Source organism: Candidatus Defluviilinea gracilis (assembly GCA_016716235.1).
Taxonomy (GTDB): domain Bacteria; phylum Chloroflexota; class Anaerolineae; order Anaerolineales; family Villigracilaceae; genus Defluviilinea; species Defluviilinea gracilis.
In genome coordinates this window covers 228,885-459,570 of the sequence record JADJWS010000003.1, presented here as the reverse complement: position 1 = coordinate 459,570, position 230,686 = coordinate 228,885, and the positions used below count along the sequence as shown (strand labels likewise).

Genomic DNA, 230,686 nt, shown 5'->3' with positions numbered 1-230,686 from the left:
ACACGGAAACACGTAAACAGGTAAAGAACGCAGTACGCAATACGCAGTCCGTAACTGAACTCGTCGAAATCGAAGTCACCAGCCCTGAACTCAATCCGCGCTTTGTGGCGGGATTGATCCGCGATATTGAAATTAAGCCGAGTCCATATCACATTCAGCGGAGATTGAGGCTGGCGGGGATGCGTCCCATCAGCAACATCGTGGATGCGACCAACTACGCGATGCTTGACATCGGTCAACCGCTTCATGCGTTTGATTATGATGTGCTCGTTTCTCGCGTAGGACAAATTGCCAATTTGTCCAACCGTAAAATCAAGATCATCACCCGCGCCGCGAAGGATGGCGAGAAAATAAAAACCCTCGATGGAACGGAACGCGAACTCACATCCGCGAATGTTTTGGTGTGCGATGAAAAAGGTTCGCTAGCAATGGCAGGCGTGATGGGCGGCGAAGAATCGGAGGTCACCGAAAAGACGCGCGTAGTTTTGCTTGAAGGCGCGTCGTGGAATCCGATCGTCACTCGCAAAACGGCGCAACAGCACAATCTTCTCTCCGAAGCCTCGTTCCGTTTTTCGCGCGGAGTGCATCCCGCAATGGCGGAGCAAGGCGTGAAGCGCGGACTTGAACTCATGGCGGAATGGTCGGGCGGGCAGATCGCGCCTGATCTCGTGGATGTGTATCCGCTCAAGCCGAAGGACCCGACGATCACAGTCACGACGAAAGATGTGAAGCGTTTGCTCGGCATTGATCTCACCGCGAAACAAATTGCCGAACTCCTCGCGCGCCTCGAGTTTGAATGTAAAGTGGAAAAAGACTCTGTCAAAGCCAAAACGCCGCCGCATCGCCTCGACATCGGCGAAGGCGTTGTCGGTCTCGCGGATGTGTTGGAAGAGGTCGCGCGCGTCTATGGTTATGATCGCATCCCCGAAACGCGCATGTCCGATTCGCTCCCCCCGCAGATCGGCAATCCCAAACACGAGTGGGAGGAACATGCCCGCGATATTCTCACCAGCCTCGGCGTGCAGGAGGTCGTCAGTTATCGCATGACCTCGCCCGAACGCGAGAGTCGACTCATTGCGCACGATGAGTATGTCACGCTTGCGAATCCCATCGCGCCCGAGCGCCGCGTGATGCGCCGTAGTCTGCTCGCGTCGCTTTTGGAAAATGTCGAAAAGAACGCGCGCGCCGAATCGATTTCGATGTTCGAGATCGGTTCTGTATTCGAGCCGAACAAAAATAATTTACCTAACGAACCGCGTAAACTTGCAATCGCAATGACTGGATTACGGACTCGGTCCGCGTGGGATGTGAAGGATTCCGCTTCGTTCGATTTCTACGACATGAAAGGACGCCTCGAACTCCTGTTGAGCGGACTCCGCCTGAGCGGCATTTCCTACACCCCAACAGACGCTTCGCTATCGCTCAGCGTGACATATTTGCACCCAGGCAAATCTGCCGACGTGAAAGTGAACGGACAAATTGTCGGCGTGTTCGGTGAACTGCATCCGCTGGTGAAAGAGAAATATGATTTCGAAGATTCACCGGTCATCGTGGCTGAGTTTGATTTGGACGCTTTGCAAAGCGCGGCGCCTTCGTATGGAATCACGCCGGTTTCCGAATTCCCGCCTGTGCTTGAGGATATCGCCATCATCGTGGATGAATCGGTGGCGGCGGAACGCGTCGAAGGGCTGATCAGGCAGACCGGCGGAAAGACCGTCACCCGCGTCCGCTTGTTCGATGTCTACCGCGATGAAAAGATCGGCGCGGGGAAGAAGTCGCTGGCGTACAGTCTCACGTATCAATCCGAGAAGACGATGACCGATGCCGAGGCGGCGGCGATCCGCACGAAGATCGTGAAGCGGCTGGAGCATGAGGTCGGCGCGAAGTTACGCAGTTAATATTTGTTCATCCAGCAGTTCAACTGCTGGATGAACATAGGAACTTGATTTGCTTGGCAAATCGTGCTGGATGAACAAAAGAGTTACGCAGTTAGCGTTGAATGTTGTATACTTGAAAAAATTCAATTCAACGGAGAAAAAATGAACAACAAAAATACCGGTATGATCGCAACCATTGCAACCGCTGTGATTTGCGGGTGTTGCGCGTTATTCGCCTGCATTATGGGCATCGGCACGATTACGGGTAACGGAAGTTTCCAGTTAGGCGGTTCTTCCGGGCAAACGCCGCCCGCTTATGGATACGGCATGCTGTGCTTTTCGCTGATCGCCATCCTTATTCCAGTGGCGGTGGGTTTCTTCACGCTGCGGAAAAAGGCGGATGCGATAGACGCGACTCCGCCAACCACAGAATAGCAAAAACGGCGACCAGTTCTGGTCGCCGTTTTTTTTTCAGGACTTACGCAGTTGGCGGGCAATTGTACTGCCGCCGCAGTGCAACTACAGCGCAACAGGTTCAACTGCGTAAGTCCTATTTTTGTGAGTTGTTCCTACTGCACAACGATGGTCAACGTCATTGGGCAAAAGTAGTGGTTGTCGACAACCAATGACCAGCGAGTTGTGTATGAGCCGCTGTTTTTTGGCGTTTCCATTTCCACCGGCAGGTACACTTGCTTTCCCGAGTCCACGCCTTTAGGGATGCTGTACGATTCCACTTTGTGGAGTTTGTCGCCGCCGGTGTACACATAATCCATATTCACCCGGTACCAGTCGTTTCTGCCGATGTTTTTCACCAGCCAGGTGGCGGTGAAATCCTGCCGCGCCACGAGGATCGTGCCCTTGATCGGGTCGACCTCGCGCACCTCGCAGCCATATTCAGATTTGCTCGTTCCGCTGGTGATGTTGGTTAAAGTGGCGGTGCCAGAGGGACCAAGCCCGGGCAGGATGAAAATAAACGTGTTCGTCGGTGTAGGCGATGCTGTTTCAGTCGCGCCGGGCGTGTGAGTAAACGTCGCTGTGGCGGTTGATGTGGGCAAAGCCGCCGCAGTCTGTGAGGATGCGACGTTTGCCGTCTGCGCGATGAACGTGTTGATCGCGCCGGGGTCGGTCGTTGGAACAGGCTGTTGACCCGCCGCGGTTGGCAGGCAAGCCATTACCCATACCAATGCCGCCAGCCAGATCAACGCGTTCTTTTTCAGCATCATGGAAGCCGCTCTACATTTATTCCACAACGATCGCGATGTACGGGTAGCACATATTGCCTTCCACCACCCAGGTCATCACATGTTTGCCTTTTTCCGCCGGGGCGACGGCGTCGATGATGATCGTTACCGATTTGCCCGGTTTGAGGTCCACGCCGAATTCGCGGAAAGTGTCGTTGGGGTCTTTCATCAGTTTTGTGCCGCTGAAGTATTTAATATCGTGCTTGGCGGGGATGGTCTTTGTGCCGGTGTTGACGATGGTCCATTTAATATCGAACTCATTGCCTTTCTTGAACACAGTCAAGTCGCGCGGTTTGTTGCTTACGGGGGTGCATTCATACGGTTGAGGGGGAGCGCTTCCACCGCCGCCTCCGCCTCCGCCTACTACAAGCGTTGGGGTCGGCGGGACGAGCACGAACGGTGTCGCCGAAGGGACGAACGGAGTCTCAGTCGGGGGAGCAGAATCGGTCTGGGTGGGAAGCGTGGTGTTCGTCGCGATAGGTTGGGCGGCTTGGGTTTGCGTTCCCGCCGCAGAGATGGTCAATGCGACCACGGTGGCAATCTGGTTTGCCGTATCTTGCGGGTTTGGCGTTGCCGCCTGCGGGAAACAGGCAGTGACCGCCATGATCGCAAGCGCGGCTGAGAGCAGAAATCGTAATTTAGTTTGGTGCATAGTATCTCCTTCGGTTGGTTATTTCTGATTCGGTGCGGACGAACCGTCGCCGATGCCAAGCGGCTGCCATTTCTTATCGTCTTTGAGGCGGTGTTGGATTCCGTGACGGTCGTGGATCTGATCGAAGTCTTCCGGCTTGATGAACATCTGCTCGCCGTCGAGCAGACCCAATACACCGGCTTGACCGGGTTCCATGCGCTTCTCGCCTTTGAACTTTGCCGCGTCGCTCGGCACATAATCCGTCGGCTCTTCGTAGGTGGTGATGTAGCCTTCGTAATTGCGCAAGATGATCTTGTGGTCAGACATGCTGATCAGGTAATTCGGCATGACGGGAATTTTTCCGCCGCCGCCCGGCGCGTCCACGATGTATTGCGGGACGGCGTAGCCGCTGGTGTGGCCGCGCAAGCCTTCCATGATCTCGATTCCTTTCGCGACGGGCGTGCGGAAGTGCCCCGCGCCTTCGACCAGATCGCACTGATAGAGGTAATACGGCCGCACGCGGATGCGGACGAGGTCTTGCACAAGTTTGCGTTGGATGTGGACGTTGTCGTTCACGCCCGCGAGAAGCACAGATTGATTGCCCAGCGGGATGCCCGCCCTCGTTAAACGGTCGCAGGCTTCGGCGAGTTCCTTCGTAATTTCGTTCGAGTGATTGACGTGGATATTGATCCACAGCGGATGATATTTTGCGAGCATGTCGCACAATTCCTGCGTGACGCGCATGGGCATGAAGACCGGCACACGCGTGCCGAGGCGCACGATCTCGATGTGCGGAATCTCGCGCAGGCGGCTGAGAATTTCCTCAAGAATTTTTGGCGCGAGCACGAGCGGATCGCCGCCGGAGAGCAGAACGTCGCGCACTTGCGGCGTGCGTTTGAGATATTCGATCTGCATCTCGAATTCGTGCCGCGAGAAGGTTTGACCGGGGTCGCCGACGATGCGCGAGCGCGTGCAATAGCGGCAGTACGAAGCGCATTGCGTGGTCACCAGCATGAGGACCCGGTCGGGGTAGCGGTGGACCAGCCCGGGCACCGGCGAGTGGCGGTCTTCCGCCAGCGAATCTTCCATCATCGCGGTGAACGATTGCATTTCCTCCGAAAGCGGAATGACCTGTTTGCGGGTCGGGTCGTTGGGATCGTTCGGATCGATGAGTGAAATGAAGTAGGGTGTCACATCCACGCGGAACAAGCCTTGCGTTTGCAGGGCTTTACGTTCCGAGTCGGTAAGGGGTAAAACTTTTTCGATCTCTTCCACCGAGTTCATGCGGTGGCTGAGTTGCCAGCGCCAATCGTTCCACTTTTCATCGGGAACGTCGGCGTAGATCGGGGCGCGTTTGGAAACAAAAGGTTCAGACATGGGATTTTCCTCCGGGGGTTAGAGTTGGATACGACTCAAACAGACACGACAAACCAACAAGATGGAGGATCATGGTCGGGGCGGAAGAACCCGGCATTATGCACGCACGCTTTCATAGCGAATTGAATTGTACGGGGAAACAAAAATAGGGTCAATGTCACTTTTGGCGGGTTTGAAAGAATTCTATGCAATGGGCTACAATCACTGAACCTGTTGCGCCGTAGTTGCACTGCGGCGGCGGCAGTCCAACTGCCCGCCAACTGCGTAAGTTCTGTATGCAATGGGCTACAATCACAAAGACGCAAATGGAACTCCTTGCCCGTTTTGAGCGAACCGCCGCCTCACAGCCCGATAAACCCGCCATTATTTATTTTTCAAAACGGATGCGCGGATGGAAGCGGATTACCTACCGTTCGCTTTTTGACCAGACCCAACGATTCATTTCGGGACTTCAAGCCTGCTCGCTCACCCCGGGCGCTGTCGCGGTGGTGATGACTCCCCCCAGCGCGGAATTTTTTCCGTTCGCGTTGGCGTTGCTCAAGTTCGGCATCGTGCCGGTGGTCTTCGACCCGGCAATCGGATTGAAAAAAATCGGCGAGGTCATCGCCGAATCCAAGCCGGAGATATATTTCGGTACTTGGCTGACTCACACGTTGCGAATCTTGTCTGGCTGGGGGCGGGATTCTATCAAGCATAGTTTGACCGTCGAGAAAGTCAAAGGTCGAAGGTCAAAGATCGTCCCATCGCCCATCGTCCATGATCCATCGTCTGCGGTTGCCATTATCTATACCTCCGGTTCCACAGGGCTACCCAAGGGAGCGGTCTACACGTCCGCCAACTTTGCCGCTCAGTTGGAATTGCTTCAAAACACGTTTCGCATCTCGCCGGATGAGATTGACCTCGCCGCCTTCCCGCTCTACGCCCTGATTGATATTTTGCTCGGCGTCACCGCGGTCGTCCCGGATATTTCCTTCCCAGTCCCCGGCAAGACAGACCCGCAAAAGACTATCTCGGCGATTCAACGGTTCAACGTCACAAATATGTTCGCATCGCCTGTTGTGCTGGAGATTTTGGCAGACGAAGCCTACCATTCGCTGAATCATAAATTGCCTTCGCTCAAGCGCGTGATTACCGCCGGCGCGCCCGCGACGATTCACTTGCAAGAGAAGTTTCGCCTGCTTCTCGATGATCATACCGACCTCTTCGGCATCTACGGCGCGACGGAGACTTTGCCCATTACCAAGGTCGAAAGCCGCGAGGTATTTGCCTTGAAAGAAAAGACCGCGCACGGCGCGGGCATCTGCCTGGGGAAACCCATCGAAGGCGTGACCGTGCGGATCATTCCGATCACCGACGAGCCGATCGCAGAGTGGAGGGAGTCGCTTGAGGTGGAGTCAAATGCCGCTGGTGAGATCACAGTTCAAAGTCTGGCAACGACGCGGGCTTATCTTCATCGAGAAGAAGCGGATCGTTTATCCAAAATAAAATTCGGCGATGAGATCATCCACCGCATGGGCGACGTGGGATATTTCGACGAAGAAGGCCGCTTGTGGTATTGCGGGAGAAAATCTCACCGCGTGGTCACAAAAGATGGCGTGATGTTCACCGAGCAGATCGAAAATATCTTCAACGCGCATCCTCGTGTAAAGAGAACCGCGCTGGTTGAGGAAAACCGCAAGCCCGTTCTGTGGGTGGAATTGGAACGACGAGCGGGGTCAAACAAAGATAAAATCATCGGCGAGTTGAGAGAAATGGCAAAGAGTCACCGGCAGGCTTCGCAGATCGAAACATTTTTATTTATGAAACGATTCCCAACCGACGCGCGGCATAACTCCAAGATCATCCGCGAAGAATTGAAGGCGCTTGCGGAAAAGAGACTCTCGTGAAAGCGTTAGTCACCGGCGCGACTGGTTTTTTGGGCGGCTCGTTAGTCCGCCGCCTGCATGGCATGGGCTGGGATGTGACCGGGCTGGGACGCAACCCCAAAAAATTGAACGAATTGGAAGACGTGGGCGTCCATCCGTTTCGCGCCGACATCAGCAAGAAAGACCAATTGCTCGACGCGTTCAAAGGACAGGAGATCGTCTTCCATTGCGCGGCGTTCCCATCGCCCTGGGGAAATTACGAACGGTTCTATCAAGCCAACGTGATCGGCACGCGCTACGTGACGCGGGCGTGTTTGGAAAACAAAATCAAGAGACTCGTGTATGTGTCCACGCCGAGCATTTACTTCAATTACAACTCGCGGACGAACGTGAAGGAAAACGATCCACTGCCCGAACCCGTCAGCAACTATGCTCACACCAAACTTCTTGCGGAAGAAGAAATTGACAAAGGTTTTGCGGACGGGCTTGCCGTGGTCTCGATCCGCCCGCGCGCGTTGATCGGCGAAGGCGACACGGTCATCTTTCCGCGTTTGATTCCCCGCTTAAAATCTGGCAGGCTTCCCATCCTTGGCGACGGCGAAAACATCGTTGACCTCACCTACATCGAAAATGTGGTGGATGCGTTATTGCTGTGTTCAGAATCGCCTGCAAGCACGCTTGGCAAAAAATACAATATCACCAACGGCGAACCCGTGAAAATTTGGAGATTGATCGAGCGCATCTGCGATGAGTTGCATTATCCGCGCCCTCGCCGAAAGATTCCGTATCGCGCCGCTGATGCCGTTGCGGGAACGCTGGAATTCGTTTACTCGCTCGTCCCGTTCAGCCCCGAACCGCCGCTGACGAGGCTGTCTGTCAGCATGATGGCGAACAATTCCACGCTCGATATTTCCGCGGCGCGGAACGAACTCGGCTATCAACCCAAAGTTTCGATTGAAGAAGGCGTTGCGCGATTTTTGAAATGGTGGAAAGAGAGGAATCCAAAATGAAGATCGACATCCTTCACGCGGGGTATTGCACGGCTCCCGAGCATCTTGCCATTCGCGGCGGGCGCTGGCGTTCGATTCGATTTCCCGCGATGTTCGCCCTCTTTCGTCATCCAACATTCGGCGCGATGCTGTTCGACACCGGTTATTCCTTCCGTTTTTTCGATGAGACGATAAGATTCCCGCGCCGCATTTATCGCTGGATGACTCCAGTAACCCTTCGCGAAGAAGACTTGATCGCGAATCAACTTTCAACGTTCAACCTGCAACTCAAGGATATTTCACACGTCTTCATCTCCCACTTCCACGCGGATCATATCGCTTCACTCCCCGATTTGGCTTGGTCCCGCTTCGTCTACCTGCCTCACGCCTTTAGCCGACTCCGCCACTCGACGCCCTCCGAGGATCTCAAACACGCCTTCCTGCGCGGACTCGTACCCTCAGATTTTGACTCCCGCTCCCACGAAGTGGATGTGACCAACTCGATCCTTTTATCCGCAGAGTATGCGCCATTTAACACCGGCTACGACCTGCTCGGCGACGAATCGATCATCGGCGTGGAACTCCCCGGTCATGCGTATGGGCAAATGGGAATCTTCGCCCGCGATGACGATGGCAAACTTTTCTTTTTTGTTGCAGATGCGGCTTGGCTCAAACGGTCGGTGATTGAAAACCGCCCGCCGCACACGATCGCAAATTTCCTTTTCTCCGATCCCGAAGCCTATCGTCAGACCCTGGGCGATTTACATTCCCATTATCTGACTCACCCCAATACGATCATCGTCCCATCCCATTGCGAAGTGACGATCCGCTCGCTTGAAAATAAACCAGCGCGTTGATTGTGTCCATGCGAGCCGAACTCTTCACCCGTGAGAATCTCCACGCGCTTCAATTCCCACCAACGGAAGATGGGGACTATGCCCGCCGTTACCTTATCCCATTGATGACGGATGGCTTGCAAAAATATATCCGCAATGTATACAACACCCAGTTCATGGCGGTTCAAGTCGGCGAGACGATCATACCTGTGACAGTCACCGATTTTCACCCGCAGAACACTTATACCGTTTCGCCGTACAGCCATTACGTCTCCTATGGCGGGCTGGAAGAGGTGAAGCATTTGGAGAATCCGCCTGTTGAGTTTTTGATAAAACTTGTGATGTACCCCGTTGCCCGGTATTTTCGGTTCGCGGAATTGGATAGGGTGGTCTTTGTAAATAATTACCTGCTCTCCACGAACTTGTATCCGCCGGTAAGCGGCGACCAGCTGTCCGCGTTGAGCGAAGCGTTGCTGGAGCGCTTCCCAGACCGGGCGATCGTGTTCCGCTCTGTTGACCAGAAAAAGAATCCTCACGTCCTCGACGCGCTGAAAAACCTTGGCTACGACTTGGTACTCAGTCGTCAAGTCTGGTACATGGACCCTCTTGCTTCGTTGAAGACTCGTCAATGCAAGGAAGATGCGCGCGTGTTGAAAAAGGCAGGTTATGAAGTTGTAGACGGCGGGGATTTATCCGATGATGAATTGCATCGCGCGGCGTATTTGTACGAATTGTTGTACCTGAAAAAATATTCCTACTTCAATCCGCAATTCACGTTTGAATTTTTGAAACTCGCGCGAGACCAGAAGACCCTTTTTCTGTATGGGTTGAAAAAGAATGGACGGCTGGATGGCATTATGGGTTTCTTCGTCCGCAATGGCGCGATGACCCAGCCCTTGTTTGGGTACGACACATCCCTCCCGCAGGAGGAAGGCTTGTATCGCTTGCTCACGTTGCTTACGTTGCAAGAAGGCGTGAAGCGCGGATTACTCGTCCATGCCAGCGGCGGGGTGGGCAAATTCAAAAAAACGCGCGGCGGCGAATCGGTGACCGAGTACAATGCGGTGTATACCAAGCATTTGCCGAAGAGACGGCAATCGCCGTGGAAGTTGATCGGCTGGCTCTCGAAATTTGCGATCCCATATTTCAAGAAAATGGATTTTTAGATGGCGGATAATGGACAGCGGACGATAGACCATGCGATGATCCGCCGTCTGCTGTTCAACGTCCAGCGTCATATTGCTGAATGGACCTCTTGCGAAAGTCATTTTCGCCACACCGTTCGTGCCGCGAGTGGCGCCCTGCGCCACGAGACGGCAGAGAACGCAGAGAAAAAAGAGAATTTCTCAGGGGTCTCTGTGGCTGAGCAAGAGATATTTATGCATGAGGTCTAATAATTTATTTAGGAGAGTGCGCATACATGCAAGTCAATATCCCTTTAAAAATCATCGGTCTTGGAAGATATTTGCCGAAACGCGTTGTTCCCAGTTCGGAATTGGAGGCGCTGTGCGGAGTCCCTACCGGCTGGGTGGAGCGGCGTAACGGCGTCCGCGAGCGTCGCTGGGTAACGGATGAGACCTCGTCGTTCATGTCGGCGCAGGCGGCGCGGGAGGCGTTGGACGAGGCGCGTCTCAAGCCGAATCAACTTGACCTCATCATCAACGCCTCCGGCACGGGCGAGCAGGCGATTCCCGACACGGGCGCGTTGATCCAGCGTCAGTTGGGGCTGGGCGACTCAGGCATCCCTGCGATGACCGTGCATACGACTTGTTTGAGTTTTATCGCGGGTATGGATGTGGCGTCCAATTTCATTCACAGCGGGCGATACAAAAATATTTTGATCTGCAGCGCGGATGTGGCGTCGTGTGGGATCAACCCCAAAGAGCCGGAGTCCGCTTCGTTGGTTGGGGATGCGGCGGCGGCAGTGGTGGTCACGCGAGCAGGCGCGGGCGACGCATCCATGATTCATCACGCGCATTTCAAAACATATGGCGACGGCGCGTATCTCACCGCCATCATGGGCGGCGGCTCGCGTCTTCATCCGCGCTTCCCAAATCACAAACCCGAGGACGACCTGTTCCACATGGACGGTCCCGCTGTGTTGCGAATGGTGCGCAGTGTCGGTCATGAGTTTCTTGAAGAACTCTACCCGGGTCTGTCGAAAAGCATGATGGATGTGGATGTCGTCGTGCCGCATCAGGCAAGCAAAGTGGGATTGATGATGTTGGAACGTTTTGGCTGGAAGGAAAATAAAATCATCCGCACCATCGAGACGCTTGGCAATTGCGTGGCGGCGTCCATCCCGGTCACGTTGTATCAGGGAGCGCGCGATGGGCGCATTCAACGCGGCGGCAAGATTCTATTGGTAGGCACCGGCGCGGGGTTGTCTCTGGGTGGGATGGTGTTGACGTTCTAATTAACCGCGAAGCGCGCGAAGATCGCAAAGATTTTTTAATGGCTTCTTCGAGTTCTCAGCAGAAGGATCATGGCAAACATTCTCCTCACAGGCGGGCGCGCGCCCGTGACGCTCGATCTTGCGCGCGCTTTCCATCGCGCGGGACACAGCGTCTTCATGGCGGAATCGTTGCGCGGGCATTTGAGTCAGCCGTCGAATGCGATCAAGCAAAACTTTGTAGTGCCCGCTCCACGTCAGGAGACCGAAGCGTTTTTATCGTCGTTGAAGCGGATCATCGAAGAGAATCAAATCGAGTTGTTGATTCCCACCTGTGAGGAAGTCTTCCATATTGCAAAGGGATTGAAGACTCTGCCGTGCCGCGTCTTTGCCGAACCGCTTGATCGGCTCGATATTTTTCACAACAAATGGAACTTTGCGAATAGCGCGAGAGAATGCGGATTGCCCGCGCCCGATACGGTGTTGATCGAAGACGAGAGAACGTTGCTAGACGCATTCGCGCGTTGGAAGGGACTGGTGTTGAAGCCGGTCTATTCGCGCTTCGCCTCGCGGACGTTGATCCTGCCCGCGCTTCGTGAGGCTTTATCCATGCTGACATTTGATCGGACGTGGATCGCCCAACAGTTTGTTGCGGGACGGCAGTTTTGCAGTTATTCGGTCTCTCAGCATGGGCGCATCGTTGCGCATGTGGTTTACCCGGCGATCTTCACGGCAGGGCAAGGCGCGACGATCTCGTTTCAAGCAGTAGAGCATGAAAAGATTTTCCATTGGGTGCATACGTTTGCGAGTCACTTCAATGTGACGGGACAGATGGCGTTCGACTTCATCGAATCGCCCGATGGGGAAGCGTATGTGCTGGAATGCAACCCGCGCGCGACGAGTGGTGTCCATTTGCTGGCATCGAATCCGCGCTTTGTCGAATCGTTTTTCGATCCGCGCATAGAGTGCGTCAGGCCGACGTCAAACTCTCCGCGCATGTTGGGTACGGCGATGCTGGTCTATGGCTTGCCTGATGCGCTCAAAAAGAGAAACCTCGGCGCGTGGCTGAGGACTTTTTCGCAAAGCCGCGATGTGATCTGGGATCTTCGCGATCCGCTACCGTTCTTCTTGCAGTGGCGGAGCATCCTCGCGTATCTGGCTTTGGGGATGAAGCACAACATTTCCGCGCTGGAGGCATCCACCTTTGACATTGAATGGAACGGGGAATAACGATGAAGATGTGAACGGACGGTAAGATTCCCTCGTTGTCTGCTTTCAATGAATTGGACTACAATGACCAACGAGGAAATATGCAGAACAACTCAAGCGAACCTGAAATCATCCATAACCCAGCCGAAAAGCGATTCGAAACGTGGATTGATGGAAAGCTCTCCAAACTCGATTATCTGGAAGATGGAAACACGATTGTGATGACGCACGTCGGCGTGCATCCCGAACTCCGCGGGCATGGCGTGGCTGGCAAGTTGACCGAAGTCGCGCTGGAGTATGCGAGAGGGAAATCTCTACGCGTGATCCCCATGTGTTCGTACGTTGTAACCTACATTCGGCGGAATCCTCAATTTGCCGAGTTGACGAAACAACGTTCAGGAAATTGACCAGCCTGCTAAAGCAAAACACGTCCTCACGGACGTGTTTTTTTGTGGCGGGGAGGGCGGGATTCGAACCCGCGACTGGTTTAACCCAGCACTCACTTAGCAGGCGAGCCCATTCAGCCACTCTGGCACCTCCCCGGTTTGATTGACGATTTACGATTGCAGATTGACGATTACCAATCAATCGTAAATCCAAAATCGTCAATCGTAAATCGAGCGGAGGGAGTGGGATTCGAACCCACGTTGGTGTGACCCAAACATGTTTTCAAGACATGCGCCTTCAGCCGCTCGGCCATCCCTCCACAAAGCCTCACCAGTTGAGGCGGACGAAATTTTACCATAAGAGCGCCCGCGAGGCTTATTCCTTGAGGCATGGCGAGGAGTGACTATTTTGGCGTGTAAAGTCCTGCCGTTCATGCCGCGACCATAACGGCACTTTCTCTCCGTGGCATTGGCGTGCTCGGTGACAAAGAGGGAGCCGTACAAATCGAATTTGGTTGCGCGCCTTGCAAAATTGAACACTGAAAAATGTAACCTTTGAGGACGCCATCTCAAACGCTGTGGGTTATAATCAGGCAAAGGAGTTTGACCATGAAATCATTTTTTTCTCCTTCCAGGCGAAACCGAGGGCAAGGATTGGTTGAATATGCCGTCATCATTGCCCTTGTCGCGATCGTAGTGATTGTTGCAGCCAGCGCGTTAGGTCCTCGGATCGGCAACACCTTTTCATCGATTAATAACTCGCTCGGTGGCGGTGGCATTCTGAGCGGGGGCGGCGATGATGGCGGAGGAGGCAGTCAGGCAACTTGCGATGCCGCCGCCGCCGCGCACGGTAATTGGCACGCCACCTGGGATGGAAACCCCGGCGCCAACATGGCGGATCACGATGCTCTGCAAGCCGCTATGGATGCCGCTTGCTAGACGTACGTCGTCGTAATAACTATATTTCTGGTAATTCGTTCGAACAGAGCATAATTACCGCATTGACCTGCGGCGATTATGCTTTTGTGTTCCCCCGCCATCTTGGTATAATCCCAACCCTATGAAATACCATATCTGGACCGAGGGATGCCAAATGAACGTCGCCGATTCACAGCGCGTCGGCTCGTCGTTGGAGCATCTCGGTTATCAATTTACAGAAACCATCGAAGAAGCGGACGTGATCGTCCTCAACACCTGTGTCGTGCGTCAATCGGCGGAGGACAAAGCGATCGGACGCCTCACCAGCCTGCTCCCGTTGAAGCGACAGAATCCCAACCTCGTCATCAACCTCATGGGGTGTATGGTCGGCGTGCGCGGCGCGGACAAACTGCGCGAGAAACTTCCGTATGTGGATGTCTTCTCGCCTCCCTCCGACCCGGGACCGCTCGTTTCTTATTTGAGTCAAGGCGAAATCCGTTCGCTGGAAGATTCTGAAACCACGCGCCGTTTCTTGATGATGGACGATGAACTCATCCTCCCTCAGCACGAGCGCGGACAACTCATCAGCGCGCATGTGCCGATCGTGTATGGCTGTTCGCATGCCTGCGCGTTTTGCATCATCCCGTTCCGACGCGGCATCGAGCGCAGTCGTCCTGTCGGCGATATTGTCGCGGAGATTCGCTCGCTCGCCGCGCAAGGCGTGAAGGAAGTGACCTTGCTCGGTCAGATTGTTGACCGTTACGGCAAAGACGTTCCCGACGGACCCAACCTCGCGCAACTGCTTCGCATCGTTCATGATGTCGAAGGCGTCGAGCGCATCCGTTTTCTCACATCGCATCCCAACTACTTCACCGAAGAGTTGATGGACACCATCGCCGAGCTTCCGAAGGTGATGCCGCACATCGAAGTGCCGATCCAGGCGGGCGACGATGAAGTGCTGGCGAACATGAAGCGCGGATACACTCAACAAGAGTACCGCGGTCTCATTGAAAAGATCCGCAACAAGATTCCCGACTGCTCCATCGCAACGGACATCATAGTCGGATTCCCCGGCGAGACCGAGGAGCAATTCATGGAAACGCATCGCGTCCTCTCCGACCTGCGGCTTGACGTGGCTCATCTGGCGCGTTATTCCCCCCGCGAAGGGACCGTCGCAACGCGCCGCATGGAAGATAACGTGCCCGAAGAAGAAAAACTGCGCCGCCTGCATCTGCTCGACGATTTGCAGGAACAGATCGTTGGCGAGATCAACAAGAAATATCTCGGTCAAACCGTGGACGTGTTATTCGAAGAGAAGGTGAAGGATCGCTGGCGGGGACGAACTCCCACGAACAAACTTGTCTTCGTCGAGTCGGATGATGCTTTGAAAGGCAAGATTCTCCCAGTCACCGTCACATGGACGGGACCGTGGTCCATGCAGGCGAATCTTGTTGGGGTGCGCTCGCAAAAAATCGAATTGATCACTGTGTAGAGCGAGATGCCATCTCGCTCTACTTTTTATGTATGAACCACATCCGCCCGATTGCTCTTTGCGTGTTCAAAAACAACAACCGCATCCTCGTCTTTGAAGGGCATGACGCGATTAAGAACGAAACGTATTATCGTCCGCTGGGCGGGGGGATTGAGTTCGGCGAAAGCGGGGAGGTGGCTGTCCGCCGCGAGATCATGGAGGAATTGCACAGCGAGATCGAAGGGTTGAAGCATCTCGGCTTTCTTGAAAATATTTTTGTCAATAACGGAAACACGGGTCACGAGATCGTAATGGTCTATGATGGGGCGTTGGCAAAGGCTGAGTTGTATGAGCAGGCTGAAATGGAAGTGATCGAAGCGAACGGGGAGCGAATCCGCGTGGTGTGGAAGAGTCTGCATGAGTTCGGGGAGGGCAAGTCCATCTTGTATCCCGATGGTTTGTTGGAGATGTTGAAGTAGTCATAACGGGGAATATGTCTTTTGGCATAGGGCAGATCATGCCTTCGAGACTGGGGCAATGAGGCGGGTGAGCGTATCATCGCACTAACAAAAGGAGTTGCCATGTCTCAACAATCAATGATCGATGTAAAAAATGTGACCGCCGCCTACGGCGCGTTGACCGCCCTCAACGGGGTGAGTTTGAACGTGCAAAAAGGCGAGATCTTCGGCTTGCTCGGACCGAACGGCGCGGGCAAGACCACGTTGCTCGCCAGCGTGGAAGGCTTGCATAAACCCAAACAGGGAGAAGTGCATGTCGGCGGGATCAGTGTGCAGGCGAACCCTGCCGCGACGAAACGTCAATTGGGAATCCAATTGCAAAAAACCGCGTTGCTCGACGACCTGACCGTCGCCGAATTGGTGGAAGTGTACGCCGCGTTGTATGAGGTGTATCTCACCTCGAAAGAAATTGACGCGCTTCTCGCCCGCTTCGATCTCGTTGAAAAACGAAACACGCTGGCGCGCCGCCTCTCGGGCGGGCAACAACAACGACTCGCGCTGGCGGTTGCGATTGCGAACGATCCGCAGATCGTGTTGCTCGACGAGCCGACCTCCGCGCTGGACCCTCATGCGCGTCGCGCCGTGTGGGACATCGTCCGTCAGTTGCACGATGAAGGACGCACAATTGTGTTGACCACTCATGCAATGGAAGAGGCGGAAGCGTTGTGCGGACGAATCGCCATCATTGATCGCGGTCAGATCGTGGCGTGCGATACGCCCAGCGCCTTGATCGCGAACCTCAAACTAAATTCGATGTTGAAAGCGACGGTGGAATTGCCGCTGGATCAAGTCCGCGCACTGCCTGAGGTGAGCGCGGCGCGGTACACGGGTCAACACTTGGAAGTGGAAACTGCCCGCCCCGAAGTGACGATGACCGCCCTGCATGAACTTGCGTTGCGTTCAGGTCGCTCCATCCGCGACGTGATGGTGCGCCAGCCCAACCTTGAGGATGTGTTCCTCAAGTTGACGGGACGCGTACTTGCCGAGTCGAATTAATAGACCTCTTGCGAAAGTCATTTTTGCCACAGAGAACACAGAGATAAAGAGCATTTCTCAACGGTCTCTGTGAACTCTGTGGCTGAGCTAGAGACACTCATACAAGAGTTCAAATGTTGTTTATTCTTGAAAGGAAAATACTGATGAAACGTTTTCTCATCCTTACCAAAGCCATGACCCTCATGCACTTGCGAAACGGGTATGTGCTTTTCTGGAACTTCGCATTCCCTATTTTGCTTATGGTCATCTACGGTGCGGTCATGAGTCAGTTCATGGACTATATGACCCCAGGCGTGATCGTCTTGAACGCCTTGAGTTTCGGTCTGGTCAGTAGTTCGACCATGATGTTGGAGATGCGCGAAAAAGGCGTGCTTCGACGTCTGCAAGCCACGCCGTTGCCCGCCGTGGAAATGATCGGCTCATATCTGTTGGTGAATATTGTGATCGGCGTCCTGCAAAGCACACTTATCATCATTGCGGGCGTCCTGCTCTATAAAGTGCCTTTGAGCGCGACGGGATTGCTGTTAGCGTATCCGATGATCCTGATCGGCTTGCTGGCATTCATGGCGCTGGGTGGCATCATCAGCGGCGTATCGGCAAAATCAGGGAGCGCCACCGCAATTGGCATGACCATTTACTTCCTGCTGATGTTCATCAGTGACATGATCTTCCCGCTGGATATGTTGCCCGCTTGGTTGCAAAACGTCGTGCCGTACCTGCCTGCCTATCCCGTCGCGCAATTGGTCCGTTCGGCAATGCTGGAAGCGACGCTCGACCCGAAATGGCTCTCTCAATTGTTGCTCCTCGCTGTGTACGGAATCGCCGCCACATTCGTCGCCGCCAAGTTGTTCCGCTGGGAACCGAAAGCGTAATTAATTCCCCTCATCCCCAACCCTTCCCCCATTGGGGGAAGGGAGTCTAGTCCCCTCTCCCATTGGGAGAGGGTTAGGGTGAGGGAGCGCTTTCCACTTTCTCTCATCCAGAGTACACTTTCCGCATGAACGAATCCCAACCATCCCATCTCGCCGATAGCGACCTCCCGATATCTGCCGAGAATCTTCACCTTTACGGTAGGTTTTGGGATGTGTTGTCTGTATTGATCTTCGGTTTCGCCGCTGTGGCGGTTCTCGCTTCACATGCAGGCGACTTAACCTGGCGCGAGTGGGCAGTGGCGGGATTGTCCGTTGCTCAAGGAGCGCTTTACTTATTCTGCATCCGAGGCGGCGGCTGGCCCATTTCACAGAAAAACCTCACCATCTATTTTGTGGGCGGAGTTTGTATGTGGGTGTTAGCCTGTTGGTTGAATCCGTTTGCCTGGTGGCTGGGCTTCACGTACTTTGGTCAGATGTTCGGTTTACTGCCGCTGAGGGGAGTCGTTTTTGGAACGGCTGTTGTCACATTCTTTATTCTATTAATCATTTCCGATTGGAATATCACGCAAATTCCCTTTGGCGCCGCCTTTGGTTTTTCGTTCATGTGGATTGGCGGCATGGCGGTCTTTCTATTTATTTATGGCATCATCCGCACCAGCAGTCAGCGGGCGGATTTGATCACGAAGCTCGAGTCAGCCCAAAAGGAGTTGGAAGCGGCTCGTCAACGCGATGCCGAATTGGCGACCTTGCGCGAACGGGAACGTCTCGCGCGCGATCTGCACGACAGCCTCGGTCATTCGTTGGTGGCGTTGTCGGTTCAACTCGAAGCGATCCAACGTTTGTATAAAGTGGATGCCGATAAAGCCTCCGCGCAAGTGGATGAGCTCAAAGACCTCACCCGCGCCAGCATGGATGAACTGCGGCGTTCGCTCGCGGGTCTGCGTGCGCCAGGGCTTGGTGAAAGAAAATTGAGTGAAGCGTTGCAAACCTTGAGCGTGGATGTTGCTCAGCGCGCGCATCTTGCCGTCACGTGTCACATTCACGACGATGCGAATCAACTTTCGCCCGTTCATGCCGAAACGCTCTGGCGTGTCGCGCAAGAGGCGCTGACGAATATCGAACGTCACGCCGCCGCGCGGAATGTGGATTTAAATCTCGACATCGAGTCGCAACATGTAACGCTCACGATCACAGACGATGGATGTGGTTTCCCTGCGGATGCCGAGAACAAGCCCGGACATTATGGATTACGCGGGATGCGCGAACGCGTGGAGGGACTCGGCGGCGCGTTGACTCTCTCGGGTAACAGTGGCGGTTCACGCGTCGACGTGAGACTGCCTCTGCTCTAATGGCTTTATCTACACTGACAAATTGGATGTATCCTTTTTAACATCATCTACCCAGACCCTGCTCATTGGGCACAAACCATGATCTTCAACCAATTAACCTTCGTGCTCTTTGTGTCCTTCGTGGTTAATTTTTAACTCTTATGTCAACCACCATCAACCTCCTCCTCGTCGAAGACCAGACTCTGATGCGTCAGGGGTTGAAAACGATTCTCGATCTGGAACCCGGCTTACACGTCGTGGGTGAAGCGGGGGATGGTGAACGCGGTATGCAACTCGCGCTGGAACTGCGTCCTGATGTGATCCTCATGGATGTGCAGATGCCCGTCCTCAACGGCGTCGAAGCGACGGCGAAATTGTGCCGCGAGTGGGCGCAGGCGAAGGTCATCATCCTCACCACGTTCGACCGCGACGATTATGTCTATCAAGGCGTGCGCGCGGGCGCGATGGGATATTTGCTGAAAGATACGCCTGCCAATAAATTGATCGAAACGATTCGGCGCGTGCACGAGGGTGAAGTCTTCATCCAGCCTGAGATCGCCTCGCGCGCCTTGCGTGACATGATGCGTCCAACATCGTCCACGATCGAATCGCTTTCCGAGCGCGAACGGGAAGTGTTAGTGTTGTTGGCGCAAGGCGCGTCGAACAAAGACATGGCGGAAAAATTGTTCATCACCGAAGGGACGGTGAAAAACCACGTCTCCAACATTCTCGCCAAACTGCAAGCCGAGAACCGCACTCAGGCGGCGGATATTGCGAGGAAACAGGGATTGGTGTAAAAAGGATTCACGTACCTTGAAACAATGGATGGGGGTTAAGATAAACGAATCAGGCAAAGGAGGAGCGCCATGACTTCCACCGAGAGAAAAACAAATACGCGCAATTTCCCTGTCTTGCAGAGAATTCTGGTGAGGCTGGGCTGGCTGGCGGTAGTGATGACATCCATTGTGTACAGCGTCAATGGATCGTATCAACAACTGTCGGTTGAACAATTGGATATTGAGAAGTGGGTATATGTCTATCTCAATTTCGGTTCGTTCGTGGTCGGCGTGATCGCGGCGGCGATCATTTTCTGGCGCAAGCCAATGGATCGACTCGCCGTGATCGTATCCCTCATGCTCGTTACGTGGACCAGCACCAGTACCGGGTTCGATCTCTGGTCATCCATGAACCTGACCGGCGATGAATTGATCAACTGGTTCATCGCTTATTTTCTTAGCACGGGTTATACGCTGTTATTGTCCATCCTGTTGCTCTATGTGTTGTTGACCTTCCCCAATGGACAATGGACGCCCGGCTGGACGCGCTGGTTTTTCACGCTCAGCCTGCTTGGGATGTTGGTACTGCCCGTTTACCTGTGCGTGATGATCTTCCTCGCTTCAGGATTATCGGATGCGATACGGATCTTCCTCCTCGATACCCTGCCCGCGCTGTTCCGCCTGGGGGTATTGGGATTGGGCGTATTGGCGCAGGTCTACCGCTTATTCGTGACGAAAGACCCGCTTCAACGCCAGCAATTGAAGTGGATCGCCCTCTCGCTGGTCGGCATGACCTTTTTCTACATCCTGTATTGGTTGAAGTATCAGATTTTCGGATACGTCGCCGGCTCCATCGTTGACCTGACCCTGTTCTTCCTGACGCTTTTCTTCACCTACGGTTTTATCGTCACCTTTGCGATCTCCGCGCTTCGTTATCACATCTGGGATATAGACATTGTCATCAATCGCACATTGGTCTATAGCGCTCACACCGCCATTATGGGATCGTTGGGCATCACCGGCGCCATTTTGTTCGAACTGTACGCAAAGCAATACCTGAGCGCCGAGTCGCCTTTCTTCGGGTTGTTAGCGATCTTCCCTGTGGCGCTTCTGTTCGTTCCTTTGCGCGACGGCTTGCAAAATTTTGTGGACCGTCGTTTCAAGCCTGAGGAGATCGATTTCAGCGGCACCATCGTGGAGTTCGCCCCGGAGGCGCAGTTGATGTTGTCTTCCACTGACATTTTGAAGATCCTCGCCCGGCAGGTGAAAGAACAATTGGACTTGACCGGGGTCGACATTTTCCTCAAACACGAAAGCGGAACCTTGTTCCTGACCGAGCCGCTACCCCAGGAGGGAGAGTTGCCATCGATCACTCTTGTGGAGAAAGATCGCCTCTTGCTTGACAGGGGAGAGGTTGTCATTCCCGCGGACGCGTCTCATTACTCGTTATACCTGCCGCTCACCCTGAAACGCGCCTCCAAGCCTGAGTTCCTCGGCGTGATGGCGTTCGGTAAACGCGAGAACGGAGTTGGGTATTCCTCGTCCGTGATTCGGAGCCTGCAAAAATTCGGCGCGGAGGCTGGCAAAGTGCTGTACGTCGCCAAACTGCGCGAAAGCACGGGCCGCAACATCATGGAACGCCTTGCCTCTATCGAGAGAGGTCTGGCGAGCTTGAAGACGAACCCGACGTAGATTGTTTGTAGATTACCTCTTTTATAGGTCAAAAAGTTTTACCGCTTGTGAAAGCGGACGTTAGAGAACGTCCGCTACACAAATAATAATTTCGCGTAGGGTGCGCTCTCTAGCGCGCCTTAGCAAGAGGTTTTATAAAAAGAGACTCGCCCAAAAGCGAGTCTCTTTTACGAAGTACGCAATACGCAGTAGGAACTACTTCACCAAATTCCTCAACACCGTATGGAGAATACCCCCGTTGCGATAATAATTCACCTCTACATCAGTGTTCAGCAGAGCGGTGACTTGGAATTCGACCACTGATCCATCGGCTTTGGTTGCCTTCGCCGTCAACACTGCTTTCGGTGAGATGTTGTTCAAGCCTGCGATGTCGAATACTTCATCGCCTTTCAAGCCAAGCGACTCAGCAGTCTGCCCATCCATGAACTTCAACGGCAGTACGCCCATGCCGACCAAATTCGAGCGATGGATGCGTTCGAACGATTCGGCGATGACCGCTTTCACGCCTTGCAGCATCGGACCTTTCGCCGCCCAGTCGCGGCTGGAGCCGGAGCCGTATTCTTTCCCGGCAAGGATGATGCTTGGCACGCCTTCGCTCTGGTATTTCATCGCCGCATCGAAAATGGACATGACCTCACCCGAGGTGTGATGCTTCGTCCAGTTGCCTTCCTTTGGCGCAACCAAAAGATTCTTGAGGCGGATATTCGCAAACGTGCCGCGCGCCATCACGAGATCGTTGCCGCGCCGCGAGCCATACGAGTTGAAGTATTGCGGAGCCACATCGCGTTCCTGTAAATATTTCCCGGCGGGCGAATCGACCGCGATGTTACCGGCAGGGGAGATGTGATCGGTGGTGATCGAGTCGCCGAACATGCCCAGCACTCGCGCGCCTTTGATATCTTTCACCTCGCTGGCGTCGAGAGCCAAGGTTTGGAAATACGGCGGATGATGAATGTACGTGGAGTTCTCGTCCCACTCATACAGATCGCCGCCGGTCACTTTGATATCCTTCCACATGTCCGAGCCGCTGAACACATCGGAATATTTGTCCCTGAACATTTCCGCGCGCACGCTCGACGACGCGACATCGTTGATCTCTTTTTGCGAGGGCCACAGATCTTTGAGATACACCGGCGCGCCATCGGAGCCTGTGCCAAGCGGTTCTTTATCGAGGTCAATGTCAACTGTCCCTGCCAAAGCGTATGCGACGACAAGCGGCGGACTGGCTAGGAAGTTTGCCTTCACCAGCGAGTGGATTCTCCCCTCGAAGTTTCGATTCCCAGAAAGCACCGCCGCCGCTACAAGATCGGACCCTGTGACTGCCTTCGCCACCTCGGCCGGTAACGGACCTGAATTGCCGATGCAGGTGGTGCATCCGTAAGCGATGACGTTGAACCCGAGTTTGGCGAGCGGATCGAGCAGGTCGGCTTGCTTCAAATATTCGGTCACCACGCGAGAACCGGGCGCGAGCGAGGTCTTCACATACGGCTTGACGTTGAGTCCCTTTTCGACGGCTTTCTTTGCGAGCAATCCTGCCGCCACTAACACAGACGGGTTGCTTGTGTTCGTGCAAGACGTGATCGCCGCGATGACCACCGCGCCATGCTTCATCTTCATCGAGCCGCCGTTCGTTCCGTAGGTGGCTTCGGCGTTCAGGGCTTCGGGCTTCAATTCGAATCCGCGCTCTTTGACCGGCGCGCTCAAGATTTTACTGAACGTCTCTTTCAACTCGACCATCGGGATGCGATCCTGGGGACGTTTGGGTCCAGCCAGCGATGGCACAACAGCCCCAAGGTCCAGTTCGAGCGTGTCGGTGAATTCGGGTTCATGCATGGACGCATCATGGAAGAGTCCTTGCGCGCGCGCGTAGGCTTCCGTCAACGCGATGGTTTCTTCGGAGCGGCCCGTCAGCCGCATGTAGCGAAGAGTCTCTTTGTCCACCGGGAAATAGCCGATGGTCGCGCCGTATTCGGGAGCCATGTTGCCGATGGTCGCGCGGTCGGGGAGCGACATGGTTTCAAGCCCGGGTCCGTAGAACTCGACGAATTTATCCACCACGCCTTTTTTGCGGAGCATCTGTGTGACGGTGAGGACGAGGTCGGTGGCGGTGACGCCTTCTTTGAGTTTGCCGTGCAGTTTGAAGCCGATCACATCCGGCAGGAGCATGTCCATCGGTTGACCAAGCATCACGGCTTCGGCTTCGATGCCGCCCACGCCCCAGCCGACCACGCCGAGTCCGTTGATCATCGTGGTGTGCGAATCGGTTCCAACTAATGTATCGGGGAATACGACGATTTCTTTGCCGTCTTTCTTTGTCATCACCATATCAGCCAGATATTCCAAATTGACTTGATGGACAATACCGGTCATCGGCGGCACCACACGGAAGTTTTGGAAGGCATGTTGTCCCCACTTGAGGAATTCATAGCGTTCTTTGTTGCGCAAAAATTCCATTTCGGTGTTGCGTTGCAATGCTTCCGGGGTGGCGAAGAAATCCACTTGAATGGAATGGTCAATGACGAGATCGACCGGCACAAGCGGATTGATCTTCTTCGGGTCGCCACCGAGACGCGCCACCGCCGCGCGCATGGCGGCAAGATCAACAATGGCTGGCACGCCGGTGAAATCCTGCATGATCACGCGGGCAGGCAGGAAGGGGATGCCGGGGCGGCTTCCCCCCTTTAGGGGGGACGGGAGGGGGGTCCATGCGGCGATATTTTTCACGTCTTGCTGGGTAATTTCCTTGTCGTTGCATTGACGCAGAGCCGCTTCCAACATAATGCGGATCGAAAACGGAAGCCGCTTGAGTTGGGTCAGACCCGCTTTTTCCAATGCGTCGAGGCGATAGTAGGTGTATTCCTTATTCCCCACTTTCAAAACATCGCGCGCTTTAAAGTAATCGTTCATAATGTTCTCCTTTGGTGGTCTGTATTTCCGGAGCGCCGACTTAAGTCGGCGTTACCGGTTCCACACAAACTTGCGAAGAACACAAAGGTGCGCCTTTGCCATCCTTGCTATGGTTTAGATTATAACTTCAAATCCTTTTCCAATTGCTTCACAAGTTTTGCTTTTTCGTTTTCTTCGATAAAAGACGCTTTTGCCGCCGCCACGATGCGCTGCTTCAAAGTTTTTTGCGGCATTTTCAAGTCTTCGCAGGCGGCGTAATATTCATGGCTCAAGGTGATGCGCGAAATGCTGGGGTCGTCGGTGTTGATGGTGACGTTCAAGCCCGCCTCGAGCATTTGCATGAGCGGATGTGTTTCGAGCGATTCGAAAACGCCCGACTGATAATTGCTGGTGATGCACACTTCGAATGCCGTCTGTCGTTCGCGCGCCAACGCCACAATGGAGTCATCTTCCATCACGCGCACGCCGTGACCGATCCGTTCCGCGCCGATCTCTTCGATGGCTTCGCGCACGTTGTAAGCGGGTCCCCATTCGCCCGCGTGGATGGTCACATGCAGACCGGCCTGCTTCGCCTCTTTGAATATCCCGTAAAACGGTTGCGAAGGAAAGTCCGCTTCGTTGCCTGCCAGATCGAGCGCAATCAAGCCGTCTTTCACGTGGTCTGCCGCCAGCCAGGCAACCTGTTCGGCTAATTCCGCGCTTTCGTGCCGGTTGACAGAGGCGATCAGCCGCACAGTCACGCCGTGTGTTTCCCCCGCATCCTTTGCGCTGGACAAGACCCAATCGATCACATCATGGAGGGGGAAACGTTCCGCGCGACTCAACGCAACGGGCGTGAAGCGCAATTCCATGTACTTCACATTGTCCTTCGCCGCATCTTCGACGGCTTCGCGCGTAATGCGATGGATCACGTCGGGCGAGCGATAGAACAGCCGCAGGGTGTTGAATTTGCTGAGAAAATTCTGGAAGGTGAGTTTGTCTTCTTCTTGGATCTGCACCAACGTGCTTAGTCGCAACACGTCTGCCGGGATGGTGATGCCGTGTTGCGTTGCGACGTCGAGCATGGTGTCGAGACGCAGTGAGCCTTCGAGATGACGATGCAACTCCACCTTGGGCAATGCCCGAAACGTATTCAGCGAAGCGGTGACTCGTTCGACGGCGCTCATGCGTTAGTGTCTTCGACGTCTCTTCTTTCGGTTTTCATCCCTGTTTTCCTGTTGCATCTCCATTGCGGGAGCGTCCGACGCTTCCAGCGCGGCGATTTCAACCGGGCGGGGTTGATAAGCAAACACGCGCCCGATCACCAGCCCGCGAATATCTTCGATCAGTTGCGCGAACATTTCCGACGCGCGTCCTTTGTATTGTACCAGCGGGTCGCGTTGGGCGTAAGCCTCCATGCCGATCGAGACCCTCAAGGCTTCGATGCGCGTCAAATAATCCACCCACAGTTCAGTCGTAGCGCTGAGCAGTAATTGCCGATGGACTTCATTGAGCACGTACTTGCCGATGGATTCGATCAACGCCTCGCGATCAGACTCAGGGATGCCTGATACGGCTTCGTTCAGCCGCCCCTCCCCAAACGCCTGTTTGGCGGGGATGCCGAAATCGCCCAGTTTTTGCGCGTTCGCGGCGATACGAGTATATTCGCGTTCGCCCCATGCGGCGCGCAAGGCGGTCTCGGCTTCTTCGAGGTGCGTCAGCACATCTTCGGTGATCGTTTCGGCTTCCTGTCTTTCGAGTAATTGGGCGATGAGGAAGACATAATTGAAACGAGGGAACACTTGCTTCACCTGCCGGTGTTTCTGGTCGTAGCCGGTGCGCGATTCTTGCGACAGAGAAATTAGAAGTTTAAGCGTCGTTGTTTCGTTAATGGTGGAAGGCATCAAGGTGTCGATATCGCGCGCGATCTGGCTGTTCAGGCGTTCACGCCTGCGCTCGAGGGCGGCTTGCGCGGCATCGATGAGTTCGTCGGCGATGTTGTCCCAGTTGGAGACTTCGAACCGTTCGCCGAGCGATTCGCCCGTCCGTTTGGCGGCGGTATTGACAACCCGCGCCACAGTGTTGGCGATCAACTGCCCCTCCACCATTTTGCGGATCGTGTCTTTTGCGTCTGCCGGGTCCTCGCCCAGCGCGCGCATTTGTTCATTGTTGAGTCGCAATTGCATACCGACAAGGCTGTTGATCTCTTCGAGCATCTTTTGCGGGCGCAAACGGTCCGCGTCTTCGCGGTCTCGCAAGCCTTCGAAGTATGCGTCCAGGGTGTCTTCGCGGCTGGCAAGTTGCGATTGCAAAGACTGTTCCGCGTTGTCGATGAGGTGTTCGATGGCGCGTTGATGATGGACGTTCTCGGCTTCGATGGCGCGGGAGATTAAGTCTAAGGTCGAATGTCGAAGATCGTCGGTGGCGGACAACTCTCGAAGAAGCAGAGACAAGCCGAAACTGGGGAAGAGGCGGTCGCCGGTCATGAAGGCGGGTTGCACTTGTTCGAGCCAAGCCATCAACTTCCAGGGTCCCTCTTCGTCAGCCAATCCGATTTCGACGCGTTGCTTCACTTCGGTCTCGAGCAGGGTGGCGATATCGTCGCTCAGGTCTTCTTTTTCGAAGATGCGATCGCGTTGATGGTAGATCTGTTCGCGTTGTTTGTTGAGCACGTCGTCGTATTCGAGCAGGTGTTTGCGCACGTCGAAGTTCGCGCCTTCGATGCGGTGTTGCGATTGTTCGATCAGTTTGCTGACCATGCCCACTTCGAGGGGAAGCGATTCGTCCACGCGCAGGCGATCCATGATGGCGCTGGTTTGCGCGCCGCCCTGAATGCGCATGAGATCGTCTTGCAGCGAGAGATAGAAGCGCGAGGAGCCGGGGTCGCCCTGGCGCGCGGCGCGACCGCGCAACTGGTTGTCGATCCGCCGCGCGTCGTGGCGTTCGGTGCCGATCACGTGCAAGCCGCCGAGATTTTTCACGCGTTCCATGTCTTCGAAGTATTGCAGGAAATGTTTGACCTCGGCTTCGTAAATTCCAAAGATGGAAGGGTCGCTGTGTTGCAGGGCAACGCGGCGTTCTTCCAACGACATGTCGAAGGGGTTCTCGTAGCCCGCTTTGCGCAAGACGCGGTTGGCGGCTGAGATCACCTCTTCGGCGATCTCGCCGCCGAGTTTGATGTCCACGCCGCGCCCCGCCATGTTGGTGGCGATGGTCACGGCGCCGAACGCGCCCGCGCCGGCGATGACCTGCGACTCTTCGGTGTGTTTGCGCGCATTAAGCACCTGATGAGGAATGCCGCCCTGTAACACCGACTTCAGTCGGTTGCTATCCGACGAATCCAATCGCAACACATCAAGCAGGATGTTGATGTTCGACGGGTCCTCGGGGTTGATGTTCGTCACGCCGAGGGGCTGGATGAATTTCCGCAGGGCATCGGCTGTGATTTTTTCGATGGGATCGTTGAGGAATTGCAATTCAGGGATGGCGAACTCGCCTTGTTCGCGATTGTTCGCCTTCAACCACGCTTCGCGCGCCAGGGCGATCTGCATCAACCGTCGGACAGGTTCCGCTTTAAGCCGCGACGAAAGCCGCTCGGAAGATTCCACCGAGGTGGTGCCGACTAAGAGCGGGCGTCCGCGCGCGTGTTCGCGAATGGCTTCGAGAACGATGGCGCGAAGTTTTGCCTCGAGCGTTTTGTAGATGACATCGGGATAATCTTTGCGACGGAAGAAGAGCGGCTCTTCCTGGGTATCGTCGCGCTTCGAAAAGTAGGAATACGAATAGCCGCCGTCGTCCTTTGTTTTAATTTCGATGAGCGGCGCGTCTTTTCCGAAGGCTTGATATTCGAGGTTCGGCGGGATCGGCGCAACTTCCAATTCGTAAATCTTGCTGAACTCTTCGGCTTCGGTGAGCGCGGTGCCGGTCATGCCGCCGAGTTTCTTGTACATGCGGAAATAATTTTGCAGGGTAACTGTGGCATAGGTCACATTTTCAGGCTCGATCTTCAGGCCCTCTTTGGCTTCCACGGCTTGATGCAACCCGTCGCTCCAGCGCCGACCGGGCATTTGCCGCCCGGTGTTTTCGTCCACGATCACAACCTTGCCGCCCTGCACGAGATACTCCTTGTTGCGATGGAACAAAAATTGCGCGCGCATGGCTTGTTCGAGATAGCCAAGCAACCGCGCTTGCTCGGGAGAAATATCTTCGGGTCGGTCGGGATCGGTCAGTGTTTGCCCGAGCAGTTGCTCCACATGCGCCAGCCCCGATTCGGTCAACGGCGCGTTGCGGTCTTTCTCGTTGACCTCATAATCATCGGGCTTCAGTTGACGAACGACCTGCGCCATCTTCCCGTACCATTCCAGGTTTCCCGAAGCGGGACCGGAGATGATCAATGGCGTGCGCGCTTCGTCGATCAGCACATTGTCCACTTCATCGACAATGGCGAAATAATGTCCGCGCTGGACGCGGTCGCTCAGGCGCATGGTCATATTGTCGCGCAGGTAATCAAACCCAAATTCCGAGTTTGTGCCGTAGGTGATATCCGCTTCATACGCGAGGCGGCGCTCCACCAACTGTAATTGATGCTGGTCTTCATGCGTCGATTCGCGCTCCAGGTCGACGAGCAATGCTTTTTTCCCGTTTTCGGTTGCCGCCGCCATTTGCAACACGCCCACCGAAAGCCCAAGCATGGAATAGATCGGAGCCATCCAACGCGCATCGCGCCGCGCGAGGTAATCATTCACGGTGATGAGGTGAACGCCCTTGCCAAGCAGAGCGTTGAGATAGATCGGCAATGTGGCAACGAGCGTTTTCCCCTCGCCTGTGCGCATTTCAGCGATCGAGCCGCGATGCAGGGCAACCCCGCCGATCAATTGCACATCGTAGTGACGCAAACCGATGGTCCGCTTGGAGGCTTCGCGCACTGCCGCAAACGCCTCGGGTAGGATGTCTTCCAGCGCGTCTTGCCCAGCCTCGAACTGCTCCCGCTCCGTCAGCCCATCCGCCTCTCCGAGGCTTTGCGCGATCCGCTCTTTGAACTCGTCGGTTTTGGCGCGCAGGGCGTCGTCGCTCAACGCTTCGAATTGCGCTTCGAGCAAATTGATCTCGTTTGCGATTCCGCTATATTGTTCGATGGTCTTGCGATTGGGGTCGCCCCCAAATAGTTTTACGAAACTTTTCAGCATTAGGTTACCTTTACGGACGGGAATTATACTGCTTCCTGCGGCGGGTTATCGTAGCACGCGAGTATTAGCGAAATATAAAAAGACACGAGCGTTTTCGTGTCTCTCTACTGTGGGGTTTCAAGGGAATCGTTTTTCTTTGCTGGCGCGGGTCGCGTCAGCTGGGTCGATCGCCGCCGTTCCCGTGGCTGTTCCGCATGCTTATCCATGCGGCCGAACACCCCAGTTCCAAACAAATTTTTACGACTTGTTTCCTGAATTCGACGCGACGAGCGTTAAACAAGCGGGGCGGATAACCCGCTTCAGATACTTTCAGCCTTGCAAAAATTCGAGCGATCTCGGCGTCTCTGGTTTCGAGGCTCATTTACAGTTCCTCGAGTTGCAAACCAAGCGCTTTTCTCAATTTTGCGATCCCCCGGTTTTGAATCACCTTGATGTTGTTGACTTCTTTTCCAACGATATCCGCAGTTTCTTTCAGGCTGAAGTCTTCCAGGAACCGCAGGATGATGACGTGCCGCTGGTCGTCGGTGAGTTCCGAGTTCATGGCTGAGATCAACGCTTCCATCATAACGCGCTCTTCGATCTGGGTCTGGGTGGGGGTGAGTTGCCCTCTGTCGAGCCGGTCTACGGCAACTTCCAGCGGGGCGGTATGCTGGTTATCGCGCGACCGGTCCACCACGAGGTGATACGCGGTCTGATAAAGGTAGGAACGCAAGTTCGTGCGCGGACCTTTCCCCGCGGCGAATTGCTCGAGCAGTTGAGCGAAAACATCGCCGACGATATTGTCCGCTTGAATTGGGTCGTGACATAAACGGAGCGTGTATTTGTAAATGGCAGGGGCATATTGGTCGAAGATGGCGGTGAGCGCTTCTTCGTCCAATTTTTGGGCGGCTTTGAGCAGGGAAACAACGTCGTTCATGAGAACACATCCGCGGTTTCCCGGGTCTTCAGCGGAGAAACAAAAGATAACGACAGGTTAAATGGGATCATAAATCCGTTTCAAATCTTAATCCTATTATAAACCCGTACTCCTGTCTAGTGAACCACTTTACAAATTCCTCATAGTACTGATGGCGCCATGTATATTTCGGATGGGCGTTCCGCCCTGTCGTAAGAAACCTCGCAACTCCGAGTCTAATCAATGTCAGGCTTGATATAATCGCGCAAGGAGTTGCCCATGTTTTCATTTGAAGGACCCGATCGGCGCAAGGAAGAGGAACGCATCAAACAAGAAGGGCGTCTTCCGCCTGGTCAGGCGCTCACGTTCAAATTTCCTGTCTTGCATTACGGACCTGTGCCGCGCTTCAACGCCGCCACATGGGACTTCCATGTCTGGGGCGAAGTGGAAGAGGAAAAACGCTGGACGTGGGATGAGTTTAACAAATTGCCGCGCGCCAAAATTCAAATGGACATTCACTGCGTGACGCGCTGGAGTAAGTTCGATACCGTGTGGGAGGGCGTCTCGATCAAATCTCTGGTAGATCAGGGATTCATCAAGATCAAGCCGACCGCCACCCACCTCATGCAACACGCGGAATACGGGTTCACGGTCAACATCCCCTTGGAAGTCGCTTTGCAGGATAATTTTTTACTCGCCACCCACCTGAACAGCGAGCCGATCTCGCCCGATCATGGCTATCCCTTGCGCGGCGTGGTGGGTTTCCTCCCCGGACGGGAGGAGATGGAAACGCCGTATTTCTGGAAAGGCGCAAAATGGCTCCGCTCGCTGGAGTTCATGCCGCGCGATCGCCGCGGGTTTTGGGAACAGGCGGGTTACCACAATCGCGCAGATGTTTGGAAGGAAGAGCGGTTTGGGTGAAATGATAGGAGATGGCGCGGCAGTCCAATTGCCGCGCCATTCACAAAAAGATTGCGCGGCAGTTCAACTGCCGCGCAATCTTTTTATCTAGGGCGTGTTCCCAAAACTACCGGAACGTCCACAGATTTTCCATCGCGGAGAACAGTGAGGATGATCGTATCGCCGGGGGATTTGTTCGTGATGAGATAACTCAATAAATCGTCAAAAGTGATGACGGGGTTGCCGTCTAACGCGATGATGAGGTCGCCGCCGGCGTTCAAACCGGGGATGTTGGTCGGCGAATCGCCCGCGCGGATGCCAGCCTGGTCGGCAGGTCCGCCAGCCACCACGCCGACAACGTACGCGCCGGTGAATTGTGACAGCCCCAGCGCCTCCACCTCGTCCAAGCCCAAATCGCTGTTCGATGAAATCCCAAGGTAAGGATATTCAAATTTCCCATCGCGGATCAAGGCGGGCGCGACGCGCTTGACCAGATTGATCGAAATCGCAAAGGCAACCCCTGAATTCACGGCATTGCCGGTCACCTCGTTGACATTATCTGTGCGGATGGATTGATTCACGCCGATCACTTCGCCATTGAGGTTGAACAGCGGACCGCCCGAATTGCCGGGGTTGATCGCCGCGTCGGTTTGGATGATATCGGCGGTGCTGAAAAATCCGCCGTCGGGGGCGGCGTGCGCGGGTTGGGTGCGCCCAAGCCCGGAAATGATTCCCTGGGTCATCGTGCCGTTCAAGCCGAAGGGATTGCCAATGGCAACCACGGGCTGACCAACCAAAAGCGCGTCCGAATCGCCGATGGGGAGGGGATGGAGTTCCTCGCCGGGCGCGTTGACTTTGATGACAGCCACATCCGCATCCACATCGAAGCCGATGACGGTTCCGATGGCTTTATAGCCGGAGGAGAAGGCGATCTCGGCGGTGGAGACCCCGTCGATCACATGCTGGTTGGTGACGATGTGTCCTGCGCTATCGAACACAAAACCGGAGCCCATGCCTGTGGCGGTGCGAATGGCGACCACGCCGGGGATGACCTGTTGGTACAACGATGCCAGCGAGCCGTCCAAGGGGATGGGGTTGGAGGAGACCGGCACAAGCGTGGATGCGGCCGGCGCGGGCGAATCGGGCGCGGCTGGGGGAAGAGGCGAGAGACCCGGGAGTTGGCACGCCATAGCCGCGAGTGTCAGAATCAAAAATGCGAATAGAGGTCGTTTCATTTTGTCCCTTTCTATGTTGACGGGGATTGGAATCGGAAGGATGGTACTGCCCTGTGGTTAAGTCTAACTGAATGGAGGTTAACGAGAACGAAGGATGCGCAACGTTAGAATTTGATCTTTGAAATTTCTTCGAGTAATTCGCGTTGTTTGGGGTTCAGGTATTTGGGGATTTGAACTTTCAAGCGAACATACAGGTCGCCTTTGGCGGCATGATTTTTCAAATGAGGCATTCCCCGCCCAGCCAGGCGAAAGACCTGCTCAGGTTGCGTGCCGGCGGGAATGTTGAGTTTGATCTTGCCTTCGAACGTTTCCACATCGGCATCGCCGCCGAGCATGGCGGTGAACACGCTGGTTGTCGCTGTGGCGTGCAAGTCGTCCCCGCGGCGTTCGAAGCGTTTATCTTCCTGAACATCCACGATCAAGTACAAATCCATCCCGTTGGGACCTGCTCCCGCCACGCGGACTTTCGAGCCGGTGCGCACGCCCGCCGGGATGCGGACCTGTTTTTTTCTGCTATCCGAATCGATCAGGCGTGTTGCGCCTTTGTACGCCTCTTCAAGTGTGATCTCCAGTTCCTGTTGGTAACCCTGGGTTTGCGCGCGCGGCGATTGTCTTCCGCCCATCCCAAAAATGGTTTGGAAGAAATCGGAGAAGCCTCCGCCGCTCCCGCCGAACAGATCGTTGAGATCATCTACATTGACGCGCGTGCCGCCGTATTGACCCCAATTGAAATCACCCGGCGTTCCGCCGCCTCTCTGCCATTGCGAATAATCGGAGCCGAGCCTGTCGTACGTCGAACGTTTTTTAGAATCGCCCAACACTTCATACGCTTCATTGATCTCTTTGAAGCGTTCTTCGGCTTTTTTATCGTTCGGGTTGTAATCGGGGTGATGCTGTTTCGCCAGTTTGCGATACGCTTTGCGGATGTCGTCGTCGCTGGCTTTGCGCTCCACGCCGAGAATTTTGTAGTAGTCTTTGTAATCCATGGTTGTATTTTTACACCGCGCCGAATGTAAGTCAAGCATCCGTTCGGATGTTTAACAGAACTCTAATTCAGATTTGGACGATGGACGATAGATAGCGGACAATGGTTGATGGTCTATTGTCCATCGTCTATCGTCTATCGTCCGACTCTCGCCTCTTTCGCAGGGACGGCTGATTCAGCCTAGTCAAGTTTTTTCACCAGATAGAGTTCTCCCCGCTCAAACCCGCGACCGAGATAATATCCCCGCGTGCCAACCGCAGAGATGACCGCCATGCGTTTGTATCCGTTTGCGATTGCGATTCGTTCCGCCTCTTCGAGCAAGCGAGTCCCCAGCCCAACGTGTTGCGCCGCGCCATCCTTCTCCGCGCCGACGGGAAGAGACTGTCCATACACATGCACTTCACGGATCAATGCCGCGCCTTCCAAATCGTTGATCTCAGTTTGCGGAGAACTTTCTTTCGGCAAAGACAATCTCACAAATCCCGCGATCTTATCGTCAGGCGTAACATACGAGATGAAATGCTCCTCCGCCGCGCCTGCTGGATAGACGAGATCATCCAGTCTCAGCGACTCGACATCCACCGACTTGCTTTTCACCTCGCGGCATCTCACGCATTGACATTTCGTCCCGCGCCGTTTCAACTCATCCTGAACATCCTGCCGTAAACTAGTTCTGCGATTCCCTTCCACTACATTTGTAGATGGAATGTCTCGAATGACGCGGTTGACGCGGCAATAACGCGGGATGGTCGGTTTGATGTCCGCGATCAAGTCAATCAACTCTTGCGTGGTGTATGGCGTGAACTCGCCGCGTTGCCAGTATTCATACAACTCAGCGTTTGCAAGCAACTGATTCGGGTAGATTTTTATTTCATCGGGACAGAAATCGTTCCACAACTTCGCAAAATCTTCGCGGTCCGATTCGGGAGTCGCGCCGTGCAAGTTGGGCATCCAATGCAACACGATCTTGAATCCCGCCGCGCGGAGCAGGGCAGTGGCTTCACGCGTGCGCTGTACGTCGTGTCCGCGCTTGTTCATTTCAAGGATGCGGTCGTCGAAACTCTGCGCGCCCATCTGAACCTTCGTCACGCCGAGGTGACGCAGCCAGCGGATTTCATCGGGGTTGATCTCGTTCGGTCGCGTCTCGATGACCAGCCCCACGTTGCGGTGGTTTGCAGTTTCATTGATGGAATGGGAATTCTCTAATTCTCTAATCTCTAATCTCTGCTCCTCCATCGGATATTCGTCAGGAGCGACGGCATTCATCGCGTCAAAACATCGCTTGACGAACCACTCCTGATAATCCCGCTTATACGATGACCACGTGCCGCCGAGGATCAATAATTCAATTTTGTCGGTGGGATGTCCCAACGCCTGCAACTGTGTGATGCGCGACTTCACTTGCGCGTACGGATCGAATTGATGTTCCACCGCCCGCATCGCGCCGGGTTCATCAGGCAGATACGATTTCGGCATCCGCGCATCGGTGGGGCAGAAGATACATTTCGCGGGGCAGGGATACGGCTTCGTCAACACCGTCACCGTCGTCACGCCCGAAAGCGTGCGCATCGGCTTCATGCGGAGTCGTTCGAGCAGGCGCGTGTCCGCGTCCATTTCGCCGGACGCGACGAGTTCATTGTACAACGTCACCAGCATGGACTTGTTGAGATACCCGCTCCCATCCGCGAGGGGATGACTTCGCAGGGTCTTCGTCACATCGCTCCCGCGCTGAATCTCCTCCAGCACGAAACGCGCCAGTTCTCTCTTATCGGGGGTGAGCAAATGAGTTGCTCGCCATAATTCACGTCGTTCGATATTCATAATTATTTTTAGGGAGCACACACGTGTTTACCTGTTTACGTGTCTACTTGTTTACGTACCTACCGATCCACTTTCCTTCGCTCCATGGACGAAACATCCACGTGAAATTCGCTCTGCAGTTTCGAAAAATCCTTGTGCTTGAACATGTCGGTGTGAAGACCACACTCCACTTTGCCGCGTCCCTGCCAACGGCCCGCGCGTTCATCGTCATTCAAGCCGATCGCAACCGTGCATGGCGAGCATCCCACGCTCCGATACCCTTTTTCAAGTAATGGATGCGATGGAAGGCGATGTTCTTCCATATACTTTTTCACATCCGCCTTCGTCCAATTCAAGAGCGGATTAATTTTCAGCAGTCCATCTTCCTGTAATTCCAGAATCTTCGCCTGAGCGCGGATGGCGGTTTGGTCGCGGCGGATGCCGCTGATCCATGCCAGCATATCTTTGATGCCTCTTTGCATGGGTTGAACTTTGTGAATGAAGCAACACAAGTTTGGGTCCTCGAGCGGCAGGGTGCGGACCTGTCCTCGCACGAACACATCCCAGCGCGCGTCGCGATACAAGTCCAACACATTCAGTTTCCATTCGGAGGCGAGTTTTTCGCGGAAGGTCAACGTCTCCCAAAAGTGATAGCCCGTATCGAGAAAGTAAACCAGGATATCGCGCTTGGCTTGCGAGACCATATGCAACAGGGGAACCGATTGTGTTTGGAACGAAGAACTGAGCGCAACCTGGGGCCAGAACGCATCCACCGCCCAGTCGATGATCTCTTGCGGCGCGCGCGACTCAAACTCTTCAGAAAGTTTTTCGATCTCCAACGGCGTAAACATGGCGGCATTATACCCGCTTACAACCCGTTATAATCTTCGCATGGATTCAGCCACCGCCGCGCGCTTGATTCAACTCAACAAGGATTTTTACACTCGCTTCGGCGATTCGTTTTCCGCCACCCGCCATCGGATTCAACCCGGCGCGCGTCGAGTGCTTGAAACGCTGAAAGGGGACGAATCTATTTTGGATCTGGGATGCGGCAACGGAGAATTCGCCCGCGAACTGGCGAAGCGCGGACACCGCGGCGCGTATCTCGGCGCCGACTTCAGCCTGCCCCTCCTGCGTGAGGCGGAGTCTCAGCCTGAGGGATTCTCTGCCAGGTTCGTGGAAGTTGATCTTACGGAGTTATCAGTGAACAGTAATCAGTTAGCAGTGACTGATCACTGGTCACTGATCACTGCCTTTGCTGTTTTACATCATATCCCCTCGATCGAACTGCGGCTAAACATCCTCCGAACTGTTCGTCAACTTCTCAAGCCTGATGGATTGTTTATCCATTCCAACTGGCAGTTCCTCAACAGCGAAAAGCTGAAAGGGAGGATCAAGGCTTGGGAGGGCGTATCAGTTACCCAGTCCGAAGTGGATGCGGGCGATTATCTGCTCGACTGGCGGAGCGGGGGAGAGGGTCTGCGTTACGTCCATCACTTCAGCGAATCGGAGTTGGGAGAGTTGGCAGACGCGGCGGGCTTTCGGGTGGTGGAAACATTCTCATCCGATGGCGAAACGGGGAATTTGGGGTTGTATCAGGTGTGGAAGATTTCTGTGTAACGCAAGATTTATCTTGCGCGTGCTTGTTCCCCTTTGCCGCGTAAGCGCAAAGTGAACTTTGCGGCACAATGTAAGAATCTTCATCTTTGCCATATCTAACAAATGTTCTAATTTGACCGTCCCGCAGGTTTTTGGCATAAATTTGATTGCGGAGTGAAACCTGCGGGACGTTACCTACGGAGAATGCTATGGCGCTCGAAATTCTTGAACGGATCGAAACCAGCCTGGTCGAAAAGCGGCAAGCGGTGACGGAGTTCCTTGAAACGGCTTCGGATGCCGAGAGGGAGGTCTGCCTGTATGAGGACGATCATTGCGTGCAGGATCATTTGCATGTGATCGAATCAAGCCTCGAGAAGTTTGAAAACCACACGCTCGGGGTGTGCGAAATTTGTCATGGCTACGTGGAGCCGAGCCGACTCGCGATGGATTACACCGCGTCTATTTGCTTGGACCATTATTCCGAAGCCGAGATGCGGCGGCTGGAATCGGAGTTGGAGTTGTCGCAGATCGTCCAGCGCGCGTTGTTGCCCCAAAACGCGCCGGTCATCTCAGGCGTGGAAGTCGCCGCGTTCAGCCGTCCTGCCGATATCATCGGCGGCGATTATTTCGACTTTTTCCATTTCCGCGACGGCGCTCATGGGTTGGTGATCGCCGACGTGAGCGGGCACGGCGTTTCGGCAGGGATGCTGATGAGCAGTTTGCAAACCGCCCTGCGGACGATGGCTCCCGACACCGATTCGCCCGCCGAGATATTGGAACGCATCAATCGCTTTTACATCCACAACGTCAACTTCACTACGTTCGTCACGGTCTTTCTCGCGCGCTTCGATCCTGTCAGCCTTGAGTTGACGTACGTGAACGCCGGACATAATCCGCCGGCAGTTCATCGCGGCGGGAGCAATGAAATCCTTTGGTTGAAACCAACCGCGCCCGCGATCGGCTTGGCGGAATTTTTCCGTCCGCGCATTGAATCGGTGAAGCTTTCAAAAGGCGATTCGCTTCTGCTCTACACCGACGGCGTGACCGAAGTTGTGGACACGACTGGAAATGAGCAATTTGGCCATAGCCGCCTTGCCGACCTGCTTGCGCAACACGCGCATTTGGCTGCGCCTGATATTCTTCAAACTGTATATCGAGGAGCAAGCGCGTTTGGAAATCACAGATCGCTGGCAGACGATGTGACGATGGTGGCTTTGAAGGTTTCGAGTTAACATAAAGAACTCGGAGGTCTGGTAGACCTCCGAGTTCTTTATGTGATGATATGATTTGGGTTGGCAATGTACTGCCACCAGTTATGGCTGATCCCGTTTCGACGCCCCAGCGTTTTGGGGAAGTGACTCATCCACCACAGGTGGTGTTTGCGCGTGTCGCCGGAGCCCCAGTCGGCGGCGGTGACTTGACGAGTGATCCCCTTGAAGTTGGGGAAGTTGTAGAGCCAGTCATCGCATTCGCTGACGACAACCGAGGGGTTATTCCAATCGTAGTCGCTGGCGCTGTTCGGCGCGAAGTGAACGTTGCCCAGCGCGGCTTGTCCTTTATGAGTGCGGTCATAGCGGATGAAACGCTTCCAGTAATTTTCCTCCCCCTTGATATCTTCAAAAACCTTCTGCATGATGGATTCGGCGCGGTGACCCATATTCTCCAGCATTTCACCCACGCCGCGCTCGTAGGAAAACCCCATAATGACGAAGCGTCGTTTGGAGGCTTCGGTGTTCTGAAGCGGAGGCGCGTTGCACCAAAATGCGCCGGGTCCGCCCATGATGGATTCGTAAAAGCCCGCATCGGGAAAGTTGAAGATCCACACTTCGTCAATTTCATCGCGCGCCACGCGCTTCAAGATGTCAAATTGTTTGATGATGGCGTGATAATCCGCCTCTTGTGGCATGTAGGGCGGCATGGCGCCGCGCCGCACATCGAGGTAGGTTTCCGCGTCGTACACGTAGCCATCCACTTTGGCGGGGAAGGCGTCCACGTCGATGCGTTGGGTGATCTGGTAGCGGAGGAGTTCGCCGCTGGCTTGCAGGATATCAGACATAAATCCTACGGCGAGGTCTTCGACCTTATTCCAGCGCATTTGTTCCGACAATTTTTTGCCGGTCGCTTGATCTACCACCGGGTCGTAGACGATGACCAGGGTGCGGAGGATCGTCTGAATGGGCGGCTCGGTCGAGGAGTCTGAAGCAGGCATCGCTGGGGCGGGAGGCGATTTTCGTCGGAAGAGGGAAAAGGGACTCATGTCGGAAGTCTACGTTTGCAAAGAAGCGGTTTACAAATCTACAAATCTACTTATCTACTTATCTGCTGATCTACTTATCTACTTTCTTCTTGCCTCACGGCAAATTCGTTGCAAAATATACCTGGTTGCCGATCGAGAAGTACAACACGTAGTTCGGGCTGACCGCCATGGCGCCCACCGCGCCGGGTTGGAAGGGGTTGGCGTCTCCGGCGAAGCCGGTCAGTTGGTTTTGCAGTTCGATCGAGCGCGGTGTGAAGCGGAATACTTTTTGGTTTTCAGAATCCAGCAGGAGCATAATGACATTGGGAGGCGAGGTGAGGAGCATTTGCGTGAAGTGCGCTTGCGCGAAAATGTTGATATCTTGATGCGCGGGGTAGGAGTCAAGGAAGTTGATCGGGTCGATACATTTGGTTTGCGTTTCGGTGATGCGGCTAAACGTGCATGTGGAGAGGTGCCCATCGGCGTGGAGCAGGTACAGATCGTCTCCGCTCACTGCCAGGTCGATTGCCGAGTCTATGGTGTTGGGGATCTGGTTGCCGAAATAGAAATACGGCGTGTCGGTGAAGGTGCTATCTTTGCCGGCAAAAACCCACACCGAGCGCGAGGTGGCGTCGAGCACGTACAAATTTCCGTTATCGAGGGCGAACGAGGTGATGCGCCCCCAATTGGTGTTTGGCAGGGAGGGGAGTGGAATTGCCTGCGGCACTTGCCCGGGCGAGCAATACAATAGATTTCCGTTGGCGTCGATGCCAAGCACGGTCGCGTTGACGAGGTTGACCTTGGGCAGGGCAAGCACATCCACAAGCGTGCCCACTTGATAACCGGCGTACGTACCGGGTTCACACCTGAAAGTCAAATCTAATTCAAGGCTTCGTCCGGTGAATGTGGCGTGCAGAATCTTCCCGTTTTCAGCGTCGAGCATGTACAGGTCGCTTTCGCTTGCCGCCATGCGGCTGATCTGCGCGACGCCGGTCAACCCGTTCGTAAAGGCTGGGACGAATTCAAGTCGCTGGACGCCCATGATCGTATCCAGGTTGTTTTGCGCTTCGGCTTGCAACAAATTCGATTCATCGGTTTCACGGTAACTTTCGGCTTTGTCGATCGAGGCGGCGACATTTTCCCACGCCATGCGCTGGCGGATCGGGTCTGTTTCGCTGACGGCTTGCGCGCGCGCATTGAGCGCCTGCTTGTAATATTCGTCATATTGCACGCTTTGACCGAAGCGCAAATAGACGACCACCGCCATCGTGCCGACTAACAGCGGGACGATCAGCGCGATGAAGATTTGGATGTGCTGAGGCACGAACGACATTTGTTGTTGCGCCGCTTCTCCCGCAGGGACATCTGTATTCTCACCCCCGGGCAATAGCCGCGGGAGGAAGCGCGCGAAGAACGACTTCACGCCCTCGTTTGCCCGCCGCGCGATCTGAATTCCGCCGACCATCACTTTCGCTATTTGCCGCGTCGCTTCGGCGTGGGCATTGGCGTTGGTCTCCGCTTTGGAACGCTCGAACAACCCGCCGAATAACGGTGTTGGGGTTTGCTCGATGATCTCTTCTATTTCTTCCCGCTCATCGATTGCGTCAATGTTTTCTTCTTTGGCGATAGATTCGACAATCCCGGCTGGCTCAACGTTAACCGGCTCCGGCATGGGTTCGTCGGGTTTGCGCCGTGGAATGGAAGATGGAAATCCGCGCGGGACGTCGGATGCGACTGGCGGCGGGAGGGGTGGAAGGTCTTCCAGCGGTTGCGGAGGGATGGCATACGCCGAAGGTTGAAGCATGTGCGCGCCGAAGTCTGCTAGGCGGTCGAGTTCCTCTTCGGTAATGACCGGGCGTTCTTCCGCGAGAGGATGATCGTTGAGTTGAGAATCGACGCTTGAAGATTGGTTGTTTTTCGTCGACGGCGGTTCGTTGTGTAGATCTACTTGAAAACTTTGCGGCGATTCAATGAGGATATCATCAACGACCTCCTTCTTGCGCGCTTCCTCATTCTCCTGCAGTTCAAAAGGTTGGGGATGCGAATCCGTTTCAGGAGGCGAGGCAGATTCACTTGCGGAGGGAGACGGCATACCCACATCTGCGCGCAGGATGGTGATGACGCCCGTTCCCGTTTTCGGGTGAACGAGAGCCGCGTTCAAGTCGCCTTTGGCAAACGTTAACTTGCGGTATGCCGCATCCAGCGACGAGAGCGGGCGCTCGCCTAACAGGTCGTCTTCCCAGTCTCTTGGGAATTTTCCGCACAACACAAGCAGATCGTTGTGATGCAGATCGACTTGCGCAAGATACGCTTGAATATTCTGACTCGACCCCAAGCCTTTGCCCGAAAGCGACGGTTCGTAGATGTGACGCGATCGTCCCTCGCTGACGCATACCGCGCGCGCAGGTCCGTTAAGCAAAAGCGTGCATTTCTCCTCGCGCGCAACCGCAATGACCAGGACCGCGTTGGCGTATTTCCCCTGCCCGCTTGTGGCAAAGTTGCGCTCGAGCATCGCCGCGTTGAGACTCTCTGCGGCTTTGCGCATGGCGCTGGTTTGCGCGCCGGGCGATTGATAGAACGCCGTCGCCGCTTGATGATGGAGCGCGTCGATTTCTTCGATCGAATACTCCGCAGTGCCCGAAAATGCGAGGTAGAGGATCAGGCTGTCTTTTTCGCGCCCGCGCGCCACGCGCCTCGGCGGCGTAAAATCGCGCAAGCCCGGCAAGCTCGCAAAGTTTTGACCGTTATGTCTGTGAATCGGGAGGATGTTGAGGTCGAAAGTTGTCACGGCGTAAGAATGTTCGGAAGATGGCTATCATTATACTGGTAAAATTTGGACAAATGCTGAAGGCGGAAGGACGAAGGATGAATTTTAAGTTACACGCGGGCTTTTCTGAAATTGAATCACAAACATGGAACGCGCTTGTCGAACAGAGCATCGCCGACACCCCGTTCTCGCGTTACGAATATCTCAGCGAATGGTGGAAGACCCTCGGCGGCGGCGAGTGGAAGCAAGCCGAATTGATTCTCGTCTCCGCCACAGAAAACGATCAACTCATCGGCATCGCCCCGCTCTTCATCGCTGACTATGAAAATCAACGCGCGCTTCTCCTCATCGGAAGCATCGAAGTTTCCGATTATTTGGATTTGATCGTGCGCAAAGGGGATCTGCCGCGCTTCCTTTCCGGCCTGCTGGACTTTCTCGCTTCACCCCACGGGGAGGCTTGGTCCGTCCTAGACTGGTACAACCTCCCCGACGATTCTCCCACCCTCGCCGCTCTCCAAGCGGAATCCGAATCACGCGGCTGGACGCATCATCAAGAAGTGTATCGTCCCACCCCGCGCATCGCATTGAACGGCTCCTTCGATGAATATCTCGAGGGCATTGACAAAAAGCAACGCCACGAGATGCGCCGCAAGATGCGCCGCGCCGCCGAAAGCGGACGCGTCAACTTTTATATTGTAGATAAAAACGCCGACATCGAACCTGAACTGGACTCATTCTTTCGTCTCATGGTGCAAGACCCCAACAAAGCGACCTTCCTGCATCCCGCCATGCGCGAACACATGACCGCCACCCTCCGCGCCGCGCACAATGGCGGATATCTCTGGCTCGCCTTCCTTGAAGTGGACGGCGTCAAAGCCGCATCCACTCTTTGCTTCGATTACAAGAATAAACTGTGGGGTTATAACTCCGGCGTGAGTTTCGACTTCAAAGAAGTGTCCCCCGGCTGGGTCATCATGGCATACGATATTCAATGGTGTTGCGACAACGGTCGCTACGAATTCGATTTCATGCGCGGCGATGAGGAATATAAATATCGGATGGGCGGCGTGAATCGATTCGTGATGAGGGCGAGGGCGGTCAGGTAAGCTGAATGGTTTTTGATCGGAACAAATCCTGAATTACGAACCCGCATAACGCGAACCCAAGCAGGGTAAATGGCATCTGCCATGCCATGGGGAAAAGAAACGTGTGAATGTACGAGGTGGGTTTGAAGATGATGTACCATGACAGCGGCGCAAGAATCGAGTACCAGGTTGTGATGATCAGCGCCATTCCTGTGGTTGAGAAACCCTTGTGAAGTGTTGTTTTGCGCTTGTACAAATACACCAGAGTGAACACTGCGAACACCGCGATCAATTGCCAGTAGACAATAGATGTGTTCCCAACAGAAAACGCTTGAGAGTTTAGATACTTCCCGATCACTTCCAAATGACTCGCCTTGAGGCTTTCGGCATACTGGCCGCGAAATTCATCGGGGTTTCCCGCCGCGCGCCGAATGAATGTATCTCTAACGTAATAGATTCCGCTCTTAAGACTCCTATCTGCCACAGTGATTTGTAAAATGAGCGTTCCGAGTCCAGCTATTGTTGCCAGCGTAAGACTGATGCCGAGCATAGTTGCTCGTTGGAGAAACGGTTTCAATTTCCATTTGTCTCGAATTGCGAAATAGACGAACGGCACGGTTGCCATGATCAACGCGGTTGTAATGATCTCGAACCCCGTGAATAGGATCTTGACCCAGATAGTGATGAAGACGACAAAATAAATTTTGAACGCGGGGTAATTATTCTTTTTTGAAGCGTCAGCCAGCAGACACATTCCGCATACGAATGGCAGGAAAAACGACCATAGATTCCAATAGAGACTGCCCGCTGGCAGGATCATCCACTGGGAAATGGCGGAAAAGATCAGCATCAAAATTGCCGCCATCCAACCGAACTCGACTGCAATTGCCGCGGCGATCAACGCGAGAACAACCGAAGAGATAAATGCAACTGTCCCTCTGAAGATTGCTAGATTAGTAGAAGCGGGGAAATTTGTCAGGCTATCAAACAGACCAAAAATAATTCCCTGAAACCCCGGATGAGATTTGTAAACCAAATACGATTGAATCGGCTGACCCGTCTCATATACTTCATATTGGAGATTCGCGATCTCTGCCCCGAATACCCACCCGTCTGGCGCATCAAGCAAGCCCAACAAGCCACCCGCCGAAAATAATCCATCCTGTTGCGATTTAGCCAATCGCGCGACAACTACGCGTTCAGAGGTCGTCTGCCAGCCGCGATAGTTGTATTCATGAACCATACCCCACCCATCGCCGTTGAAACTGGGAAAAAGGAAAAGTGTCCCGCCCAGCAAGAAAAATAGAAAAATGAGTTTATTGCTTATCATTCCCCATCCATTATATCGTGATGAATTAACTTATCCCTGATCCGAATTCGATTTCATGCTGTGATGAAGAATGCAAATATCGCATGGGCATGTGAATCGGTTTGTAATGAAGGCGGTCAAGCTAAAATTTCAATTTGAAAGTGTTTGGATCAAAGGCTTCGAAAATGCCTGCCTGGACCAGAAATCCAATTAAAAGAAGCATTCCGCATAACACGATGGAAATCCCCAAAAGAATCAATAAAATCATTCCGCTGGCTGGCGCGCTTTTGTTCAACACAGATTCTTGATGGTCTTCGGGGTTGTAATAGACAGTTACCCGCTCGTGTAATGGATATTTTTTGATGATCGACTTGGTATGGAGCAGCGACCCCGCATAAGGAGGATCGCCAATTTGAATTCTGGTTGACTCGTATTCAACGAGATTAACCTTATACCGATAACGAATAGCGGGGAAGTACATTGTCTCCTCCTCTCTTTTAACCTCGTTGATCCCCGAATCGATAATTTCTCCTGTAGTTTCGAGCCACTCCGCTCTTCCTTTCGCTTTCAAAAGTATGTTGCCGGTAAACACAAGGATACCTCCCCCGATCAAGAGGGTGAAGAGGGCGACAAGTAATTGACTAAAGTCCATGTTGCCTCCAAATAAATATCCGATAGTGATGAGCAATTGAAACAACGAATGGCAATGTAAGGATTACCCTACGATTCTTACACGATATTATCCTCCGCCGCTCACGCCTCCCACAATTCCACCCTCCGTCAACCTACGCAAATCACTCAACGCCGACTCGATCTCCTCAGGCTTCACAGGTCTATCCTCGTCGCGGTGTTTCAATGTGCCAGCCTTCGCTTTCTCGATAGCGAGTTCTTTGATCGAAGCATTCAACGACATCGCCTCTTTCACCAATGCCGCGCCTTGTGAATACCCGATGATGGGATTCAACGCGGTGACGATGATCGCGTTCTTCGCCAGCCAGCCCTCCGCTTTTTCACGGTTGGCGGTCACGCCTTTCACCGCGCGTTCGGTGAACGCGTTCACCGAGCCGATGACCACTTGCATCATCTCGAATAAATTGTGCGCGATGATCGGCATCATCACATTCAATTCGAGTTGTCCCGCCTGCGCCGCCATCGCCACGGTCGTGTCGCATCCCACCACATGGAACATCGCCTGATCCAACATCTCAGCCAGCACGGGATTCACTTTCCCCGGCATGATGGACGAACCCGGCTGAACGGCGGGTAATCTGATTTCATCGAACCCGGTTGAAGGTCCAGAGGATAAGAGGCGGAAGTCGTTGGCGATGCGGATCAAAGTCAAGGCGAGTGTCCGCAGGGACGATGAAAAGTCCGCCGCGTCCGCCATCGATTGCATGGATTCAAATAAATTATCGGATGTCTGCAACTCAAGCCCGGTGATCTCGGATAATTTCTTCACCATGCGCGCGTGATACTCGGGATGAGCGTTCAACCCGGATCCGACGGCTGTGCCGCCAATCCCCAGCCTGCGCAACCCCTCGGCAGACCGGCGCACCCGTTCCGCGTCGCGTTCGATGGCTTTGGCATAAGCGGAAAATTCCTGACCCAATCTCACCGGCACGGCATCCTGCAAATGCGTGCGACCCGATTTGACGACCGAATCAAACTCCTTCGCCTTCGCCTCCAACGCGGACTGTAAATTTTTCAACGCAGTCAACAATTCATCCACGCGCCACAACGCGCCCAATCGAATCGACGTGGGGATCGTATCGTTCGTGGACTGCGCCATGTTGACATGATCGTTCGGATGAACATAATACTTTCCAAGCTCGCCGCCGAGGATCTGCGTGGCGCGATTTGCAATGACCTCATTCGCGTTCATGTTATGACTCGTCCCCGCGCCCGCCTGAAATGGTTCGACGACGAATTGCGAATCCCATTTGCCGCCCATCACTTCGGTAGCGGCTTGCGCGACAGAGTCTGCCAACTGTTTCGCGGTGAACTTTTTTCCGTCCACTTCGCGGTCGTTGAATAATCCAAGTTCGAAATTCACCAACGCCGCCGCGCGTTTGACCGCCGCGATAGACCAGATGAACGCCCGCCACGGGCGCAGTCCGCTGATGGGGAAGTTCTCCACCGCGCGTTGGGTTTGCACGCCGTAGAGCGCGTCGGCTGGGACATTGAGTTCACCGAGCGAATCTTTTTCTTTGCGAAAATTGTTTGAAGACATTGTTAACCGCCAAATGAGATTTTTATCTATTTTACACCAATAGGTTCTTGACGCAGTTGTACTGCGTCAATGTAGGCGACAGTTCGATTTGCGAAGCAAATCGAACTGTCGCCTGAACTTTCGTGAAGTACTGATACTTTTCCTAGTACAATTACCCCATTCGTTTGGAGAACCATTGGATCAACTTCTTGAACTCTTCTGGATATTTCTCAAAGTAAACCTGCTTAGCACATCGGGTCCCGCCTCCGTTGGTTTGTTGTATCACGAGGTTGTCGGCAAGCTGGTCACGGAGGGACAATTTGTGCAGGCGGTGGGGTTATCGTCCGTGTTGCCGGGGAGCGACGCGCTTCAATTGGCGATGTATGTCGGCTATGCCGTGGCAGGCATTCCCGGTGGATTTGTCGCTCTGCTCGCATCCATTTTGCCGCCGACGCTCATCATCCTCGGTGTGACGATGATCCTGCACCGTCTGCGGCGCGAGGCGTGGTTGAGCAGTTTCATCGAGGGACTCACCCCCGCCATTTCGGTATTGATGCTCTTCGTGGCATGGAAAATTTTTGAAAAGGGCGGTTCCACCGGATGGGAAGGCTGGGCAATCGGCATCGTCAGTCTGATCGCCATGTTTCTTAACGCCCCCGCGCGTATTGTTGTCGTGCTGGCGGGTTTGATCGGGGTCTTTCTCTTGCGATGAACGAAACAAAAGTATCCGTCTGGCTTCGTTTGTTATGGATGTTCCTCAAGGTGAACGTGCTCTCGCCGTCCGGTCCCGCATCGGTGGGGTTTTTATACGAGGAAGCGGTGGGCAAGATCATGACCGAGGAGCGATTTGTCGAGGCGGTGGGTTTCTCGAATGTGTTGCCCGGTAGCGAGGCATTGAAACTTGCCATGTTCGTCGGTTTTGCCGCGGGGGGAATCCCCGGCATGTTTGCGGCTCTGCTCGGCGCGATCCTGCCGCCCACGGTGTTGATGTTGATCGTTGCATCGTTGTTACAGCGTTTTCAACAAGAGAGTTGGCTTGTTAGTTTTGTGGCAGGGATGAGTCCCGCTGTCGCCGCGTTGATCGTGGTGGTGGCGTGGGAATTGTTCCGCGCGGGTTCGAAGAAAAAAATAGACCGCCGCGTGATCCTGATCGCGCTTCTCAGCGCGATCGCATTCTGGTTTGAAATTCCATCGCCGTTCGTTTTGCTTGGGGCGGGCATCCTCGGCGTTATCCTGTTTGGCAGGCGAGGCTTCAAATGAAATCCGAATTTCTCATCGTAACGAACGGCTTCAAAGGGACATGGTCTGCCATTGAATATGGCGCGGCGCTCGCCTCATCCATGCGAATGAAGGCCACGCTTCTCGGCGTGACCGAGGAACTGAACCCTGCGGCGATAGACGATCATCATCCGCTGGAGGATATCTTCGCGCAAGCCGTGGAGTTGTTTCAAAGGTTGGGAGTGGAGTATACCCTTGAGATTCGTAACGGCGTATCCGAGCGCATCATCCCCCAGGTTGCTAACCGCGGAGATTTCATCACGGTGGTCAGCCCATTGGGAAGACCGCAACTCAAGCGCTGGCTCACGGGTCGCTCTATTCGATTGTTGATGGAGCAGATTCATAACCCGATCATGTACGTGCCGCAAGCGCGCTTGCCGGTGAAAAAATTATTGATCACCGTGGGCGGGCTGGGATATGGCGAAGCCGCGGAGAACATCGCTGTTCAAGTTGCGCAAGCCAACCATGCGGAGGTCACAATCCTGTATGTGGTTCCGCCCACCGATTTGGATTATCCCAGCACGCGCAATGTGCAAACGCATGTCAACGACCTGGCAGAAACCGACACCTTGCCGGGGCGCAGTCTCAAAAAAGCATTGGAGATCGCGCAAGGAGCGGGCTTAAACGCAACAGCCAAAGCGCGGCAGGGAATTATTGTGGAGGAAATTCTGGCTGAGATTAAAGAGGGCGCGTACGATCTTGTTTGCATGGGGTCGGCGTACAGCGCGAATACCTTGCGGCAATATTATGCCCCCAATGTTACCGCCGAGGTGGCAGACTCGTCGCCTTGTCCGGTATTAACCGCGCGGTTCACGCGGCGAACCTGATTTCTCGGCTCGTCGATGCGACTAGCGCAATCCCGGCGTGTATTTCTTTTCCCACTCGGCGATCGCGGCGCGAATCACCGCTTTCACTTCGGCGTCTGGCACTTCGTCCACCCCGGTATATTGCGAAGCGCCGACAGTGACGATCACCCCGCCTTCTGCGGATTGACTCATTGAAATGTCTCGGTCTGCCAGCGCCGACCCGGCAAGTTTTTCTTGCAATACAAGGTTGATCTGCCCAACGATGCTGGTCGGCGGCGGGGCGGGTTTCTTTTCCGCGGCAGGCTCGGCAGATTTCGCCGCGGGTTTGAAGGAAACCGGCGAAAGAGGAGTGGATGCCGGGTTGGTCGAAGCAGGCAGAGGCTGGGAGAGAGGCGGTTGAGGCGCAGGCGGAGTCGCCGCATAGTTCAATCGCTGGTCGTATTCAGGAGTGAGCGCGGGCGGGCTGTCGAACTCCCGCGTGAAATTTTCATTTTCCTTTTTGGGTTTCAAAACGGCGGGGTTATCTTCTACCGCAACAGGGGTCGGTTGGGTTTTTGCGGATTCTTGCTCTTCTTCACGCTGTCGTTTTTTATATCCCGTACTACGACCCTCGTAAAATCCGATGGTGTAGAAGACCAAAACGGCGATGATCCATCCAGCAATTGACCAGTTGATTTCCATGATCTACTTTAACCTTTGACAATTCGGGCAATAATGTGTGCCGCGTTGACCAACTGTGACGCGTTTAATCTTCGCGCCGCAGTTTTTGCACGGCTTTCCTTCGCGGTCGTACACTCGAAAATAATTTTGAAATTCTCCGCCGCGATAGACCCAATCAATGGATGCGCCGTTGCGGCGGATGCCCTCGCTCAACACCTCGCGGATCGCGTCATGCAGACGTTCAGCCTGTTTCGCCGTGACTGAACTTGACTCGCGCCTCGGATGAATCTTTGCGATGTTCAAGGCTTCGTCGGTGTAGATGTTGCCCAGCCCGGCGAGGAAGGTTTGGTCGAGCAGGAGCGGTTTGAGGTGGCGATGTCTTTTATGTAGCGCCGCGTGGAGCCACTGCGGCGTGAAGTCTTTGCTGAGGGGTTCGGGACCGAGTGTGTTGAGGAGTTCCGCCGGGTCTGCCAGGAGCCAGACGCGCCCGAACTTTCTTGTGTCGTTGAATGACAGCGACTTGTTGTCAGATAGTTTAATTATAAGTCGGTCGTGTTTCTCGGCTTGTTTTGCACTGTCTTTAATATGAAGGTCGCCGCTCATGCGGAGGTGGATGAGGAGTTGAAAAGTGGAAAGATGAAGGATGAAGTATTTTGCGCGCCTGCCAACCGCTAGAATTTTCTGCCCTTTGATCTGTTGGGCGAATTGTTTCGGAGAGGGGGTTGCAAGCGTTCGCGCCCAGCGCAGGTCGGCGGAGAGGATCGTCCTCCCGACGAGTTCAGGTCTTAGTTTTCGAGCGATGGTTTCAACTTCGGGAAGTTCGGGCATGTTTCAGTAGCCAGTTATTAGTGAGCAGTGAACAGTGAACAGTGAACAGTAACCAGTCTACTGTCCACTGATGGCTGTTTATTTGTCTTACTCGTTGAACATCTCGCCCACGCTCCGCCCTTCGTGCGCGCGGCGGATGACCTCTCCCAGCATGGGGGCGATCGAAAGAACGGTGAGCCGTCCCTTGAGTAGTTTCGATATTTTCGGAGCGATTGGGATGGTGTCGGTTGTGATTATGTGTTTGATCGGTAGTTTTGCCAGTCGTTTCGCGCCGTCTTCCGAAAAGACCGGGTGGATGAACGCCAGATAGATATTCCGCGCGCCGTTCTTTGTGACCACGCCGACCGCCTGCTCGATGGAGCCGCCGGTGAGCACTTCATCGTCCACGATCAAAACGTCCTTATCTTTTACGTTGCCGATCAGCGTTAAGGCTTTGGCTTTTGAGTCGTTGGCTGTGCGCCTTTTTTCAATGAAAGCGATCGACGCGTTCAGGTCGCGGGCATAGTTGCGTCCCTTTTTGGCGAAACCCAGATCGGTGGCAACCACCACGAGTTTTTTCATCTGCGCGCGCATGTTTTTGTTGATGTGCGCGGTGATCATGTGCGAGGCGGTCAGCACATCGCCGGGGATCGAGAAGAAACCCTGAATTTGACCGGGCATGCGGGTCGAAGGTCATGTAGCGGTCCGCGCCCGCGCTTTCGATCATGTCGCAGACGAGGCGCGCGGTGATCGGCACGCGCGGCTGGTCTTTTTTATCCGAACGCCCATAACATAAATACGGGACGACCGCCGTGATGCGCGCCGCCGAATCGAGGCGGATGGTCTGGATCATGATCAGCAGTTCCATCAGGTTGTAATGCACCGGCGAGGAGGTGGTTTGGATCACATACACATCCTGCCCGCGCGCGCTGCGCGTCAACTTGACGAAGATGTTTTCGTTGGGAAACTGGATCACCTCGCGCGGGCTGAGTTGCTGGTTCAAATAATTAGCGATCTTTTGCGCGAGGTCGGGCGAGCCGGTGCCCGAGTACAGTTTAATCTCGCCGTACATTTTCATATCGTGATGATGTCCTTGCTGGTTCATACCTTCTCCTGCTTTGAGTTTCCGTTCAATAATTTCTTCACCGCCTCATGCGGTGATAGAGTTCGTTCGACGACTTGTTCGACGACTTCATTATATGTTTTGTTTTGGATATTCTTGAAAAAGCGACTCATCAACGCCTCCTGCAAAGCCGTTTCCAACTCGGACCTCAACCTGGCGCGGTCGCGGGAAGCCCAATCGCCGGTGATGCGGAGATGCTCGGCGTGCTTCGCAATCGCTTCGGCAACCTCCGCGATTCCCTTGCCCTCGGTCGCAACCGTTTTGTTGATGGGGGGAATCCAAATCGCCGAGTCACTTTGAGCCGCAGAAGAGTCTGGCTCGAGGGCTGGGAGATTTTTCGACCCGGCTGGAACCATAACCGTCATTGCCTGTCCGTGATGGCGATAGACGCGCGGGGTTGGGTGAGCAAGCGCAAGCATGGAACGAAGCGCGCGTTCCGTATGCTCCACGCCGGGGCGATCCGCTTTGTTGATGACAAGCACATCGGCGATTTCTAAAATTCCCGCTTTGATGGCTTGGATATCGTCGCCCAAGCCCGGCGCTTCGACAACAACAGTGGTGTGCGCGAGTCTTGCAATATCCACTTCGCTTTGCCCCGCGCCGACGGTTTCGACGATGACGATCTCATAGCCAGCCGCATCGAAGACCTGCGCGAATGCGGCGGTCGTCTGCGCGATTCCGCCGACCGAACCGCGCGAAGCCATCGAGCGGATGAACACGCCGTCATCGCCGGAGAGATCGCGCATACGCACGCGGTCTCCCAGCACCGCTCCGCCCGTGAACGGGCTCGACGGGTCCACTGCGATGACCGCGACTTTTTTACGCGAAGCGTCCGTTTTGCGATAGTGCAATGCGAGTTGATTGACGAGCGAGGATTTCCCCGTCCCCGGCGCGCCGGTCACTCCAATGAGATGCGCCTTGCCGGTGTGCGGAAACAGTTCCGCAAGCGCGGCGCGTCCCTCGGGCGAATCATTTTCCACCTGCGTGAGCAGTCGCGCCAACGCGAGGCGGTTGCCTTCGAGGATTAATGTTATCGCATTTGTCATGGCGTTAAAACATCTCTTGCTGAACAATCCCTCGTGAATTCGGAATTTTCAGGTTGTTCAGGATGCTAGTCTTAATTGGGCGTTTTTCATCCCAGAAGATTAGAGCGGATAAAAATGTTTGTGCGTTTTCGGAAAGTAAAAAATCAAAAACATCTTTGGCTTCTTCATGATTTTCGAAACTCAAAAAATAAATTGTATCGTCGAAAACAATCGGTTTGCTTTGCGCCTGACCTATAAGCCGAAAATTCAGGTTTTTATACAGGCTACAAATTGCAATTTTCCATGGAGCAAAAGTATATGATCCAATTCCAAAAATTGAAAAACGAGGATTGTTCTGATAAATTTTGCTTTTCCGAGAATCTAAATAGTTTGCATGAGATTCAAGGTATGACCATAGTTTCGGAGCGATGATTTTAAGTGGCTTGGTTTCTTCACCTACAGACCTTTGCGTCACAATCATGGATCGTTTCGTCTCTGAAATCCTATTGTTGGCTATATCTGAGCCTTTTAATAGCGGGTAAATGAAATCCGTCTCAACATTTACAACTTCGCCCAAACCATTTAGTAATGTTCCGTCATTTTCCGTGAGTTCCATGATTTCGGAACAATCATGCTTGATCCCCGAACGCCATTTTTCGCTGGAAGCGCCAAGCAGAAATTCAAGCTCATCAAAGGCATTCAAATCTCTTACAGTCAATCCTTGGCGATGACCAACTTGATGCTTAGCTTGACTTGATAGAGAATCGAAAACATCATAGTCGTAATTGTGCATTGATGGATCGAAATGGCAATATAGCAAACAGGCGTCCACTGCCGCCCTGAAATATTTCATGGCGTCAATATGGTAGATTGCGGAGGAAGCCAGCCCTTTATTCGATTTGTAGAGATGGCTCAGGAATTTTCTGGCAACCGACGTTTTGACAAGCATTGCAAGGTATCCTTTGCGATGCAAAAACCATTCGGAAACTTTGATCAGCATGAATTCGGAAATATCGAAGTTGCTTTTACCAGTCATAGCGTCCAAGCCGCTCAGGTTTTGAAAATTTTCTTTATTAGGGAGGTTCGTCCCGCCGATTGAGCCTTGAGTGGCATTTGTAACCCAGGGGAAGTTCCCTAAGACAAGAACATCCCCTTTTGTTTCTTTGAGTAAATCGTTCCAGTTGAAATTAAAGAAGTCGCCTTCCCTGATCTCAACGGCTTCCGGGCAGGGAAAGGTTTGTATCTTCGAAGTGAATTTCTCGATATATTCTGTGTTGACTTCAACGCCAATAAATTTCTTGACATGTGGGAATATCTGAGCGGCAGATTCGATGAATGTTCCTAAGCCGCACGTCGGCTCAATGACGAAGTTTGGAATTATGCCGATCTCCAGCAGTTTCTTGCAAACCAAATCAGCCAGCTCTTTGGGAGTCTGAAAATCCCCATATTCGATTTTTTTGTTTTTTTCGAGTGAGGCGACCATTATTTTGCTCGATAAACCAAAACGACGCCGTCTTCTTGACCGGCCTTTTCAATGGCTCTGGAATATTGCAATCTCCATTGTAAGGCATTGGAAATTGTTAGAAATCCGAGCTTTGGAGGGTTGAGTAAAATCTCGTTGGCGATTTTGCCCGCTTCAATTTCATCTATGGGCAGGTTTCTGTCAAACATAAAAGCAACCAAATCCTCTTGGTTGCCGTCGTTCTGTAGGATATTTAATAGACCCTTTGTGGTTACAAAGTCGGCGGTTCTATCCAATTCTACAAAAATGGTGTGGAGGATGTCCAAGGTTGCAGTCTTGAATTTCGGCTGATCTGCCTTTTGGTAGACAAAGACAAGAAGCGAATACCCTAGACCATATATCTTTTGCCGCGCGGATTTGAAAGGACACGACGATTGAGGTTGAGTAATGCTTGTAACCTTCATGTCCACATTCAGGCCGGGAAAATCTATCCCGCTCGCGGAACTGCCCTCTTCAAATTCATACTTGCCTCTCAAATATTGTTTGAATTTATGTTCAAGATACGTTCCGACAGCCTTCCCGTCTGTCACCCCAAACAAACTTTTCTCCTTGTGGCTGGATTCCATTTGCGAAAACTTTTGAGCTTCTCGTTTTAGTATTTGGATCGTCAGTTTAGGCATCTGTTCTCCACTCGAAGGTACGCAATACGCAACACGCAGTACGAACTACTTCATCGCCTCGCGGATATCCTTGACGATATCCTCCGTCGAAGCGCCGGGACCGTAAATACCGGTGATGCCCATCTCCTTCAAACGAGGCATGTCTTCGTCAGGGACGATGCCTCCGATAAAAACTTTCACCTTGTCCTGCCCGTTAGACTTGAGCAACTCCACGATGCGCGGCGCGAGCGCCATGTGCGCCCCAGAGAGGATGGATAGCCCGACCACATCCACGTCTTCTTGCAATGCCGCTTCGGCGATCATTTCCGGAGTCTGGCGTAAGCCGGTATAAATGACCTCCATGCCGGCGTCTCGCAATGCCCGCGCGACGACTTTTGCGCCGCGGTCATGCCCATCGAGACCGGGTTTGGCAACCAAAACACGAATTTTTTGCTCGTTCATGCGTCCTCCGCGAATGAAATCTGGCGTGATTATACTATGAGGGTTGTTGGGTTTTTCACTCAGAGACCTCCGCTTCTTCGCAACGACTTTGAAATTCACAGCGCGTTCCATGCGCCGGCTCATGAATCAAAATATGCTATACTTTGACCATGCAATCGGAAACGGATTGGACTCAGTGGGCTGAATCCCTGCAGAGACTCAAACTCGACGGACTCGTTGCATGGGTCCTCGATGCAGGCGCTCCTCTAACCGTGTTTGGCGCGCAGGTGATGTACATCACCCAACCTTTCATTGGCGGGAAACACACAACGGCGATTGCTCGCATGCTCGAATCAGATCAAGAGACTCAAGCCTTTGCTCGCATCTTGCGCGGCGGGAGGGCGGCATGATCGCGCTGGGAATCGTCGTTATCGTTGTCCTGCTTTTCGTTATCTTTCTCGCGTTGCGGCGGAGATCGCCAGCCACGCTTCGGCGCATCCCTGCTTTTGATCGTCTCAACCGCGAGATCGGCTTGGCGGTTGAAAACGGAACCCGGCTTCACATCTCACTGGGACGCGGCAACTTCTTTACCGCGCGCGGCGGCTCGGCTCTGGCAGGGCTGGCGCTCGTGCGACGAATCGCCGAACGGACTTCGGTCAGCGATCGCCCGCCAATCGTCACCTCTGGGGATGCCGCCATCACGATCCTCTCACAAGACACGTCGCAATCCGGGTATCGCGCGGCTGGGGCAGAGGAACAATTCCGCGTCACCGCCGGACGGGTGACTGGTCTCTCGCCTTTTGCCTACGCCGCCGGGACGATTCCCATCTCCCGCGACGACAACGTTTCCGCCAACATCATCATCGGCGACCTGGGTCCCGAAGCCGCCCTCGTTGCCGAAGGCGCGGACCGGCAAGACGCCAGTCTCATCGGCGCAAGCGACAACCTCACAGCGCAGTCCATCTTTTACGCGGCTTCACAAGACCCATTGATCGGCGAAGAATTATTTGCCTCCGGCGCGTACGTGGGAGCGGGCTTGTCTCATGAAGCAAGTTTGAACACACAGGATGTGTTGCGCTGGATCCTGATCGTCGTTATTCTTGGTGGCTCATTGTTGAAACTGATCGGGCTGGCTTTCTGATGCGAGTCTTTACGGCGGCATTCGCCATTGCGGCTGGTATTCTGGTTCTGCTCGGCTATTTCATCGACGCGGATGCGTTGAGCTATATCGGGTCGCTCATTACCGATTGGGCGATCATCATAGGGGCGTTCGCCGCATTGATCGGCATCATCAACCTCATTTTCGTTCACATGGAAAAATTTCGCGCCCGTCAGGCTGGTGGAATCTATAGCGTGCTTCTTGTCATCGCTCTAATCTTTACCACAGGGTTTGGCTTGCTCCTCGGCCCGGAAAACCCATTCATGCGCCTGGCAATAGACGCGATCATCGTGCCGGTGGAAAGCGCGCTGATGGCGATCCTTGTCGTCACCCTGATCTACGCCAGCATCCGGCTGTTGCGCCGGCGCGCAGATTTAATGTCTGTCATCTTTTTAGTGGTCGCAATTTTAGTGTTGATCCTGATCATGCCCACGCCGATAGGACAGTTGCCAGGCGCACAGCAATTGCTCGATTTCGTGAACGCCTTCTCGCGCGGCGGCGCGCGCGGTTTGTTGCTTGGCATCGCGCTTGGAACATTGTTGACCGGGTTGCGCGTGCTGTTCGGCATCGACCGCCCGTATGGGGGGAATTAACCATGGACGGCTTGCAATGTCCCAACTGCGGAAAGGAAAACCCGGATTTTCTGGATAACTGCCAGTTCTGCCAGGCGCCGCTGAGAGCCGAGTCTTCTGTCCAGTTTGGAGAAAGCCCCGTCAAGAAACATACCGGCGAACTCGAGCCGATCCTGCCGCAATGGTTGAAGGATGTCCGGCAACAGGCGCGGGAATCGGCGGAGGAAAATGCCGCGGAAGAAGCCGCCAAACCCAAAGTCAGCAATGAGCCGCCCGATCTGTTAGCTGGGCTTGCCGCGCAGGCAACTGATGATGGAGATGAAACGCCCGATTGGCTGGCGGGGATCAATCCGCCTGGAAAAACAAGCGAGGCTGAAAAACCATCCGCGCCGGAATCGATTTCAGACTTCTTCGCCCAATTTGAAAAAAACGATCCTGAACCGCAACTCCCGCGCGCCGAAGAAGAGCCTGCCTCGCAATCGGAAAACATGCCGGTGTGGATGAGCGGTTCGACCGATTCGGCGCAAACCCAATCAAAAGACGAACTATCGGAATGGTTCGCGCAAGCCTCGACAGAGGCAAGCCCTCCCGTTGAAATCGAACCCAATGAACTGGGTTGGATGACCGATGCCGCCTCGTTGCCTGCTTTTAACCAGCCTGAGCCTGCCAAAGAACCGGAAGATCTGAGTTGGCTTCACGAGCTCGAAGACTCAACAAAACAAGCCGAACAATCATCGTCTGCTCCGGCGTTCGCGTCAGATTCTTTGCCCGGTGCGGACGCCTCGACGCCGGACGATCTAAGCTGGTTGAATCAACTCGGCGGCTCATCTGCCATCGCGTTCGACGCGCCAACGCCCGCTCAACCCGAAGAACAAAAACCCGCCTCTACTCCCGATGATCTTTCATGGCTGAACAATCTCGGCGGTGTAGAGATACCGCTCACGCAAGACGAATCATCCATGCCGGTTTCGCCCGCCGAAGCCCTCAATTGGCTGACGCCGCAAGAGGGTCAAAAAGTGTCGCCGTTTGAGGAGAAGCCGTCCGATAACAATCTCGAATGGTTGAAAGGCGGCGGGCAGGAAACTCTCATCAACCCAACGCCCGCCGAATCCACTTCGCCGTTCACAAAGATTCCCACCGGGTCGCTCGATGGCGGTGATGCGGTTCCCGATTGGCTGAAGAGCGCGACCGAGGAACCATCTATGCCGGCGCCCGGCGCGCTTTCAGATTGGTTCAAGGATGATGATGCGGCGGCTCATTCCCCGCTTCAACCTGTTCCCATCGACCCGGGCTTTATCCCAGCCCCTATGGATGCGGGATCGTTATCGAACCAGGATATCGACTCGTTATTCTCTGTGGAGATGCCGGCGTGGTTGTCTGAGTCTGAATCGAAGTTTGAAGCAGATGCGCCGCAACAAATGCCCGCGCCATCTGAATCGTCTGATGAATCGCTTGCCCCGGAGAGCCTGCCTGCATGGGTGCAAGCCATGCGTCCCGCCGAATCGGCTGTAGTTGCCGAGCCAGTTTCAATGTCGGACGAAGCGGAGCGGGAAGGTCCGCTGGCGGGGTTGCAGGGAGTCATCCCCGTTGCCCCGATCGGCTCGTCGCGCCGCCCCAAAGCGATCTCGCTGAAGTTGCAAGCCTCCGACGAGCAACAATCGGCGGCGTCGATCCTTGAATCTGTGCTGGCAGGCGAAACTACCGCGCGGGCAATCGGCGCGCAATCCATCGTCACATCGCAACGGATTCTCCGTTGGGTGTTGTCTGGTCTCTTCCTTATTGTGTTGAGCGCGATGATTTTTATGCGAACGCAGAACCTGCCGATCTCCACCGACCTGCCGGCGCCGGTGCGGGCGATCGTGAGCATTATTACCCGCCTGCCGCAAAACTCCAGCATTTTGGTCGTCATCGATTATGAGCCGGCGCTCGCGCCTGAACTGGAAGCGGTCAGCGGACCCTTGCTCGATCACCTCGTGCTGACCACGCGCGCCCGGCTGGTTTTCATTTCCACGTCGCCGAGCGGGACGGGGCTGGTGAATCGACTTCTGCTCAATACCGGGATCAGTTCGCCGGCGGGGATCAATTACCAACCCGGCGCCAACTACGTGAATTTAGGCTATCTGCCTGGCGGCGCTTCCGGGGTGCGTGAATTTATCAATGCGCCGTCTACTGCCATGCCCGGCGCGGTGGAAGCCGCATTCTCAGAATATGCCGCTGTGGTTGTGCTCACCGATAACGGAGAATCCGGTCGGTTGTGGGTGGAGCAACTGGTGGCGAGGAATCAGGCAGATACAGGCTACTTTGCGTTTCAACCGCTTTTGTTCGCGGCAAGCGCCCAGGCAACGCCGTTACTGCAACCCTACGTCGACTCGGAACAGATCAATGGGATGGTGGGCGGGCTGGCAGACGCGGCTCGTTATGAATTTGTCAACAACAGCCGTCCTGGCATCGCGCGCATTTATTGGGACGCGTTCGGAATTGGCATGGTGTTGGGCGTTGTGATGATGGTCTTTGGAAGCCTGTGGAGCCTGATTGCGGGCTTGCGCGCAAGGCGTAACGCGGCGGAGGCGGGATAGCCATGTCCATCGATTTTCTCGCCGGGCTTGTTGGGTTGATCCTCACTTTGCTGATCTTCAGTTATTTGATCGGCGATAATCCGTTATTTCGTTTGGCTGTATACCTATTCATCGGCGTTTCGTCCGGTTATGCCGCCGCCGCCATCTGGCATTATGTGTTAATCCCAAAACTGTTCAATCCATTGAGGAACAACGACCCAGCCCAGTTGATTTTGGCGGTCATTCCCTTCATCCTTTGCTTCACCTTGTTTACCAAACTTTTGCCGCGCATTTCGTGGATCGGCAACTTTGCCATGGCAATTTTGGCCGGGGTGGGAGCCGCCACCGCCATAGGCGGGGCAATGCTCGGCACGTTGATCCCCCAGTCGCTGGCGGCAATGGATATGTTCGATGTGCGCGGCTTGGATGCCGCGCAGGCGTTCACTCGTTTGGCGCAAGGCGCGATCATGCTGGCTGGCACGGTGGCGGTGTTGGGATATTTTCAGTTCAGCGCCGGGCGCGCGCCAGATGGAACGCCCAAACGCAATCCCTTCTTCGAGGGCGTGGCGTGGCTCGGGAAAGTTTTCATTGCCATCACCTTTGGGACATTATTCGCCGGTGTGTACATGGCGGCGTTGACCGCCATGATCGAACGGTTGAGTTCGATGATCAATTTCATCCGCCAGTTGGCTGGAATATAACGTATGCCTGCATCCCTTGTCCAAACCGAATCCATCCTCGCCATTGATGTGGGCGCGTCTGTAACGCGCGCCGTGTTGTTTGATGTGGTCGAGGGCGAGTATCGTTTTGTCGCCTCCGGGCAGGCTCCCTCCACCGCGGAGGCGCCATTCAAGCATATCGGCATCGGCGTGCGCGAAGCGATACAAAATTTGCAGGCTGTGACCGGCGCAACCTTGCTCGGTTCACAAGATAATAACATCATCACGCCCGCGCAACCCGACGGTTCCGGCGTGGATGGGGTGGTCGCCACCATGTCGGCGGGACCGGCGGTGAAAACTGTGATCGCCGGCTTGCTTTCGGATGTTTCGCTTCAGAGCGCGCGACGTTTGGCTGAATCCACATACAGCCGCGTGGTCGACACCCTCGACCTCTCGGACAAACGCCGCCCCGACCAGCAATTGGATTCCATCGTGAGATCGCGACCGGACCTCGTCATCCTCACCGGCGGCACGGATGGCGGCGCCTCGCGCTCGATGCTGAAGATGCTCGAAGCCGTTGGGCTTGCCTGTTATCTGATGCCCGGCGAAAAACGTCCCATGGTGCTTTACGCGGGGAATCACAAACTTGCCAACGATGTGCGGGAATTGCTCGGCGGTCATGCCGGGAAATTGCAGGTCAGCCCGAACGTGCGCCCGTCGCTTGAAGTGGAAGACCTGGAACCAGCCAGCAATGTGCTCGCGTCATTGGTGACGAACCTCCGTCAGCGGCAGATCAAAGGCGTGGACGAGTTGTATAACTCGACATCGGGAAATTTACTGCCGACCGCGTATGCGCAAGGGCGCATGATCCGCTTTTTGAGCCGGCTGTACGAATCGACGCGGGGGTTGTTGAGTGTGAACATGGGCGCCTCGGCGGCGACGGTTGCGGCGGGCTTCAATGGCGAATTGGCGCTGGGGGTGTACCCTCAGTTTGGGTTGGGCGAGAACCTCGGCGCGCTCCTGCAATATACCGAGATCGAACAGATCATGCGTTGGATGCGGCTTGATATATCGTCGAACACGTTGCGCGAGTTCCTCTTTCAGAAATCGTTGTATCCGTCCACCATCCCTGCCACGCAGGATGAACACGCCATTATGCAAGCCATTGCGAGACAGGCGTTGTATCTTGCTGTGCGCTCCGCGCAGAAAAACTTCCCCGCCAGCGCGCGCGCTTCGCGCGCCGACCTGATGCCGAAGCTCGACTTGCTGATCGCAGGCGGCGGCGCGATTGCCGATAGCGGTTCGGTGGGGCAAAGTCTATTGTTATTGCTGGATGCGATTCAACCCGTCGGCATTATGCCGTTTTTGCTCGATCAGAATAACCTTCTGCCGATGCTGGGCGCGGCGGCAACACGAAGTCATTACCTGCCGGTGCAGGTGATCGAATCTGGCGCGTTCATCGGCATGGGAACGGTTGTGTCGGTGATCGCCTCGGCGAACTACGGCGAGACCATCCTCCGCGCCAAACTTACCTACGCGGATAAGACCGAGGCGCGAGCGGATGTGAAATTCGGCGGGCTGGAGATCATTCCCCTGCCAAGCGGCCAGACTGCCCGCCTGGCGTTGAGTCCGCTTCGACGGGCAGACGCAGGCTTGGGCGCGGGAAGAAGCGGAACCGTCACTGTGACGGGCGGCGCGTTGGGCGTCGTCATCGATGCGCGGGGGCGCCCGTTGAATCTTCCAGCCGATGCGGTGCGCCGGCGCGAGTTGATGAAGCGCTGGTCTCATGCGGTGGGAGGTTAATGACGATGCTTGCGCCTGTTTTACATATTCTGCCGCTTGCCACGATCGTGCGCGAACGCCTCTTGCCGGTGGCTGGCAAGGTGAACGCGCATTTGAACCAGCGCGTGAGCCCTACGGATGTGATCGCCGAGGCGAACTTCGCGCGCGAACATGCGCTGATCGATGTGGCGCGAACGTTCAATGTGCCGGCGAAACTTGCCGACCGCATGATCAAGGTGAACGAACGCGACCGCGTGGCGCAAGGCGCATTGGTTGCCGAAAGCGGCGGGATGTTCTCGCGCAGTATTCGCGCGCCTCGCGCTGGGCGCGTGATGGTGGCGGGCGGGGGGCAGATTCTGATGGAAGTGGGCGATGCGAAGATCGAACTCCGCGCGGGTTTGCCCGGCGTGGTGACGCAGATCATCCCTGAAAAGGGCGTTGTGATTCGCACGGCGGGCGCGCTCATTCAGGGAGTGTGGGGGAACGGACGGATCGACAACGGCTCGATGATCAGCCTGATCGAAAAGCCCGATGATGTTTTGACCGCCGACCGACTCGATGTGAGCGTGCGCGGTTCGGTGATCCTCGGCGGGCATGTGCGCGACGCCGACACTCTGCGCGCGGCGGCAGATGTGCCCGTGCGCGGGCTTGTCCTCTCGAGCATGTATTCTTCGCTGTTGCAATTGGCGTATCAAATGAAATACCCCATCCTTGTTCTGGATGGGTTCGGCGCCATGCCGATGAACTCGGCGGCATTTAAGTTGCTCACCACGAACGATAAACGCGACGCCACAGTGAACGCGGAGCATTTTGATCGGTATAACGGCAACCGCCCCGAGGTGATCATCCCATTGCCGGTGACCAACGAACCCGAGGAGCCGAATTCATACGATACATTCGCGGTGGGGCAAACTGTGCGTATGAAGCGCCAGCCTCACGCGGGAATGATCGGGTCGATTGCGAACTTGCGCCCGGGGTTGAGCGAACTTGCCAGCGGTTTGCGCGCGGCGGCGGCGGATGTGCGCCTGGAGAATGGCGAGACCGTGATCGCGCCTTTGGTAAATCTTGAAGTTGTGGGATAATATTTAAAATTCGTCTGAGGCAAAACGAACGTTAGCCGAATGACGATGACTTGCATAGGAGAATGAACGATGTCCACATTCAACGAAACCTCAATCGATTACGACGACGAGAATCCGCCGGAGGAATCCAATAACCGCACGTTCCTGTTTGCCGCGGGCGGGTTGGGTCTGCTGGTGTTGCTTGCCTTGCTGTGTCTCGGCGCGTATGTATGGTACTCGTTGAATAATAACCAATCCGCTTCGCAGACGGCGTTGGCGGAACAAACGCGCCAAGCCGCGACGATCCAGGCTGGGTTGACTCAGACCGGGGTAGCCAACGCGCTGACCGCCACCGCCGGCGCGACCGCCACCCTGCCTCCCACCAATACGCCGGTTATCGCTCAGGCGACCAATACCGCCGGAACGCCGGGCGCCGCCACTGCCACCCCCGGCGGGCCTACCTTCACCCCCAGCGGGCCCACCTTCACCCCGAACGTCCCCGCCACGGCAACAGTGGGCGCGGCGTTCACGCAGATCGCCAATACCACCCAGACCGTCATTCCCACCTCGACCGCCTTACCCAACACCGGCTTCGCCGATGAAGTGGGTATCCCCAGTTTGTTCTTCGCCGCGCTCGCGCTGGTGGTTGTGATCTTTTTGGCGAGAAGGTTAAGAGCCGCGCCGGGGAGATAAAGTTCTTATTCAGGGCTTACGCAGAATGAGTATTTTGTCCGCTAATCTACGCCAATCCCCGCGAATTTTCAAAGGAATAGCGAAAGCTCGCGAAGAGTAGTGGATAAATCTTGGGTTTTGCGTAAGTCCTATTATTGAGATGCACAGACCCTAAAGGTATTCATCCTTTAGGGTCTGTGTTTTTCATCGAAGTTGTCAGACAGATTCTGTAGCCTGTTTTGTAGCCTGGGGTGTGGGACAATGATTCGCAAAACAAAAACTACTACCCTGTGGCAAGGGGGAACGTGACCAATGAACCCAACCCAACCCAACCCAACCCAACCCAACCCAACCCAACCCAACCATGAAAGGGACATTAAGCGCCCGCGAATTTGAGGTATTGGAATTGACTGCACATGGGCGCAACGCTCGCGAGATCGCATTCGTTCTTGGAATTGAGGAATGTACAGTCCGCTTTCACATCAAAAATATCCTCAGTAAACTCAAGGTAAGGAACTGTGCCGCGGCTGTGTACCTTGCCTTAAAAAATGGATGGATCGCGTAGCCCTAGCTCCTATTGCTTCAAAGCAATAGGTACTTGAAAAGACTATCAATTTAGATAGTTGTATTTGCGCTTGGTTTTTGGTACGCTGTTCATTGACAAAGACAGGAAAATTTTGATACTGGCAACTTCCATATTCAGGAGGATTCTATGCGAACTCACTTAAGTACAAAAAAGAAGATGCAAAGCGATCATTTTCGCCTCAGAAAAAGATTTCTGACAAATGTAGGTGTAGTTGTTCTCTTGATAATTGGGTTAGGGTTTTTATTTGTCCCTCAGAAAGCATACGGACAACAGCCAGAACCGATGAGTGATGGATTGCTTTATCTCCAGTCTGATGCTCCCGGCCGTTCCCAAATAACTCATAAATCAGAACCATTAGGCGATGAAGATTCTGAAATCGAAGACACCTTTATCCCAGCTGGTTGCGCGACTCTCGGCATGTACGCGTCCCCGCATGGACCGTGGCTGGCAATTGACATAACCTGCGAGGCAAGCGGGTTTGTGCAAGTAATTAATGTTGCGTCAGGCAAGGGTGTTGATTTAGATTTAAATCTAACCCAGGACAGTTCTTTTCTTAATTGGGCTCCAACTGGAAATGAAATTATCTTGAGAGACGGAAACCTGCCAAACTCCCGTGTCTACCAGATCCAAATCAATAGTGGCAAGCATCAGCAATTATCGGTTCCAGGCAATACATATGATATAGCCCTTTCAACGAATGGCAGGCGTATGATCTATTCCCTCACGCAGGGTTTGGGCTATGGCAGTGAAACCTGGATCGCAGACATTGACGGCGGGAATGCGCAGCGCATACTGGTAGAGCCAAATCATATCATCGCTTTTGCTCATTGGTCACCGTCTGAAAAAGAGATCGCCTATATTCGCATGCCCGATTCGAATATTCCGTTTACCATTGGCGAACTCTGGGTGATGGGAGGTGATGGAGAGAATCCTGCATTGTTAGGCTATGCAGACGCCGGACACGGTTACCGACCCGCATGGTCACCGGATAGCCAACAAATTGCTTTTGTTGTGCGAGAACAAAATGGCGAGGAAATCGATTCAACAGGTTATGACGCCGATTATATTGCCGATAAGTTGATTAGCAATATCTATATCGCTGATCTACGAGATCGAAAAATCTTGAAGATGACTCGGTTTGAAGGAGCATTGACTGAAACCCCGGTCTGGTCACCCGATGGAGAATATCTTGCCTTCAACACGACAGCAGGCGGTAGTGGAATGGATATATGGGTTCTTGATATGCTTAATAACAAGCTGAATCAAGTGACTCATGGCGCGAATGCTCGCCACCCAGCCTGGTTGTCTGTTCCGTAGTCAGGGTAAAAGAAAATGTGGTGGAAAAGATCTGTTTTGAAAGCAATAGTGTCGTTACTCGCCTTATTCCCCGTTCTATTGGCTTGTCAACCGGGTGAGGTGTCTACGCCCTCAGAAACAGCAACGCAACATCTCCAAGCGGCAACCTTGATATCACCCTCTCCAATTGCAGAAACACCTATTGTCACTTTGACTGCTAAAGTATTGCCTACGCTCACCACCACAAATACTCCACAACAAGATGAGACGACTCCTGTAGAACGATTATGGTTCAGTGTAGCGGCAGGTGGAGCAGTTTCACGCCCTGATTGGGTAATTGCATTTGCTAATTCCGATGGAACGGGCTTGGAAATGCCCACTCTTTTTGAGCCTTATCGTTCAATTGGAAATGCTGGTAGAAACTTGGCTTGGTCTCCGGATGGTCGGTATCTAGCATTTGATGGCGCAAACGAAACATATTCATGCAATATCCCGGTAGGCACGGATTGTTTTAAGACAAATTATGGAATTTCTATTGCAGACATGGAAAACTCTTTAATTACCAATCACTTGGAAGGCACGTTGACCAATCCTTCGTGGTCGCCTTATAGTCAATACATTGTCATTTCTAGGAAAGACCTTCAAGCCGACCCAAAAAATCTGGAAAGCGGGACTGGTTATTTATTCAGATATGATATAAAAACCAGACAAAGCCAGCAATTAACTAGCGGAACTTTAAGTGACATATACCCTGCCTGGTCTCCTGATGGCAACTGGATCGCTTTTCTTCGCTATACCTCAGATTTACCGCGCTGCGGACCCGTCCCTTCACTCATTTTAGATTGTAACCATGCCAGTCTATACCTCATTCATCCGGATGGGACAGGTTTGAAATTGCTAATTGATGATGTTCGTATTGAGGCAGGTGATGGTGGTGACCATCTTCCTTACAATGCCCCTGTTTGGTCTCCGGATGGCAATTGGCTTGCTGTGCTTGTTGGCAATGAACAATCAGATATCGCACTGGTCAATGTTGATAATAATGAGGTTAAATTATTAGTAGTCAATGAGGCGAAAGATTATTATCCTGCTTGGTCTCCCGATGGCAGTACCCTAGCATTTGTCAGTAATCGCGAGGGGAATCATGAAATATACCTAATCTCTGCTGATGGGACAAATCTGGTAAATCTTACACAAAATACGGTCAACGATTTTGCGCCCGTTTGGTCACCGAGTGGACGTTACATTGCCTTTTTATCAGATTATAAGCTTTTTGTGATGAATGCCGATGGAAGTGAGTTGGCAGAAATAATGGGTAAATATATATTTGCAGTTGGACGACCAACATGGTTATCTGTTCCGTAGGCAAACAAGATGTTGATCAACAAAGTAATAAGCAACAAGTCGAATTTATATACATTGCTGGCTTTAATGACGATCTTGGTTGCCTGCAAGCCAGTTAAAACATCCGCGCCGATAACACTAACCCAACAGGCTCCTACTGCAACTACGATTATATCTACGCTGACTGCGTCAACACCGACACCAACTATAGCTGTAACTGCACCCCCCACCTTAATACCCTCTGCTACTTCATTGTCTACCCCTGCAACTCCCTACCCTGAAGAATGGTTGGCATTTGTTGATCGAAAACCCACGGGGATTTTCCCGAATACCTTCATTTCTTTTATCCGCCATGATGGAAGCGGTTTGTTCCATCCTAAGATGTTCGAAAAGTTCTATGATATGGTCGAATATTCATTAGTCTGGTCGCCGGATGGGAAATACCTGTTGTTTGATTGGAGCGATTTTGGTCCAACGATGACCAGGAGACCAGCCATTCATGTGGCAGATCCACTACAAAAAAAAGTGACTCTGGTAGCTGCGAACAATGCCTGGGTCTTTCCATCCTGGTCACCTGACAGCGAATGGTTTGCTACTTCTCTCCTGACAACTGTAACGAATCAGGAAGGAAAGGAGCAGGATACTTACAACCTCTTTCGAGTGAATTCAAGTACATTCCAAAAAGACCGAATTACAACCAGCACATCCAGCGATCTATTTCCAAGCTGGTCACCTGATGGCAAGTGGATTGCATTCTTGCGATATACACCAGAGTCTATGACACCAAAACCGGGTACTGGCACAGAGTGTGGAAGGATTCCAGACCCTTCAGACTTTTATACAGGTTGTATCTATGCAGATCTTTATATCACTCGCAGAGATGGGAGCAATTCTGTGCTCTTGCTGAAATCCGTTTATATTCGCATGGATCGGGATCAAAGAGATAGTGTTTACAACAATCCCTCTTGGTCACCAGACAGCAAGTGGTTGGCAGTGTTGACCGGTAGTGAGCAGCCGGATATTACCTTGATAAACATCGAGACCGGAGAAACACGAGTGTTGGTATCAGACCCGGCGCTGGATATTTACCCTGTCTGGTCGCCCGACGGCAGTAGATTGGCATTTGTCAGCGACCGAGAAGGGAATGAAGAAATCTATCTGATTTCTCCTGATGGAAGCAACCTGGTCAATTTGACCAACAATGCTGGAAGCGATTTTAATCCAGTGTGGTCGCCTAGCGGGCGATATATTGCCTTTCTTTCCACTCGGGATGGATTGTTTTCCCTATACGTGATGAATGCCGATGGAAGTAACCAAACAAAAGCTTATGAAGGCTTGGTTTACACACGACCAACTTGGTTCCCTTTGATCGGTGTGGATTTGAAGAAATATTTCGGTTTTGGAAATGAATGATTTTCGTAATGGAGGCTAATGATGTTCAATACTTCTCAAAAAATTCGAAGGTTCTTAACGCATATCCTTTCACTTGTTTTGCTAACATCTTTAATCGTAGTCACACCTACACCAAAGAAGGTATCAGCATCCCAGGCAGAGTTACAGCAAGGTCAATTCGTAGTACCTTTCCTCTACCCGCCTTATCCTGGTGCTGTAACAGAGAACTCAATTTTTGATCATCACTTACCAACCTACGAGACAACTGATTTTACAATATTGTCTTATACAGGGCATGAAGCTACGGGTTCATGTACTGATAAAGTCTGTTATAGCGAGAGCCTCAACCGCTACCTTTCCTATGACGGCCATCCAGGGATTGACTACGGCGCTGACTACCTACCCGTATTTGCTTCTGCTGATGCTGATCAAGTTCTTTCCGCTGGATGGGATTCCCCCACAGACCATAGGGCAGGCTTAGGTTTATATGTTCGTCTTCACCACCCAAACAACTACGAGACATATTACGGGCACCTTAGTACCATTTCTGTGAGCAGTTGTACTTTCGCTGGTTGCGTTAACATCGCTCATGGCGAGGTGATAGGCATTAGCGGAAATACAGGCTCGTCGAGTGGACCTCATTTGCATTTCGAAGTTCATAATCCGGATCCCAGTAAAATAGAAAGTCGAAGGGTAATTGACCCTTACGGTTGGAATCCAAATCGTTCAGATCTCCCACCAAGTGATACTCAAAATGATCTTTGGACCGATACTTGGCGTTCTAATCCTAATCAATCATTGTGGCTGGACTATCCTGAAATCAGTAACACGAATTCGGTCTTATACGCCCTTAATGAAGGCAACCCGCTGACATACCCACTTTTCCCTGGCTCCAGCAATAGCACTCTCATCGATGATTATGGGCATATTCTTGCTGCGAATAATGGCCAGTTGCCTCCTGGTAGCTCGCCAAGCTTTACAGCCGATGCGTGTTGGACTATACCAAACGAAGATCCGTTAACAAGTATCGATCCTGCGTATTATGCTATCAATCAATATAAATTGCGTGCCCTGACGAACGCAGCAGAATGTTCAGCTACGTGGTCGCTACCAGCGGACCAACCCAGTGGAAACTATGCAATATACGTACATCTCCCGGGTACTACCAACAATCCAGTAGCGAATAGTGTGCCATACCGCATATATGCAGATGGAGATGAAGTAGCAAAGGTTCTTGTAAATCAAGGGGAAATTGAATCTTATCTTGAGTCTCAGGCTAGTAGCCCGGATTTTACAACGAATGCTGCCTGGCTCTATGTTGGCTCTTACTTCTTTGTTCAAGGGGAAGATAATTACATTAGCGTGAGCAACATTCCGGAAGAAACAATACAGGCTGGTGGAATAGTTATTGCTGACGCTGTTAAGTTTCTCTCAGTAGATTCCGGAAATATTGACATCGCGCTGATCATTGACAGTTCAGGTAGTATGGGGTCGAACGATCCGGGAAACAAACGCCTGCAAGCCTCGCGCTTTTTCGTCACAAGCGCGGCAATTCAAGGTGATTATGTTGGTATCGTGGATTTTGACAGTTCTGTTCGAGTCGCTACCAATCCACCGCTCCAGAAGTTGCACGAGAATAATACCAGTGTTATCGCGGCTATTAACACTATTAACTCGTCGGGTGGAACGAATATTGGCAATGGTGTCCAAAGTGGATGTGACATTCTCAATTTATCTGATCGCTCAGACTATAAAAAAGGCGCGATCCTCTTGACCGATGGCGTGGGCAGTTTCTCCAATCAAGATCAGTGCTTTAAGAGTAAGGGCTGGCCCATCTTCACATTTGGTTTTGGACAGGCGAATGATACACAACTGCAACAGATCGCTTTCAATACGGGAGGAAGATATAAGCGTGTAAGTAACTTGAACAGCCTGACCTGTGAATTTATTCGAGTTCGCTCCTTGATAGCGAATGTCGAGCCTCCACCTTGTCTTCCGTACAATGTACCTCAATTGGCTTCGATATTCTTCTCACAGACAGTCGCTCCTGGACAAGCACAAGCAACCTTCTCAACCGGTTGGCCCGGCAGTGATGTGGTGATGACATTAACATCTCCTTCCGGTCGTGTGATTGATAGAAATACGGTTGCGCCTGATGTAATTCATGAAAATGGGTCTACTTATGAGGTCTACACGATTGCAAATCCGGAAGCAGGTATTTGGCAGGTGAATTTGTATGGAGCGAATGTTCCAGCCGCAGGCGAGGAAGTTATTTTCGGATTTGCCAGTGTGCCCGCTCTAGAAGGTGGTTTCCCCTCCACCCCGGTTCTGGACGACTACAACCGTGCCAACGGCGCGATCGGGGGGAACTGGACAGGGAACCCCTCGAAATATGCGATCGCCTCCAACCAACTGCTGGTGACCTCCAACGACTCCAACTCGGATATCTACTTCAGCGGTCAAGCCTTCGGCGCGGACCAGGAAGCGTACATCACCTTTGCCAACATCCACGCAACGGCGGCAGAACAGGACTTGATCCTCAAAGCGCAAAGCAGTACCACGTGGGGAAGCGGCATGATCGAAGTGCTGTACGACGCCCCGAACCAGCGCGTCCAAGTCTGGACGTGGGAATGGCCCGCAGGCTGGGCACAGCACGGCGCGGATATCCCCGTCACCTTCGTCAATGGTGACACCTTCGGCGCGCGCGCCCTCGCTAATGGCAACGTGGAAGTGTACAAGAACGGTGAATTGTTGGGCGTGCGCGATGTGACAAGTTGGTCGTATTATGATCAAGGCGGCTACATCGGCTTGTGGTTCGTCGGCGCGAACGGCGCTCGGCTGGATGACTTCGGCGGCGGCACGCTTCCAAGCGGAATGCAGGCGCTGATGGCAGACGCGCCCGCGTCAACAAGTCAAACAGGCATGACCGCGGCGCAACGGAATGTGAAGACAAACTCCGCGTCTCCATTCTGGCAGGGCATTCCGCTGAAAACAAATCAAATCGCGAGCGTCACGTTTGCCAACCTGCAAGCCAGCGTCAAACCGCAGAGCAACGGGATATGGGGAGAGAACACCGTTCAAGTGTTGTACGATGTTCCCAACCAGCGCATACAAGTGTGGCGATATGATCCCGCCAAAGGCTGGACGCAGATCGGGAAGGATATCCCCACAAAGTTCACGGCGGGAGATGTCTTCACCGTCCGCGTTCTCTCTGGCGGCACGCTGGAAATCTCACGCAATGGAAAACTGCTTGCGAAACGCAAAGCCAGCCCATAAACTTCCCCTCGCAAAAAGACCTCCGTGTTTCACAGAGTTCAGGCGACAGTTGCACTGTCGCCTGTCTTGACGCACGATTTGCCGCGCAAATCGTGCGTCAAGAACTTGTTTTCGTGATCTATTGCATACAACAACTCGCAAAAAGACCTCCGTGTTTCATCGACACGGAGGTCTTGACTGTCACACCACGCTCTTCGCCACCTGTTCGCCATAACCAAGCAAGGATTTCACCATCGTTTGAGTCCGCCCTTCGGCATAGACTCGCAGAACGGGTTCCGTCCCTGACGGGCGAATCAACAACCACGAATCATCCGCCATGATGTATTTGACGCCGTCGCGTTGACTCACCTCGGTGACCTTCTCGCCTCCGATCTTAGTAGGAGCCTGATTCGTGAGGAATTCGGTCATCTCTTTTTTGGCGACGGGGCGGCTGAGGCGCAAGTCGGTCCGTTCGTAGAAGGCGGGACCGACATCCGCAAGTAAATCTTCCACCATGCCGTGTAATGTTTTCCCCGATTGCGCGATCACCTCCACCAACAACAGCCCCATGATGGGACCGTCGCCCTCGGGGATATGTCCCTTGAACGAGATGCCGCCCGATTCCTCGCCGCCGATGAGCACATCTTCCCGCAGCATGTGGTCAGCGATGTGGTTAAACCCAACGGGCGTTTCGAAAAGTTTCAAGCCGTAGCGTTTTGCAAGACGATCGATCATGCGCGTTGTGGAGACCGTGCGCACCACCGCGCCGCTCCAGCCGCGTTTTTCTACGAGATATTTCAACGATAAAGCCATAAGCTTGTGGGGATCAACAAACGCGCCGCGTTCGTCCATTGCGCCGATTCGGTCCGCGTCGCCGTCGGTCACTACGCCGAAGGTTCCCATCCCCGCGCTGATGGCGGAGGCGAGCGCGCCAAGATTTTTCGCGATCGGTTCCGGGTGAACTCCGCCAAAGCCGGGGTTCATCTCGCCGCGAATCTCAGAGATTTCACAACCTGTTCCCTGCAAAAATGACTTGATGACCCCGCGACCCGAGCCGAACATGGCATCCACAACAAACCGTTGTGGGTTGTCTGCGATGGCGTCTGTGTTGATCAATGTTCGCAAGTGATCGAAGTACGCGGGCAACGGGTTGAACTTTTGGATCAACTTCGCCTCGCGCGCTTTTTTGAAATCCATCAAGTTGGGTCCGCGCGCCTGTTCTTCGTTGTCGTTGATGTAGACTTCCACGCGGCGGCATTGTTCGGGCAGGGCAGAGCCGCCGAACGCTCCCTTGAGTTTGACCCCGTTATATCGAGGCGCGTTGTGCGAGGCGGTGATCATCACGCCCGCGATCGCGCGATTATGTTTTACCGCGTACGAGATCGCGGGCGTCGGCGAATCGGATTGGGCGAGCAGGACGGTGAACCCGTTGGCGGCGAGCACGCGGGCAACTTCCCCGGCGAAACGATCCGAGAGGAAGCGGGTGTCGAATCCCACCACGATCTTTTTTGGGTCGGGCATATGCTCGTCGTCCCCTCCCTTGTCCCAATGTTCTGAGTCAACGGCATCGGCGATGGCTTGCGCCACGATGCGCAAATTGTCGAATGTGAACGAGTCGGAGATCACGGCTCTCCAGCCGTCGGTTCCAAAATGAATAGGCATGAACATTCCTTTATGTGAAGTACAAAGTTGGCGAGCCGCCAAGAAAGCAATTTCTTCGCCCTCTTCGCGATACAAATTTCAAGGTGTTGAGGTTACGTCCGGCGTGGGCGAAGGTTGCCAATCGGCGATGGGCGTGGCGGTGACGAGCACCGCCTGGATCATCCAACCCTCCACGCGCGCATCGTTGACGGTGGCGAACACGCGCACCCAGATAACTCCTTTGACATCTTGAAAATCATTCGGCACGATGGTGACGGTCGCGCCGTTGCCCAGAGTTGCGATAACTTTCCCGCCCGGCTTTTCGCGGATGAACGCCCCGCCTCCTTCCGCCGCGCGAATTTGGGCAATGATGGGGGTGGGTTCGGCTGTGATAGTTGATGTCGATGTTTCAGTGGGCGGCAATGTGGATTGCGCGGTTGGGCGCGGCGTGCGTGAAGAAGTGATTGTGGGGACGCCCACGAACACTGTGGGTGCGGCAGGTTTGGTGGCGGAGTTCGTGGCTAGAGTGGACGGCGGCGGCGTGGGCGTGGAAGTCCGCTGGGTGAGTGGGGCAGGCAGGGGCGTGGACAGACCCGTCTGTAGTTTTATCCATTGATCGAAGCCGGTTAAAAATATCGTCGTCGCAAGAATCGTCGCAAGCGCGAATCCCGTCAGGGCTATGCCGCTAACGGTGGTGGGATAAAACCGTAAAAAGAAGAGGGTGACGAGGGCGAAGAATGTCGCCCAGGCAAAGTGAACGACGAAGACCAGCAAGCCTTGCGGCCAGAGTTCCGCGGCGGCGATTCCGCTCCCCAAACCGAAGCCCGCCGCGCAGAGCGGCGTGTACAACACGGATGAGATCAACGCACTGGGAAGGTAGGGCAATGTTTCGGAGCGCACGAAGGAGATGGTGAAAATGATCGAGCCGATGGTGAGGATGACGAAACTGGGCCACCATAAGCGGCTGAGCGTGAACGCTTCATTAAAGTTGAGCGGGCCGAAAATGCGCGAGGCGTATCCCGCGAGCAAGCCGCTTGCGAAAACGAGAAACGCGCTCAAGAGCAAGGCGGCAAACGTTTGCGCGAACAGTCGGAACGAGCCTGCGATGGCGGCGAGTGAAAGCCCGATCCATGGGGTAAGCACAGGGGCGACGAGGATGCCGAAGAAGATCAATGCCAGCGAGTTGACGAAGTATCCCACGCCGATGATCACGCCCGCCACAAGCGAGAAGACGAAGAGTTCATACGATGGATAAGCGCGGCGGGCAAGATGTTCAAACAACGCGGCGCGTTCCGCTTCATCCGATGGGAAGTAAGCTCGGCGTAAGGCGCGGCGGCGGCGGGCGCGCGCGGAGACAAATTCGGGTTCAGGTTGTGGTGTCGGTTCGTTGATTTCCATCGTGGCAATTATACAGGGATAAAAGCGCGAATGGGAACTGCGTCTCTGGGGTCTCTAGGAATCGTCGTGATCACGAACTCTTTGGACACGGATAACACGGTATCACACGGATTTTTATTGGATTTTATCCGTGATATTCCGCGAAATCCGTCCAATCTGTGTGCAGAATTACGGCAATTACCAAAGAATCCGTCTCTGTAAGATGAAGTGTGCCGCTTCATCGCGGGGGGATTGCCTACTTCTATTATTGACAGGTTTATCGCCTCGGGTATAATTCCCGCCGCACGTTTGGCTCCGTAGCTCAATTGGCAGAGCAGTTGACTCTTAATCAATTGGTTGAGGGTTCGAGTCCCCCCGGAGTCACAGAAATAAAGCCTCCCAATTGGGAGGCTTTTTGTTCGCCGCTTGTTTTGAGGTTTTATCCTTGTAAAAATCTCTTCGCTGTTTCTGCCAGCATCGCTGTGCCGATGGGCATGGCGCGTTCATCAATATCGAACTTGGGATGATGGAGCAGGTAGCCCTCATGCCCAGCCTTTTGCGTTCCGAGCGTGTACATTGCGCCGGGGGCGTGTTTCATGAATTCGCCGAAGTCCTCCGCGCCAAGGGTCTTTTGAAGTTCACTGACATTATCCGCGCCGAGCAGGTCTTTGCCAGTTTTTTCGATCATCTCCGAGACAAACTCATCGTTGATCATCGGCGGACCGCCCACGTCGTAGCCCAGTTCGTAGTCGCCGCCCAGCGCTTTGACAATGTCGAAGGCGCGTTTGATCTCGGCGTAAATTTGTTGATGCACAGCCTCATCCGTGAAGCGCAGTGTGCCAGTGATCTTCACTTCTTCGGGGATGACATTTTCCGCAAACCCGCCGTTGATCGAGCCGATGCTCACCACCGCAGGCTCGAACGGATTGATCCTGCGCGAAATGATCGCGTTTAATGCGATGATGACATGCGCCGTCAGATAAAACGGGTCAACGGTCTTGTCGGGATGCGCGCCGTGCCCGCCCTTGCCTTTGACGACCGCGTGCCACGAATCGACTCCGCCTGACGACGGTCCCGCGCTGATGCTGATCGTGCCGACGGGTCGAGTTGGGTCAACGTGTTGCGCGATGACATAATCCACGCCTTGCATCGCGCCTTCATCGGACATTCTCTGCGCGCCGCTTTTGCCTTCATTATCAACGGTCTCTTCGCAAGGCTGAAAAAGGAATCGCACACGCCCAGGTAATTTTTCTTTCGATAACAATAGCGCCGCGCCGAGAGCCATCGCGGTATGTGAATCGTGTCCGCAGGCGTGCATCGCGCCTTTGTTCTGCGAGACATATTCCGCGTCGTTCATCTCAAGGATGGGGAGCGCGTCCATATCCGCGCGGATGGCGATCATCTTGCCGCCCTCGCCGATCTCCGCAACAACGCCGGTCTTCCCCACATTGCGTTTGACTCGGTACCCCATCTTCTCCAACTCGTCGGCAACGATCTTCGACGTGCGATGTAACTCGAATCCGATCTCGGGGTGCATGTGGAAGTCGCGCCGCCATTCGATGAGTTCTTCTGATATTGCGTGTGATTGTTTGAGCATAATAATCTCCTAACTTCGGTGGTTGAGTAGCGACGCCGTTCGTTGGCGTCGCGTATCGAAACCACCAGTGTTCATGAATCATAATATTTGCATGTTGCCTGCTGGTTTCGACTGCTTGCGCTCAACCAGCGATTACTTCTTTTTCTTCACCGTCTCCTTCTCAGCCGCCGCAAGGATTCGATCCAACTCAATCTCCTGTTGCGGTTCAAGCGGCGGCACAACATGTTCGCGCAAGATTCGCTCCGCTTCATCTGTCGCGTAATCTGCCATTTGCTTGCGTCCCATTTTTTCCTCCCAAGTATCCCACGAATTTCTTTCAGCGAGTTTGGTCAGCGCCATTTCACCCGCGCGGAGATGTTTGAGCGTGTGTTTGCTCGCGAGATAGTTGCGGTTGGTATCCATCACCGTGTTGATGATCTCAACCGCGAGATGTTCTGCATCCGCGGACAACCCCGCGCGTTGACGGAGGACACTCTTCGCCAGCTCGTTGTCCAAGACCATTTGCGCGAACGAGCCCATGACTCCCGCTTCCATTTCGCCGATGCCCGAGAGTTCGTCCGCGCCAGCCAGGGCGGGGAGAGAGGTGTTGAGTCCGCGTTCGAAGGCGTTCTGCGCGTCGAGGGTGTGCGCGTTCGTGGAGAATCCATATACGTTAACGGCGAACCCGTAAAAATGTCCGAGTTGAACCGTGGCGGCGGATGACATGCCGAGCTCGACTCCGCCCCAGATCAATCCCGTGCGCGGCTCCAGCATCCCGAGTCGTCCGCAATAGACGACGCCGCATCCTGGATTAATACATTGCGCGAGAACGAGGGGGGCGAGAGTCTCCGCGCTTTGTTGGACGAGACTGCCAGTGATCGTCATCGGCGAAGTCGCGCCGCCAGTGGGCGCGGGCAAATTGGAATGGATGACGCCCGCGTGCGCCATATCCATCACGGCTTGCGCGGCGACGTCGTGCATCGTGAGCGGGCTGACGGGGGAGAGGGAGAGCGTGAGTTCGCGCGGAGGCGTGCCGACGACTGCCGCCATCTCGACCGCATATTTTGCCTCATGCCCAAATTGGATGCCAGGACCTTGCACGGGTTTCGTCGTGTTCGAGAGCGTGTGACGAAACATGTGCAGAGCCATCATCTCGTTCGGCACATCGGGCGGAGTGAAAAACGGCGTAACCGTGTTGCAGTTGGGGAGCGCATCCAGCACGCGCGTGGCGTTGATGCAGTCTTCCTGCGTCGCGGTGTGATGCGTGCCTGTGCGCGCGTCGAACACATCGCGCGCGCCGCCGAGATTATGGAAATATAAATTTCCCCCGCCCAGTTCGTTGACCGTGCCGTTGCGTCCGCGAATCACGGGGCGTTTGTTTGCCTTTGCGATGCTATCCATCACGAGATTCGGCGGGAAGCACACGCGATTCTCTTTGAGCGTGCATCCCGCGTCGGTGAGGATGTCGAGGCTGGGCTTGTGCGTCCAGATGATGCCGATCTCTTGCATGATCCTCATCGTCGCTTCGTGCATGGCTTTGATGTCTTCGTCGGATAAGAACTTGAGGGGTTTCATTTATCTCCTCGTTCGATTCGTGTTTCGGTGGTTGGCTCGCGCTGAGCGGAGCGTCCTTCGTCTGCGTTCGTCGCTGTCGTTCCTCACTCCGCTCAGGACGAGAAGGATATTAGCAAAGAGCGCAGACGAAGCGTCGCTGCCGTATCGAAACCACCACGCCGTAAAGTAAATCTTGTAACAATAATTTCTTTGCGTACCTGTGGTTTCGACTGCTTGCGCTCAACCACCGAGGTATCTTACCAAGAACTCCACTCTCCTCGACTCCGCATCCAACACATTCTCTATCTTCAAAAACTCATGCCCTTCATCTTCATACAACAATAACTCAACATCCTTACCAAGTGAAACAAGTTTATCACGAGCCTCCAGCGAATCGGATGCGGGACAGCGCGGGTCGTTGCCTCCGCAGATCAATTGCACGGGCGCGTTGATCCGATCCAAAAAGAAGTATGGCGAGGCGTTATACCAGCGCGAATAATTTTCCTGTGGGTCGCCCATGTTCTCGATGTTCCAATGTTGCAGGTCTTCGCGCGAATCATCATGCGACTTGAACCAATTCATGAACGGCACCAACGCCGAACCCGCGCACCACAATTCGGGGAATTGAGTCAAACACGTCATCGTCAAATATCCGCCGTGACTCCGTCCCGTCACCGCGATTTTATTTTTCAGCGCAAGCCCCTCACGGATCAAATACTGCGCGCCCGCCGCCACATCGCGCGTGTCCACGCCGCCCATGTCAAACCGCGCCGCATATTGCCACGCGCGCCCATAACCCGTCGAGCCGCGATAATTCGGCGCGAGCACCACATAGCCTCGGCTCGCAAAATGCGCCATCGCCACATTCCATTCCATCGCATATTGCCAATTCGGTCCGCCGTGAATCATCACCACTGCGGGCGCGGGCAATTTTTCAGGACGAAATAACAACGCGGGAATTTTGACTCCATCCATGCCCTCATAAAAAATTTCTTCAGGTATGATAAATTCTTCGCGCGATAAATTCTCGGGCATCGAATTTGTCAACTGGATTGCTTCGCCTGACTCGACATCAATCATCCATAGATCGGATGGCTGGGATGGACTGCTGAAAGTCGTCACCATCCGCTTCGAATCGGACGTCAACCTGATTCCGCTGTGGATGCCTTTTCCCACCTGATAGTTTGCGATGTCACTCTGAGGGAGCGATTGTTGCGACCGAAGAGTCTCGCTCGTCGTGGTAGAGATGCTTCGTCGCAAAGAGCGCTCCTCAGCATGACATATCTCAATCCAATTGACCGCGCCTTTGCTCAGCGCGTAGGCAATTTGGATTCTAGAATCTTGCTTATTGTTTTCCAACAGCAAGCTGTTGGACTCCAAAAAAACTGGCGATTGCGAATCGCCTTCGTTGTTTGTCAGCCATGTGATTTGTTTTGATTCTAGATCGTACAGCCCAATGTCAAACCAATCGTTGACATCGGAATGAAATACGAGTTGTTTCCCGTCGGGCGACCACTTTGGCGCGTGGGCATTGATGGGCATGTCACCCTGAGTGATAGCGAAGGGTCTCCGTGACGGTGGTAGAGATTCTTCGGACGTTGAAGCGTCCTCAGAATGACATGATTCGATATCAACAACAAAAATCCCATAGTCCTGTCCGTGCATTTCGCAACACACTGCGAGATGTTTTCCGACAGGCGACCATTCCACTCGCCAGGCGGGGTGACCTGTATCCAAAATAAATTTTGGATTACTTCCGTTGGCTGAAATTGTGTACGCGCTGAAATGTCCCTGTTCGTTGCTGAGGAAGGCGAGTTGTGTCCCATCGGGAGACCAGCAGAAGTTAGGTTGCAGTGCGTGCGAGATGTTGGGGGTTAGGTCGGTGTGTTGCTTTGATTCAAAATCGTAGACAATGAGGTGGTAACTTTCACTGCCGTCTGTGTCGAGGACGTAGGCGAGTTGTCGTCCGTTGGGGGAGTAGCGCGGGTTGAATTTTCCGCCTGTGCCAGAGGTGATGATCATATGCGCTTCGTCTTCGCTCTTTACTCCTGATGTCATCGTCCTGAGCGGAGTGAGGAGCGGTTCTTGCGACGAATGCAGACGAAGGACGCTCCGCTCAGCGCGAGATAAATCCAATTCGTAAATTTGCCATGCGCCTGTTTTGTTCCATGCGAAGGCGATTTTGGTGTTGTCGGGGGAAATGTCGAAGAGGGAGTCAACGTGTGGGACGCGGAGGAGGTCGGTGAGGGTGAGCATGGGGTGGAGGCAGACACGGAAACATATAAACAAGTACACAAGTGGACACGCGTTTACCTGTTTACGTGTGTATTTGTATACTTGTATACTCGTCAGCTAGTTACGATAGATGGCGATTCGTCCAATGATGGCAACGCCTCTATGCCCACTCTTTGGGCGAAGCCAGCATGAAGATGAAGGCGTGGAGCGCAGGAAACAACTTTGCGCCGAAACGTTAGTTTTTCCTTCTCAAGTCAATCGTGCGTGCTTTAAGATCCTTCGGATCCTTACCAAACAGGAAGATGAGCGCGATCAATACGAACAGGATAAACAAGCACGAAACGACGGAGAATATGACGACCGATGTAAAAGTCGAAGGCGGGAAGACTATGTCAATAGGCGTGGATTTGTCTGCCATGAGCGGCTTGAGCGCGTTTACTGCTTTTTGAACTTGGTCGGGGTTGGTATATAACGTGCTCAAAATGATCGTCTCTCCTGTGGCGGTATTGAATTCCGCGTGAGCGCTGCATCCTTTATTGGGACCGGCTCCTTTGCAGGTGAGTTCGCGTGATATATCGTAAACCTGTTCGGCACTTACTTCCCTGATGGTGACACCGAACAGCGTATCGCGGGCTTGACAGGTATAGACCTGATCGTTCTGCAAATCACAGCGGACAGCCAGCGATGAGACGAGTAATCCGAGTGATAGGAACACGACTACCATAACGACGATTCCAATTAATATTGAAATTATCCTGCGCATATGACATTCTCCTCAAAAAATATACGGTCTGCGCTTCATTATAAGGCGTTAAGACGATTTTATCCTATGCATGACTCGAAAGCTTATGCTTTATGTTCGTTCATATTCTTCCAGCTGGGGCAACGCATCCATGCCAGCTTTTTGGGCGAGGGTCAGCATGAAGGCGTGGAGCGCTGTCGCTTTAGCCTCATCAAGCCGAGGTCGGGAGTAAGAAGCGAGCAGTCCATCCACGATCACTTTTGCGCGGGCGAAGGAATCCAATGAGCCTGCTTCCTTCCAGTTGCGCATCGAGTCGCGGTCAATGACGTTGCTGGGCAGATGCTGTTCTTTGCGGAAGAGTTGCATCGTGATGCGTTGCTTGAGGAAGTCGCCGCCTTTGAAGTTGATGTTGTCGTCGTAGAAACCTGTGGCGAGCGTTTCGGTGTGGAGTTGCACGCCAGCGATCATGCGCTTTGCCATCGCGATACCCTCCGCGTCGATGACGAGTTTTTCGGCGGAGTGGCACGAAAGAAAATCCAACATGCCCGAGCCAGAGATCATGTTGATGCCGCTGAGCGCGCCGATCATTGCGGTGATGCCGCTTTCGAGTCCCGCTTGTGCGTCGACAAGTTTTGAATCGGTCGCGCCGAGGTAGGTGTGCGTGGGCATGTTCAACGATTTTGCAACTTGCGCGTACGAACAATCGAGCATGGCAGTTTCGACCGCGCCCATGGGGGTCGCGCCTTTTTTCATGTCGAAGATGCACGCCGCGCCGCCCCAAACGATGGGCGAACCCGCTTTCGCAAGTTGATGGATGGTGATGCCCGCGAGACATTCTGCGGTGTGTTGCGTGACCGCGCCGAGCAACGTGACGGGCGCCGCCGCGCCTGCAAGCGGAACCGAAACGATCTCGGCAGGGATGCCCGCGCGCGCAAGCGCGATGAGATTGCCCGCCGCGAAGTTGCTCCAAATGAGCGGGGGAGCAGGACACACGTCGAAGATGGCGCGAGGCTTTTCGCGCGAGGCGTCGCGTCCGCCCGCGAGGATGACGAGCATGTCGATCATCTCGTTGACGGTTTTGTTGGTGAACGCGCCAGTGACGATCGGCTTCCTGGAGTACAGTAGCGCGAGATACAGGCGATACGAATCCTGTATTGCTTGCGGCACATCGTGGCAAACCACCGCCGTGGACTGCGCGTCGTATTGCGGAAGTTGCTCCGCGACTTTGATTAACTTGAGAAGGTGATAGGTTTCGGTTGTATCATGCTCGAGCGTTTCGGGGTTGAGCATGGCGATGCCCGACGAGCCAGGGTCGAAGTGGACCGCGTCGCCGCCGTATTTGACCGTGGGATTACCGTCGTAATCGTAGAGATAAAACTCGCGCGGAACGGACTCTAACGCCTTACGCACGATTTGTTCGGGGATGTGGACGACGTTGGTTTCAGTGTCCACTTGCGCGCCAGCGGAGGCGAGAAGTTCCCGCGCTTCGTCGTTGTTGACTTTGACTCCAGGCTTGAGCAGGAGTTGATGCGCTTCGTCGAGGATGCGCTGGATGATGTCGTCGGTGAGGAGGGTGAGTTTGGGTTGCATTATCTACCTCTTTTTTAAACACAAAGGACACGAAGTACACAAAGGAAAAGACAAGGATAAAGAAAAATTATCCACCAATCCACGCTAATCTGCGCGAATGGGGATGAGGTTGTGGTGTGAGGATAGACTTTGGTAGCGGTTTGATTATGCCCGCACGGGCGAAACACCCGTGCTATTCTTACAAAGCCCGCTGAAGCGGACTCACCGACTCTCATGAGTTTGCTCTTGGAAAACCAACAAACCCATCACGAAATTAAAACTTAGTGCTCTTAGTGTCCTTCGTGGTAAAAAATCATTCCTTACCAACCAACTTCTTCGCCAATTGCACCGCGCCGACCGCGTCTTCGGCTGTGCCGTCGGCTTTGATCTTTTCCGCCCAGTCTTTGGTGATCGGCGCTCCGCCAACCATCACTTTGATGCGCGGACGCAAGCCTTCTTTGTCGAGTTCTTCAATTACTTCGCGCTGACGAATCATCGTTGTCGTCAACAACGCGCTCATGCCGATGATCTGCGCGTCGATTTCGAGCGCTTTGCCGATGATCTTTTCGGCGGGCTGGTCCACGCCCAAGTCGGTGACTTCAAATCCCGAAGCGGAAAGCATCGTGCCGACGAGCGTTTTGCCGATCTCGTGAATGTCGCCTTCGACTGTCGCAAGGACAACACGCCCCATCACTTCGCGCGCTTCGCCGAGTTTGAGCAGTTCGGGTTCAAGCACGGCGACGGCGGCTTTCATCGCTTCGCCTGCCATTACCAACTCGGGCAGGAAGGCTTCGCCCGCGCCGAACTGGTCGCCGATGTAGTTGACGCCGACGACGAATCCCTTGGTGATCGTGTCGAGCGGGTGCATGTTCAACTCGATGGATTTTTTTGCAAGTTCGATGGCGATTTCCTTTTCACCTTCGATGATGCTCTGCGCCATTTGCTTATAAAGTTCTTCCGACATGAATAGACTCCTAATTTGATTTCAATCAAAATCGTTGGTTGAGTAGCCCCGCATGCAATTCGCGGGGCGTATCGAAACCAACAGTTTTCAAGAGTTCTCTTGTAACAAAAGATTTATTCTTACTGGTGGTTTCGATACGCGCTTCGCAACGAACGCTCAGCCCTACTCAACCACCGATTACTTTTTTAACAACGACAAAACCTGTTCCTCTTTTTCGCGCAACAACTCGGCAGGGACGGGGTGCTCGAGATATTTCTCCAGCCACTTGCCTGACTCCATCACGTGCTCAACAGAATGTAACGCGGCTTTCAACCCGTCGCGTTTTTTGAGCGCGTTGACGATCAGTGTGTGCTCGTCGTGCATGTCGCTCATACTGCCCGCCAAAATTTCAGGCTTGCGGAAGATGGCTTCGTACAGAATCCAATCTGGGAAGGCGTTGGCAACGACGCCATACAACTTGATGAGCAATTCATTCTTCGTGATGTCTGCGATGGCGGAATGAAATTCGCGACTCAACTTCCGCGCCACGGACATTTCTTTCAGCGAGTTGTGTTTTTTCGACTCGGCAATCGTTCGTTCCAGACGGGCGACCTGCTCAGGCGTTATATTTTTCGCCGCCTCTTGGGCAATGACCACTTCGAGCATGAGACGCAAGCCGTACGCTTCGACCACGTCCTTCATCACGATCTCGCGCACGCGGACGCCGCGATACGGGACGCGTTCCGCCAGGCCCGATGAGACGAGCAAGTCGAGTCCCTCGCGGACGGGGGTCATGCTCACGCCGAGTTGAGTCGCGATCTCGTCCTGCCGCAACCATTCGCCAGGCTTGTACTTGCCCGAGACGATCTTGTCGTGCAGAACGTCGAAGATGTCCTCTTTGAGCGGGCGTTTCTGGATGAACTCGTTTTCTTCAATAATAGGGGAGCGGCTAGCCATCTGCCTCCTTCGGGAAGTGGGTGGGCAGATTATAAATTATATATAATTTTGTGTACAGGAAGTTTTAGGAGGAGGGAGGTTACAAAGATGTTTGTGGGTTATGGCGGCAGGCGCGTTCTTATCTTGCCTTCTTTGCGGTTAAAGATTGAAGTTCCCCACGAATTTTTTCCAACACATTTTCATTCACTCGCCCAAAGGTTTTAACGATAATAGATGTTGCTATCGTGTAAATCTTATCGGCGCGGACTTTGCCAGGGTGGTTGAGTGTCCCCTTTTCTAAATCGCCTGAAGTGATGGTGAAACTATATTCAGTCTCCGCAGGGTTGGAGGTCATAGCGACAACGACGAGATCCGTTGTCTTTTTATTGTAAGCATTGTTGGAAATGACGATAACAGGTCGCCGCTTTTGGGAGGAAAGGTCGGTGAATGGGATTGGAACCGGCAAAATGTCCCCTTGCTCAGGCATTGTTCCAATCCTCATCGTCGTATGAATTATCCCAAAATGCGAGACTGCTTTCCGCCGCGCCGAGTAAATCGCTGAACGATTCTCCCGCTTCCACAATGAAAACGGTCACATGCGCGCCAGCAGGGAATGGGACGGTCAATTCGACCTGTCCGTTTTCGGCGACTTCAACATCGTATTTGAGTGCGGTTTGTGCTGAGGCGTTCATAATCTGTCTCTTTCTAGCTTGCAAACAAGATACAGGCTTGAATATCTTCGGGTTTCAAGTCCTTGTATTCGTCCATAATTTCCGGCGCAGTTTGTCCGTGTGCGAGCATATTCAAGATGAACTCCACCGTCAGGCGCGTTCCGTTGATGACAGGTTTGCCCGCCATAATATTGGGGTTCATGCTAATCCGTTCAAGCAATTTTTGGTCGGTCATGTTTCACCTCGCAACTCGATTATACAGCCAAATTATTCCCTCAACATCCACGCCAGCGGACTGGCGAGCAACACCAAGCCTGTTGTCATCATCAACACTGTGGGGAAGCCGTGACTTTCCGCCAGCGGACCCGTGAGCAACAGCCCCAACGCGCCTGCCGAGAAGATGAAGCCGAGGATGAGTCCCGAGGCGAGAGCCATGCCGCCTGAGATGACTCGCTGGGCAAGCACAACCATGATGCTGTGCACCGCGCCCGTGCAAGCCCCCGCGAGCGGAATCAACGCGTACAGCCACAGCGACCATCCGATCTGGCTGATGATGTAGGTGGGGAATGCCGCGAGGAACAACGCCGTCGCGGCGACTTTGCGTTTGGTGTATTTGTCGCCTAGATGCCCGCCGATGACGTTGCCAATCGCAGAACCGCCCATGTACAAGCCCGCGATGTTGCCATACGTGACCGCGCTTTGACCCAAGTCCTTGATGTATTTCGGGACGAACGCCATCATGTTCGATTGCGCCCATGATTGTAAAGTCGCTACTGCGGCGAGGATGACGATGAATCCGATGCCCGCTTGCAAACGGATTTTTCCATCGTCATGTTTTGGTTTGGGATGCGGATGATTGTGCCGTAGTTGATATGCGAGCGAAACGCCGATGGGAATCGAAATGATGGGAATGATCACTAGCCAATGCAGACCAAGTTGGGCAAGGATCAAGCCTGTGAGAATCGGACCGAGGAAATGTCCGAGCTGACCTGCCATGAAGAACAACGATGTGGAGGTGGTGTCGCGCCCCTTGAGCAGAGCGCGTCCCTGTAGAGTCGCTTGGGCTGTGCCGACAGGATGAAAGGCGGAAGAACCGAGCGCGGCGATGATCAGGCAGATGAATCCGCCCGTCCCCGTCACGTAGATCGCGCCAGTGAAGAATATCGTCATCCACAACACGCCGCCCGCCGCCAGCCAGCGCGGACCGACGCGGTCGGACATCCAGCCGAAGAATGGTTGAGTGATGGACGCCGTCCAGATGTAGATGGTGGTGATGAGCGCGATCTGCGATTCGCTTAGCCCGAGATATGTGAGCAGGACGGGGCGTGCGCTGTTGAACACGTCTACGATGAGGTGGCTGAGCGCGACGGAGGAGAAGAGGGAGTCGAGGAGGAGAGACATTTTGGATTTACGATTGACGATTTGCGATTTTCGATTGGGGATTGATGATTGAGTAGTCCCGCGTGGTCTTTGATCTTGTGTTGTAGTTATGGTTCATTGCTGGTATAGATGATGCCGTTCGATGTATTCGTACACAGATGTTGGGAGATAATAACGAACTGATCTCCCCTCCGCGATGCGACTGCGGATCTCGCGCGAGGCGATCTCCAACAGCGGCGCGTCTACATAATGGACCTTCGAGCGGATGCCAGGCAATTCGCGTTCGAGTTCATCCAAACTTGCTTTTTCGTGCGGACGGCGCATTACGCCGATCCAGTGACAGGCATAGACGATCTCTTTCGGTTGATGCCACGTTGGCAAATCGCGCAGTGAATCTCCGCCGATGATGGGAACAATTTCGGCGTGTGGATTTTGCTCGGCGATCAATTTGATCGTGTCGGATGTGTATTGCGGAGCTGGACGATTGATTTCCACATCTGAAAGTTCGAACGATGGATTATCGGCAATTGCAAGTTTTACCATTGCAAGGCGATGTTCTGTCGGCGTGATGCGTTGATCCAACTTGTGCGGCGGCTCGGGCGTGAGAATCCACAAGAGGCGATCCAACTCCAATTGCGATTGCGCTTCCGAAGCGAGGATCAAATGTCCAAGATGAGGCGGGTCAAACGTCCCGCCGAAGAGACCGATGCGTTGCGGCATGTCGGAAGTATAATTCAAATATGGCAACCAAATCCCGCTATGAAGAACTCAAAGAAAAAATCCATTTTCATAACCATCGCTATCACGTGATGGATTCGCCGATCATCAGCGACGCGGAATTCGACAAACTGCTGAACGAACTCAAGCGGATCGAAGCCGAGCGCCCCGACTGGATCACGGCGGATTCGCCGACGCGTCGCGCGGGAGCCAAGCCCGCCGACCGCTTCGACAAGGTGCGCCACCCCGCGCCGATCCTCTCGCTCGCCAACGCGTTCGGCGCGGACGATGCGCGCGCATGGCTGGAACGAGTCAAACGAATTGATGATCGCGTTGAAAAAGCGAAGTTCGTGGTCGAGCCGAAGATTGACGGCTTGTCGGTTGTCCTGCATTACCGCGATGGAGTCTTCGTGCAAGGCGCGACGCGCGGCGATGGCGAAGTGGGGGAGGATATTACGCAGAATTTGAGGACGATACGTTCTATTCCATTGAAGATTCCTGTGCGGGAGTCGAAAGTCGAAAGTCGAAAGTCGGCGACCTTCGACCTTCGACCTCCGACCTATTTAGTTGTTCGCGGCGAGGCGTTTATGCCTGTGAAAGAATTTGAGGCGTTGAATCGAAAATTGGAGGAAGCGGGCGAGAAGACATATCAAAATCCGCGCAACACGGCGGCGGGATCGTTGCGGCAACTTGACCCAGAGTTAACCGCTTCGCGTCCGCTCACGATTTTGGTGTATCAAATTGTTCACGCGGAAGGCGGGAAGGTTCCAACTAGTCAATGGGAGATTTTGGAATATCTCAAGGCGTTGGGTTTCCCCGTCACTGACATTGCAAAGCGGTTCGATGATTTTGAAAAAGCGATTGCCTACACTGAATCATGGGAAAAGAAACGCGATGACTTGTCCTATGAAACCGATGGCATGGTCATCAAAATTGACGATCTGACTCTTGCTGGTGAACTTGGCTTCGTGGGCAAAGATCCGCGCGGGGCGATCGCGTTCAAGTTCCCCGCCCGCGAGGTGACGACGACTCTCAACGACATCGGCGTGGCGGTGGGGCGGACAGGTGTGCTGACTCCGTACGCGGTGCTTGAAGCGGTGGAGATCGGCGGCGTGATCGTCGAACGCGCCACGTTGCATAACTTCGATTACATCGCGGAGAAAGATATCCGCGTGGGAGATCGCGTGTTGGTGAAACGCGCGGGCGAGGTGATTCCGTATGTGATCGGTCCCGTCGTGGATGCGCGCAAGGGCAAGGAGAAAAAATACAAGCCGCCGACAAAGTGTCCCGCGTGCGGACAGGATGTGGAGCATTTCGAGGGCGAAGTCGCGTGGTACTGCGTCAATGCCGCATGCCCCGCGCAGTTGGTGCGCAACATCGAGCATTTCGTCTCGCGCGGCGCGATGGACATTGAAGGATTGGGAATCAAGATCGTGGAGCAACTCATCGAGTCGGGTTTGGTCAAGGATGTGGCGGATCTGTACACGTTGAAGCGGGATCAATTGCTCGCACTCGAGGGATTCAAAGATAAGAAGACGGATAATCTCTTGACTGCAATTGAGAACTCGAAGACTCAGTCGCTGGCGAGGTTGATCGCCGCGCTGGGAATCCGCGGCGTCGGCGAGGTGATGGCTGGGGATCTGGCGGCAACTTTCCCTGAGTTGGAGGCGTTGTCCAAATCCAGCGCGGAGGAGTTGCAACAGATCGAAGGATTGGGTCCGAACATCGCCGAGTCCATTGTGGATTGGTTCGCGCGCTCGTCGAATCAAAAGTTGTTGAAGAAGTTGAAAGCGGCGGGAATGTGGCCGAAAGGTGGAAAGTCGAAAGTCGAAGGTCGCAAGTCGAATGCGTTCGATGGGATGACGTTCGTGGTGACGGGGACGTTGCCCACGTTCTCGCGCGACGATGCGAAGGCGTTCATCGAGTCGCATGGCGGCAAAGTGACCGACAGCGTCAGCAAGAAGACGAGTTATCTGGTGCTAGGCGAAAACCCAGGCTCGAAGTTCGATAAGGCAAAGTCGTTGGGCGTGAAGATCATCGGCGAAGCGGAATTGAAGAAGTTGGCGAAGTAAAACCCCGAAGGGGTGGAAAGATTATAGAAGGTGATTAGCGTATATATAAATCCCGAAGGGATGATATAGCTTAAAGGCAATGTCACCCCTTCGGGGTTAGGAATTGATGTAAAACCGATTCTATAAAAATAACATCCCTTCGGGATTGTTTAAACATGAACCCAAAGGATGGCATATTCATAACCAACGGAGGCAACCATGGCAGGCACATATTCCCAAATCTACATTCAGATCGTCTTCGCCGTGCAGGGACGCCAGAATCTCCTCCAAAAAGAATGGCGGCAGGAAGTGTTCAAATATATGGCGGGGATCATCAAGAACAAGGGACACAAGCCGATCATCGTCAACGGTGTGGAGGATCATGTCCATGTGTTCGTTGGTCTCAAACCCGCGATGGCGATCTCTGATCTGGTGCGGGACATCAAAAATAATTCGTCCAACTTCATCAACGACCACGCATGGATCAAAGGCAGGTTTAACTGGCAGGAAGGCTACGGGGCGTTTTCATACGGACATTCGCAGGTCGAAGATGTGTACAATTACATTTTGAATCAGGAACGGCACCATGCCAAACAGACGTTCAAGGATGAATACACGGAATTCCTCAAGAAGTTCGAAGTCGAACATGATGTGAAGTATTTGTTTGAATGGGTGGAGTAACTGCAATTTGAGGAGGTGTATAATTTGGGGTGGTTATTATTTGTATAAAAGGTGAAATATGAAAACTAATATTTCCGTTCCTAACCTTGTTTATCAATCCAACGAAAATATTGAATTGGAATTAGTTGATATGCAACTCGCTGCTGAATTTGCCGCATGGGATATCGCCAGTGACGAGGCTTTTGAAAATTTTGAAAGAGAGTTGGAGTATATCGTTTGAGCGCGTAGGCAAATGAGTCTTTATCGTTACATGAATAATATAGAACTCGGAGATTTCTCAAATCTCCGAGTTCTTGGTTTCAGGCTTTGGACCGACAATTTCTGCAAAGCGCGGGTCGTTTCGTGTCCATTGCAAATCTGGGTCTTCCCACGCCCAACCTGAATTGAACTTCCCGCCCTGCGCGGCTTTTCGCAAATATTCAAACGCCAGATCGAAATTATCACACACGCTTTCCAAACACGCCCTGTTATAAAAATCATCAGCGGGAATATATTGGCGGGCTTTTTCCACAAATACAGGTTCAACCGATTCACCCATCGTTTTTTTTATGGAAGCAATCCCAAGATATGAATTGAAATCTTCGGGGTCAATTTCGATTATTTTCTCCAAAATAGGGATGGCGTCTCTTTCCTTGTTTATGACCCTCAATAAGATCGCCAAGTTGGAGTACGCGGTGGCGTGCGACGGATTGAGTTCGATGGCTTTGCGATAACTGGCTTCCGCTTCCTCGTAGCGTTTCAGGTTTTCATCACTGAGCAAATTACCCAAGTTGGAGTACGCGGTGGCGTACGACGGATTGAGTTCGATGGCTTTGCGATAACTGGCTTCCGCTTCCTCGTAGCGTTTCAGATTTTCATGCAAAAGTAAACCCAAGTTGGAGTACGCGGTGGCGTGCGACGGATTGAGTTCGATGGCTTTGCGATAACTGGCTTCCGCTTCCTCGTAGCGTTTCAGGTTTTTCAACAAGATACCCAAGTTGGAGTACGCGGTGGCGTCCGACGGATTGAGTTCGATGGCTTTGCGATAACTGGCTTCCGCTTCCTCGTAGCGTTTCAGCGTAGAAAAAAGCACCCCTGTAACATTGTGTCCATTGGGGTCGGATGGACTTAACTGAATATATCGCTCCATTAACTGAGCCGATTTCTTGAATTGCTTTTCATAATAAAGCGCTATTGCAAGCCCATACATCGAAGGCAGTATTTCTTTATCCGAGAGATTCAACAGTAATTGCAATAAGCGTTCATTGAAAAAGATCCATGAAAGGGTATGTTGTTTGGCTTCTATCTGCCCGTCGCTGGGCGAAACCCTCCCTTCTTCAAGACGTACGATATTGGTTTCGCGAGTCAGGTATTGAATCGCTTTCTGAACGCGGCTTCTCCGCAGGTATGTTTGAATAAAAGTACCGCCCCAAATGATCAAAGCGGTTTTTTCAACCAAAAACGGAAGCAGTTCGATCCCTGCTTGTTGTAAAACGTCTATTGCATCATAAACGTATGCAGCCGCAGGCAGTCTCTTCACCGCCCGCTCGTAAATGTCCCGCCACGAGCCGTCCAGCGTATCTGTAAAATCATCCTTGCTGACAGGCTTGTTTTGAGCGCGATAACGGCGCAAGTTCAGAAGAATATTGCGGTACGTGCCGTCGCTCTTGCGAGCGATCGCTTCAAATTCGCTTTCATCCGCTTTTAGATCTGCCTGTTTGGTCGTGTCTTCGAGCAGATTAACGATGACCGAATCGGCGGGTTCTGAAATCTCGATTCTTTCAAAGCGTTTCCACAACCTGTCATTCTCATCGTACTCCAAATGTTTCCATTGTTCGGCTTCGCTCCTCGCGGTGGCAATCACGCGAATTTCGTTCTCCGTGCACATGCCTTCGAACATATCCAGCATTTGCGTAAGCCTGTCGTGATAGGACAATTGGCTGAGCATCAGGGTCTTTTCATTTTCAACGCGCGGAGATTGGGTTCGATTACCCACGCTGAATAGTCCGTTCAGATCATCCAATAGGATCAATACGCGTGAGCGGTTTCCCCCAAGTTCTTCGGGCAGGGTTTTGGGAACATCCAGCCAGCCTGTTTGAATCCGTAAAACGCGCCAGCCCTCCAACATCATCGTTTGAGCTAACATGCCCGCTTCGCGCGTCTTTCCATACCCTGTCGGCGCTGTGATCAATACATGGCGGGATCGAGTGAGCGCCGCCTTTAATTCCGCCTGCAAATCTTGTTTGGGGTTGCGCGGCTGGTACTTGATATTGTGGTCTGCTAATGGGCTATCGTCATTTTCGGTTGCGTATAATTTGGGGAGCAAAACACCTGGGTCGGAAATCACTTCAAAGACTTTCAAATCAACCCGAATTCGATTGTTCCACCAGCGCAAAATTCCCCACTTGAATATTGCCCAAAGGATTCCCCCAACCGTAATGGTCGCTGCAAGGGCGGCGCCAATGGCTGTTATCGCATCCTTGTTTTGAGTCCACCAATCCATGCTGGAATTTTAGACCTAGGGCGATTGCATCTAAATTGAGGTAAAAAAGGGCTATCTTGAAGGAGGTAGCCATGACAAAGAAGCCATTGGAGGCGATCGCCGAGCATTTTAGCAAAGTGAGCGATCCGCGGGTGGATCGAACGAAGGAACATAAACTCATAGATTTGATCAGCATCGCCATATGTGCGGTGATCTGTGGAGCGGAAGGCTGGACGGACATTGAGCATTTTGGGCATAGCAAGATAGTCTGGCTGAGCACGTTTCTTGAATTGCCGAATGGTATCCCGTCGCATGACACTTTTGGTCGGGTCTTCTCGAAGTTGGATGCCCAACAGTTCCAGTTGGCGTTTTACGAATGGGTCTGGGCAGTCAATGAGATCATCCCAGGCAAATCATCAATATGGATGGGAAGCGTTTGGGTGGCTCGCAGGATCGGCTACTGGGCAAACGAGCCATTTATATGGTCAGCGCTTGGGCGGAAGAAAACGAGATTGTTCTGGGACAGCGTAAAGTGGACGAAAAGTCGAACGAGATCACCGCCATCCCCGAATTACTCAAGATTCTGGCGCTTGCAGGCTGTATTGTGACCATAGATGCCATAGGAACCCAAACCAATATTGCCCAAACCATCGTCGCAGCTCAGGCAGATTATGTTTTGAGTGTGAAAGAGAACCAGGGGCGTCTGTTTGAAGATATTTCGGTCGTGTTTGCGGTCGATCAAGCCCACAACTTCAAATATGCTTCCCTGGACTATGACAAGACAGCGAATAAGGGACATGGGCGCATAGAAATTCGAGAATGCTGGAGTACCTCTGATCCTGCCTATCTAAACTTGATTCGTAACAAAGAAAACTGGCTGGTCTGCAAAGCATTGTCATGCTCGTGTGCACGCGGAACGTGGCTGGCAAGGAAACCAAAACAGTACGCTACTATATCTCCAGCCTGCCCAGTCACCCGAAACGATTGTTACATCTGGTGCGCAGACACTGGGCGATTGAAAATGAACTGCACTGGGTCTTGGATGTGGCTTTGCGGGAAGACCATAGTCGTGTGCGTAAAGATCAAGCTCCTGAAAACTTCGCCGTCCTTCGCCACATTGCGCTCAATCTGCTCAAACAGGAGAAAACCGCCAAAGGCGGTATGCATGCCAAGCAACTCCAAGCCGCTTGGAACCAGGATTACCTCCTCAAAGTCCTCGCCTCACCGATTTAGATGCGATTGCCCTAATTTTAGACCAGTTTGGAAATATCCGCAATAACGCTTATGATACAATCCCGCCACTAACACAAAGGACGCCTTGGGGGAGCAGTGAGCCTTTGTGAAATTACTATTTTCGGAGAACAATCTATGCCAAGAAGAAGTCTCGCTCGCCTGTACAAGGACGAGTTCACTGGCTATTCGCTTGCCAAATTTCAACAGGACTTGCTCGCGGGTCTCACCGTTGCCGCGGTGGCGTTGCCGCTCGCGCTGGCGTTCGGAGTTGCCTCGGGCGCGACCGCGGCGGCAGGACTCGTCACCGCCATCCTCGCGGGCTTTGTGATGGGAGCGCTTACGGGCGCGCCGTTCCAGATCAGCGGACCCACAGGCGCGATGTCTGCCGTGTTGATCGTCCTCGTCCAACGCTACGGACTCGAAGGCATCTGGGTCGCGGGTTTGCTTTCGGGCATTATCCTATTCGTCATCGGTCTGTTGCGGCTCGGGCGTTTCATCGCGTTCATCCCCTCCGCCGTGATCAGCGGATTCACCTCGGGCATCGCGCTCATCATCTTCATCGGTCAAATTGACAACCTGCTCGGCGTCAAAACTCCCGCCACAGACACCGCCGCGGAAAAAATTCTCGGATACTTTCAAGGCGGATTCACCCCCAGCCTCCAGTCTCTAGCCATCGGTTTGCTTGTGATCGGGACGATGCTCTTCATGCCCAAAAAATGGACGGCGCGCTTCCCCGCGTCACTCCTCGGCATCATCCTCGCCACGCTTCTTTCCTCGATGCTTCGACACGGCTCAGCACAAGCGTTGAGTTGGTCCGCCCAAACCATCGGCGACATCCCCAATTCTCTAATTCTCCAATCTCGACTTTCTCTTTCCAACATCCCCTGGACTCACCTCTCCGAATTCCTCGCGCCGACTCTCACCATCACCGCATTGGGCGCAGTGGAGTCGTTGTTGTGCGGCGCGGTTGGCTCGAACATGACCGGTATCCGCTTGCAGGCGAATCAAGAGTTGATCGCACAAGGCGTGGGCAACATGCTCATCCCGTTCTTCGGCGGAGTGCCCGCCACGGCGGCGATCGCGCGCTCCAGTGTGGGAATCAAATCGGGCGGACAGACCCGCCTTGTCAGCATTGTCCACGCCATCGGGTTGTTGCTGTCCATGTTTCTGCTCGCGCCGTTCATGGGACGAATCCCTTTGGCGGCGTTGGCGGGTGTGTTGATGGTCACCGCCATCCGCATGAACGAATGGGAGGCGATTCGATTCATCTTCGGCAAACGCTTCAAGACCGACATGATCTCGTTCATCGTGACGATGCTTGCCACTGTTGTCCTCGATTTGACGCAAGCCATCCTCATCGGTTCCTTCCTCGCGGGCGCGGTCTTCCTCAACAAGATCGCGGGCATTGACATCGAAGTACAGGAAGTAGACGTTCAGCGGCTCAAGCAAAAGGGAATCGAAACGGCGGGGAAGTGCAAACACGTGAAGGTTGCGTTCCTCACGGGTCCGTTGTTCTTTGCGGCGACGGGACAATTCAACGAGGCGTTTCAAAATTTGAAAGACACACACGCGTTGATCCTCTCGATGCGCGGAGTTTCGCTGATTGACACGGCGGGCATCGAGGCGATCCATCGTCTGCATGAACGTTTGCATCAGCGAGGTGGAACGCTCATGTTCGCGGGAGTCCATGACAATGCCTACAACATGATGAAGCGCGGCGGACTCGTGGATACCATCGGAGAGAAAAACTTCTTCTGGTCGAGCGACCAGGCAATCGTCGCGGCAGAGAAGCGGGGATGTAAATATTGCTCTGGCGGTGGATAGGCAGTGGATCGCGAAAACAGGTTCTTGACGCAGTTGTACTGCGTCAAGGCAGGCAACACGATTTGCTTGGTAAATCGAACTGCCGCCTGAACTTTCGCGAAATACAGATAGTGATTGCGCTGGCAATCCGATATAATCTCATCATGACCCGTCGATTGAGAATCCTCTTTTTTATTTCGGTTCTCCTGTCCTCTTGCGCGAGAGAGGCGTCGGCGACCCCGATTCCGCGCGCCACAAGCCCTGTCTCTACGCCGTCGGTTGCCGTCACCTCCGCCCCGCGCATTCAGCCGAACGACCTCACTTTCATCGAGTTCTTTTCTGGCGCTTGAATGGAATGTCGCGCCATGAAGCCCATCGTGGATGGGATCAAGAATCAGTACAATGGATGTATGAAGGTGGAGCGCGTTAACTTCCATGAGCGGACCGCATGGCGCGACCTGTTGTCTCCTTTCGCCACGCCCGAGTTTGTGCTTCTCGATTCGCAGAATGATATTCTTTATCGCTGGTTTGGTACGGTGGAACCGAAGGAATTTTCCGCCGTGTTAGACCCGCTGTGCAAAGACTGATGGTATACAAGCAATGACCAAAACTCTCAACTGGGGATTACTCTCCACGGCGCGCATCAACCGCGCATTGATCCCGCCGTTGCAAGTTTCGAAGCGGAATCATGTGTTGGCTGTGGCTTCTCGTTCGCCAGAGAGTGCCAACGCCTACGCCAAAGAGAAAAAGATCCCGCGCGCGCATGGCTCGTATGAGGCGTTACTTGCCGACCCCGACATTGACGTGATTTACAACTCGTTGCCGAATCACCTCCATGCCGAATGGACGATTAAAGCGGTGGAGGCAGGCAAGCACGTGCTCTGCGAAAAGCCGCTCGCGTTATCCGTAGAGGAAGTGGACGCCATCAAACATGCCGCGCATACGCATGGACGAATCGTGGCGGAGGCGTTCATGTACCGTCACCATCCGCAGACGTTGAAAGCGCGGGAGATTGTGCGGAGCGGCTCGCTCGGCGCGTTAAAGATGATCCGCGGCTCGTTCAGCTTCGTGCTGACCCGCGAAAACGATGCGCGCTTGACCCCCGAGTGGGGCGGCGGAAGCATTTGGGATGTGGGCTGTTACCCAATCAGTTACGCAAGAATGGTCACAGGCTTGGAGCCGGTCGAAGTATTTGGCTGGCAGGTCGAAGGTCCGACAGGAATCGACGAGACCTTCGTCGGGCAGATGCGTTTCGATGGAGACCTCCACGCGCAGTTTGACTCCAGTTTCGTCATCCCGTTCCACGCATTTATGGAAATTGTCGGCAGTGACGGCGCGTTGAATATTCCGCATCCGTTTAAACCCGGCGTCGATGAAACGATCTATCTCACGCGGAACGACAAGACTGAATCGATCCGCGTGCGCGGCGGCGAATTGTATATCGGCGAGGTGGAGGATATGGCGGACGCGATTCTGCTGGGGCGCGAACCGCGCGTCTCACTGGATGATTCGCGCGCCAATATCCGCGTGATCCGCGCTTTGCTCGAATCGTCCCGCGCGTCGATGCCTGTTCGTTTGTCGCGGGATGATTTCTAAATCGCTTCACAGTCTGGTACACTTGCCGCATTCTTTCCCGGAGGATTTGTATGGATTTGCATCACACCGACGACGCCGTCACCCGCCGCATCAAAGCGATGAACGATCGCGTTGCCATGCTCAAAGAAAACGACTTGTATTTTTACAACCAGCCTGTGGAAGAACTGCTCGATGACTCGAAAGTGCGCGTGCGCGGGCGCGTGATGGGGATGTACGCCTCCTACGGCTACTTGGGCTTGCTCAACCACCCGCGCATTAACGCCGCCGCCAAAGCCGCCGTAGACAAATTCGGCACGGGGACGAACGGCGTGCGCACGCTGGCTGGCACGTTGACGATCCACAATGAACTCGAAGAGACGATCGCAAATTTCAAACACGCCGAATCTGCGATCACGTATTCATCGGGCTATGCAACGAATCTAACTGTCGTCTCGACCATGATGGGACGCGGCGATTATGTCTTCTCCGATAAATTGAATCACGCCTCCATCGTGGACGGCTGTTTGATGTCGGGCGCGGAGTTTCGCCGATTCCGCCACAACGAAATGGATCATCTCGAAGGCTTGCTGAAAAACGCGCCGAGCGACGTTGCCAAACTCGTCATTGCCGATTCGGTCTTCAGCATGGACGGCGACATCATCGACCTGCCTACGATGGTTGACCTGTGCAAAAAATACAACGCCTGGTTGATGATCGATGAGGCGCACTCGATCGGCGTGCTCGGCAAGACCGGGCGCGGCATCGAAGAATATTTCGACCTCTACGAGGGCATCGATATCAAGATGGGCACCTTGAGCAAGACCATCCCCTCGGTGGGCGGATATGTCGCCGCGAGCAAAGAGATCATCACCTATCTGCGTCACGCGAGCCGCGCGTATATTTTCTCCGCCGCCCTGCCGCCCGCGCAAGCCGCCGCCGCGAACGAAGCCTTCAAAGTGATCCTCGATGAACCCTGGCGCATCGAACGCTTGAATCAGAACACCAAACAATTCATCGGCGGGCTCAAAAGCATGGGCTTCGACACCATGCTCACCGAGACGGCAATCGTCCCTGTCTTATGCGGCACGGATGAAGCGGCGTTCGCCATGACGCGCGAAGCGCAACACAACGATGTGTTCGTCCTGCCGGTCGTTTCGCCCGCCGTGCCAGAGGGATTGGCGAGGCTGAGGGCAACCGTCACCGCCGCGCACGACCCGAGCGAGATCGAACGCGCGATGGACGTCATCGGCGAAGCGGGGAAGAAATTGGGGATCATCAAATAACATCGAACCAGACCCGCCAGCATGGCGGGTCTCTGATTATCTTACAGAATACATTTGGACGCAGATAAACGCTGATTTCGCTGATTCAAAAGAAAGAAAATCTGCGTTTTCTGCGTGAATCAGCGTCCCGATTTTGAAAATGCAAGGTGATCTGGGCGGGTCTTTATTTTCGTCGAAAATTTTCGAATCCCTCGTAATCAACGGGAAAGCGCCTCACCACGGAAGACACAGAGTCTTGCGCTGAGTTCATCGAAGCGACACAAATGGCAAAAAAGAACCCCGAGTCCTTGAGTATTTCCTTTGTGACCGTCGTGTCCTTTGTGTTTGAAAAAAAAGACTTCCCGTTAAAAACGGTAGAGTCAAATTTTCATGTTATCTTCATAAAACTACAACAATCTTCTAACAGGCAGAGTGTAAACTCTAATCAACCGAAGGAGATAAAAAATGAAATGGCAATGGAAACTGGGTCGCTTTCTTGGCATTGACGTGTACGTCCATGCCACGTTTCTTCTATTGATCGGCTGGGTGGGATACAGCTACTGGCTCCAGCATGGGACCATCGCCCAGGTGGTGAACGGCATCATCTTCATCCTCGCTCTTTTTCTCTGCGTTGTCTTGCATGAATACGGTCACGCGCTGACCGCCCGCAAATACGGCATCAAAACCCGCGACATCACCCTATATCCCATTGGCGGTGTGGCGCGGTTGGAGCGCATGCCTGATAAACCCATCGAGGAGTTGTGGGTCGCGCTGATGGGACCCGCCGTTAACGTGGTCATCGCTGGGATTCTCTTTGCGCTTCTTGCCGCGACGGGGAAACTGACTCCGCTCACCAGCTTGACCATCGCCTCAGGCTCTTTTCTCATGCGCTTGATGGTGATCAACATCACCCTCGTGCTCTTTAATCTTATCCCTGCCTTCCCCATGGACGGCGGGCGTGTTTTGCGAGCCATCCTCGCCATGCGTATGGACTACGTCCACGCGACGCAGGTTGCCGCGAGCATCGGTCAGGGCATAGCGTTCTTGTTTGGGTTTATCGGCATGTTCAGCAATCCCTTCCTGCTGTTCATCGCTTTCTTCGTCTACATCGGCGCGTCGCAGGAAGCCAGCATGGCGTTGATGAAAAATTCGATCAGCGGAATCCCCGTCACGCGAGCGATGCTGACGGATTTCAAAACCCTTTCGCCGCGCGACACGCTTGCGCAAGTTGTGGGACTCATCCTTGCCGGTTCACAGCATGATTTCCCCGTGGTGGATGCCAACGGAGCAGTGATGGGAATCCTCGAACGCGACGCGTTCATCGCCGCGTTATCGCGCCAGGGACAAAGCGCGCCGGTCGTCGGCGTGATGCGGAAAGATGTCCCCAGTGTGGATTCGCACGACATGGTCGAATCAGCCCTCACTCGTCTGCAAGAAACGGGCGCGAAGACTCTGCCCGTCATGCACGCCGGTCAATTCGTCGGCTTGATCACCGCGGAAAACATCACCGAATTTTTGATGATCCGCTCGGCGTTGAAAGCGGCGGCGTAGAATCCCCTAGATATTTTTCACCTGATACAACAAATTATCCTCCACCTTGTAAAACAACGGCGCGACAAAGATCTTCGGGTAACGCGATCGTAACCGTTGCGCCTCGCTGAGCACGAAATCGATTTCGTTGCCGATCTCGAACATCGGGGTAAAGTTCGTGAAGTGTTGTTCCGCCAGCTCGCGCTCCCAGCCTGCGCGTTCGACCAAACCTTGAATGAACGCCTCCTTGCGCGACATCAAGTTGACCATCCCGCACTGGTTGTGACCGATCAACGCGATGCACGTCACGCCTCCCACCGCGATGGCGTATGAAACTTTGAATTCGCTGTAGCGCAAATTCGCGCCGCCCGCGCGGATGATGTATGCAAAGTTATCAGGGATATGCAAATGCTTGCGGTTATCCATGCACATGCCGATCAGCAATTGCGCTTGTGTGTACGCTTCATACTCCCTGTTGAGATTGTTGTATTCAAGCAATAATCCAACAGGGGTATTTTGGTATTCGGGGAAAATGTCGTCTTTTGTAGAAACAGGGAAGAGGCGATGCATGAAACTAAACTCCTATAAACGTTGCAATAAAACGTAGTGACGACTTCAGTCGTCCTGCGCTGAGACGACTAAAGTCGTCACTACGAAACCTTTACTCATTATAAACAAAAAAGGAGACCGAGCCTCCCAGCCCAGTCTCCAATCTCAATTCTCTAATTCTCTGCTCTTCCTCACCCCGCCAACCCAACCACAAAATTGAAGAATCTCCAATACAAGTTATACAGCGGCTGGGGCCACGAAGTCTTCGGCAGAATAGGCGGGAAAGACGATGAAGCTTCTTCGTCGAAATAGTTATCCGCGCCGTTCGAGTCCCAAATGATATCGAACCCCCTGCCAAGTATCTTCTTTACAAACGGATCGGCGTCGTAGCCGTTGTTCTCGTAGATGTTATCGTGCGCGTACACATGCTCGGGGTTTGGACCCACGTCAATCTCGTTGACGTCGAACCCGATCGTGAGGTTGAACACTGCCAACCCGCCCGATTTATTGCCGCGGATGGTGTTGTTATACACTTCCACCTCGTCTGCGGCGAGGATCAAGATGCCCGTCCCAGAGGGAGCGAGCGCCACGGCGGTTCCGGGTTTGCCGAAGTTCTCGCCGTTGTTATTTTCAACAACGTTATCGTACACTTTTGTGTATAACGAAACCTTGGACGGCAATTGCGGTAGAAGATCAATGAAAATCCCAACGGTGTTGTCGCGCGCCACGTTGTTATACACTTCACCGTTGACCGTGTTCTCCAGCTCAACGCCGATCACATTGCCGTAGGTCAACGTATCGCGGATCACCACATTCTCCGACTTGCCCGCGTAGACCGCCGCGTCGTTCATCAACGTCGCTTCGATACGTTCGATCAGCACATCCGTACAGCGCACGGGGTACACGCCGTACACGCCGGTATTTTCAATATACAGATCATGCAAATACACGCCCGTCGCGCCTTCCACCAGCACGCCGTTCGATGTGTAATTCTTTACGGCGAAGTTATACATCTCGAAATTATTTCCCGATGCGATGACTCCATCCGAGCGCGTGCCTTCGCCGTCAATCACGGGCCACTCGCCCTGATCATTCGGGATGCCCACCAGTTTGACATCGCTCCAATCCAACACCACCGACTCGTGATAAATCCCATACGGGACTTCGATCGTATCGCCCGGACCAGACCGGTCGACGGCTTGTTGAATCGTTTCCTTTGGGCCCACGCGGACGACAGTCGGTTCATGCGCAGGGATGCCTGATTCAGTCACCTCGACATTCAACTGGCTGACAACTTCGCGCGCCAGGTTAGGGTATTGTTCCACCACCGGCAAGCCCGATGGCACAGAGGTTGGAATTTCGGGCATCGCGCTTTCATCGGTTAGCGCGTAGAGGAACGCGACCAAATCTTCGTGTTCCTGCGCGCTCAACTCAATGGGGAGGATGTGACGGTCTACTTCCAAGCCGTATTGACTCCCGCCGCCTTTTTCGTAGAACCAGAGAACGTCATCCAGCGTGGCGAATGCGCCGTTGTGCATGTACGGTCCCGTCAACGCGACGTTGCGCAACGTCGGCGCTTTGAATGCGCCATCCTGTCCGTCGCTGGCAATGGCGGCGCGACCCTCGTCGTGCTGGAACCCTTCGAGGTCGGGCGAACCGGTCACGAAGAAATCATCCGAGCCGAAGGTTGGCGCGGCGTGACATTCAAAGCAACGCGTCGCCGCCGAACGGAAGAGGTTCAAGCCGCGCCGTTGCTGCGATGTCAACGCGTCGAATTGACCCGCGGCGTATTTATCAAAAGGGCTATTGTTTGAAACCAGAGTCCGCTCGAAGGAAGCGATCGCTGTTTGCGCGTTTTCGACGGTGATGGCATTGTTCCCAAATGCCTTGTTGAACAACTCCACATATTCGGGGATTTTCATCAAGCGCGCGACGGTTTCCGCGTCAGAGCCAGCCATTTCATTCTCCGCGTGCAGAGGCACAGACATTTGCGCTTCCAGCGAGTCTGCGCGGCCGTCCCAGAAAAGTTTTGTCGAGTAGCCGGCGTTCCATAGCGTGGGCGTATTGCGCGGTAGGGATGAACCATCGGAACCTTTTGCCGTTTGCAAGCCATCGCTGAAACCGAGGCTGGGGTTATGGCACGTGGCGCACGACATATCTTGATTCTTGGAAAGGATCGGGTCGAAAAATAACAAACGACCGAGTTTCGCTTTTTCAGGCGATGTATCGCCGTTGAGCGCGGGGAATTCGCGTTGCAACCCGCTATACGCGGGAAGCACACTGCTCGCGCCCGCGCCCCACTTCTCTTCGGGAGGCAGTTCGTCGAAGGGCAGGGGGGCAAACGCGGCGTAGAAGATGCCGACGAGGGCAAGCAAGCCCAAAATAAGGAAGATGCGTTTAATCCAGATTTTCATTTCTCCTCCGAGAAGACCTCACAGGTCATTAGGGTCGGTAAATTAATAACTTCCGTATGTTTGTTCGCTCGCAGTTGCACTGCGAGCGGGATGCACGATTTGCCAAGTAAATCGAACTGCATCCCCAACCGGGAATTGAGAAGACCTCGCAGGTCTTTAAGACCTGTGAGGTCTATCATATTATTTCAACGTCATCAAAAACGCGACCACCGCTTCGAGTTCCTCGCTGGTCAATTCTTTTCCAAAATTGGTCGGCATGGTGTCTGTATATTCAGGGACGAGGAAATCTTTCGGAAACAGGATCGACGTTTCGAGATATTCCGTCGCCTCCATCCCAGGGACGCGGGTTCCAGCCCGTGTGGCGACTCCTGCCAGCGGCGGACCGATGATTACCGTATCTGGCACAAGCGCGTGGCATTGCGCGCATCGCAAGTTGAAGACCGATTGACCCAGTTGTTCGAACGCCGTCAGGGTTGGCGCGGGCGTGGCGCTCGAGGAACAGGCAGAGAGCAAGAGGAGGGCGAGCATCGCGCACAGCAGAAAGGATCGCGGATAGGTCATTTATTGGATGGATTCCAGATCGCGGAGGAGAAGTTGTTGGTCTTCGTCTTGTGTCACTTGTTGCGCGAAACTGCGCGCCTGATTGAGATATTCAAGCATGATCACGCGGTTGCCGCTTTGCATTTCGGCGCGGGCGAGGGTTTCGCAGGCATAGCCTTTATAAAATGGATCGAGACTCGCCGCGTGCTTCAACGCCTGTAGACCATACGTCCGCGCGAGGCTGGGTTGTTGAATGATGTTATACACGCGCGAGACTTGCCAATACCCGACTGATAGTGGTTTCGCAGAGACGTCCTCGCGCTGGGACCAATGCCATAGCGATGCGATGGCATTGTGCAACATTGCCAGGTTTTCTTCGTCGGTGCGTTCGCTTTTTTCTATAAGTTCCCAAGTTCTGTTGAAATTTTCGGCTGAGAAATATTTGTGCGCGGCTGAAACGTCGAATGGGATGGTGTCTGCCATGAAGATTCCTATTTTGCCAGCCGAACGAGTTGCGGGCGCGAGTTGGGCACGCGCTTCACCTCGCCGCGCGCTTCGAGATCGAGTTTGACGGTGGTGACGTACCACATCACCGAGCCGTCGAATTTTCCGCGCACTTCTTTTTCCACTGCGCGCGAGAGTTTCATAAAGGTCATTTCTTTGTTGCTGCGAAGTTCGCTCATAATTGCTTTTCGTATCATGTCGTATTTTTCCCTGCTGATGTTCACGCCCTGTTTCTTTTCAGGATGCAGAGTTTTGACCAAATCTTTCATTCCAGCCTCCTCTCGTTGGTGGGGTATTTTACTCCCAACCGCGCAACTTGGCGGGAGTAATTCGGATGGCGACTGAGTATTCGCGGGAGAATTCTTCCGGGGTCGCGCCCAAACCTTGGATCCCCGCCTTGTATTTTTTCATGTACGCGCGGATCTTATGCGCGGGCAACGAACTCGTTTCAACAAGCGCTGTCCCTATGAAAATGATCAGATGCTCTTGCGCTTTTTTATCTGCAGAGTTGAAATGCAATGAAACTTGCGGATTCTTTCGGATGTGTTTCAGTTTATGCGCCAGCGGCTTGCTAAAAATGAGGAACGAATTTTTGTCCCAGATGAACCACACCGGTCTGGGTTGAGGCGCGCCTGTTGAGTCCACCGTCGTCAGCCAGATGAAGTATTCGCTTTTCAAATGTTTCTTGGCGACGCGCCCGAATTTGGTGTTCAAGTTCAGCATGATGATTCTCCTGTCATTTATTTTCAACCCCAAGCCATTGTAGCGCGATATCCATGTCGGATGTAACCCATACATTCGCCCCGCGATTGACGGCGGTATTTTCGCCCATTTTGTTGATCGCCTCCGGTCTTGCAACGGTAACCACCTTTATTTTTGGTCCCCACGCGTTGGCGATTTCGACACCAAAGCGATAGCGGTCAAGGATGCTGGGATTGCCTTCAACATTTCTCAAGTCGAGCAATGCTTTATTTAGATTCTCTTTCTGACAGCGATCAGCTAGATCATGAATGATGGATACCAACAAGTTCAGCGAATAGTTTCCGCTGGCTTCTACAAGCAAATAATCGCCCTTGTTTTGACAGGTATACATGAATGACCTCAAGGTGTTTTTGGTGGTTTCTCTACTATATTGACAATCATCGTGTCAAATATTTTCGTTCCGGAGGGCTACCCTGTTACGCCAAGCCATTCCAAAGCATGAGCAAGATCGGATGTGGATAATAAATTCGCGCCGCGGTTGACGGCGGTATTTTCGGTCATGTGGCTAAGACTTTCAGGTCGCAGGATCAAAGCCGCTTTAATTCGCGCTCCCCACACTTTGGCAACCTCAATTCCGTGGAGATGGCGTTCAAGGATACTTGGGGCGCCCGGCATGTTCCTCATGTCCACTAACACTTTGTTCAAGTTGTGTTCTTTGCAATACGCGGTAACTTCATGGATCGCCGAATTGATCATCTCCAGTGAGTATGGCTCGTTGATCTCAACCAATAAATACTCGCCTTTGTTTTGAAGCGTGGGCATAAGGGATCGATCAACTCTTTAGCCGTTCGGCTACCAACTCCGCCACATCCTTCACTTGGATCTCCCCTCCGTCGGCTTTGGATGCGTCGGTCATCATCGCCATGCAGAATGGACATCCCACCGCGAGCGTGGATGCGCCCGTCGTCTTCGCTTCGGCAAAACGGGTCTGGTTTACTCGCGCTGTGCCGCTTTCCTCCTCCTTCCACATTTGCGCTCCGCCCGCGCCGCAACAAAACGACTTGGCAGAATTGCGCGGCATTTCAATCGTCAACGCGCCAGTGGACTGCAACGCCTCGCGCGGCGCGTCGAAAATTTTGTTGTGCCGTCCCAAATAACACGGGTCATGGAACGTCACTGATAACTGATCACTGCTTACTTCTAAACTGATCTTCCCCGCGCCAACCAACTCATTGATAAATTGCGTGTGATGCGCCACTTCGTAATTTCCGCCAAACGCGGGATATTCATTCTTGATCGTATGTAAACAATGCGGGCAAGTGGCGACGATCCGTTTCGGTTTTACCTCGTTGAGGACTTCCACGTTTTGCGAAGCCATCGCAAAGAAAATATCTTCACGTCCTGCGCGCCGAGCGGGATCGCCCGTGCAGGATTCGTTCCGCCCGAGCACGGCAAAGTTGACTCCCGCCGCGTTCAAAATTTTTGCGAACGCCTGCGCTGTCTTTTGCGCGCGCGCATCCGTTGACGCGGCACAGCCAACCCACCATAAAATATCGGGCTCGGGGTTTTGCTCGATGGTCGGCACATTGAGTCCCTCTGCCCATTTCAGGCGATCAGACTGCGGCACATTCCACGGGTTCGCGTTGCGCTCGATTCCTTTGAACGCGTTCTCGAGTTGCTTCGGGAATTGACTCTCCATCATCGAAAGATTTCGGCGGATGTCGAGGATGTCGCGCATCGGTTCATTGCCGACGGGACAGATGTCCACGCACGCGCCGCAACTTGTGCAAGCCCAGACCGCCTCTTCCGAAATGAGATTCAGCATCGGCACATCGGTGTCGCCAGTTTTCAGGTGATAACGCTTGTTGATCTCCAGCGCGGCGGGCGATAAAATTTTTCCCGTGTTGTATGCGGGACAAACCTCCTGACATCGAAAACATTGGATGCAGGCGTACGCATCCATGATCTGTTCCCAGCCGAGGTCGCTCATCTTTGCCGCGCCAAACTGTTCGATGGACTGGTCGTCGAGGTTGATGTAACTCAACTGCCCGATGGATTTCCGTTCGGGCTTGAGCGCGAAATTTAACGGCGCGACAAATAAATGGATATGTTTTGAATAAGCGAAATATGGCAGGAAGGCAAACACGAATCCCAATGAGATCCAAAACATCAAGCGCTCATTGAACAAAAGTTGCGACTCGGGCAGATTGATCCACAAGCCCGCCAGCGCGGAGGTGATGGGTTGCCATGCGTCGTGAATTTCATGGCGGGCGAGATAGAACGACTCGGCGAACACGCGCGCTAACGTGTGCGTGAAGAATGTGCCGGTCACGATCATGGAATCGATTGTGATGCCCGCGCGCGCTTTGGGGTTGAGTAGGGTGGTGTCGCGTGTGGTGAGCGTTGCAGGTTTGAGAATGTAGCGGCGGATGGACATGCCGATCATGCCGAACATCAGCGCGAACGAGATGAATTCTGCCAAGGAACGATACATGTCGCCGGGGATGCCGGTGTGGTGTAACAGGTTGACGCCCGTGTAGGCGAGGATCAATTCATTGAGGTTGACGAACACATAAACGAAAAACCCCCAGCCGATGAAGGCGTGTAAAAAACTGGGGAGCGGGCGGAACCGAAAGACGGGAGTAAAAAATACATACTTGGCGACCAGTTCCCCCGTCCGTTTTGAAGCGAGCGACCAATCCACTTTACCCTGTCCGCTGGAGAACTGTCGCGCGATCCGCCGGGCGCCGCGATACGTCCACACAACGGAAGCGATCATGAATAAGGCGAAGATAATTTTTTCGACGAGGGTGAGCATGATGACTCCTTAGGGGTGAGGGAGATTTCTAGTTTACCTCAAAACAAAACGCGGAGGCAAACGCCTCCGCGCAGGGTTGAAGTGAAAACGATTCACTCGCTGATGTCGTTGACGTAGTCTACTGCGCCGCTGCACCCGGCGGATAAATTCGATGAAACGTTCTCCCAGGTCATTTCGAGGCTTTTCGCAAACGTGAGATCGAGCGCGTCGCCGAGACACCCGGGACCGGCGTGATAGTTGACCAGCGAGAACTTCCATAAGTCCTCGTAGGTGGAAACCGAACCAGCCGTTTGCGCCGCGTTGACGTTTCTCACCAATTGCCCGGCTTGTTCGCAGTTGGCAAGCAGGGTATGGGCAAACACGCCGATGCTGAAATTGGCGCGGTCGAGGTCGATGCCGAGCGGGCAGTCTTCACACGTTGCATTGACTGCCTGAATAAGGGCGAGGCGCGCGTGTCGCATCTGGTCTTCTTCCAAGCCGAGGTAGCCTTTTTTGCACTCTTCGGAATCCATGACGAGCGGGCAGAACTGGTTGAAGAACGGGGGATTCCACATTAAGGTGGTGTCTGCCCCTTGTTCGGTCAGTTGACCCAAGCCCACGTCATCCTTCGCGCCAATGCCAGGCCAGAACTGGCTTTCTTTGGCAAATAAATTTTTCAGCAGGTTTGCCGGCGCGCCTGTGTCTTTTGCCACATTTAAAATAATTTCATCGAACTGGTTTTGCCATGCGGTGACGGCTCCTCGCGCTTTGTCCATGCCGCAGGAAGATGCGTTGCCGTCTTCCTGTAAGCCGTTGTTTTCACAAGTCACCGCGTCGACCACACCTTTGCGGATCAAGTTCGCGGCGAGATAGTTGTAGGGAATGTCGGTTCCCAGCGTTTCGCTTTGTGTAGGCGTGCTTAGCCATTCCTGCGGACCACCGATGGGCGGCAGTGTCTTCCATGTTTCGACACAACTAGCCACAGGCACGCCCATCCATTGACTGCTTAACACATCCACATACCAAAAAGCCTGGTCGGGGTCGTTGCTCTCCGCTTGGGCAACACGCACAAGCGCGTTGAAGATAGGACTGCTGTCCCCATAGCTGGAGAATGCCCAAAATTGTAACGTTTCGCCGTTCTCGCCGGTAATGGGCAGGCGCAAGCGGCAGTGGGCGTCGCAAACAAACGATTGTCCCGCATACAACCCTTCGATGCGGATGATTTGGTGTTCGGGAAGCGGCTCGATGCCATTCAGGATGAGGATCGGTTCGGCTTCGCAGATGCTTGTCGATGATGTGTAGACGGGGTTGCAGTTTTCCAGCGATACTTGCACCGAAGACGAGGGGAGTTTGGTGGCTACTTCTTTTTGCGCGGGCTGGCTTTCGATCAACACCAGGTAATTCCCTTTGCATAAACTGACATCATGCTCGGTGCAGGGTTTCTGGTTGACCCAATCGTCGTAATCGTCTGGGAGACAATCGGAGTATACGTCCGCGATGGTCGGCAGTCCCTCGTGGTCGGTCTTGAGTTCGCAGATGAATTGATTCGATCCCCAGCGGATCATCCACCAGGTGTATTCGGTATATTCGACGAGGGTGACGGAGAACCGGTCGGGGCCGGGGGGGTCTGCCACGGGCGAAGCAGACTCACTGGGGCTGGATGCGAACCCGCTTCCCACAAGGATGATAAGCAGGCTCCAGCGTAGGAACCTGAATCGCCACCCGGTCCGAATCCCATTGTTCTGTCTCATAAATGAAAAGAGTCCGCCATCATTATAGCGGACTCCGTACTGATTGCCCTATTTCTTTTTGCTTCTTTTGGTTACAGACTTGGCTGGTTTTTCGACGGGTTTCTCCAACTCGGCGAGCATGTCCATATCCTGTTTGAGGTTGCGCTGGCGGAGGAACAGGCTTGCCACGTAGATTGCGAGGATGATGAATGTGGTGGCGTACCCGGCGATCATGTAGCCGGAGGTGTCGGGGGTGATTTCCTGGAAGAACATGTTTGACTCCTTGATTGAGGGGAATGGGATCGTTGCCGCGCGCGCTAATACGAGGCTTTCATTTTCATCTCTTCGACCTCGTTCTGGAATTCTCCCAGGCGGATGCGGTTCCAGAACAAGTCGAGGAAGATGACGGTGAAGGCAAATAGGGCGAAGAAGAACGCTGTGAGCATATCGCCCGACATGCTAAAGTTGCCTTCCGCTTCCGCGTTGGCGCCGGCGATGACCACCGGGTGAATGGTGCGGAACAGGCGGATGGCGAAGAAGGTGATCGGGGCGCTCAACCCGCCGATGAGGGCGTAGACTGCGCCGAAGCGCGCGCGTTTGTCGGGGTCGTCGATGCCTTGGCGGAGCATGAAGTAGGCAATGTAGATCAACTCGGCGATGGCGGCAGTGGTGAGGCGCGGGTCCCACGTCCACCAGGTGTTCCACGCGGGGCGCGCCCAGATGGAGCCGAGGATGATGGTGATGAGGAAGAACACCACGCTCACTTCGACGGCGGCGACTTGGATGCGATCCCACTTGAGGTTCTTGGTGACGAGGTAGATCACGCTTAGAACGGCGGTGAACACGAAGCCGATGAGCGCGACCCACGCCGTGCCGACATGGAAGTAAAAGACGCGTTGCACCTCGCCCATGACTTTCTCGGTCGGCGCAACAACAATGGCGAGATACGCCGCGGCAAACAGCAGGATGATCGAGACAAGGTCAAGAATTTTGAGGGTGACAGGTTTGTGGCGCATAGGTGTTCCTTTTTCTTGGAGACAAGGGATGGGAGATTCCACTTTCTATTCTCTATTCTCTATTCTCTAGTTTTATTCTTCCACGATCGAGTCGAATAACATAAATGAGGCGGCGATGAAAATGACATCGTAGGTAATCAGAAGATTGATCGAGAACGAAACATCGGCAATGGTCGAGTTGTCTAATAACCCGCCGCTGGCTCTGACCGCCGCAAGCAGGACCGCGAACACCACCGGGAACAGCAGGATGGGGAGCAGGATATCGCGCGTGCGCGTTTGCACCGACATGGCGGCGAGCAACGTGCCGATGGAGGTGTACCCAACCGAGCCAAGCAGGATAACGAGCAATAATCCCGGCTGGAATAAGTTGGTGTTATACAACACGCTGTACACCGGCAGGACGATCGCTTCGACGATGAGCATAAAGGCGAGGTTGCTGAAAAATTTGCCGAAGTAAATGACCGAGCGATCGACCGGCGCGAGCAGGAGACCATCGAGACAGCCGCGATCCTTTTCAATCGCCATCGAGCGGTTCAAGCCGAGGGTGCCGGCAAAGGCGAAGGTTGCCCAGAGCACGCCCGCCGTCACGGATTGACGGGTCTTTACGTCCAACTCAAGCGCAAAGTTGAAGATCAGGATCACCAGCAGGGAAAACACGAGCATTGATGAGATCAGTTCCCACGAGCGGAATTCGGCGCGCAAATCCTTCCACACGATCGCGCCGATAGCCTTGAAAAAACTACTTTGCGACTGCTTGCTACTCGCTGATAACTGCTCGCTCCTTTTCATCTCACCCTGCCAATGCCTGTTTGTAAAATTCGAGCAGGTTGGTTTTCTTCACCTGCCTGCGTGTTGCGGAGGCGGCGATCACCCCGCGCGAGAGAATGTCGAAGCGGGTAGCCAGTTCCTCCGCGCGAGCCAGATCGTGCGAGGTCATCACTACGGTGCGTCCCCGCGCGGCGACAGTTTTCAAAACATCATCTAACATGGTGGATGCGTCCTGATCCAACCCGGTGTATGGCTCGTCAAATAACATGATCTCCGGGTCGTGTAGGACCGCGCGCCCGATGGCGAGACGTTGTTGCATTCCGCGCGAATAGGCGCGCACGAGGTCGCGGCGGCGGTTTGCGAGCCCGACCATCTCCAAGACCTCGGTAATGCGGAGTTGGTCATTCGTAATTCCGTACATACGGGCGTAAAAGCGGAGATTTTCCTCCGCAGTGAGATCGCCATATAAAAGCGGAAGATGCGACACCACCCCCAGCCTCGCGCGGACTTGAGCGGCTTCGTTGGGAAGTTTGAAGCCGGCGATGTTCACCTCTCCCAGCGATGGGCGCGAAAGCGAGGCGAGGATTCTCAAAAAAGTGGTCTTGCCCGCGCCGTTAGGACCGAGTAACGCGACAAATTCGCCCGGCTTAACTTCAAAATCCATGCCGCGCAGGACGGTCTTTAACCCAAATCGTTTAACGAGTTTTTTGACGGTGATCATAACAATAATGCCATTAGCCGACTTGATGATAGAAAATGAGCCATACGACGATTCTCTATCAGACGTTATCGGAAATAATTTTTGGGCGCGGGGGGGCGCGGAAAGCGCGATTTTTTCTTCTTTATCAGCGTTCATCGGCGTTTATCCGCGTCCTACAAAAGAACTTGAGCTTATTACAGATAAAGTCTATTCTCTATTCTCTACTCTCTATCCTCAGTATTTCTTTCAATTCTGCGCGCCGCTTCTGATACGCCTGCTCGCCGATCTTTTTCTTGCCGCGCAGGTCATCGAGCGCGATGATCGCGTCCATCACCTCTTCGGCAGACTCGAACTCGCCCGCGTCTTCTTCCTCGGTGGCTTGCGCTTTGCGAGCATCTTGTCGATACATCCAGAAGCCAGCAACCAGCAATGCGGCTCCCAGCACGCCCGCCCCGATCAGCATGGCGGTGTTATTCGATGTCGCCGCGGGCGCGTCCGATGGTTCGCCGGTCAACGTGAAGGCAAGCGACCCGCCCGCCGCGATGGAGTCTGATTCGTAAATTTGATAGGTGAAGTTTTGGATCGTTTGAATACCCAAATCGGTTAACTGCGCCTGTTCCACTTTTGTGCCCACGGGGACGAATACATTCACCGACGCAATCGGCAGGTCGAACGGCATCGAGAAATTTATTTCATCCGTTTTTGCCAGCGAGGAGAATGCCACCAGCCCGTACGATGCGTCGCTAGGCGGGATGGCAAACCCATTGGCAGTGGAAAGGAATGTGGCGCTGTCTTGCGTTGGCTCGAAACCAAAACCAGACGAACCTTTGGGGAATTTGATGAACGGGATCTGTCCCGTTTCATCTTGCGGCACGACGATCATTTCATCGGTCGGGTTGCGGAATGAGTACAGCGTGTACACGGCGATCGAATCGGCGGCGTATTCGAAGATGACCTGCGCGTCGTCCATTACCAAGCCCGAAGGATCCTCGGTGAGGGCGTAGATCGTCAACGAGGGAATGCTGACAAGTTGCGCGCCTTCCTCAACAATACGAAATTCGGACTGTAATTTCACGCCTGCGTAGGTGAGTTCCGCGAGAAAGATTCTGCCGGCGGGGATTTCGACATTTTCAAAGGAATACGCGCCGTCTGGTTCAACAACGCCTTCGAGTGAAAAAGTTTCAACGGGACCCGCGTTTGGATCGTTCGCGTCGTGATCATATGCGCGTAAGGTGACGACCAAACCAGACGGCAGATCTGCCCCGGTTTGATTGTCGATGACTCCGCTGACGATCCCGAAGCCGGGTTGCAGGGTGACTGTCGCTTCACCCGCCGTGGATGCTTGACTCGTCGCCAGCGGCGTTATCTCAGGGGCGACAGAGGTAGAGGCGGCTGAAGCCGGCGTCCCCTGGGTGTGAACGAGAGGTTGAGGCGTCGCAATCGGCGCGGTATCGAAGGAGAGAGTCCGCAAGTATGCGGCCACCGCCCAGAGTTCATCTTCACTTAAAGTTGAGCCGAAGGCCGGCAGTCCATCGCCGCCCTGGCTGGCGAGGCGGGCGAGTTCCACTTCGGTGAATGACGACATCTTTTGCTGGTCTTTGAAAAGGTCCAGCGAACAGCCGGCGCAATTTGCTTCAAAAAGTTTTTTGCCCGCTTCGATCTCTTCCGCTTTGGTGTGCAGTGTCATCACGTACGCGACCGCGTCCCAGCGTTCCTGATCGGTGAGGCTGTTGAAGGGCGGCATGAAGCGCTCGATGTTCCCGCGTGTGACTACGGCGTAATACTGCGCGGGCGATGCGGGGCGGGCGATCTCTGCCAACCCAAACGCGCGGACGGTGACGCCAAGTTGAATGCCCTGCTCGCCGTCTCCGAGACCGGTGTCGCCATGGCAGGGAGCGCATTTTTCAACGTAGATCAGTTTGCCGTTTTCCACGCTCGGGGGTTGCGCTGGATACAACGCCAGCGTGGGCATCGGCGTCGGCGCCACGTACCCAGGCGGCGGTGTGATATCTTCCGCCAGCGTCATGTTGCAGGCGGTGAGTAGGATGGCGAGCATTGCAATAAAAGTGATGCGAAACTTCATTCGTGTTTTGCCTTATCAGAGTATCTCGTATCTCGTATCTCATATCCCGTACTTCGCATTCAGCGAATCGCAAATCAATTCAACGCTTTCCCGCATGACGCGCAAAACTTGTCGCTTGACAGGACCGGCTTGCCGCATTTGGGGCAGAAGCCCTCATAATTTTTTTTGCGCGACGCCCGGCGTTGCGAGATCAAATACTCAAGTTCGGAATCGGTCAGTTCCTTTTTGGCTGAGGCTTTCTTTGCGCTGTTGCGCCGCAGGTCGGTTTCGTCGATCGTCAACGCGTCCATCTGGCGCAAAATATCCGCGCCTGTTTGCAGGAGGTTCGTCCGCTGGATGGGGTAATCCTCCTCGGGAATCTTGCCGAGTTTGTAGTCGAAATCCAGTTCCTGCAAAGAACTCAACACGCGCTCGCGCTTCGCCAGCAATGCGGAAAGTTCGCGCTCTTCCGCCGTCACACGCCGGCCATAGCCGCGCGCGAACGGCGCGTATAGATACATTCCAACGAAAAACAACACTGCCAGTGTCAGGAAAATTGCCGCAATATCCATTCGCCCTCTACTTTAACAAAAGATCGATCTGCTCCCGAATTTGATCCACGCCGGAAAAGGGACCGATCTGCACATAGCGCAACACGCCTTCCCGGTCCACGAAATACGTCTCTGGCACGCCTTTGATTCGGAAGTATTGAGAGATTCTTGTCGCCAGGTCCGCGCCGTTTGCGTATGTGATGCCGAATTTTTTCAGGTACACGCGCGCGTCCGCTTCGGTGTCCACATAATCGACGCCGAGGAACACCACCTCACCGGTCGGCGCGTATTCCGTCCACGCTTGTTGCAGGTCGGCGGCTTCCTGCTCGCACGGTTTACACCACGACGCCCAAAAGTTCAACACCACAACCTTGCCGCGCAGGTCGCTGAATTTGATCTCTGTTTTGCCGTCCAACTCGTAGCCGCTGTAGAACGTGAGCGAAAAATCGTCGATCACTTCGCCGGGTTGCACGGTGCCTTGCTGTCGGCGGCTGAGTCCCAATGCCACCAGCGCCAGCAAGCCAGCCAAAAATACCCAGATCACGATCTGAACCCACAGCGGAACTGCCCGGCGGGGAGGGGTTGTCTCAATCATCTATTTTCTCTTCTTCAATTCGTCTTCGAGTTTATTGAAATATTCATCTTGATGGACTTGCTTCGCCTCGCCCGCAGGGACGGTTGATTCGGCCGCCTTCGGCTTTTTCCACATTTGCAACGCCCGCAGGAGGAGCGCCGCCCCCAACAGGATCGCTGTCACCGGAATCAGATACGACGCAATTTTGTTCGGCGGATCGCCCGAAGCGCGCGCGCCATAGGTGTCGATGAAATACTGGATGATCTCGTCTTCTGTCTTGCCCTCGATCAGCATTTGGCGGATCTGTTCCCGCCACTGACGGCACGCCTCGGTGGGGCACACATCCAGCGGCGTGTTCTCGCACACCGGGCAGAACAACTTCTTGGCGATCTTGTTCACATCGTCATCGGTGGGCGTGGTTCCTTGGGCGGAGGCAACAGAGAGAGATGCAAATAGCATCATGGCAAGCATGGAAATCAATATTGCGTACTGCGTATTGCGTAATGGTCGCTTGAACATATGTATCTGACGAAGCGCTTTCTTGATCCTCAGTCTCCAATCTCCAGTCTCAACTTTCTAATTCTCCACTTTCCACTTCCTAATCACCAATCACAACTCCCGCCTCACGCGCACTCTTCTCAACCTTCGCCGCCACTCGCTCCGGGTCCTTGTCGGGCCACGCCGCGATGATGATGCCGATGAGGAAGAGCAGGCTGCCCATCCACAGCCAGTTGACCAGCGGGTTGACGTAGATCTTGAACGTCGCGCCGGTGGCGGTGGCAGGCTCCCAGTTGACGAGCAGAATGTACAGGTCATCCTTCATGGTGGCGCGTTGACCGGGAATCGTCATGGATTGTTGCGAGTCCCAATAGTAGTCGATGCGCGGATGAAGATCGCCGAGATACTCTTGACCGCGATAAATGCTAAGCACCGCGCGCGTCACTTCGCGCCCATCGGGACCGGTGAAGCGGGCAATGTCTTTGTATACCACATCGTAACCGCCGATGCTTTTTTGCTGACCGACCTCGAGCGTCCCCTGCGTTTCCATTTGGAAGAGTTCGATGCCGAGGATACCGATCGCCATTAACATCATGCTGATGTGGACGATGTATCCGCCATAGCGGCGTCGGTCGCGGGCGGTGAGGTTCCAGAAGGCGGTGAAAATATTTTCACTGTGGATCTTCATCCTTGCCCTCGAGCCGCGCCAATATTCATACAACGTGATCAGGATGACGAACGCCACGAGGAAGAAGCCGATCAACGCATACGGATTTTTGGTGTAGGTTGCGAAGATCACAGCCGTGACGAGAACCGCCGCCGCCGTCGGGAGCCACATTGCCCGCCCGAGAGTTTTCACCGTGGAATGCCCCCACGCGGAGAGCGGCGCGATGCCCATCAGGAACATCAGCCCCGCGAATAGAGGTCCGTTTGCGCGCTCGTAAAACGCGGGCCCAACCGTCACTTTTGCGCCGGTAAACAGTTCGGAGGTGAGCGGGTAGATGACGCCCCAGAAACACACGACCAGAATGCTCATGAATAGCAGGTTGTTGAACAGGAACAACGCCTCACGTGAAAGCAGGGAGTTCATCTCGGTTTCCGATTTCAACTCGCCCCAGCGATAGATCACGAGAGCAACCGATACGATCAACGTCATGGCAATGTAGGCGAAGAACAAGGGTCCGATGGCGCTCTGCGCAAAAGCATGTACCGACGACAACACGCCCGAACGCGTGAGGAATGTGCCGAAGATAACGAGATCGTACGTGAGGATGATCAACAGCATATTCCAGTGTTTCAACATGCCGCGTTTTTCTTGAATCATCACCGAGTGCAGGAAGGCGGTGCCGGTCAACCAGGGCATGAACGCGGCGATCTCCACCGGGTCCCAACCCCAGTAACCGCCCCAGCCGAGCACATCATACGCCCAGCGTCCGCCGAGCACCAGGCCGAAGGTGAGGAAAAGCCACGCCCACAGACTCCAGCGGCGGGTGAGGCGGATCCAGCGGTCGTCGGTGCGTCCCGTGATCAACGCCGCGATGGCGAACGCAAACGGAATGACGTAGGAAACGAATCCGAGGTAGAGCAGAGGCGGGTGGATGATCATGCCGGGATGTCGAAGAAGCGGGTTGAGTCCCCGCCCGTCTTCCGGCGTGAACGGGATGCTGTTCGCCGGCTGGAAGAAATGCGCCGAGACTCCCGTTTCGGTTTGGTAAAACACCCGGAACGGATTCTCAAAGAAGACGGTCATGCCCAAAAAGAAGGCGAGCGTGACGCAGGAAACGAAGATAACCCAGGGGAGAAATTCGCGGTCGCGGTCCCATTTGCGCAGGGTGACCAGCGAGGCAAACGCCGACATGAGCCACGACCAGAATAGCAACGAGCCGGCCTGCCCGCCCCACCAAGCCGTAACCTTGAGGTAGGTAGGCATCGAGCGGCTCGTCACTTCGTACACGAACTGCACTTCGTAATGGTCGTTGACGAGCAGGTAAATTAATAGAAGCGATGTGACGGTAAGCAGGGGGAAGGTAAGTAACATTGCCCGCCGCGCGCTTTCCGCCATCGATGCGGCGCGTTGCGGGTCTTCCAGTTTGTCGAGCTCATCCGCAAACCGTTTGAGGCGCGGCGAGGGAATACTGCGGAGCATACGGGCTAACCCCTTGGGGTTTGAAGCCGCCGCGGTAACCGCGCTGTAGACAGTGACAAAAAATGTGACGAGCAGGATTCCAAGCCCAAGATTGGCGATCATTAAATCTCCTCGATACAAACCTCACAGGTCGTTCGCGCCTGTGAGGTTTTCCTTATCTATCCAGCCTGCTCTGGCACGGCTTCTTCGTAGCGGGTGGGGCATTTGAGCAGAAGTTCCTCGGCATGGAAGACTCCCTCCGCGTCTACATACCCGGTGACGATTGCCTGCGCTTCGTTGCGGAGCAGGTCGGGCTTGACGCCCACGTACACCACCGTCATGCGCGAACGCGAGGGATCGATGGTTGCCTGGTGCAGCGCCTCGGCAAGCCCGCCCTCATCTTTTAGTGTGGCATCTTCCGCCGGAACGTGCGCCACCTCGAAGGTGAGGGTCAGCGTGGAAGGGTCATATTGGATCGTGTCGCCGATCACCGCGCCGGAAACGCGCAGGTTCTTGTCGACGATGGCGGGTCCCTCCGCTTTGAGTTCGTCCACCGTCATGAAGTATTGCGAAGCGTCTTTGGTGGCGTTGGCGATCAGAAACACCACCGCGCCAAGGATCAGCAGTCCACCGATGACAAATTTATTGAGTTTCATGTTCATGCTCCATGGAGAATAGTATGATTTGAATTCCTATTGCTTGTGTCCGATTTCATTGTACATGGAGACATTAACCTCCACTGAGAAAGAGGCTGACGAAAGTCATGCGTTTTTTCTGAGTTAAGGAGGTGATGTTACGCGCTCTCTCGCCGGAGCGGATAAAAACCAAATCCGATTCACGAGACCCTTCGGGCCGTTCTGCGTCAGGTGAGATAAGGAGGAACTCTTCCGGCTGAATCCATCCGCGCGATACGTGCGTTAATCGTCGCCTTCGTCTTTTACAACGCCGAAGACCTTGTCGATTTTTTCCATCACCTTGGGGTTCAGTTTGGCAACCACCTTTTCGGCGCCGAGATTTTCGCGCAACTGTTCCACGCGGCTCGCTCCCAAAATGACCGTGCTCACGTTTGGATTCTTGAGACACCATGCGATCGAGAGTTGCGAGAGACTGCATCCCAGGCTCTTTGCGATCGGTTGCAGCGCGCGGACTTGGGCGAGCCTTTCTTTATTTTTCACATCCTTGTGAAGCCATTGATAGCCTTTGAGATTGGCGCGGCTGTCTTTCGGGATGCCTTTCAAATATTTGCCCGTCAGCATCCCCGAAGCCAGCGGACTCCAGATCGTCGTGCCATAGCCGTAATCCTGAAACACGCGCGCATATTCCTTTTCGAAGCGGTTGCGCGCGAACAAGTTGTATTCGGGTTGTTCGGTGATCGGCTTGTGCAGGTGATGCTTCTCCGCGATATTGATCGCCGCGACGATCTCGTCCGGTCTCCATTCCGATGTGCCCCAATACATCGCTTTCCCCCACTCGATGATGTTGTGCATCGCCCACACCGTTTCCTCGATGGGCGTGGTCTTGTCGGCGCGGTGACAATAGATCACATCCACATACTCCTGTTGCAAACGCGAAAGCGAGCCGTTGATGCCCTCGATCAACCGTTTGCGGTTCAACGTGTTCCGCTCGTTCACATTGTTGTGGATGCCCCAAAAGAACTTGGTCGTTACAAGATAACTGCCGCGCCGCCAATTCAAGCGTTTTAACGCCGCGCCCATCACCTCTTCCGATTTGCCGTGCGCATACGTTTCCGCGTTGTCGAAAAAGTTCACGCCCGCGTCGTACGCCGCCGCCATCAACTCGACCGCCGCGTCCACATCCACTTGATTTTTGAACGTGACCCACGACCCAAGCGATAGTTCACTCACGCGAATCCCCGTGCGACCCAAATGACGATAGTTCATTGTTATCTCCTCTGGAACATCCCGCCGTTCAACTGCGGGATGAACAAATATCCGTCTATTATAATCTCCTCATGCAAAGAACCATCCCCTCGATCGTGCTCAGGGCGGCGCTTTCTTCTTTCCTTTTATTGACTGCCTGCGCGCCTCAACCAATGGATTCGACTCCCCAGCCGATGCCTCTCACTCCATTTTTGACTTCCACCTCGATTCCGCTTCAAACGCCAGTGGGGCTGGTCCCGCTCACCACGCCGCTTCCCAGCCCGACGCCTTTCACGTACACCGTTCAAACAGGCGATACGTTGGGCGCGATTGCCGAAAAATTCAACCTGTCGTTGGATGATTTGCAAGCGGCGAATCCAGAGATCGACGCAAATTCCATGTCGGTGGGACTCGTGATCAAAATACCGAGCAACCCCGAAAACCCATCCGGAGACTCCACGCCCACGCCCGCGCCGTTCATCGTTTCGCAGATCGAATGTTACCCGACCGTCGATAAAGGAATGTGGTGTTTTGTGCTCGCCCGTAATGATTCGAATGACATGCTGGAAAATCTCAGCGCGCAAGTGACGCTGGTCGATTCAAAGAATGCGGTCGTTGCCTCTCAAACCGCCTGGCTCGTATTGAACATTTTGCCGCCGAACGCATCCGCGCCGATGGCGGTGTTCTTTCCTCCCGATGTTCCGTTCGACGCGCAACCTCAAACGCAAGTGTTGACCGCGATCCGTTTGCAGGCAGGCGATGCGCGTTATCTGCCAGCCACGGTCAACAATGCGTTGGCGCAGGTGAGCGCGGAAGGGCATAGCGCGCAGGTGAGTGGCATGGTCTTGTCGCAGAGTCAGGCGGCTACGGCGAATCAGGTGTGGGTGGCGGCGGTGGCGTACGATGACGCGGGACGCGTGGTTGGCGTCCGCCGTTGGGAATCGGTTACGAGCCTTCCGCCCGGCGGGAGTCTGTCATTTAATTTTTTCGTATCGAGCGTGGGAGGGCGAATCGCGCGGGTTGAGTTTGTGGTGGAGGCGCGTCCTTAAATTTTTTATCGCCAAGAACGCGAAGCCCGCAAAGAAAAACAATTAAACTTCGCGTTCTTTGCGGGCTTCGCGGTGAATTCTTTTATTTCCCATCCAACCACATATATCGTTCGATGGGAATGTCGATGGGGGTGTAGACGTAGCCCTTTACGTAGGGCTTGACCAATTGATACGAAAGATAATGCGCGGTGAATAGCGCGGCGGCATCGTCCACGATGATCTGCTCGGCTTGCTGATAGAGGGCGATGCGGGTTGCCACATCGCGTTCGGTGCGCGCTTGCTCGAGGAGGGCATCCAGTTGCGGGTTGGAATATCCGCCGCCGTTTTGTTGCGAGCCGGTGTGGAAGAGCACATCGGCAAAGTTTTCAGGGTCGGGGTAATCGGCGCACCATCCGCCGCTGAAGAGTTGACCGTGATTGCCGGCATAGATCTGCTCGGTGAAGAAGTTCGGTTCGAGGTTCTCAATGGTGATCGTGACGCCGAGGTTTTGTTCCCACATTTCAGCCAATGCGGCAACATCGGAATTGATATACGTGCCGGTGCCGCCATCCGTGTAGACGATGGGAGGCAAGCCGTCGGGTCCGCCATATTTCGATTCAGCCAGCAGTTGACGCGCGCGTTCGGGATCGTAGGGCAAGGCTTTGAGCGAAAGGCTGTACCCCGGCAGGGCGGGCGGGTAGAGTCCTTTTGCCGGCAGGGCGCGTTGATTCATGACCACGTCGATGAATTTTTGGCGGTCGAACGCCATGGTGAACGCCTGCCGGACTTTGGGATCGTCGAACGGCGGGCGGGTGGAATCGAAGTTCACGTAGCCGGTGCAAAGCGAAACGCCGGTCAACAGTTCGTTGTGAAGCGGTTCGGATGGGTCGGTGAACCGTTCGATGGAATACACGCCGGCGATATCCACTTCGCCGGTTTCATACAAGCGCTGATCGTCGCCGGAGTAGAGTTGAATAACCACGTAGGGGATGCTGGGCGCGCCGAGGTAAAAATCCCGGTTGGCTTCATAAACCATGATCTCGAACCTGCGCCATTCGGCGAGGCGATAGGGTCCCGTCCCGTTTGGGGCGCGATACCATTCCTCGCCGCTTTCCACATTTTCCTTGTCTAACACAAAGGCGGTGGCGTAGGTGAGTTTCAAGAGGAAGTACGGCTTGGGCGCGTCGATGGTCACTTGCAGGGTGTGGTCGTCGAGTGCGACCAACCCGGAAATGGATTCTGCCTGCCCCGCATTCATCTCGCGCACGCCGACGATATCGCCCAGATACGTGAGCGCCGTGTCGGACGCGACCGCCGGGCTGGCGGCGCGTTGCCACGAGTAGATCACGTCCTGCGCGGTGACGGCGCGCCCATTGTGGAATTTGGCGTTCTGCCGCAAGTGGAAGGTGTAGACCGTGCCATCAGCGCTGATATCCCATGATTCGGCGAGGTCGGGCGTGAGATTCAGATTTGGGTCGAACGAGACCAACCCACTGAAGACGAGTTTATCGCCGGACGTGTGCGTGGTAGCCGGGTCGTAACTACGCGGGTTGGTTGATTCGCCTCCCGCCAACACCAACGCCTGGTCGAGTGGGATATCCACTTGCAACGCCGACGCGCGGCGCGGGGAAGCGACAGTGATCGTCGATAAGATTACGATCGCGAACAAGGCGGAAGCCAACTTCCGCAGTTTGAGTTTAGCCATGGTTGCCTTCTTGTTGTTGGTTCCCTCTGCGAGCGATTAATCCAAGCACAACTACGCCGATCAAGAGGAGAAATACGCAACACATACCGAGCAGGGATAATGTCAGCCAGAGCGGAGGTCCGCTTGGCTGGGGCGCTTCTGTTGTCGGTTGCTGTGTGCCGAACGAGGAGGTGGGAATGGCGGTCGGCGTGGTGATTTGTGAAAATTGGAAGCCCGAAACGGGAACGATGGTTGGCACGAACGTAGCCGTGGGTTGCGCGGTCGGTTGCGCGGAGACCGCGCGCGGCTTGGCGCCAATGCCTGCGCGCCATTCATCCTCCAAGCCTTCCACGTTGAAGCCGTATGTGTTGGTCAAGGCTTCGTCGATGGTCACGCCATCGCGCAGGGAGGTGAGGAGCGCGGTCATCTTTTCCTGCCCGTAGGTTTCGACAAGAAATTTCACCACGCTGAAGGATTGACTATATGAAAGATACGCCTTGTCTGATACTTCGGAGAATCCCGCGCTCAACGAACGGATGCTGAGCAGGGTGTCGTTTTGAATCGCTTCATCCAACTGCTGTTGCGAGGCGGGGTCGAGTTCGCCCTCGCTGTATACCGCCAATCCTTCGTTTAACCATGTGGGCACGTCGCCGAGGCACGAAAATGTGAGGTGACCCACCAACACGTGCGTCAATTCGTGAACGATGGAATTGCGCCCCCAGTCCAGGTCGGTTTGCGAGATGCCGAGAATCACTATGTCTTGATCGGGGAATGCCTGCCCGCCCGTCCACGAAGGTTCGTAGAGAATCGCGTCTTTGAGGTCGTTGGTGTTGCCATATATGTAAATATCGATCGGCGATTCGGCGGTGAGACCGGATTCGGTCTCGTTGAATTTTAAGCCGTTCTGCGCGGCGTTCATCAGGTCGCGCGCGAAGGCTTCATCGCCTTGATACCAGTGAAAATTGATCAGCCCTTCGTCGAGCGTTTTCCAATTGTGGTTGTCGTCGAGCCAGGTGGCGGTCTTCGTTTCGCTGACAGTCTCCACACCGTTGATGTCGGTCACGCGCCAGCGCCACCAGAGTTTTGCGCCGGGCGGTAATGATCCGCTTTGGCGCATTTCCCAAACCCACTCCGCGTTCACGCGCGCGCCGGGGGTGAATTGAGGGAAGGCTTTGGCGACCACATCTCCGCAGGTTTGTTGTTCATTGCCATACTCCAGCACGATGGAGCGGATCTCCGCGTTGGCGGTGATCGTGGCGCTGAAGGTGGCTGAGATGGGGAAGTCGAACGTGACGCGGTCATTCGTCACATCGGCTGGGGAGGCGGCGAACGCCGAAGTTGGGAGAAGCAGGCTGACCGTGGCGAGAAGAAGCGAGAGTATTTTTATCCGCATGGTTACCTCAAAGGTTTAAACTTGCGCGAGTGTAACATGTAAAGGGTATATCGTCCCAGTCTGTTAGTCCGCCATTGGTTTGAATACCCGTCCGGAGATCGGCGAGAAGGGCTGAGACAAGGCGCCGAGAGGCAAATTTCTTGACACAATAACTTTGCGCCTGTAAAATCCGTCTGCTCTGCCGGGCAGATGCCCGGAAAAAACTTTGTTCGGGAGGAATCACCCCCTATGTACGCTATGCAAGGACTTACTTCGCTGGAGGAAATTGCCATTTGGGCTGTGTTTGGCGTTGCCATTCTCGGCTTGCTGTATGCGATTTTTCTTCGATCCCAGATCCTGCGTGAAGATAAAGGCACGGAGAAGATGCAGGAAGTCTGGAACGCGATCAAGGATGGAGCGGACGCCTATTTGAAAAGGCAGTTGCGCTCCATTTTGCCGTTAATCGGCGTTTTGACGATCGCGCTCTTTTTCTCCGTGTATATTGTTCCGCCCTCCCCCGAAGCGCTCGAACGCTTTGAAGGCGTGCCGGCAGAAACGGTCCGCTTGTGGATCGGTCTGGCGCGCGCGTTCGCCTTTGTGATGGGCGCGGGCTTCTCGCTGGCGGTCGGGCAGATCGGCATGCGCATGGCGGTGGAAGGCAATGTGCGCGTGGCTTCCGCGTCGAAACGCTCGTTCGGCGACTCGCTCCGTATTGCGTATCGCGCCGGCACGATCACCGGTATGCTCACCGATGGGCTGGGTCTGTTGGGCGGCACGTTGATCTTCATCGTTCTCGGCATCGCCGCGCCGGACGCGTTGCTCGGTTTCGGTTTTGGCGGCACACTGCTCGCGTTGTTCATGCGCGTGGGCGGCGGCATCTTCACCAAAGCGGCTGACGTGGGCGCGGACCTGGTCGGCAAGGTCGAGGCAGGCATCCCGGAGGATGACCCGAGGAATCCCGCAGTGGTGGCTGACCTCGTGGGCGACAACGTCGGCGATTGCGCCGGCATGGCGGCGGATATCTTCGAATCCTACGAAGTGACGATCGTCTCCGGTTTGATTCTTGGTCTCGCCCTTTGGCACACGACCGGGCGCCTCGAGTGGATCATCTTCCCATTGATGGTGCGCGGTATCGGCGTGCTTTCCTCGATCATCGGCACGTACTTTGTGCGCGCCGGCGCCACCGGGAAAGCCCACGACGCAATGAAGGCGATCTTCAGCGGCTTCTTGACCTCCGCTGTGATCTCTGCTGTTCTGTTCTTCGTTGCCGGCTTCTTATATATGAAAGACACAATGGCTGAGTTTGGCGGTTGGTGGAGAATGCCGGCGGCTGTGGGCGTTGGTGTGTTGCTCGCGATCGTTATTGACCGCCTGACTGAATATTTCACCGGCACGCATGCCCAGCCTGTGAACGATATCAAGAAATCTGCCGACACAGGTCCCGCCACGTTGATCTTGAACGGCGTTTCGGTCGGTTTTGAATCGTCCGTGTGGTCGGTGTTGGTCATTGCGTTGACCATCGTCGCCTCGATCTTTATTTTCGGCACGATCCCCGATGTGACTGCCGCGGAACGCGCGACGTTCATTTTGTACGGCGTGGCGATGACCGGCATCGGCATGTTGACCCTGACCGGTAACAACGTGGCGATGGATTCATTCGGTCCCATTTCAGATAACGCCAATGGTATCGGTGAAATGGCATGGCACGGCAAAACCGACAAGGAAACCAAAGCCGCCCAGCAGATCATGGCTGATCTCGACGCGGTCGGTAACACCACGAAAGCCATCACGAAAGGCGTTGCCATCGGTTCCGCTGTCATTGCGGCTGTTTCGCTCTTTGGCTCGTTCCTCGTGGACGTTTCGCGCGCGCAGACCGCGCTGGGCGTTCCTCTCGAAGCGCAGATTCAATCCATCGGCATCCGCGCTGATGTGCCGCAAGTGTTCGTGGGCATGTTGGTCGGCGGCGCGTTGCCGTGGCTGTTCTCGTCGTTCGCCATTCAGGCAGTCGCTCGCGCGGCTTCGCTGATCGTGTTGGAAGTCCGCCGCCAGTTCAAATTGGGCGTGCTGGAAGGTAAAGTGGCTCCCGACTACAAACAAGCCGTTGGCATTTCCACAACTGCCGCCCAGAAAGAATTGGTTTCGCTGGCGTTGCTCGGCATCGTCACGCCGATCGTGGTCGGGTTGACCCTGCAAGTGGAAGCCCTCGGCGGTATGCTGGCTGGCATCATCGTCTCCGGTCAATTGTTGGCGGTGTTCCTCAATAACTCCGGTGGCGCATGGGATAACGCCAAGAAACTCATCGAAGACGAGCCGAAAGACCCCGCCAATAATCTCGGCAAAGGCTCCGAACGTCACAAGGCTGGCGTGGTGGGCGACACGGTCGGCGATCCGTTCAAGGATACGGCTGGTCCCGCGCTCAACCCGATGATCAAGGTGGTGAACCTCGTCGCGGTGATCGTCGCTCCGATCGTGGTGCAATACTCCGGCGGCGGTTCAATTGGCGTCTGGGCAGTTGCCGCGGCGTTGGTCGCTGTCCTCGCCTGGGCTGTGATGCGCTCGAAGGCGCCGGCAGAGTCGATGACGAAGTAAGTTTTTCAAGGCTACAGCAGTTCAAATCGCCCTCGTGGATTGTGAGGGCGATTTTTCATTCCGATGAACCGTTTATAATTTGCGGTTGACGCTTGATAAAAAATGAAAATTCGATATCTGCTCTCTTCATGGTTGCTGGTCCTTGGAAACATGCTCCTGTCGCTTCACGCGGAACAACATTTATTTCCGCCTCATTATCTTTTGAGACCGTTGCTTGTCTCTTGGTTGATCATCGGATTGTTTGCCGCGCTCTTGAAGCAATTCATCGCCGACTGGAAGATGGTGGAAGAATGCTTGGTGGTAACGATTTTGTTGTTCACCTTCCCGCCTAAATTTTTCTGGATCGCAGTCCGCCTGTTTGTGGCTGTTTATGTTATTTGGCGGATTGGGCAGTATCGAAAGAGACCTGGTTCTCGAAAAAGCGCGCAGCCCCCGCTTTCCTTGACCGTTAGCGTGTTTCTTGTATTCTATTCGATTGGTCTGCATGTTTCTGAATATGGGAACGCGCCCTGGTCCATCTATTTTTCATCTTTGCGCGGTCTTAACGCCACGGATGCGAATCGCTTGAAAGCCACCACCGCTGTCAAACCTGACATCTATTACATCGTTTTAGACGGATACGTTCGTTCCGATGTATTGAAAGACCTTTATCGTTATGATAATTCTGAATTTGTGGGCGAATTAGAGAAGGAAGGATTTGTTGTAGCGCGACAGGCTCGCTCCAATTATGCCAAAACAATCCTTTCGATCACTTCGACCCTAAACATGGAGTATGTGGATGCCTTTGCGCCTGGCTTGGATAACTCCAAATTTTGGTGGCTGATGGAGCCATATATCGACCGCGGCAGGGTTGTCTCACTTCTTGAATCTCAAGGATATACGACCGTTTCCTTCAGCACAAATTGGAGTTTGACCGATATGGCTTCGGCAACCCTGCATCAATCGGCGTATCCGGTCGAATTGACCGATTTTGAGCAGTATATTATTCACACATCGCCCTTGCGTTTGTCTCAGCCGTACATACAGGATGGCGCTTCGGTGTTTACAGTTGAGACTCAGCGCAAGACCATCCTGCACACTTTGGACGCGCTGGACGATTTCGCATCTGACCCGAACCCCGTATTTGTTTTCGCTCATATCCTCCTGCCGCACCCTCCTTTTGTCTTTGACGCGCATGGCAAACCTGTCCAGCCCTCGGCTGGCTTTAGCTTTAAGGATGCGGAGGATTTTGAGGGTTCACCGGAGCAATATACAAAAGGCTATACAGACCAGGTTGAATTTGTGAACACGCGTTTACAGGAAATACTTGCAACGATCCTTCAACAATCGGATACTCCTCCGATCATAATTGTTCAGGCAGACCATGGGTCGGGGTTGTTGACCTATTTCACATCGGTGGAAAAGACGTGTGTTCGGGAACGATTATCCCCATTTGCCGCATATTACTTCCCGGGCATGAGCGCGGCGGATATTCCCGACGATCTTACCCCCGTAAACCTCTTTAGACTGGTGTTCAACAAATATTTTGGAGGCGATTTTCCGCTTTTGGAGAACAGGTACTTTTATATTGCCGACCCCTTCTATATCTATCGCGATGTTGATGTAGGATTGCGGCTCGATCAAGCCTGTGCTATACGCTAACGAGTGAGAATTCTTGTATTCTCCGAATTGCGCTTTCGATCGGATTGCTACGGAAATCTCAAGATAAAAATTTCGCTCGATTCGTATACCAACGATCGACCTTCTACATTTGCCCATGATGGAAGATCTGCAAGGTACAGTGGCGGATCTATCGTTGCGCGCAGGATGATCAGATAGTCGAATTGTAGTTGCCCGCTCAGCCCTAAGGCGCGCAGGCAGGCTGGGGCGTCAAAGCTGAATCGACAATTCTGCGCGTTGCTCAGCCACATGGTATGCTCATTAAAGTCTATGCTGTTGTCCCATTCCAAGCCCTGCAATGTTGTCAGGCTGACGCGATCCGTTAGTATGGGGAACCATTCGTTGTTGAAGTCTTCGAGCGGCTTGCTGTTTCCGCTAAGGATGACAAACCGACTGCTTGGGGGGGTGTGGGCTTTTACCCAGTCAAAGGCGAGCCTGGTCTCCGGGTGAATCCGCTTGGCGCTCATTTCCATACCAAAGATCTGCATCCCGACGAACAAACAGAATGTTACAACCGCTATACACAATTTTTGTGATGTATTGCCGATCAACGAGGATATTTTCTGGTCTTTGGTTTGGCTCCCCCTGAGCGCCGGTAACAAGACTTGAAATATGGCGTGAGAGGCAAGCATGGGAATTGTGATCATGCCCACATTCGGCGCGTTTCGAGGTTCGATTAGAAACGGAAGCGCAAAAAGGAGAGGCAGCGTATACTCGCGCTTTGATACAAAATAAAGGACGCCAATCCATGCGAAGACGGCGATCAGAGGTATGAACGTTTCCTGGGTATAGTCTATAAAGAATGCGTAGAAATATTTGAAATCGTGAAATCCAGATTGCGAGGCCGACACGAACGGCGCGAGCCCATGGCGGACAAGCATAGAAGCCCACCACGGCGAGGTGACCGCCAGCGCGCCGGCGCCGACAAGCCCAGTCTGTAGAAATCCGCGACGATTCCGGGCATGAAGCAGCGCCAAGGCTATTGCGATACCGATGGTATGGATGGTCGCTTCGGGATGCGTCACGACCACCAAGGAGCAGAAGATCACGGCTCCGATTGCGAATTTCCGTTTCCCTTCGGCATACATTCTATAAAGATTAAGTGTGGCGAGAATAAGAAATAATTGTCCCAAACTTCGCGTTATCCCGCCGCCCATGATGAGCCAGGTGATGGAACGCGGTAACAAGGCGTAGATGAATGCCGCCAGCCCCGCTTCCATGTTCGAGTTAAGCATTGCTTTTGATAAAGCATACATTGCCGGGATAGTTCCGATCAATACGATTGCGGGCATCCAGCGCAGAATTGTGAAGATGTCAATTCCAAAGACGGTTCCGACGCCTGCGGCAATATAAAACCCTAATGGGGGATACGCAAAGGGAATTTGCAAGCCATTGTATTCAACGAATTGCGGAATTCTGAACCCATTGTTCTGAAGCGCTTCGATCATTGCATAAAAAAGTCCCCCGTCGTTGATGGGAAATCCCGCCTCGAGTGGCGGGAAAATCCGGAACCATGCTCCGAGGAGAATGCTGGCGAGAAGAAGCAATGATCCGATATCGTCCGCGGATAATGTGCCTTTATTTGTTTGACGCTCCATAAATCCTTTGCCACTCGAACAACTTATTCAACGCTTCAATGGGGGAGAGGCTGTTCACGTCCATGTCTTTCAGCTCATCCAGCAACGGACTCGATTCGGGAAACAGCGCGGCTTGTTGCGCGGCGTGCGGATTTATTTTCACCGCCCTCCCCGAAGTCTTTTCGAGTTCCGCCATGATCTCATTCGCGCGTTGGATGACGGGCGCGGGCAAACCTGCCAACTGCGCCACGTGGATTCCGTACGAACGATCCGCGCCGCCCGCGATGATCTTGTGCAAGAAGACCACGGTCGCATCGGCTTCGCTGACTGCCACATTATAATTCCGCACGCCGGGCAAAAGGTCGGCGAGTTGAGTCAACTCGTGATAATGTGTGGCGAATAAAGTTTTCGCGCGCAATTGCGGATGATTGTGAATGTACTCGATCATGCCCCATGCGATCGAAAGCCCGTCATACGTGGATGTGCCGCGCCCGATCTCATCGAGGATCAACAGCGAGCGCGAAGTCGCATGATGCAAAATGTTCGCCGCCTCCACCATCTCGACCATGAACGTGGATTGACCCGCGTGAATTTCATCCTGCGCGCCGATGCGCGTGAAGATTCGATCCACGAGTCCGATGTCCGCCGACGCGGCTGGCACGAACGATCCCATCTGCGCCATCAACACGATCAGCGCGGTCTGCCGCAGATACGTGGACTTGCCCGACATGTTCGGTCCCGTGATGACGCGCACCACTTCGCCCTTTTCAAACATGACATCGTTTGGGATGTAACGTTCGCCCTTTAGCAGATGTTCGACAACTGGATGCCTGCCCTCGTGGATTTCCAACCCGCTTCCTTCTCGGACTTGGGGCTTGGTGTACCCACCTAAAGCCGCCGCCTCCCCCAAAGCGGACAAGACGTCCACCTCGGCAATGGCGCGTGCTGTGGACAACAATTGATGCGCAGACTTTGCAAGTTCGGCGCACACTTCGCGGAACAATCGCGTTTCGATTTCTTTGATCCGCTCTTCGGCATTCAACACCAGCGTTTCGTACTCTTTCATCTCGGGCGTGATGAATCGCTCGGCATTGACCAGCGTTTGCTTGCGGATGTAATGTTCGGGAGCCTTCTCCGCCGCGCCGCGCGAGATTTCGATGTAATAGCCGAAGACCTTGTTATAACCAACCTTGAGAGTCTTGATTCCCGTTTTCCCTCGTTCAACCGATTCGAGGTTGGCGATCCAATCTCGCGCGTGTTTCGATGCGTCAATGACCGAATCCAACTCTTGCGAATACCCCGCGCGAATCACTCCCGTGTTTTGCAACGTGGATGGCGGATCATCATCAATCGCGTTTTCCAGTAAGGTCAATTGCTCATGCAGCAAATCAATCTTCGGCAATCCGAATTCTTTCTTCTTTCCTCTTTCTTCGGTTAATTCAACTAAGGCTGGCAACGCCATCAGCGTGCTCCTCATCGCCACCAAATCACGCGGCTGAGCCTGCCCAGCAATGACGCGGTTGACGAGTCGTTCAAGGTCGGCAATTGGCTTCAACGCGGCGCGAATCTCCACGCGGACCATGCCTTGCTGAAAGAAATATTCCACGCCGAGTTGGCGATGTTGAATCTTTGCCACATCGAGCAACGGCTGGCTGACCCATTGATGGATGAGTCGCTTGCCCATCGGCGTGATCGTGAGGTCGAGCGTGCCGAGCAGTGAACCTTTCCGTTCGCCGCGCAGGGTTTCATCAAGTTCAAGATTTCGCCGCGTGGATGCGTCGAGGGTCATGAATTCTGAAAGATGATAGGTGCGGAGTGAAGTCAACAACTTCAGGGCGTCGGGTTGAGTCTCTTTGATGTATTGGAGCAAACTGCCCGCGGCTCGCGCAGATAAACTATTTGGCTTCAATCCGAATCCGTCCAGCGTGGAGGAGTTGAAGTGAGTTAGCAACGTCTCTGTGCATTTGCCCGGCTCGAATTTCCACGAAGCCCACGGCGTGAGGTGACTCGAGATTTCGTTCGGCAAAGTTTGACTATCGGGATGCAAGACTTCAGCAGGATGCAAGCGCGTCAATTCTGCGCGGAGAGATTCGACGGGGAGTTCGGTGACGGCAAACTCTCCAGTGGTCACGTCGGCATACGCGACTGAGGCAGTTTGCCCGTCGGAATTGACCGAGGGCGAAGCGTCCAGTAAAACCGAAGCAATGTAGTTGTTCGCGTCGCCGGGCAAGAGTCCCGGTTCGGTCACAGTCCCCGGTGTGACGACTCGCACAACCTTGCGCGGGAAGAGTCCCTTGACCGGCGTGTCGCCGACTTGTTCGCAGATGGCGACGTGATAGCCTTTTTCGATGAGCCGCCCTAAATAATTTTCGACCGCGTGATAGGGGATGCCAGCGAGCGGCACGCGCGTGCCTTTGCCGATGGGCTTCGAGGTGAGGACGATATCGAGTTCGCGCGCAGTGATCTCGGCGTCTTCGTCGAAGGTTTCGTAAAAATCGCCGAGCCGAAAAAATAAAATTGTGTTCGGGTACTCGCGCTTGATCTCAAGATATTGCTGGCGGATGGGCGTGACATCGTCGTTGGGCATGGCGTGATTTTACTATGAGGCTGTATAATCCGTTTAAATTTTTTATGCGTAGTGACGACTTCAGTCGTCGCGTTTGGAGCAGAGCGATGTATAAACTTGTTTTAGTTCGTCACGGACAAAGCGTTTGGAATCTCGAAAACCGCTTCACAGGCTGGACGGATGTCGGTCTGACCGAGCAGGGTAGGGCGGAGGCGCACGAAGCGGGTCGCCTGCTGAAGTCGGAAGGATTCGTTTTTGACGTCGCGTACACGTCCGTGTTGAAGCGCGCGATCCAAACCTTGTGGACGATCTTGCAGGAGTCGAATCTCGAATGGATTCCCGTCATGAAGGCGTGGCAGTTGAACGAACGTCATTATGGCTCTCTGCAAGGATTGAACAAATCGGAGATGGCGGAGAAATACGGCGAAGCGCAAGTAAAGATCTGGCGGCGAAGTTATGATGTGCCGCCGCCCGCGTTGGAACTGACAGATGAGCGTCATCCGAAATTCGATCCGCGTTACACTTCGTTGACGCCCGCGCAGTTGCCCGCCACCGAATCGCTTAAGCTCACGCTGGATCGCGTCCTCCCTTATTGGCATTCCGCGTTGGCGCCCGTGATCCAATCGGGCAAGCGCGTGATCGTGGCCGCGCATGGCAACAGTATCCGCGCGATGGTGAAGTATCTCGATAACATTTCGGATGCGGAGATCACCGAGTTGAACATTCCGACGGGTGTCCCGCTCGTGTATGAATTGGATAAAGACTTGAAGCCGATCAAGAATTATTACCTCGGCGATCCAGAGGAGGCGGCGAAGAAAGCCGCGGCAGTGGCGGGGCAGGGGAAGGCGAAGTAGTTTTAGCCACAGAGCCACAGAGAACACCGAGAAAAGAAATTTTGTGTAGGGGCGGAGCATTGCTCCGCCCCTACATTGTCAGTAGTTCACGAAAGTTCAGGCGACAGTTGTACTGTCGCCTGCCTTGACGCAGTGCAACTGCGTCAAGAACCGTTTTCGTGAACTACTGATTGTATTAAAATCATCTCATGCCCCTCCCGCGCGAATTTTTATACGAACTGCATAAACATTTCACTGGCGATATCCGCACCGATTCGGCTTCGCGGATTTTGTACAGCACCGACGCGAGCATCTATCAGATCGAGCCGCTGGGAGTTGTGATTCCGCGCAATCAGGAGGAGTTGCACGCGGCGGTTGAGTTGGCGGCGAAGTATAAGATTCCCATTTTGCCGCGCGGCGCAGGGACTTCGCTGGCGGGGCAGGCAGTTGGCGAGGCGTTGATCCTCGATTGCTCGCGCTGGTTGGACAAGATCGTAGAAATTAACCCCGAGGAAAAATTTGCCATCGTCGAGCCTGGCGTTGTTTTGTCTGACTTGAACAAAGCCGCCTCAAAACACGGACTGATGTTTGGTCCCGACCCTGCCTCTGCCGAACGCGCGACGATGGGCGGCGTCATCGCGAACAACGCAACGGGCGCGCATTCAATTGTCTACGGCATGAGCGCGGATCATATTTTGGAGGCGGAGGTGATTTTGGGGGATGGGAGTCTTGCGACGTGGGGAGAAGTGAATGAAAAGTTATCAGTGAAAAGTGACAAGTTATCAGTGAACAGTGAGCAGTCGCGGGTGGTTGGGGCGGTGTTCAAGATTCTTGAGAAGTACGCGGATGCGATAAAGCGCAGTTATCCAAAGACATGGCGAAATGCGATGGGGTATCGGTTGAATTATTTGTTGCCGTGGAGTCCGTCTGCGCCGCCACAATGGGATTCCGCTGATTATGGATTATCGTCTACGGTCTATCGTCCATCGTCTGACATCAATCTCGCTCGATTACTTGCAGGATCAGAGGGCACACTCGCGGTGATTCGCAAGATGAAAGTGAATCTCGTGTCGAAGCCGAAGCATACGATATTGGCGGTGCTTACTTACGCGAGCGCGGCGGAGGCGTGCGATGATGTGCCGCGTTTGCTGTCTCATAACCCATCCGCGATTGAGTTGATCCCCGATACGATCATCCGCGCGGCGCGGAGTTCGGCGGGATATGCGAGCGAGGCAAGTTGGATTCAAGGCGATCCTTCGTCTTCGCTCAGGACGCCTGCCGCGGTGTTGGTAGTTGAGTTCAGCGGTGGTGAGCCGAAAGAATTGTTGATGCGAGCGCGTGGTCTCGTTACACCGCAAAGCGCTTCGACTGCGGTCTTCGTCTCCGCTCCGCTTCGCTCAGACCTCCGCTCAGCGCGGAATGGCGAAAATATTTTCATCGCCGAATCGAAAGAAGATCAGGCGCGGATTTGGAATGTCCGCAAGATGGGACTGGGTCTGCTGGATTCGCAACCGCGCTCGGCGCGACCGATTGCGTTCATCGAGGACTGCGCGATTCCAGTCGAGCGGCTCGGCGAGTTTGTGCGCGAGGTGGAGAAAATTTTATCCGCGCACGATGTGGTTGGGAATATTTACGCCCACGCGTCGGCGGGATGTTTGCACATTCGTCCTGTGTTGGATTTGAAGACGACGCGCGGCGTGGAGAGTCTGCGCTTGATCAGCGAGGCGGTTCTTGCGCTGACGTTGAGCCTGGGCGGCGCGATGAGCAGTGAACACGGTGACGGTTTGGCGCGTTCCGAACATCTCGCGCGAGCATACGGCGCGGAGGTGATGGATGCGATGCGTCTGCTGAAAAACGCGGCGGACCCGAATCACATAATGAACCCAGGCAAGATCATTGATGCGCCGAAAATGGATGCGAATTTACGTTATGGAGTTGATTATCAAACGAAATCATGGAAACCAAATCTATCGTTTGCTCGTCAAGGCGGATTTGAACTTGCTGTTGAGCAATGCAACGGTCAAGGGGTGTGCAGGAAATCAACAGGCGTGATGTGTCCATCGTTTCAGGCGACAAGGGACGAGATGCACTCGACGAGGGGGAGGGCGAATTTGCTGCGTGCGCTGATCGCGCGACCACAGACGTTGGACGATGGACGATTTATGGTCAATGGTCTATCGTCCGATGTTTTCGAAGCGCTCGACTTGTGTTTGGCTTGCAAAGGCTGTAAAGCGGAATGTCCCAGCGGGGTGGATATGGCGAAGTTGAAGTACGAATTCGAGAATGAATATTACAAGACTCATCCCCGTCCGTTGCGGGATTATGTGTTCGGGTACTTTCACGTCGCGGCGAAGATGATGTCGTATGTCGCGCCGCTGGCGAATGGGTTGATGGAGTTCGCGTCGACGAAGAAGCTGATCGCGAAGGTGTTGGGGTTGGCGGAGGAACGTCCCTTACCGCAGATTTCAAGTCGAAGGGCGAAACTGCGAACCACGGAGACACTGAGTCACGGAGAAAAAATAATTTTCCTGCCCGATGTATTTTCCCGTTACATCGAACCTCAAGTGGAAGAAGCCGCGTTGGAGGTGTTGACGATGTGCGGATACGATGTCCGCGTGTTGCCGATCGTTGGCGCGGGGGCGTCTCTGCTCTCGAAGGGATTCGTGGATGCGGCGCGGCGTCACGCTAGAGAAATGTTGAGGTGGCTGAATCAGATCGACCCGTCGCGCGAAGCGTTTATCGTCGGGGTCGAGCCTCCCGAAATCTATCTTCTGAAAAATGATTACGCGGACTTGCTTCCCGAATCCAAAGAGGAAATTCGCGCGCGTGAGTCGAAAGTCTGGTTGTTGGATGAGTTCTTGTTGCGTTCATCGGAGTTTGGCGCTCTGCGCGTAGGCAGACTGGGGGATCAATTGGGAGGTGAAGGGAATCGAAATCGAAAAATAAAATTTCATCCGCATTGCCATCAGCGCGCGGAGGGATTGTCTGCCGATGGAATCGCAAGCGGCGCGAATGCCAGCGTGGAGTTGTTGCGCGCGTGCGGCTTCGACGTGGAGTTAAGCGACGCGGGCTGTTGCGGTATGGCAGGGACGTTTGGCTTCGAGACGGAGCATTATGAGGTTTCGATGAAGGTGTTTGAGATGGCGGTGAATAGAGGAATAGTGAGTAGAGGAGTAGAGAGTAGTGAGTGGAAAGTTTACACTGAGCCAAGTCGAAGTGTGGAAATCGCATCAACGGGCGCGGCGTGTCGGATGCAATTTCAGCATGGCGCGAATGTGGATGCGCGGCATCCGATCGAGTGGGTGAGGGATGCGTTGGTGTAGGGTATGTAAAAAACTGACGGGTCAAACCAGAGGGAAGGCTCACGAACTTCCGGGGCGTTGCGCGTCATAGATCAACTGCGCGTCAACCACTTCGTTGATGTTCATCTCCGCCCATTTGCGGATGGCGGCGATCGGCTCGCACAGCGTTTGCCCCAGCGGCGTGAGCGCATATTCCACGCGCGGCGGAATCTGCGCGTACACCGTGCGCGTCACCAGTCCGTCGCGTTCCAAATCGCGCAAAGTTTGCGTCAGCATCTTTTGCGAAATCCCCTCGATCTCGCGTTTCAATTCAGAGAAACGGCGCGGGCCGCCATCCAACAGCCCCACGATCAAAGTCGTCCATTTATCTGCGATGCGGTCTAACGCCAAACGGGTGGGGCAGGCTTTCTTATACACATTTCCATTTGTAATTCTGGTTTCCATGCGGTAAGTATATCACTCCAAAGTGCCTGCTTGCGATAAGAGTGTTAGTCTATTATAGTGACCAAAATTTATCACAAGGAGAGCAATAGATATGAAAATAGCCATCTTTGGCGCGACGGGGAACATCGGCAAGGTCATCACACAGGAAGCGCTGACGCGCGGTCATACCGTCACCGGGCTGGTTCGCCATCCTGAAAGCGGAGACGCCTCCCACCCCAACCTCACCTTTCACAAAGCCGACGTGCTGAACGCGGACAACGTCGCTGTTGCGGTAGCCGGTCACCACGCCGTTGTCAGCGCGTATGCGCCCGATTTTTCCGCGCCCGGCACATTGACAGACGCCGCCAACTCCCTGATGAAAGGGCTATCAGCCGCTCGAATGAATCGCCTGCTGATCGTGGGCGGAGCGGGAAGCTTGGAAGTGTCGCCCGGTCTTTTGTTAATGGATAGCCCCCAATTTCCACCGGACTGGAGACCGTTCGCCAGCGCGCACGGCGACGCGCTGAAAGCCTATCGCCAGAACACCACCCTGGATTGGACGTACTTCAGCCCAGCCGACAGAATCGCCCCCGGCAGTCGCACCGGCGTCTTCCGCATCGGCGACGATAACCGTCTGCTGGTGGACGCGCAGGGAAACAGCGCCATCTCCATCGAAGATTTTGCCGTTGCGCTGGTCAATGAAATCGAAACGCCGCGCTTCATCCGTAAGCGCGTCACTGTGGCGTACTAACATCGGAGAAAAAATCATGAGCGCAAAACACGTATTTTCCATGGCGGGCAAACGCCCCTCCTTCGAGGAGGACGGCGTGACGGACATGGAGCTCGTCGTCACAACGAAACAAAGCGAAAACCGCTACACCATCATGATCTCGCGCTGGCTGTCCACCTTTGAAGTGCCGCCGCATTTTCACAAAGATCACTCCGAAACTTTTTATGTGCTGGATGGTCAAGTGGAGTGGACGGTCGCAGGCGAGACCCGCATCCTCAGCGCGGGCGACGCGCTCTACGTCCCGCCGAACACCGTCCACAGCGTGAGAGTCGTAGGCGGCAAAGACAGCCGCAATATGCTCATTTACGAACCCGGCGGCTACGAAGATCAAGTGGACTTCAAGATGAACTACACAGCCGAAGAATTAAAAGACCCGGCAGTCAAAGACCGCATCCGCAAGATGAGCGATTTCAACGTGGTCTAGCGGCGTGTAAGAATCTGATTACCTCACAGAATGTTACTTGGGCACGGACAAGCGCGGATGCGCGCGGAAGTTTTCAACCTCTGCGTTCGTCCGCGTTTTTCTGCGTCTCGATTTTGAATTTGTAAGATAATCAGACCTATGGGCTGATTATCTTGCACCATGCCTGATGGACGCAGAAAACGCTGATTTCACTGATCTGAAAGAAAGAAAAATCTGCGTTTTCAGCGTGAATCTGCGTCCCAATTTTGAACGTGTAAAGTAATCGGCGCATAGGTATACTTCTAGCGAGACAGGAGCCTCCATGACCGATATGCTTGTAAAACTCTACGACCTGCCGGAGACGCTATCCACGTTTTCGAATCTTGTCGCGCCCGGCATCACGATCCGCAAACCGATCGGCACTGAAAAATCCCTCGCTGTGAAATGGGTGCGCGAACACTTCTATGATGGTTGGGCGACCGAGATGGAGGTTAGCTTCTCGCGCGCTCCCACATCCAGTTACATCGCCCAACACGGGCGCAACATGGTCGGCTTTGCCTGTTACGACACGGCGGCGTTGGGCTTGTTCGGTCCGATGGGCGTGCTTGAATCCATGCAAGGAAAGGGAATCGGCAAAGCGTTACTGCTGGCATGTCTCGTGGAAATGAAAATCAAAGGCTACGGGTATGCCATTGTCGGCTGGGCGGGTCCGCAGGAATTCTATACCAAAGTCGCTGGCGCAGTAGCAATCCCCGATTCGACGCCGGGGATTTGGAAAAATTGGCTGGGCGGTTCGGAATGATCGAAGGAAAGTCAAAATGGCAAAAGTCAAAATGATCGCAAAAGGACGTTCTGGCACGATCCAATACATCGAAGGCTCTTTGTTCAACAAAAGAACGTGCGAGTTCTACTGGGAGTTCGGCGGACCTGGAACGTTCGCCATCATCTGGTTTCCGAACACCGACGCGGAATGGGATAAGGCATACCCCTGGGCGGCGGGGCGGCGCATGGAGATCGTGAAGGAGATGGCGGAACAAATCCGCAAGCAAGAGTCGCCCTCGTCCACATTGAAATGGGAAGAGGGAACTGTGCTGTTGATCGGCAGATAAAAAACGAAACACGTCCGACTTCACTATTTCGACACAGCCGACGCGCAGTATCCCGAGAGGCGCGGGAAAATCATTAATGTCCGCGTGTTCCGTGAAACCTGCGTATCAAACAAGTGGTACCAAGATATACGACGCGAAACCCTCTCCGTTATAATTGCCGCGTTTCGCCATGAACTTCAACACCGCCCTCTTTCTATTTCTCTTCCTCCCGTTCTTCCTCATCGCCTATTTCGTTGCCCAACCGCGTTGGCGTCCCGCGCTGGGGATTCTCGCCAGCGGACTCTTCTACGCGTGGGGGAGCGCGGTCAATCTGGTTTTCATCGCCGCGTTGATTGTCGCTAATTACTCGCTCGCGCGTCTGTTCGCCTCCCGCTTCTCAAAATGGATTCTGCCTCTCGGTTTGCTCGTCAACGTCGGCGCGCTCGCCTTCTTCAAACTGTTCACCGCCTATCAATACGCGCTCTTTTTCGGACTGGAGAGATTCTTCCCCGCCCGTCTAACGACCCTGCTCGATTCGTTGACATTTCCCCTTGGCTTGTCCTTCATCAGTTTTCAACTCATTTCTTATCTCGTCGATGTTCGCAAAGGCGCGGTTCAACCCGAAAAGAATTTCATTGCTTTCGCGTTTTATGTGTTGATGTTCCCGAAATTGCTCGTCGGTCCCATTGTCCGCTATCGGAGCGTCGCCGCGCAGTTGCCCAACCCAACCATAGACTCGGATCAGATTGCAAACGGCATCCGTCGCTTCTTGAAAGGCTTCGCCAAAAAAATATTGATCGCCGACGCGCTCGGCGTCACCGTGGATGCGGTCTTCAACTTGCCAACGCCTGCGCTCACGCCCGCGTATGCGTGGCTGGGATTGGCTGGCTATACCCTGCAAATTTATTTCGATTTTTCAGGCTACACCGACATGGCGATCGGACTCGCCAGGATGATGGGCTTCCGCTTCGTCGAAAACTTCGACCTCCCCTACCTCGCGCAATCCATCGGCGATTTTTGGCGGCGCTGGCACATCTCGCTTTCCACGTGGTTCCGCGATTATGTTTTCTTCCCCCTCGAGCGCAAACGGATTCCCGTCATCGGTCAATCACTGAACATCCTCGTCGTCTTTTTGCTCACAGGTTTGTGGCATGGCGTCACGATCAACTTTGTGGCGTGGGGCTTGCTTCACGGCTTCTTCATCGCGCTTGAAAATCTTTTCCTCAACCGTTGGTTGCAAAAAACATTCCAGCCGGTCCGCCATCTCTACGCGCTGACGATTATTTTGTTCACATGGCTCGTCTTCCGCTCGCCGAGTCTTGAATACGCATTCCAATATCTGCGCGTGCTAGGCGGCATGGTTCAACCCCCATTCCCGCTTCCATTTCATGATACGAGCCCGCTCCCGTTGATCGAACCATCGTTCCTCCTTGCCCTGCTCGCGGGTCTGTTTCTTGCCCTGCCGTTTGGTTTTCATTTTCAAAAAGACGGGCGACACTCATTCGCGCGAACCCTCGCGAGCGACATTCTCATCATCGCCCTCTTCATTCTGTCCGTGGGCATGATGGCGGCGAACGGCTTCACCCCCGGCATCTACGAAGGATTTTAGATGACGCGTCATTATCCCAAACTACTCATCGCCATTTTTCTTGGGATGCTCCTCCTCCCCCTGCGGACTCTCGTCCTCGACCCCTACGCCATCGAGGAGAATTTCTATGCGCGCTCGCGCCTCATCGCGCTGACGTCCAACCTGCGTCTCACCCTCGGCGACCGCGTCTTCCCCAAGGTCCTCGTCGGCGACGACGGCTGGCTCGTCTACACCGCCGAGGGCGACCTCGATGTGTACCAGAAATCCGCATCGTTCACAGAGGAATCGCTGGCGCAATTTCAAGCCAACCTGGATTCGTTATCCTCAACCTATGCCGAACGCGGCATCACGCTGATTGTCGTTATCGTGCCGAGTAAAAATACCATTTACCCCGAGCGCGTGCCCGCCCAAATCCCACAGATTGGATCCCAATCGAAATTGGACCAAGTTGCCGCCTATCTTTCCACGCATGGCGAAACTCAGATTCTCGATCTTCGTCCAGCCCTTCTGCAAGCCAAAACCGAACGGGAAATTTACCTCGCCACCGACACGCATTGGAACGACTACGGCGCATATCTGGCGTATTCCCTGTTGATGGAGCGATTGAGCGAAACCCACCCGAATCTTTCCCCGCGCCCATTATCAGATTTCGCAGAGCAGGCGCTGGAGCCTGAGTCGCTCGACCTTGCCAACGTGATCGGCGTCACCTCGTTGACCGAGTCGAAACTCCGGCTCGCTCCCAAGTTTGACCTTGCCACTTCCTACAAAACCATCAACCTCGGCGGACGCAAATTGTTATTCTCCTATAACCCAGATGAGACCTTGCCGAATCTCGTTATCTATCATGACTCCTACTTTTTCAATGTCAACCCCATGCTGGGCGAACATTTCCACCACGGGATGTTCATCCAAAATTTTAGCGGCGGCGGGATCTGGAATTTATCGTGGGTGGACGAACAAAAACCCGATGTGGTTGTCATTGAATTTGCCGAACGATATCTGGACGACCTCTTCAAGTTCATCGACCCCAACCGGTAGGGTCGTTCCATGACTAACGATGTTAGGCAGTGGAAGTCAATTCAGTTCTCGTAATACGACATTGATGTCGCTCTTACGCAAGAACCGCCTATCGCGCGAGATGCTTTGCAGTCTTGCGCTGCGACCAATCCTTAGCTGGACTTTACCCAAAAGGTACGGTCAGGAAGGTGCGCGTAGAGGGAGAAAAGCGGTCAATGGGCCGAAGGCGCAGAACCTTTCGGATTTCAGGAAAAAAGGGCGCTGTCTGAAAATGGCGCAAGAGAATAAAATTTGTTTGACAACTGTCAGCCAAAGCAAGCCACTCACGGCAAAACTGCTGTCGGCAACAACTCCCAAAAAACGCCCGGGAAACCAGCGACGAACTTACAAGAGTATTTGGCGAGCCCATTCGCGCGGCCGTATCCCTATCAGGGGGTTATTTTGTTACTACCTACCTGAAAGTTTAATAAAATGGGACGCAGACACTTGCGCCGAGCGCCAGTGCGGTGTGAACGCTGAAAACGTTGATACAGATGAATTTTTCAGAATGGCTTGCAAAAAAATCTGCGTCCATCTGCATTTTTCTGCGTCCAAAAACCAAACTGTCGGGTGGCTAGTTTTGTTACGAACCCTAAAGAACAAATTGCATCTTGATAAGATGACGAAGTTGTAGTTTAATCGGCGCTACCTTAAAAGACGAAACAACGGCTTTTGTTAAGATTAAGGTATAATGGCTTTGTAATTTTCAACCCATACGTTTGAAATTATCATCAGACTTATTCCAATGAAAAAAGCGACACTTCTCGTGATCGAAGGACGACATGCAGAAATCCCTTCTTTTGCAAACGACTTGCAAAAGAAGGGATTTGATATTCGTTCCTTTCAAAATGGAAGTCAAGCCGCATCCAAGCTCAAACAAATCAATCCTGTCGTAGTTGTCGTCAACGCCGCCTCCCTGCGAAGCACAGGCGTGCGCATTTGCCTTTCTCTGCGCAAGAAAGATCAAAAAGTCCCGATCATCCTCATCCTGGCAAAAGAGAAACCTGTCGACAAAAACCTCGCCGACGCCGTGCTTGCCCTCCCGTTCACCGCGCAAAAATTGGTAAACCGGGTCAAGGCGCTCATGCCCGGTGACGGCAACAATCTTGTCAGCGTAGGTCCGATCCGTCTCGATATCGAACACCGCAGGGTACGATGCCTCGGGAAAAGCACCAAGCTGACCCCCCGCTTGATCACCCTGCTTCACATTTTGATGGATAAACACGGCGAAGTCGTAGAGCGCGAATCGTTGTTCAAAAAAGTCTGGGAAACAAATTACACCGGCGACACGCGCACGTTGGATGTTCACATCTCATGGTTGCGCCGCGCCATCGAACTCGATCCCAATAACCCCAAATTCCTCAAGACCATTCGCGGTGTTGGCTATCGGCTAGACGTGTAGTTGATAGCAACGACCTTGTGCTGTGACGAATCGGACGCAAACCCTGCGACCGATTTTTATTTTTAACTCGCGCGACACCTCTCCGCTTCTGTTCGGACGGGAAGCCTGCGCCGCGCTTTTGAACGTTTCCCCATCCCAATTCGGATCAACCTCCCAATAGTCCACGCCGAGTTTTGTCTCCAGCGCGACTGAATGATCGGAAAGAGTTATTCTCGTGGTCGAAGTCGGCGGCGCGATTGAAAACGCCTCATTCGAATCATGCTCCAATGAAAAAGGCTGTGTCCCATTCGCGAGTCGTTTACGCGAAGCGTGAATTGCGCGGAACGATTCGTCGCAGGCAATGAATTTTCGCCCATGACGTTCGGCGATCACAGAGGTTGTCCCTGAACCGCAAAAGAAATCCGCAACGATATCGCCCGGATTCGAGGAGGCGAGAACAATCCTTTCCAACAAGGCTTCGGGCTTTTGTGTGGGATACCCCGTGCGCTCCTTATGCAGGCGCGCCACCACAGGAAAGTACCACCAATCTTCCGGCACTTTGCCGCGCGCTAAATTTGGAATTTTTCCAAAACCGGCTTTGCGCGACGACCCGAAGGTTTTCACCGTATTTTGATTGTAGGGTTCGCGAACGGCATCGGCATTGAAGGTGTACTCCCCGCTTTTGACGTAAGCCAGAATCGTGTCATGCTTGCGGTTAAAGGCTCGCTTGATCGGCGAGGGACCGTGATACGTCCAAATAATTTCATTCAGGAAATTCCCAGGTCCGAAAATTTCATCGAGCAGGAGGCGGGCATACGAATCGGCGTGCCAATCCAGATGGAGGTAAAGCGTTCCGTTAGGAGCGAGCAGTCTATGCATCAAAAAAAGGCGTTGGTAAAGAAAATCCAGATACGAATCTAAATCTTTCCACGAATCGTGATAGCCCTCCGCCAGTTTCCAGTTTTGCGGTTTGCGCGAATCCTCCCCCCTGCCTATACGCGCCAGGAACCTTTTATTCGTGAAAAAAGGCGGATCGGCATACACCAGATTGATTTTGCCTTCATAGCTTGAAAGAAGCGACGCCATCACCGTCAGATTATCGCCCCAAATTAACCGCTGAGCGGATTTTGCCGTTGGGTATCCGTTCCCGCCCGGGTAAATAATCGAATCGGCGACCAGTGATTCGGGTTTGGGAATTGCGAGTTGTTTGTCCCGCCAGATTAACTCAGGCATGGTCTAGTAGTAGATCCGCACCAGCGTGCCGAAACCGCGATTGTACGTTTTGCCGATCTGATGGTCCGGTTTTGCCCAACGGAACAACCATTTAGCCTCCTCGGTGCGCATGTTGATGCAACCGCGACTCATCGGCACGCCATAGTTTTCGTGCCAGTAGGTGCCGTGGAAGGCATGTCCTTTGTCTGTAAAAAAACACGTCCAGGGAACGCCGGGGAGTTCGTAATCGGTGAAATCTGCAAAAAGATTCCCGTTGCCCATGTGTTTATTGGGCATTTTATCCATGATGCGAAAATCTCCCGCCGGGGTTTTGGTGGGGATGCCATTCGCGTCGCGCGGACCATTTGGGATGCCCGAACAGATACTGGTCTTCAAAACCTGCTTGTCGTATTCGAACGCCGTCAGGGTTTGGGTCGTCAGGTTCACTTCGATGCGCTTTTGTTCGACGGGAATTTCTGGTGTGATTGGCGTCAATTCCTCAAGCGGAATTGGTCTCAAATGCATCGCGTCTACGTAGTAGGGGAAGCCCGTCAAATCGTCGTAGATGCGATACCACAGATCGCCGTTCGGACCAGGCTCGACCGCTTCGATCCAGTGAACAGAGCCGTAGTAGAGGCGGAATCCCAATTGTTGCCAGCCGAATGCCTGGCTGGTGCGCCAGGGCTGGGAATAGGGGACGGTAATCTCCGCTAGCCGCGGTGTGCCTTCCTCTATCGAAGTCAGCGTTTTGTTGAATAATATCTTTACTTTTTGGAGCCTTGCCCGATGGATATAGCCTCCCCACACACGATACCAGACCGGGTTATGTTCGGGTTCCTTAGCGACTACTTCGCCGAGGCTATGCAGCAGGTCGTCTCGATACCACGTGGAAACGATCGAGCTTTCGTCGCTGGGTTTTGAATACACACTCACCGATGTGGTCGCCACGCGAATCAGGTCGCTATCATCAAAATTGAACAAGACGCCTAACGCTGGAGAAAATGCGAAAGCGCCGAGGCTCGCGCCGCCTAGTTTGAGAAAATCGCGTCGTGAAATTTTTTGCATCGTAAAATTCTAATCGAAAACGCGGGTTTTTAAAATCCTCTCATTAAATTTTCAGGTCAGCTTGCAAGAGGTGTTAGCGTTTAGACGGGCTCAGGAAAACTACCCTTACGAACTTACCTGACGCAGAACGTCGCGAGGGTTTTCGCGAGTCAGATTTGGTTTTCATCTACCACTTCAGGATGGTGTAACCTCAGTTACGAAAGAAAAACTGCCCTCCGGGGCGGGGGGCAGTCGAGTTGCAGAATCAGGCAGAAATCAGGATTCGACCGTTTCCGGCACCATATCCTTCAGAAGGATTTCGAGCGCCATCGTGTGGGCGCATCGGTGATGGGTGACGAAAAATTCGCAATCGCAGGAATACGTGCCGCCGTCAAATTTCACCTGATGGTTGTTGTTATCGCCGTGAAAAGTAACCTCAAATTTATTGAAGAGGAACCGCTGGCGTTCCTCGGCGTACCTGTGCGCTTTCTCGCGTTTGCCGATCATTCCATAGTCCATTGTTCAATCTCCTTTCAGGGTTTGAAGTATGAAATAAAAAAGCACGCGAACACGTCGCGTGCTTTTGGGTGGTCTTTTGTTGCCTCGCAAACATCTGCTCGCATAGGGCATTTACCTCGTTACCCGCAGTATAGCCTCAATCAAAGTGCGAGTCAACACCAAAAAGGATGACGGCGGCAAATCGTATGGGAATCGCAAGGTAGCTGTCAATCGGCCGGCGCAGTCGCCAGAGTCGGCTCGTTTCCGTTATACGAAATGAGTTGGGGCCACTTCCAGATGATAAGCAACATCCCAACAATACACCCGATTCCGCCGCTGACAATGGCAAACGGAACGCCGAACAAGGATGCGGCAACGCCCGCTTCGACCTCCCCTAGCTGGGGACCGCCCATGAAGAAAATTTGATTCACGCTTGTCATCCTGCCGCGGATGTGGTCCGGGGTTTGGAGCTGGCGTATGGTATTGCGGATCACTGTGCTGACGGCATCTCCCACCCCGATGAACAACAACGCAACCATGGCGGGGATGAATGTTCTGCTCAATCCAAACCAAACCGTCGCCAGCCCGAACAGGGTCACTGCCGTGAGGAACAAGGGTCCTTGTTTTCTCAGTTCTTTGATCTGGGAAACGATTATGCCAGCCACAACAGAACCGATCGCCTGAGATGAGACCAGCCAGGCATACCCAGCCTTGCCTACGAACAGGATGTCGCGGGCAACGATGGGCAACATCGTGTTTGCGGAAGCGAAAAAGGTGGCAACAAAATCCATCATCATTGTGGAGAGGATCAACGGACGAGTGAAGATGAATTTCACGCCGTCCCACATGGAGCGAACGTTGACGCCGCCCGCGCGATTCAAATCTTGTTGAACGTTGCCCATGAAGAACAAGGCAAGGATGACGGCGAGGAAGGAAATTGAGTTGAACAGGTAGGCAAATCCCTGCCCGCCTTCAGGGATCACGCCAAATAACAACGGGCCGACGATCGCCCCGGTATTAAACGCCACCGAACTCATGCTGAATGCCGAGGGCAAATGTTCGCGAGAAACCAAATTGGGCACCATTGCCTGACGGGCAGGCAGATCGAATGCCATAGTCGCGGCTTGGATGGCTGTCAATAGGTAGATATGCCACACAGTAATTTGATTCGTAATCGTCAGGTAGGCAAGCGCCGCCGCCTGCAACGCCGCGATCGACTGGGTGAGGAGCAATATTTTTCGGCGGTTGTAATTATCTGCCACCGCGCCGCCGAGGATGGAAAAAATAAAAACAGGCAGGATACGCGCCAAACCGATGCCCCCCAGCGCCAGCGGATTCGGTTCGCCGGTCAATTCGCGGACGTGCCAATGGATCGCCGCAAACTGCATTTGCGAACCTGCCACAGATATCAGCAACCCCAGCCACAAGTAAAAAAACTTACGGTGAGTGAGAGCGGGCGGAAGATAAAACATCAAGTTCCCCAGTCGCGCAAATATAAAAAGTCGTATCCGATAGTTCGATTACTCAATTTGGCAATAGGCGGTTGCATCCGCTTGTATTGCATCCGTTGGATGCGCTTCACGACCCCGCTCACAAATTTTTCGTCAAAGCCCGCTTCCACACATTCTTGCGGACTGTAGCGATGGTCAACGAGAAGATATAACAGCCGATCCACCTCTTCATACGTGAAGCCTAGCTCCCCTTCATCGGTTTGACCGTCCCATAAATCGGCTGAAGGGGGTTTGTCAATAATAGGCGCGGGAATATTCAACGCGCGCGATAATTGACGTATCTGTGTCTTGTACAAATCTCCAATAGGATTCATCGCCGACGCCGCATCGCCAAACTGCGTGCTGTAGCCAAGCAGAATTTCGGTCTTGTTGCTCGTGCCAATAACTAACCCTTTGAAAACTTCGGATTGATCATACAAAACGATCATCCGTTCGCGCGCCATGATGTTGCCTTTGCGGAGTTTGGTAATCTCCGCGTCGTTGGCAAACAATGGGTCGACCATCTCTGTGATTTCGATGGTCTTGCTGGGAATTTCCAACTGTTCGATCAACAGTTCGGCATGAGCCAGCGAGTCGGGGTTGGATGATTTGTAGGGCATTCGCACCGCCAGCACATTCTCGCGTCCCAATGCTTCAACGGCGAGGACACACGATAAAGCCGAATCAAGACCGCCTGATAAGCCGATCACCGCGCGGGAGAATCCCACGCGGGTCACTTCGCTTTTGATGAAGCCTGTCAGGATTTGATGAGCGACATCGGTGTTGATAGTTAGATCAATCATGTTTTGTATGGGAGCGCTTCCATTTCCAACTGCCCCGCTAACTCGTCATATTCAGGATCTTTGTGGATAAGTATCGCCCCATATCGAATTGCAATTGCGGCGATCAGCGAATCGGCGAATGAGATCCGATTCGCCGCCTTCAATCGCGCCGCGGTCAATGTGGTCTGTTCATCGAACTGCCAGATAACAGGATAGCGTCGAAACGCGGCATGTCGTTGGTCTGCTATAGTCTGACCTTGTTCCTGTAAACTGATATAGTACAGTTCCATCAGGGAAATGAATGGCAAGATCACTTCCTCGTCAGCGAGAATATTTTCCACTCTATCGAATCCCTCTTCTGCTTCGAGATAAGCCATCAACGCCGAAGTATCAAGAACGTACTTTTTCATATTTATATTCCGCCCTACGCTCGGCAAGTAGTCGTTCCGTCAATTTGTGTCCCTTGCCGGAACCCCTCAGCGCTTTCACCGGATGGGCAGGAAGAAATACAACTCGAATCGTATTCCCATCATCGATCCAAGCCAGTGTATCTCCCTCTTTCAGTTTATATCGTTTTCGAATTTCTGCCGGAACTGCGGTTTGTCCGCGTTTTGTTAGAGTAGTTTCCATAATTAACCTCGTCGAAGATTATACAAGGCGTATTTGAATTTCACAAGTCAAACTCTATTTTTGCAGGATTCTCTGCAACTCCGAAACAGTTAGGTTTGTCCGTTCATCGCGCAAAAGCGGAAGCCGCGCGCGCGTGCGGCGCAACTGATTGAGGTCAAGTTCAGAAACGGTCAACGCTTCTTCAAAGTATGGACCCTGCGCGAGCAATTCGCCGTTCGGGTCGTTGATCGTTGCGCCGCCCCAAAATAGCAACCCGTCTTCAAAGCCGACACGGTTGCAATGCGCCACAAACGATGTGAACATGCTGGCATAGGCTTTGCTCACGCGCTCCACCCAACGAGCAGACTCGAGTTTTTCCTTGTCGGTCAGACCGCGCCCCGGCGAAGCGGATGAAAACAGCATAATGTCCGCGCCGTCGAGCCAGAGCAAATAAGGCGGCGAGGCGTGCCAGAAATCTTCGCAGATCAACATGCCGACCCGTCCGAAGCGCGTGTCGAAGGCGCGGACAGCATCCCCCCAGGCGAAGAACCGCCCTTCATCGAAGAGTCCATACGTTGGAAGATACACTTTATGATGAACGTGGATGGCGCGTCCGCCTGAAAGGTAGGCAGAGGCGATGTAGAAGCGGTGGCGCGAGTCTTCGTCCACGAATCCAACCACAATATCCAGGTCGCGAGATTCGTTGAGAAGATGCTTAAAAACAGGATCGCCATCCGTCGGCGTGTGCGCGACTGAGGCGACCAAATCCTGCAACACATATCCCGTTAGTGAAAGTTCGGGGAAGACAACTAAGTCCGCTTTTTGCGATTTTGCTTGTTGAATGAATTCAAGGTGCTTGTCGAGATTCGAATCGACATCCCCCAGTTTGGTGGCGATTTGCGCGAGCGCGAGGTTGAGTTTCATTGCGAGAATCTTACCATCAAACAGGGGAAACCCGAAAAGGTGAATTACCGGTTTCTGGGAATTTCCCTGGCTACGAATTTTTTGGACGCGGAATTCACGGACAACACGGTTTAACGCGGGTGTATAAATGGGTTTTCCATGAAATCCGCCCACCCCCGCGCAGAATCATGACAACTCCTTTTGAGCATACTACTTATCGGGTTTTGATCATGGTTACGGGATCCCTATCAAACGAGATGTGCCATCGCCCAGAACAACGATCAAGCCGGAGCCGTCGCGAGTAAAAGTTAGATCGACAGGCTGATAGTCGAATTCGAGGAGCGCCAGTTCTTCTCCGCGTTCAACGCTCCACAAGCGAATTCCACCAAAATTGTCTCCGCTGGCAATCATCTTATCGTCTGGCGATAATGCGAATGATATGAATTTCGGCTGAACTTTGTCGGTGAAAGGTAGATTAATTCGACGCAAAATAAAAGCATCTTCAAATCGCCAAACCTTAATCTGACTCGTTTGGTCCAACTGTAGTTTCGTGCCGGCATCCAGCGTAACGACAAAAGCGCCGTCGCTCGAAATGACGATTTCGATATTATTGCCGGAATAAAGACTCGCATCGCTCATTGCGAGTTTCTGCGGGGGATCGACCTGCCAGGTGGCAATACCTCCCGCCGCGCTGGTAATTAGAAACTTATCATCTTGAGTAAATCTCGCGGAAAGAATTTTGGGGTCCCATGGTATCCCGAGTTGCAGGCTGTTCGATTTTCCATTTTCAAGATTGACCAAATATTGCGCTGTATCACGCCATATCACCGCGTACCGAGAGGTGGAGCTAACGATAACGCCGTCGCAGTTGGGAATCGGCAATGCTTCAATCATCTTGGTTACATTGCCATGTTTATCAAGAATGTACAACCCTCCAGATTCGCACCAGGTAACGGACTGATTGGAAATATCAATATATGGGCTAGAAACGGCGTCAGGAATACTTAGGGGTTGCCTAATTCCTTCGGGAAATGTCAACCAATGAGACTCTCCCAATAAGCGAAATGCCTGATCGCCGATCATGCCAACCTGGGCGACTTTGAAATCATCCTCCTCGCCCCAAACGTTGGAGTAGTGACCCTGTTCCAAAAGGAAGTCTCCAATCTGCTCCAACTCTTCATCGCCGGATGTTCCGTTCAGTTTCTCCTTTTCGATCAGTTTACCTCCCGGTAGTTCTCGCACAATACGATATAAGTTCATTTCACTATCCGAGCCCAGAATCGTGATTGCACTGCCATCCTGCGACAGGTTGGTAGAATTGATTTCAACAAGGTCTGTGCCAAATCTCCCCATTTTTTCACCTGTGAGAACGTTCCACAACGTCAGGAAAAGATACGAGTCCTCCCTGGATAGCACAAGCAAGGTTTGGTCATCAGGCAGGTAGGCAGGCTGAACAAAATCGTAATATCGCCCCGCCTCGCTCAGCGAGATCAATTTCCCTTCCGGTAGACTCCAAAAAGATATTCGATTCGCATTGGTATATGATTCAAATTTGAAGACAGTCAGTGTCTCTCCATCGGGAGAATAGCTGAGTTGGTAGATCAAGCCAATATCGGTTTGCCACAAGGAGAAGGAATCATGCTTTAGGGCGAGGTATGGGGCTGGCTCTCCGATCCGGCGGAGTTCTACTGTGCCGTCCGCATATCCAACTGCAATTTCAGAACCATCGGGCGAAAATGCCATTCCGCCCACATAAAAAGGGAGGAGTTTATCGTCTTCGATTTTCTTGACGATATCCTCCGGGAACGAATGCGCATAGGTCGTAACTAGAGATTTACTTTCCAAATCCCAAATTTGGACATCGCCAGTTTTGAGACTCACCGCTAACAAATTTTCATTGTCCGATACGGCAAATTCATCCGCATCCGGCATAAAGGCAAGAACATAAGGAGGGGTCTCTTGATATAAATACACTCCAAGAGGGGTCTGGACAAGAAATTGCTCCGGGTTTCGTTCAAGTTGTCTGAGGCGTTGCACATCTCCGCGACCCCAACGATGTAACTCCTGGATGTCTTTTGCATTCTCCAAAGTAATTGGCTGTGTGGGCCATTGCAAGGGCGCGGTGGCCGGCAAAGCCAGAGAGTTATCGGGTAGCGACGGGGGAGCGTCAGGCAAAGCCGTAAGCGCAGGCAATGGAGTAGCCTGATGTTCGGGCGGTAGGATCGTTTCAGCGACGGTTGGCGTCGTATTTTGGGTTGGAGCAACAATGGCTTGAGGCGCGCAAGAAGTTGCAAGAGCGGCGAACACAATCAACTGAATGGAGATTCTTGTCAGGAGAGATTTGAGCATGGTTTCCTTCAATTTAATTAGGACTTACGCAGTTGAACCTGTTGCGCCGTAGTTGCACTGCGGCGGCGGCAGTACAACTGCCCGCCAACTGCGTAAGTCCTGCTACTATGACCATTTTATCTTCGACAGGATCGAAGCATATTCACAAGGCTGTTAAGAAAATACAGACCTGACTTTACCTGTCAGGTCTGTAAGGCGGGAAGGGAGGGATTCGAACCCTCGGTGGACCGGAGCCCACAACAGTTTTCGAGACTGTCCCATTCAACCACTCTGGCACCTTCCCGTATTTCGTGCGGCGGAGATTATAACTTATAATTCGGCGCTCTCGTGCATGTCGGGGTAAAAAACGTCGTGCATTCCCTGCGATGCGAGAATGTCCATGAATGGCGTGGCGGATTTTTCCTCGCCATGCACAAGAAATATCTTCCTGGCAGTCTTCTTGACTGTGGTCGCATACTTCACCAACAGATCCTGCCCCGCATGACCCGACAAGCCGCCGATCGTCGCCACTTCGGCTTTGACCGAATACGGTTCGCCGAAAATTTTGATCTGCTTCTCCCGGTCGGCGATTCGGCGCCCCAGCGTGTACGGCGCCTGCCACGAGACAATGCACACCGTATTTTTAGGGTCTTCGATATTATTGCGCAGATGATGCAGGATGCGCCCGGTTTCCGCCATGCCCGAAGCGGAGATGATCACCATCGGGTCGGTGCGCTTATTCAACGCTTTCGATTCCTCCACCGAGTGAACATACGTCAACATCTTGAAATTGAGCGCCGGGTGGCGCGCCTCTTCGATGAACTTGAGCGTCTCCGAGTCAAACACCTCGCGATGTCGCATGAAGATCTGCGACGCGTTCACCGCCAATGGACTATCCACAAAAACCGGCACATGCGGAACATCGCCGTCGTGCATCATCGTGTTTAGATGATAGACCAGTTCCTGCGTGCGCCCCACCGCAAACGCGGGGATGATCACTTTGCCGTTCCGCTTGATCGTCCGCCTCACCACATCGCGGAATTCGTCGAACGCGGCAGACGGGTCGTTGTGTTTCTTGTCGCCGTAGGTGCATTCCATCAACAAATAGTCAACAGGGTCAGGCATGACCGGGTCGCGCAACAACGGCAAACCGAATCGCCCAATATCGCCCGAAAACCAGAAGCGGGTTTTCTTCCCCTTTTCTTCGATCTCCAGTGAAACAGCGGCAGAACCGAGAATGTGTCCCGCTTCCACAAATTTCGCAATCACGCCGGGGATCGGCTCGAACGGCTGACCGTAATTCACGCCGCGGAACAAATCAGCCGCGTGTTGCGCATCCACCTCGGTATACAGCGGTTCGATCAACGGCTTGCCGCGTTCCAAATTTTTTCTGTTCACAAACTCCGCATCCGATTCTTGAATGCGGCCCGAGTCAGCCATCATCAACGTCGCCAAATCAACGGTTGCGAGAGTCGCGTAGATCGGGCCCTCATAACCCTTCTTGACAAAGTTCGGCAAATTGCCGCAATGATCAATATGCGCGTGAGACAAGATCACCGCGTCCACTGTGCGCGGGTCGTACATAAAGTTCAGGTTTCGAGAATAGGTTTCCTCTCTCCGCCCTTGATACAGCCCGCAATCCAGTAAGAGCCGATGCCCGTTAATCTCCAGCAAATGCTGGCTTCCCGTCACCGTGTGCGCCGCGCCATGAAAATGAATTTGCATTTCAGCCTCCGAATAAACCCAAAATTTGCATACCGTATAACTGGAATCGTCTCGGCGACTCTTTCATCGCTTCTTCGAGTTCGCCCAGGGTCTTTGGCGGATGCTCCGCAAACAGACCCAGATAGAGTTTAGGCAAGACGATATCCGACTCGACCTTCAACTCCTGCGCGACTTTCTTCCGCCACGCCTTCAACTTCTCGACCCGCCTCAACACCGCGTCACTCGGACGTTTAGGCTGGTCCAGTTTCACCAGCGGAGCCGCCGCCCCGCGCCTCGCCGCGGCAAGCATCTCTCCGCCCCACATGTGGATTTGCTTCGCGCTCAAACCGATATCCGCAAGATCAACGTCTTTCTCCGGCATTCGTTTCGCGATCTCCAGCAACAAGTTATCGTCAATCACTTTGAACGGCGGGCGGTCGAGTTTCTCGGCGATGTGATCGCGGCTGTGACACAATGCCGAAAGGACGGTCAACTCGCGCAGGCTCACGCCTTTCCGACTGCCGAATCGTTTCCATGACGAGCCGTTGAGTTTTTCTTTCGCGTCATCCACTTTGCATGCGCGCGCAAAATCTTCGAGAGCCAGCTCCCAGCGGTCTTTTTCGCGCAATTCCGTTTCCATCAAATCGCGCAGGATGAAGAGGTAGTGAGTATCTTGCCGGGCGTAAGCGATTTGAGCCAACGTGAGTGGTCTGGCGCCCCAATCCGCTTTTTGATAGCGTTTATCGATCTTCATTTGAAATTTTTCGGCGAGCAGTGTGTCTAACCCCACAGCGGGATACCCCAACACGCGCGCGGCTTGCATCGTGTCGAACAGGTTGCGAAACTCGAAGTCATAATCGCGCTTCAGACAGATCAAATCGTATTCCGAGGCGTGAAATATTTTCTCGATTTTTTTGTCGTTGAAGATCGGGGCAAGCGGGCGAAGGTCGGAAAAAGCGAACGGGTCAACCACGTAATCGTGCTTCGGCGTCGAAAACTGGATCAAACACACGCGCTCGCGATAGGCGTGCAGGCTGTTCGACTCGGTGTCCACCGCAATGCGCGGCTGTGACGATAAATCCGCCAGCATCTTGCGGAGCGATTGATCTGTGTTCACCCAAACAGGCGGGGCAAGGAATTCGGACATAAGGAACAACGGTATTGTAAACTCAAACCGCCGAATTAAGCCCCCGACTTTGGCGTTTGAATTTCCCCAACAGAAAATCATAAAATTGCTGGAGAAAATAACATACAACCAGCACAGTCAGCGACGACGGTAGCATCCTGAATAAGATCTGATTCTGCAATCCTTCTACAGGGAAGATACCTTCAAGGATTTTCCAGAATGGGCGATGAAATAAATACACAAAATAGGATGCGTATGAAATTCGAGTCACCCAACCCCACGGAGAGATAATCTCCAATTTTGCTACGACTGTAAATAGCAAGATGACATTCGAGGCGATGAACATGTAGGAAACGGCGATATAAAAAAGAGAAGCGGGGTCAGCCTCTGCGCGGAGGGCAAGCGAAAAGAGCCAAATCCCCAAGATAGCCAGAACGGTTTTTCCCATCATCCATTGCCCAGACAAAACGCCGCCAGACACATTCGGTTTTGCAAGAAGCAATCCCGTCAGGAATACAAAAAAATATTTAAAGAAACGAACGTCCAGCAATTCAGTTGTTCGATGAAGGATGAGAGCAAGAATAAACACGACAACCGAAACGATGAGCAATGATCTTACTTTTGGAGCGACCTTCCACAATACAAGAAAAACCCCATAGAAGAGAAGGATCGCGCCAACATACCAAAGCGTGAGAAGCGGCTTTACCAAACTCGGCGAAAAAATGAATTGTAGTCCAGCCAGCCAGACCGCTACATCGAACTTTGACTTGAACCCAAAACCCAAGACAAAAACATACAAGGCAAATGCAATCAGGTAAGGCGGATAAATCTTGATCAACCGAGATCGGAGAAAGGCATGGACGTTTCCGCCCGACCTTTGCAGAGACAATTCCATGAAGTACCCTGAAATAAAAAAGAAGCATCCCAACAAGAACGCTTCCAGATAGGGAGACAACACCTGCAAAGTTTTTCCTGAAAATTCAAGGCTGTAAAACCCGCTGTGATGGATCAACAACAGCACAATGGAAATCGCTCGCGCAACCTCAAACTCAGGCAATCGTTTCACCGACGCGCTCACAACGTCTTCTCCATCACCAGCCCATCTTCGCCGTCGTTGTAATATTTTTTCCAGATGTCAATCGTGCGATAGCCTTCTTTTTCATACAACGCGATCGCCCCATGATTGGACGCGCGGACGGTCAACTTCATGTTCGGCGCTTTGACTTGCGCTTCGCACGCCAGCAGTAACGCCCGCCCCACGCCGCGTCGCTGGAAGCGTGGATGAACCGCAATGGTGGAGATCCAAGCCGCCCCTTGAGAAGGACGCGTGTCGCCCGCCACGAATCCGATCATGTTGCCGTTGTCCATCGCCTTGAGTCGAACCACATCGGGCCATGAAAGAACGGCGATCAGGTCGAACAGCGACCACGCGTCTTTGTCAAAACAAGCATGTTCGAGTTTGCGGAGCGAGTTGAGATCGAGGATGCCTGCGGGAAGGATTTCCATGGGAGCGTTTTCTAAAAAAGAAAGTAGAAAGTGGAAAGACGCAACTCCACTTTCTACTTTCACATTTCTACATGCGAGCGTGACTGTCTATCTACCCGCCTACTTCTTCCCCAGGAAGTTATCCAACATACTCGTGAACTCCATCGGGAAGATGTACTTCGTGGAGGGGCTTGCGCCGATGGACTTGAGCGTTTCAAAATATTGAAGCGTCATCGTCTTCTGGTCAACGGCTTTCGCGGCGTTGAAGATCTGCTCGAGGGCTTGGGCAAACCCTTCGGCGCGCAACAACTGGGCGGCTCGTTCGCCTTCCGCCGCAAGGATGGCGGATTGCTTCTGACCTTCGGCGCGCAGGATGTTCGACTGCTTCTCGCCTTCCGCCACGTTGACGGCCGCTTCGCGCGTGCCTGTGGATTCGGTCACTACGGCGCGGCGGATACGCTCTGCCGACATCTGCCGGTTCATCGCATCCTGCACGTCGCGCGGCGGGATGATCTCGCGGATTTCGACGTTGGTCACTTTGACGCCCCAGCGTTCGGTCACTTCATCGAGACGCGTGCGGAGCATATTGTTGATATGTTCGCGTTCCGAAAGCACGTCGTCCAATGGGATACCGCCGATGACCGCGCGCAATGTGGTTGCCGCGATACCGGCCGCGGCCGATTCAAAGTTGCCGACCTGCAACACCGATTCGGCGGGGTCGAGCACTTTGTAGTACCACAGGAAGTCGATCGAGATCGGCGCGTTATCTTTCGTGATCGAGGTCTGGTGAGGCACCTCGCGCACTTGTTCGCGCAGGTCCACTTTGACGGCGCGGTCGATCACGGGGATTAACAACACGATGCCTGGTCCTTTCGGTCCGACACTGCGACCCAAACGGAAGACAACGAGACGTTGATATTCCGGAACGATCCGTATGGCATTGGCTAGGAAGACCAAGCCGATGACGAGGATCGCGCCAACTAAACATACGGCGCTGCTGGTAAGTAATTCCATAGTAGTTACTCCTTTGTGATGATTATTTATTCCTGCTTTTCAACAACAACGACAAACCCATCGCGCCGAACGACGCGAATCTTGCTCCCCGCCTTGATCTTACTCTCGCTGCGAGCCGACCACAACTCTTTGCCGACTTGCACGCTTCCCTCCTCGTGGATGTCTGTCCGCGCTTCACCTTCCAAGCCGATCAACGCTCCCAGATCATGCGTCGGCGTGACAAATGAGGCTTCCATCGCTTTGCGCGTGGCGATCCATACAAACCCGGCAGTCAGCGCGGAAGCGATCACCGCCACGAGCGGATTCACCGCCGGCAAACCGCCCTCGCGCGCAAACATAAACACCGAGCCGACGATCAGCAAAAGGATCGAAAGCGCGAGCGCCCATTCACGTTTCGGTTTTTGAAGCGCGTACACAAATGGCACGATACCCAAACCGATCACGATCAGCGCCCAAACATTGATGGACAGATTGTAGATGGCATAGCCTGCCAGCGCGAAGCAGAAGAACGCGCCGATCTCAAAGAACCCCGTGCCCGGCGTGGCGATAGCCATCAGCGCAAGAAATACTCCGCCTAGCAAAAAGAGATACGCGACATCGGGATCAAGTAGAAACTCCATGACTCCTCCATTTCATTATACAGCAAGATAGCGGTTTTGATTATTCTACGCAGCCTGGGCTGGCGCGTTGCGCAATTTCACGCTGGAATCGTTCTAGGTTAGAATAACCCTATACCAGATGCAAGGAGAAATATGCCGTGCCGACCTTTGAAGTTGGACTCGCCCGTTATTTTGCCGTCACAATTGAAGCCCAAACCCTCGAAGAAGCGTTAAAATTATCAGAGTTTTTTCTTGGGAATTGCAACGACTCATCCTCTGAAGAAGAGAGACAGGAATACAAGTTCCAAATTAAAGAAATTAAAATGGCTCAAAACGAGGCTTTTCAGCTTTAAAAAGGCCGATTCCGCATCGTGGCCAGAACTTACAGGCAATGAATTTCATAGATAAAATTATTCTTGGGGATTGCGAGAAAATCCTAAGCGGTTTTCCCGACAATTGTATTGATTTAATTTTTACATCGCCTCCCTACGCGGATCAACGCGCAAAAACATACGGCGGGATCAAGCCAGATGATTATGTAGAGTGGTTCCTGCCTAAGACCGCCCAATTCTTTCGTGTTCTCAAACCGACAGGCACATTCATCTTGAACATCAAAGAAAGGGTTGTGGATGGCGAACGTCACACCTATGTGATTGATTTGATTTCAAAAGCCCGAGAGCAAGGATGGCTGTGGACGGAAGAATTCATTTGGCACAAAAAGAATTCGTATCCTGGAAAGTGGCCTAACCGCTTCCGTGATAATTGGGAAAGATTGATTCAATTCAACAAGGGCAAAAACTTTGCAATGTACCAGGAAACAGTGATGGTTCCTGTTGGTTCCTGGGCAAAAGAACGCCTCGCCAAATTGAGCGACACTGACAAAACAAGAGATGAATCAAGAGCGGGGAGCGGTTTCGGGAAAAATGTTTCCAATTGGGTTGGAAGAGATAAGGTCTATCCTACCAATGTGCTTCACATGGCAACAGAAACTGGAAACAAGAATCATAGCGCCGTTTTTCCATTAGACTTGCCGAAATGGTTCATCAAACTTTTCACCAAACCCGGCGATATTGTATTAGACCCTTTTGTGGGTTCGGGCACAACCGCATTGGCTGCTATTGAATTAGGGAGGAGTTTTGTGGGGATTGACATCAATTCCGAGTACGTTACTCTTTCCAGAGAACGAATCGGGGAAAGCCAACTCAGACTGCCCGCAATTGCCGAGAAAAAGGCTAACTATATCGTTGCAAAGAACGGCAAACGCAGAAAGACGGGTAAAAAGTGAATGTATTGAATTTAGACGATGTCAAGGAATATGTTAACGATCATGTTGTTGACTTTCATAGAAGGCGAATAAAATCTTTGGAAGAACTAAGGCTTGAGAAACTGCTCACGAAAAATCCGTATCTTTTCAAGGCAAAAAATCTACGAACTCCAGAGTTGCTTGTGCGGGATCTGCTTTCCGCGTTTCTGTCATCCTCCGAAGAAAAATTATTCGGAGATTTCCTGGAAGGGCTAGCCGTTTTTGTTGCAGAGAGGACCTGCGGAGGTCATAAATCAACAGCGCAAGGAGTGGATTTGGAGTTTTTCAATAACGACACGCATTATGTTGTCTCGATAAAATCGGGTCCAAATTGGGGAAATAGTTCTCAACAAAGCAAACTTGAGCAAGACTTGCAGACGGCGACAGCGCGACTAAAACAAGCTAGGCGAAATCTAAATGTTCAATCGGTCTTAGGGATATGCTATGGTAAAACAAAAACAGCGTTCATCCGCGGATACATGAAGATCGTGGGTCAAAACTTTTGGTATTTCATTAGCGAAAATCTGGATCTCTATACCGATATTATCGAACCGATTGGACATCGCGCCAGAGAACACAACGAAAGTTTTGAAAAGGAACGCGACAAAATTATTTCCCGATTCTCAATTGAGATGGGAAATACTTTTTTCGATGCCAAGACCGGGGAACTCGATTGGGTTAAATTGGTTCAATACAATAGCGGCAATTACAATCGGTCGGAAGCAAATTAATTTTTCGTGGAGTCTTAGTGAAATTTAAAAAAATCTGTGTTCTCGGTCTCGGTTACATCGGTCTCCCCACCGCCACCATGTTCGCCACGCATGGCATCGAAGTCCACGGTGTGGACGTCAATCCGCGCGTGGTGGAATCGTTGCAAGCGGGCAAAATACACATCCATGAGCCGGGGCTTCAAAGCCTCTTTGAAGAGGCGATCAAATCCGGCAGGCTAACGGTATCCAGCCAGCCCGTCGAAGCCGACGCGTTCATCATCGCGGTGCCGACTCCGTTTCAGCATGAAAAATTCGGCGAGTACAACGGAATCCGATTCAAACTCGCGGACATGCGCGCGGTGACGTCGGCGACCGAGGCGATCCTGCCCGTCTTGCGGAAGGGCAACCTCGTCATCCTCGAATCGACATCGCCGCCTCGCACGACGGTCGAGCTGGTCGCGCCGATTTTGACTCGCTCCACCCTTCAAGCAGGGACCGACTTCCACCTGTGCTATTCGCCGGAGCGCGTCCTGCCCGGGCAGATCCTGCGCGAACTTGTGGACAACGCCCGTGTCATCGGAGGCGTCACGCCGGAGTCGGCGCGCGCCGGGCGCGATTTGTATGCCACGTTCGTCAAAGGCGAGATCCACGAAACGGACGCGACCACCGCCGAGATGGTGAAGATCATGGAAAACACCACGCGCGACGTGAACATCGCCATCGCCAACGAGTTCGCGCGGCTCGCTGAAAAATTCGGCGTAGATGTGTGGGAAGCGATTCGACTCGCCAATTTGCATCCGCGCATCAACATCCTCAACCCGGGACCCGGCGTTGGAGGTCACTGCATCAGCGTTGACCCGTGGTTCTTTGTCGAAGCCGCGCCGGAGTTTTCTTCGCTCATTTATCAAGCGCGAAAAGTCAATGATGAGCAACCAAATTTTGTTGTGGAAAAAGTGAGGCGGGCAATCGGCGAATTGAAAAACAAAAAAATCGCCGCCCTCGGACTCGCCTACAAACCCGACGTGGACGACTTGCGCGAAAGCCCCGCCGTTGAAGTGATTCACCTCCTTCAAAAAGAAGGAGCCATCGTCCATGCGTGGGAACCTTTTGCCCCAAACGCAAAACTCGAAGGCGTTGACATGGCATCCGATCTTGATTCCGCCCTCAAAGACGCGGATGCGATCCTTCTGCTCGTCAGCCATTCTCAATTCCGCACTTTGAATCCCGTCAGCATTGCGTCCAAAACCAAAGCAAGGATCGCAATTGACACGGTCAACGTTTGGAAACCCGAGCAATGGCAATCTACCGGCTTCGTCCTCCACCGCCTAGGCGATAACAAATCTCCAGCCCCTAATCTCCACTCTCCAATTCTCTAATTCTCTAATTCTCTAATCCTCATTTACCAATTACTATTTACCATTCACATCTCTCCTTATGAAAATCCTCTCCGTCTTCGGCACCCGCCCCGAAGCCATCAAAATGGCTCCCATCGTCCGCTTGCTCCAACAAACGGAGGGAATCGAAGCGCGGGTATGCGTCACTGCCCAGCACCGTCAAATGCTCGATCAAGCGTTGGAGTTGTTCGAGATCAAGCCCGAATACGACCTCGACTTGATGCGCGAAGGACAGACATTGGCGCAACTCAGCGCGGGGATTTTCACTCACCTCGACCCGGTGCTGGAAGAATTCAAACCCGATTGGATTCTGGCAGTCGGCGACACAACCACTGTCATCAACACCTCCCTGCTGGCGTTTTATCGCAAGATCAAATTCGGTCACGTGGAGGCGGGACTGCGGACTCACAACAAATGGCATCCGTTCCCCGAAGAGATCAATCGCCGCATTGCCACCGTCACAGCAGATGCGCACTTCGCGCCGACAGAATGGTCGAAGCAGAACTTATTGCATGAAGGCGTTGAACCTGAAACAATTTTTGTCACGGGCAACTCGGTCATTGACGCGTTGAAGTTTGTGGCAGATCAGCCAGAGCCGAAAGAGATTAGTGAGTTGTTGGAGAGAATAGAGAGTAGAGAATTGGCGAGCAAGCGATTGATTTTGGTAACAGCACACCGGAGGGAAAATTTTGGCGAGCCGATGGAAAATATTTGCAACGCGCTCAAACAACTCGCCTCGCGCGAGGATGTGGAAATTGTTTATCCCGTTCACCTCAACCCGAATGTGCAGGAACCCGTCAACCGAATCTTGAAAGACGTAACACGAATCACCTTGTTGCCGCCGCTGGATTATCTTCCGCTCGCGCATTTGATGAAACACGCCTCGTTGATCCTCACCGACTCGGGCGGCATTCAAGAGGAAGCGCCGACGTTTGGAATCCCTGTGCTGGTGATGCGCGAGACCACCGAACGCCCGGAGGGAGTGGAGGCGGGGATATTAAAGCTGGTGGGAACTGAAACAGACCGAATTACGAAAGAAGCGAATCGTCTGCTGGATGATGCGTCCGCGTACGCGCAGATGGCGAGGGCGGCGAATCCGTACGGCGATGGTCACGCGGCGGAACGAATTGTTGAAGCGTTATTGAAGGCGTAATATAATGTCTGCATGAGAGCAACCGGCACGCTTGGCGTTTGGGTTACGGTTCTTGTGTTGGCATTAGCCTCGTGCAATGCCCAGAACCCGCCTCATAGCGCGTACTTCAGCGAGACCGGGCATTTTGTGGAGGGAGGCTTTCTGCGGTTTTACAACAACGCGCCAAACCCCGAACTGGTATACGGTTTTCCCATCACGAGCCGCTTCACCTCCCGCGATGGGATGACAGTGCAATACTTCCAACGCGCCCGCTTCGAACTCGTCGTCGACGCCCAAGGGAATGAAACCGTTCGACTGACGCCCATCGGCGCGGCTCTCCACCAACCTGGCGCGCAACTAGAACCACAAAACTCGTCGGCATGTAAAACGATCTCCGGGTTTCAAGTGTGTTATGACTTCCTCAAGTTTTACAACACCAACGGCGGCGCGGAGCAATTCGGAAACCCAGTCTCGAACGCCGAGGAACAAAACGAAATTTACATCCAATATTTTGAAAACGCCCGTTTCGAATGGCGCGCGCAGGGAGAGCCAACCCGCGTGGAAATTTCTCAGCTCGGTCAAAATTATTTTGACCGCCTCGGTGAAGAGCGTTCGTATCTCATCCCGGCACAACCCCTCGACGCGTCCATTGCCCCGGTCGTCTCGTTCGATACCCGCGCCTTCGTGGCGCGATCCATCACCCGCGCAAACGACAACCAAACGGTTTCAGTTTTTGTGCAAGACCAAAATGCTCGGGGCGTGCCTGGAGCCAATGTAAATATTTCAGTGCAACTCCCCGATGGCAACGCGCAGACGTTCACCGCGCTCACCGACTCGCACGGCGTGGCGCGAATCTCGTTCGGCTTTACCGATCAACAACCGGGCGAGCTTGTTTCCATCCAGGTCCGCGTGGAAGCCGGGGGGCAAACTCAGCAGACAATCATCTCGTTCCGAATTTGGTATTAAATTTCCCTCAACGCAAACACTGGTCCGTCTTTGCAAGCCATCTTCCAACCAGACTTCGTGACGACGGCGCACACTCCGCATTCTGCGACTCCGCCACACGGGACCGGCGCGCGGATTAAAATCTCCGCTTCTTTCAACGTGGATGCCTGCTTCAGTTCCCTCAGCCTTTCCATCCACCCCGGCAGATTCTCGCGCGTCACATCGAACGCGGCGTAATCAGCCCACGCAACAACATCACCCAGAGCCGACAGCGGCTGGACTTCCACCTCATCGGGTAAATTCTCCACTTGCGAATCGCTGACGAAAACAACCGCCGCTCCTTGAGTCAACGCAGGGAGAATTAATCCGCGCAAGCGCGAGGGCGAGCTGTCCAGCGCGATCAGTCCAACTTTTCTGGCAGAGGCTGGCAACGCAAATCCATTTCCGAGCGGACCACGCAATGAAATTTCTGTACCGGGCATCCAAAAGTCGGGGACAGGCGAGACGATAAAACCTCCCGGCGCCGAATCCGTAAAATGGACTGGAACAGGCAGAGGCGCGTATGAATCGTCGCCGGCGAGCAAATATTGCCCCGGCGCGGGAGTTAATTCCGTTGGGCAGGAGACGCGCGCGGCGCGTCCTCCGTCTTGCAAAATCAATTCGATTATCCGTCCTCGTCCCGTATGCATAGCGCCATCGTATCATGGCGGTATAATTATTTCAACTTACAACCGGAGGAACTATGAATATCGTTGATGTGATTCGCACGGCGGCAGGTCTTGCGTGGGTTGCCGCAATCGCGCTGGGAATTATGGCGGCAATCCGCGCCAGCCGCAACCAAACCGCAAAAGGATCAAGCGCAAGCGCGCTCATTGTTTTAGTCGTCGCTGTCGTCTTAACGATCCTGGGCTCGGGCTTGGTCTACGTTGAGTCGAACGAGCGCGGCATTGTCAAAACCATTAGCGCGGGAGGCATTCGCCCGGCGGCTTTGGAGTCCGGCTTGCATTGGATCTTGCCGGGTGTCGAGCAAATGGTGCCTTATTCGATCTCCAATCAAACGTATACCATGTCATTTTTACCGGAGCAGGGTCCCGATACCGGCGAAGACTCGATCCGCGCCCGCACAAAAGACGGACAGGAAGTGATCATAGACGCAACAGTAATTTATCGCATTGATCCTGCCAAAGTAGTACAACTCCACATCGCTTGGGGAGAGAACTATGAAAGCGGCATCGTTCGCCCGGAAACGCGCGGCTCCATCCGCGACGCGGTCTCACAATATGGTGTAGAGGAGGTTGTCTCGACCAAGCGCGAAGAGATGGTTCAGATCATCACCGACGAACTGGCGAGCACTCTTTCGGACAACAACCTCGAACTGCTCGATTTCATCCTGCGCGATATTCACTTTAGCGAGGAGTACGCCGCGGCAGTGGAGCAAAAACAGATCGCCGAACAACAGGCATTGCAAGCCGCGCTCATCGTGGAACAGAAAAAACAGGAAGCCGAACAAGCCCGCCAGGAGGCGCAAGGTCTCGCGGACGCGGCTGTCATCGCGGCGAAAGGCGAGGCGGAAGCGGTCGTCATTCAAGCGCAGGCAGACGCCCAAGCCAATCAGTTGCTCGCCGCATCGCTCACGCCCGAACTGCTTCAATACCAATATATTTTAAAACTTGCGCCGGGCGTGCAAACCATCTTCATCCCGTCTGGCAATCAATTCATCCTGCCGTTGCCGGGCTCGCCGCAACTTCCGCAATAAATCAATATCACCGTCCCGCAGGTTTCGTAACAAACCCAGACTCTCCCAACAAACCTGCGGGACGTTTCTTCTTCAGCCATGCCCATCCCACAAACGGGACGCGAAATCCGCCTCACGACTCTTTCGACGTGCGCGGGTTGAGCGTCCAAATTAAGCGCCGACGCGCTGACGCAGGTTCTGCGTCCTGTGAAAGACATCTTCGACGCCGCCTCTTATCCGGACCTTTTAGTGGGTCTGCGCGAACCGGATGACGCGGCTGTTTGGCGTTTAGACGAAGACCGCGCGCTCGTGGTCACCACCGATTTCTTCACCCCAGTGGTGGACGACGCCTACGACTATGGCGCCATCGCCGCGGCAAACAGCATGTCGGATGTGTACGCGATGGGAGGCAAGCCGTTCCTTGCGCTGAACGTCGCCGCATTGCCGGATAATTTGCCCAATGAAATTTCCAGCGAGATCATGCGCGGCGGCGCGGAAAAAGCGCGCGAGGCGGGGGTGGTCATTGCGGGCGGGCATACAGTCAAAGACAAAGAACCTAAGTTCGGGCTGGTCGTCATCGGATTTGTTGACCCGCGCAAAATGCTGAGCAAAGGCGGACTCAAAGTCGGCGACGCGCTTGTGCTAACCAAGCCACTAGGGTTCGGAGTGACAACAACAGCATTGAAACGCGGACAAGTGGATGCAAACGATTTGCTTGAAGCAGTCAATTGGATGAAACGTTTGAACAAAGAGGCGAGTCAATTGGCAGTGGAGTTCGGTCTGCGCGGCGGAACGGACATCACCGGCTACAGCTTGTTAGGTCACGGCTTGGAAATGGCGAACGCGTCGGGTGTTTCATTGAAGATGGAGTTTGCAAAGATCCCTTTGATTTCCTGCGCGCGAAAATACGCCGAGAAAGGCTGTTTCGCCGGCGGCGCGTTCGATAACAAGTCGCATTTTGAGTCGCAGGTGAAGTTTGCCGAATCGATCGATGAAGAGAATCAAATGCTCTTGTTCGATCCGCAAACCAGCGGTGGATTGTTGCTCGGCGTTCCGCAAGAGAACTTGGAGTCGTTCATCGCGCGCGCGGAGGAATTGAGACAACCCGTCTGGGTGATCGGGCGCGTCGAAGCGGGAGCAGGCATCCGCGTCGAATGAAGCGTTGCATCCATAGTACAATAAGAAAAAGTTTGGAAACGTCCACATCATCATGTCAGAAATCCCCATAGAATTTAATTTCACCTCCGGGTTGATCGCCATTGCTGTTTTAATTCTTGTGAACGGCGTGTTGGCAATGGCAGAGACGGCTTTACTCTCCGCGCGCAAAGCCCGCTTGCAAAACGAAAAAAATAAAGGCGATGATCGCGCCGGCATCGCGTTGAAATTGACGGAAAACCCAAATCAGTTTCTATCCGTGATCCAAATCGGAATTACATCCATAGACTTGACCATCGGCGCCCTCACCGGGGCAACGCTGGGCGTTTGGATCGACCGTCAACTGGAACAATTCCCGGCCATGGAAAATTACAGCGAACTGATCGGTTTGCTGATTGGCGTGTTGCCTGTCACTTATTTGTCGCTTGTGTTGGGCGAGCTTGTCCCAAAACGGTTGGCGCTGCGCGACCCGGAAGAGGTCTCGTCGTTCGTCGCGCGCCCCATGCTGTTCTTCTCGCGGATCTTTTCTCCGTTCGTTCGGTTTCTAAGTTTTTCAACAGAATCGGTGTTGCGGTTATTAGGCGTCAAGATCAACGAAGAACCGCCGGTCACTGAGGAAGAGATCCAATTGCTGATCGACCAGGGAACGGAAGCGGGGGTCTTTGAGGCAGCCGAGCACGACATGGTGGAAGGCGTCTTCAGTCTCGGCGACCAGCGCGTGTACTCATTGATGACCCCGCGCACAGATATTGTATATCTCGACATCAACGATTCGCTGGACGATATCCGCAAGAAGATCAGCGAAAGCGATTATTCGCGCTTCCCGGTGCGGCAGGGAACGCTTGATTCGATCCTTGGGATCGTCAAAGCGCGGGATCTACTGGTGAAGAGTCTGAGCGGAGGGGATATCCGTTTGAAAGACACGCTCAAACCGGCGTTCTTTATCCCAGAGACCATGTTCGCCTCGCGCGCGCTCGAAGTCTTCAAAGAAAAGGGAACTCAAATTCTGCTTGTCATCGATGAGTTCGGTGGGTTGCAAGGGTTGATCACCATCAACGATATTTTGGAAGAGATCGTCGGGCAGATGGAACACGAAGAGCCGCAAGCCACACAACGACAAGACGGCTCGTGGCTATTGGACGGTATGCTCGAGGTGGATGAGTTCAAAGAGATCTTCAAAGTGCAAGCCCTTCCGCATGAGGATGAATACGAAACCCTGAGCGGATTCGTGATGGTGTCGCTCGGGCGCGTGCCGCAAGCCGCCGATCATTTTGAATGGCACAGCCTGCGTTTTGAAGTGATCGACATGGACGGCCGCCGCGTGGACAAGGTGCTCGTCACTACGTTGCCGCAACGCTCTGCCGGGCAAGAGCCGGTCATAGTCAATTAGAATCTCTCCATTATGATGAATTCAACCAGGTCGGAAGATAATTCGCGATTGTTGATCATCGCGGTGTTGTTTTTATTGTCTGGCGCCGCCGGTTTGATCTACCAGATCGTCTGGCACCGCTTGCTCGAAATCTATTTCGGGGTCACCACGACCGCGATCACACTGATCGTTGCCGCGTATATGGCGGGGCTTGGCATAGGGTCGCTCCTGGGTGGACGAATTGCCCGCCGGCTTAAACGCGTCGTCCTGGTCTATGGCATTGTTGAGATGGGAATAGCCGTCTTCGGATATTGTAGCCCCGATCTCATCCACTGGATCGGTCAACGCACGGCGGGAAGCCCGTATCCGTTGGTGTTTCTATTCAGTTTCGCGCTTCTGCTCATCCCTACGGCGTTGATGGGCATGACACTGCCCTTGCTCACCCAATCGTTCGTGAATCGCGTAGAAATCTCCGGTCACGTGATCGGCTTACTCTACGGGATCAACACGCTCGGAGCCGGGCTTGGAGCATTGGTCGCCGGGTATTTCCTGATCGGATGGCTGGGCTTCGATGGCGCAACCCAAGTGGCGGTGGCGCTCAATGTTCTCGTCGGTATCGGAGCAGTAGCTCTTTTTAAGAACAATAAGCCTGTTGATCGCGCGCAAAAGGTTGAAAACAATCCCGAATCAGCGGCATCCATTTCATACAGCGCGATATTAATTGCCGCCTTCTTGTCCGGTTTCATCAATCTGGGGTTTGAGATGCTGTGGTTTCGCGTTCTCGGGGTGATCAACAAAGGAACAGCCTACGGGTTCCCAAGCGTATTATTCGTCTTCCTGGTGGGTTTGGCAATCGGGGGCTTTCTCTGGGGGCGCAAAGCGGACCAGAGCAAAGACCGGGTTGCGCTGTTCTGGAAACTACAACTGGGCAGCGGAATCGTCATACTGCTTTCCTGGTTGGCTGTTTGGGCGGCATTGCACTACCCTGCGCTCCAAGACCAAATCAGGGAATCGTTTAACAATCCCCAACAGCCTGTCCTTTCCTTTGTGAAAACAGAAAATGGATTGGTATTCTCGCGGCGGTTGATGCTCTCAAGCCTTTTCGAGTACTTTTCCCCGATTCTGATTCTTGTCCTCCCTGCCAGCCTGATGATGGGCGGCGGCTTACCTCTGCTGGATCGAATCGCCATCACCAGCGCTAGCGTTTCTGGAAAACGCGTGGGAGATGTTCATCTAGCCAACATCTTTGGCTCTGTGATGGGGTCGCTGGCAATCAGTTTTGTGTTCTTTTCCACCCTGGGCGCCGAGTTGACCTTCAAAGTGCTGTGTCTGCTCAGCCTTATTTTCACCAGCCTTGTTTGGGGCAGGAGGCAGAACCTTGGGAGACAAATATATTGGCTCCCCGCATTTCTGATCATCCTCGTGCTTATCGCGCCCCGGCAAGGAACTTTCTATGAAAAGTTATATTCCATTGCGACCAATACGCCTGTCCTTGTGCGCGAAACCGGCGAAAGCGTGCTAGCCATAGGATATAGAGAAACGCCGTCTTCGCCGTCCACGCTGTGGATCGGTGGTATTCAAAACAGTTATTTCCCAACCTATGGCGATTACGAGCGCTCAGCATTCACCTGCGCCGGCGCGAGCCGCCCGCGGAAAATTCTGATCATCGGGCTGGGCGGCGCGAACACCGCCTACTTCCTGACACGCATGCCCGGCGTGGAAGAGATCACTATCGTCGAATTGATGGAAGATCTCGGCAGTCTGCTGAATACGTACGCGCCGGTTGCGCAAAGCACGTTTGCTGACTCCCGCGTTCAATACATTGCGGATGACGGCCGGCGCTATTTGTATGCCAACCCCGCCGAACAATACGATCTGATTTTCATTGACCCGCTCTACAGTTATACCGCTGGACACAACAACCTCTATTCGCGCGAAGCGATGGAGTTGTATCGTTCTCACCTCGCAGTTGGTGGTATATTCTGCGGTTGGATGAACGAACGACACCTGATTCCCATGACTGCCGCAACCGTATTCCCCCATCTCGAGCAGTTCCGAGATTGGGTTGTCGCTGGGAACCACGAAATTGAATTTGACCGGGCTTACATGGCAAAAGGATACTCCGCGTATACCGAATTAAACAATGGGATTTTCGCGGACGCCGCGCGCGAGTCTCTCAAACCTGAAGCGATCTTTTCGCAATACATCGGCGATCGCCATTGCATCCTCGAAAAAGATAAAGATACGCCTATTCTGACGGACACCCGCCCATGGCTCGAGTATTATTACTTTTCGCCTCCTTCACGACGTCCCATCCGTTGTGAGTAGCGGACACCATGCCCAACATTCTTCGCGCAGTGATTTTTGACCTTGGCGGAACGCTCATGTTCGAGCGGGAAGCCACGCGCCCCATCAGCGCCCAGGGAGACGAAGCCCTGACCTTATACCTGCGCGAACAGGGTCTTGAATTGAATCTATCCACCTTCCCGTTGGAATTTCGGAAAAGACTGGACTCGTATTTCAGCCAGCGCGAAAAAGACCTGTTCGAGACAACCTACTCATTCGTCCTGCGCGACATTCTCGGCTCCAAAGGCTATGACGATGTTTCGGACGATCTCATCCGCAACGCGCTGGACCGTTTGTTCGCGGTCACGCAGACAAACTGGGTATTGGAGAGCGACACCCTTTCCACTCTGAAAAAGATCGAAGCAGACGGTTACCGCATGGGGCTGATCTCGAACGCCGGCGACGACAAGGATGTGCAACAGATGGTTCAAAAGTTCCGAATTTCGCGCTACTTCGATTTTGTATTGACCTCCGCGGCCTGCAGTTATCGCAAGCCGCATCCGCGCATCTTCGAGATGGCGCTTTCCAACTGGTACTTCCTGCCCTCGGAAGCTGTGATGGTGGGAGATAACCTAACCGCCGATGTGAAAGGGGCAAAAGCCGCGGGCTTGTTCGGGGTGTGGCTGACGAGGCGGGCAAACTCGCGCCCGGCGCAACAGGCTGACGTCACGCCTGACGCGACGATCTCCACTCTGGCAGAACTGCCTTCCATTCTCGATCGACTGCAAGTCCAATAATTCATGAGTCAAAATAAATCCGCGCTTGCTTATGCCGCGCTGGGCGTTGGCGTTCTGGCATTAAGTTTCTCCGGTATGTTTGTGCGCTGGGCAAACGCCCCGGGTCCCGTCACCGCTTTTTATCGGCTGTTCTTTTCGATATTTTTGTTATTGCCGCTTTTTTTGCCGCGCGCCCGCGCCAATCCATCCGTCCGTTCGCGCCTGATCATGTTTCCGCTTCTGGCTGGGATCTTCACCGCTTTCGACCTCGCCTTGTGGACCTCTTCCCTTTCATACACCACAGTTTCGAACGCCACCTTGCTCGGCAACACTGCGCCGCTTTGGGTTGCCCTGGCTGGATGGTTGATCTACAAAAAACGCTTCCCGGGAAAATTTTGGCTGGGTTTGGGGTTGGCGATGTTTGGCGCCGCCCTCATCATCAGCGCCGATTTTATCCTGCATCCGCGCTTCGGCGTTGGAGATGTGATGGCGATCTTTACCGGCTTCTTTTACGGGTGTTACTTCCTCTTCACGGAGAAGAGCCGCGAAACATTTGACTCGTTCACCCATATCTGGTTTGTTGGAGCAGGCGCCAGCCTCGCGTTATTCGTCGTCAACCTTGCGCTCGGTTATTCGCTTACCGGCTACAGCGCGCAGAGTTGGCTTGTCTTTCTCGCGACCGCGATCGTCTCACAACTGATCGGTTATATGTCGCTCGCGTACGCGCTTGGTCACTTGCCGGCGTCCATCGTTGCCCCGACAATGATCCTGCAACCAGTGGTCACCACACTCTTGGCGATTCCTTTCCTCGGCGAAATCCCCACGATCTGGCAGGGGCTGGGCGGCGGGCTCGCGTTGGCAGGAATTTATATCGTCAACCGTACGCGCCAAACCTCCCAACCTGAAACTCCAAACGCCTGAGCGCCAACTCGTCCCAATTTCGGACAAAATCAGTTGCAATTTGGCGTGAAAACTGTATAATGATTCGGGACTCACACAGTTGGCGGGCAGTTATACTGCCGCCGCCGCGCAACTACGGCGCAACAGGTTCAACTGCGTCAGCCCTATGATTTAAAGTTTTATCAAACGGAGAATGCCATGGAAGTTAAAGCCTTTACTGAAAACGGCAGAGTGCCAGTCACGGTCATGCATGTGGATGGAAATATCGATTCGCTGACATCAGAAGCGTTTCAAGCGGCGGCTAACGATTCCATCGCGAAAGGCGCGCGCCACATTCTGGTCGATCTCTCCCATGCGAAATTTGTCAGCAGCGCCGGTCTGCGCGCGCTCCATGATGTGTTCAACCAACTCCGCGACCTCGACCCGGACACTTCCATGAACGACGATGATGTGCGACAGGGAATCAGCGCGGGGACGTACAAATCTCCGCACCTCAAACTTCTCAACCTGTCGCCGGAAGCGCGTGTGGGATTCGAAACGGCGGGATTCGACATGTTCATCCAAACTTTCACAGACATGAAAACCGCCGTCGCTTCTTTCTGACGGGCGACCTGATTCGCCTCACACGCGCAGAGGGGTTGTCTAAAAAGGGGAAGAACAAGTTGAGAAAACGGCGTAAACGGAGCAAGAGACAAAAAAACTGGCGGTCATTGGATCGCCAGTTTTCGTAAATTGTGCGCCATGCACACCAGACCCCACTCCACATCCACTTTTTTCAACCCTCGGAGCATGAACCTTCGGAAGCCCATGTTCTGTTTCACGTCCCCGAAGACCGTTTCGGGTTCAATGCTTCGTAATTTACGCAAGGCCATACCCTGCTCGGAAAGCAGGTTGTCTTTGGCTTGCTGACGATAGCGGCGGAGTTCAAATCCGACTTGCATTTGGCGATTGCCTTTGGCTTTGGTGCATTTGGGTTTGAGAGGGCAGGCGGCACACTCCAAACATTCATAAACCCGCCGTTCAGATAAGAAGCCGTTTTTGGATTGGTAGGGTTTGGTTTCGATATAGACCATGCGATGGTGGGCGGGACACACGAACTGATCCTTGTCCTGATCGTAGGGAAAGCAGGTTGACTTGAAGCGCATCTTCTCAAGCAGTTCGGGTTTGCGCGGCGGGTGTTGCTCCTGGTGGAAGGTGTTGTATTTGAGGTAGTTCCCCATGCCGTGCTTTTCCAAATAGGCATAGTTTTCTTCGCTGCCGTAGCCTGCGTCGCCAGACACGTTTTTGAATTGTTTGCCCTGCGGAAACTGCTGTTGTTGCATATGGGGAATGAAGCAACTGGTATCGTCGGCTTGTTGGTGGGCTATAGCCCACCACAAACTGTCCTTCGGTTCCTATTTGCACGTTATAAGCCGGGCGCGCCAGCGGCTTGCGCGCCGCCCGGTCTTCCTTCATGCGCAGACTGCTGGCCTGCGGGTCGGTTTTCGAATAGCTGTTGCGTCCCGCCAGAATGCGTTCTTGCTCTTCGTACTTCTCCAAACGCGGCACATCCTCCTGCTCCAATTTCTTCATTGCCTTTTTCTGTTCCGGCGTCAGCGGCTTTTCCTTCAACTGGGCGTTGATCTCCGCCGCTTTCCGCTTCACCTTCTCGGCCGTCAACTCGCTTTGCTCGCCCAGTTCTCCCAGGTTTTCCTCCCCGTATACTGCATTCTCGCGTTCGTTCACCTGCTCGATTTCATCCAGCAACGCCTGAATTTGCTGTTGTAGTTTCTCCTTGTATTTCTGCGTCTTCTTCGCCCACACCACTTTGTGCGGGTTGGAGTTGGCGCCCAGCTTGCTCCCATCCACAAAGTAATTCTCCATCTTCACGTAGCCCTCTTCCACCAGAAGCTCCATCATCGAAGCGAACACTTTCCGCACCGCTTCCTTCAACGTGTCGCTCCGAAAGTTGTTGATCGTGTGAAAGTCCGGCCGGTTGCCCCCGCTGATCCACATGAAGCCAATATTCTCCCACAGCGCTTTTTCGATCTTCCGCGACGAATAGATCTTCTGGGTGTAGGCATACACAATCACCTTCAACATCATGCGCGGATGATAACTGCTCGTCCCGCCCCCTTTGTATTTTGCTAAAAGCGGCTCGATGTCCAGCTCATCCACGACGCGATTGACCACCCGTACCAGATGTTTTTCAGGGATCAATTCTTCCAAACTCGGCGGCAGCAGACTCAACTGCTCCATTGCGTACGGCTTGAAGGTGAGGTTTCGGTTGTTCATCTCCCTATTGTATTAAACTTTTCCCCAACTGAGGAGGGGCTGTCCTCCCCTTTTTAGACAGCCCCTCTTTTCTCCCTTATAATCCCTCTCATGCCCGACCTCTTCGACCACGCCATGCAAGAACGGATGAAAAGTGAAGCGCCCCTCGCCGCGCGGATGCGTCCACGCACGCTCGATGAATACATCGGGCAGGAACATATCGTCGGCGAAGGGAAACTCCTTTGGCGCGCCATCAAAACGGACAAGTTATTCTCGTCCATTATTTTGTGGGGACCGCCAGGCACGGGCAAGACCACGCTCGCGCAAGTGATCGCCAACACAACCAAAAGTTATTTTGTAACGATCTCCGCCATCCTCGCGGGCAAAGCGGATTTGCGAGTCATCATAGACGAAGCCATCGAACGCCGCCGCCTGCACAACGAACGGACGATCCTCTTCGTGGATGAAGTCCACCGCTGGAACAAAGCCCAACAAGACGCGCTCCTCCCTCACGTCGAGGCGGGAGTCGTGACCCTCATCGGCGCAACGACGGAGAATCCATACTTTGAAGTCAACAAGGCATTGATCTCGCGCTCGCGCGTGTTCCAATTGCGAAATTTGAATCAAGAAGAGACAGGCATCCTCATTGACCGCGCATTGACCGATAAAGAACGCGGCTATGGAAATACAGTTGTTACGCTTGATAGCGACGCCCGCAATCACCTCATCGAAACCGCCAGCGGCGACGCGCGCAACGCGTTGAACGCTATCGAACTCGCGGTTGAATCTACCGAAGCAAACAAAGACGGGGTTATTCACATCACGTTGGACGTGGCGCAAGAGTCCATTCAACGGCGCGCGGTCTTGTATGATAAAGATGGCGATGCGCACTACGACACGATCTCCGCGTTCATCAAATCGGTGCGCGGAAGCGACCCTGACGCCGCGTTGTATTGGCTCGCCAAAATGATCTACGCGGGCGAAGACCCAAAATTCATCATCCGACGCTTGATCATTCTCGCAGGCGAAGACATCGGCTTGGCTGACCCCATGGGACTTGTCGTCGCCTCCTCCGCCGCCCAAGCCTTTGACTTCATCGGGCTGCCCGAAGGAATCTATCCCATCGTCGAAGCGACGTTGTACCTCGCCACCGCGCCGAAATCAAACAGCGCTGGTGCATATTTCTCCGCGATGAAAAAGATCGAAGACGAGGGACAAGTCTCCGTGCCGCGTCACCTCATGGATAGCAACCGCGATGCCGCTGCGCTGGGACACGGCAAAGATTACGTCTATCCGCACGAACATGAAGGTCACTTCACGCCGCAACAATATTTGCCGAAGAGATTGCTGGGAACGTATTTTTATTCCCCGTCACAAGAAGGTTACGAAGCGCAAGTGACCGCAAGACTTGAAATGTGGCGCGACGCGCAGAGAAAAGCGTTGGGCATCACAACAGTGGAGAACATCCCTGCCATGAGCGAGGAGCAGATCGTCGAAATGAAGCGGAAGATTCGTTAGATCACAGGTTGCAGGTTGAAGGTCGCAAGTCAAATCCTTCAACATCAAACCTGCGACTTTCAACTTTTCAACATGCCAACCCTATTACTCATCCGTCACGGCGAAAACGACTACACCAAAACCCACAAAATGGCAGGGCGACTGCCCGGCGTGCATCTCAACGAAAAGGGACAGAAGCAGGCTCAGGCGTTGGCGGACGCGTTGAAGGATGTGCCGCTGAAAGCCGTGTATGCGAGTCCGCTGGAGAGGGCGATGGAAACCGCGCAACCCATCGCTGAATCGCACAAGTTGAAGATCATCCAACAGCCCGATTTGATGGATAATGACATCGGCGATTGGCAGGGACGCTCGTGGCGTGTGCTGGGGCTGACAAAAGTGTGGAAGATCGTGCAGAACGCGCCGTCGAGATTCAGATTTCCAAATGGCGAGTCATTTATCGAAACACAGACTCGCTGCGCCGCCGCGCTGGAAAAAATAATCGGCAAGCACAAGAACCCAAAAGATATCGTCGCGGTCGTTTTTCACGCCGACCCCATCAAACTCACAGTGGCGCATTTTCTGGGGATGCCGCTCGATCATTTTCAACGGTTGAGTTGCGATACGGGTTCAGTAACTGTAATCCACGCGAACGAGTCGCGGGCAAGTCTTGTCAAAATGAATCAACGTCCGCCGTTCGATCTTTTGCCGAAGAAAAAGTAGAATGCTGACGAGGAAAATCAAGACATGAGCGCGTTACCATCTGGAACCGTCACCTTCCTCTTCACCGACATCGAAGGCTCGACCAAACTTTGGGAGAAATTTCCCGAAGCGATGAAGTCTGCGTTGGCGAAGCATGATGCGATTCTGAAGGAAGCCGTCGAATCGAATCGCGGACAGATCGTCAAAACCACAGGCGATGGAATCCACGCGGTCTTCTCGACAGCCATTGACGCGATCAACGCGGCGATCACGTCACAGCACCAACTCAATTCTCTAATTCTCAGCTCTCAATTACCAATTACTAATAACCAATCTCACGATGAGTCTCCAGTCTCTAGTCTCTCTTTAAAATCCCGCATGGGACTCCACACAGGCGAAGCCGAATTGCGCGAGGGCGATTACTTCGGGCAAACGTTGAACCGCGCGGCTCGCATCATGTCGGCGGGGCATGGCGGGCAGATATTGATTTCGGATGTGGTCGCGCAAGTGGCGCGAGAACATTTGTCAGCGGGCGTTTCGTTGCTTGATTTAGGCGAGCATTATCTCAAAGGAGTCGTGCAGGCGGAGAAAATTTATCAGATCATCGCGCCGAATCTGCAAGAAAAGTTTCCCCCGCTCAACTCAATTCCATCGGCGACAAATAATTTGCCGCAACAACTCACCTCGTTCATTGGGCGCGAGCGCGAATTGAAAGAGGCGTGCGATAAACTCGCATCGGCAAAATTGCTGACGCTGATCGGACCAGGCGGAACAGGTAAAACGCGCTTGTCCATTCAGATCGGCGCGGAGGGACTCGCTAAGTTCAAACATGGCGTGTGGCTGGTGGAACTCGCGCCCATAAGCGACGCCGCGTACATCATCCCTGCGATTGCGACCGTGTTCGAAATCCGCGCGGTGCAAAATATTCCGCTCATTCAGTTCGTCCTCGATTATTTGCGCGCGAAGGAAATTCTGCTCATCCTCGATAACTGCGAGCATCTCGTCGAAGCCAGCGCGGGGATTGCGAATCAACTTTTGCATGAGTGTCCGCAACTCAAGATCGTCGCCTCGAGCCGCGAAGCATTGGGCGTGGATGGCGAGACGGTGTTTCGAGTCCCATCATTGAAGGATGATGAAGCCACGCGACTCTTCGTCGAACGAGCGACGAAAGCCGAACCGCGTTTTCGCATCACGGATGAGAACGCCTCTTTCGTCGCCCAAATCTGCTCCCGCCTCGATGGGATTCCTCTCGCCATCGAGTTAGCCGCGGCGCGCGTGAAACTGCTCACGCCCGAACAGATCGCCGCGCGTCTCGACGACCGCTTCAAACTGCTCACGGGCGGAGTCCGCACTGCATTGCCGCGTCAACAAACTCTGCGCGCGCTCATTGACTGGAGTTATCAACTGCTTAACCCAACGGAACAACGCGCCCTGCGCGGACTGTCCGTTTTTTCAGGCGGGTGGACGCTCGAGGCGGCTGAATCAGTTGTCGGCGCGGATGAAGCGTTGGACGGTTTGTCGGGGCTGGTCAACAAGTCGCTGGTCATCGTCGAGGAGCAGGATGGAAAATCCCGTTATCGCTTCCTTGAAACGATCCGTCAATACGCGATGGAGAAATTAGTCGAGTCGGGTGAAGCGATAGAAACTCGCGACCGTCATTTGGATTTCATTTTGGGAGTGACGCAATATTCTCCGACGCGCATGTTCGGAACAGAAAGTTTGGAGTTACTGAACGAAATCGAATCGGAACACGACAACCTGCGAATCGCGCTCGAATGGGCAGCTGAGAATCATCCTGACAAAGCGTTGAAACTGGCGTTTGGCGCGGGAGGTTTTTGGACCATTCGAGATTTCAACGCAGAAGCGCAATTTTGGTGCAGTACGATCTTGAGGAAAACAGAATCGCTTTCGGACCTTGATGAAGATCGCGCTCGCTTATATAGCCTGCTGGGATGGCTGTACATGACATTGGGCGAACACAAAAAGGCGCGCGCGGCTTCAGAGCAGGCGATCGCGCTTGGCGAGAAACAGAACGATTTCTATACGATGTCGCGCGCCTACGCCATCGTTGGGTTAGCTTCATGCTTTTTAGGTGATTTTCCCACGGCAGTGCCCGCGGCTGAAAAGGCGGAGCAAATTGCCCGTGAGCATGATCTCATCGCAGAGTTATCATTCATTCTATCTTCGCGCGCCCAATTGGAGTTTATTGGAGCAGGCGATCTTCTCAAGGCGAGGAATTCTGTTTTTGAAGCCTCTGAGCTCGTCCGCAAGGCTGGTTTTATTTGGGCTTCCACGTTTATGGATATTGGCATGGGTCATATCGCCGCCGTGATGGGAGATCTCGAAACTGCCCGCGCGGCATTCAGAAGGAGCGGCGAGACCGCAAAGCAACTGGGAAACAAACGCGCCGAATTGTCCAGCCAGAGTGACTTCGCCCATGTTCTTCGCCAACACGGCGAACTTGATGAAGCGTTGACGATCTATAAAGATGTATTACCCAAATGGAAGGATTTGGGTCATCGCTCGGCGGTGGCGCATGTAACGGAATGTATCGCGTTTATTCTCATTAGAAAGGAAGAGCCCGAAAGCGCTGTTCGCTTGCTTGGCGCGGCGAACGCCTTGCGCGAGGCGATTGATTCAGAGATGACGCAGTTGGAGAAGGAAGAACACGCGAAGGAACTCTCAGGGTTGCGAGAGTTGTTGGGCGAAGCGGAGTTCAAGAAGGAATGGGACAAGGGCAGGAAGTTGACGATGGACGAGGCGATTGAGTTGGCGCTAGGTAAATGATATGGCGAAATTAAAACTGGACTTACACGACATTTACAACAAGGGCGATATGATAGACAAAGAATTGAATCGTATCGTCGAGGAAGCGATTGACAGAAAAATCAATTTGGTCGAGATCATCCCAGGCAAAGGCAGTGGGCAGTTGAAGAAAAAAGTTTTGCGGTTTTTGAATCAAGGACATATCAAAAAGTTGTATCATCGCGTGGAGAAGGATGATAAGAACTTTGGGCGCATCTTTATTCATTTTAGGTTTTGAAAAAAGAACGTCCCGTTACAATATGTCACCCTGAGCGCTAGCGAAGGGTCTCTGTTGAGCCGTAGAGATGCTTCGCTCCGCTCAGCATGACATGAGGTTAATCAGAACAGCATGACTCATAAAATTATTTTAGAAACAAAACGACTCTTACTCCGTCATCAAGTCCTTTCGGACTTGGATGATCTTTGGGCGTTGTATCAAAACCCCAACATCACCAGGTACATTCCCGATGCGCCGCGCTCGCGTGAAGAGGCGCAGGAGGAATTGGAATGGCACATGAACGGGCATCCCAAACATCCCGAACTGGGATTGTGGGCGACCATTCATAAAGAGACTGGGAAATTTATCGGGCGGTGCGGGTTACTTCCGTGGACGATTGGCGGTCAATACGATGTGGAAGTGGCATACACCATCACGGAAGATTTTTGGGGTCAAGGCTTGGCAAGTGAAGCCGCGCAAGGAATTTTGCAATACGGTTTCGAGACATTGAATTTACAACGCCTGATCTGTTTGATCGACCCCGCGAACATCCCATCACAGCGGGTGGCGGAGAAGATGGGCATGGCGTGGGAAAAGACCGTGGACGGATACGAAGGGGATAATATTCCGTTTTATATTTATTCGATTGCGAGAACAAAACCCAACAGATGACATCAACAACTCGATCAGTTCGAGTCGCATCTCATCCGGCGCGCTTGCGGTTTACGAAGGCGAAGTATGCCGAAGGTAGATCGCCCAGTACACAATCGCCACAAGGACCACGCCGCCAATGATGTTGCCGATGGTCACCGGCAATAGATTCGAAAACCAGAATGCCCGCCAGGTCAACCGGTCGAGGTTCGGGATCGACTCGGCGACGGACGCGGTGAAGGCGGGGTCGAATATTTTTATCGCCAGCGCGTATGGAATGAAATACATATTGGCAATGCTATGCTCGAAACCAGCCGCCACGAACGCGGTGATCGGAAAGATAATCGCGGCGATCTTATCGAGCGTACTGCGGGCGCTAAAGGTCAACCAGACCGCCAGGCACACCAATCCGTTACAAAGAATGCCAAGCGCCACAGCCTGCAAAAAATCGAGGTCCGATTTGGCGGCGCCAATCCGCAACGCGGTAACGCCGACCGAGTTCCCACCGAAGGTATATTGTTTCGTAAAGAACATCAGGATCACGGTCCCAATGGCGCCGACAAAATTGCCCGCATAGACCACAACCCAATTCCGCAACACGGCGCGTGTGGCGACCTTCCCACTCGCCCACGCCATCACAATCAGGTTATTGCCGGTAAATAACTCCGCGCCCCCGACCACTACTAGAATCAAGCCGAGACAAAAGACTAAACCCGCCAATAGGCGGGTCACGCCAAACGGCATGGAGCCCGAATACGCCAAACCATCGCTTTGCGCGGTGAACGTCATGGATCCCGCGCTAACCGTTGTGGAAAAGATGGCGCCCAGAGAAATAAATGCGCCCGCCAGAACAGCCAGCATAAACATCTTTAATAACGGCATTTCAGCTTTCCGTACGCCCAGCGCTTCAGCCCGCGCCGCCATCTCCGGCGGAAGCAGCGCATCTATGTGGATTTCGCTCATGGCATCCTCCGTGATTGCTCTTGCTTCATCATAACAAACTTGCGCCGCCGGCTTGTCATCAAGCGACCGTGATTTTCTTCCCAACCTTCCCCCGCGAGCCTGTGAACTTCAAGCGGAATTTTTTTTCAACCGTTTGACTTCGTCGGAGGATAAATCGCGCCATTCCCCGGGCTTCAAATCGCCCAACGCGATGGGCCCAATTTGGGAACGGAACAACCGCAAGGTAAACAGACCGACCGCCGCCGTCATGTGTCGGATCTGGCGCTTCTTCCCTTCGCGGAGTTTGATTTCGATCCATGCCGTCGGTCCGTGCGGTGTCACCGGCTTGGGGCGGGGAGGCAGGCTGGGGGCCGGAATGAGGCGGGCTGTGCATGGCAGAGTCCGATAATCTTTAAGTTGCACGCCTCGCTCTAAGCGCAACAACCTCTCCGTCGATGGGTCGCCCTCCACCATCACCCAATAGGTTTTTTCTGCATGGTCGCGCGGGTCGGTCAATGTTTTGATGAGCGCGCCGTCGTCGGTTAAGAACAGTAAGCCTTCGCTGTCCCGATCCAGCCGCCCTGCCGCGTACACCTCTGGCACGGGAATAAATCGCTTAAGCGTCGGATGACCGGTTCCTTCATCGGTAAATTGCGAGAGAACGCCAAACGGTTTGTTGAAGAGAATGTATCGCATTTGTTCAATCGGGACTATAATATTTTAACGTCATACCCCAGAGGAGATGCTATGGGAAAGAAAATTATTAAACATTCGGGCGGCAGGCATAAAATTGGCGGAAAAGGAGGCAAAAAATCGTTCGAACTGGCATTGAACGCAAAAAACCTTGACGACTACATCGTGGAGGAACTGGATGGGGACGACATGAAAGTTCCCGCCGACAACCCGTTGAACATCAACTGGTTTGCGTGTTTCAATGTTAAGAATAAAAAAGATAATCAATACGCGTCGGTACGCTATTCGTTCGAATTAGACGTCGATGAAAAACAGCGCGTCTTTCTCGCGTATCCAAACAAGGAAGGCGTCATTACCGCCTACGAGATAACCGACAAAATCAAAAAAGGAAAATTAAAAGTCGATCTCAGCGAGGGAGATCCCGCCGTCGGCGGCGTCCCGTAGCGCATCACTTCTTTGCAACATGTTCCATGATCTCCCGCCGCCACGGCACATTATCAATGAAACGACGACGGGAGGATACAACAGAAATCCTGGAGGCTTGCGCGTTTAACAAGTCGCGAGCCACAGCAAGAATATCATCACAGCGGGGGTCGTGTTTGGTTTTTAATGCGTTGAAACAGGCAAGATAGATCCTCAACGGTTCTTCGGCGCCGTCGAGCGTTCCGCCATTCGACAAATACTCCATTACTTCATTTGCATACTGGATCGCCAGCCCCGGATCGTGATCGGCAAGGGCAACGCGGATCAATCCCGCCAGCGGCTCCTTCGCAAGGGATGGCTGGTTCTGTTCCGCGCGCATCTCCAACGCCCGGGCAAATGCGCTCCGCGCCTCCTCCAGTTTTCCGCCGCCGAGAAACGCATTTCCGAGATAATAGTAAGACCAAGCCTCGCCCGATCGATCGCCTTTTTCAAGCGACAGAGTCATTGCCTGCGCGGCGTATTGTTCAGACGCTTCAACATTTCCCTGCGCCTCATTGACCGCGCTTAAATTCAGCAGGGTATAAATTTCCTGATACGAATGATCCACCTCGCGGGCAATAGACAGAGCTCCTTCGAGTTCGGCGCGCGCAGTTTCATAATCGCCAAGCAACATATTCACCCAGCCGATATTTGCCTTCTCAACACCCTCGCCGAACCGGTCGCCAAGTTCCACAGCCAGTCGTTCAGCCTGTTTGTAATACTCCCGGGCGGCGATGTAATCCCGCAAAACATACGCCGCCGCGTTGGCGAGGTTGCCCAGCGCCCGCGATTCCAAGACACGATCTCCCACCTCGCGCGCAATGTCCACAGCCTGTTCCATGCGTTCCACTGCCCGGGCAGGCTGGTGCGATTCCAGCAAAATAAGCCCAAGGGCAGTGAGCGACCTGCCCTCCTCCACGCGATTCTTCAACGTCCGCGCCAAGTCCAATCCCTCGCTCTGGCGGGCAATGGCTTCTTTCACCCTGCCCAGCCTGAAAAACGCCTGAGATTGCACAAGGTAAATTCCCAACGCGATCTCGGGATCTTCCAGCCGCATCGACATTTCGATGACCCGCTCAGACGTTTGAAGCGTGTTTGGATAATCGCCGATCGTGAAATAATAGTGCGCGTATAACTTCCATGCGATTGCCAGCCGCCGATCATCGCGCAATTGAACGGCAAGTTTTTCCAGCAACTCAAGGTCTTTCGCCTGCAAGGAGCGGTTCCCAATACGACCATATAAACTGACCCGCTCATGCAACAAGTGATATTGAGTATCGTAATCGTCAAACGCGGCGAACGAGTATGCTCGCGTGAAATAGTCAATGGCTTGGTTATTTTGGTAGGCTTCGGCGGAGGCTTTCCCCGCCAGGGTGTAAAACTGAAGCGCCTTAGGCTTCAGTTCGCCCAACTCGGCATGATACGCCAATTCGGCATAATGGAATTGAACATCGGCGCCATAATTATTTTCGAGCGCGTTCACCGCCAGGCGGTGAAGTTCCTGCCGATGCGCGCGCATTTGCATGGTATACGCCGCGTCGCGCAATAATCCATGAGAGAAAATATACTTGTTTTCGCCCGCGAACTTCCAGACCGCGTGCTGTTCAGCCTCTTGCACGCTCTCTTTCACCATAGACGTATTGCCGCTCATCTCCGCCAGGACCGGCATTGAAAATACCCTGCCAAGAATCGCGGCGGTCTGCACGATCTCCTTCACGCTCATCTCCAATTGATCGAGTCTCGCCACCAGCATGGCGCGGATATCGCCCGGCAGGAACAGATCGCGGACGCGATTCGACAACGCCCATCCATCCCCTCGCGTTTCGAGCAAGCTCTCTTCCTGGAGGTAACGAACGATCTGTTCAATGAAAAACGGGTTGCCTTCCGAACGGTCCAGGACCAACGTAGTCAACCCTGCCGCGGATGGACCGCCTAATAGCACATCCAGTTGACGCGCCACCGCCTCTTCCGAAAGTCTCCCCAGTGTGATCGTTACGTCTGCCAGCCATTCATCGGCGGCGAAGGGGTTGCCTTGCACTCGCGAAGCGATCACCAATGCCACCGGGTATGGGGCTTTGCCGGTTTGCAGGGCGCGCTTCAGACGCGGCAGGAATTGAAGCGTGTCCTCGTCGATGTAATGGGCGTCTTCAAGCACAAGAACCAGCGGCTGGATCAGGCTTTCCGCCTCGATCAGATAAATGAGCGCCGCAAGCGTGCTATTGTAGCGACTCTTCGCATCGAGACTTTCGTACAACGACCCTTCCCAATACAGGTCTATCAACGCTCCCAACACAGACCGCAGGCGATCCAGTTCCAACGCCAAGTCCTGGTCCGGCGTCGTTTCGATCACCCTCCGCATTCGGGTTTCAAAATTTTCAATGCGCTTCTCAACGTCCTCCGTCGCGGCAACATCGAAATACCGAAGGAGCCAGTAACGGATCGGGTTGAACGATTGCCTCAGAATCTGGTCAGCCTGCAAAACGCCCCAGCGCATGTTCGGGTTCTCGCGCAGCGCCATCGTTCTGAATTCATGAAGAAGCCGACCTTTCCCGGTGCCGGGGTCGCCTAATAATAGCAATACCCCGGGATATTGCCATTTCCACAAGGGTTCGGCAAATTTCAAACAGCGGGACAATTCCTCGCCGCGCCCGACCATCTCACCCTGATAGATCGAGCCAGCCTCCACGCGACGGCTTTTGAGCACATGCACTTTTTGTTCGGAGGAGAACCCCTTGAATTTCTGCGCGCTCAGGAATTCGATCTCGAACCATGCTGAAACGCGCCGCGCAATGCGGTCATCCACCCAGGTCTGCCCCGCGTTCGCCGACATCATGAACCGGGCGGCTAGGTTTACGCCCCACCCATAGCAGGTGTAATCTTCGCTCATGCTACTGCCGAGGTAGCCGGCGTGAGCGATGTAATACGTGATCCCGGCGGTGATCGGGAATTTCACCCGCGACTTTAACTCAAGGATGAAATTCAGCACCCTGCCGATATCGTTTTCATACGCCACCGGCGCCCCCCATAGCATCAACATGTTGCATCCCTTGTCGCCAAAATCCAATCGATTTAACAGCCCGCCAAACTTTTGACGGAGTTCAAACACCACACGGAAGAATCCCTCGAGTTCCTCGCCTTCCAACTCCGGGAAGCGCATGAAGAGATTGACCACCTGGCGGAATTCTCCGCGCACATCTTGCGAGACGATCTCCTCCGGAAAGAATACCTTCGACGTTTCGAAATCGACCGGCGGAAAGTTCGTCGGGCTGGGTGATGGTTTCCCATGGCGAAACCCGCCGTAACGGTGGAAAGACCCGGCGGGCTGGGTGAGCGCCGAGTCGGATACCAAGTCAAACATGGCGCGCGTAAAGAGAATCTCGCCGGCGATGGCTTGCTGTTCCGCCTTGGCAGACTCATCCACCGCCGCGCCGCGAAAATAATAGGTGGCGCTTTGCTCATCGGCTGAACGTAATATTCCCCATGCCACATCGCCCACAGCCAGACCCACTTTGACTGAGAATTGAAAATTTCCATACGGGGTTTGCCGGACTGGGTTTTCGAAAAGATGCGCCTGCACTTCAGACGCGGCGGCAAGCGCGCGCAAGGCGACCTCCTTCGGCGGATCCTCCTCCAGAGGAAACAGCGCCATGATGCCATCGCCGGCAAAGCCGACCACTTTCCCGCCGTATTCGAAAATACTTTCCACAAGAGGGTCGAACACGCCATGCATCAACCCCGCCAGTACCTCTGCGCCATGCTGGCCATGTTGCATGAGCGTGTCGGTCATGGAAGAAAAGCCGGACAGATCAAGGAACAAGCCAACCGCCGAAAATTCCCCGGCGTATTTGCCTGCCCGATAATTATCAATAATGATCTGAGGGACAACGCGATGCATCTCAAATATTGTAGCATGTATAATGTCGTCATGCGAGAAGGTATCGTTCAGGTCAGGGTCTGCCGTTCTTGCGGGTTGCGGTATCCGCTCGCGGGCGGGTATGCGGTTGGGCTTCGGTGTCCTGCGTGTTTAGGCGAAACCCGCCTGGTGGCGAAAAGAAAAGCGAGCTTTGAAGCCCCTCTCCTACAGAAGAAACAAAACGCGGGCGAAATTTCTGTATTGCTCGACAATATCCGCTCGGCGGGCAACGTTGGGTCGATCATACGAAGCGCGGAGGGATTCGGCTTCTCGCATGCCTACCTGTGCGGTATTACGCCAACGCCTGATAACGATGCCGTCAAAAAAACCGCTCTGGGGGCCGACGAATCGGTTACATGGTCGTATCACAAAGACGCGGTGAAACTGACAAAAGGCTTGAAAACCAAAGGCTGGGACATTTTCTCTCTCGAGGAGGGAAAAAACGCCAGCGCCCTTGCCAATGCCCGGCGCGATCTTGACCCCGCCCGGCAAACGGTGTTGATCGTCGGCAACGAGGTGACCGGGGTGGATGCCTCCCTGCTTGAATTATGCAAACGCGTCTTCTACATTCCCATGCAAGGCGAAAAGAAATCGTTCAACGTGGCGGTGGCTTTCGGCATCGCGGCATACGCGCTTCGCGCAACCGGCTGACTTGCTCGTGTGTTATCATAACCATACCGCATACAAGAGGAGATCAATATGGCGATCAAATTATCATTACCCGTCAATGGACCTATCACCCAACTGTTCGGCGAGAACCCGGATATTTACAAGAAATGGGGCTTCCCCGGGCACAACGGCATCGACTACGGCATCCCTAACGGTACGCCCGTTATGGCGGCTACGGCGGGCACTGTCGCGCTGGTCGGGTTCGAAAATGGCGGCTACGGCAACTACGTCAAACTCAGCCACGCAGACGGCAGTAAAACGTATTTCACCTACTACGCCCATCTCGCCCACGCCTCGGTGGCGGCGGGGCAAAAGATAAAAGCCGGAGCCGTCATCGGCACAAGCAACAACACCGGCGCAAGCACAGGACCACATCTGCACTTCGGCTTGAAGATCGACGGCGAGAACCCTCCGTACAAGGGATACGTCGACCCGACGCCTTATTTCTCCAAAGATACAGGGAGCGAAGAATCGGCAGTGACCACAGACATTCCGGACGCGGTCAAAATTCCATCCAGCCTTTCGTTTGAAGTGCTCTCCGACCTGCTCAACGTCCGCAACGGACCCGGCGTCGAATTCAGCATCGTCGGTCAATTACAAAAAGGAGCCGTGGTCTCAGGCAAACGTTTGCAATCGAAAAGCGTGTGGATCGAATACGAAAAGGGGAAATGGGTCGCGCTGGCGTTCAACGGGATCGTGAATCTCAAAGTGAAATAACGGACGAATGCGCTTCCTTCCGACCCTCAGCCTGCTTTGCCTTTTCCCGATCGTTCTCGCCGCCTGCGCGCCCGCCGAACTTGGCGCGCCCGTGCGTGGAATCGGCTTTGCTTTCGAGCAGGGGAAAAACCGTGCCGATCTGGTTTTTGTGTGGAAGTAAATACAAAGACAGGAATTACGCAGTTGAGCCTGTTTCGTTGAAGTTGCGCTATGACGGCAGGCAGTGCAACTGCATAAGTCATAAAAGATGAAAAAATAACGCCCCGAATTTTCGGGGCGTTATTTTTTCGAATTATCGATCCGATCAAGCACTTGCTCGAGCAAGTGGGCGATCTCATCACGCTCGTCGCGGGCATCTTGTAGAGATTTCGCGATCGTATTCCGTTCGTCTTCCGATTGGGTGGTATTGAGCAAATGCTCCGAACGGGTGATCTGCGCCAGCTTGTGACTCATCTTGATTTCGAGTCTCTTGCGATAGCCTTCATAGAACTCATAGTCGCTCACGGTTGGGTGGGCGGGCTTGATCTTTTGCGCCAGAATATCGGAGATGGCCGGCAGGAACAACGCAATATCGACCGGCTTCTCGATGAATTGCGTCACACCAATGGCAAGCGCGAAATCCTTATCTTCAGGCGTGACGTACGTTGCGGAGAGGAAGACCACCGGCAGGTCGCGCGTGGCGGGGTCGATGCGCAGGCGATGGACGAGACTAAACCCATCCATCTTCGGCATCAAGATATCGGCGATCACCAGCAGCGGGCGTTCTTGCTTGATCGCCTCCAGCGCTTCCTCCCCATTGCGCGCCGTCACCACTCGATACCCTTTGAACTTGAGGGTAGTATCGAGCAGGTTGAGAATATCGGGGATGTCGTCTACTACGAGCAGGTAACCTTTTGTCTCCTCAGACATAGCGACAATTTTACCATTACGACTGAATTGAAAAATAGTACGATGGTTGCAAAAAATTCATCCTTCCACGAAAAGTAGACAATCCCCATCCCATTTGACGCGCGTGGACGGCGCTTTACGGCGGTGAGTTTGTTCCGCCACGTAATCGAGAATCTCGCGCCTGCGTCCTTTTGCCCATGGATACAGCGCATCCCACTCCGTTTCGGCTGGAAACCAGACCATGGCGACCGTATCGCCGCCTCCAAATTCCCAGTAGAACTCGCAGATATTCTTTTTCAGCCAGCCTTCCACATATTGGATTCTTCCGTGACGACCCGATGTGACGATCTTAATATCTTTCATCCTGACCTGCTTTTTTGCTAATCTCCGAATGGATAAAGTCTAGCGAAGAGCGCGAATGGCGCGAATAGGCGAATTTCACGAATTTTCCTGAGGTTATTTGCGCTCTTCGCTCGTTCGCGTAAGAATCATCTGACTTTGGGAAAGCCATCCGCATATTCTTCCTCTTGCTTGACGTTGATTGTTGCCTGTGGTACTATCGGCGGGCTTTGGTACCCGATGCGGGGTGGAGCAGTGGCAGCTCGTCGGGCTCATAACCCGAAGGTCGCAGGTTCAAGTCCTGCCCCCGCTACTTAACAGCACAATGCGATTTGCGTTGTGCTGTTTTCTTTTACCACTCACAGCCTGGCGTGGTGCTGATCGTTGCAGAAGTTCCCACACGTTTGTACATAGTGACCTTGGTAAACGGTTCTCCGAGAATCCCATCGTGGATCGCCCAGGAGCGAAGTCGGATGCTATTTGCCGCGCCGCGAGAACGAAACGGACTTGAATCATTCAGGCGTTCACGCAGAATGCCTCCTTCCGCGAATCCGTCGTGGATCTGGCTCATTAACTTTTTCCCCGACTGATAGCTGAACCCATACCGTTCAAAGATGACCGCGTTATGATAGTACAACGGCTCGATGTAATACATGTCATGCTTGAGATAGGTCATGAACTCTTCGAAAGCGCGAATCGCCGAACGCAGGGAACGCAAGCCGCGTCGGACTTGACCGGGGGCGAGCCCCGCGAACATGGCGGCTTGTTCGGCTTCCATATTTCGTTTTCGAATCCCAAAGCCGGTGGGGCTTCCATCGGGCATTTTGTCCACATCGAAGCGCGGCGAGGCGGGATCGTTCAAAATATAAAGCAGGATAAAGATCTGCCCGTTCATTGAATCGGCGAGATGAGCGTAGAGAATTGGGTCGGGGAAGTCTGCCTGGTGATACAGCATCATTTCTACATCGCTGGAACCTTCCGCAAAACGGAAGCGCAGAAGATCGCGGTTTTCCGCCACGTTTTCGAGATGAAACTTTTCGGTGAGTTCTGCTGGAATGTAGCGGGAATACATGTCCCGCTTCTCCGCTTCGGGGAGTTTGTTGATGCCGCCGATGGTGAAGGGTTGCACGTGGGTTAAGTTCTTTCCTCTTTCTCCTTTCGCTCCAACGATGGGACGAACGAAGAAAGATGAGATTTATCGTACGCGGGTTTGGCGTTCCGCGCTTCTCGCCTCGTCTCGCTTGGCAATGGTCGCTCGTTTATCGTATGCCTTTTTACCTTTGGCGAGCGCGATCTCGATCTTGGCGCGTCCGTTTTTGAGGTAGACGCGCGTCGGCACGACCGTCATGCCTTTGATGCGGACGTTATTCCACAGTTCGCGGATCTGCTTTTTGTGGAGGAGAAGTTTCCGCTTGCGTTTTGGCTCGTGGTTGTTGCGGTTGGCTTGCTCGTATGGCGCGATGTGCGCCTCGACCAGCCATGCCTGTTCGCCGTTTTCGATATCCACATAGGATTCTTGTATGCTCATTTGCCCCGCTCGTATCGATTTGATCTCGCTTCCTTGAAGGACGAGCCCCGCTTCGAACTTTTCAAGCAGAAAATATTCAAAACCGGCTTTGCGGTTGTTAGCTACGATTTTAACGTCATCGGTCATCATTGGATATTACCACAATCCCCGGCGTGACTTTTTCGATCGCGCAACGGTCATCCCCACTTCAAAATTAATATTCCTGCCAGAAAGCGCAACACAGCGATCAACAGCAGGGCGGCGGATAAACCCATAAGTTCGCCCAGCACAGGTCCCCCCAGCGAGCCGATCAGGATCGAGGCGTTGAGGATGATGTTGTACCACGCCAGGTGCGCCTGACGGTCGTCTGGAGGAATGTGGTCGAGCATATAGTTGGCATAGACACCGGAGACCATGGCGAAGTTCAACCCGCCGATCAGGGAGATTCCATAGTATTGCCAGACGTTCGTGGAACCCGCCAGTAACAGCGGATACAACGCCATGAGCGCGGCGCTCCAGCCGGTTAATACTTTGTTGCCAACACGATGCGCCATTCTTCGGAGTTGCGTGGACCCCAACAGGACGGTTAGGTAGAACAGCGCGGTGCCAATGCCGATGTTGTTATCGTTCAACCCCAGCACGCGGATATTGTAGAGCGGGAATAAAGGAGTGGGCAGATATTGCGATGCGTGAAACGCGAATAAGCCAATGAGCACGTTCCGAAACGGAGACCTCCAGATATCGAAACGCAAAGCGGAGAGGAAATTTCGGGCGGCGGAACTCGCCGGGGCGGGCGAAGCAGGTTGAATTGAGGGAGGCGGCGGGGTTTGTCCCTTATGCATCGGCGCGACAAAATAGAGATGATAACTGCTCATCGCCGCGCCAATCGCGCCAGCGGCAAAGACGATCTGATATCCAAGCGGGAATGAAACGGTGTCGAGCAGATATCCGCTTGCGACCGACGAGAGCATGTAGGCGAGAGCAAACATGATGTTGCGGATACCAGCCACATGGGCGCGATATTCGACCGGGACAACTTCGGCAAATAAGGCGTTGAAACCCACGCCGAGCGGAGTCAAGGGGATCGACATGAAAAATGTCAGTAGGATGAATGCGGCAATCTGACTTTCTTCAGACAATAGGATGGGAAGGACGATGAACGGGAAGAAGCCTATCCGGTATACGACGGAAGTCCAGAAGATGGCTTTGCTGGTATCCCGTTTTTCGAGCCATTTGCCTGCTGGAATGGCGAGGACAAGGTTTACCACCGCCGACATGGCGCTGATCAGACCGATTTCAAAACCTGTGCCGCCGATGCGCGTGATGTAGACACTGAGGAAGTTGACCGCCGAGCCGCTTAACAGCCCAAACCAGGCGATGTCGAAATAAAGATGTTTGAAATTCGAATGGTGATCAGAAGGAATATCGTGGAGACGAAAAATTTGGTTAAGCATGGATTTTCACAGATTATCACACGGATTTGGCAACAAGGTGTGCCGCGAGATTTTCAGTTTTTTGTTCTCTACCGTACATGAAAGATCTTTACCGCAAAGCGCGCTAAGGTCGCCAAGTTAAAAAGGTTTTCTTTGTGTTCTTTGCGGGTGTCGCATGACGCCATGGCGACACTTTAGCGCCAATGTACGGTAAAGAGGTTTTTTGCTGGACGATCTCTGCGGCAAAGAGTCTTTTCAGCGTTCGCGCGACGCAAAAGTCCGTTTTCGAGTACGATTGCCGCATGAATAACCTGAACACTCACTTTCAACTCGACCCTTCAGTCACATTCCTCAATCATGGTTCGTTCGGGGCAACCCCGAAGCCGGTCATGGACGATTACCAACGCTGGCAACACGAGATGGAAAAACAGCCCGTCGAATTTTTGGGGAGGCGGATCACTTCCTTGTTGGCAGACTCTCGCGCGCGGCTTGGAAAATATCTCGGCGCTCATGCCGATCATCTCGTGTATACCCAAAACGTGACGGTCTCCCTGAATATCATCGCCCGCTCGCTTGAATTGGGCGCGGGCGATGAAGTGCTGGCTACGAATCACGAATATGGCGCGGTCGATCGCATGTGGCGATTTCTTTCGAGGGAACGCGGCTTCAACTATATCAACCAGCCGACCTCCACGCCTATTGTGTCTGAAGAGAAATTCATCGAAGAGTTCTTTGCGGGCGCAACGCCGAACACCCGGGCGATCTGCGTGAGTCATATCACTTCGCCGACGGCGATCCTTCTGCCCATCCGCGAGATCATCCATCGCGCGCGCGAACGCGGTATTCTCACCATTGTGGATGGGGCTCACGCGCCGGGGCAGGTTCCGCTTCATCTCGATTCACTAGGCGCGGATTTTTATGGCGGCAACCTGCATAAATGGTTGTGCGCGCCAAAGGGCGCGGGTTTTTTATATGCTTCTCCCGTCGTTCAGCATTTGCTGAAACCTTTGGTTGTTTCGTGGGGCTATGAATCGGAGACCCCGAGCGGCTCTGAATTCATCGACCATCATGAGTGGTGGGGCACGCGCGATCACGCCGCGTTTTTAGCCGTCCCTGCGGCGATCGACTTTCAAGAAAAATATCACTGGGACGCTGTCCGCGACGCGTGCCACGACCTTGCGAAGGATGCCCAGCGGCGGATCTGCGAACTGACCGGGCTTGCCCCGCTTCACCCTCCGACGGGGAACTGGTTTCGCCAATTGTTCGCCGCGCCGCTCCCTTCACGGGTGAACACGGCTGAGTTGAAGAATCAGTTGTACGAGAAGTTCCGAATCGAGGTTCCCATCCTGGAGTGGAATGGGAACAAATTGATCCGCGTTTCCGTTCAAGGGTACAACACCGAAGAAGACTTGGACATTCTTCTTCGCGCGTTAGCGTCGCTTCTCGCATGAGGAAACAAAATATGAAATTCTGGATGGCGCCGATATGGCTGGCGGTGTTATTGCTTTCTGCCTGCCAACCTTCGCCGCAAGTGGCAGTGAACGAGCAGGGATATTATCCGTTAACCGCGCGCGTTGAGGTGAACGATGTGGATGCGGTGTTGAGCGCCGTCGAAACCGGGGTCGCGTCGAATGTGGCGGCATTGTTCAAGTATTCCACGATCCCGTGCGCTGCGACCAGCGCATTGGGCGGACCGCCGCAGTGCCGCGAGGGCGAAGCGGAAAATACCCCCGTGGAGGTATTGCCCGCGCTTTTTTCGGAGGGGAGTTATTTTCGAAAAGATGAAATTTCGAACTGGCAGGGCTTGGATGTGAAAAGCCTCTATGCCATCTTTGAGATTTCCGAGAGCGCCTATTCCGATGCCTATTACCCCGCCGGCGAGTATGGGATCGTGCTGATCCGCGCGGATGATTCCAGCGTGATCTTGCGCGTGGCAGGCGGAGGCATTGTTCGCGTCGATTATCCCGCGGGACCCTCGTTCGACATGCTGGACGCGATCATCGCCCGCGATGCTTCGGAAATGATTTTGCCGCCCCCGCCCCGCTGACCGTATGCTTTTCGTAGGGGCATTGTGGGTTGCGGGCTGATCGGATGAAAACGATACTGGTTATAATGCGAGGCATCCCGTGAAGAATAGACTGTAGCGGTAATAAGACAAAATCGGGTGTCCCATAATGAACGGGAAAGAGCCTCACCACGAAGGACACAAAGTCTTGCGCTGAGTTCGTCGAAGCGACACAAAGGCAAAAAAAGAGCCTAGATTCCTTGGGTTTTCCTTTGTGACCGTCGTGTCCTTAGTGTTTGAAAAAAAGGTTTCCCGTTAAAAACGGTAGAGCCACAAAATCTTAGTTGAATGCTGAAAAACGCGGAGAACGCAGATTTTCACTCTCTTTTCATCGGCGTGAATCAGCGTTCATCTGCGTTCTACAAGTTATTGCCAATAGGGTCAACGATAAAACCAATGAGAGGTTACATGATTTCTGCGCGAAAACGATTGATTTCCATTGTTGCGTTAGGTGGTATTTTGCTCGCATCCTGCGGCGGTACTGCCACAGAGCAAAGCGAAGAAGCGGATATAAACGCCATCCTAACCGCCGGGGTGGGGACGCTCGCCGCGTCGATCTTTGAAACGCAAACCGCTCTGGCGCCCATCTCGACGGATACGTCACTGCCGTCAACCTCCACATCGACGAATACTGCGTTGCCGTTGCCGTCGCCAGCCCCATCCTCCACACAGGGGCTTGTGTTTGTGCCGGCGCTTTCCAGCGGGTCGCCCACGCCGACAGGCACGCTATTCACGCCCACGCCAAATCCATCGTCTTTGGGGTCGGGGTGCAATAACCTGCTGTTGATCAGCGATGCGAGCATCCCTGCCGGCACGGTGTTGAAGCCGAGTGAGCCGTTCACAAAAACATGGAAGGTGCAAAACAACGGGACGTGCGATTGGGCGTTGCAGTTCAGGTTGGTGTTTGCCGGCGGCAATCAAATGGAGGGCAACCCCAGCGGGTTGGGCAAAGTGATTCCCCCGCAAAAGTGGACGCAACTTTCCGTCGCGTTGATCGCCCCGAAAAAGCCCGGCACATATACAGGCTCATGGCAACTCTCGACTCAAACGGGAACCGTGTTTGGATCGACGCTCACCGTCTCTATTGTGGTTGCCGCGCCGACCAATACGCCTCTCCCGCCGACGAATACGTCTCTCCCGCCAACGAATACACAACCACCCACTTCGACATTTACAGTGGCGCCGCCGACTGCCACATTCACAGACACCCCAGCGCCAACGGCAACTGCCACTACAGTCACGCCCCCATAATTAACGGGAATGTGCCTCGCCACAAAAGAGATTACTATCGGACATCCTCTGCCAAGATAAGCGTAAAAGAAAGCGCCCTACACGGATTACTTATAAAGACTGTGCCTTTGCGCTGTAGAACTTGAGAAACACCCATCACAAAAATTTCATCAACAGGGACGACCCATCGGGTCGTCCCTGTGTATAATGAGGACGAGATAATTATGGAAATTTCACTTGCGCTGGGCGGCGGCGGCTCGAAAGGAAACGCGCACATCGGTGTCCTACGCCGATTAGACCAGCACGGATTCAAAATTCGCGCCATTGCGGGGACGAGTTTCGGCGCGTTGGTCTCCGCCTTTTACGCGTTAGGCTACCCACCGGATGAGATCGAAGCGATTTTTTCCTCGTTCGATCAAAATAAAATATTCGGTCACGCGCCGGAGGATGAACCGTCGTTCATGGGCATCTCTGGCGGCGCGGAATGGCTGGAGATCCGGCTGGGAGGCAAAACCTTTGCCGACTTGAACATTCCCTGCGCTCTCACTGCTGTCGACTTGAACACGGGAAAAGAAGCCCTCCTCTCTGAAGGAAACTTGTTGGATGCCGTGCTTGCCTCTGCGGCAATCCCCGGTATTTTCCCGGCGCGCCGCATCGGCGATATGGAATTAGTGGATGGGGGAACGCTCGATCCAGTCCCTGTTGCGCCGGCCCGGGCGCTCGCGCCGAATTTGCCAGTGGTCGCGGTGGCGTTGAATACCCCAATGGGCGAGCCAGCCCAATCATGGGGTCTGCCGCGCCCAAAATATATCCCGCAGTCTATTACAGATCGTTTGAGCAAAACGCGATACGCGCAAGTCATCGATGTTGTGCTCCGCTCGGTGGACATCATGAACCGTGCCGTCAGCGAATATCGCCTTGAAGTGGATAAACCGGAGATTTTGATTCGCCCTGCTGTGTCGGATGTGGATACGCTGGAACAAGTAAGCATTAGCGAAATTGCGAAACGCGGCGAAAAGGCGTTCGACGATGTTCTGCCCGAGTTGATGAGCCTGTTCGCCTGGCACAAACGACTGGCGCGGACGTTGAACTCCTGGAGCCAACCGTGACGAAAAAAGGCATCGCGATTGCGTTGGGAGGCGGAGGCGTCAAGGGAGTTTCGCACATCGGCGTCTTGCGCGCGTTGACGCGAAATGGGTTTGACATTCAAGCCATTGGCGCGACAAGCATGGGGGCGTTGGTGGGCATGTTGTTTGGGTTGGGATATTCGCCCAACGAAATGGAGCAGGTCTTCCATCAACTCAAACGGACAGGATATTCGGGGCGAGACAAAAATAGCGAGCCGGCGTTTCTTGGGTTGCGCCGCTTCGAAAAATTTGCGCGCGAGTTTTTCGGCAAGAAAACCTTTCATGATCTGAAAACCCCGCTGATCGTCACCGCCGCCGAGATCAAACATGGGCGTGAGATCTTCATCCGCGAAGGTTTGCTGGTGGAAGCCCTGCTCGCCTCGGTGGCATTGCCCGGCATCTTCCCCGCCCGGCGCATGATGGATATGGACCTGGTGGACGGAGGCGCGCTAAACCCGGTGCCGGTCGAAGCGGCGCGTTCGCTGGTCGATGCGAAGACCCCGGTTGTGGCAGTGGTTTTAACCGCGCCGCTCGGTGTCCCTGCCACAATGGAACGCATCGTCCTGCCGCGCTTCATCCCGCGCTGGCTGGCTCAGCGGATCAAACGCCTCCGCTCCGTTCAAGCCATCGATATCTTTCTGCTCTCGCAAGACATGCTTAACCGCGCCATTACAAAACATAACCTCGACCGTTCAAAACCCGATCTCATCCTGCGACCAAACGTGGCGCATTTGCACACGCTCGATACCGGCTACGTGACCGAAATCGCGCTCGAAGGCGACTCGGCAGTACGCCATGCCTTGCCTGAATTGTTGAAATTATTTCCCGCCTCGGCGGAGGAAGAAATGCACCATGAGCCGCGACCTGCGTAAGTATGCAAAGCAAACCAACGTCCGTTTAGGCGTCGGCGCGTTCCTCCTGCTGGTGATCGTGGGCGTGGGCTTGATCTATCTCATCTACGGCGCGGGCGCGGCGCTCATGGCGCTCACCTGTCTGTTTGGCGCGCTCGTTCCCATCGCGCTCATCTTTTTATCTCTGTGGATTTTGGAGTGGATTCAAAAACGTGCAAACCCTGATTGATACCGAACTGATCAAATTTCAAGGCTGGATGATGCGCGTCCGCCAGGCGAAAAAACCGAAGCGCTTACTGCTGTTGATCCACGGATTCACCGGCGACGAAAACTCGATGTGGGTCTTCGCCCGCAGTCTTTCGTTCGATTACTGGATGATCGCTCCGCGCGCGCCTCTTTCCACCGGGACGTCTGGTTACACGTGGCGGCCCCTCCACAGCAAGGACTCTGTGCTCGACTCAGGACAGGATTTCGGCAAACCCAGCCTCGAGCAACTCCGCCCGTCTGCCGAGGCGTTGATGCGGCTGGTGGACGAGTATCAAGCCTCCACGTGGATCGACGCGGATTCCGATCACCGTCAAACGATCGACATGATGGGGTTCAGTCAAGGCGCGGTGATGTGCAATATCCTGTCGTTTTTGTACCCGCAGAGGATCCGCAAGGTGGGAATCCTCGCCGGCTTCATCCCCAGCGGGTTGGAAGCGTTGGTTCCGAATCGCCCATTGGAAGGAAAAGATTTTTTTGTGGCGCACGGCGTCAAAGACGAAACGGTGACCATCGACCGCGCCCGCCATTCGGTGGCGTTGCTCGAACAGGCCGGCGCGCGCGTGACCTATTGCGAAGATGAGGTGGGTCACAAGGTTAGCGCCAATTGCGTGGTGGCGCTTAAGAATTTCTTCAGAGAGTGAACGGTAAGAGTACGCCCGGCTTAATCATCTCTCATCTGCCCGTTGACGATGCCTTCCTTTGTGATTATCCTTGTTGAAAGAGTAAACAAAACAAATGACACAAAAAATTTCACGACGCGATTTTCTAAAATTGTCCGGCGCGGGCTTGGGCGCATTGGCGTTCATGCCGCGCATGGGCATCAACCTCGATAAACTTTTTGACGATCTTTTGAGACCCAAACGCCTGCCGCAATTTCCCGCCAGCGAGATCATCGGCAGGGTGGTGGACCCGGATATTGACTTGCGAAGCCGCCCGACGAACGACCCAAACCTGAACTCGTCCATCGCCAAACTCGGAGCCGATACGCTCGTGGAGTGGAACCGCGAGGTGATCGGGAGCGTGATCGGCGGGCTGAACAACCAACGCTATGTCGAAACGCCCAACGGATACATTTACTCATCGGTGCTTCAGCCGACCCGCAACTTCCCCAACACGCCTGTTACTCAAATGCCCGCCGGGCAAAATGGTTTTTGGGCGGAAGTAACCGTGCCGTATGTAGACCTTGCCCATGAAGGAGCAGTCGCTTCGCCGTGGTTGAACGACCATATCGCCTACAACTTCCCGCCGCGCTTGTATTATGGGCAAGTGGTGTGGATCGACCAGGTGCGCGCCAGCAACGGTTTTGCCGAATATCGCTGGAACGAAGACGCGAACGGCCATGGCTACGGCTACGGCGCGTACGGCGAGTTTTTCTGGGGAGACGGCGCGGCATTCAAAATTCTGACAGACGAGGATGTGGCGCCCATCAGCCCGGAGGTTGCGGCGGATCAGAAACGCATCGACGTGGATTTAGACCGGCAAACATTATCCTGCTACGAAGGCGCCACCGAGGTCTTCTATTGCCGAGTCTCTACCGGAATCGCCTACGACCCGGAGACCGGGCAGATCAGCGATAAACTGGCAACGCCGGTGGGCAACCTGCTCACGCACTGGAAGATCATCTCGTTGAACATGACCGCGGGAAGTTTTCAATCGGGCTACTCCACGCCGGCGGTTCCATGGTCGACCATGATCAGCGGCGACGGTATCGCCATCCACGGCGCGTTCTGGCATAACTCGTTCGGCGAAAAACGCTCGCATGGCTGTATCAACGTTACGCCGGAAGACGCCAAGTGGATCTTCCGCTGGACGACGCCATACGTTTCGCTCGCTCAAAGCGAACAACGCCTCTCGCTCCCCGATCACGGCACGATCGTCGTCACCACAAAACTGACGTTCTGAACCAACCAAGGAATTCAATGGAATTTACACAAATCTCAATGGGGCTGGCATTTCTCGCCGGGCTGGCGTCTTTCCTCTCGCCGTGCGTGTTTTCACTGGTGCCGGCGTATGTCGGCTATCTGGGCGGACGGGCGGCAGGCGGCGAAGCAACAGACAATAACCGCTTCATCACCTTCACGCACGGCTTGGCGTTCGTGCTCGGCTTCAGCCTCGTCTTTATCACCCTTGGCGTCGCCACCTCTGCCGCCGGGCGGTTGTTGTACGATCTGCGTTTCCTCCTCTCCAAAGTCGGCGGCGCCGTTGTCGTCATCTTCGGCTTGCACATGATCGGCGTCTTCCGCATCCCGTTTTTAGAATACGACACGCGCGTCCAACAATTGCCCGATCGAAAATTAGGCTATCTTTCCTCCGCGTTAATGGGCGTATTCTTTTCAGCGGGCTGGTCGCCGTGCGTTGGTCCCGTGCTCGGCGCGATCCTCACGCTTGTGCTGAACGGCGGTTCGGTTTCGCAGGGAGTTTCACTGTTAAGCGCTTACTCTGCCGGGCTGGGCATTCCATTTCTCATTGCCGCGCTTGGCGTCGGCTGGGTATCGCTCACATTGCGAAAATACGGCAAGGTGATGCGCTACGTGGAAATTGTCATGGGCGTCATTCTCATCATTGTTGGCGTGATGCTGTTTACAGGCATTTTTGAACGCATCGCCGCGGCAGGGCAATTCTTCTGGATCGATTTCGGTTTATAGAGATTCCATTCATGCTCACAGTCACCCTGTACTTTCGCAAAGACGACGAACACAGCAACGCGGCAAAAGCCGACTTGCTTTCGCTTCAGGAAAAATTCCCGCACCGGCTGGTAGAAGTGAACGTGGACTCAGACCCCGCGCTCCAAAAGAATTTCGGAGAGAACGCGCCGGTCGTTGAAGTGGGTCCGTACAGTTTGAAACATCCCTTCGACAAACAAAAACTCAGCATGACGCTCGGCGCCGCCTCAGACCGACGGGGACAACTGGACCGGCTTGGACGCGAAGACCACCACGACCGCCTCCGCCGCGGGCAATCCATCAGCGGAGCCGACCGGGTGATGGCTTGGATCTCGCGCCATTATCTGGCAATGTTGAACACCTTCATCCTGTTGTATGTGGGCTTGCCCTTCCTTGCCCCCACGTTTATGAAAATCGGAGCGCCTGTTCCGGCGCAAGTGATTTACACCATTTACAAACCGCTATGCCATCAGTTTGGGTTTCGATCCTTCTTTCTATATGGAGAACAGCCTTACTATCCGCTGGCAGAGGCGGGCATGTCCGGCGTCCGAACCTTCGAGGAGGTCACCGGCATTGTCGGCCTGCGCGACGCGACCAGTTTCGCCCGCTACGATGCGCGCGCCTACATTGGGAATGAATCTGTCGGCTACAAAGTCGCATTATGCGAACGCGACGTGGCGATCTACGGCGCGATCTTGTTGTTTGGCGTGATCTATGCCGCCACAGGACGCCGCATCAAGCCCATCCATTGGATCGTGTGGATCCTCGTCGGCATGGGACCCATCGGCTTGGATGGTTTCTCGCAACTCTTCAGCCAGATCGAGTGGCAATGGCTCGCCAACCTTCTGCCGTACCGCGAAAGCACGCCTATCCTTCGCATCCTCACCGGCGCGTTATTTGGTTTGATGACCGCCTGGTTTGCCTACCCCTACATGGAAGAGTCGATGGCTGAAACGCGGCAATTCTTCATCAAAAAATTCAACTCGATCGAGCAGTCGCAGAAATGATCGACCATGCAAACCATGGAGGGAAGTGATTCGCCATGCCATTCGCCGAAATGAACGGGCTTCGCTATTATCAATTTGAATCGCTGAATACTCGTCACGCCGTATTCACGCGCCACGGCGGCGCCAGCCCGAAACCGTGGGGTTCGCTCAATGTGGGGGGGACTGTGGGCGACGACCTCGACCGGGTCCGCAAGAATCGCCAATTGTCATTCCGCGCCTTAGACCGCGCCCCCGAATCCATCTTTGATGTCTGGCAGGTGCACAGCGCCGACGTGGTGTGCGCCAAAGCCCCCCGCCCGGAAGGCGAATCGGTCCGGCAGGCAGATGTGATCCTCACCGACAAGCCGGAGGTCAGCCTGTTCATGCGCTTCGCCGATTGCGTGCCCATCCTCGCGCATGATCCGCGCAAGGGAGTCGTCGGTGTCGCTCATGCCGGCTGGATGGGAACCCTGCGCGGCGTGGCTGGCTCGCTGGTGAACGCCATGAAAACGAATTACAACTCCAACCCCGCCGATATCGTCGCCTGCATCGGGCCCTCCATCGGGCCCGACCATTACGAGATCGGCGCGGATGTGATCCTGCAAGTGATGCAAAAATTCGGCGACGATTCCGAAATGGTGCTACGCTCGGTTAACGGCAAGATCCATTTCGACCTGTGGAAGACGAACCGAATCCTGCTCGAACAGGCGGGCGTGCAACACATCGAAGTAGCCGGCATTTGCACCGCCTGTCACACCGACGATTGGTTCTCGCATCGCGCAGAAAAAGGTCGCACCGGGCGCTTCGGCGCGTTGATCGCTTTATAATAGACTTTATCGGTAATAAGCCCAAGTTCTTTGATAGGAGGCAGAGGAACGCGGATTAACGCTGATAAAGAAGAAAGAAATCCGCGTCCGAGAAATTATTTCCGATCACGTCTACTCTCGAAAAAAATTAACCGCCAAACCCGCTAAGAATATTTTTCTTTGCATTCTTCGCGCGCTTCGCGGTAGACAATATTGTGACTCTATGAACACTTTAGTTTCCACCATCCGCGAAAAATACCTTCACGCGCTCGACCAGATCGCCACAGCCGCGCGCAAAAGCAACCGCAACCCGGCTGAAGCGCGCCTGGTGGTGGTCACCAAATCACAACCGCTCGAAGTGGCGCAAGCCGCCATCGAAGCGGGCGCGCGCATTCTGGGCGAGAATTATCCCGAAGAAGGTGTCACGAAAATTCAATCCCTCGGCAATCAAACTGGTGTAGAATGGCACATGATCGGTCACGTGCAGAGCCGCAAAGCCCGCCTGGTGGCAGATCACTTCGCACTTTTACACTCACTCGATAGCCTCAAACTTGCCCAACGCCTCAGCCGTTTTGCCGGCGAAGCGGAGCGCATATTACCCGTCCTGCTCGAATTCAACGTGGGCGGCGAAGAGACCAAATCCGGTTGGAACGCCTCAGACGAATCAACATGGGACTCCCTCCTTCCCGAACTTGCCGGTTTGCTCGATTTGCCTCACTTGCGGATTTGCGGACTGATGAGCATGCCCCCGTTGGGAAAAGACGCGGAAGACTCGCGCCGCTTCTTTCGCCAAGTGCGGCGGCTCCGCGACCATTTGGCGGACCAACTCCCCGGCGCGGATTGGAGCGAACTCTCCATGGGCACCAGCATGGACTACGTTGTGGCGGTGGAGGAGGGCGCCACCCTCGTCCGCGTGGGCACGGCTATCGTTGGCGAGCGCAGGCATACATCGGAGGCTGACGCGTCATGGACACCTTGATCGATATCGTCGAATTATTATCCCAACTCCTAACCCTGCTGATCTTTGTTTCCGTCATCCTTTCTTATGTGATGGACCCTTATCACCCGGTGCGGCGCGGCATCGACAACATCATCGAGCCGATGCTCATGCCCATCCGCCGCGTGGTGCCTGCCGCCGGTATGTTCGATTTCAGCCCGATGATCCTGATGCTCTTGATCCAGTTTGCTTCGCGCTTTATCGTTGCCATTCTCACTTCGCTGAGGTAGCCATGTCTGATAAAAAAATAAAACTGCACGATGGTAAGAAAGGCTCCGCGTTGGCGGTGCGGGTCACGCCGCGCGCCAGCCGCAATGAGATCGTGGAGTTGTTGGACGACGGGACGATCAAAGTGCGCATCGCCGCGCCGCCCGCCGATAACGAAGCCAATGAGGCGTTGATCGAATTTCTCTCCGATATTCTCGGGGTGGCAAAAACGCGCCTTGATATTGTGGCGGGGTTTGCGGGGCGCGATAAACTGATCACGGTGCTCGATATGGATACCGAGACCGCCCATTCGCGCATCGTGGCGCATCTGGGATAATGCGATCAAAAGACCTCGCAGGTTTTGCCTGCGAGGTCTTTTTTATTGTCCTCTTGCTAAGCGACTCTTGCTCTGCCACAGAGTCCGCGGAGACCTTTGAGAAAGCTCGCGCGCAACCCGGGTTGTAAGGCGAGATTTATCTCGCCATTCAGGGCGGACTTGAGCAAAAGCGGCGCGAAATTGGCTTACCGACCGTTTTGTTTGCGCTCACAATGTACAGCGATACAACGCCAACTGTTCATCATCATGACTGATCGTTTTGACAAACTCCCAGCCCAAGCGTTCCAATATCCCCACCGCAGACACGGTCGTCGCATAGACGGTCTCATACTCAAGATCGGACGCTAACTTCATCCCCGCGCGAACCAATTCCGTCCCAATGCCGTGACCTCGATGGGACTCAACGACAAGCAATCCTCCCAGCTCAGGCTGATATTCTGGAGCAACGTGGTTTTGCTCGCGCAGGATGATCGTGCCAGCGAGTTGGTCATCCTCGAACGCAACCAGGCGGCAGGGAAGACGGTCACGCGATGTGTCTTCGAGAAAATCCTGCTCTATCTCGGCTTGAGTCCAATCGGCATAATGCTTGTACCATTGGGCGCGGAACAGCGTTGCCAATGCGGGGATGGTTTCGGGATGGTCTGCGAGGAAGGCGATGGCGATCATGGTTTGGGTTCCTGTCGTGGGCAAACCACCCACGAATTTTTCACGAATACCCTGACGGGCACACGTAAACGAATGTGTTTCGTGAATTTGTGGTTTTTATTCGTGGACGGATCGTCTGTGATCACTTCTTGAGTGCATTATCTCGTCCAGATGAGCGCGATCATCTCTTCCCGCGATTTTTCCTCGATCCTTGGTCATGTCTGGTATCTTGCTCCTCATAACACAGTTCTTCTAAAATGGTCGTGACCTGTTACGTTAATTCTTATTGCACGAAAAATTGACCCCGATCGTGTTACTTGTGTGCCCTGCCTGGTCGGTAATTACAACCCCTACCGTCATGTCATATTGTTTTGTGCCGCAACTCCATTGACCGGTTACGACAGCGCCTTTTCTTTGGTTGGCAGACGGGGCAAATGAAACGTCTTTGAGCTTTCCGGTGACCGCCACCGAAGCGCTGACCAGTTGTAGATCGAGGAAATTCGCGTCGCCCTCGCCGTCGTAGAAATAAACATCTATGTAAACGACCAAGCCGCCCGAGGACGCATCATATCGAACTGTCGCATGGTCGATGATGGGAGCAAGCGCGGCAAGCGGTGTGACGGTTGGAGGCGCGGCGACCTCCTGCAGACCAGCCGCGTCTCCGGTGAGGTTGGCATGTTCGCCCCACAGCCAGCATGTGCCCGCGCCGAGGGGATTATCGATCACCCAATAATTCGCGGTTGAACTTTTCCCTACCACCTCTGCCTGTTGACCGATGGTCAACGCGCCGACGATATCGTACTCCACGCCGGGACCAGAGCGGCAGTTCGTATCTGCGCTGACGGTGATCGTTACTTTGGATGGCGTTACCGTGAAAGCGGGGGCAGGCGTGAAGGTCGGTTCGGGCGTGTTCGTCGGCGCGAGGGCGGTTTGTGTCAACGCTTGAAGAAGATTTGCTTGCGCGGTGATGGTCAATGCCAGGTCGGGACCAGGGGTGGGTTCAATGTGAGGTTCGCTGGTAGGCGCGGCGCACGCCGTAAGGATTAAGGTAAAGAGCATGATGAGATACGCCAGGTTCTTTCGATTCATAGGTCTCCTTTAAATCTAATCGGTCTTGTTACAGAAAGCGCAACAAGCCTTATATCATGGAATGATAAGCGCTTCCTAATTTGCGCGATTGGTTTTGAACAAATTGAGACGATGGTACTACCGTACCGCGATGAAAAACCCTCGAATCACACCGAGCTGTGAAGACGGTTTCGCGTAAACAAGTAGATTAAAATTCCACCCACTGCCAATGATGGCAAAACGATCAACCCTGCTTCGGGGCCGAACGCGCCGCCAGTCCACAACTCGGGCCCAGTGACCTCGATGCGCGTCAGGGGATAAATATCCAAGCCTGAGACGGGGAAACCGAACACAACGCCCTCGAAGAAATTCCAGCCGATGTGTAGCCCAATGGGGAGCCATAGTTGTTTCGTGCGGATGTAGCCATAGGCAAGAAAAACTCCCGCAAAGAAGATTCCCGCCGTGCTGACCCACGTTGCGCTGGGGTTTTGAAGATGGAGCAAGCCAAACACGGCGGAGGAAATGATCACGCCCCAAAAAAGATTGAATCCGCTGGCGATGGTTTGCAGATGGTAGCCGCGTGAGAGCAGTTCCTCGTTCCAGCCGACAAAGATGAACACCATGAGGAACGTCAATGTGTTGGCGATGACTGCGTTGATCGGGTCGAATTGCCACGCAAAGCCCTCGAAGGTCAGCCAGCCGAATGCGAACAGCGTTCCGAAGATGAAGATGAATTGGACGAATGTGATGCCGACGCCCGCGAGAATATCTGTCAGCGTTTGATGGTTGATTTTCAGCCCGAGGCTTTCAAAAGATCGTTTATCGAGCCAGCGACGGGCAACATAAATGGACGCCGTCACTGCGGCGAGGTTGAGTATTTGCCCCCAGATCGAATCAGAGGATTGAAAGTCTATATTCAAAATCCCGGCAACGATAAGGGTAATCACACTAAAAATCATGAGCAACAGAGTTTGAAGGATTAGTCTCCACCCTGCGCGCAAGCGCGGCTCATCGGATGCAATGAAGATCCAAGAAAATATATTTCGTTTCGGTTGGGCTTCTTGCGTCATGCGCTTGCGCCTTTCAGGTAGATACCGGTCGGGTCGAGTTCGTCGCGCAGGATGCGGAGTTCGTTCGCGGTGACTGGATCAGTCGTCCCGACGAGCGAAGCGGACTTCAAATCCCAGCCGGTGTTCGCTCTCGCTTCTTCCAACGTTTTGCCTGGGTGCAATTGCGTGAGGATCATCTCGCCTGATTCGTCCGGTTCCAGGATGCCGATGTCGGTGACGACGGCGAGCATCCCGCCGCCGCGCAGACCGGCTTTCTCGCGGTCGCTGCGCCCGCCGATGAATCCAGCCGAGGTCATGAATTCCACTTTTTCGGGGAAGCGGCGTTTTTGATGCGGGGTCATGATGTAACAGCGGTTCGCCCACGCCGCGATCTCTTGCGAGCCGCCCGAGCCGGGCAAACGCACTTTTGGATTTTCGTATCCGCCGATGACGGTGGCGTTGATGTTGCCGAATTTATCAATTTGCGCGCCGCCCATGAAGCCGACGTCCACGTTGCCGCGTTGGAGGTAGTTGGTGAAAATGTCGTACATGCTCACCACAGATAACGCGCCGCTCACGAGGGTTGGGTCGCCGATGGACAGCGGCAGTCGCGCAGGCTCCGCGCCGATCACGCCCGCTTCATAGATCATCACGAGGTTCGGCGCATGAGTGCGCTTGGCAAGGTTGCACGCGAGATTCGGTTGACCAACACCGACAAATACAACATCGCCATCGCGCAACAACCGCGCGGCGTTGATGATCATTAATTCGGATGATGAATATTTTATTTCGCTCATGGTTATCTCTGGCATGTCACCCTGAGCGGCAGCGAAGGGTCTCTACTATCGTGGTAGAGATGCTTCGCTACGCTCAGCATGACATGGTGAAAATGAATGCCTGTCTACGTGTTTACCTGTTTCCGTGTCTACCTGTTTACTCAATACTTCCCATAATTGATTGGCTCGCTCATCAAGTCTGGAACTTCCAATCGCTTGTGAGTCTCCGCGCCGAGTTTTTGCCAATATTCGTTTCGATCATTTACGCCGTACACCCAATCATCCAAATATTGTTTGGTGTATTCAGCCGATTCGCTGACCTTATCCCACGCGAGATAAAACTCGTTGTCGCGGTCATAATATCCCTGCGCGTAACTGGGATGGCACGCAAACGGCACGTGGCACACCGCGCTGACGACGATCTCGGAGATCATCGTGCGGTTCGGGTCGGAGCGGATGACGGATTCGTCCACGATCTCCTCGGCGGTGACGATGACTTTCTTCGCGGCGAACGCGGCTTCCTTCTGCTCACCGATGATTCCCCACAAGTGCGCGTTGCCGTTCGCGTCTGCGCGCTGGACGTGGACGATGGCTACATCGGGTTTCAAAGCAGGCACAACGATCACATCCTTTCCGCCGAATGGATCGGCGATGCGTTTGATATTTGGGTTCGCTTTTTCAAGGTCAGCCGCGCCGGTTTGATTCATCGGCAGGAAGGGCAAGCCAGCCGCCCCGGCTTGCAAGCGTGTGATCATCCCGAAGTGCGAGTATTCCTCCCATTCGAGTTTTCCCTGCTCGATCGCCGAACGCACAATGCGAAGCGACCCAACGCCGGGATTTCCCATGTACGAGAAAATGACTTTCTTTGCGCATCCCGCCGCGACCATTTGGTCGTAGATCAAGTCTGGCGTGGCGCGGGCGAGAGTGAGATTCTTTTTTCCCTGCCGAATGATCTCGTGCCCTGCGGCGAACGGGATAAGATGTGTAAACCCGGCGGCATACACGGTGTCGCCGTCGTTTACGAATTTTGCGATGGCATCGGATAGCGGAAGTACTTTTGTCATTCCTCTTTACCTTTCAAGAAGCGCTTCATCCAGCCGAATCGTCCGCTGGAAGGGGATGGGCGCTTGAGTTGTGAACGAAACAAAAACCCGATCCCAGCCACGAGCACGCCCAGGCAAAACAGATCGAAGCGAGGTTGACCGACGCTGTCGGACAGGATGAAATAGACCAGCATCCCCACCGCGATCATGAGGAAAAACGTGCCGATCCGGTGGATGAGTTCCTTGCGGTTGTAATTCTCAGGCTCGCCCATCGCTAGAACGGCTTTCTTGCAGAAAATAAAATCCTGCGAAACGGGTAAAACACGGGACTACCCGGCATTGCCGCGCGCATCTTCTCGCGGATCGAGTTTATAAATTCATTTTTGTGTTCACCCAGCCGTTCAAAATAGGGGACGAGCGCGGTGCCGGAGATCCATTCGACGACGGCGTCCGCGTCTTCCAACACATGGGCGTATATCTTTTCGAACACGACGATTTTTTCCGCGCCGCAATCGAACAGGATTTGAGCGTACTCGTCAATGGTCAGCACGGGGGCGATGCGTTGAAATCCCTGCAAGATGGATTTGAACTTTTCTTCATCGGCCGTTTCACGATAGATTTGATGCGAGATGTGATTGTGATTCGACGGCGCTTGAATGGCGATCTGTCCGCCGGGGTTGAGCCGCGCGAACAACTGCGGAATCAACGCGGCATGATTCGCGCTCCACTGTAACGCGGCGTTGCTGAAGATCAAATCCCAGTCGCCAGAAAGGGCGGATAAATCTCCCGCTTGGAAAACCAGCCCGCCCCGCGCGAAAGAAGCGGCTTTGTCGAGCATTTGCGGCGATGAGTCCAACCCGGTCACATCGGAGTTGGGAAGCCGGTCTGCCAGTTGACTCGTCAACTCGCCGGTGCCGCATCCCAGATCAATTGCTTTGAGATTCGGGCGCGCATCCACGAGCGCGAGCAGGTCGTAAAACGGCGCGGCGCGTTCAGTTTGAAACTTGTGATACTGATCGGGATTCCAAGGCATAAGCAATTCCTCTCTCCCTGAAAGGGTTTGAGGGCGGACGGGTTTCAAAATTTACCGCCAAGAGCGCCAAGAACGCAAAGAAAGAATTAAAACTTGGCGCCCTTGGCGGGCTTAGCGGTTCAAGAAAGTAAGGCGTGGATCGTTCTTACTTGCGCGATTTCTTTTTGACAACTTTCTTTTTCGCAACTTTTCTCTTCGCAGTTGCTTTTGCCTTCTTAACCGCCGCGTGTTTTACCAGCGTTTGAATCTGTTCGTGCATATACAACTGGGCGTAATAGTATCCGCCGCCGTTTTTGCCGCTTGAGCCGGAGCCTTTCCAGCCGCCGAAAGGTTGGAAGCCGGGCCACGCGCCGGTTGTCGCGCCTTGCGGACGGTTCGCGTACGTCACACCGGCTTGGATGTTATCGAAGAACCACGAAGTTTCTTTGGGCGAACCATAGAACCCGGCGGTGAGACCGTAATTGACATCGTTCGCAATGCCCATCGCTTCATCGAGATTCTTCACCTTGCCGATCGTAGCAATCGGCAGGAACATCTCATGCTTCCACAAGCGATGTTCGAACGGCAGGTTGGTGACGAGGGTCGGTTCGCAGTAATAGCCATAATCGTACATGCCGCCAGACTTGACGTTTCCGCCGGTCAGGAATCGCCCACCCGCCTGGTTGATTTCCTCGGTGAAATTTTTGAACTCGTTGTATGAATTCTGGTTGACCACAGGTCCGATATAGGTGGCGCGTTCGGTTGGGTCGCCAATCACCAGCGAGTCCACTTTTGATTTCAGTTTGGCGAGCAATTCATCGTAGACCGGCTCCTCGACAAAGATGCGCGAAGCGGCGGAACATTTTTGCCCTTGCAAACCGAACGCCGAGCGATATATGCCGGTCGCCGCATCTTCGAGATTCGCATTGCGCGAAACAATGGCGGGATTCTTTCCGCCGAGTTCCAGCACGATCGGGCGGACGTAATTGCGATTCGCAAAATCGCGATACATTTTCATGCCCACGTCGAACGAGCCGGTGAAGGTCGCGCCGTCAACGTCGGGGCTGTCTACCAACGCCTGCCCAACCGTCGAGCCGGGGCCGGTCACAAAGTTGACCACGCCGTTCGGGATGCCCGCGTCGCGCAAACATTCCACATACAAGCGCACGATCCATGCGGTGTCTGATGCGGGCTTGATGACAACTGTGTTTCCTGCCACAAGCGCCGCGCCGGTCGGTCCGCCGGTCAACGCGAACGGGAAGTTGAACGGCGAGATCACCAGCCACACGCCATACGGGCGAAGCACAGAGACGTTCGTCGAATCGAATCCTGTGAGCGGGTCTTTGCCCATCGGTTTGATGAAGCCTTTATTTTCCTCCATCATCTGCGCGGGCCAATACATCAGGTCGGCGGTCTCTTGCACATCGCCAAGAGACTCCATGCGGTTCTTGCCCACCTCAAGAGCCATCGCCGCGCCGAGTTCGAAGATGCGCTTCTCGATCAACGACGCCGCTTTACGCACCAACGCCACGCGCTTCTGCCACGGTGTGTGACTCCATGCGGGGAATGCCTTCCGCGCCGCTTCAATTGCCATGCGGGCGTGAAGCGCGTTACCCTTTTGCAGACGCGCCAGCGTCCAACTGGTGTTGACGGGCGAGTGGTCGTCGAACCTTTCATCCGCGAACACATCTTTGCCGTCAATGAACATCCCATATTCTTTGCCGAGATTTTGTTTTAGTTTTGCGACCGCTTTGTCGAATCCCTCATGCAGCGCCTCAGGCGGATTGAACATCGTGCCGTAGGTAAGTTTGAAACCAGCCATACTTCCTCCATAAATTGTTTGATCGTTATTTGGTTTGGAACTGAGCGTAGTATAGCGTAGGACGTGACACTCGTCAAAGATGGCGTTTGTAATCTTTGTGTAAGGACTTTCTGGTACAAATTGTCAGATGAACAACCCAGAAAAGGAGTTGCCGATGACAACCCGCCTCTTTCTTCCATTACTTCTGGTTGCGGTTATTCTTGCGGCTTGTTCCCCAGCCCAAGCGACCCAACCCTCCGCCGCGCCGCCCAGCGTGGAACTTCCCTCCGCCACCCCGGCGATCATTGCCGAGGGTAGCGCAACCCAGCCTCCCGTCGCCAACGAAGCGCCGACCCAGGCTGTTTTGCCCATTGCCACTTCGCGCGGGCCCGAACTCCACGCCACCGATCCAGCCACAGTGTCGCTGGCTTCGGGCGAATATCAATTTGTCGAGTTTTTTCGCTTTACCTGAAGTACCTGCCGCGCCATGGCGCCCATGGTTCATGGGCTTGAAGCGGAATATTTCGGCAGGATCAAGTTCACCTATCTCGACGCCGACGACCCCAACACACATGGTTTTCAACAAGCGTTGGGCTTTTACTACCAACCCGAAGTCTATTTTCTCGACCCCGCTGGGATCGTTTTGAAAAAATGGGTTGGCTTTACCTCAGAAGAAGATTTTGAGGCGCTATTCGCTCAATATGTACAATGAAAAAGAGAGACCGTCATCTTCAAGGTGACGGTCTCTTTTTTAGTTACCCTGCTTTCTCCATGTGAACCAGATACGCTTCCACCATGAGCAGGTTTTTCTCGCCCGCGCGTTGGATCACACTCAATAACTGATCCATTTTGTTGATCTCTTCCAATTGCTCGTCAATGAACCATTGCAGGAAGTTCTGCGCCAGATAATCGTTTTGCGAAACCGCCATGTCCATGAGGGCTTTGATCTGCTCGGTCACTTCTGTTTCCCACGCCAGCGCGGCTTTCACTGCTTCCTCAGCAGAGGCGAACTTCGGTTTCGGCGATGCAATGGCAGGGATTTGCAATTCCGCCTGCGTGTCGAGGATGTAATGCACGAATTTCATCGCGTGCGTTTTTTCCTCTTCCGCCTGTTCGAAAAACAATTTTGACAACAGCGTCAGTTTCTGCGCGTGGAAGTGACTCGCAATACTCAAATATTGCATACTCGCGCCGAACTCGTTGCCGATCTGGGCGTTGATGGCTTTCGCCAATTCAGGACTGATTAACATGGTTTCTCCTTTTCCAGGGATGTATAACGCCGCCAATCTCGACGATTTGAAATCGGCTGCTCCAGATTTTCTCATTGATTCCATGAGCCCAAATCTGTAATCAAAGTATACAACATTGCTTATAATCAGTACACTGAGTCTTTTTCAAGTTAACTTGCGCCCATTTTTGTACCGGATATCCCGACAGGCTCAGCGCAAGTTTCGCGGAGTAGACGGATTTTCTTCCGTTGATTCCGGGGAAAATCCATGACATCCGTGCGATCTGTGTCCAAAGAGATTGCTCACTGCGACTGTATGAAAGCCATGGTCGCATACTCGAGGCGTTTCGGCATCTACAATGTTTTATAATCGTAGGACTTACAACCAGCACTGCGGCGGCGGCAGTACAACTGCCCGCCAACTGCGTAAGTCCTGACAATCTCCTGGGAGAGACCGTTGACAGTTATCAGCCTGATGACCGACTATGGAATCAAAGACGGCACGGTGGGAGTGATGAAAGGCGTGATCTGGGGCATGTGCCCGACAGCGCAAATCTCTGACCTGAGTCATATGGTTCAAGCTCTAAATATCCACGAAGCCGCGTATATTTTGGAGCGTTCCGTTCCATCCTTTCCCAAGGGTTCGATCCACTTGGTTGCGGTCGACCCAGGCGTTGGCACAAAACGCCGACCAATGGCGGCGCAGATCGGCGACTGGTTCTACGTGGGACCCGACAACGGCGTCATCTCCGGTTTGCTGGATCGCGCAGAAGATTCCGGCTGGAAAACCAAATTTGTGGAACTGAATCGGATTCGATATTGGCTGCCGGTCATCAGTTTTGTGTTCCATGGGCGCGATATCTTCTCCCCAATCGCCGCCCACCTGGCAAACGGAGTGCCGATTGGCGACTTGGGAACGCCGTTGAATGACCCGGTACGGATTGACCTGCCCAAACCCTTCCGCACAGAACATGGCTGGCAAGGCGAGGCGATTTACATCGACAATTTCGGAAATATCTCGACCAACATTCACGCCGAGCATCTGGATACCGCGCTGGAACGGAAAGAATCCATTACAGTCAAAGTATTGGATATTGAGATCAAAGGCATGGTGAATACGTTTGGCGATAGACCGGCAGGCGAAGCGATCGCTTTGATGGGCATCTCAGGCGCCTTGCTCATTTCTGTGGTACATGGCAGCGCGGAACGCGCCCTCGGCATAAAACTTGGCGAAAAAATTATGGTAACGTATTAGGTGATGCGATGAGTCAATCTCCACTGGTGATCGAGAATTTATCCTTTCAATATCGGACCCGCCCGGAAAAGGCGATCGACCATATTTCATTCGATCTGAAACCCGGCGAAATGCTGTTAATTGCCGGGTCGAGCGGGTGCGGCAAGACCACCCTGGCGCGTTGCATCAATGGCTTGATACCGCGCTCCTATAAAGGAGAGCGCGCGGGCAAAGTCCTTTTGCATGGCAGGGATGTTTCCGAGATGCAGATCGCCGATGTGGCGCAGACGGTGGGCACATTGTTGCAAGACCCCGAACGACAGATCGTGGCGAGCAATGTGTTCAATGAGATCGCATTTGGTCCCGAAAATCTCGGCTTGCCGCGCGAGGAAATCCTCGCTCGCGTAGATGCGGCGACGAAGCGGTTGAAAATCGAATACCTGCTCGAGCGCGAAACCTTCCATCTCTCAGGCGGAGAAAAACAAAAGGTCGCGCTGGCAGGATTGCTGGCGATGAACCCCTCCATTCTGATGCTGGATGAACCGCTCGCATCTCTCGACCCTGCGTCTGCTCACGAAGCCCTCGAAGTTTTCCGAAGCCTGGCAGACGAGGGAAAGACGGTCGTGTTGATCGAGCACCGCGTAGAAGACGCCATTGTTGCCAAGCCTGATCGGTTGATGTACCTGGAAGCGGGACAGGTGAAGTATCTCGGACCAATTACCAGTTTGCCGACCGTGATCGATCATCGCGAGGTGAAACTCCCGGCCGAATGGGTAGTGAAGCGGGTGCGGCAGGCGGAGAAAATGCCGCCGAAGGTTGAACCAGCCGCGCGGGAGGAGCGAGGCGAGCCGCTCGTCGTGTTCGAGAACGTGGATTTTCGCTACAGCGACGAATCGCCTCTGATCTTGCACAATGTCAATCTCCAGATCCGTCGCGGCGACTTGATCGCGGTGTTGGGTCCGAATGGCGCGGGGAAGTCTACGCTGGTCAAACATGCCATCGGGTTGCTTAAGCCGACCAGCGGACGCGTGCTCGTGGAAGGCAAAGATACAAACAGTATGAGCGTTGCGCAGATCGCCCATTCGCTTGGGTTTGTGTTTCAAAGCCCCACGCACATGCTGTTCGCGCCGACCGTGCGCGAGGAGTTGGAGTTTGGACCGAAGAATCTGGAGATAGACAGTCTTTCGATTCCGCGGCTGGTTGCTGAAAGTATTCTTACGATGAATTTGAAAGGGTTCGAGGAGTACCCGCCGCTAGGGCTTTCGTTTGGTCAGCAAAAGCGCACGACGATCGCGGCAGTGCTGGCAATGCAATCGAAGATTATGATCATGGACGAGCCGACCGCCGGGCAGGATTATTCGAATTACACGCATTTCATGGAAGCGCTGTGCAAGCCGTCGGAAGGGAGGAGATCGCTGGTTGCCGAAAATTTCGCGGCGACGCTGTTCATCACGCATGATCTCGATCTCGCGGTGACGTATGCCAACCGCGTGTTGTTGTTCGGCGATAAGCATATAGCCGCCGACGGGCAACCAGAAGAGGTGTTGAAGGATTTCGACTTGTTGACGCGCTACCGTGTGCGACCCACGTCGCTTCTTCGCATGAACCTGAGCCTGCTTTCCAAAACCAAGCAGTTTCTCACCGCCGAGGCGCTCGCCGCTTACGCTTGAGGCGTTCCCTGCAACGTTTGCCCATGTGCTGGGTTAATATGAGCGGGTCAGTCCGTTATCCAAATTAATCAAAAGGAGAGAAAGAAATGAACAACAATTCAACTTGGGAATTCGGAACCAGGCAAGTGGTGTACGGCGCCATCGGCGCGGCGCTCTATGGCGCGCTTTCGTGGTTTACGAATTTCCTCGCCATTCCCGCCGCTGGAAATATCTCGTTTCGGCCGGCTGTCGCGGTGTTGATCTTTTTCGGCGTGGCGTACGGTCCGATCGTTGGTTTGCTGGCGGGCTTTATCGGGAATACGATCGGCGACCAGGCTTCGGGCTATGGCTTCTACTGGAATTGGAGCCTCGGCAATGGCTTAATGGGCATGGTGCCGGGCTTGATCATGGCGTCTATTACCGATTTCAAAGCGCAGAGCCAGATCATCAAGGCTGTCGGTTGGGGCGTGCTGGGTATTATCGTCGGAATGTTATTTGCGTCGCTGACCGAAATGATTACCAGCGGAATCGACCTCACCACTGCCATAACGGGCTACTTTGTGCCGACCTTGATCAGCAACACCGTCAACGTTGCCATCTTGTTGCCGATCCTGATGATCGCGTTCGCCGGGATGGCGGCTCGCAGAGGCAGATAACAGAATGCTCGTAACGTGGAAGTACCGCCCGCGCGACACATTCATCCAGCGTTTGGATCCTCGCACCAGGTTTATCGTCCTTCTGTGCACGATCTTCGCATTGACAATACCGGAAATTTGGGATTACCGCTTTATGGTCCCGCTCTTTCTGTTCTCGCTGACCCAGTTCTTATTGGCTCGGATCGAGTGGAAGGATATACGGCGGACCCTTTTCTTTGTGTTCATTCTGGTATTCTTTATTATTGGGTTGAATGGTTTGCTCTCAGGGCGCGGCGGTCCTTCCGCGGCGCTGGACCCCAATTCGCCAATCATTTATCAGGCGTTAATTCCGGGCACAGACTGGGGTATTACGATCACTATTTCGAAGTTATGGTTTGCCCTGACACAGGTGCTTCGCATTCTTGCCATGGCTTTGCCCGCCATGGCAATCCCATATACCCTTGACCCGAATATCTATGGGACTGCGTTCAAGCGCATGGGCGTTTCGGATAAAGTGTCTTTCACCATGGATTTAGCCCTCCGCTTCCTTCCGACATTTTCGCACGATCTCACCATCACAGTGGATGCCCAGCGCGCGCGAGGCTATGAGGTGGAGAAGCTCAAAGGCGGCGTGGTCGAGAAAATTCGCAAACTTGCGCCGTTGATCATTCCCGTCACCATGCAGTCGACGGTGACCGGCGAGGAGGTGATCGACGCCATGGACCTGCGCGCCTTCAACACGGCTCCGCGCACATGGCTCAAGGAATTGCGCTACGCCCCCCGCGATTACTTCATGATCGGGCTGGGGGTTGCGATCTTTCTGGCATGTTGTATCTTGAAGTGGGGTTTTGGAATCGGCGGGTTCTTCGTTCCGGACTTTTTCACGAAGTTTATTTTGGGGTAAATCTAGAAAACGAAAAACGACCTTGCAAGGTCGTTTTTTTCACTCCCTTAAGCCGCGTTACGCAAGATTTTTTTGGCGGAGAGAGTTTCTTGCGCGATTATGGTTGGCGCCCACGAAACTGCGCGAATCAACATTCACTGAAAATAATTGTTGATCCTCACAGAGGAATCAACCTCGATAAATCTCCCCCGCCTCCACGCGGAAGGGGAGCGTGTTTTGCGCGGAGGCGAACACGCAGGTTGCATACGGCGTGAATGCGCACGGCGGACTGTAGGCGTAATTGAAATCCAAAATTAATTTCCCGTTTTTCGGCGCGTCAGTGTAAAGGTACCGGCTGGGCGGATAGGATTCTTTACTGCTGGTGCCGTCTCGAAATTTGACGAATAGTTTCTTCGCGCTTGTTTCGGAGACATCGAGTTTGTAGGTTTTTTCCTCGAAGCGGAACGACACGAACCCGTGTATCTGGTCGTTAACCACGTCGCCCAATGAGTTATCTTGCGGGGAGGCTTTCGGCTGGGGGTAGCGGGTATAGGCGGCGTTGAAGCGGAATTTTTTTTCAATGGGAAACCATTTCAAGGGCGGAAGTTTGAAACGCTCCTCGCGGTCGTTATCCCAAATCCGCATGGAGTATTTTTCCCCATGTTGGTGCACGACCATGCGAAGGTTATTCCATGTGATGAAACTAGGCTTGGGATCTTGGGCTGGCTTGAGGATTGCCTTCTGCGCCGCGCGTCCGTTGACCCTCACATGGATTCCGTTGGCGGGTTGAAAACGGATGGTTTTGCTTGAAACTTCCACCACGCCGAGATAGGTTGGCGCATGTTCCGGGAGAACAACTTCACTCATCGTAGTCGAACCGACCAGGTTCCTGCCTTGTTTGAGTTCGTATAAACCCGCCAGCGCCACCCAGCCGTTTTCGCCGGTCAGCGCGTTGTATTTTTCTGCGCGCCATTGCAGGACTTCTTTTTCATAGGTTGTATCTGCCATGCGGGAAATTATACTGTGAGACATCCCTGAGTAAATTTGCAATTTTGTTATAAAAATCGCCTTTCTCCGAGCATCCTCTGCTTTATTTGGTTTTGTACACTTCTCGCCGATGTTTGACCATATGAACTGTGATGGTTTGCTCCTTGCCGTCGAATGTGTAAAGCGCGCGATAATCCCCCGCGCGTAACTTGAATATCCCCTTGAGAGTACCGGTCAATGGATGATGCGTTGTTTGGTCGAGCCAGCCAGCGGAGCCTTTCCAACACTTGTTGTGCGCCTGATTTGTCGAGTTTTGCAAGTTGGTCGGTGGATTCCTGTGAAAATTTTACGGAGTACATCACCAATTTAGCCCCAACTTATCAGCAACTTCCTTGGCGTCATAAGTAGATGCGCCCTCGCGAACGGCTTTGAGTGATTGACGCAAGGATGCTTCAATCCCATCCTGCGACTCCAGCCCTTCGTCAGGGTCAGACAAAATATCAGCCAGAGTTTGCCGGACGGTCTCTCGAATGATGGAGCGTAATTCGTCAATTGTCAAATCGGAAACTTTATCTCCAAGCATGTTTCACCTCGCTTCCAGTTTACATCACACCGAACAAAAACAGGCTGGGATTTTTCATCTCAGCCTGTTCAGTCTCTAATCTCTGGTCTCTAATCTCTAATCTCTGCTCTTCTATTCCTCCAACGTAGAAATATCTCCCTCCGGCAGTCCCTGCGCCCTCGCCTTCAACACGCGGCGCATGATCTTGCCTGAGCGCGTCTTGGGGAGTTTATCCACAAAGCGGACTTCCTCCGGGCGGGCGATAGGTCCCATGTGGGTGGCGACGTGTTGCCGTAATTCCTCCGCCAGTTCCGGCGAAGCGACTTGACCCGCGCGGAGCATCACGAAGGTGTAAATACCCTGACCTTTGATGTCGTGCGGTAGACCAATTGCCGCCGCCTCCGCGACTGCGGGATGACTCACCAGCGCCGATTCAACTTCGGCGGTGCCGAGCCGGTGGCCTGAAACTTTGAGCACATCGTCCACGCGGCCGATGATCCAGTAGTAGCCGTCGCGGTCACGCTTGGCAGAGTCGCCGGTGGTGTATCTGCCCGGGTTCTTGGACCAGTATTGAGTTACGTAACGATCCGGGTCGCCGTAGATCGTCCTCAGCATGGCGGGCCACGGATTCTTCAACACGAGGTAGCCTTCAGTATCGTCAGGAACAACGGCGCCTTGCTCATCCACGATCTCGGCTTCCTGCCCAAAGAAGGGACGCGTCCCGGAGCCGGGTTTGAGCGGCACGACCGGCGTCGGTGTGATCATGAACGCGCCGGTCTCAGTCTGCCACCATGTGTCAATGATGGGGAGTTTATTTTTGCCGATAACGCGGTGATACCACTTCCACGCTTCGGGGTTGATCGGTTCGCCGACAGTGCCGAGCAGACGTAAGGACGAAAGATCGTGCTTGTCGGGCCACGATTCGCCGAAGCGCATCAGTCCGCGGATGGCGGTGGGGGCGGTGTAGAAGAGCGTGATCCCATAACGTTCGATGCACTGCCACCAGCGATTCGGTTCCGGGTACGCGGGTCCGCCTTCAAAGAGGAAGGAGGTCGCGCCGTTGAGCATGGGCCCGTAGACGAGATACGAATGTCCCGTCACCCAGCCGGGATCGGCAGTGCACCACCAGCGGTCATCGTCGCGCACATCGAAAACATATTTCAGCGTTGAATAGATGCCGACCATGTATCCGCCGTGCGTGTGGACGATGGCTTTGGGCTTGCCGGTGGAGCCGCTCGTGTACAAGATGTAAAGTGTGTCTTCCGCATCCATCACTTCGGTTTCGCATTTGCCTTCGGCAACCGGCTGTTCGAGCAGTTCGTGATACCAATGGTCGCGCCCGGTCTCCATGTTCACATCATTGTTGACGCGTTTCACCACGATCACATTTTCAACGGATGGACAACGCTTGAGCGAATCGTCCACGATCTGTTTGAGTTGCACGATCTTCCCATTTTGGAACGAACCGTCGCAGGTGATGACCAGTTTCGACTGGCTGTCCTCGATGCGGCCCGCGAGCGAATCGACGGAGAATCCGCCGAACACCACCGAATGGATCGCGCCGATCTTCGCGCACGCCAGCATGGCAAAAACAATTTCGGGAACCCGTCCCATATAAATGGTGACGAGGTCGCCTTTTTTGATGCCCATCGCTTTGATGAGGTTCGCCATGCGCGTCACCTCGCGGTTCATGGCGTAATACGAATACGTGCGGTGGTCTTTGCCGTCTTCGCTTTCCCAGATGAGGGCGAGTTTATTTTTGCGATAGGTCTTGAGATGGCGATCGATACAATTATGGACAATATTAACTTTCGCCCCTGTGAACCATTTGAAGAATGGCTTTTTGGAATCGTCCAGCACTTTCTTCCACTTGCCGTACCATTCGAGTTCTTTCGCTTCGGCTTCCCAAAACGCGCGGAAGTCCTTTTTCGCGGAGCGGTTGAGTTTATCCCAATCTTTCAGCCGCGCTTCGGCGATCACTTGCTTGGAAGGATAGAAAACCTCGCCTGTCAATTTCTTCTTCGCGGAAGCAGGTTTGCGACTCTTCGCTTTTGACTTGACAGGTTTGCTTTTTTTTACAGCCATTTCAAACTCCTCTGATTAAGATTTTCATACGCCATTACTCGGGCGTAAAAATGAACTCCCATGCCAGCATGTTCCCAGCGAGGATCAATATCGTCAACAACAATCCTTCCAGTTGAAGCGGTTGAAGCCCGAGAAAGCCTGCGAAACCGGGGAAAATGGCAAAGAACAAAACGAGCGCATAAATGACCGGTACGATCCAGCCGTTCTTTCCATACGCGCCGGTAGGATTCGATCTCTTTGCCGCGCTCATGAGTCGGGCTGAAAAGTAGACTCCCGCTCCAGCCGCCAGCACGAACACGAGTTGCCAAACGAAGGGGTTGTCGCCTCCGACTTGCGCGCCCATGCTCATGAGGGCGGGAATCAGGAAAGAGGCATACACGCCGCCAGCCATGCGCTTCATCGTTTCGTCTTTGAACCATTGAGGTCTATCCTTCACAACGGTCCACCATAGACCCACGAGGGCAAAGCATGTCGCTGAGGTCACTGCGTAAAACGTGTCGGTATCCATGCTTCTCTCTTTGAATAGGATGATTTTATCACCGGCAGGCGCGCGATCCGTCTACTCGTTCGCGCGGATCAACAATACCGGCAGGGGCGAATGACGCACAACGTGATAGGTGATACTGCCCAATAATAACATTTTCGCCTCCGACCGTCCCCGCGTGGTCATGGCGATCACATCCGTTTCCATTAATTCGGCAACTTCAAGAATGGTCTCGGCAACGCCGCCTTGACTCAACAAATAGTTTGCCCGCAGATTTTCGGCTTCCAGTGTTGCGCACATATTCTTCAAATACCTTGCGAGTTTCTTTCTCTGTTGTTGATCCTGCGCGTGTTCCTTTCCGAGGGGCCGCGACGGGGGCGCGAATTCAGGTACTGCGGTTGGAATAACATAGAGCAGAATTAACTCGCTCCCAAACCCTCCAGCGATCATTTTCACATGCGGCAAGATCGCTTCGGCAAAAGGCGATCCATCGAGCGGAACAAGAATCCTACTGTACATTCGATACAGCAATTCCTTTCATGAGACTCTGTACCTGCGATTATAAACCTCGCTGTTATTCAACCCAATCCAAAACTTTTTGCCACGCGCCGGCGAGCGGAAGGAACCACGGGAAGCCGTCGTACAATCCCAGCGGCGCACCGGGGAAATCGAATTGCGCGAACGGATGCTCTTTGATGTTCCCGTTTATCATCGCCTCCGCAACAGTTTTTCCGAGATGCGAAGCCATCGCCACGCCATGTCCCGCATACCCCAGCGAATAAAATACGCCGTCCATTTCGCCGACGTGCGTCATCATGTCGAACGCGAAATCGAGCGTGCCGCCCCAAACAAATTCCACGCTCGCGTTTTTCAATTGCGGATACACGCGAATCATTTCGCGCCGCAGAATCTCCGCGCTGCGCGCGATTGAGTTTTTATTTTCAGGGAAGAACGCCGCGCGCCCGCCGAAGATCATGCGGTTATCCCACAGCCGAAAATAATTCAGATAGTGCAGTGAATCAAAGATCATGCGGTTCTTTGGGCTGAGTTCACTCGTAAGCGCGTCGGATAATTTTTCAGTCGCGATGATGAACGACCCGATTGGGATAATTTTCCGTTGCAGTTTTTTTGTGACGCTTCCCGTGTAGCCCGACGTGCCGACTAAAACTTTTTCCGCTTCGAGGTTGCCTCTTTGTGTCTGGATGAAGAACCGCGTCCCTCGACGGGTGAGACTGGTGACGCCCGCGCGGGCATGGAGCGACGCCCCGGCCTTCTCCGCCGCGCGCGCCAAGCCCGCCACGTATTGCGCCGGGTTCAGCCCGCCGCTGACCTCGTCCACGATGCCGCCGTGATACATCGCCGAGCCGATCTCATCCCTCAACTCATTCGGCTGGACGATTCGCACATTGTGGTTGAACTCCTTCGCCATGAAGTCCACCTCATCGTAAAACGAATCGAAGTGATGAGGCTTGCTCGCCGCGTACAAATGACCGTAACGTTTGAAACCGCAGTCAATGTTTTCTTCTTGCACAACTTGCTCAACCGTATCTACCGAGTCGAGCGAGGCTTGAAATAATTGCTTCGCCAGATCGCGCCCATATTTTTTGATCACGCTTTGCATCGAAGGCTTGAGTCCGGTCAATGTCATCCCGCCGTTGCGCGAACTCGCCCCCCAGCCGATGGTCTCCGCCTCGAGTACCGCAACATTGATGCCGCGTTTTGCCAAAGTTCGCGCGGCGGATAACCCCGTGAACCCTCCGCCAATGACCGCCACATCCACTTTGGAGAGAAGCGGTGTCGCGGCATGTTCTTCGCCGGGCATTTTTGTGGTGGTGTGCCAGTAGATTTGTTGATTCACGCAGACTCCCGGAACGCGGACTTCAGTCCGCTAATTTTCAAGATGCGGACTCAAGTCCGCATTCCTAGTTTAGAATTTTCTTCCAATCCAACTGGTGCAATGTTTTGTGCAAGCGATGGTCGTCGTCCACGATGATGTAGTTGAGATTTGTGAACAACGTCTGCGCAACCTCGCGCGCCGCTTCCAGCGGAACCACGTCATCCCGCGTCCCGTGGATCACGGTGACGGGAACTGAAGCAGGCTGAACGTCGAGGAAAGAACCGAAGGGTTCGCGCAGGAGGGCAGGGGCGAGCAGGATCAACTTCCGCACGCGCGTCGGATTCTTGCATGTGTACACAGTCCCCATGAGGCCGCCGTACGAGGAGCCAATGATCGTCCAATCCGATTTGTTCACAAGGATCGGTTGAAGTTGAATCATGCGCTCCTCGAATGAGCCTTTGAAATCGGGCGTGATCATGCCGGGGAACCACTCGCGGAACTGACGCGCTTTGCCGCTGTTGCTGTCGCTTTCGGAGCCGTGCAGGTAGATGAGGCTTGTGTTATCCATGGTCGGTGGGCGTCCAGCGCTATTGTTTTTCCATCCGCATGAGGATGGCTTGCGTAATCGCGCCGAGAACGAATAACCCTCCCGCAACGAGAGTTTCGGCGGTTTGGCTGAGGCGAAAGAGCGTGGTGGCGTAGATGGCGCCGATCAGGCTCGAGATGACGATCAATGCCCAATCGGTAAACACGCCAATGATAATCGCGCCGATAACCGACCCCACAAAAAAAGGCAGGATGGGAAACGTTAATATGCCCGGTTCGAACCATTCCATGAGCGCGTACCCGCCCGCAAAAAAACCTGAAATATAAAACCCAACAGGTTTGTTGACGATCACCATCCAGGCGGCGAGGATCGCAACCCCAGCCATGAAGGCATACCCCGACCAGGCGGGGAGAGTAGCCGGTAGCTTTGGCGTAAAGCGGAGCGCGACCAGCGCCGCCATGCCTGCGGCGAAAAGAAAGTTAAGTTCGCGGCCGAGAAATAAAATGATCGCGCCGATCACGCCTCGCAAAACCAACATGGCGTTCCTTTCATTGTGCTTTAGTTTTTGATGTTGCGTAGTATCTCGCGGATCTGTAATTGCAAATCGAGCGGGAGGTCCGGCGACATTCTCCGCAAGGCGATGGCTGGTAGTGGGCTCTTGGTCTCTTTCAATATTTGTTGGATAAAATGCAGCGATTCATCGGGTGACGCATTGTGGAGCGCGATCAGGAGTTCCTGCAAGTCGAATTGTAACGCGGCTGGCGAGGCTTTGAAGACCGGCTCCACGATCTCAAAAATGGGCGGCAAGTTGTCGAAATCTGGTGAAGCGATGAGCGGCACGAGCGCTTGCAATCCGTTCGACCACATGCGTTGGCGCGTGGGATACAACCACTCTTTGACTAACACCAGAAACAGACCCGGCGTTTCTTTTCTTAGACGGGTGAGGCTGGTCGTCAGTAAGGCGGCTCGCACCGACGGGTCGCGGATGGCTTGCGTCCACGCGGTGAGGCGGGCGAGCAGGCGTTCTTCTTGCGGCGGGATTCGTCCCAGCAGAAATGCGGCAAGCAGGCGCGTTTCGAGCCAGCCTTCATCCCACAGCGCGTCGGCAAGTTCCAGCGCTTGAATTGGATTCTTTTCCGCAACAGAACTTAATTCCGTTTCAATTTGTCTTAGGACGACTGCGGGTGTTCGATACGTCGGCAAGACTGACGATGGCGCCACGCCCTGACTCCGCAATGTGCGGTTGACGTAGAAATCGAGGATCTCTTTCAGTTCGCGCAAAAAATCCGCTGGCTGGTCGAACAAGTCAGCCAGTTGCGCGGTCTGTTTTTTGAGGCGGGCGAGGTCTATGGCGGGCATGGCGATTTACGATTTACGATTGACGATTTGCGATTGACGATTGGGATACGAGTTACAAGTTACGGGTTGCGCCTGTGCGATTCGTAACTTGTAACTCGTAACTTGAAACTCAGAACTTGAAACTTGAAACACTAATATGCGCGTGCGAAATACACTTTCCTCTTGGAAGGCTTGCCGCAGACGATACACGTCCCTTCTGAATCAGGTTGGTTCATGGGGATGTTGCGCGTGGTAGCTTTGGCTTCCTCTTTCACTTTCGCCTCGCATTCCAGCGACTCGCACCAGTAGGCGAATGCCCATCCGTCGGCGACGATGCGTTTGAGGTCTTCGTAATCCTTGGGCTCGTGGATGTTCGCATCGCGATACTCCGTGGCGCGCTTGAGGAGCGAATCCTGTATCTCACTGAGAAGCAGGATGACCGTCGAGGAAAGACCCGTTTGCGAGACGAAGGTCTTGCCATCCCTGCCGGGCTTGTCGCGACGGGCAAGCGCGACGGATCCTTTTTCCACATCCTTGGGACCGATCTCCACGCGGACGGGGACGCCGCGCATCTCCCAATCGTTGAACTTGAATCCACTGCTGACGTTGTCGCGGTCGTCCATTTTGATGCGGATGCCAGCGGCTTTGAGTTCGGTGAAGACGCGGTCGGCGACTTCCATCACTTTGGTTTTCTCGGCGTCGTTCTTGAAAATGGGAACGACAACGGCTTGGATGGGCGCGAGGCGGGGAGGCAGGACGAGACCTTGATCGTCGCCGTGCACCATGATCATCGCGCCGATGATGCGGCTCGAGATCGCCCATGAAGTTGTTTCGGCAAATTGGAGTTCGTTGCCCTTGTCGAGGAATTTGATGTCGAACGCCTTTGCGAAGTTCGTGCCGAAATAATGCGACGTGCCAGACTGCAACGCGCGTTTGTCCCACATCATCGCTTCGATGGATGTGGTGATCTGCGCGCCGGGGAAACGTTCCGATTCGCTCTTGGGACCTTTGAACACGGGGATCGCGGCTTCCTCGAGACAGAACTTCTCGTAGATGTCGAGGATGCGATACATCTCTTCCAGCGCTTCGTCCGCGTCCGCGTGCGCGGTGTGACCTTCATGCCAATAGAATTCTGCCGTGCGCAGGAAAAGTTTCGTGCGAATTTCCCAGCGCATCACCGAACCCCACTGCACGATCAAGATGGGCAGGTCGCGCCACGATTTGACCCATTTCGAATACATGTATCCGATGATGGTCTCGGACGTGGGGCGCACGACCAGTTTCTCTTCCAATTCTTCGCCGCCGCCGTGCGTGACGACCGCGAGTTGAGGCGAGAATCCTTCCACGTGTTCTTTTTCTTTTTCAAAGAACGACAGCGGAATCAACGTGGGGAATGCCGCGTTGACGTGACCCGTCTTTTTGAATTCGCCATCAAGCCAGGATGTGATGTTCTCCCACAGCGCCCAGCCGTAGGGTTTGACGACCATACATCCGCGCACGGGAGAATAATCTGCAAGGTCAGACTTTACAACGAGTTGGTTGTACCATTCCGAAAAGTCTTCCGCGCGGGTGGGTAGTTTATCTTCAGCCATTTTGTCCTCTTTTATGTTTACCTCGGTGGTCGAGTAGGGCGAGTGTTTTTCTCGCCCGTATCGAGACCACAGGTGTTCAAATGTAATTTTGCAACATGAGTTGCTTTACGGCGTGGTGGTCTCGATACGTCCTTCGTCTTCGCTATCGCTCCGCTCAGGACTACTCGACCACCGAACTATCCTACTAACAAACTATCTAAACTATGAACTGCTTTCCGTGCATCCTCCGCGAACAACAAATCATCGCGTTGGCGCATGGGCATGTAAAACTCAAACGAATTGAAAAACTGATCGAGCGTGGACTGCCAGCCGCTCCCGACCAGTATCAACGGCCTCCGGGGCAAAGACTCCACGACCATCAAATTCCACATCACAGATATTTCCGCCAGCGTGCCAAGCCCGCCGGGCATCGCAATTGCCGCGTCACATCCTTCGATGATGGCGAGCATACGATCAAGCAACGTTTTCTTTCTTCTTTCCTCTTTCACCCACGCGTTGGCTTTCACCTTGCGCCACGCCTCGATGTCCTCGCACGTCACGCCGATCACATGTCCGCCCGCTTCCGACGCGCCGCGCGAGACGGCTTCCATCACGCCGATGTAGCCGCCGGTCAACACGGTGTGTCCACGCTGAGCGAGAAGTCCGCCTAACAAACGGGCTTCTTCATATTCAGGAGAGTCAGGTTTCGGCTGTGCGCCGCCAAAAACAGAGATATTCATTTCAACCTCAGCCACAGATTTCACGGATTCGCACTGATTTTAATAATTCGTGAAAATCCGTGTAATCCGTGGCAAGAATTTTCAAAATAAAAACGGCTCGCCAAGTCGGGAGCCGTTCACGAGACACGTTGAACTGAACCTTATCCAGACGAGGCGGTTTGACAAATCATCGGTCGCGGCAACGGGTTCAATAACATGCGGCGATTATACACCATAGTCCCGCTGATTTTGCGGGACGATTTTCTCTGCTACAATACGAACGTGAATCTCGTCGACCTCCTCAAACGATCATTGGACTCCTCGCTCTTGGATTTGATTCACCGCATCGCGGACGAATCCTCCGCGTTGGGATTCCCCATCCACCTCGTCGGCGGTTCAGTCCGCGACTTGATGCTGTCTCGCCCCATCGTGGACCTTGATCTCACCCTCGAAGGCGACGCGATCAAACTCGCCCGCACGTTGGTCAAAAAATACGGCGGCGACCTCACCACACACGAAAAATTCTTCACCGCCACGTGGCATCTCCAATCACCAGTCCGCCGCGCTGAGCTTGTCGAAGCGTCTAATCTCCAATCTCTAGATTTGATTTCAACCCGCCGCGAAACCTACCCTCACCCCGGCGCACTCCCCACCGTCACCAAATCCTCCTTGGACGATGACCTCCGCCGCCGCGACTTCACCATCAACGCCATGGCAATCCGCGTGGACAGCGACCACTTCGGCGAGTTGTACGATCCCTTGCACGGACAAGTCGACCTTGAACAGAAATTGATCCGCGTCCTGCATCCCAACTCCTTTCTCGACGACCCCACGCGCATCTTCCGCGCTGTACGTTACGCTGAAAGATATGGCTTCACAATTGAGCCTGAGACGTTGAAACTCATCAACGACGACTCGCGCAAAGTTTTATCAGGCTTGAGCGGCGAACGTCTGCGCCATGAGATTGATTTGATCTTCGAAGAGCCAAATCCCTCCGCGATACTCAAACAACTTTTTGACGTGGATATATTCAGAGCAGTCCATCCTCAGTTACAAGTTACGAGTTACAAGTTACTTCCTCCCGAAGAACCATCCCCAACCTATGGCGAATTTGCAGTTCCCGATATGCTCTCATTTAAACAAACCCTCTGCTGGGTTTTGTGGCTTATGAATTCATCTCTAGCGGAAATTGAGGATGTTGCCGAACGACTTGCTTTTCCCGTTTTACTCACCAATACAGCTATTACCGCCTCTGCGTTGAAATCAGATTTACCCTCCTTCAAAAACTGGAAACCCAGCCAATGGACATTTCATCTCGACGATCTGCCCTCTCTTTCGATCTTTGCTGTCTACCTCGTGAGCAGGGAAAGCGCTTTGAGTGATTACCTCTCAAAATGGCAACACGTCAAACCCGTTACCACCGGCGACGACCTCAAAGCCCGCGGACTCGAACCCGGTCCGCGCTTTGGGGAGATCCTCCGTCACCTCCGCGCCGCGTGGTTGGATGGGGAGGTGAAGAGTGAGGAAGAAGAGATGAAATTAGTTAATTATGAATTGAAACAAGGAGGTGTGTCATGAGTTCAAGTCAACAAAAGGGACCTCAATTTGTTCGTTATTTTCAGCCCGTCATCGATGCATTAACTAAGTTAGGGGGGTCGGGTCGTCCAGAAGAAGTTGAGGAGGCCATTGCCGAACAATTGGGATTAAGCGAAAGCGAAAGAAATGAGCAAATTCCCAGCGGTCAGTCCCGATTCAGTAATAAAGTGAATTGGGCAAGGTTTTATCTTGTAAAGGCGGGATTAATTGACTCCTCAACGCGTGGCGTTTGGAGTCTCTCAGAAAAAGGCAGAACTACATCTCTTTCAGCAGAACAAGCGTTGGAGCTTTTTAACCTTATCCATAAACCGTTTGTCACCGATAGAAAAAGATCTAAAGCCGAAAAAGTCATCGAGGATGAAATTGTTTCGTTGGAAGATCTTGATCACAGGTCTGCGCTGCAGACTATCTTATTGGAAATGCCTGCTGAAGGGTTTGAGCGACTCTGCCAAAGATTACTCAGAGAATCTGGGTTTGAGAAAGTACAAATTACTGGAAAAAGTGGCGATGGCGGACTTGATGGGATCGGTGTATTGCAGGTAAATCCATTTGTAAGTTTCAAGGTCTTATTTCAATGTAAACGCTACTCTGGTTCGGTTTCTCCTTCTCAAGTTCGCGACTTTCGCGGTGCGATGCAGGGACGAGCAGATAAGGGCATAATTCTTACCACTGGCTCGTTCACTGCCGATGCACGGAAGGAGGCTGTCCGAGATGGTGTTCCCCCAATAGAATTAGTCGATGGAGAAAAATTATTGGACATGTTTGAAGAGTTGGAACTTGGTTTAAAGCCTAGGAAGGCTTACGATATTGATTCTCAATTCTTTGATGAATTTAGAAAACAATGAAAATTCACCATATTAAGCAAAGCGAACTTCCTCAGAATCTATGGGGCTTTATTGACGCCGCCTTGCGCGACGAGCCTGTGTTTATTGAGTGTGATGGGAAGGCGGTGGTGCGATTAATTCCACTGAATCCTGTGTTTCGCTCTCGCAAAGCTGGAAGTGCGAAGGGTATGATAAAGATGACGGATGATTTCGATGCGCCACTAGATGATTTTTCCAACTACTTGAAATGAACATCCAACCCTACCTCAACTTCGCACGCCAACTTGCCTACCGCGCCGGGCGGATCACGCTCAGTTATTACAACAAAGGACAACTATAGAATGCGAAAATCACTCCCGATTATGTTGGCAATCTACGTCTTGTTGACAGTGGGGCTTCAATATCTGTCAACTGCCGGTATAAAATTTCCCTTTTACCTTTTCCCCTTGTCAACATTATTGGGTTTTTTGATCGCCTTGCTCCACGCGGCGACTCGTATGAAGTGGGCTCGCGCGCTTTGGCTTTTCGGCTCCGCGTTTGTGGTTAGCCTCACGTTCGAGAGTGTGGGTGTGCTGACGGGTCTGATCTACGGTCCCTATCACTACACGGAAAAACTTGGCTCTCTGTTCCTGGGCTTGGTGCCGCTGATCATCCCGATTGCATGGTTCATGATGATGTATCCGTCCTTTGTTGTTGCGGATTGGATTATCCCGGACAATGCGAACGCCCGCCCAGCCCGGGTGGCGGCGATAGGAGCGATTGTCATGACCGCCTGGGATGTGGTCATGGACCCGGTCATGGTAAAAGTCGGTCACTGGGTTTGGGATGTGAATGGACCGTATTTCGGAATCCCTTTGCAAAACTTCTTCGGCTGGTGGCTCACCACGTTTGTGGCATTTATCGTGTTCATCTGGCTTGGCAAGCCGCTCCTAGCCGACCGCTCCGATCCGCAATTCGATAAGATGACCGTGATCCTCTTCAGCATCACCGCGCTGGGAAGTATCATGGGCGCGTTATCCGGCGGCTTGGGCGGCGCCGCGCTGGCGGGCATCTTTGCCGTCTCGCCATGGATGATCTTCGGCTGGCTGAAAATGACGGAGTGAAACTCGATTCTCGACTTAATGCCGTCTATCAGGTTGCTTACTGCAATGAATAGACCATGCCTCTGTAAATTGCGTTCTGATAAAATGGGAAGTGAAAAAGCGAGAGTGTTCCATGGAGCAACAACTTACCCAAACTCAGATCAACGAGCGTATCTCCCTGTTGGAAGAGCAGATCAGGCGGCTACAAAGTGAATTGGCAGTTCTGCGTTCGCAGAAACTGGTCAATGCCCTTCTTGATACAGACGGACCTCTTCCGCGTGAAAACCAAACAATAACTCGGACAGCGGCGGGTTTGACCATTAAAGATTCGCGTCTTACCCTGTATGCCCTCATGGATGAGATCAGGGAGGGCAACTCTCTGAAAAATGTCCGCGATTTGTACGAACTCACGGATGAGGAGATGCTCGATATCCTTGATTATATTCACCTGCATAAAGAGGAAGTAGAAAAAGAATACCGGTCTGTCCTGAAAGCCGCGGATGAAAATCGAAAATATTGGGAAGAGAAAAATCAGGAACAACTGGAAAAGTTGTACGTTCAGCGAGATGCCGTACTTTTGAAATTGCAAGAGTGGCGGGAACAATATCACGCGGATCGTAAGCCTTGAAAGTTCTTCTCGATCATCATTTGAAAAAGCAGGGCATTTTGCTTTGGGCGACCATGGGCGGCGAAGGCTGGCTCAAGTTGTTGGAAATTCCCATGCTTACGTTTCGTGATGTGGGGCTTCCGATCAATAGTAGCGATCGTTCTGTGTGGCGGTTTGCGCAGGAGAAACATCTTATTCTCCTGACTGGGAATCGAAATAGCGAAGGCGAAGATTCGCTGGAGCAAACCATTCGAAACGAAAACACGCCATCCTCCTTGCCTGTTGTTACCATTGGTATGGTCAGCCGCATGGAAGAACGCGCCTATCGCGAGCAATGCGCTGAGCGGCTGGTCGAAATTGTTTTGAATATAGAAAATTACCTCGGCATCGGACGGATTTACATACCATAACAATGAAACTAGATTCCTACCTCAGCTTTGCCCGCCAACTTGCCTACCGCGCCGGGCGGATCACGCTCAGTTATTACAACAAAGGCATTCGATACGACCAGAAAAAGGACGAATCCCCCGTCACTGCGGCGGATCGCGCTACCGAGCAATTCATCCGCGGCGAGATCGGGAAGGCGTACCCGAGTCACGCAATTGTGGGAGAAGAATTTGGCGAAGAATCCCCCTCTCCCACTGGGAGAGGGGTTAGGGGTGAGGGAAAGAATCCCTTCCGCTGGATCGTTGACCCCATTGACGGCACAAAATCCTTTATGAAGGGTGTGCCGTTTTACTCTGTGTTGATCGCATTGGAAATCGAAGGCGTCTCGCGTGTCGGCGTGGTGTGCTTCCCCGCATTGGATGAGATCCTCTACGCGGCAGACGGTCTTGGCGCGTGGTGGAACGGCAAACGCGCGCGCGTCTCAGAAGTGAAAAATTTGAAAGAGGCGGTGTTCACGTATACGAGTTGGTCGGGCTTCCGCACGAAGAAGCGACTCGACGTGTTCGAGAACATGCACAAAGAATGTTTCTACGGGCGCGGCTGGTCCGACGCGTACGGCTATCACATGGTCGCCACGGGCCGCGCCGAAGTCATGCTCGACCCGTCCATCAAAATTTGGGATGTGGCGCCCATGCCGCCCATCTTCCGCGAGGCGGGGGGCTGGTTCGGCTCATGGAGCGGCAAAGAGGGTCACACTCACGGGGAGGGAATCGCCGTCAATGGCGCGCTCAAATCGAAAGTCCTGAAGTTGATGCGTGTATAATGGGCTCACCATGGCGATTCGGGAATCCACTCAAGTGAAAATTCAAGACGAGCGTCTTCCGTATCGCCTGCGCGAAAAGTTCATGTCTGCGCCCGAGTTGGCGTTGTTTCGCGCTTTGCAAAACATGGCGGGCAGGCATTATGTGGTCTGTCCCAAAGTTGCGCTCAGCGACGTTTTTTATATTGTACGCCCCAACGAGAACGTGCATTTTTTCAACAAAATTTTTCGCAAGCATGTGGATTTTTTGCTGTGCGACCCGAAGACCCTCCAGCCTGTGTTCGGTATCGAACTCGTGAAGCCCGTCGGCAAATCGGAAACGCGCGAAGCCGACCAATTCCTTGGCGACCTCTTCCTCAGCGCGGGACTTCCGCTCGTGCATGTGATGTCCAGCGAAAAGTATTCGGAAGACGACCTGGCGGAATTATTCCAACTCGCGATTCTCAAAGTGAAGCAGACGAGACCGCTTCGCGCCACGGGGAGAGTTGATTCGGTTCCTCATTGCCCCGTGTGCGGGCGAATGATGGTCCTGCGAATGCACCGCACCGGACCCGACAAAGGCAAACGCTACTACGGCTGTATGGATAACCCAACTTGCAGCGGCATGGTGAGGATCGATTAAGGTGATTGTGTTGGGGGTATCTCATTTTCAGGTTGAATCAACTTCGCAACCTGTAATAATTTATGAATGACCACAACAATCGCGATGATCGAATATCCAAATGGGATGGAGAATAGACCAACAGCTACT

At 53.7% G+C, this 230,686-nt stretch carries 221 protein-coding genes, 5 tRNA genes and 2 pseudogenes (2 of these 228 only partly in view); 112 read left to right on the top strand and 116 right to left on the bottom strand.

The window, feature by feature from the left end; all coding sequences use genetic code 11:
• Nucleotides 1-1,898, top strand: the 3' portion of a protein-coding gene (locus IPM31_16030; protein MBK9008489.1) for a phenylalanine--tRNA ligase subunit beta. Its footprint begins 676 nt before the window's first position; 1,898 of the gene's 2,574 nt are visible here — the last part of the coding sequence; the start codon falls outside the window, past its left edge; it ends in the stop codon at nt 1,896-1,898.
• Nucleotides 1,899-2,039: 141 nt separating this feature from the next.
• Nucleotides 2,040-2,312, top strand: coding sequence for a hypothetical protein (locus IPM31_16025; GenBank protein ID MBK9008488.1), 273 nt, complete (start codon nt 2,040-2,042; stop codon nt 2,310-2,312).
• A gap of 134 nt (nt 2,313-2,446) precedes the next feature.
• Here IPM31_16025 and IPM31_16020 read toward each other — a convergent pair whose 3' ends face one another.
• The 3 genes from IPM31_16020 to ablA are packed head-to-tail and all read right to left on the bottom strand — an operon-like array spanning nt 2,447 to nt 5,126.
• Nucleotides 2,447-3,097: a hypothetical protein gene (locus IPM31_16020; protein MBK9008487.1), complete on the bottom strand. Its 651-nt coding sequence runs from the start codon at nt 3,095-3,097 to the stop codon at nt 2,447-2,449.
• 19 nt (nt 3,098-3,116) lie between these two features.
• The gene (locus tag IPM31_16015) at nt 3,117-3,770 is read right to left on the bottom strand and encodes a hypothetical protein (protein ID MBK9008486.1); all 654 of its coding nucleotides are present in this window, start codon (nt 3,768-3,770) and stop codon (nt 3,117-3,119) included.
• 18 nt (nt 3,771-3,788) lie between these two features.
• Nucleotides 3,789-5,126 carry a lysine 2,3-aminomutase gene (ablA, locus tag IPM31_16010; GenBank protein MBK9008485.1) on the bottom strand — a complete coding sequence of 446 codons (1,338 nt, stop codon included), beginning with the start codon at nt 5,124-5,126 and terminating at the stop codon, nt 3,789-3,791.
• A 305-nt stretch (nt 5,127-5,431) separates the two neighbouring features.
• Between ablA and IPM31_16005 the strand changes: the two genes are divergently transcribed.
• The 8 genes from IPM31_16005 (at nt 5,432) to IPM31_15970 (ending at nt 12,824) form a co-directional block, all read left to right on the top strand.
• Complete coding sequence (locus IPM31_16005; GenBank protein ID MBK9008484.1) at nt 5,432-7,012, top strand: AMP-binding protein; 1,581 nt, start codon at nt 5,432-5,434, stop codon at nt 7,010-7,012.
• Nucleotides 7,009-8,001, top strand: coding sequence for an NAD-dependent epimerase/dehydratase family protein (locus IPM31_16000; GenBank protein MBK9008483.1), 993 nt, complete (start codon nt 7,009-7,011; stop codon nt 7,999-8,001). The genes IPM31_16005 and IPM31_16000 overlap by 4 nt, the downstream gene beginning before the upstream one ends.
• A complete protein-coding gene (locus IPM31_15995; GenBank protein ID MBK9008482.1) occupies nt 7,998-8,837 on the top strand; it encodes an MBL fold metallo-hydrolase in 840 nt (279 codons plus the stop codon). The genes IPM31_16000 and IPM31_15995 overlap by 4 nt, the downstream gene beginning before the upstream one ends.
• A gap of 8 nt (nt 8,838-8,845) precedes the next feature.
• On the top strand, nt 8,846-9,982 hold the full coding sequence (locus IPM31_15990) for a GNAT family N-acetyltransferase (protein ID MBK9008481.1): 1,137 nt from the start codon (nt 8,846-8,848) through the stop codon (nt 9,980-9,982).
• Nucleotides 9,983-10,210, top strand: a complete 228-nt coding sequence (locus tag IPM31_15985; protein ID MBK9008480.1) for a hypothetical protein — start codon at nt 9,983-9,985, stop codon at nt 10,208-10,210.
• 26 nt (nt 10,211-10,236) lie between these two features.
• A complete protein-coding gene (locus IPM31_15980; protein MBK9008479.1) occupies nt 10,237-11,232 on the top strand; it encodes a ketoacyl-ACP synthase III in 996 nt (331 codons plus the stop codon).
• Nucleotides 11,233-11,301: 69 nt separating this feature from the next.
• Entirely contained in the window at nt 11,302-12,438 is a 1,137-nt protein-coding gene (locus IPM31_15975; protein MBK9008478.1) for an ATP-grasp domain-containing protein, read from the top strand.
• A gap of 80 nt (nt 12,439-12,518) precedes the next feature.
• The gene (locus IPM31_15970; protein ID MBK9008477.1) at nt 12,519-12,824 is read left to right on the top strand and encodes an N-acetyltransferase; all 306 of its coding nucleotides are present in this window, start codon (nt 12,519-12,521) and stop codon (nt 12,822-12,824) included.
• Between the two features lie 45 nt (nt 12,825-12,869).
• Here the strand turns inward: IPM31_15970 and IPM31_15965 are convergent.
• Together IPM31_15965 and IPM31_15960 are read right to left on the bottom strand one after the other, a co-directional pair.
• A tRNA-Ser gene (locus IPM31_15965) sits at nt 12,870-12,959 on the bottom strand.
• A 79-nt stretch (nt 12,960-13,038) separates the two neighbouring features.
• Nucleotides 13,039-13,123 (bottom strand) — tRNA-Ser (locus IPM31_15960).
• A gap of 289 nt (nt 13,124-13,412) precedes the next feature.
• Between IPM31_15960 and IPM31_15955 the strand changes: the two genes are divergently transcribed.
• The 8 genes from IPM31_15955 to IPM31_15920 all read left to right on the top strand — a co-directional run bounded on the left by IPM31_15955 (nt 13,413) and on the right by IPM31_15920 (nt 21,374).
• A complete protein-coding gene (locus IPM31_15955) occupies nt 13,413-13,742 on the top strand; it encodes a hypothetical protein (protein ID MBK9008476.1) in 330 nt (109 codons plus the stop codon).
• 121 nt (nt 13,743-13,863) lie between these two features.
• Nucleotides 13,864-15,213: a tRNA (N6-isopentenyl adenosine(37)-C2)-methylthiotransferase MiaB gene (gene miaB / locus IPM31_15950; GenBank protein ID MBK9008475.1), complete on the top strand. Its 1,350-nt coding sequence runs from the start codon at nt 13,864-13,866 to the stop codon at nt 15,211-15,213.
• A 32-nt stretch (nt 15,214-15,245) separates the two neighbouring features.
• Nucleotides 15,246-15,671 (top strand): NUDIX domain-containing protein, encoded by a 426-nt coding sequence (locus IPM31_15945; protein MBK9008474.1) that lies wholly within the window; start codon nt 15,246-15,248, stop codon nt 15,669-15,671.
• Nucleotides 15,672-15,773: 102 nt separating this feature from the next.
• Nucleotides 15,774-16,706, top strand: a complete 933-nt coding sequence (locus IPM31_15940; protein MBK9008473.1) for an ABC transporter ATP-binding protein — start codon at nt 15,774-15,776, stop codon at nt 16,704-16,706.
• A gap of 143 nt (nt 16,707-16,849) precedes the next feature.
• Nucleotides 16,850-17,578, top strand: a complete 729-nt coding sequence (locus IPM31_15935; GenBank protein MBK9008472.1) for an ABC transporter permease — start codon at nt 16,850-16,852, stop codon at nt 17,576-17,578.
• A 125-nt stretch (nt 17,579-17,703) separates the two neighbouring features.
• Complete coding sequence (locus IPM31_15930) at nt 17,704-18,927, top strand: sensor histidine kinase (GenBank protein ID MBK9008471.1); 1,224 nt, start codon at nt 17,704-17,706, stop codon at nt 18,925-18,927.
• Between the two features lie 140 nt (nt 18,928-19,067).
• Nucleotides 19,068-19,703 (top strand): response regulator transcription factor, encoded by a 636-nt coding sequence (locus tag IPM31_15925; GenBank protein MBK9008470.1) that lies wholly within the window; start codon nt 19,068-19,070, stop codon nt 19,701-19,703.
• Between the two features lie 69 nt (nt 19,704-19,772).
• Entirely contained in the window at nt 19,773-21,374 is a 1,602-nt protein-coding gene (locus IPM31_15920; GenBank protein MBK9008469.1) for a hypothetical protein, read from the top strand.
• Nucleotides 21,375-21,569: 195 nt separating this feature from the next.
• Here the strand turns inward: IPM31_15920 and acnA are convergent, their stop codons facing one another.
• The 5 genes from acnA to IPM31_15895 form a co-directional block, all read right to left on the bottom strand.
• Nucleotides 21,570-24,281 carry an aconitate hydratase AcnA gene (gene acnA, locus IPM31_15915; GenBank protein ID MBK9008468.1) on the bottom strand — a complete coding sequence of 904 codons (2,712 nt, stop codon included), beginning with the start codon at nt 24,279-24,281 and terminating at the stop codon, nt 21,570-21,572.
• A gap of 119 nt (nt 24,282-24,400) precedes the next feature.
• Entirely contained in the window at nt 24,401-25,447 is a 1,047-nt protein-coding gene (gene add / locus IPM31_15910) for an adenosine deaminase (protein MBK9008467.1), read from the bottom strand.
• Between the two features lie 3 nt (nt 25,448-25,450).
• The gene (locus IPM31_15905) at nt 25,451-29,446 is read right to left on the bottom strand and encodes a hypothetical protein (GenBank protein MBK9008466.1); all 3,996 of its coding nucleotides are present in this window, start codon (nt 29,444-29,446) and stop codon (nt 25,451-25,453) included.
• 154 nt (nt 29,447-29,600) lie between these two features.
• Nucleotides 29,601-29,807, bottom strand: a complete 207-nt coding sequence (locus IPM31_15900; protein ID MBK9008465.1) for a hypothetical protein — start codon at nt 29,805-29,807, stop codon at nt 29,601-29,603.
• Complete coding sequence (locus IPM31_15895; protein ID MBK9008464.1) at nt 29,808-30,362, bottom strand: sigma-70 family RNA polymerase sigma factor; 555 nt, start codon at nt 30,360-30,362, stop codon at nt 29,808-29,810. It abuts the gene before it with no gap.
• Nucleotides 30,363-30,620: 258 nt separating this feature from the next.
• Here IPM31_15895 and IPM31_15890 point away from each other — a divergent pair, with 258 nt between their 5' ends.
• Entirely contained in the window at nt 30,621-31,262 is a 642-nt protein-coding gene (locus IPM31_15890) for a molybdopterin-dependent oxidoreductase (GenBank protein MBK9008463.1), read from the top strand.
• Nucleotides 31,263-31,345: 83 nt separating this feature from the next.
• Here IPM31_15890 and IPM31_15885 read toward each other — a convergent pair whose 3' ends face one another.
• The 4 genes from IPM31_15885 to IPM31_15870 all read right to left on the bottom strand — a co-directional run bounded on the left by IPM31_15885 (nt 31,346) and on the right by IPM31_15870 (nt 36,112).
• Nucleotides 31,346-32,476 carry a trypsin-like peptidase domain-containing protein gene (locus IPM31_15885; GenBank protein MBK9008462.1) on the bottom strand — a complete coding sequence of 377 codons (1,131 nt, stop codon included), beginning with the start codon at nt 32,474-32,476 and terminating at the stop codon, nt 31,346-31,348.
• Nucleotides 32,477-32,580: 104 nt separating this feature from the next.
• The gene (locus IPM31_15880) at nt 32,581-33,462 is read right to left on the bottom strand and encodes a J domain-containing protein (GenBank protein ID MBK9008461.1); all 882 of its coding nucleotides are present in this window, start codon (nt 33,460-33,462) and stop codon (nt 32,581-32,583) included.
• A 179-nt stretch (nt 33,463-33,641) separates the two neighbouring features.
• Nucleotides 33,642-35,282, bottom strand: a complete 1,641-nt coding sequence (locus IPM31_15875; protein MBK9008460.1) for a tRNA uridine(34) 5-carboxymethylaminomethyl modification radical SAM/GNAT enzyme Elp3 — start codon at nt 35,280-35,282, stop codon at nt 33,642-33,644.
• Nucleotides 35,283-35,341: 59 nt separating this feature from the next.
• On the bottom strand, nt 35,342-36,112 hold the full coding sequence (locus tag IPM31_15870) for a phosphoadenylyl-sulfate reductase (protein ID MBK9008459.1): 771 nt from the start codon (nt 36,110-36,112) through the stop codon (nt 35,342-35,344).
• Between the two features lie 40 nt (nt 36,113-36,152).
• On the opposite strand from IPM31_15870, the gene IPM31_15865 reads away from it, so the two are divergent.
• Nucleotides 36,153-36,881 (top strand): class I SAM-dependent methyltransferase, encoded by a 729-nt coding sequence (locus IPM31_15865; GenBank protein ID MBK9008458.1) that lies wholly within the window; start codon nt 36,153-36,155, stop codon nt 36,879-36,881.
• A gap of 188 nt (nt 36,882-37,069) precedes the next feature.
• Nucleotides 37,070-38,092: a SpoIIE family protein phosphatase gene (locus tag IPM31_15860; protein MBK9008457.1), complete on the top strand. Its 1,023-nt coding sequence runs from the start codon at nt 37,070-37,072 to the stop codon at nt 38,090-38,092.
• Between the two features lie 38 nt (nt 38,093-38,130).
• Here IPM31_15860 and IPM31_15855 read toward each other — a convergent pair whose 3' ends face one another.
• Nucleotides 38,131-39,117, bottom strand: coding sequence for a hypothetical protein (locus tag IPM31_15855; protein MBK9008456.1), 987 nt, complete (start codon nt 39,115-39,117; stop codon nt 38,131-38,133).
• A 94-nt stretch (nt 39,118-39,211) separates the two neighbouring features.
• Nucleotides 39,212-41,884 (bottom strand): hypothetical protein, encoded by a 2,673-nt coding sequence (locus IPM31_15850; protein MBK9008455.1) that lies wholly within the window; start codon nt 41,882-41,884, stop codon nt 39,212-39,214.
• 20 nt (nt 41,885-41,904) lie between these two features.
• Between IPM31_15850 and IPM31_15845 the strand changes: the two genes are divergently transcribed.
• Nucleotides 41,905-42,969: a GNAT family N-acetyltransferase gene (locus IPM31_15845; GenBank protein ID MBK9008454.1), complete on the top strand. Its 1,065-nt coding sequence runs from the start codon at nt 41,905-41,907 to the stop codon at nt 42,967-42,969.
• On the opposite strand, the gene IPM31_15840 is transcribed toward IPM31_15845, so the two are convergent.
• From IPM31_15840 to IPM31_15830, 3 genes are all read right to left on the bottom strand, one after another.
• The gene (locus tag IPM31_15840) at nt 42,962-44,278 is read right to left on the bottom strand and encodes a hypothetical protein (GenBank protein MBK9008453.1); all 1,317 of its coding nucleotides are present in this window, start codon (nt 44,276-44,278) and stop codon (nt 42,962-42,964) included. The genes IPM31_15845 and IPM31_15840 overlap by 8 nt on opposite strands.
• A 121-nt stretch (nt 44,279-44,399) precedes the next feature.
• Nucleotides 44,400-44,909 carry a DUF3592 domain-containing protein gene (locus tag IPM31_15835; protein ID MBK9008452.1) on the bottom strand — a complete coding sequence of 170 codons (510 nt, stop codon included), beginning with the start codon at nt 44,907-44,909 and terminating at the stop codon, nt 44,400-44,402.
• A gap of 87 nt (nt 44,910-44,996) precedes the next feature.
• Complete coding sequence (locus tag IPM31_15830) at nt 44,997-46,487, bottom strand: aspartate ammonia-lyase (GenBank protein MBK9008451.1); 1,491 nt, start codon at nt 46,485-46,487, stop codon at nt 44,997-44,999.
• 175 nt (nt 46,488-46,662) lie between these two features.
• Here IPM31_15830 and IPM31_15825 point away from each other — a divergent pair, with 175 nt between their 5' ends.
• From IPM31_15825 to IPM31_15815, 3 genes are read left to right on the top strand one after another with little or no spacing between them, the layout of a single operon-like run.
• Nucleotides 46,663-47,178, top strand: coding sequence for a chromate transporter (locus IPM31_15825; GenBank protein MBK9008450.1), 516 nt, complete (start codon nt 46,663-46,665; stop codon nt 47,176-47,178).
• The gene (locus IPM31_15820; GenBank protein MBK9008449.1) at nt 47,175-47,726 is read left to right on the top strand and encodes a chromate transporter; all 552 of its coding nucleotides are present in this window, start codon (nt 47,175-47,177) and stop codon (nt 47,724-47,726) included. The genes IPM31_15825 and IPM31_15820 overlap by 4 nt, the downstream gene beginning before the upstream one ends.
• Nucleotides 47,723-48,571: a universal stress protein gene (locus IPM31_15815; protein ID MBK9008448.1), complete on the top strand. Its 849-nt coding sequence runs from the start codon at nt 47,723-47,725 to the stop codon at nt 48,569-48,571. The genes IPM31_15820 and IPM31_15815 overlap by 4 nt, the downstream gene beginning before the upstream one ends.
• 21 nt (nt 48,572-48,592) lie before the next feature.
• On the opposite strand, the gene IPM31_15810 is transcribed toward IPM31_15815, so the two are convergent.
• The 7 genes and pseudogenes from IPM31_15810 to IPM31_15780 form a co-directional block, all read right to left on the bottom strand.
• On the bottom strand, nt 48,593-49,231 hold the full coding sequence (locus IPM31_15810) for a hypothetical protein (protein ID MBK9008447.1): 639 nt from the start codon (nt 49,229-49,231) through the stop codon (nt 48,593-48,595).
• Nucleotides 49,232-49,234: 3 nt separating this feature from the next.
• Nucleotides 49,235-50,038: a bifunctional DNA-formamidopyrimidine glycosylase/DNA-(apurinic or apyrimidinic site) lyase gene (gene mutM / locus IPM31_15805; protein ID MBK9008446.1), complete on the bottom strand. Its 804-nt coding sequence runs from the start codon at nt 50,036-50,038 to the stop codon at nt 49,235-49,237.
• Between the two features lie 87 nt (nt 50,039-50,125).
• Nucleotides 50,126-51,089 (bottom strand): annotated as a pseudogene (locus IPM31_15800) (ribose-phosphate pyrophosphokinase).
• Between the two features lie 29 nt (nt 51,090-51,118).
• Nucleotides 51,119-52,186 (bottom strand): methylmalonyl Co-A mutase-associated GTPase MeaB, encoded by a 1,068-nt coding sequence (gene meaB / locus IPM31_15795; protein MBK9008445.1) that lies wholly within the window; start codon nt 52,184-52,186, stop codon nt 51,119-51,121.
• 4 nt (nt 52,187-52,190) lie between these two features.
• On the bottom strand, nt 52,191-53,648 hold the full coding sequence (locus tag IPM31_15790; protein MBK9008444.1) for an SAM-dependent methyltransferase: 1,458 nt from the start codon (nt 53,646-53,648) through the stop codon (nt 52,191-52,193).
• On the bottom strand, nt 53,648-54,307 hold the full coding sequence (locus tag IPM31_15785; protein ID MBK9008443.1) for a restriction endonuclease: 660 nt from the start codon (nt 54,305-54,307) through the stop codon (nt 53,648-53,650). The genes IPM31_15790 and IPM31_15785 overlap by 1 nt, the downstream gene beginning before the upstream one ends.
• Nucleotides 54,308-54,352: 45 nt before the next feature.
• Entirely contained in the window at nt 54,353-54,748 is a 396-nt protein-coding gene (locus IPM31_15780) for a cobalamin B12-binding domain-containing protein (GenBank protein MBK9008442.1), read from the bottom strand.
• Nucleotides 54,749-54,897: 149 nt separating this feature from the next.
• Between IPM31_15780 and IPM31_15775 the strand changes: the two genes are divergently transcribed.
• The 13 genes from IPM31_15775 (at nt 54,898) to IPM31_15715 (ending at nt 71,081) form a co-directional block, all read left to right on the top strand.
• Entirely contained in the window at nt 54,898-55,137 is a 240-nt protein-coding gene (locus IPM31_15775) for a hypothetical protein (protein ID MBK9008441.1), read from the top strand.
• On the top strand, nt 55,134-55,868 hold the full coding sequence (locus IPM31_15770; GenBank protein ID MBK9008440.1) for a hypothetical protein: 735 nt from the start codon (nt 55,134-55,136) through the stop codon (nt 55,866-55,868). The genes IPM31_15775 and IPM31_15770 overlap by 4 nt, the downstream gene beginning before the upstream one ends.
• Complete coding sequence (locus IPM31_15765; protein ID MBK9008439.1) at nt 55,868-56,479, top strand: hypothetical protein; 612 nt, start codon at nt 55,868-55,870, stop codon at nt 56,477-56,479. The genes IPM31_15770 and IPM31_15765 overlap by 1 nt, the downstream gene beginning before the upstream one ends.
• 2 nt (nt 56,480-56,481) lie before the next feature.
• Nucleotides 56,482-59,034 carry a hypothetical protein gene (locus IPM31_15760; GenBank protein MBK9008438.1) on the top strand — a complete coding sequence of 851 codons (2,553 nt, stop codon included), beginning with the start codon at nt 56,482-56,484 and terminating at the stop codon, nt 59,032-59,034.
• 2 nt (nt 59,035-59,036) lie between these two features.
• The gene (locus IPM31_15755; GenBank protein ID MBK9008437.1) at nt 59,037-59,714 is read left to right on the top strand and encodes a hypothetical protein; all 678 of its coding nucleotides are present in this window, start codon (nt 59,037-59,039) and stop codon (nt 59,712-59,714) included.
• A gap of 3 nt (nt 59,715-59,717) precedes the next feature.
• Nucleotides 59,718-61,475: a glutamate mutase L gene (locus tag IPM31_15750; protein MBK9008436.1), complete on the top strand. Its 1,758-nt coding sequence runs from the start codon at nt 59,718-59,720 to the stop codon at nt 61,473-61,475.
• 5 nt (nt 61,476-61,480) lie between these two features.
• Nucleotides 61,481-62,536: a hypothetical protein gene (locus IPM31_15745; protein ID MBK9008435.1), complete on the top strand. Its 1,056-nt coding sequence runs from the start codon at nt 61,481-61,483 to the stop codon at nt 62,534-62,536.
• A gap of 69 nt (nt 62,537-62,605) precedes the next feature.
• Nucleotides 62,606-63,208, top strand: a complete 603-nt coding sequence (locus tag IPM31_15740; GenBank protein MBK9008434.1) for a hypothetical protein — start codon at nt 62,606-62,608, stop codon at nt 63,206-63,208.
• Nucleotides 63,209-63,551: 343 nt separating this feature from the next.
• A complete protein-coding gene (locus IPM31_15735; GenBank protein MBK9008433.1) occupies nt 63,552-63,752 on the top strand; it encodes a response regulator transcription factor in 201 nt (66 codons plus the stop codon).
• 147 nt (nt 63,753-63,899) lie between these two features.
• Nucleotides 63,900-65,090, top strand: a complete 1,191-nt coding sequence (locus tag IPM31_15730) for a PD40 domain-containing protein (protein ID MBK9008432.1) — start codon at nt 63,900-63,902, stop codon at nt 65,088-65,090.
• A gap of 15 nt (nt 65,091-65,105) precedes the next feature.
• The gene (locus tag IPM31_15725; GenBank protein ID MBK9008431.1) at nt 65,106-66,434 is read left to right on the top strand and encodes a PD40 domain-containing protein; all 1,329 of its coding nucleotides are present in this window, start codon (nt 65,106-65,108) and stop codon (nt 66,432-66,434) included.
• Between the two features lie 9 nt (nt 66,435-66,443).
• Nucleotides 66,444-67,826, top strand: a complete 1,383-nt coding sequence (locus IPM31_15720) for a PD40 domain-containing protein (GenBank protein MBK9008430.1) — start codon at nt 66,444-66,446, stop codon at nt 67,824-67,826.
• A gap of 18 nt (nt 67,827-67,844) precedes the next feature.
• Nucleotides 67,845-71,081, top strand: coding sequence for a VWA domain-containing protein (locus IPM31_15715; protein MBK9008429.1), 3,237 nt, complete (start codon nt 67,845-67,847; stop codon nt 71,079-71,081).
• Nucleotides 71,082-71,261: 180 nt separating this feature from the next.
• Here the strand turns inward: IPM31_15715 and IPM31_15710 are convergent, their stop codons facing one another.
• Complete coding sequence (locus IPM31_15710; GenBank protein ID MBK9008428.1) at nt 71,262-72,722, bottom strand: phosphoglucomutase/phosphomannomutase family protein; 1,461 nt, start codon at nt 72,720-72,722, stop codon at nt 71,262-71,264.
• 78 nt (nt 72,723-72,800) lie between these two features.
• Complete coding sequence (locus IPM31_15705; protein ID MBK9008427.1) at nt 72,801-74,099, bottom strand: DUF389 domain-containing protein; 1,299 nt, start codon at nt 74,097-74,099, stop codon at nt 72,801-72,803.
• A 290-nt stretch (nt 74,100-74,389) separates the two neighbouring features.
• On the opposite strand from IPM31_15705, the gene IPM31_15700 reads away from it, so the two are divergent.
• Nucleotides 74,390-74,462, top strand: a tRNA-Lys gene (locus tag IPM31_15700).
• Between the two features lie 55 nt (nt 74,463-74,517).
• Here IPM31_15700 and IPM31_15695 read toward each other — a convergent pair.
• From IPM31_15695 to IPM31_15640, 12 genes are all read right to left on the bottom strand, one after another.
• Nucleotides 74,518-75,675, bottom strand: coding sequence for an amidohydrolase (locus tag IPM31_15695; GenBank protein MBK9008426.1), 1,158 nt, complete (start codon nt 75,673-75,675; stop codon nt 74,518-74,520).
• Between the two features lie 132 nt (nt 75,676-75,807).
• On the bottom strand, nt 75,808-77,229 hold the full coding sequence (locus IPM31_15690) for a trimethylamine methyltransferase family protein (protein ID MBK9008425.1): 1,422 nt from the start codon (nt 77,227-77,229) through the stop codon (nt 75,808-75,810).
• Between the two features lie 219 nt (nt 77,230-77,448).
• Nucleotides 77,449-79,464 (bottom strand): S9 family peptidase, encoded by a 2,016-nt coding sequence (locus tag IPM31_15685; GenBank protein MBK9008424.1) that lies wholly within the window; start codon nt 79,462-79,464, stop codon nt 77,449-77,451.
• 214 nt (nt 79,465-79,678) lie between these two features.
• Nucleotides 79,679-80,167 carry a hypothetical protein gene (locus tag IPM31_15680; protein MBK9008423.1) on the bottom strand — a complete coding sequence of 163 codons (489 nt, stop codon included), beginning with the start codon at nt 80,165-80,167 and terminating at the stop codon, nt 79,679-79,681.
• A gap of 129 nt (nt 80,168-80,296) precedes the next feature.
• Nucleotides 80,297-81,775, bottom strand: coding sequence for a trimethylamine methyltransferase family protein (locus tag IPM31_15675; protein ID MBK9008422.1), 1,479 nt, complete (start codon nt 81,773-81,775; stop codon nt 80,297-80,299).
• Nucleotides 81,776-82,067: 292 nt separating this feature from the next.
• Nucleotides 82,068-82,718, bottom strand: a complete 651-nt coding sequence (locus IPM31_15670) for a B12-binding domain-containing protein (GenBank protein MBK9008421.1) — start codon at nt 82,716-82,718, stop codon at nt 82,068-82,070.
• A 177-nt stretch (nt 82,719-82,895) separates the two neighbouring features.
• Nucleotides 82,896-83,654, bottom strand: coding sequence for a GntR family transcriptional regulator (locus tag IPM31_15665; protein MBK9008420.1), 759 nt, complete (start codon nt 83,652-83,654; stop codon nt 82,896-82,898).
• Nucleotides 83,655-83,772: 118 nt separating this feature from the next.
• Entirely contained in the window at nt 83,773-84,120 is a 348-nt protein-coding gene (locus IPM31_15660) for a type II toxin-antitoxin system PemK/MazF family toxin (GenBank protein MBK9008419.1), read from the bottom strand.
• Entirely contained in the window at nt 84,113-84,325 is a 213-nt protein-coding gene (locus IPM31_15655) for a hypothetical protein (GenBank protein ID MBK9008418.1), read from the bottom strand. Before IPM31_15655 ends, IPM31_15660 begins: the two co-directional genes overlap by 8 nt.
• A gap of 13 nt (nt 84,326-84,338) precedes the next feature.
• Entirely contained in the window at nt 84,339-84,539 is a 201-nt protein-coding gene (locus tag IPM31_15650; GenBank protein ID MBK9008417.1) for a DUF433 domain-containing protein, read from the bottom strand.
• A gap of 32 nt (nt 84,540-84,571) precedes the next feature.
• Nucleotides 84,572-85,705 carry an MFS transporter gene (locus tag IPM31_15645; GenBank protein MBK9008416.1) on the bottom strand — a complete coding sequence of 378 codons (1,134 nt, stop codon included), beginning with the start codon at nt 85,703-85,705 and terminating at the stop codon, nt 84,572-84,574.
• Between the two features lie 93 nt (nt 85,706-85,798).
• Nucleotides 85,799-86,404 (bottom strand): nicotinate-nucleotide adenylyltransferase, encoded by a 606-nt coding sequence (locus IPM31_15640; protein MBK9008415.1) that lies wholly within the window; start codon nt 86,402-86,404, stop codon nt 85,799-85,801.
• Nucleotides 86,405-86,424: 20 nt separating this feature from the next.
• Here IPM31_15640 and ligA point away from each other — a divergent pair, with 20 nt between their 5' ends.
• The 3 genes from ligA to IPM31_15625 all read left to right on the top strand — a co-directional run bounded on the left by ligA (nt 86,425) and on the right by IPM31_15625 (nt 89,353).
• The gene (ligA, locus tag IPM31_15635; GenBank protein ID MBK9008414.1) at nt 86,425-88,473 is read left to right on the top strand and encodes an NAD-dependent DNA ligase LigA; all 2,049 of its coding nucleotides are present in this window, start codon (nt 86,425-86,427) and stop codon (nt 88,471-88,473) included.
• A 198-nt stretch (nt 88,474-88,671) separates the two neighbouring features.
• Nucleotides 88,672-89,133: an IS200/IS605 family transposase gene (tnpA, locus tag IPM31_15630; GenBank protein ID MBK9008413.1), complete on the top strand. Its 462-nt coding sequence runs from the start codon at nt 88,672-88,674 to the stop codon at nt 89,131-89,133.
• 58 nt (nt 89,134-89,191) lie between these two features.
• Nucleotides 89,192-89,353, top strand: coding sequence for a hypothetical protein (locus IPM31_15625; GenBank protein ID MBK9008412.1), 162 nt, complete (start codon nt 89,192-89,194; stop codon nt 89,351-89,353).
• Between the two features lie 57 nt (nt 89,354-89,410).
• Here the strand turns inward: IPM31_15625 and IPM31_15620 are convergent, their stop codons facing one another.
• Nucleotides 89,411-91,615 carry a tetratricopeptide repeat protein gene (locus IPM31_15620; protein ID MBK9008411.1) on the bottom strand — a complete coding sequence of 735 codons (2,205 nt, stop codon included), beginning with the start codon at nt 91,613-91,615 and terminating at the stop codon, nt 89,411-89,413.
• A gap of 71 nt (nt 91,616-91,686) precedes the next feature.
• Between IPM31_15620 and IPM31_15615 the strand changes: the two are divergent.
• The 7 genes and pseudogenes from IPM31_15615 (at nt 91,687) to IPM31_15585 (ending at nt 99,018) form a co-directional block, all read left to right on the top strand.
• Nucleotides 91,687-92,827: pseudogene (locus IPM31_15615) on the top strand (ISAs1 family transposase).
• Nucleotides 92,828-92,962: 135 nt separating this feature from the next.
• Nucleotides 92,963-94,651 carry a SulP family inorganic anion transporter gene (locus IPM31_15610; protein MBK9008410.1) on the top strand — a complete coding sequence of 563 codons (1,689 nt, stop codon included), beginning with the start codon at nt 92,963-92,965 and terminating at the stop codon, nt 94,649-94,651.
• A gap of 143 nt (nt 94,652-94,794) precedes the next feature.
• The gene (locus IPM31_15605; protein MBK9008409.1) at nt 94,795-94,980 is read left to right on the top strand and encodes a hypothetical protein; all 186 of its coding nucleotides are present in this window, start codon (nt 94,795-94,797) and stop codon (nt 94,978-94,980) included.
• Entirely contained in the window at nt 94,981-95,217 is a 237-nt protein-coding gene (locus IPM31_15600) for a hypothetical protein (GenBank protein ID MBK9008408.1), read from the top strand.
• A 13-nt stretch (nt 95,218-95,230) separates the two neighbouring features.
• Nucleotides 95,231-96,226, top strand: a complete 996-nt coding sequence (locus IPM31_15595) for a Gfo/Idh/MocA family oxidoreductase (protein MBK9008407.1) — start codon at nt 95,231-95,233, stop codon at nt 96,224-96,226.
• 50 nt (nt 96,227-96,276) lie between these two features.
• Complete coding sequence (locus IPM31_15590) at nt 96,277-97,488, top strand: aminotransferase class I/II-fold pyridoxal phosphate-dependent enzyme (protein MBK9008406.1); 1,212 nt, start codon at nt 96,277-96,279, stop codon at nt 97,486-97,488.
• Nucleotides 97,489-97,932: 444 nt separating this feature from the next.
• The gene (locus tag IPM31_15585; GenBank protein MBK9008405.1) at nt 97,933-99,018 is read left to right on the top strand and encodes a site-2 protease family protein; all 1,086 of its coding nucleotides are present in this window, start codon (nt 97,933-97,935) and stop codon (nt 99,016-99,018) included.
• Between the two features lie 6 nt (nt 99,019-99,024).
• Here the strand turns inward: IPM31_15585 and IPM31_15580 are convergent, their stop codons facing one another.
• From IPM31_15580 to IPM31_15480, 21 genes are all read right to left on the bottom strand, one after another.
• Nucleotides 99,025-99,567 carry a carbonic anhydrase gene (locus IPM31_15580; GenBank protein ID MBK9008404.1) on the bottom strand — a complete coding sequence of 181 codons (543 nt, stop codon included), beginning with the start codon at nt 99,565-99,567 and terminating at the stop codon, nt 99,025-99,027.
• 170 nt (nt 99,568-99,737) lie between these two features.
• The gene (locus tag IPM31_15575) at nt 99,738-101,960 is read right to left on the bottom strand and encodes a right-handed parallel beta-helix repeat-containing protein (protein MBK9008403.1); all 2,223 of its coding nucleotides are present in this window, start codon (nt 101,958-101,960) and stop codon (nt 99,738-99,740) included.
• 180 nt (nt 101,961-102,140) lie between these two features.
• On the bottom strand, nt 102,141-102,521 hold the full coding sequence (locus tag IPM31_15570; protein MBK9008402.1) for a cytochrome c: 381 nt from the start codon (nt 102,519-102,521) through the stop codon (nt 102,141-102,143).
• The gene (locus IPM31_15565; protein ID MBK9008401.1) at nt 102,522-102,983 is read right to left on the bottom strand and encodes a hypothetical protein; all 462 of its coding nucleotides are present in this window, start codon (nt 102,981-102,983) and stop codon (nt 102,522-102,524) included.
• Between the two features lie 8 nt (nt 102,984-102,991).
• Nucleotides 102,992-103,273 (bottom strand): hypothetical protein, encoded by a 282-nt coding sequence (locus IPM31_15560; GenBank protein ID MBK9008400.1) that lies wholly within the window; start codon nt 103,271-103,273, stop codon nt 102,992-102,994.
• A 28-nt stretch (nt 103,274-103,301) separates the two neighbouring features.
• Complete coding sequence (locus IPM31_15555) at nt 103,302-103,727, bottom strand: TIGR03667 family PPOX class F420-dependent oxidoreductase (protein MBK9008399.1); 426 nt, start codon at nt 103,725-103,727, stop codon at nt 103,302-103,304.
• A gap of 13 nt (nt 103,728-103,740) precedes the next feature.
• Entirely contained in the window at nt 103,741-104,097 is a 357-nt protein-coding gene (locus IPM31_15550) for a hypothetical protein (protein MBK9008398.1), read from the bottom strand.
• Nucleotides 104,098-104,174: 77 nt separating this feature from the next.
• Nucleotides 104,175-104,528 carry a hypothetical protein gene (locus IPM31_15545; GenBank protein ID MBK9008397.1) on the bottom strand — a complete coding sequence of 118 codons (354 nt, stop codon included), beginning with the start codon at nt 104,526-104,528 and terminating at the stop codon, nt 104,175-104,177.
• Between the two features lie 10 nt (nt 104,529-104,538).
• Entirely contained in the window at nt 104,539-106,524 is a 1,986-nt protein-coding gene (locus IPM31_15540; GenBank protein ID MBK9008396.1) for a (Fe-S)-binding protein, read from the bottom strand.
• Nucleotides 106,525-106,616: 92 nt separating this feature from the next.
• On the bottom strand, nt 106,617-108,254 hold the full coding sequence (locus tag IPM31_15535; protein ID MBK9008395.1) for a hypothetical protein: 1,638 nt from the start codon (nt 108,252-108,254) through the stop codon (nt 106,617-106,619).
• A gap of 48 nt (nt 108,255-108,302) precedes the next feature.
• Nucleotides 108,303-108,506 carry a hypothetical protein gene (locus IPM31_15530; GenBank protein MBK9008394.1) on the bottom strand — a complete coding sequence of 68 codons (204 nt, stop codon included), beginning with the start codon at nt 108,504-108,506 and terminating at the stop codon, nt 108,303-108,305.
• A 44-nt stretch (nt 108,507-108,550) separates the two neighbouring features.
• Complete coding sequence (gene ccsA / locus IPM31_15525; protein ID MBK9008393.1) at nt 108,551-109,249, bottom strand: cytochrome c biogenesis protein CcsA; 699 nt, start codon at nt 109,247-109,249, stop codon at nt 108,551-108,553.
• A gap of 72 nt (nt 109,250-109,321) precedes the next feature.
• Entirely contained in the window at nt 109,322-110,038 is a 717-nt protein-coding gene (locus IPM31_15520) for a heme exporter protein CcmB (GenBank protein ID MBK9008392.1), read from the bottom strand.
• A 1-nt stretch (nt 110,039) separates the two neighbouring features.
• Complete coding sequence (gene ccmA, locus IPM31_15515; GenBank protein MBK9008391.1) at nt 110,040-110,738, bottom strand: heme ABC exporter ATP-binding protein CcmA; 699 nt, start codon at nt 110,736-110,738, stop codon at nt 110,040-110,042.
• A 193-nt stretch (nt 110,739-110,931) separates the two neighbouring features.
• Complete coding sequence (locus IPM31_15510) at nt 110,932-112,800, bottom strand: c-type cytochrome (protein MBK9008390.1); 1,869 nt, start codon at nt 112,798-112,800, stop codon at nt 110,932-110,934.
• Between the two features lie 74 nt (nt 112,801-112,874).
• Nucleotides 112,875-113,351, bottom strand: a complete 477-nt coding sequence (locus tag IPM31_15505) for a zinc ribbon domain-containing protein (protein ID MBK9008389.1) — start codon at nt 113,349-113,351, stop codon at nt 112,875-112,877.
• 7 nt (nt 113,352-113,358) lie between these two features.
• Nucleotides 113,359-113,925 carry a TlpA family protein disulfide reductase gene (locus IPM31_15500; GenBank protein MBK9008388.1) on the bottom strand — a complete coding sequence of 189 codons (567 nt, stop codon included), beginning with the start codon at nt 113,923-113,925 and terminating at the stop codon, nt 113,359-113,361.
• Nucleotides 113,926-114,366 (bottom strand): cytochrome c-type biogenesis protein CcmH, encoded by a 441-nt coding sequence (locus tag IPM31_15495; GenBank protein ID MBK9008387.1) that lies wholly within the window; start codon nt 114,364-114,366, stop codon nt 113,926-113,928.
• A gap of 136 nt (nt 114,367-114,502) precedes the next feature.
• Nucleotides 114,503-116,650: a heme lyase CcmF/NrfE family subunit gene (locus IPM31_15490; protein ID MBK9008386.1), complete on the bottom strand. Its 2,148-nt coding sequence runs from the start codon at nt 116,648-116,650 to the stop codon at nt 114,503-114,505.
• Nucleotides 116,651-116,706: 56 nt separating this feature from the next.
• The gene (locus tag IPM31_15485) at nt 116,707-117,183 is read right to left on the bottom strand and encodes a cytochrome c maturation protein CcmE (GenBank protein MBK9008385.1); all 477 of its coding nucleotides are present in this window, start codon (nt 117,181-117,183) and stop codon (nt 116,707-116,709) included.
• A gap of 261 nt (nt 117,184-117,444) precedes the next feature.
• The gene (locus IPM31_15480; protein MBK9008384.1) at nt 117,445-118,428 is read right to left on the bottom strand and encodes an aldo/keto reductase; all 984 of its coding nucleotides are present in this window, start codon (nt 118,426-118,428) and stop codon (nt 117,445-117,447) included.
• A 71-nt stretch (nt 118,429-118,499) separates the two neighbouring features.
• Between IPM31_15480 and IPM31_15475 the strand changes: the two genes are divergently transcribed.
• On the top strand, nt 118,500-119,456 hold the full coding sequence (locus IPM31_15475) for a LysM peptidoglycan-binding domain-containing protein (GenBank protein ID MBK9008383.1): 957 nt from the start codon (nt 118,500-118,502) through the stop codon (nt 119,454-119,456).
• An 82-nt stretch (nt 119,457-119,538) separates the two neighbouring features.
• Here IPM31_15475 and IPM31_15470 read toward each other — a convergent pair whose 3' ends face one another.
• Nucleotides 119,539-121,140 carry a peptide ABC transporter substrate-binding protein gene (locus IPM31_15470; protein MBK9008382.1) on the bottom strand — a complete coding sequence of 534 codons (1,602 nt, stop codon included), beginning with the start codon at nt 121,138-121,140 and terminating at the stop codon, nt 119,539-119,541.
• Nucleotides 121,133-122,512 carry a hypothetical protein gene (locus tag IPM31_15465; protein MBK9008381.1) on the bottom strand — a complete coding sequence of 460 codons (1,380 nt, stop codon included), beginning with the start codon at nt 122,510-122,512 and terminating at the stop codon, nt 121,133-121,135. The genes IPM31_15470 and IPM31_15465 overlap by 8 nt, the downstream gene beginning before the upstream one ends.
• A 237-nt stretch (nt 122,513-122,749) precedes the next feature.
• Between IPM31_15465 and IPM31_15460 the strand changes: the two genes are divergently transcribed.
• A complete protein-coding gene (locus IPM31_15460) occupies nt 122,750-125,080 on the top strand; it encodes a sodium-translocating pyrophosphatase (GenBank protein MBK9008380.1) in 2,331 nt (776 codons plus the stop codon).
• Nucleotides 125,081-125,182: 102 nt separating this feature from the next.
• Nucleotides 125,183-126,721, top strand: a complete 1,539-nt coding sequence (locus IPM31_15455; GenBank protein ID MBK9008379.1) for a hypothetical protein — start codon at nt 125,183-125,185, stop codon at nt 126,719-126,721.
• A 47-nt stretch (nt 126,722-126,768) separates the two neighbouring features.
• Here the strand turns inward: IPM31_15455 and IPM31_15450 are convergent, their stop codons facing one another.
• Together IPM31_15450 and mutS are read right to left on the bottom strand one after the other, a co-directional pair.
• Nucleotides 126,769-128,337, bottom strand: coding sequence for a hypothetical protein (locus tag IPM31_15450; GenBank protein MBK9008378.1), 1,569 nt, complete (start codon nt 128,335-128,337; stop codon nt 126,769-126,771).
• Complete coding sequence (gene mutS, locus IPM31_15445) at nt 128,318-130,903, bottom strand: DNA mismatch repair protein MutS (GenBank protein MBK9008377.1); 2,586 nt, start codon at nt 130,901-130,903, stop codon at nt 128,318-128,320. Before mutS ends, IPM31_15450 begins: the two co-directional genes overlap by 20 nt.
• A gap of 86 nt (nt 130,904-130,989) precedes the next feature.
• On the opposite strand from mutS, the gene gpmA reads away from it, so the two are divergent.
• Both gpmA and IPM31_15435 read left to right on the top strand, forming a co-directional pair.
• Nucleotides 130,990-131,736: a 2,3-diphosphoglycerate-dependent phosphoglycerate mutase gene (gene gpmA / locus IPM31_15440; GenBank protein ID MBK9008376.1), complete on the top strand. Its 747-nt coding sequence runs from the start codon at nt 130,990-130,992 to the stop codon at nt 131,734-131,736.
• A gap of 188 nt (nt 131,737-131,924) precedes the next feature.
• The gene (locus IPM31_15435) at nt 131,925-135,038 is read left to right on the top strand and encodes an FAD-binding protein (protein ID MBK9008375.1); all 3,114 of its coding nucleotides are present in this window, start codon (nt 131,925-131,927) and stop codon (nt 135,036-135,038) included.
• 39 nt (nt 135,039-135,077) lie between these two features.
• Here IPM31_15435 and IPM31_15430 read toward each other — a convergent pair whose 3' ends face one another.
• Nucleotides 135,078-135,461 carry a helix-turn-helix transcriptional regulator gene (locus IPM31_15430; GenBank protein MBK9008374.1) on the bottom strand — a complete coding sequence of 128 codons (384 nt, stop codon included), beginning with the start codon at nt 135,459-135,461 and terminating at the stop codon, nt 135,078-135,080.
• Between the two features lie 91 nt (nt 135,462-135,552).
• Between IPM31_15430 and IPM31_15425 the strand changes: the two genes are divergently transcribed.
• The 7 genes from IPM31_15425 to IPM31_15395 all read left to right on the top strand — a co-directional run bounded on the left by IPM31_15425 (nt 135,553) and on the right by IPM31_15395 (nt 141,767).
• The gene (locus IPM31_15425; protein MBK9008373.1) at nt 135,553-136,191 is read left to right on the top strand and encodes an NAD(P)-dependent oxidoreductase; all 639 of its coding nucleotides are present in this window, start codon (nt 135,553-135,555) and stop codon (nt 136,189-136,191) included.
• Between the two features lie 16 nt (nt 136,192-136,207).
• The gene (locus tag IPM31_15420; GenBank protein MBK9008372.1) at nt 136,208-136,654 is read left to right on the top strand and encodes a cupin domain-containing protein; all 447 of its coding nucleotides are present in this window, start codon (nt 136,208-136,210) and stop codon (nt 136,652-136,654) included.
• 301 nt (nt 136,655-136,955) lie between these two features.
• Complete coding sequence (locus tag IPM31_15415; protein MBK9008371.1) at nt 136,956-137,435, top strand: GNAT family N-acetyltransferase; 480 nt, start codon at nt 136,956-136,958, stop codon at nt 137,433-137,435.
• Nucleotides 137,436-137,451: 16 nt separating this feature from the next.
• Nucleotides 137,452-137,742, top strand: coding sequence for a hypothetical protein (locus IPM31_15410; protein ID MBK9008370.1), 291 nt, complete (start codon nt 137,452-137,454; stop codon nt 137,740-137,742).
• 169 nt (nt 137,743-137,911) lie between these two features.
• Nucleotides 137,912-139,330: an MBOAT family protein gene (locus IPM31_15405; protein ID MBK9008369.1), complete on the top strand. Its 1,419-nt coding sequence runs from the start codon at nt 137,912-137,914 to the stop codon at nt 139,328-139,330.
• Nucleotides 139,331-140,347 (top strand): hypothetical protein, encoded by a 1,017-nt coding sequence (locus IPM31_15400; protein MBK9008368.1) that lies wholly within the window; start codon nt 139,331-139,333, stop codon nt 140,345-140,347.
• A 763-nt stretch (nt 140,348-141,110) separates the two neighbouring features.
• Entirely contained in the window at nt 141,111-141,767 is a 657-nt protein-coding gene (locus tag IPM31_15395; GenBank protein ID MBK9008367.1) for a response regulator transcription factor, read from the top strand.
• On the opposite strand, the gene IPM31_15390 is transcribed toward IPM31_15395, so the two are convergent.
• The 16 genes from IPM31_15390 to IPM31_15315 all read right to left on the bottom strand — a co-directional run bounded on the left by IPM31_15390 (nt 141,756) and on the right by IPM31_15315 (nt 156,561).
• Nucleotides 141,756-142,979, bottom strand: coding sequence for a site-specific DNA-methyltransferase (locus IPM31_15390; GenBank protein MBK9008366.1), 1,224 nt, complete (start codon nt 142,977-142,979; stop codon nt 141,756-141,758). The genes IPM31_15395 and IPM31_15390 overlap by 12 nt on opposite strands.
• A gap of 3 nt (nt 142,980-142,982) precedes the next feature.
• The gene (locus IPM31_15385) at nt 142,983-144,023 is read right to left on the bottom strand and encodes a L,D-transpeptidase family protein (protein ID MBK9008365.1); all 1,041 of its coding nucleotides are present in this window, start codon (nt 144,021-144,023) and stop codon (nt 142,983-142,985) included.
• Between the two features lie 255 nt (nt 144,024-144,278).
• Nucleotides 144,279-144,521, bottom strand: a complete 243-nt coding sequence (locus tag IPM31_15380; GenBank protein MBK9008364.1) for a hypothetical protein — start codon at nt 144,519-144,521, stop codon at nt 144,279-144,281.
• A 206-nt stretch (nt 144,522-144,727) separates the two neighbouring features.
• A complete protein-coding gene (locus IPM31_15375) occupies nt 144,728-145,972 on the bottom strand; it encodes an MFS transporter (GenBank protein ID MBK9008363.1) in 1,245 nt (414 codons plus the stop codon).
• Nucleotides 145,972-146,793, bottom strand: a complete 822-nt coding sequence (locus IPM31_15370; protein ID MBK9008362.1) for an NAD+ synthase — start codon at nt 146,791-146,793, stop codon at nt 145,972-145,974. Before IPM31_15370 ends, IPM31_15375 begins: the two co-directional genes overlap by 1 nt.
• Nucleotides 146,790-147,182, bottom strand: a complete 393-nt coding sequence (locus IPM31_15365) for a PIN domain-containing protein (GenBank protein MBK9008361.1) — start codon at nt 147,180-147,182, stop codon at nt 146,790-146,792. The genes IPM31_15370 and IPM31_15365 overlap by 4 nt, the downstream gene beginning before the upstream one ends.
• Entirely contained in the window at nt 147,163-147,402 is a 240-nt protein-coding gene (locus IPM31_15360; protein MBK9008360.1) for an AbrB/MazE/SpoVT family DNA-binding domain-containing protein, read from the bottom strand. Before IPM31_15360 ends, IPM31_15365 begins: the two co-directional genes overlap by 20 nt.
• A 54-nt stretch (nt 147,403-147,456) precedes the next feature.
• Nucleotides 147,457-148,305 (bottom strand): hypothetical protein, encoded by an 849-nt coding sequence (locus IPM31_15355; GenBank protein MBK9008359.1) that lies wholly within the window; start codon nt 148,303-148,305, stop codon nt 147,457-147,459.
• A gap of 213 nt (nt 148,306-148,518) precedes the next feature.
• Nucleotides 148,519-150,645 (bottom strand): WD40 repeat domain-containing protein, encoded by a 2,127-nt coding sequence (locus IPM31_15350; GenBank protein MBK9008358.1) that lies wholly within the window; start codon nt 150,643-150,645, stop codon nt 148,519-148,521.
• A 184-nt stretch (nt 150,646-150,829) separates the two neighbouring features.
• A tRNA-Ser gene (locus IPM31_15345) sits at nt 150,830-150,916 on the bottom strand.
• Between the two features lie 26 nt (nt 150,917-150,942).
• Entirely contained in the window at nt 150,943-152,337 is a 1,395-nt protein-coding gene (locus IPM31_15340; GenBank protein ID MBK9008357.1) for an MBL fold metallo-hydrolase, read from the bottom strand.
• A gap of 1 nt (nt 152,338) precedes the next feature.
• Nucleotides 152,339-153,463: a ribonuclease D gene (locus IPM31_15335; GenBank protein ID MBK9008356.1), complete on the bottom strand. Its 1,125-nt coding sequence runs from the start codon at nt 153,461-153,463 to the stop codon at nt 152,339-152,341.
• 22 nt (nt 153,464-153,485) lie between these two features.
• Complete coding sequence (locus tag IPM31_15330) at nt 153,486-154,520, bottom strand: acyltransferase (GenBank protein ID MBK9008355.1); 1,035 nt, start codon at nt 154,518-154,520, stop codon at nt 153,486-153,488.
• Nucleotides 154,517-154,948, bottom strand: a complete 432-nt coding sequence (locus IPM31_15325; protein ID MBK9008354.1) for a GNAT family N-acetyltransferase — start codon at nt 154,946-154,948, stop codon at nt 154,517-154,519. Before IPM31_15325 ends, IPM31_15330 begins: the two co-directional genes overlap by 4 nt.
• A 99-nt stretch (nt 154,949-155,047) precedes the next feature.
• Nucleotides 155,048-155,941 carry an SPFH/Band 7/PHB domain protein gene (locus tag IPM31_15320; protein ID MBK9008353.1) on the bottom strand — a complete coding sequence of 298 codons (894 nt, stop codon included), beginning with the start codon at nt 155,939-155,941 and terminating at the stop codon, nt 155,048-155,050.
• Nucleotides 155,942-155,967: 26 nt separating this feature from the next.
• A complete protein-coding gene (locus tag IPM31_15315) occupies nt 155,968-156,561 on the bottom strand; it encodes a hypothetical protein (protein MBK9008352.1) in 594 nt (197 codons plus the stop codon).
• Nucleotides 156,562-156,698: 137 nt separating this feature from the next.
• Here IPM31_15315 and IPM31_15310 point away from each other — a divergent pair, with 137 nt between their 5' ends.
• Genes IPM31_15310 through IPM31_15285 form a run of 6 tightly spaced genes read left to right on the top strand, consistent with a single transcriptional unit; the run spans nt 156,699 to nt 162,045 of the window.
• Nucleotides 156,699-156,893: a hypothetical protein gene (locus tag IPM31_15310; GenBank protein MBK9008351.1), complete on the top strand. Its 195-nt coding sequence runs from the start codon at nt 156,699-156,701 to the stop codon at nt 156,891-156,893.
• A 38-nt stretch (nt 156,894-156,931) separates the two neighbouring features.
• Nucleotides 156,932-157,825 (top strand): site-specific DNA-methyltransferase, encoded by an 894-nt coding sequence (locus IPM31_15305; protein ID MBK9008350.1) that lies wholly within the window; start codon nt 156,932-156,934, stop codon nt 157,823-157,825.
• Complete coding sequence (locus IPM31_15300) at nt 157,822-158,574, top strand: cytosolic protein (protein MBK9008349.1); 753 nt, start codon at nt 157,822-157,824, stop codon at nt 158,572-158,574. Before IPM31_15305 ends, IPM31_15300 begins: the two co-directional genes overlap by 4 nt.
• Nucleotides 158,574-159,929, top strand: a complete 1,356-nt coding sequence (locus IPM31_15295) for a nucleotide sugar dehydrogenase (protein ID MBK9008348.1) — start codon at nt 158,574-158,576, stop codon at nt 159,927-159,929. The genes IPM31_15300 and IPM31_15295 overlap by 1 nt, the downstream gene beginning before the upstream one ends.
• Nucleotides 159,930-159,987: 58 nt before the next feature.
• On the top strand, nt 159,988-161,100 hold the full coding sequence (gene wecB / locus IPM31_15290) for a UDP-N-acetylglucosamine 2-epimerase (non-hydrolyzing) (protein ID MBK9008347.1): 1,113 nt from the start codon (nt 159,988-159,990) through the stop codon (nt 161,098-161,100).
• A gap of 12 nt (nt 161,101-161,112) precedes the next feature.
• Nucleotides 161,113-162,045: an Ig-like domain-containing protein gene (locus IPM31_15285; protein ID MBK9008346.1), complete on the top strand. Its 933-nt coding sequence runs from the start codon at nt 161,113-161,115 to the stop codon at nt 162,043-162,045.
• Here the strand turns inward: IPM31_15285 and IPM31_15280 are convergent.
• Nucleotides 162,042-162,713 carry a hypothetical protein gene (locus IPM31_15280; GenBank protein MBK9008345.1) on the bottom strand — a complete coding sequence of 224 codons (672 nt, stop codon included), beginning with the start codon at nt 162,711-162,713 and terminating at the stop codon, nt 162,042-162,044. The two genes, IPM31_15285 and IPM31_15280, sit on opposite strands and share 4 nt — an antisense overlap.
• A gap of 53 nt (nt 162,714-162,766) precedes the next feature.
• On the opposite strand from IPM31_15280, the gene IPM31_15275 reads away from it, so the two are divergent.
• The 7 genes from IPM31_15275 to IPM31_15245 all read left to right on the top strand — a co-directional run bounded on the left by IPM31_15275 (nt 162,767) and on the right by IPM31_15245 (nt 170,848).
• A complete protein-coding gene (locus IPM31_15275; GenBank protein MBK9008344.1) occupies nt 162,767-163,780 on the top strand; it encodes a prohibitin family protein in 1,014 nt (337 codons plus the stop codon).
• Nucleotides 163,781-163,858: 78 nt separating this feature from the next.
• Complete coding sequence (gene selD, locus IPM31_15270) at nt 163,859-164,917, top strand: selenide, water dikinase SelD (GenBank protein ID MBK9008343.1); 1,059 nt, start codon at nt 163,859-163,861, stop codon at nt 164,915-164,917.
• 52 nt (nt 164,918-164,969) lie between these two features.
• Entirely contained in the window at nt 164,970-166,304 is a 1,335-nt protein-coding gene (locus IPM31_15265; protein ID MBK9008342.1) for an HlyC/CorC family transporter, read from the top strand.
• A 12-nt stretch (nt 166,305-166,316) separates the two neighbouring features.
• Nucleotides 166,317-168,611, top strand: coding sequence for a fused MFS/spermidine synthase (locus IPM31_15260; protein MBK9008341.1), 2,295 nt, complete (start codon nt 166,317-166,319; stop codon nt 168,609-168,611).
• Between the two features lie 8 nt (nt 168,612-168,619).
• Nucleotides 168,620-169,366: an HAD family hydrolase gene (locus IPM31_15255; GenBank protein ID MBK9008340.1), complete on the top strand. Its 747-nt coding sequence runs from the start codon at nt 168,620-168,622 to the stop codon at nt 169,364-169,366.
• Nucleotides 169,367-169,369: 3 nt separating this feature from the next.
• A complete protein-coding gene (locus IPM31_15250; GenBank protein MBK9008339.1) occupies nt 169,370-170,266 on the top strand; it encodes a DMT family transporter in 897 nt (298 codons plus the stop codon).
• 177 nt (nt 170,267-170,443) lie between these two features.
• The gene (locus IPM31_15245) at nt 170,444-170,848 is read left to right on the top strand and encodes an STAS domain-containing protein (protein ID MBK9008338.1); all 405 of its coding nucleotides are present in this window, start codon (nt 170,444-170,446) and stop codon (nt 170,846-170,848) included.
• Nucleotides 170,849-170,952: 104 nt separating this feature from the next.
• Here IPM31_15245 and IPM31_15240 read toward each other — a convergent pair whose 3' ends face one another.
• A complete protein-coding gene (locus IPM31_15240) occupies nt 170,953-171,465 on the bottom strand; it encodes a transposase (GenBank protein MBK9008337.1) in 513 nt (170 codons plus the stop codon).
• Nucleotides 171,395-172,519, bottom strand: coding sequence for a transposase (locus IPM31_15235; GenBank protein MBK9008336.1), 1,125 nt, complete (start codon nt 172,517-172,519; stop codon nt 171,395-171,397). The genes IPM31_15240 and IPM31_15235 overlap by 71 nt, the downstream gene beginning before the upstream one ends.
• A gap of 90 nt (nt 172,520-172,609) precedes the next feature.
• On the opposite strand from IPM31_15235, the gene IPM31_15230 reads away from it, so the two are divergent.
• The 5 genes from IPM31_15230 to IPM31_15210 all read left to right on the top strand — a co-directional run bounded on the left by IPM31_15230 (nt 172,610) and on the right by IPM31_15210 (nt 178,388).
• Entirely contained in the window at nt 172,610-174,016 is a 1,407-nt protein-coding gene (locus IPM31_15230; protein ID MBK9008335.1) for an AAA family ATPase, read from the top strand.
• Nucleotides 174,017-174,088: 72 nt separating this feature from the next.
• Nucleotides 174,089-174,715: a histidine phosphatase family protein gene (locus IPM31_15225; GenBank protein MBK9008334.1), complete on the top strand. Its 627-nt coding sequence runs from the start codon at nt 174,089-174,091 to the stop codon at nt 174,713-174,715.
• 24 nt (nt 174,716-174,739) lie between these two features.
• Nucleotides 174,740-177,481: a tetratricopeptide repeat protein gene (locus IPM31_15220; protein ID MBK9008333.1), complete on the top strand. Its 2,742-nt coding sequence runs from the start codon at nt 174,740-174,742 to the stop codon at nt 177,479-177,481.
• Nucleotide 177,482: 1 nt separating this feature from the next.
• A complete protein-coding gene (locus tag IPM31_15215; protein ID MBK9008332.1) occupies nt 177,483-177,737 on the top strand; it encodes a Smr/MutS family protein in 255 nt (84 codons plus the stop codon).
• 111 nt (nt 177,738-177,848) lie between these two features.
• Nucleotides 177,849-178,388, top strand: a complete 540-nt coding sequence (locus IPM31_15210) for a GNAT family N-acetyltransferase (GenBank protein MBK9008331.1) — start codon at nt 177,849-177,851, stop codon at nt 178,386-178,388.
• Between the two features lie 51 nt (nt 178,389-178,439).
• On the opposite strand, the gene IPM31_15205 is transcribed toward IPM31_15210, so the two are convergent.
• Together IPM31_15205 and IPM31_15200 are read right to left on the bottom strand one after the other, a co-directional pair.
• Entirely contained in the window at nt 178,440-179,330 is an 891-nt protein-coding gene (locus IPM31_15205; GenBank protein MBK9008330.1) for a formate/nitrite transporter family protein, read from the bottom strand.
• A gap of 108 nt (nt 179,331-179,438) precedes the next feature.
• Nucleotides 179,439-180,005: a pseudouridine synthase gene (locus IPM31_15200; protein MBK9008329.1), complete on the bottom strand. Its 567-nt coding sequence runs from the start codon at nt 180,003-180,005 to the stop codon at nt 179,439-179,441.
• Nucleotides 180,006-180,056: 51 nt separating this feature from the next.
• On the opposite strand from IPM31_15200, the gene IPM31_15195 reads away from it, so the two are divergent.
• Complete coding sequence (locus tag IPM31_15195; protein MBK9008328.1) at nt 180,057-180,446, top strand: hypothetical protein; 390 nt, start codon at nt 180,057-180,059, stop codon at nt 180,444-180,446.
• Between the two features lie 4 nt (nt 180,447-180,450).
• Here the strand turns inward: IPM31_15195 and IPM31_15190 are convergent, their stop codons facing one another.
• On the bottom strand, nt 180,451-184,359 hold the full coding sequence (locus tag IPM31_15190; protein MBK9008327.1) for a tetratricopeptide repeat protein: 3,909 nt from the start codon (nt 184,357-184,359) through the stop codon (nt 180,451-180,453).
• 30 nt (nt 184,360-184,389) lie between these two features.
• Between IPM31_15190 and IPM31_15185 the strand changes: the two genes are divergently transcribed.
• Genes IPM31_15185 through IPM31_15175 form a run of 3 tightly spaced genes read left to right on the top strand, consistent with a single transcriptional unit; the run spans nt 184,390 to nt 185,923 of the window.
• The gene (locus tag IPM31_15185) at nt 184,390-185,028 is read left to right on the top strand and encodes a TrmH family RNA methyltransferase (protein ID MBK9008326.1); all 639 of its coding nucleotides are present in this window, start codon (nt 184,390-184,392) and stop codon (nt 185,026-185,028) included.
• A 48-nt stretch (nt 185,029-185,076) separates the two neighbouring features.
• Nucleotides 185,077-185,763, top strand: a complete 687-nt coding sequence (locus IPM31_15180) for a peptidoglycan DD-metalloendopeptidase family protein (protein ID MBK9008325.1) — start codon at nt 185,077-185,079, stop codon at nt 185,761-185,763.
• A gap of 7 nt (nt 185,764-185,770) precedes the next feature.
• A complete protein-coding gene (locus IPM31_15175; GenBank protein MBK9008324.1) occupies nt 185,771-185,923 on the top strand; it encodes a hypothetical protein in 153 nt (50 codons plus the stop codon).
• A gap of 119 nt (nt 185,924-186,042) precedes the next feature.
• Here the strand turns inward: IPM31_15175 and IPM31_15170 are convergent, their stop codons facing one another.
• Nucleotides 186,043-186,672, bottom strand: coding sequence for a response regulator (locus IPM31_15170; protein MBK9008323.1), 630 nt, complete (start codon nt 186,670-186,672; stop codon nt 186,043-186,045).
• 57 nt (nt 186,673-186,729) lie between these two features.
• Complete coding sequence (locus IPM31_15165) at nt 186,730-187,014, bottom strand: hypothetical protein (protein ID MBK9008322.1); 285 nt, start codon at nt 187,012-187,014, stop codon at nt 186,730-186,732.
• 217 nt (nt 187,015-187,231) lie between these two features.
• Between IPM31_15165 and IPM31_15160 the strand changes: the two genes are divergently transcribed.
• A tRNA-Met gene (locus IPM31_15160) sits at nt 187,232-187,303 on the top strand.
• A 39-nt stretch (nt 187,304-187,342) separates the two neighbouring features.
• Here IPM31_15160 and IPM31_15155 read toward each other — a convergent pair.
• The 3 genes from IPM31_15155 to IPM31_15145 form a co-directional block, all read right to left on the bottom strand.
• On the bottom strand, nt 187,343-188,119 hold the full coding sequence (locus tag IPM31_15155; protein MBK9008321.1) for a hypothetical protein: 777 nt from the start codon (nt 188,117-188,119) through the stop codon (nt 187,343-187,345).
• A gap of 66 nt (nt 188,120-188,185) precedes the next feature.
• Nucleotides 188,186-188,644, bottom strand: coding sequence for an SsrA-binding protein SmpB (gene smpB, locus IPM31_15150; GenBank protein MBK9008320.1), 459 nt, complete (start codon nt 188,642-188,644; stop codon nt 188,186-188,188).
• A 50-nt stretch (nt 188,645-188,694) separates the two neighbouring features.
• Nucleotides 188,695-189,951, bottom strand: a complete 1,257-nt coding sequence (locus IPM31_15145; protein ID MBK9008319.1) for an MFS transporter — start codon at nt 189,949-189,951, stop codon at nt 188,695-188,697.
• A 281-nt stretch (nt 189,952-190,232) separates the two neighbouring features.
• Between IPM31_15145 and IPM31_15140 the strand changes: the two genes are divergently transcribed.
• The 14 genes from IPM31_15140 to IPM31_15075 all read left to right on the top strand — a co-directional run bounded on the left by IPM31_15140 (nt 190,233) and on the right by IPM31_15075 (nt 201,466).
• Nucleotides 190,233-191,381: an aminotransferase class V-fold PLP-dependent enzyme gene (locus IPM31_15140; protein MBK9008318.1), complete on the top strand. Its 1,149-nt coding sequence runs from the start codon at nt 190,233-190,235 to the stop codon at nt 191,379-191,381.
• Between the two features lie 11 nt (nt 191,382-191,392).
• The gene (locus IPM31_15135; protein ID MBK9008317.1) at nt 191,393-191,977 is read left to right on the top strand and encodes a hypothetical protein; all 585 of its coding nucleotides are present in this window, start codon (nt 191,393-191,395) and stop codon (nt 191,975-191,977) included.
• A gap of 426 nt (nt 191,978-192,403) precedes the next feature.
• Entirely contained in the window at nt 192,404-193,246 is an 843-nt protein-coding gene (locus IPM31_15130) for a hypothetical protein (protein ID MBK9008316.1), read from the top strand.
• Between the two features lie 203 nt (nt 193,247-193,449).
• The gene (locus IPM31_15125; protein MBK9008315.1) at nt 193,450-194,334 is read left to right on the top strand and encodes a patatin-like phospholipase family protein; all 885 of its coding nucleotides are present in this window, start codon (nt 193,450-193,452) and stop codon (nt 194,332-194,334) included.
• Nucleotides 194,331-195,224, top strand: a complete 894-nt coding sequence (locus IPM31_15120) for a patatin-like phospholipase family protein (GenBank protein ID MBK9008314.1) — start codon at nt 194,331-194,333, stop codon at nt 195,222-195,224. The genes IPM31_15125 and IPM31_15120 overlap by 4 nt, the downstream gene beginning before the upstream one ends.
• A complete protein-coding gene (locus tag IPM31_15115) occupies nt 195,205-195,432 on the top strand; it encodes a hypothetical protein (GenBank protein MBK9008313.1) in 228 nt (75 codons plus the stop codon). The genes IPM31_15120 and IPM31_15115 overlap by 20 nt, the downstream gene beginning before the upstream one ends.
• On the top strand, nt 195,416-196,111 hold the full coding sequence (locus IPM31_15110; GenBank protein MBK9008312.1) for a hypothetical protein: 696 nt from the start codon (nt 195,416-195,418) through the stop codon (nt 196,109-196,111). Before IPM31_15115 ends, IPM31_15110 begins: the two co-directional genes overlap by 17 nt.
• Nucleotides 196,112-196,205: 94 nt before the next feature.
• Nucleotides 196,206-197,372, top strand: a complete 1,167-nt coding sequence (locus IPM31_15105; protein MBK9008311.1) for a L,D-transpeptidase family protein — start codon at nt 196,206-196,208, stop codon at nt 197,370-197,372.
• Between the two features lie 17 nt (nt 197,373-197,389).
• Complete coding sequence (locus tag IPM31_15100; protein MBK9008310.1) at nt 197,390-198,115, top strand: cytochrome c biogenesis protein CcdA; 726 nt, start codon at nt 197,390-197,392, stop codon at nt 198,113-198,115.
• Nucleotides 198,116-198,126: 11 nt separating this feature from the next.
• The gene (locus IPM31_15095) at nt 198,127-199,140 is read left to right on the top strand and encodes a DUF2085 domain-containing protein (protein ID MBK9008309.1); all 1,014 of its coding nucleotides are present in this window, start codon (nt 198,127-198,129) and stop codon (nt 199,138-199,140) included.
• Between the two features lie 35 nt (nt 199,141-199,175).
• Nucleotides 199,176-199,946 (top strand): peptidoglycan editing factor PgeF, encoded by a 771-nt coding sequence (pgeF, locus tag IPM31_15090; GenBank protein MBK9008308.1) that lies wholly within the window; start codon nt 199,176-199,178, stop codon nt 199,944-199,946.
• Nucleotides 199,947-200,148: 202 nt separating this feature from the next.
• On the top strand, nt 200,149-200,904 hold the full coding sequence (locus IPM31_15085; protein MBK9008307.1) for a YggS family pyridoxal phosphate-dependent enzyme: 756 nt from the start codon (nt 200,149-200,151) through the stop codon (nt 200,902-200,904).
• Nucleotides 200,892-201,152 carry a YggT family protein gene (locus IPM31_15080; GenBank protein MBK9008306.1) on the top strand — a complete coding sequence of 87 codons (261 nt, stop codon included), beginning with the start codon at nt 200,892-200,894 and terminating at the stop codon, nt 201,150-201,152. The genes IPM31_15085 and IPM31_15080 overlap by 13 nt, the downstream gene beginning before the upstream one ends.
• Before the next feature lie 2 nt (nt 201,153-201,154).
• Nucleotides 201,155-201,466, top strand: coding sequence for a DUF167 domain-containing protein (locus IPM31_15075; protein ID MBK9008305.1), 312 nt, complete (start codon nt 201,155-201,157; stop codon nt 201,464-201,466).
• A gap of 207 nt (nt 201,467-201,673) precedes the next feature.
• Here IPM31_15075 and IPM31_15070 read toward each other — a convergent pair whose 3' ends face one another.
• The 8 genes from IPM31_15070 to IPM31_15035 all read right to left on the bottom strand — a co-directional run bounded on the left by IPM31_15070 (nt 201,674) and on the right by IPM31_15035 (nt 208,881).
• Entirely contained in the window at nt 201,674-202,132 is a 459-nt protein-coding gene (locus tag IPM31_15070; GenBank protein MBK9008304.1) for a GNAT family N-acetyltransferase, read from the bottom strand.
• A gap of 255 nt (nt 202,133-202,387) precedes the next feature.
• A complete protein-coding gene (locus IPM31_15065; protein MBK9008303.1) occupies nt 202,388-203,200 on the bottom strand; it encodes a hypothetical protein in 813 nt (270 codons plus the stop codon).
• A gap of 146 nt (nt 203,201-203,346) precedes the next feature.
• Nucleotides 203,347-204,249, bottom strand: coding sequence for a CPBP family intramembrane metalloprotease (locus IPM31_15060; protein ID MBK9008302.1), 903 nt, complete (start codon nt 204,247-204,249; stop codon nt 203,347-203,349).
• Nucleotides 204,246-204,992: a CoA-transferase subunit beta gene (locus IPM31_15055; protein ID MBK9008301.1), complete on the bottom strand. Its 747-nt coding sequence runs from the start codon at nt 204,990-204,992 to the stop codon at nt 204,246-204,248. Before IPM31_15055 ends, IPM31_15060 begins: the two co-directional genes overlap by 4 nt.
• 173 nt (nt 204,993-205,165) lie before the next feature.
• Nucleotides 205,166-206,068, bottom strand: a complete 903-nt coding sequence (locus tag IPM31_15050) for a CoA transferase subunit A (GenBank protein MBK9008300.1) — start codon at nt 206,066-206,068, stop codon at nt 205,166-205,168.
• Complete coding sequence (locus IPM31_15045) at nt 206,065-206,319, bottom strand: hypothetical protein (protein ID MBK9008299.1); 255 nt, start codon at nt 206,317-206,319, stop codon at nt 206,065-206,067. Before IPM31_15045 ends, IPM31_15050 begins: the two co-directional genes overlap by 4 nt.
• 2 nt (nt 206,320-206,321) lie before the next feature.
• Entirely contained in the window at nt 206,322-207,080 is a 759-nt protein-coding gene (locus IPM31_15040; GenBank protein MBK9008298.1) for a methyltransferase domain-containing protein, read from the bottom strand.
• A 145-nt stretch (nt 207,081-207,225) separates the two neighbouring features.
• The gene (locus IPM31_15035; GenBank protein ID MBK9008297.1) at nt 207,226-208,881 is read right to left on the bottom strand and encodes an aldehyde dehydrogenase family protein; all 1,656 of its coding nucleotides are present in this window, start codon (nt 208,879-208,881) and stop codon (nt 207,226-207,228) included.
• A gap of 154 nt (nt 208,882-209,035) precedes the next feature.
• Here IPM31_15035 and IPM31_15030 point away from each other — a divergent pair, with 154 nt between their 5' ends.
• Nucleotides 209,036-209,332 carry a hypothetical protein gene (locus IPM31_15030; protein ID MBK9008296.1) on the top strand — a complete coding sequence of 99 codons (297 nt, stop codon included), beginning with the start codon at nt 209,036-209,038 and terminating at the stop codon, nt 209,330-209,332.
• A gap of 15 nt (nt 209,333-209,347) precedes the next feature.
• Entirely contained in the window at nt 209,348-209,572 is a 225-nt protein-coding gene (locus IPM31_15025; protein MBK9008295.1) for a hypothetical protein, read from the top strand.
• A 43-nt stretch (nt 209,573-209,615) separates the two neighbouring features.
• On the opposite strand, the gene IPM31_15020 is transcribed toward IPM31_15025, so the two are convergent.
• A complete protein-coding gene (locus IPM31_15020; protein MBK9008294.1) occupies nt 209,616-210,110 on the bottom strand; it encodes a ferritin in 495 nt (164 codons plus the stop codon).
• 435 nt (nt 210,111-210,545) lie between these two features.
• Between IPM31_15020 and IPM31_15015 the strand changes: the two genes are divergently transcribed.
• The 4 genes from IPM31_15015 to IPM31_15000 all read left to right on the top strand — a co-directional run bounded on the left by IPM31_15015 (nt 210,546) and on the right by IPM31_15000 (nt 214,510).
• Nucleotides 210,546-211,343, top strand: coding sequence for an SAM-dependent chlorinase/fluorinase (locus IPM31_15015; GenBank protein ID MBK9008293.1), 798 nt, complete (start codon nt 210,546-210,548; stop codon nt 211,341-211,343).
• An 8-nt stretch (nt 211,344-211,351) separates the two neighbouring features.
• A complete protein-coding gene (locus IPM31_15010) occupies nt 211,352-212,992 on the top strand; it encodes an ABC transporter ATP-binding protein (protein ID MBK9008292.1) in 1,641 nt (546 codons plus the stop codon).
• 86 nt (nt 212,993-213,078) lie between these two features.
• The gene (locus tag IPM31_15005) at nt 213,079-213,627 is read left to right on the top strand and encodes an ECF transporter S component (protein MBK9008291.1); all 549 of its coding nucleotides are present in this window, start codon (nt 213,079-213,081) and stop codon (nt 213,625-213,627) included.
• Nucleotides 213,628-213,631: 4 nt separating this feature from the next.
• Nucleotides 213,632-214,510, top strand: coding sequence for an energy-coupling factor transporter transmembrane protein EcfT (locus IPM31_15000; protein ID MBK9008290.1), 879 nt, complete (start codon nt 213,632-213,634; stop codon nt 214,508-214,510).
• A 168-nt stretch (nt 214,511-214,678) separates the two neighbouring features.
• On the opposite strand, the gene IPM31_14995 is transcribed toward IPM31_15000, so the two are convergent.
• The 12 genes from IPM31_14995 to IPM31_14940 form a co-directional block, all read right to left on the bottom strand.
• Nucleotides 214,679-215,497 (bottom strand): DUF1684 domain-containing protein, encoded by an 819-nt coding sequence (locus tag IPM31_14995; GenBank protein MBK9008289.1) that lies wholly within the window; start codon nt 215,495-215,497, stop codon nt 214,679-214,681.
• Between the two features lie 82 nt (nt 215,498-215,579).
• Nucleotides 215,580-215,795, bottom strand: coding sequence for a type II toxin-antitoxin system RelE/ParE family toxin (locus IPM31_14990; protein MBK9008288.1), 216 nt, complete (start codon nt 215,793-215,795; stop codon nt 215,580-215,582).
• A 39-nt stretch (nt 215,796-215,834) separates the two neighbouring features.
• Nucleotides 215,835-216,059 carry a hypothetical protein gene (locus IPM31_14985; protein MBK9008287.1) on the bottom strand — a complete coding sequence of 75 codons (225 nt, stop codon included), beginning with the start codon at nt 216,057-216,059 and terminating at the stop codon, nt 215,835-215,837.
• A 111-nt stretch (nt 216,060-216,170) separates the two neighbouring features.
• Nucleotides 216,171-218,123, bottom strand: coding sequence for an acetate--CoA ligase (gene acs / locus IPM31_14980; protein MBK9008286.1), 1,953 nt, complete (start codon nt 218,121-218,123; stop codon nt 216,171-216,173).
• A gap of 34 nt (nt 218,124-218,157) precedes the next feature.
• Complete coding sequence (locus IPM31_14975) at nt 218,158-218,631, bottom strand: hypothetical protein (protein ID MBK9008285.1); 474 nt, start codon at nt 218,629-218,631, stop codon at nt 218,158-218,160.
• Nucleotides 218,632-218,682: 51 nt separating this feature from the next.
• Nucleotides 218,683-219,126 (bottom strand): universal stress protein, encoded by a 444-nt coding sequence (locus IPM31_14970; protein ID MBK9008284.1) that lies wholly within the window; start codon nt 219,124-219,126, stop codon nt 218,683-218,685.
• 55 nt (nt 219,127-219,181) lie between these two features.
• A complete protein-coding gene (locus tag IPM31_14965; GenBank protein MBK9008283.1) occupies nt 219,182-220,465 on the bottom strand; it encodes an FAD-binding oxidoreductase in 1,284 nt (427 codons plus the stop codon).
• Between the two features lie 64 nt (nt 220,466-220,529).
• Entirely contained in the window at nt 220,530-221,012 is a 483-nt protein-coding gene (locus IPM31_14960; GenBank protein ID MBK9008282.1) for an alpha/beta fold hydrolase, read from the bottom strand.
• A gap of 19 nt (nt 221,013-221,031) precedes the next feature.
• Nucleotides 221,032-221,529: a hypothetical protein gene (locus tag IPM31_14955; protein MBK9008281.1), complete on the bottom strand. Its 498-nt coding sequence runs from the start codon at nt 221,527-221,529 to the stop codon at nt 221,032-221,034.
• A 20-nt stretch (nt 221,530-221,549) separates the two neighbouring features.
• Nucleotides 221,550-222,350, bottom strand: coding sequence for a DNA alkylation repair protein (locus tag IPM31_14950; protein MBK9008280.1), 801 nt, complete (start codon nt 222,348-222,350; stop codon nt 221,550-221,552).
• A 131-nt stretch (nt 222,351-222,481) separates the two neighbouring features.
• Nucleotides 222,482-223,921 carry a proline--tRNA ligase gene (locus tag IPM31_14945; GenBank protein MBK9008279.1) on the bottom strand — a complete coding sequence of 480 codons (1,440 nt, stop codon included), beginning with the start codon at nt 223,919-223,921 and terminating at the stop codon, nt 222,482-222,484.
• Nucleotides 223,922-224,097: 176 nt separating this feature from the next.
• The gene (locus tag IPM31_14940; protein ID MBK9008278.1) at nt 224,098-224,640 is read right to left on the bottom strand and encodes an LOG family protein; all 543 of its coding nucleotides are present in this window, start codon (nt 224,638-224,640) and stop codon (nt 224,098-224,100) included.
• Nucleotides 224,641-224,835: 195 nt separating this feature from the next.
• Between IPM31_14940 and IPM31_14935 the strand changes: the two genes are divergently transcribed.
• The 8 genes from IPM31_14935 (at nt 224,836) to IPM31_14900 (ending at nt 230,557) form a co-directional block, all read left to right on the top strand.
• Complete coding sequence (locus tag IPM31_14935) at nt 224,836-226,197, top strand: CCA tRNA nucleotidyltransferase (GenBank protein ID MBK9008277.1); 1,362 nt, start codon at nt 224,836-224,838, stop codon at nt 226,195-226,197.
• On the top strand, nt 226,194-227,060 hold the full coding sequence (locus tag IPM31_14930) for a restriction endonuclease (GenBank protein MBK9008276.1): 867 nt from the start codon (nt 226,194-226,196) through the stop codon (nt 227,058-227,060). The genes IPM31_14935 and IPM31_14930 overlap by 4 nt, the downstream gene beginning before the upstream one ends.
• The gene (locus tag IPM31_14925; GenBank protein ID MBK9008275.1) at nt 227,057-227,290 is read left to right on the top strand and encodes a DUF2281 domain-containing protein; all 234 of its coding nucleotides are present in this window, start codon (nt 227,057-227,059) and stop codon (nt 227,288-227,290) included. Before IPM31_14930 ends, IPM31_14925 begins: the two co-directional genes overlap by 4 nt.
• A 90-nt stretch (nt 227,291-227,380) precedes the next feature.
• Nucleotides 227,381-228,142 (top strand): carotenoid biosynthesis protein, encoded by a 762-nt coding sequence (locus IPM31_14920; protein ID MBK9008274.1) that lies wholly within the window; start codon nt 227,381-227,383, stop codon nt 228,140-228,142.
• A 112-nt stretch (nt 228,143-228,254) separates the two neighbouring features.
• Nucleotides 228,255-228,749 (top strand): hypothetical protein, encoded by a 495-nt coding sequence (locus tag IPM31_14915; GenBank protein MBK9008273.1) that lies wholly within the window; start codon nt 228,255-228,257, stop codon nt 228,747-228,749.
• Nucleotides 228,746-229,138 (top strand): ACP S-malonyltransferase, encoded by a 393-nt coding sequence (locus tag IPM31_14910; GenBank protein MBK9008272.1) that lies wholly within the window; start codon nt 228,746-228,748, stop codon nt 229,136-229,138. Before IPM31_14915 ends, IPM31_14910 begins: the two co-directional genes overlap by 4 nt.
• A 2-nt stretch (nt 229,139-229,140) precedes the next feature.
• Nucleotides 229,141-229,938, top strand: a complete 798-nt coding sequence (locus IPM31_14905; GenBank protein ID MBK9008271.1) for a histidinol phosphate phosphatase — start codon at nt 229,141-229,143, stop codon at nt 229,936-229,938.
• Nucleotides 229,939-229,948: 10 nt separating this feature from the next.
• The gene (locus tag IPM31_14900; GenBank protein ID MBK9008270.1) at nt 229,949-230,557 is read left to right on the top strand and encodes a DUF2726 domain-containing protein; all 609 of its coding nucleotides are present in this window, start codon (nt 229,949-229,951) and stop codon (nt 230,555-230,557) included.
• Here IPM31_14900 and IPM31_14895 read toward each other — a convergent pair.
• Nucleotides 230,554-230,686, bottom strand: partial view of a hypothetical protein gene (locus tag IPM31_14895; GenBank protein MBK9008269.1) — the end only. 359 nt of this gene lie beyond the right edge of the window; the window shows 133 of its 492 coding nt (coding positions 360-492); the start codon falls outside the window, past its right edge; it ends in the stop codon at nt 230,554-230,556. The two genes, IPM31_14900 and IPM31_14895, sit on opposite strands and share 4 nt — an antisense overlap.

Excerpts from the sequence above, each read along its gene's own strand:
- IPM31_15455 (MBK9008379.1), top strand. The coding sequence starts at position 125,183 with ATGAAAATTCGATATCTGCTCTCTTCATGGTTGCTGGTCCTTGGAAAC.
- IPM31_15485 (MBK9008385.1), bottom strand. The coding sequence starts at position 117,183 with ATGAAACTCAATAAATTTGTCATCGGTGGACTGCTGATCCTTGGCGCG.
- IPM31_15435 (MBK9008375.1), top strand. The coding sequence starts at position 131,925 with ATGCCCCTCCCGCGCGAATTTTTATACGAACTGCATAAACATTTCACT.
- IPM31_14950 (MBK9008280.1), bottom strand. The coding sequence starts at position 222,350 with ATGCCCGCCATAGACCTCGCCCGCCTCAAAAAACAGACCGCGCAACTG.
- IPM31_15020 (MBK9008294.1), bottom strand. The coding sequence starts at position 210,110 with ATGTTAATCAGTCCTGAATTGGCGAAAGCCATCAACGCCCAGATCGGC.
- IPM31_15190 (MBK9008327.1), bottom strand. The coding sequence starts at position 184,359 with ATGCATCGCGTTGTCCCTCAGATCATTATTGATAATTATCGGGCAGGC.
- IPM31_15530 (MBK9008394.1), bottom strand. The coding sequence starts at position 108,506 with ATGTTCTTCCAGGAAATCACCCCCGACACCTCCGGCTACATGATCGCC.
- IPM31_15215 (MBK9008332.1), top strand. The coding sequence starts at position 177,483 with ATGGCGAAATTAAAACTGGACTTACACGACATTTACAACAAGGGCGAT.
- IPM31_15380 (MBK9008364.1), bottom strand. The coding sequence starts at position 144,521 with ATGGACTATGGAATGATCGGCAAACGCGAGAAAGCGCACAGGTACGCC.
- IPM31_15365 (MBK9008361.1), bottom strand. The coding sequence starts at position 147,182 with ATGAAAAAGTACGTTCTTGATACTTCGGCGTTGATGGCTTATCTCGAA.
- IPM31_15580 (MBK9008404.1), bottom strand. The coding sequence starts at position 99,567 with ATGCATCGCCTCTTCCCTGTTTCTACAAAAGACGACATTTTCCCCGAA.
- IPM31_15695 (MBK9008426.1), bottom strand. The coding sequence starts at position 75,675 with ATGCTCAAACAATCACACGCAATATCAGAAGAACTCATCGAATGGCGG.
- IPM31_15130 (MBK9008316.1), top strand. The coding sequence starts at position 192,404 with ATGATTTCTGCGCGAAAACGATTGATTTCCATTGTTGCGTTAGGTGGT.
- IPM31_15400 (MBK9008368.1), top strand. The coding sequence starts at position 139,331 with ATGACGCGTCATTATCCCAAACTACTCATCGCCATTTTTCTTGGGATG.
- IPM31_15790 (MBK9008444.1), bottom strand. The coding sequence starts at position 53,648 with ATGGTCGCCTCACTCGAAAAAAACAAAAAAATCGAATATGGGGATTTT.
- IPM31_15105 (MBK9008311.1), top strand. The coding sequence starts at position 196,206 with ATGACACAAAAAATTTCACGACGCGATTTTCTAAAATTGTCCGGCGCG.
- IPM31_15340 (MBK9008357.1), bottom strand. The coding sequence starts at position 152,337 with ATGCAAATTCATTTTCATGGCGCGGCGCACACGGTGACGGGAAGCCAG.
- IPM31_15370 (MBK9008362.1), bottom strand. The coding sequence starts at position 146,793 with ATGATTGATCTAACTATCAACACCGATGTCGCTCATCAAATCCTGACA.
- IPM31_15085 (MBK9008307.1), top strand. The coding sequence starts at position 200,149 with ATGAACACTTTAGTTTCCACCATCCGCGAAAAATACCTTCACGCGCTC.
- IPM31_15985 (MBK9008480.1), top strand. The coding sequence starts at position 9,983 with ATGGCGGATAATGGACAGCGGACGATAGACCATGCGATGATCCGCCGT.
- IPM31_15055 (MBK9008301.1), bottom strand. The coding sequence starts at position 204,992 with ATGATCATCAACGCCGCGCGGTTGTTGCGCGATGGCGATGTTGTATTT.
- IPM31_15745 (MBK9008435.1), top strand. The coding sequence starts at position 61,481 with ATGCTTGCGCCTGTTTTACATATTCTGCCGCTTGCCACGATCGTGCGC.
- IPM31_15660 (MBK9008419.1), bottom strand. The coding sequence starts at position 84,120 with ATGCCTGAGCAAGGGGACATTTTGCCGGTTCCAATCCCATTCACCGAC.
- IPM31_15220 (MBK9008333.1), top strand. The coding sequence starts at position 174,740 with ATGAGCGCGTTACCATCTGGAACCGTCACCTTCCTCTTCACCGACATC.
- acs (MBK9008286.1), bottom strand. The coding sequence starts at position 218,123 with ATGGCTGTAAAAAAAAGCAAACCTGTCAAGTCAAAAGCGAAGAGTCGC.
- IPM31_15495 (MBK9008387.1), bottom strand. The coding sequence starts at position 114,366 with ATGATGCTATTTGCATCTCTCTCTGTTGCCTCCGCCCAAGGAACCACG.
- IPM31_15595 (MBK9008407.1), top strand. The coding sequence starts at position 95,231 with ATGACCAAAACTCTCAACTGGGGATTACTCTCCACGGCGCGCATCAAC.
- IPM31_15995 (MBK9008482.1), top strand. The coding sequence starts at position 7,998 with ATGAAGATCGACATCCTTCACGCGGGGTATTGCACGGCTCCCGAGCAT.
- IPM31_15425 (MBK9008373.1), top strand. The coding sequence starts at position 135,553 with ATGAAAATAGCCATCTTTGGCGCGACGGGGAACATCGGCAAGGTCATC.
- IPM31_14975 (MBK9008285.1), bottom strand. The coding sequence starts at position 218,631 with ATGGATACCGACACGTTTTACGCAGTGACCTCAGCGACATGCTTTGCC.
- ligA (MBK9008414.1), top strand. The coding sequence starts at position 86,425 with ATGGCAACCAAATCCCGCTATGAAGAACTCAAAGAAAAAATCCATTTT.
- meaB (MBK9008445.1), bottom strand. The coding sequence starts at position 52,186 with ATGACAAATGCGATAACATTAATCCTCGAAGGCAACCGCCTCGCGTTG.
- IPM31_15875 (MBK9008460.1), bottom strand. The coding sequence starts at position 35,282 with ATGAATATCGAACGACGTGAATTATGGCGAGCAACTCATTTGCTCACC.
- IPM31_15460 (MBK9008380.1), top strand. The coding sequence starts at position 122,750 with ATGCAAGGACTTACTTCGCTGGAGGAAATTGCCATTTGGGCTGTGTTT.
- IPM31_15465 (MBK9008381.1), bottom strand. The coding sequence starts at position 122,512 with ATGCGGATAAAAATACTCTCGCTTCTTCTCGCCACGGTCAGCCTGCTT.
- IPM31_15705 (MBK9008427.1), bottom strand. The coding sequence starts at position 74,099 with ATGGAAATCAACGAACCGACACCACAACCTGAACCCGAATTTGTCTCC.
- IPM31_15390 (MBK9008366.1), bottom strand. The coding sequence starts at position 142,979 with ATGCCTGAGTTAATCTGGCGGGACAAACAACTCGCAATTCCCAAACCC.
- IPM31_15655 (MBK9008418.1), bottom strand. The coding sequence starts at position 84,325 with ATGAACGCCTCAGCACAAACCGCACTCAAATACGATGTTGAAGTCGCC.
- IPM31_15540 (MBK9008396.1), bottom strand. The coding sequence starts at position 106,524 with ATGCTCACCCTCGTCGAAAAAATTATCTTCGCCTTATTCATGATCGCT.
- IPM31_15420 (MBK9008372.1), top strand. The coding sequence starts at position 136,208 with ATGAGCGCAAAACACGTATTTTCCATGGCGGGCAAACGCCCCTCCTTC.
- IPM31_15385 (MBK9008365.1), bottom strand. The coding sequence starts at position 144,023 with ATGCAAAAAATTTCACGACGCGATTTTCTCAAACTAGGCGGCGCGAGC.
- IPM31_14905 (MBK9008271.1), top strand. The coding sequence starts at position 229,141 with ATGAAACTAGATTCCTACCTCAGCTTTGCCCGCCAACTTGCCTACCGC.
- IPM31_15620 (MBK9008411.1), bottom strand. The coding sequence starts at position 91,615 with ATGGATTGGTGGACTCAAAACAAGGATGCGATAACAGCCATTGGCGCC.
- IPM31_15395 (MBK9008367.1), top strand. The coding sequence starts at position 141,111 with ATGAAAAAAGCGACACTTCTCGTGATCGAAGGACGACATGCAGAAATC.
- IPM31_15200 (MBK9008329.1), bottom strand. The coding sequence starts at position 180,005 with ATGCGATACATTCTCTTCAACAAACCGTTTGGCGTTCTCTCGCAATTT.
- IPM31_15980 (MBK9008479.1), top strand. The coding sequence starts at position 10,237 with ATGCAAGTCAATATCCCTTTAAAAATCATCGGTCTTGGAAGATATTTG.
- tnpA (MBK9008413.1), top strand. The coding sequence starts at position 88,672 with ATGGCAGGCACATATTCCCAAATCTACATTCAGATCGTCTTCGCCGTG.
- IPM31_15255 (MBK9008340.1), top strand. The coding sequence starts at position 168,620 with ATGCCCAACATTCTTCGCGCAGTGATTTTTGACCTTGGCGGAACGCTC.
- IPM31_15475 (MBK9008383.1), top strand. The coding sequence starts at position 118,500 with ATGCAAAGAACCATCCCCTCGATCGTGCTCAGGGCGGCGCTTTCTTCT.
- IPM31_16015 (MBK9008486.1), bottom strand. The coding sequence starts at position 3,770 with ATGCACCAAACTAAATTACGATTTCTGCTCTCAGCCGCGCTTGCGATC.
- IPM31_15355 (MBK9008359.1), bottom strand. The coding sequence starts at position 148,305 with ATGAAACTCAACCTCGCGCTCGCGCAAATCGCCACCAAACTGGGGGAT.
- IPM31_15280 (MBK9008345.1), bottom strand. The coding sequence starts at position 162,713 with ATGCATACGGGACGAGGACGGATAATCGAATTGATTTTGCAAGACGGA.
- IPM31_15005 (MBK9008291.1), top strand. The coding sequence starts at position 213,079 with ATGAACAACAATTCAACTTGGGAATTCGGAACCAGGCAAGTGGTGTAC.
- IPM31_15845 (MBK9008454.1), top strand. The coding sequence starts at position 41,905 with ATGGCTATCATTATACTGGTAAAATTTGGACAAATGCTGAAGGCGGAA.
- IPM31_15235 (MBK9008336.1), bottom strand. The coding sequence starts at position 172,519 with ATGAACAACCGAAACCTCACCTTCAAGCCGTACGCAATGGAGCAGTTG.
- smpB (MBK9008320.1), bottom strand. The coding sequence starts at position 188,644 with ATGACCGATGACGTTAAAATCGTAGCTAACAACCGCAAAGCCGGTTTT.
- IPM31_15550 (MBK9008398.1), bottom strand. The coding sequence starts at position 104,097 with ATGTATACCTGTCAAAACAAGGGCGATTATTTGCTTGTAGAAGCCAGC.
- acnA (MBK9008468.1), bottom strand. The coding sequence starts at position 24,281 with ATGAACGATTACTTTAAAGCGCGCGATGTTTTGAAAGTGGGGAATAAG.
- IPM31_15670 (MBK9008421.1), bottom strand. The coding sequence starts at position 82,718 with ATGTCGGAAGAACTTTATAAGCAAATGGCGCAGAGCATCATCGAAGGT.
- IPM31_15865 (MBK9008458.1), top strand. The coding sequence starts at position 36,153 with ATGGATTCAGCCACCGCCGCGCGCTTGATTCAACTCAACAAGGATTTT.
- IPM31_15490 (MBK9008386.1), bottom strand. The coding sequence starts at position 116,650 with ATGATCGCCAATCTTGGGCTTGGAATCCTGCTCGTCACATTTTTTGTC.
- IPM31_15145 (MBK9008319.1), bottom strand. The coding sequence starts at position 189,951 with ATGCTTAACCAAATTTTTCGTCTCCACGATATTCCTTCTGATCACCAT.
- IPM31_15720 (MBK9008430.1), top strand. The coding sequence starts at position 66,444 with ATGTTGATCAACAAAGTAATAAGCAACAAGTCGAATTTATATACATTG.
- IPM31_16005 (MBK9008484.1), top strand. The coding sequence starts at position 5,432 with ATGGAACTCCTTGCCCGTTTTGAGCGAACCGCCGCCTCACAGCCCGAT.
- IPM31_15315 (MBK9008352.1), bottom strand. The coding sequence starts at position 156,561 with ATGGAGTTTCTACTTGATCCCGATGTCGCGTATCTCTTTTTGCTAGGC.
- IPM31_15225 (MBK9008334.1), top strand. The coding sequence starts at position 174,089 with ATGCCAACCCTATTACTCATCCGTCACGGCGAAAACGACTACACCAAA.
- IPM31_15990 (MBK9008481.1), top strand. The coding sequence starts at position 8,846 with ATGCGAGCCGAACTCTTCACCCGTGAGAATCTCCACGCGCTTCAATTC.
- IPM31_14960 (MBK9008282.1), bottom strand. The coding sequence starts at position 221,012 with ATGGATAACACAAGCCTCATCTACCTGCACGGCTCCGAAAGCGACAGC.
- IPM31_15945 (MBK9008474.1), top strand. The coding sequence starts at position 15,246 with ATGAACCACATCCGCCCGATTGCTCTTTGCGTGTTCAAAAACAACAAC.
- IPM31_14930 (MBK9008276.1), top strand. The coding sequence starts at position 226,194 with ATGAGTTCAAGTCAACAAAAGGGACCTCAATTTGTTCGTTATTTTCAG.
- IPM31_15210 (MBK9008331.1), top strand. The coding sequence starts at position 177,849 with ATGACTCATAAAATTATTTTAGAAACAAAACGACTCTTACTCCGTCAT.
- IPM31_15645 (MBK9008416.1), bottom strand. The coding sequence starts at position 85,705 with ATGTCTCTCCTCCTCGACTCCCTCTTCTCCTCCGTCGCGCTCAGCCAC.
- IPM31_14945 (MBK9008279.1), bottom strand. The coding sequence starts at position 223,921 with ATGGCTGAAGATAAACTACCCACCCGCGCGGAAGACTTTTCGGAATGG.
- IPM31_15565 (MBK9008401.1), bottom strand. The coding sequence starts at position 102,983 with ATGGCAGACACCATCCCATTCGACGTTTCAGCCGCGCACAAATATTTC.
- pgeF (MBK9008308.1), top strand. The coding sequence starts at position 199,176 with ATGCCATTCGCCGAAATGAACGGGCTTCGCTATTATCAATTTGAATCG.
- IPM31_15250 (MBK9008339.1), top strand. The coding sequence starts at position 169,370 with ATGAGTCAAAATAAATCCGCGCTTGCTTATGCCGCGCTGGGCGTTGGC.
- IPM31_15180 (MBK9008325.1), top strand. The coding sequence starts at position 185,077 with ATGGCGATCAAATTATCATTACCCGTCAATGGACCTATCACCCAACTG.
- IPM31_15685 (MBK9008424.1), bottom strand. The coding sequence starts at position 79,464 with ATGCTCACCCTCACCGACCTCCTCCGCGTCCCACACGTTGACTCCCTC.
- IPM31_15730 (MBK9008432.1), top strand. The coding sequence starts at position 63,900 with ATGCGAACTCACTTAAGTACAAAAAAGAAGATGCAAAGCGATCATTTT.
- IPM31_15840 (MBK9008453.1), bottom strand. The coding sequence starts at position 44,278 with ATGATAAGCAATAAACTCATTTTTCTATTTTTCTTGCTGGGCGGGACA.
- IPM31_15920 (MBK9008469.1), top strand. The coding sequence starts at position 19,773 with ATGACTTCCACCGAGAGAAAAACAAATACGCGCAATTTCCCTGTCTTG.
- IPM31_15305 (MBK9008350.1), top strand. The coding sequence starts at position 156,932 with ATGAATTTCATAGATAAAATTATTCTTGGGGATTGCGAGAAAATCCTA.
- IPM31_14900 (MBK9008270.1), top strand. The coding sequence starts at position 229,949 with ATGGCGATTCGGGAATCCACTCAAGTGAAAATTCAAGACGAGCGTCTT.
- IPM31_15320 (MBK9008353.1), bottom strand. The coding sequence starts at position 155,941 with ATGGAATTACTTACCAGCAGCGCCGTATGTTTAGTTGGCGCGATCCTC.
- IPM31_15860 (MBK9008457.1), top strand. The coding sequence starts at position 37,070 with ATGGCGCTCGAAATTCTTGAACGGATCGAAACCAGCCTGGTCGAAAAG.
- IPM31_15505 (MBK9008389.1), bottom strand. The coding sequence starts at position 113,351 with ATGGATATTGCGGCAATTTTCCTGACACTGGCAGTGTTGTTTTTCGTT.
- IPM31_15170 (MBK9008323.1), bottom strand. The coding sequence starts at position 186,672 with ATGTCTGAGGAGACAAAAGGTTACCTGCTCGTAGTAGACGACATCCCC.
- IPM31_15240 (MBK9008337.1), bottom strand. The coding sequence starts at position 171,465 with ATGGGGAACTACCTCAAATACAACACCTTCCACCAGGAGCAACACCCG.
- IPM31_14920 (MBK9008274.1), top strand. The coding sequence starts at position 227,381 with ATGCGAAAATCACTCCCGATTATGTTGGCAATCTACGTCTTGTTGACA.
- IPM31_15650 (MBK9008417.1), bottom strand. The coding sequence starts at position 84,539 with ATGACCGACCAAAAATTGCTTGAACGGATTAGCATGAACCCCAATATT.
- IPM31_15820 (MBK9008449.1), top strand. The coding sequence starts at position 47,175 with ATGAACGAAACAAAAGTATCCGTCTGGCTTCGTTTGTTATGGATGTTC.
- IPM31_15275 (MBK9008344.1), top strand. The coding sequence starts at position 162,767 with ATGAATATCGTTGATGTGATTCGCACGGCGGCAGGTCTTGCGTGGGTT.
- IPM31_15500 (MBK9008388.1), bottom strand. The coding sequence starts at position 113,925 with ATGATTGAGACAACCCCTCCCCGCCGGGCAGTTCCGCTGTGGGTTCAG.
- IPM31_15265 (MBK9008342.1), top strand. The coding sequence starts at position 164,970 with ATGTCAGAAATCCCCATAGAATTTAATTTCACCTCCGGGTTGATCGCC.
- IPM31_15935 (MBK9008472.1), top strand. The coding sequence starts at position 16,850 with ATGAAACGTTTTCTCATCCTTACCAAAGCCATGACCCTCATGCACTTG.
- IPM31_15135 (MBK9008317.1), top strand. The coding sequence starts at position 191,393 with ATGAAATTCTGGATGGCGCCGATATGGCTGGCGGTGTTATTGCTTTCT.
- IPM31_15585 (MBK9008405.1), top strand. The coding sequence starts at position 97,933 with ATGAAATGGCAATGGAAACTGGGTCGCTTTCTTGGCATTGACGTGTAC.
- IPM31_15975 (MBK9008478.1), top strand. The coding sequence starts at position 11,302 with ATGGCAAACATTCTCCTCACAGGCGGGCGCGCGCCCGTGACGCTCGAT.
- ablA (MBK9008485.1), bottom strand. The coding sequence starts at position 5,126 with ATGTCTGAACCTTTTGTTTCCAAACGCGCCCCGATCTACGCCGACGTT.
- IPM31_15880 (MBK9008461.1), bottom strand. The coding sequence starts at position 33,462 with ATGGATTACAAAGACTACTACAAAATTCTCGGCGTGGAGCGCAAAGCC.
- IPM31_15765 (MBK9008439.1), top strand. The coding sequence starts at position 55,868 with ATGCGAGTCTTTACGGCGGCATTCGCCATTGCGGCTGGTATTCTGGTT.
- IPM31_15855 (MBK9008456.1), bottom strand. The coding sequence starts at position 39,117 with ATGAGTCCCTTTTCCCTCTTCCGACGAAAATCGCCTCCCGCCCCAGCG.
- IPM31_15035 (MBK9008297.1), bottom strand. The coding sequence starts at position 208,881 with ATGGCTGGTTTCAAACTTACCTACGGCACGATGTTCAATCCGCCTGAG.
- IPM31_14940 (MBK9008278.1), bottom strand. The coding sequence starts at position 224,640 with ATGAATATCTCTGTTTTTGGCGGCGCACAGCCGAAACCTGACTCTCCT.
- IPM31_15125 (MBK9008315.1), top strand. The coding sequence starts at position 193,450 with ATGGAAATTTCACTTGCGCTGGGCGGCGGCGGCTCGAAAGGAAACGCG.
- IPM31_15510 (MBK9008390.1), bottom strand. The coding sequence starts at position 112,800 with ATGAAGTTTCGCATCACTTTTATTGCAATGCTCGCCATCCTACTCACC.
- IPM31_15040 (MBK9008298.1), bottom strand. The coding sequence starts at position 207,080 with ATGCCTTGGAATCCCGATCAGTATCACAAGTTTCAAACTGAACGCGCC.
- IPM31_15535 (MBK9008395.1), bottom strand. The coding sequence starts at position 108,254 with ATGAGACAGAACAATGGGATTCGGACCGGGTGGCGATTCAGGTTCCTA.
- miaB (MBK9008475.1), top strand. The coding sequence starts at position 13,864 with ATGAAATACCATATCTGGACCGAGGGATGCCAAATGAACGTCGCCGAT.
- IPM31_15360 (MBK9008360.1), bottom strand. The coding sequence starts at position 147,402 with ATGGAAACTACTCTAACAAAACGCGGACAAACCGCAGTTCCGGCAGAA.
- IPM31_15010 (MBK9008292.1), top strand. The coding sequence starts at position 211,352 with ATGAGTCAATCTCCACTGGTGATCGAGAATTTATCCTTTCAATATCGG.
- IPM31_15610 (MBK9008410.1), top strand. The coding sequence starts at position 92,963 with ATGCCAAGAAGAAGTCTCGCTCGCCTGTACAAGGACGAGTTCACTGGC.
- IPM31_15405 (MBK9008369.1), top strand. The coding sequence starts at position 137,912 with ATGAACTTCAACACCGCCCTCTTTCTATTTCTCTTCCTCCCGTTCTTC.
- wecB (MBK9008347.1), top strand. The coding sequence starts at position 159,988 with ATGAAAATCCTCTCCGTCTTCGGCACCCGCCCCGAAGCCATCAAAATG.
- IPM31_15905 (MBK9008466.1), bottom strand. The coding sequence starts at position 29,446 with ATGCTGAAAAGTTTCGTAAAACTATTTGGGGGCGACCCCAATCGCAAG.
- IPM31_15735 (MBK9008433.1), top strand. The coding sequence starts at position 63,552 with ATGAAAGGGACATTAAGCGCCCGCGAATTTGAGGTATTGGAATTGACT.
- IPM31_15575 (MBK9008403.1), bottom strand. The coding sequence starts at position 101,960 with ATGAAAATCTGGATTAAACGCATCTTCCTTATTTTGGGCTTGCTTGCC.
- IPM31_14985 (MBK9008287.1), bottom strand. The coding sequence starts at position 216,059 with ATGCTTGGAGATAAAGTTTCCGATTTGACAATTGACGAATTACGCTCC.
- IPM31_15375 (MBK9008363.1), bottom strand. The coding sequence starts at position 145,972 with ATGTTTTATCTTCCGCCCGCTCTCACTCACCGTAAGTTTTTTTACTTG.
- IPM31_15260 (MBK9008341.1), top strand. The coding sequence starts at position 166,317 with ATGATGAATTCAACCAGGTCGGAAGATAATTCGCGATTGTTGATCATC.
- IPM31_15230 (MBK9008335.1), top strand. The coding sequence starts at position 172,610 with ATGCCCGACCTCTTCGACCACGCCATGCAAGAACGGATGAAAAGTGAA.
- IPM31_15640 (MBK9008415.1), bottom strand. The coding sequence starts at position 86,404 with ATGCCGCAACGCATCGGTCTCTTCGGCGGGACGTTTGACCCGCCTCAT.
- IPM31_15560 (MBK9008400.1), bottom strand. The coding sequence starts at position 103,273 with ATGAAAGATTTGGTCAAAACTCTGCATCCTGAAAAGAAACAGGGCGTG.
- IPM31_14925 (MBK9008275.1), top strand. The coding sequence starts at position 227,057 with ATGAAAATTCACCATATTAAGCAAAGCGAACTTCCTCAGAATCTATGG.
- IPM31_15775 (MBK9008441.1), top strand. The coding sequence starts at position 54,898 with ATGCAATCGGAAACGGATTGGACTCAGTGGGCTGAATCCCTGCAGAGA.
- IPM31_14970 (MBK9008284.1), bottom strand. The coding sequence starts at position 219,126 with ATGTACAGTAGGATTCTTGTTCCGCTCGATGGATCGCCTTTTGCCGAA.
- IPM31_15205 (MBK9008330.1), bottom strand. The coding sequence starts at position 179,330 with ATGAGCGAAATCCACATAGATGCGCTGCTTCCGCCGGAGATGGCGGCG.
- mutM (MBK9008446.1), bottom strand. The coding sequence starts at position 50,038 with ATGCCCGAACTTCCCGAAGTTGAAACCATCGCTCGAAAACTAAGACCT.
- IPM31_15175 (MBK9008324.1), top strand. The coding sequence starts at position 185,771 with ATGCGCTTCCTTCCGACCCTCAGCCTGCTTTGCCTTTTCCCGATCGTT.
- IPM31_15590 (MBK9008406.1), top strand. The coding sequence starts at position 96,277 with ATGGATTTGCATCACACCGACGACGCCGTCACCCGCCGCATCAAAGCG.
- IPM31_15690 (MBK9008425.1), bottom strand. The coding sequence starts at position 77,229 with ATGAAACCCCTCAAGTTCTTATCCGACGAAGACATCAAAGCCATGCAC.
- IPM31_15050 (MBK9008300.1), bottom strand. The coding sequence starts at position 206,068 with ATGACAAAAGTACTTCCGCTATCCGATGCCATCGCAAAATTCGTAAAC.
- IPM31_15665 (MBK9008420.1), bottom strand. The coding sequence starts at position 83,654 with ATGGCTAGCCGCTCCCCTATTATTGAAGAAAACGAGTTCATCCAGAAA.
- IPM31_15070 (MBK9008304.1), bottom strand. The coding sequence starts at position 202,132 with ATGATCGCCATCGCCTTCCTCGCAGACCATCCCGAAACCATCCCCGCA.
- IPM31_15075 (MBK9008305.1), top strand. The coding sequence starts at position 201,155 with ATGTCTGATAAAAAAATAAAACTGCACGATGGTAAGAAAGGCTCCGCG.
- IPM31_15555 (MBK9008399.1), bottom strand. The coding sequence starts at position 103,727 with ATGCTGAACTTGAACACCAAATTCGGGCGCGTCGCCAAGAAACATTTG.
- IPM31_15955 (MBK9008476.1), top strand. The coding sequence starts at position 13,413 with ATGAAATCATTTTTTTCTCCTTCCAGGCGAAACCGAGGGCAAGGATTG.
- IPM31_16025 (MBK9008488.1), top strand. The coding sequence starts at position 2,040 with ATGAACAACAAAAATACCGGTATGATCGCAACCATTGCAACCGCTGTG.
- IPM31_15815 (MBK9008448.1), top strand. The coding sequence starts at position 47,723 with ATGAAATCCGAATTTCTCATCGTAACGAACGGCTTCAAAGGGACATGG.
- IPM31_16020 (MBK9008487.1), bottom strand. The coding sequence starts at position 3,097 with ATGCTGAAAAAGAACGCGTTGATCTGGCTGGCGGCATTGGTATGGGTA.
- IPM31_15710 (MBK9008428.1), bottom strand. The coding sequence starts at position 72,722 with ATGCCTATTCATTTTGGAACCGACGGCTGGAGAGCCGTGATCTCCGAC.
- IPM31_15115 (MBK9008313.1), top strand. The coding sequence starts at position 195,205 with ATGAGCCGCGACCTGCGTAAGTATGCAAAGCAAACCAACGTCCGTTTA.
- IPM31_15480 (MBK9008384.1), bottom strand. The coding sequence starts at position 118,428 with ATGAACTATCGTCATTTGGGTCGCACGGGGATTCGCGTGAGTGAACTA.
- ccsA (MBK9008393.1), bottom strand. The coding sequence starts at position 109,249 with ATGCGCCACAAACCTGTCACCCTCAAAATTCTTGACCTTGTCTCGATC.
- IPM31_15185 (MBK9008326.1), top strand. The coding sequence starts at position 184,390 with ATGCGAGAAGGTATCGTTCAGGTCAGGGTCTGCCGTTCTTGCGGGTTG.
- IPM31_15165 (MBK9008322.1), bottom strand. The coding sequence starts at position 187,014 with ATGAAAGATATTAAGATCGTCACATCGGGTCGTCACGGAAGAATCCAA.
- IPM31_15835 (MBK9008452.1), bottom strand. The coding sequence starts at position 44,909 with ATGGACTTTAGTCAATTACTTGTCGCCCTCTTCACCCTCTTGATCGGG.
- IPM31_15785 (MBK9008443.1), bottom strand. The coding sequence starts at position 54,307 with ATGCCTAAACTGACGATCCAAATACTAAAACGAGAAGCTCAAAAGTTT.
- IPM31_15760 (MBK9008438.1), top strand. The coding sequence starts at position 56,482 with ATGGACGGCTTGCAATGTCCCAACTGCGGAAAGGAAAACCCGGATTTT.
- IPM31_15520 (MBK9008392.1), bottom strand. The coding sequence starts at position 110,038 with ATGAAAAGGAGCGAGCAGTTATCAGCGAGTAGCAAGCAGTCGCAAAGT.
- IPM31_15770 (MBK9008440.1), top strand. The coding sequence starts at position 55,134 with ATGATCGCGCTGGGAATCGTCGTTATCGTTGTCCTGCTTTTCGTTATC.
- IPM31_15025 (MBK9008295.1), top strand. The coding sequence starts at position 209,348 with ATGGCGCCCATGGTTCATGGGCTTGAAGCGGAATATTTCGGCAGGATC.
- IPM31_15810 (MBK9008447.1), bottom strand. The coding sequence starts at position 49,231 with ATGGAAATCAACTGGTCAATTGCTGGATGGATCATCGCCGTTTTGGTC.
- IPM31_15410 (MBK9008370.1), top strand. The coding sequence starts at position 137,452 with ATGGCAAAAGTCAAAATGATCGCAAAAGGACGTTCTGGCACGATCCAA.
- IPM31_15195 (MBK9008328.1), top strand. The coding sequence starts at position 180,057 with ATGGGAAAGAAAATTATTAAACATTCGGGCGGCAGGCATAAAATTGGC.
- IPM31_15080 (MBK9008306.1), top strand. The coding sequence starts at position 200,892 with ATGGACACCTTGATCGATATCGTCGAATTATTATCCCAACTCCTAACC.
- IPM31_15095 (MBK9008309.1), top strand. The coding sequence starts at position 198,127 with ATGCTCACAGTCACCCTGTACTTTCGCAAAGACGACGAACACAGCAAC.
- IPM31_15030 (MBK9008296.1), top strand. The coding sequence starts at position 209,036 with ATGACAACCCGCCTCTTTCTTCCATTACTTCTGGTTGCGGTTATTCTT.
- add (MBK9008467.1), bottom strand. The coding sequence starts at position 25,447 with ATGAGCGCCGTCGAACGAGTCACCGCTTCGCTGAATACGTTTCGGGCA.
- IPM31_14935 (MBK9008277.1), top strand. The coding sequence starts at position 224,836 with ATGCGGCGATTATACACCATAGTCCCGCTGATTTTGCGGGACGATTTT.
- IPM31_15285 (MBK9008346.1), top strand. The coding sequence starts at position 161,113 with ATGAGAGCAACCGGCACGCTTGGCGTTTGGGTTACGGTTCTTGTGTTG.
- ccmA (MBK9008391.1), bottom strand. The coding sequence starts at position 110,738 with ATGATCACCGTCAAAAAACTCGTTAAACGATTTGGGTTAAAGACCGTC.
- IPM31_15470 (MBK9008382.1), bottom strand. The coding sequence starts at position 121,140 with ATGGCTAAACTCAAACTGCGGAAGTTGGCTTCCGCCTTGTTCGCGATC.
- IPM31_15940 (MBK9008473.1), top strand. The coding sequence starts at position 15,774 with ATGTCTCAACAATCAATGATCGATGTAAAAAATGTGACCGCCGCCTAC.
- mutS (MBK9008377.1), bottom strand. The coding sequence starts at position 130,903 with ATGCCCAACGACGATGTCACGCCCATCCGCCAGCAATATCTTGAGATC.
- IPM31_15830 (MBK9008451.1), bottom strand. The coding sequence starts at position 46,487 with ATGTCTTCAAACAATTTTCGCAAAGAAAAAGATTCGCTCGGTGAACTC.
- IPM31_15675 (MBK9008422.1), bottom strand. The coding sequence starts at position 81,775 with ATGCAACCCAAACTCACCCTCCTCACCGACGACATCATCCAGCGCATC.
- gpmA (MBK9008376.1), top strand. The coding sequence starts at position 130,990 with ATGTATAAACTTGTTTTAGTTCGTCACGGACAAAGCGTTTGGAATCTC.
- IPM31_15415 (MBK9008371.1), top strand. The coding sequence starts at position 136,956 with ATGACCGATATGCTTGTAAAACTCTACGACCTGCCGGAGACGCTATCC.
- IPM31_15715 (MBK9008429.1), top strand. The coding sequence starts at position 67,845 with ATGATGTTCAATACTTCTCAAAAAATTCGAAGGTTCTTAACGCATATC.
- IPM31_14915 (MBK9008273.1), top strand. The coding sequence starts at position 228,255 with ATGGAGCAACAACTTACCCAAACTCAGATCAACGAGCGTATCTCCCTG.
- IPM31_15430 (MBK9008374.1), bottom strand. The coding sequence starts at position 135,461 with ATGGAAACCAGAATTACAAATGGAAATGTGTATAAGAAAGCCTGCCCC.
- IPM31_15000 (MBK9008290.1), top strand. The coding sequence starts at position 213,632 with ATGCTCGTAACGTGGAAGTACCGCCCGCGCGACACATTCATCCAGCGT.
- IPM31_15750 (MBK9008436.1), top strand. The coding sequence starts at position 59,718 with ATGCCTGCATCCCTTGTCCAAACCGAATCCATCCTCGCCATTGATGTG.
- IPM31_15970 (MBK9008477.1), top strand. The coding sequence starts at position 12,519 with ATGCAGAACAACTCAAGCGAACCTGAAATCATCCATAACCCAGCCGAA.
- IPM31_15625 (MBK9008412.1), top strand. The coding sequence starts at position 89,192 with ATGAAAACTAATATTTCCGTTCCTAACCTTGTTTATCAATCCAACGAA.
- IPM31_15680 (MBK9008423.1), bottom strand. The coding sequence starts at position 80,167 with ATGGTAGTCGTGTTCCTATCACTCGGATTACTCGTCTCATCGCTGGCT.
- IPM31_15065 (MBK9008303.1), bottom strand. The coding sequence starts at position 203,200 with ATGAATCGAAAGAACCTGGCGTATCTCATCATGCTCTTTACCTTAATC.
- IPM31_15335 (MBK9008356.1), bottom strand. The coding sequence starts at position 153,463 with ATGTCCGAATTCCTTGCCCCGCCTGTTTGGGTGAACACAGATCAATCG.
- IPM31_14995 (MBK9008289.1), bottom strand. The coding sequence starts at position 215,497 with ATGGCAGATACAACCTATGAAAAAGAAGTCCTGCAATGGCGCGCAGAA.
- IPM31_15930 (MBK9008471.1), top strand. The coding sequence starts at position 17,704 with ATGAACGAATCCCAACCATCCCATCTCGCCGATAGCGACCTCCCGATA.
- IPM31_15100 (MBK9008310.1), top strand. The coding sequence starts at position 197,390 with ATGGAATTTACACAAATCTCAATGGGGCTGGCATTTCTCGCCGGGCTG.
- IPM31_15600 (MBK9008408.1), top strand. The coding sequence starts at position 94,981 with ATGGAATGTCGCGCCATGAAGCCCATCGTGGATGGGATCAAGAATCAG.
- IPM31_15545 (MBK9008397.1), bottom strand. The coding sequence starts at position 104,528 with ATGCCCACGCTTCAAAACAAAGGCGAGTATTTATTGGTTGAGATCAAC.
- IPM31_15900 (MBK9008465.1), bottom strand. The coding sequence starts at position 29,807 with ATGAGCCTCGAAACCAGAGACGCCGAGATCGCTCGAATTTTTGCAAGG.
- IPM31_15060 (MBK9008302.1), bottom strand. The coding sequence starts at position 204,249 with ATGACGCAAGAAGCCCAACCGAAACGAAATATATTTTCTTGGATCTTC.
- IPM31_15325 (MBK9008354.1), bottom strand. The coding sequence starts at position 154,948 with ATGGAAATCCTTCCCGCAGGCATCCTCGATCTCAACTCGCTCCGCAAA.
- IPM31_15895 (MBK9008464.1), bottom strand. The coding sequence starts at position 30,362 with ATGAACGACGTTGTTTCCCTGCTCAAAGCCGCCCAAAAATTGGACGAA.
- IPM31_15870 (MBK9008459.1), bottom strand. The coding sequence starts at position 36,112 with ATGTTTACGCCGTTGGAGATCGAAAAACTTTCTGAAGAGTTTGAGTCG.
- IPM31_15045 (MBK9008299.1), bottom strand. The coding sequence starts at position 206,319 with ATGGGCGAGCCTGAGAATTACAACCGCAAGGAACTCATCCACCGGATC.
- IPM31_14955 (MBK9008281.1), bottom strand. The coding sequence starts at position 221,529 with ATGTTGGTTTTGCGAGGCGTGATCGGCGCGATCATTTTATTTCTCGGC.
- IPM31_15605 (MBK9008409.1), top strand. The coding sequence starts at position 94,795 with ATGACCCGTCGATTGAGAATCCTCTTTTTTATTTCGGTTCTCCTGTCC.
- IPM31_15140 (MBK9008318.1), top strand. The coding sequence starts at position 190,233 with ATGAATAACCTGAACACTCACTTTCAACTCGACCCTTCAGTCACATTC.
- IPM31_15780 (MBK9008442.1), bottom strand. The coding sequence starts at position 54,748 with ATGAACGAGCAAAAAATTCGTGTTTTGGTTGCCAAACCCGGTCTCGAT.
- IPM31_15450 (MBK9008378.1), bottom strand. The coding sequence starts at position 128,337 with ATGGAGCGTCAAACAAATAAAGGCACATTATCCGCGGACGATATCGGA.
- IPM31_15885 (MBK9008462.1), bottom strand. The coding sequence starts at position 32,476 with ATGAAACGACCTCTATTCGCATTTTTGATTCTGACACTCGCGGCTATG.
- IPM31_15245 (MBK9008338.1), top strand. The coding sequence starts at position 170,444 with ATGGAAGTTAAAGCCTTTACTGAAAACGGCAGAGTGCCAGTCACGGTC.
- IPM31_15725 (MBK9008431.1), top strand. The coding sequence starts at position 65,106 with ATGTGGTGGAAAAGATCTGTTTTGAAAGCAATAGTGTCGTTACTCGCC.
- IPM31_15925 (MBK9008470.1), top strand. The coding sequence starts at position 19,068 with ATGTCAACCACCATCAACCTCCTCCTCGTCGAAGACCAGACTCTGATG.
- IPM31_15740 (MBK9008434.1), top strand. The coding sequence starts at position 62,606 with ATGTCCACATTCAACGAAACCTCAATCGATTACGACGACGAGAATCCG.
- IPM31_15890 (MBK9008463.1), top strand. The coding sequence starts at position 30,621 with ATGTTTTCATTTGAAGGACCCGATCGGCGCAAGGAAGAGGAACGCATC.
- IPM31_15570 (MBK9008402.1), bottom strand. The coding sequence starts at position 102,521 with ATGACCTATCCGCGATCCTTTCTGCTGTGCGCGATGCTCGCCCTCCTC.
- IPM31_15755 (MBK9008437.1), top strand. The coding sequence starts at position 59,037 with ATGTCCATCGATTTTCTCGCCGGGCTTGTTGGGTTGATCCTCACTTTG.